This window comes from Chitinophagaceae bacterium (genome assembly GCA_016699815.1).
Lineage (GTDB): Bacteria > Bacteroidota > Bacteroidia > Chitinophagales > Chitinophagaceae > Ferruginibacter.
In genome coordinates this window covers 57,672-288,357 of record CP065012.1, presented here as the reverse complement: position 1 = coordinate 288,357, position 230,686 = coordinate 57,672, and the positions used below count along the sequence as shown (strand labels likewise).

General features: G+C 38.3%; 189 protein-coding genes, 3 tRNA genes and 2 pseudogenes (2 of these 194 only partly in view). 92 read left to right on the top strand and 102 right to left on the bottom strand.

Annotated features, from left to right (window positions below; all coding sequences use genetic code 11):
* From IPO46_01260 to dnaE, 4 genes are all read right to left on the bottom strand, one after another.
* A protein-coding gene (locus IPO46_01260; protein QQS63274.1) for a DUF2130 domain-containing protein crosses the window boundary here: on the bottom strand, positions 1-771 show its 5' portion. 426 nt of this gene lie to the left of the window's left edge; only the first 771 of its 1,197 coding nucleotides appear in the window; the start codon lies at positions 769-771; its stop codon lies beyond the left edge, outside the window.
* A gap of 37 nt (positions 772-808) precedes the next feature.
* Positions 809-1,699 carry an ACP S-malonyltransferase gene (gene fabD, locus IPO46_01255; protein QQS63273.1) on the bottom strand — a complete coding sequence of 297 codons (891 nt, stop codon included), beginning with the start codon at positions 1,697-1,699 and terminating at the stop codon, positions 809-811.
* Positions 1,700-1,845: 146 nt separating this feature from the next.
* Positions 1,846-2,163 carry a thioredoxin gene (gene trxA / locus IPO46_01250; protein QQS63272.1) on the bottom strand — a complete coding sequence of 106 codons (318 nt, stop codon included), beginning with the start codon at positions 2,161-2,163 and terminating at the stop codon, positions 1,846-1,848.
* Positions 2,164-2,317: 154 nt separating this feature from the next.
* Positions 2,318-5,938, bottom strand: coding sequence for a DNA polymerase III subunit alpha (gene dnaE, locus IPO46_01245; GenBank protein QQS63271.1), 3,621 nt, complete (start codon positions 5,936-5,938; stop codon positions 2,318-2,320).
* A gap of 200 nt (positions 5,939-6,138) precedes the next feature.
* On the opposite strand from dnaE, the gene IPO46_01240 reads away from it, so the two are divergent.
* A complete protein-coding gene (locus IPO46_01240) occupies positions 6,139-8,841 on the top strand; it encodes a hypothetical protein (protein QQS63270.1) in 2,703 nt (900 codons plus the stop codon).
* A 36-nt stretch (positions 8,842-8,877) separates the two neighbouring features.
* On the opposite strand, the gene IPO46_01235 is transcribed toward IPO46_01240, so the two are convergent.
* Positions 8,878-9,801 carry an alpha/beta hydrolase gene (locus IPO46_01235; protein ID QQS63269.1) on the bottom strand — a complete coding sequence of 308 codons (924 nt, stop codon included), beginning with the start codon at positions 9,799-9,801 and terminating at the stop codon, positions 8,878-8,880.
* 321 nt (positions 9,802-10,122) lie between these two features.
* On the opposite strand from IPO46_01235, the gene IPO46_01230 reads away from it, so the two are divergent.
* Together IPO46_01230 and IPO46_01225 are read left to right on the top strand one after the other, a co-directional pair.
* Positions 10,123-10,776, top strand: coding sequence for a C40 family peptidase (locus IPO46_01230; protein QQS63268.1), 654 nt, complete (start codon positions 10,123-10,125; stop codon positions 10,774-10,776).
* Between the two features lie 109 nt (positions 10,777-10,885).
* On the top strand, positions 10,886-11,113 hold the full coding sequence (locus tag IPO46_01225) for a hypothetical protein (protein QQS63267.1): 228 nt from the start codon (positions 10,886-10,888) through the stop codon (positions 11,111-11,113).
* Here IPO46_01225 and IPO46_01220 read toward each other — a convergent pair.
* Positions 11,110-12,765, bottom strand: coding sequence for a M1 family metallopeptidase (locus IPO46_01220; protein ID QQS63266.1), 1,656 nt, complete (start codon positions 12,763-12,765; stop codon positions 11,110-11,112). The two genes, IPO46_01225 and IPO46_01220, sit on opposite strands and share 4 nt — an antisense overlap.
* Before the next feature lie 84 nt (positions 12,766-12,849).
* Between IPO46_01220 and IPO46_01215 the strand changes: the two genes are divergently transcribed.
* The 4 genes from IPO46_01215 (at position 12,850) to IPO46_01200 (ending at position 21,282) form a co-directional block, all read left to right on the top strand.
* Positions 12,850-14,469, top strand: coding sequence for an ABC transporter substrate-binding protein (locus IPO46_01215; GenBank protein QQS63265.1), 1,620 nt, complete (start codon positions 12,850-12,852; stop codon positions 14,467-14,469).
* Entirely contained in the window at positions 14,466-14,867 is a 402-nt protein-coding gene (locus IPO46_01210) for a c-type cytochrome (GenBank protein QQS63264.1), read from the top strand. The genes IPO46_01215 and IPO46_01210 overlap by 4 nt, the downstream gene beginning before the upstream one ends.
* Positions 14,868-14,968: 101 nt before the next feature.
* Entirely contained in the window at positions 14,969-17,512 is a 2,544-nt protein-coding gene (locus IPO46_01205) for an alpha amylase (GenBank protein QQS63263.1), read from the top strand.
* A 224-nt stretch (positions 17,513-17,736) separates the two neighbouring features.
* Positions 17,737-21,282, top strand: coding sequence for a T9SS type A sorting domain-containing protein (locus tag IPO46_01200; GenBank protein ID QQS63262.1), 3,546 nt, complete (start codon positions 17,737-17,739; stop codon positions 21,280-21,282).
* Positions 21,283-21,352: 70 nt separating this feature from the next.
* Here the strand turns inward: IPO46_01200 and IPO46_01195 are convergent, their stop codons facing one another.
* Positions 21,353-21,808 carry a hypothetical protein gene (locus tag IPO46_01195; GenBank protein ID QQS63261.1) on the bottom strand — a complete coding sequence of 152 codons (456 nt, stop codon included), beginning with the start codon at positions 21,806-21,808 and terminating at the stop codon, positions 21,353-21,355.
* A 187-nt stretch (positions 21,809-21,995) separates the two neighbouring features.
* On the opposite strand from IPO46_01195, the gene IPO46_01190 reads away from it, so the two are divergent.
* Positions 21,996-22,685 carry an ATP-binding cassette domain-containing protein gene (locus IPO46_01190; GenBank protein ID QQS63260.1) on the top strand — a complete coding sequence of 230 codons (690 nt, stop codon included), beginning with the start codon at positions 21,996-21,998 and terminating at the stop codon, positions 22,683-22,685.
* On the opposite strand, the gene IPO46_01185 is transcribed toward IPO46_01190, so the two are convergent.
* The 3 genes from IPO46_01185 to IPO46_01175 all read right to left on the bottom strand — a co-directional run bounded on the left by IPO46_01185 (position 22,666) and on the right by IPO46_01175 (position 27,036).
* Positions 22,666-23,778, bottom strand: a complete 1,113-nt coding sequence (locus IPO46_01185; GenBank protein ID QQS63259.1) for a glycosyltransferase — start codon at positions 23,776-23,778, stop codon at positions 22,666-22,668. The genes IPO46_01190 and IPO46_01185 overlap by 20 nt on opposite strands.
* Complete coding sequence (locus IPO46_01180; GenBank protein QQS64282.1) at positions 23,771-24,811, bottom strand: glycosyltransferase; 1,041 nt, start codon at positions 24,809-24,811, stop codon at positions 23,771-23,773. The genes IPO46_01185 and IPO46_01180 overlap by 8 nt, the downstream gene beginning before the upstream one ends.
* Positions 24,812-24,885: 74 nt before the next feature.
* Entirely contained in the window at positions 24,886-27,036 is a 2,151-nt protein-coding gene (locus IPO46_01175; GenBank protein ID QQS63258.1) for a hypothetical protein, read from the bottom strand.
* A gap of 294 nt (positions 27,037-27,330) precedes the next feature.
* Here IPO46_01175 and rpsO point away from each other — a divergent pair, with 294 nt between their 5' ends.
* From rpsO to IPO46_01150, 5 genes are all read left to right on the top strand, one after another.
* Entirely contained in the window at positions 27,331-27,603 is a 273-nt protein-coding gene (gene rpsO, locus IPO46_01170) for a 30S ribosomal protein S15 (protein ID QQS63257.1), read from the top strand.
* A 113-nt stretch (positions 27,604-27,716) separates the two neighbouring features.
* Positions 27,717-29,861, top strand: a complete 2,145-nt coding sequence (gene pnp / locus IPO46_01165; protein QQS63256.1) for a polyribonucleotide nucleotidyltransferase — start codon at positions 27,717-27,719, stop codon at positions 29,859-29,861.
* 55 nt (positions 29,862-29,916) lie between these two features.
* Positions 29,917-30,744 (top strand): 50S ribosomal protein L11 methyltransferase, encoded by an 828-nt coding sequence (prmA, locus tag IPO46_01160; protein ID QQS63255.1) that lies wholly within the window; start codon positions 29,917-29,919, stop codon positions 30,742-30,744.
* Between the two features lie 63 nt (positions 30,745-30,807).
* Positions 30,808-31,452 (top strand): glycerol-3-phosphate 1-O-acyltransferase PlsY, encoded by a 645-nt coding sequence (plsY, locus tag IPO46_01155; GenBank protein QQS63254.1) that lies wholly within the window; start codon positions 30,808-30,810, stop codon positions 31,450-31,452.
* Positions 31,453-31,742: 290 nt separating this feature from the next.
* On the top strand, positions 31,743-32,066 hold the full coding sequence (locus tag IPO46_01150) for a hypothetical protein (GenBank protein QQS63253.1): 324 nt from the start codon (positions 31,743-31,745) through the stop codon (positions 32,064-32,066).
* A 57-nt stretch (positions 32,067-32,123) separates the two neighbouring features.
* Here the strand turns inward: IPO46_01150 and IPO46_01145 are convergent, their stop codons facing one another.
* The 3 genes from IPO46_01145 to mgtE all read right to left on the bottom strand — a co-directional run bounded on the left by IPO46_01145 (position 32,124) and on the right by mgtE (position 37,662).
* The gene (locus IPO46_01145; protein QQS63252.1) at positions 32,124-34,241 is read right to left on the bottom strand and encodes a DUF4954 family protein; all 2,118 of its coding nucleotides are present in this window, start codon (positions 34,239-34,241) and stop codon (positions 32,124-32,126) included.
* A gap of 79 nt (positions 34,242-34,320) precedes the next feature.
* Positions 34,321-36,165, bottom strand: coding sequence for a glutamine--fructose-6-phosphate transaminase (isomerizing) (gene glmS, locus IPO46_01140; protein ID QQS63251.1), 1,845 nt, complete (start codon positions 36,163-36,165; stop codon positions 34,321-34,323).
* 117 nt (positions 36,166-36,282) lie between these two features.
* Positions 36,283-37,662, bottom strand: a complete 1,380-nt coding sequence (gene mgtE, locus IPO46_01135) for a magnesium transporter (GenBank protein ID QQS64281.1) — start codon at positions 37,660-37,662, stop codon at positions 36,283-36,285.
* 100 nt (positions 37,663-37,762) lie between these two features.
* Here mgtE and IPO46_01130 point away from each other — a divergent pair, with 100 nt between their 5' ends.
* Both IPO46_01130 and IPO46_01125 read left to right on the top strand, forming a co-directional pair.
* On the top strand, positions 37,763-38,152 hold the full coding sequence (locus IPO46_01130; protein ID QQS64280.1) for an SET domain-containing protein-lysine N-methyltransferase: 390 nt from the start codon (positions 37,763-37,765) through the stop codon (positions 38,150-38,152).
* 357 nt (positions 38,153-38,509) lie between these two features.
* Positions 38,510-40,057: a hypothetical protein gene (locus IPO46_01125; GenBank protein QQS63250.1), complete on the top strand. Its 1,548-nt coding sequence runs from the start codon at positions 38,510-38,512 to the stop codon at positions 40,055-40,057.
* A gap of 1 nt (position 40,058) precedes the next feature.
* Here the strand turns inward: IPO46_01125 and IPO46_01120 are convergent, their stop codons facing one another.
* Positions 40,059-40,976, bottom strand: a complete 918-nt coding sequence (locus tag IPO46_01120) for an acyl transferase (protein ID QQS64279.1) — start codon at positions 40,974-40,976, stop codon at positions 40,059-40,061.
* Positions 40,977-41,147: 171 nt separating this feature from the next.
* On the opposite strand from IPO46_01120, the gene IPO46_01115 reads away from it, so the two are divergent.
* From IPO46_01115 to IPO46_01100, 4 genes are read left to right on the top strand one after another with little or no spacing between them, the layout of a single operon-like run.
* The gene (locus IPO46_01115) at positions 41,148-41,609 is read left to right on the top strand and encodes a hypothetical protein (GenBank protein QQS63249.1); all 462 of its coding nucleotides are present in this window, start codon (positions 41,148-41,150) and stop codon (positions 41,607-41,609) included.
* 53 nt (positions 41,610-41,662) lie between these two features.
* Complete coding sequence (locus IPO46_01110; GenBank protein QQS63248.1) at positions 41,663-42,439, top strand: hypothetical protein; 777 nt, start codon at positions 41,663-41,665, stop codon at positions 42,437-42,439.
* 35 nt (positions 42,440-42,474) lie between these two features.
* Positions 42,475-43,581, top strand: a complete 1,107-nt coding sequence (locus tag IPO46_01105; GenBank protein ID QQS63247.1) for a M42 family metallopeptidase — start codon at positions 42,475-42,477, stop codon at positions 43,579-43,581.
* On the top strand, positions 43,582-44,061 hold the full coding sequence (locus IPO46_01100; protein QQS63246.1) for a hypothetical protein: 480 nt from the start codon (positions 43,582-43,584) through the stop codon (positions 44,059-44,061). It begins immediately after the preceding gene.
* Positions 44,062-44,102: 41 nt separating this feature from the next.
* On the opposite strand, the gene ltaE is transcribed toward IPO46_01100, so the two are convergent.
* Positions 44,103-45,119, bottom strand: coding sequence for a low-specificity L-threonine aldolase (gene ltaE, locus IPO46_01095; protein ID QQS63245.1), 1,017 nt, complete (start codon positions 45,117-45,119; stop codon positions 44,103-44,105).
* A gap of 260 nt (positions 45,120-45,379) precedes the next feature.
* Between ltaE and IPO46_01090 the strand changes: the two genes are divergently transcribed.
* The 6 genes from IPO46_01090 (at position 45,380) to IPO46_01065 (ending at position 51,457) form a co-directional block, all read left to right on the top strand.
* Positions 45,380-46,240 (top strand): RNA polymerase sigma factor RpoD/SigA, encoded by an 861-nt coding sequence (locus tag IPO46_01090; GenBank protein QQS63244.1) that lies wholly within the window; start codon positions 45,380-45,382, stop codon positions 46,238-46,240.
* 109 nt (positions 46,241-46,349) lie between these two features.
* A complete protein-coding gene (locus IPO46_01085; protein ID QQS63243.1) occupies positions 46,350-47,225 on the top strand; it encodes a DUF4249 domain-containing protein in 876 nt (291 codons plus the stop codon).
* Positions 47,226-47,264: 39 nt separating this feature from the next.
* Positions 47,265-48,212, top strand: a complete 948-nt coding sequence (gene trxB, locus IPO46_01080; protein QQS63242.1) for a thioredoxin-disulfide reductase — start codon at positions 47,265-47,267, stop codon at positions 48,210-48,212.
* 82 nt (positions 48,213-48,294) lie between these two features.
* Positions 48,295-48,657 (top strand): dihydroneopterin aldolase, encoded by a 363-nt coding sequence (gene folB / locus IPO46_01075; GenBank protein ID QQS63241.1) that lies wholly within the window; start codon positions 48,295-48,297, stop codon positions 48,655-48,657.
* An 18-nt stretch (positions 48,658-48,675) separates the two neighbouring features.
* The gene (locus IPO46_01070) at positions 48,676-49,428 is read left to right on the top strand and encodes a hypothetical protein (GenBank protein QQS63240.1); all 753 of its coding nucleotides are present in this window, start codon (positions 48,676-48,678) and stop codon (positions 49,426-49,428) included.
* 76 nt (positions 49,429-49,504) lie between these two features.
* Complete coding sequence (locus IPO46_01065; GenBank protein QQS63239.1) at positions 49,505-51,457, top strand: M1 family metallopeptidase; 1,953 nt, start codon at positions 49,505-49,507, stop codon at positions 51,455-51,457.
* A 61-nt stretch (positions 51,458-51,518) separates the two neighbouring features.
* Here IPO46_01065 and IPO46_01060 read toward each other — a convergent pair whose 3' ends face one another.
* The 3 genes from IPO46_01060 to IPO46_01050 form a co-directional block, all read right to left on the bottom strand.
* On the bottom strand, positions 51,519-52,466 hold the full coding sequence (locus IPO46_01060) for an arginase (protein ID QQS63238.1): 948 nt from the start codon (positions 52,464-52,466) through the stop codon (positions 51,519-51,521).
* Positions 52,467-52,471: 5 nt separating this feature from the next.
* Positions 52,472-53,170, bottom strand: a complete 699-nt coding sequence (locus IPO46_01055; GenBank protein QQS63237.1) for a DUF3291 domain-containing protein — start codon at positions 53,168-53,170, stop codon at positions 52,472-52,474.
* A gap of 65 nt (positions 53,171-53,235) precedes the next feature.
* Positions 53,236-53,652 carry a nucleoside-diphosphate kinase gene (locus IPO46_01050; GenBank protein ID QQS63236.1) on the bottom strand — a complete coding sequence of 139 codons (417 nt, stop codon included), beginning with the start codon at positions 53,650-53,652 and terminating at the stop codon, positions 53,236-53,238.
* Positions 53,653-53,781: 129 nt separating this feature from the next.
* Here IPO46_01050 and IPO46_01045 point away from each other — a divergent pair, with 129 nt between their 5' ends.
* The gene (locus IPO46_01045) at positions 53,782-54,807 is read left to right on the top strand and encodes a DHH family phosphoesterase (protein ID QQS63235.1); all 1,026 of its coding nucleotides are present in this window, start codon (positions 53,782-53,784) and stop codon (positions 54,805-54,807) included.
* 19 nt (positions 54,808-54,826) lie between these two features.
* On the top strand, positions 54,827-55,858 hold the full coding sequence (locus IPO46_01040; GenBank protein ID QQS63234.1) for an FKBP-type peptidyl-prolyl cis-trans isomerase: 1,032 nt from the start codon (positions 54,827-54,829) through the stop codon (positions 55,856-55,858).
* 27 nt (positions 55,859-55,885) lie between these two features.
* On the opposite strand, the gene folP is transcribed toward IPO46_01040, so the two are convergent.
* Positions 55,886-56,722: a dihydropteroate synthase gene (folP, locus tag IPO46_01035; GenBank protein ID QQS63233.1), complete on the bottom strand. Its 837-nt coding sequence runs from the start codon at positions 56,720-56,722 to the stop codon at positions 55,886-55,888.
* Positions 56,723-56,789: 67 nt separating this feature from the next.
* Here folP and IPO46_01030 point away from each other — a divergent pair, with 67 nt between their 5' ends.
* From IPO46_01030 to IPO46_01015, 4 genes are all read left to right on the top strand, one after another.
* The gene (locus IPO46_01030; protein QQS63232.1) at positions 56,790-57,335 is read left to right on the top strand and encodes a DUF1599 domain-containing protein; all 546 of its coding nucleotides are present in this window, start codon (positions 56,790-56,792) and stop codon (positions 57,333-57,335) included.
* A gap of 2 nt (positions 57,336-57,337) precedes the next feature.
* Positions 57,338-58,438: a DoxX family protein gene (locus IPO46_01025; protein QQS63231.1), complete on the top strand. Its 1,101-nt coding sequence runs from the start codon at positions 57,338-57,340 to the stop codon at positions 58,436-58,438.
* 81 nt (positions 58,439-58,519) lie between these two features.
* A complete protein-coding gene (locus IPO46_01020) occupies positions 58,520-59,491 on the top strand; it encodes an ABC transporter permease (protein QQS64278.1) in 972 nt (323 codons plus the stop codon).
* Between the two features lie 16 nt (positions 59,492-59,507).
* Complete coding sequence (locus tag IPO46_01015; protein ID QQS63230.1) at positions 59,508-60,335, top strand: NAD(P)H-hydrate dehydratase; 828 nt, start codon at positions 59,508-59,510, stop codon at positions 60,333-60,335.
* 9 nt (positions 60,336-60,344) lie between these two features.
* Here the strand turns inward: IPO46_01015 and IPO46_01010 are convergent, their stop codons facing one another.
* Positions 60,345-61,340 carry a DUF2279 domain-containing protein gene (locus IPO46_01010; protein ID QQS63229.1) on the bottom strand — a complete coding sequence of 332 codons (996 nt, stop codon included), beginning with the start codon at positions 61,338-61,340 and terminating at the stop codon, positions 60,345-60,347.
* A gap of 71 nt (positions 61,341-61,411) precedes the next feature.
* Here IPO46_01010 and IPO46_01005 point away from each other — a divergent pair, with 71 nt between their 5' ends.
* The gene (locus IPO46_01005; GenBank protein ID QQS63228.1) at positions 61,412-63,133 is read left to right on the top strand and encodes a phospho-sugar mutase; all 1,722 of its coding nucleotides are present in this window, start codon (positions 61,412-61,414) and stop codon (positions 63,131-63,133) included.
* A 77-nt stretch (positions 63,134-63,210) separates the two neighbouring features.
* Here the strand turns inward: IPO46_01005 and IPO46_01000 are convergent, their stop codons facing one another.
* The gene (locus tag IPO46_01000; GenBank protein ID QQS63227.1) at positions 63,211-65,370 is read right to left on the bottom strand and encodes a S9 family peptidase; all 2,160 of its coding nucleotides are present in this window, start codon (positions 65,368-65,370) and stop codon (positions 63,211-63,213) included.
* A 120-nt stretch (positions 65,371-65,490) separates the two neighbouring features.
* Between IPO46_01000 and hutU the strand changes: the two genes are divergently transcribed.
* A complete protein-coding gene (gene hutU, locus IPO46_00995; protein ID QQS63226.1) occupies positions 65,491-67,194 on the top strand; it encodes a urocanate hydratase in 1,704 nt (567 codons plus the stop codon).
* A 9-nt stretch (positions 67,195-67,203) separates the two neighbouring features.
* On the opposite strand, the gene IPO46_00990 is transcribed toward hutU, so the two are convergent.
* A complete protein-coding gene (locus IPO46_00990; protein ID QQS63225.1) occupies positions 67,204-67,695 on the bottom strand; it encodes an asparaginase in 492 nt (163 codons plus the stop codon).
* A 129-nt stretch (positions 67,696-67,824) separates the two neighbouring features.
* On the opposite strand from IPO46_00990, the gene IPO46_00985 reads away from it, so the two are divergent.
* The 13 genes from IPO46_00985 to IPO46_00925 all read left to right on the top strand — a co-directional run bounded on the left by IPO46_00985 (position 67,825) and on the right by IPO46_00925 (position 86,382).
* Positions 67,825-68,439: a DUF3347 domain-containing protein gene (locus IPO46_00985; protein ID QQS63224.1), complete on the top strand. Its 615-nt coding sequence runs from the start codon at positions 67,825-67,827 to the stop codon at positions 68,437-68,439.
* Between the two features lie 47 nt (positions 68,440-68,486).
* The gene (locus IPO46_00980) at positions 68,487-70,841 is read left to right on the top strand and encodes a TonB-dependent receptor (protein QQS63223.1); all 2,355 of its coding nucleotides are present in this window, start codon (positions 68,487-68,489) and stop codon (positions 70,839-70,841) included.
* A 181-nt stretch (positions 70,842-71,022) separates the two neighbouring features.
* Positions 71,023-74,682, top strand: a complete 3,660-nt coding sequence (locus IPO46_00975) for a T9SS type A sorting domain-containing protein (protein QQS63222.1) — start codon at positions 71,023-71,025, stop codon at positions 74,680-74,682.
* A 52-nt stretch (positions 74,683-74,734) separates the two neighbouring features.
* Positions 74,735-74,819 (top strand) — tRNA-Ser (locus tag IPO46_00970).
* A 75-nt stretch (positions 74,820-74,894) separates the two neighbouring features.
* Positions 74,895-75,182 (top strand): GIY-YIG nuclease family protein, encoded by a 288-nt coding sequence (locus tag IPO46_00965; GenBank protein ID QQS63221.1) that lies wholly within the window; start codon positions 74,895-74,897, stop codon positions 75,180-75,182.
* Between the two features lie 122 nt (positions 75,183-75,304).
* Positions 75,305-75,484 carry a GIY-YIG nuclease family protein gene (locus tag IPO46_00960; GenBank protein QQS63220.1) on the top strand — a complete coding sequence of 60 codons (180 nt, stop codon included), beginning with the start codon at positions 75,305-75,307 and terminating at the stop codon, positions 75,482-75,484.
* Positions 75,436-75,591: a hypothetical protein gene (locus IPO46_00955; GenBank protein QQS64430.1), complete on the top strand. Its 156-nt coding sequence runs from the start codon at positions 75,436-75,438 to the stop codon at positions 75,589-75,591. Before IPO46_00960 ends, IPO46_00955 begins: the two co-directional genes overlap by 49 nt.
* 122 nt (positions 75,592-75,713) lie before the next feature.
* Positions 75,714-76,001, top strand: a complete 288-nt coding sequence (locus tag IPO46_00950; protein ID QQS63219.1) for a GIY-YIG nuclease family protein — start codon at positions 75,714-75,716, stop codon at positions 75,999-76,001.
* 233 nt (positions 76,002-76,234) lie between these two features.
* On the top strand, positions 76,235-78,229 hold the full coding sequence (locus IPO46_00945; protein QQS63218.1) for an LTA synthase family protein: 1,995 nt from the start codon (positions 76,235-76,237) through the stop codon (positions 78,227-78,229).
* Between the two features lie 106 nt (positions 78,230-78,335).
* Positions 78,336-78,620, top strand: coding sequence for a hypothetical protein (locus IPO46_00940; protein ID QQS63217.1), 285 nt, complete (start codon positions 78,336-78,338; stop codon positions 78,618-78,620).
* A gap of 184 nt (positions 78,621-78,804) precedes the next feature.
* Complete coding sequence (locus IPO46_00935) at positions 78,805-83,124, top strand: CusA/CzcA family heavy metal efflux RND transporter (protein ID QQS63216.1); 4,320 nt, start codon at positions 78,805-78,807, stop codon at positions 83,122-83,124.
* 10 nt (positions 83,125-83,134) lie between these two features.
* Positions 83,135-84,373 carry an efflux RND transporter periplasmic adaptor subunit gene (locus IPO46_00930; protein ID QQS63215.1) on the top strand — a complete coding sequence of 413 codons (1,239 nt, stop codon included), beginning with the start codon at positions 83,135-83,137 and terminating at the stop codon, positions 84,371-84,373.
* Between the two features lie 161 nt (positions 84,374-84,534).
* Positions 84,535-86,382, top strand: a complete 1,848-nt coding sequence (locus IPO46_00925; GenBank protein QQS63214.1) for a beta-galactosidase — start codon at positions 84,535-84,537, stop codon at positions 86,380-86,382.
* Positions 86,383-86,408: 26 nt separating this feature from the next.
* Here the strand turns inward: IPO46_00925 and IPO46_00920 are convergent, their stop codons facing one another.
* From IPO46_00920 to IPO46_00910, 3 genes are read right to left on the bottom strand one after another with little or no spacing between them, the layout of a single operon-like run.
* A complete protein-coding gene (locus tag IPO46_00920) occupies positions 86,409-86,726 on the bottom strand; it encodes an N-acetyltransferase (protein QQS63213.1) in 318 nt (105 codons plus the stop codon).
* 12 nt (positions 86,727-86,738) lie between these two features.
* Positions 86,739-87,335, bottom strand: a complete 597-nt coding sequence (folE, locus tag IPO46_00915) for a GTP cyclohydrolase I FolE (protein QQS63212.1) — start codon at positions 87,333-87,335, stop codon at positions 86,739-86,741.
* A 9-nt stretch (positions 87,336-87,344) separates the two neighbouring features.
* Positions 87,345-87,755, bottom strand: a complete 411-nt coding sequence (locus tag IPO46_00910) for a 6-carboxytetrahydropterin synthase (GenBank protein QQS63211.1) — start codon at positions 87,753-87,755, stop codon at positions 87,345-87,347.
* 73 nt (positions 87,756-87,828) lie between these two features.
* On the opposite strand from IPO46_00910, the gene IPO46_00905 reads away from it, so the two are divergent.
* Positions 87,829-88,449, top strand: coding sequence for a futalosine hydrolase (locus IPO46_00905; GenBank protein QQS63210.1), 621 nt, complete (start codon positions 87,829-87,831; stop codon positions 88,447-88,449).
* A 17-nt stretch (positions 88,450-88,466) separates the two neighbouring features.
* Positions 88,467-89,291, top strand: a complete 825-nt coding sequence (locus IPO46_00900; GenBank protein QQS64277.1) for a 1,4-dihydroxy-6-naphthoate synthase — start codon at positions 88,467-88,469, stop codon at positions 89,289-89,291.
* Here the strand turns inward: IPO46_00900 and IPO46_00895 are convergent.
* From IPO46_00895 to IPO46_00875, 5 genes and pseudogenes are all read right to left on the bottom strand, one after another.
* Entirely contained in the window at positions 89,288-90,142 is an 855-nt protein-coding gene (locus IPO46_00895; protein QQS63209.1) for an aminotransferase class IV, read from the bottom strand. The two genes, IPO46_00900 and IPO46_00895, sit on opposite strands and share 4 nt — an antisense overlap.
* Before the next feature lie 55 nt (positions 90,143-90,197).
* Positions 90,198-90,875 carry a response regulator transcription factor gene (locus IPO46_00890; GenBank protein QQS63208.1) on the bottom strand — a complete coding sequence of 226 codons (678 nt, stop codon included), beginning with the start codon at positions 90,873-90,875 and terminating at the stop codon, positions 90,198-90,200.
* 323 nt (positions 90,876-91,198) lie between these two features.
* Positions 91,199-92,086: a 3-hydroxybutyryl-CoA dehydrogenase gene (locus IPO46_00885; GenBank protein QQS63207.1), complete on the bottom strand. Its 888-nt coding sequence runs from the start codon at positions 92,084-92,086 to the stop codon at positions 91,199-91,201.
* A gap of 48 nt (positions 92,087-92,134) precedes the next feature.
* Positions 92,135-92,438 (bottom strand): annotated as a pseudogene (locus tag IPO46_00880) (four helix bundle protein).
* A gap of 52 nt (positions 92,439-92,490) precedes the next feature.
* The gene (locus IPO46_00875) at positions 92,491-93,675 is read right to left on the bottom strand and encodes an acyl-CoA dehydrogenase family protein (protein QQS63206.1); all 1,185 of its coding nucleotides are present in this window, start codon (positions 93,673-93,675) and stop codon (positions 92,491-92,493) included.
* 210 nt (positions 93,676-93,885) lie between these two features.
* Between IPO46_00875 and IPO46_00870 the strand changes: the two genes are divergently transcribed.
* Positions 93,886-94,488, top strand: a complete 603-nt coding sequence (locus IPO46_00870) for an SGNH/GDSL hydrolase family protein (protein ID QQS63205.1) — start codon at positions 93,886-93,888, stop codon at positions 94,486-94,488.
* A gap of 258 nt (positions 94,489-94,746) precedes the next feature.
* Positions 94,747-102,381: a hypothetical protein gene (locus tag IPO46_00865; GenBank protein ID QQS63204.1), complete on the top strand. Its 7,635-nt coding sequence runs from the start codon at positions 94,747-94,749 to the stop codon at positions 102,379-102,381.
* Positions 102,382-102,430: 49 nt separating this feature from the next.
* Here IPO46_00865 and IPO46_00860 read toward each other — a convergent pair whose 3' ends face one another.
* The 3 genes from IPO46_00860 to topA all read right to left on the bottom strand — a co-directional run bounded on the left by IPO46_00860 (position 102,431) and on the right by topA (position 107,663).
* Positions 102,431-102,850 (bottom strand): membrane protease subunit, encoded by a 420-nt coding sequence (locus IPO46_00860; protein QQS63203.1) that lies wholly within the window; start codon positions 102,848-102,850, stop codon positions 102,431-102,433.
* Between the two features lie 169 nt (positions 102,851-103,019).
* Complete coding sequence (locus tag IPO46_00855) at positions 103,020-104,663, bottom strand: T9SS type A sorting domain-containing protein (GenBank protein ID QQS63202.1); 1,644 nt, start codon at positions 104,661-104,663, stop codon at positions 103,020-103,022.
* A gap of 432 nt (positions 104,664-105,095) precedes the next feature.
* Positions 105,096-107,663, bottom strand: coding sequence for a type I DNA topoisomerase (gene topA, locus IPO46_00850; protein ID QQS63201.1), 2,568 nt, complete (start codon positions 107,661-107,663; stop codon positions 105,096-105,098).
* A gap of 484 nt (positions 107,664-108,147) precedes the next feature.
* Between topA and IPO46_00845 the strand changes: the two genes are divergently transcribed.
* The 4 genes and pseudogenes from IPO46_00845 (at position 108,148) to IPO46_00830 (ending at position 110,285) form a co-directional block, all read left to right on the top strand.
* Entirely contained in the window at positions 108,148-108,708 is a 561-nt protein-coding gene (locus IPO46_00845) for a YdeI/OmpD-associated family protein (GenBank protein QQS63200.1), read from the top strand.
* A 16-nt stretch (positions 108,709-108,724) separates the two neighbouring features.
* A complete protein-coding gene (locus IPO46_00840; protein QQS63199.1) occupies positions 108,725-109,210 on the top strand; it encodes a DUF4199 domain-containing protein in 486 nt (161 codons plus the stop codon).
* A 1-nt stretch (position 109,211) separates the two neighbouring features.
* Positions 109,212-109,700, top strand: a complete 489-nt coding sequence (locus tag IPO46_00835; GenBank protein ID QQS63198.1) for an SRPBCC domain-containing protein — start codon at positions 109,212-109,214, stop codon at positions 109,698-109,700.
* An 81-nt stretch (positions 109,701-109,781) separates the two neighbouring features.
* Positions 109,782-110,285, top strand: a pseudogene (locus IPO46_00830) (damage-inducible protein DinB).
* A gap of 46 nt (positions 110,286-110,331) precedes the next feature.
* Here IPO46_00830 and IPO46_00825 read toward each other — a convergent pair.
* Both IPO46_00825 and IPO46_00820 read right to left on the bottom strand, forming a co-directional pair.
* On the bottom strand, positions 110,332-111,285 hold the full coding sequence (locus IPO46_00825) for an ROK family protein (GenBank protein QQS63197.1): 954 nt from the start codon (positions 111,283-111,285) through the stop codon (positions 110,332-110,334).
* A gap of 16 nt (positions 111,286-111,301) precedes the next feature.
* Positions 111,302-112,780 carry an MFS transporter gene (locus IPO46_00820; protein QQS63196.1) on the bottom strand — a complete coding sequence of 493 codons (1,479 nt, stop codon included), beginning with the start codon at positions 112,778-112,780 and terminating at the stop codon, positions 111,302-111,304.
* A 123-nt stretch (positions 112,781-112,903) separates the two neighbouring features.
* Between IPO46_00820 and IPO46_00815 the strand changes: the two genes are divergently transcribed.
* The 4 genes from IPO46_00815 (at position 112,904) to IPO46_00800 (ending at position 117,770) form a co-directional block, all read left to right on the top strand.
* On the top strand, positions 112,904-114,319 hold the full coding sequence (locus IPO46_00815; GenBank protein ID QQS63195.1) for a glycogen synthase: 1,416 nt from the start codon (positions 112,904-112,906) through the stop codon (positions 114,317-114,319).
* A gap of 9 nt (positions 114,320-114,328) precedes the next feature.
* Complete coding sequence (locus IPO46_00810; GenBank protein ID QQS63194.1) at positions 114,329-115,609, top strand: glucose-1-phosphate adenylyltransferase; 1,281 nt, start codon at positions 114,329-114,331, stop codon at positions 115,607-115,609.
* 110 nt (positions 115,610-115,719) lie between these two features.
* Complete coding sequence (locus IPO46_00805; protein ID QQS63193.1) at positions 115,720-116,610, top strand: 4-hydroxy-tetrahydrodipicolinate synthase; 891 nt, start codon at positions 115,720-115,722, stop codon at positions 116,608-116,610.
* A complete protein-coding gene (locus tag IPO46_00800; protein QQS63192.1) occupies positions 116,610-117,770 on the top strand; it encodes an alpha/beta hydrolase in 1,161 nt (386 codons plus the stop codon). The genes IPO46_00805 and IPO46_00800 overlap by 1 nt, the downstream gene beginning before the upstream one ends.
* Here the strand turns inward: IPO46_00800 and IPO46_00795 are convergent.
* Positions 117,767-118,669 carry a ribonuclease Z gene (locus tag IPO46_00795; protein QQS63191.1) on the bottom strand — a complete coding sequence of 301 codons (903 nt, stop codon included), beginning with the start codon at positions 118,667-118,669 and terminating at the stop codon, positions 117,767-117,769. The genes IPO46_00800 and IPO46_00795 overlap by 4 nt on opposite strands.
* Positions 118,670-118,754: 85 nt before the next feature.
* Positions 118,755-119,141, bottom strand: coding sequence for an STAS domain-containing protein (locus IPO46_00790; GenBank protein QQS63190.1), 387 nt, complete (start codon positions 119,139-119,141; stop codon positions 118,755-118,757).
* Between the two features lie 188 nt (positions 119,142-119,329).
* On the opposite strand from IPO46_00790, the gene IPO46_00785 reads away from it, so the two are divergent.
* The 3 genes from IPO46_00785 (at position 119,330) to IPO46_00775 (ending at position 124,196) form a co-directional block, all read left to right on the top strand.
* Positions 119,330-121,864 carry an ATP-dependent Clp protease ATP-binding subunit gene (locus IPO46_00785; protein ID QQS63189.1) on the top strand — a complete coding sequence of 845 codons (2,535 nt, stop codon included), beginning with the start codon at positions 119,330-119,332 and terminating at the stop codon, positions 121,862-121,864.
* Between the two features lie 498 nt (positions 121,865-122,362).
* A complete protein-coding gene (locus IPO46_00780; protein QQS63188.1) occupies positions 122,363-123,385 on the top strand; it encodes a hypothetical protein in 1,023 nt (340 codons plus the stop codon).
* A gap of 133 nt (positions 123,386-123,518) precedes the next feature.
* Positions 123,519-124,196 (top strand): (d)CMP kinase, encoded by a 678-nt coding sequence (locus IPO46_00775; protein QQS63187.1) that lies wholly within the window; start codon positions 123,519-123,521, stop codon positions 124,194-124,196.
* Here IPO46_00775 and IPO46_00770 read toward each other — a convergent pair.
* Positions 124,191-125,426 carry a 4-hydroxy-3-methylbut-2-enyl diphosphate reductase gene (locus IPO46_00770; GenBank protein QQS63186.1) on the bottom strand — a complete coding sequence of 412 codons (1,236 nt, stop codon included), beginning with the start codon at positions 125,424-125,426 and terminating at the stop codon, positions 124,191-124,193. The two genes, IPO46_00775 and IPO46_00770, sit on opposite strands and share 6 nt — an antisense overlap.
* Before the next feature lie 173 nt (positions 125,427-125,599).
* On the opposite strand from IPO46_00770, the gene IPO46_00765 reads away from it, so the two are divergent.
* Both IPO46_00765 and hisB read left to right on the top strand, forming a co-directional pair.
* The gene (locus tag IPO46_00765; GenBank protein QQS63185.1) at positions 125,600-126,892 is read left to right on the top strand and encodes an alpha-glucosidase C-terminal domain-containing protein; all 1,293 of its coding nucleotides are present in this window, start codon (positions 125,600-125,602) and stop codon (positions 126,890-126,892) included.
* Between the two features lie 29 nt (positions 126,893-126,921).
* Complete coding sequence (gene hisB, locus IPO46_00760; GenBank protein ID QQS63184.1) at positions 126,922-127,518, top strand: histidinol-phosphatase; 597 nt, start codon at positions 126,922-126,924, stop codon at positions 127,516-127,518.
* A 61-nt stretch (positions 127,519-127,579) separates the two neighbouring features.
* Here the strand turns inward: hisB and IPO46_00755 are convergent, their stop codons facing one another.
* A complete protein-coding gene (locus tag IPO46_00755) occupies positions 127,580-129,856 on the bottom strand; it encodes an aconitate hydratase (protein ID QQS63183.1) in 2,277 nt (758 codons plus the stop codon).
* 226 nt (positions 129,857-130,082) lie between these two features.
* Here IPO46_00755 and IPO46_00750 point away from each other — a divergent pair, with 226 nt between their 5' ends.
* Positions 130,083-130,304, top strand: coding sequence for a PspC domain-containing protein (locus IPO46_00750; GenBank protein ID QQS63182.1), 222 nt, complete (start codon positions 130,083-130,085; stop codon positions 130,302-130,304).
* A gap of 2 nt (positions 130,305-130,306) precedes the next feature.
* On the opposite strand, the gene IPO46_00745 is transcribed toward IPO46_00750, so the two are convergent.
* Positions 130,307-131,035 (bottom strand): hypothetical protein, encoded by a 729-nt coding sequence (locus IPO46_00745; protein QQS63181.1) that lies wholly within the window; start codon positions 131,033-131,035, stop codon positions 130,307-130,309.
* Between the two features lie 38 nt (positions 131,036-131,073).
* Positions 131,074-132,177: a tRNA 2-thiouridine(34) synthase MnmA gene (gene mnmA / locus IPO46_00740; protein ID QQS63180.1), complete on the bottom strand. Its 1,104-nt coding sequence runs from the start codon at positions 132,175-132,177 to the stop codon at positions 131,074-131,076.
* 153 nt (positions 132,178-132,330) lie between these two features.
* Here mnmA and galK point away from each other — a divergent pair, with 153 nt between their 5' ends.
* Complete coding sequence (gene galK / locus IPO46_00735; protein QQS63179.1) at positions 132,331-133,476, top strand: galactokinase; 1,146 nt, start codon at positions 132,331-132,333, stop codon at positions 133,474-133,476.
* Positions 133,477-133,500: 24 nt separating this feature from the next.
* Here galK and IPO46_00730 read toward each other — a convergent pair whose 3' ends face one another.
* Positions 133,501-134,784 carry a DUF1343 domain-containing protein gene (locus tag IPO46_00730; GenBank protein ID QQS63178.1) on the bottom strand — a complete coding sequence of 428 codons (1,284 nt, stop codon included), beginning with the start codon at positions 134,782-134,784 and terminating at the stop codon, positions 133,501-133,503.
* A gap of 253 nt (positions 134,785-135,037) precedes the next feature.
* Between IPO46_00730 and IPO46_00725 the strand changes: the two genes are divergently transcribed.
* Both IPO46_00725 and pepT read left to right on the top strand, forming a co-directional pair.
* Positions 135,038-135,466 (top strand): peptidylprolyl isomerase, encoded by a 429-nt coding sequence (locus IPO46_00725; GenBank protein ID QQS63177.1) that lies wholly within the window; start codon positions 135,038-135,040, stop codon positions 135,464-135,466.
* Between the two features lie 69 nt (positions 135,467-135,535).
* Complete coding sequence (gene pepT / locus IPO46_00720; GenBank protein QQS63176.1) at positions 135,536-136,789, top strand: peptidase T; 1,254 nt, start codon at positions 135,536-135,538, stop codon at positions 136,787-136,789.
* Between the two features lie 19 nt (positions 136,790-136,808).
* Here the strand turns inward: pepT and IPO46_00715 are convergent, their stop codons facing one another.
* The gene (locus IPO46_00715; protein ID QQS63175.1) at positions 136,809-137,597 is read right to left on the bottom strand and encodes an RDD family protein; all 789 of its coding nucleotides are present in this window, start codon (positions 137,595-137,597) and stop codon (positions 136,809-136,811) included.
* Between the two features lie 112 nt (positions 137,598-137,709).
* Here IPO46_00715 and IPO46_00710 point away from each other — a divergent pair, with 112 nt between their 5' ends.
* The 6 genes from IPO46_00710 to truB are packed head-to-tail and all read left to right on the top strand — an operon-like array spanning position 137,710 to position 143,757.
* Positions 137,710-138,732, top strand: coding sequence for a stage II sporulation protein M (locus IPO46_00710; protein ID QQS63174.1), 1,023 nt, complete (start codon positions 137,710-137,712; stop codon positions 138,730-138,732).
* Complete coding sequence (locus IPO46_00705; GenBank protein ID QQS63173.1) at positions 138,725-139,435, top strand: hypothetical protein; 711 nt, start codon at positions 138,725-138,727, stop codon at positions 139,433-139,435. The genes IPO46_00710 and IPO46_00705 overlap by 8 nt, the downstream gene beginning before the upstream one ends.
* A 42-nt stretch (positions 139,436-139,477) precedes the next feature.
* Entirely contained in the window at positions 139,478-140,644 is a 1,167-nt protein-coding gene (locus IPO46_00700) for a DUF4350 domain-containing protein (GenBank protein QQS63172.1), read from the top strand.
* Positions 140,645-141,622, top strand: coding sequence for a MoxR family ATPase (locus IPO46_00695; GenBank protein QQS63171.1), 978 nt, complete (start codon positions 140,645-140,647; stop codon positions 141,620-141,622). It begins immediately after the preceding gene.
* Positions 141,623-141,629: 7 nt separating this feature from the next.
* Entirely contained in the window at positions 141,630-142,973 is a 1,344-nt protein-coding gene (locus IPO46_00690) for a DUF58 domain-containing protein (GenBank protein QQS63170.1), read from the top strand.
* Positions 142,974-142,992: 19 nt separating this feature from the next.
* The gene (gene truB / locus IPO46_00685; protein QQS63169.1) at positions 142,993-143,757 is read left to right on the top strand and encodes a tRNA pseudouridine(55) synthase TruB; all 765 of its coding nucleotides are present in this window, start codon (positions 142,993-142,995) and stop codon (positions 143,755-143,757) included.
* Here the strand turns inward: truB and IPO46_00680 are convergent.
* On the bottom strand, positions 143,754-144,368 hold the full coding sequence (locus IPO46_00680; GenBank protein QQS63168.1) for a tRNA-(ms[2]io[6]A)-hydroxylase: 615 nt from the start codon (positions 144,366-144,368) through the stop codon (positions 143,754-143,756). The genes truB and IPO46_00680 overlap by 4 nt on opposite strands.
* A 142-nt stretch (positions 144,369-144,510) precedes the next feature.
* Here IPO46_00680 and IPO46_00675 point away from each other — a divergent pair, with 142 nt between their 5' ends.
* Together IPO46_00675 and IPO46_00670 are read left to right on the top strand one after the other, a co-directional pair.
* Complete coding sequence (locus IPO46_00675; protein ID QQS63167.1) at positions 144,511-146,940, top strand: penicillin acylase family protein; 2,430 nt, start codon at positions 144,511-144,513, stop codon at positions 146,938-146,940.
* A gap of 37 nt (positions 146,941-146,977) precedes the next feature.
* The gene (locus IPO46_00670) at positions 146,978-147,340 is read left to right on the top strand and encodes a hypothetical protein (protein ID QQS63166.1); all 363 of its coding nucleotides are present in this window, start codon (positions 146,978-146,980) and stop codon (positions 147,338-147,340) included.
* Here the strand turns inward: IPO46_00670 and IPO46_00665 are convergent.
* Positions 147,337-148,260 (bottom strand): bifunctional riboflavin kinase/FAD synthetase, encoded by a 924-nt coding sequence (locus IPO46_00665; protein ID QQS63165.1) that lies wholly within the window; start codon positions 148,258-148,260, stop codon positions 147,337-147,339. The genes IPO46_00670 and IPO46_00665 overlap by 4 nt on opposite strands.
* 177 nt (positions 148,261-148,437) lie before the next feature.
* Here IPO46_00665 and IPO46_00660 point away from each other — a divergent pair, with 177 nt between their 5' ends.
* Positions 148,438-149,595, top strand: a complete 1,158-nt coding sequence (locus tag IPO46_00660) for a phosphoribosylformylglycinamidine cyclo-ligase (protein ID QQS63164.1) — start codon at positions 148,438-148,440, stop codon at positions 149,593-149,595.
* Here the strand turns inward: IPO46_00660 and IPO46_00655 are convergent.
* The 4 genes from IPO46_00655 to IPO46_00640 form a co-directional block, all read right to left on the bottom strand.
* Entirely contained in the window at positions 149,592-150,311 is a 720-nt protein-coding gene (locus IPO46_00655; protein QQS63163.1) for an SDR family oxidoreductase, read from the bottom strand. The genes IPO46_00660 and IPO46_00655 overlap by 4 nt on opposite strands.
* An 88-nt stretch (positions 150,312-150,399) precedes the next feature.
* Positions 150,400-150,822 (bottom strand): SH3 domain-containing protein, encoded by a 423-nt coding sequence (locus IPO46_00650; GenBank protein QQS63162.1) that lies wholly within the window; start codon positions 150,820-150,822, stop codon positions 150,400-150,402.
* Positions 150,823-150,849: 27 nt separating this feature from the next.
* On the bottom strand, positions 150,850-151,335 hold the full coding sequence (locus IPO46_00645; GenBank protein QQS63161.1) for a BON domain-containing protein: 486 nt from the start codon (positions 151,333-151,335) through the stop codon (positions 150,850-150,852).
* A 122-nt stretch (positions 151,336-151,457) separates the two neighbouring features.
* Positions 151,458-152,246: an SDR family oxidoreductase gene (locus tag IPO46_00640; GenBank protein ID QQS63160.1), complete on the bottom strand. Its 789-nt coding sequence runs from the start codon at positions 152,244-152,246 to the stop codon at positions 151,458-151,460.
* A 265-nt stretch (positions 152,247-152,511) separates the two neighbouring features.
* On the opposite strand from IPO46_00640, the gene IPO46_00635 reads away from it, so the two are divergent.
* Positions 152,512-154,410, top strand: a complete 1,899-nt coding sequence (locus tag IPO46_00635) for a type IIA DNA topoisomerase subunit B (protein QQS63159.1) — start codon at positions 152,512-152,514, stop codon at positions 154,408-154,410.
* A 741-nt stretch (positions 154,411-155,151) separates the two neighbouring features.
* Here IPO46_00635 and rnhA read toward each other — a convergent pair.
* From rnhA to IPO46_00520, 23 genes are all read right to left on the bottom strand, one after another.
* Positions 155,152-155,619 (bottom strand): ribonuclease HI, encoded by a 468-nt coding sequence (gene rnhA / locus IPO46_00630; protein QQS63158.1) that lies wholly within the window; start codon positions 155,617-155,619, stop codon positions 155,152-155,154.
* 36 nt (positions 155,620-155,655) lie between these two features.
* Positions 155,656-157,287: an acyl-CoA carboxylase subunit beta gene (locus IPO46_00625; protein QQS63157.1), complete on the bottom strand. Its 1,632-nt coding sequence runs from the start codon at positions 157,285-157,287 to the stop codon at positions 155,656-155,658.
* Between the two features lie 147 nt (positions 157,288-157,434).
* Positions 157,435-157,575 (bottom strand): hypothetical protein, encoded by a 141-nt coding sequence (locus tag IPO46_00620; GenBank protein QQS63156.1) that lies wholly within the window; start codon positions 157,573-157,575, stop codon positions 157,435-157,437.
* 69 nt (positions 157,576-157,644) lie between these two features.
* Entirely contained in the window at positions 157,645-158,019 is a 375-nt protein-coding gene (locus IPO46_00615; GenBank protein ID QQS63155.1) for a DUF4136 domain-containing protein, read from the bottom strand.
* Between the two features lie 294 nt (positions 158,020-158,313).
* Positions 158,314-158,895, bottom strand: a complete 582-nt coding sequence (locus IPO46_00610) for a hypothetical protein (protein QQS63154.1) — start codon at positions 158,893-158,895, stop codon at positions 158,314-158,316.
* A 117-nt stretch (positions 158,896-159,012) separates the two neighbouring features.
* Positions 159,013-159,594, bottom strand: a complete 582-nt coding sequence (locus IPO46_00605; protein QQS63153.1) for a hypothetical protein — start codon at positions 159,592-159,594, stop codon at positions 159,013-159,015.
* 171 nt (positions 159,595-159,765) lie between these two features.
* Positions 159,766-160,125 (bottom strand): hypothetical protein, encoded by a 360-nt coding sequence (locus IPO46_00600; GenBank protein ID QQS63152.1) that lies wholly within the window; start codon positions 160,123-160,125, stop codon positions 159,766-159,768.
* Between the two features lie 32 nt (positions 160,126-160,157).
* On the bottom strand, positions 160,158-160,667 hold the full coding sequence (locus IPO46_00595) for a hypothetical protein (GenBank protein ID QQS63151.1): 510 nt from the start codon (positions 160,665-160,667) through the stop codon (positions 160,158-160,160).
* A gap of 155 nt (positions 160,668-160,822) precedes the next feature.
* Complete coding sequence (locus tag IPO46_00590; GenBank protein QQS63150.1) at positions 160,823-163,021, bottom strand: response regulator; 2,199 nt, start codon at positions 163,019-163,021, stop codon at positions 160,823-160,825.
* Between the two features lie 34 nt (positions 163,022-163,055).
* Positions 163,056-163,259, bottom strand: coding sequence for a hypothetical protein (locus IPO46_00585; protein ID QQS63149.1), 204 nt, complete (start codon positions 163,257-163,259; stop codon positions 163,056-163,058).
* Positions 163,260-163,393: 134 nt separating this feature from the next.
* Complete coding sequence (locus tag IPO46_00580) at positions 163,394-164,089, bottom strand: response regulator transcription factor (protein ID QQS63148.1); 696 nt, start codon at positions 164,087-164,089, stop codon at positions 163,394-163,396.
* 277 nt (positions 164,090-164,366) lie between these two features.
* Positions 164,367-165,311: a nuclear transport factor 2 family protein gene (locus tag IPO46_00575; protein QQS63147.1), complete on the bottom strand. Its 945-nt coding sequence runs from the start codon at positions 165,309-165,311 to the stop codon at positions 164,367-164,369.
* Positions 165,312-165,444: 133 nt separating this feature from the next.
* Positions 165,445-166,185, bottom strand: coding sequence for a hypothetical protein (locus tag IPO46_00570; GenBank protein ID QQS63146.1), 741 nt, complete (start codon positions 166,183-166,185; stop codon positions 165,445-165,447).
* Positions 166,186-166,310: 125 nt separating this feature from the next.
* The gene (locus tag IPO46_00565; protein QQS63145.1) at positions 166,311-167,027 is read right to left on the bottom strand and encodes a hypothetical protein; all 717 of its coding nucleotides are present in this window, start codon (positions 167,025-167,027) and stop codon (positions 166,311-166,313) included.
* 83 nt (positions 167,028-167,110) lie between these two features.
* On the bottom strand, positions 167,111-167,335 hold the full coding sequence (locus tag IPO46_00560; GenBank protein QQS63144.1) for a hypothetical protein: 225 nt from the start codon (positions 167,333-167,335) through the stop codon (positions 167,111-167,113).
* Between the two features lie 54 nt (positions 167,336-167,389).
* Positions 167,390-167,869, bottom strand: a complete 480-nt coding sequence (locus tag IPO46_00555; GenBank protein QQS63143.1) for a hypothetical protein — start codon at positions 167,867-167,869, stop codon at positions 167,390-167,392.
* Between the two features lie 49 nt (positions 167,870-167,918).
* Entirely contained in the window at positions 167,919-168,857 is a 939-nt protein-coding gene (locus IPO46_00550) for an NAD-dependent epimerase/dehydratase family protein (GenBank protein QQS63142.1), read from the bottom strand.
* A gap of 194 nt (positions 168,858-169,051) precedes the next feature.
* Complete coding sequence (locus tag IPO46_00545; GenBank protein QQS63141.1) at positions 169,052-169,795, bottom strand: LytTR family transcriptional regulator DNA-binding domain-containing protein; 744 nt, start codon at positions 169,793-169,795, stop codon at positions 169,052-169,054.
* Entirely contained in the window at positions 169,795-171,711 is a 1,917-nt protein-coding gene (locus IPO46_00540) for a histidine kinase (GenBank protein ID QQS63140.1), read from the bottom strand. Before IPO46_00540 ends, IPO46_00545 begins: the two co-directional genes overlap by 1 nt.
* A 74-nt stretch (positions 171,712-171,785) precedes the next feature.
* Positions 171,786-171,947, bottom strand: coding sequence for a GIY-YIG nuclease family protein (locus IPO46_00535; GenBank protein ID QQS63139.1), 162 nt, complete (start codon positions 171,945-171,947; stop codon positions 171,786-171,788).
* Positions 171,919-172,002, bottom strand: a tRNA-Leu gene (locus IPO46_00530). Before IPO46_00530 ends, IPO46_00535 begins: the two co-directional genes overlap by 29 nt.
* Before the next feature lie 31 nt (positions 172,003-172,033).
* Positions 172,034-172,115, bottom strand: a tRNA-Leu gene (locus tag IPO46_00525).
* A gap of 28 nt (positions 172,116-172,143) precedes the next feature.
* Positions 172,144-172,629: a DnaJ domain-containing protein gene (locus tag IPO46_00520; protein ID QQS63138.1), complete on the bottom strand. Its 486-nt coding sequence runs from the start codon at positions 172,627-172,629 to the stop codon at positions 172,144-172,146.
* A gap of 60 nt (positions 172,630-172,689) precedes the next feature.
* Between IPO46_00520 and IPO46_00515 the strand changes: the two genes are divergently transcribed.
* A complete protein-coding gene (locus tag IPO46_00515; protein ID QQS63137.1) occupies positions 172,690-173,892 on the top strand; it encodes an alanine dehydrogenase in 1,203 nt (400 codons plus the stop codon).
* 4 nt (positions 173,893-173,896) lie between these two features.
* Here IPO46_00515 and IPO46_00510 read toward each other — a convergent pair whose 3' ends face one another.
* Both IPO46_00510 and IPO46_00505 read right to left on the bottom strand, forming a co-directional pair.
* Positions 173,897-174,658 (bottom strand): GLPGLI family protein, encoded by a 762-nt coding sequence (locus IPO46_00510; protein ID QQS63136.1) that lies wholly within the window; start codon positions 174,656-174,658, stop codon positions 173,897-173,899.
* A 16-nt stretch (positions 174,659-174,674) separates the two neighbouring features.
* The gene (locus IPO46_00505) at positions 174,675-177,548 is read right to left on the bottom strand and encodes a TonB-dependent receptor (protein ID QQS63135.1); all 2,874 of its coding nucleotides are present in this window, start codon (positions 177,546-177,548) and stop codon (positions 174,675-174,677) included.
* A 72-nt stretch (positions 177,549-177,620) separates the two neighbouring features.
* Between IPO46_00505 and glgB the strand changes: the two genes are divergently transcribed.
* Entirely contained in the window at positions 177,621-179,558 is a 1,938-nt protein-coding gene (gene glgB, locus IPO46_00500) for a 1,4-alpha-glucan branching protein GlgB (GenBank protein QQS63134.1), read from the top strand.
* Between the two features lie 34 nt (positions 179,559-179,592).
* Positions 179,593-180,606 (top strand): tetratricopeptide repeat protein, encoded by a 1,014-nt coding sequence (locus IPO46_00495; GenBank protein QQS63133.1) that lies wholly within the window; start codon positions 179,593-179,595, stop codon positions 180,604-180,606.
* A gap of 109 nt (positions 180,607-180,715) precedes the next feature.
* Here IPO46_00495 and secDF read toward each other — a convergent pair whose 3' ends face one another.
* Positions 180,716-183,673, bottom strand: coding sequence for a protein translocase subunit SecDF (secDF, locus tag IPO46_00490; GenBank protein ID QQS63132.1), 2,958 nt, complete (start codon positions 183,671-183,673; stop codon positions 180,716-180,718).
* 303 nt (positions 183,674-183,976) lie between these two features.
* On the opposite strand from secDF, the gene IPO46_00485 reads away from it, so the two are divergent.
* Positions 183,977-185,170, top strand: a complete 1,194-nt coding sequence (locus IPO46_00485; protein QQS63131.1) for a pyridoxal phosphate-dependent aminotransferase — start codon at positions 183,977-183,979, stop codon at positions 185,168-185,170.
* Between the two features lie 624 nt (positions 185,171-185,794).
* On the opposite strand, the gene IPO46_00480 is transcribed toward IPO46_00485, so the two are convergent.
* The 3 genes from IPO46_00480 to IPO46_00470 all read right to left on the bottom strand — a co-directional run bounded on the left by IPO46_00480 (position 185,795) and on the right by IPO46_00470 (position 189,555).
* Entirely contained in the window at positions 185,795-187,150 is a 1,356-nt protein-coding gene (locus tag IPO46_00480) for a pyridoxal-phosphate dependent enzyme (protein QQS63130.1), read from the bottom strand.
* 280 nt (positions 187,151-187,430) lie between these two features.
* The gene (locus tag IPO46_00475) at positions 187,431-189,023 is read right to left on the bottom strand and encodes a S41 family peptidase (protein QQS63129.1); all 1,593 of its coding nucleotides are present in this window, start codon (positions 189,021-189,023) and stop codon (positions 187,431-187,433) included.
* Between the two features lie 61 nt (positions 189,024-189,084).
* Positions 189,085-189,555 carry a hypothetical protein gene (locus IPO46_00470; GenBank protein ID QQS63128.1) on the bottom strand — a complete coding sequence of 157 codons (471 nt, stop codon included), beginning with the start codon at positions 189,553-189,555 and terminating at the stop codon, positions 189,085-189,087.
* A gap of 320 nt (positions 189,556-189,875) precedes the next feature.
* On the opposite strand from IPO46_00470, the gene IPO46_00465 reads away from it, so the two are divergent.
* Positions 189,876-190,445 carry a hypothetical protein gene (locus IPO46_00465; protein ID QQS63127.1) on the top strand — a complete coding sequence of 190 codons (570 nt, stop codon included), beginning with the start codon at positions 189,876-189,878 and terminating at the stop codon, positions 190,443-190,445.
* Here IPO46_00465 and IPO46_00460 read toward each other — a convergent pair.
* Positions 190,442-192,670: an FUSC family protein gene (locus tag IPO46_00460; GenBank protein ID QQS63126.1), complete on the bottom strand. Its 2,229-nt coding sequence runs from the start codon at positions 192,668-192,670 to the stop codon at positions 190,442-190,444. The genes IPO46_00465 and IPO46_00460 overlap by 4 nt on opposite strands.
* A 143-nt stretch (positions 192,671-192,813) precedes the next feature.
* On the opposite strand from IPO46_00460, the gene IPO46_00455 reads away from it, so the two are divergent.
* Positions 192,814-193,077, top strand: coding sequence for a hypothetical protein (locus IPO46_00455; protein QQS63125.1), 264 nt, complete (start codon positions 192,814-192,816; stop codon positions 193,075-193,077).
* 3 nt (positions 193,078-193,080) lie between these two features.
* Here the strand turns inward: IPO46_00455 and IPO46_00450 are convergent, their stop codons facing one another.
* The 13 genes from IPO46_00450 to IPO46_00390 all read right to left on the bottom strand — a co-directional run bounded on the left by IPO46_00450 (position 193,081) and on the right by IPO46_00390 (position 208,374).
* Entirely contained in the window at positions 193,081-194,757 is a 1,677-nt protein-coding gene (locus IPO46_00450) for a PQQ-dependent sugar dehydrogenase (protein ID QQS63124.1), read from the bottom strand.
* Positions 194,758-194,852: 95 nt separating this feature from the next.
* Positions 194,853-195,296, bottom strand: coding sequence for a DUF3276 family protein (locus tag IPO46_00445; GenBank protein QQS63123.1), 444 nt, complete (start codon positions 195,294-195,296; stop codon positions 194,853-194,855).
* Positions 195,297-195,386: 90 nt separating this feature from the next.
* The gene (locus IPO46_00440) at positions 195,387-197,237 is read right to left on the bottom strand and encodes an ABC transporter ATP-binding protein (GenBank protein QQS63122.1); all 1,851 of its coding nucleotides are present in this window, start codon (positions 197,235-197,237) and stop codon (positions 195,387-195,389) included.
* 93 nt (positions 197,238-197,330) lie between these two features.
* On the bottom strand, positions 197,331-198,092 hold the full coding sequence (locus tag IPO46_00435) for a succinate dehydrogenase/fumarate reductase iron-sulfur subunit (protein QQS63121.1): 762 nt from the start codon (positions 198,090-198,092) through the stop codon (positions 197,331-197,333).
* Between the two features lie 33 nt (positions 198,093-198,125).
* Positions 198,126-199,817: a T9SS type A sorting domain-containing protein gene (locus IPO46_00430; GenBank protein QQS63120.1), complete on the bottom strand. Its 1,692-nt coding sequence runs from the start codon at positions 199,815-199,817 to the stop codon at positions 198,126-198,128.
* A complete protein-coding gene (locus IPO46_00425; GenBank protein ID QQS63119.1) occupies positions 199,804-200,286 on the bottom strand; it encodes a hypothetical protein in 483 nt (160 codons plus the stop codon). The genes IPO46_00430 and IPO46_00425 overlap by 14 nt, the downstream gene beginning before the upstream one ends.
* A gap of 90 nt (positions 200,287-200,376) precedes the next feature.
* Positions 200,377-202,353, bottom strand: a complete 1,977-nt coding sequence (locus tag IPO46_00420) for a fumarate reductase/succinate dehydrogenase flavoprotein subunit (GenBank protein QQS63118.1) — start codon at positions 202,351-202,353, stop codon at positions 200,377-200,379.
* A 37-nt stretch (positions 202,354-202,390) separates the two neighbouring features.
* Positions 202,391-203,056: a succinate dehydrogenase cytochrome b subunit gene (locus tag IPO46_00415; GenBank protein QQS63117.1), complete on the bottom strand. Its 666-nt coding sequence runs from the start codon at positions 203,054-203,056 to the stop codon at positions 202,391-202,393.
* Positions 203,057-203,143: 87 nt separating this feature from the next.
* Positions 203,144-203,707 carry a hypothetical protein gene (locus IPO46_00410; protein QQS63116.1) on the bottom strand — a complete coding sequence of 188 codons (564 nt, stop codon included), beginning with the start codon at positions 203,705-203,707 and terminating at the stop codon, positions 203,144-203,146.
* A gap of 206 nt (positions 203,708-203,913) precedes the next feature.
* Positions 203,914-205,164, bottom strand: coding sequence for a T9SS type A sorting domain-containing protein (locus IPO46_00405; GenBank protein ID QQS63115.1), 1,251 nt, complete (start codon positions 205,162-205,164; stop codon positions 203,914-203,916).
* A 117-nt stretch (positions 205,165-205,281) separates the two neighbouring features.
* Positions 205,282-206,100 carry an N-acetylmuramic acid 6-phosphate etherase gene (locus IPO46_00400; protein QQS63114.1) on the bottom strand — a complete coding sequence of 273 codons (819 nt, stop codon included), beginning with the start codon at positions 206,098-206,100 and terminating at the stop codon, positions 205,282-205,284.
* Complete coding sequence (locus IPO46_00395; protein ID QQS63113.1) at positions 206,097-206,945, bottom strand: N-acetylglucosamine kinase; 849 nt, start codon at positions 206,943-206,945, stop codon at positions 206,097-206,099. Before IPO46_00395 ends, IPO46_00400 begins: the two co-directional genes overlap by 4 nt.
* Before the next feature lie 70 nt (positions 206,946-207,015).
* Positions 207,016-208,374, bottom strand: a complete 1,359-nt coding sequence (locus IPO46_00390; protein ID QQS63112.1) for an MATE family efflux transporter — start codon at positions 208,372-208,374, stop codon at positions 207,016-207,018.
* Between the two features lie 44 nt (positions 208,375-208,418).
* On the opposite strand from IPO46_00390, the gene IPO46_00385 reads away from it, so the two are divergent.
* The 4 genes from IPO46_00385 to IPO46_00370 are packed head-to-tail and all read left to right on the top strand — an operon-like array spanning position 208,419 to position 212,025.
* Positions 208,419-209,243: a DUF3822 family protein gene (locus tag IPO46_00385; GenBank protein QQS63111.1), complete on the top strand. Its 825-nt coding sequence runs from the start codon at positions 208,419-208,421 to the stop codon at positions 209,241-209,243.
* Positions 209,234-209,773 (top strand): RsmD family RNA methyltransferase, encoded by a 540-nt coding sequence (locus IPO46_00380; GenBank protein ID QQS63110.1) that lies wholly within the window; start codon positions 209,234-209,236, stop codon positions 209,771-209,773. Before IPO46_00385 ends, IPO46_00380 begins: the two co-directional genes overlap by 10 nt.
* A gap of 6 nt (positions 209,774-209,779) precedes the next feature.
* On the top strand, positions 209,780-210,844 hold the full coding sequence (gene lpxK / locus IPO46_00375; protein ID QQS63109.1) for a tetraacyldisaccharide 4'-kinase: 1,065 nt from the start codon (positions 209,780-209,782) through the stop codon (positions 210,842-210,844).
* 8 nt (positions 210,845-210,852) lie between these two features.
* Positions 210,853-212,025 (top strand): aminotransferase class V-fold PLP-dependent enzyme, encoded by a 1,173-nt coding sequence (locus IPO46_00370; GenBank protein ID QQS63108.1) that lies wholly within the window; start codon positions 210,853-210,855, stop codon positions 212,023-212,025.
* An 84-nt stretch (positions 212,026-212,109) separates the two neighbouring features.
* Here IPO46_00370 and IPO46_00365 read toward each other — a convergent pair whose 3' ends face one another.
* The 5 genes from IPO46_00365 to IPO46_00345 form a co-directional block, all read right to left on the bottom strand.
* Positions 212,110-212,871, bottom strand: a complete 762-nt coding sequence (locus tag IPO46_00365; GenBank protein QQS63107.1) for a DUF4197 domain-containing protein — start codon at positions 212,869-212,871, stop codon at positions 212,110-212,112.
* Positions 212,872-212,935: 64 nt separating this feature from the next.
* Positions 212,936-213,418, bottom strand: a complete 483-nt coding sequence (gene cdd, locus IPO46_00360) for a cytidine deaminase (GenBank protein ID QQS63106.1) — start codon at positions 213,416-213,418, stop codon at positions 212,936-212,938.
* 140 nt (positions 213,419-213,558) lie between these two features.
* Positions 213,559-217,074: a chromosome segregation protein SMC gene (gene smc, locus IPO46_00355; protein QQS63105.1), complete on the bottom strand. Its 3,516-nt coding sequence runs from the start codon at positions 217,072-217,074 to the stop codon at positions 213,559-213,561.
* 191 nt (positions 217,075-217,265) lie between these two features.
* Complete coding sequence (locus IPO46_00350) at positions 217,266-217,655, bottom strand: RidA family protein (protein QQS64276.1); 390 nt, start codon at positions 217,653-217,655, stop codon at positions 217,266-217,268.
* 16 nt (positions 217,656-217,671) lie between these two features.
* Positions 217,672-219,909: a cation:proton antiporter gene (locus tag IPO46_00345; protein ID QQS63104.1), complete on the bottom strand. Its 2,238-nt coding sequence runs from the start codon at positions 219,907-219,909 to the stop codon at positions 217,672-217,674.
* Between the two features lie 254 nt (positions 219,910-220,163).
* Between IPO46_00345 and IPO46_00340 the strand changes: the two genes are divergently transcribed.
* On the top strand, positions 220,164-220,676 hold the full coding sequence (locus IPO46_00340; protein QQS63103.1) for a ferritin: 513 nt from the start codon (positions 220,164-220,166) through the stop codon (positions 220,674-220,676).
* Positions 220,677-220,758: 82 nt separating this feature from the next.
* On the opposite strand, the gene IPO46_00335 is transcribed toward IPO46_00340, so the two are convergent.
* Positions 220,759-222,018 (bottom strand): hypothetical protein, encoded by a 1,260-nt coding sequence (locus IPO46_00335; protein QQS63102.1) that lies wholly within the window; start codon positions 222,016-222,018, stop codon positions 220,759-220,761.
* 172 nt (positions 222,019-222,190) lie between these two features.
* On the opposite strand from IPO46_00335, the gene dnaG reads away from it, so the two are divergent.
* Positions 222,191-224,137, top strand: a complete 1,947-nt coding sequence (gene dnaG, locus IPO46_00330) for a DNA primase (GenBank protein QQS63101.1) — start codon at positions 222,191-222,193, stop codon at positions 224,135-224,137.
* A 15-nt stretch (positions 224,138-224,152) separates the two neighbouring features.
* Here the strand turns inward: dnaG and IPO46_00325 are convergent, their stop codons facing one another.
* Positions 224,153-224,611, bottom strand: coding sequence for a hypothetical protein (locus IPO46_00325; GenBank protein ID QQS63100.1), 459 nt, complete (start codon positions 224,609-224,611; stop codon positions 224,153-224,155).
* Between the two features lie 172 nt (positions 224,612-224,783).
* Complete coding sequence (locus IPO46_00320; GenBank protein ID QQS63099.1) at positions 224,784-225,581, bottom strand: M48 family metallopeptidase; 798 nt, start codon at positions 225,579-225,581, stop codon at positions 224,784-224,786.
* Positions 225,582-225,822: 241 nt separating this feature from the next.
* On the opposite strand from IPO46_00320, the gene IPO46_00315 reads away from it, so the two are divergent.
* Both IPO46_00315 and IPO46_00310 read left to right on the top strand, forming a co-directional pair.
* On the top strand, positions 225,823-226,140 hold the full coding sequence (locus tag IPO46_00315) for a DUF3817 domain-containing protein (GenBank protein ID QQS63098.1): 318 nt from the start codon (positions 225,823-225,825) through the stop codon (positions 226,138-226,140).
* Between the two features lie 223 nt (positions 226,141-226,363).
* A complete protein-coding gene (locus IPO46_00310; GenBank protein QQS63097.1) occupies positions 226,364-227,662 on the top strand; it encodes a DEAD/DEAH box helicase in 1,299 nt (432 codons plus the stop codon).
* A gap of 570 nt (positions 227,663-228,232) precedes the next feature.
* On the opposite strand, the gene groL is transcribed toward IPO46_00310, so the two are convergent.
* Positions 228,233-229,867, bottom strand: coding sequence for a chaperonin GroEL (groL, locus tag IPO46_00305; GenBank protein QQS63096.1), 1,635 nt, complete (start codon positions 229,865-229,867; stop codon positions 228,233-228,235).
* Between the two features lie 55 nt (positions 229,868-229,922).
* Positions 229,923-230,204 carry a co-chaperone GroES gene (locus IPO46_00300; GenBank protein QQS63095.1) on the bottom strand — a complete coding sequence of 94 codons (282 nt, stop codon included), beginning with the start codon at positions 230,202-230,204 and terminating at the stop codon, positions 229,923-229,925.
* 212 nt (positions 230,205-230,416) lie between these two features.
* Here IPO46_00300 and nusB point away from each other — a divergent pair, with 212 nt between their 5' ends.
* A protein-coding gene (nusB, locus tag IPO46_00295) for a transcription antitermination factor NusB (protein ID QQS63094.1) crosses the window boundary here: on the top strand, positions 230,417-230,686 show its beginning. It continues 663 nt past the right edge of the window; the window shows 270 of its 933 coding nt (coding positions 1-270); it begins with the start codon at positions 230,417-230,419; the stop codon falls past the right edge of the window.

Here is a 230,686-nt window from a genome sequence, read left to right as displayed (position 1 = left end):
GGCTACATCGGCATTTTGGCCAAGCATATCGGCTTTAAGTTTGTCAATCCAATCGTTGCTAAAGTTTTCTGTTCTTTTACTTTCGTAAATAATTTTGCCACAGGTATTGCCAAGGTTGTTGCGAACAGTCTGTATGCAATCTGCTCCTTTTACGCCTTTTCCCACTTCTTCAATTACGTCAAACGGAAACGAAGTACGGAGCAGCTCTTCCAATGCCTGTTCCTGCACTTCGCCCTGCAATTGCATAGAACCCTGTTCGGCCTTGCGCTTCATTTCTTCGGCAAGTTTTTTTTGGTCTTCCAGTTGTTTTTCCAACTCTTTTATTTTTAAATGCTGCTCATTATCTTTAATTATATTTTTTTCTGCTTCCTGCCTGCGTATTTGCTCGCTTATATTTTGGCGCTCCTGTTGTAATTTTTTTTGTAATTCAATTTCCAGTTCCTGCTCTTTGTTTTTTAACTCCTGTTCTTTTTTTAAATACTCCAGTTCTTTTTGCCGGGCAGTTTTCAGCCTTCCCTCATTATCGGCATTGGCTTGTTGCAAAAGTTTGAGCTGGTTTTCATAGTCTGCACTTAGAGTTTTACGGATATTTTCCTCGGCCGACACACGGGCTTGCTCTTTTTCATTTATGACCAGTGCATCAAATTCTTCTTTTTTCTTTTTTTGCCAATCCTGCATTTTTATGCGTAATTCTTTTTCCACCTCTTCCCTAATGGCATCTGTTGGCTCAAATAAATTGCCGCAATTGGGGCACTTAATTTCCTGTTGCATTTTATTAAAATTTTAAATACGGTAAGGATAACATTTTTCAACTGATACTTTCCACCTGCATTTCTTTGTTTATTTTAAGCACAAGGCCCTGCAATACTTTTCCAGGTCCACATTCTGTAAACCTTGTGGCACCGTCGTTTATCATGGCTTCCACACTTTGAGTCCATCGTACCGGCCCGGTAAGTTGATTGATTAAGTTTTGCTTTATAGCTGCCGCATCGGTTACTGCATTGGCTACTACATTTTGATAAACCGGACAAACAGGTACATTAAAAACTGTGGAATCTATTGCTGCTGCAAGTTCTTCTTTGGCAGGCAGCATAAGTGGAGAGTGAAATGCACCGCCAACAGGTAACAATAAGGCACGCTTAGCACCTGCTTCTTTCATTTTTTCACAGGCCTGTGTTACAGCATTTACTGTGCCGCTTATAACCAACTGCCCTGGGCAATTATAGTTTGCTGCTACTACCACTTCCTTTAATTTCTGTGAAACAGATTTACAAATTTCTTCAACATTTTCATCGGGCAGGTTAAGAACGGCAGCCATGGTAGATGCAGTAAGCTCACATGCTTTTTGCATGGCAGCAGCACGAATGCTTACCAGCTTTAAGGCATCTGCAAAAGCCAGGGTTTTGTTGGCAACAAGGGCAGAAAATTCTCCAAGCGAATGCCCGGCAACCATATTGGGTTGTGCATTGGCTAAACTTTTATACACGGCAACAGAATGAATAAAAACTGCAGGTTGGGTAATATTGGTTTTTTTTAACTCTTCATCGCTGCCGGTAAACATGGTATTGGTAATGCGAAAACCCAAAATATCATTGGCTTCTTCTAGCAATATCCGTGCAGCTTCATTGCTATCGTAAATGGTTTTTCCCATTCCGCTAAACTGGGCGCCCTGACCGGGGAAAACATAAGCATGTTTCATGTGTAATAGTTTGTTTGTAAAAATAAGCACTAACCCAATAGCGAAAAAAAATTATCGGCGGTAAAGGGTTTTCGGCTGTTTAATTAAGGGCAATAACTAAAACACCCCGAAATTATCGGGGTGCCAGGTTTATTAATAAAGGTTGGTTATTTATGTGCTTCAATTTTTTTTACAAAATTTGACTTGGGTTGTGCCCCAATAAGTTTATCTACTACTTCACCATTTTTTATAAATAAAATGGCCGGAATAGAGGTGATACCATAATTTAGGGAAACCTGTGGGTTATTGTCCACGTTTACTTTACCAACCTTTACCTTACCATCATACTCTTTGGAAAGTTCTTCAATTACGGGGCCAATTGCCCGGCAAGGGCCGCACCATTCTGCCCAAAAATCCACTACAGAAAGTTTATCGGAATTGATTACTTCCTGCTGAAAATTGGTATCGGTTAATTCTAATGCCATAATATAAAATTTTAGTTGTTTAATACAGAACTGCAAATGTACAACCAATGTTAAGAATATGCTGTATTGACATATCCACAAATGTGTAGACTAAGTGCTGCTGAAAAAAGGACAGTATCTTATGGCGTTTTTTCAGCCTATTTATTTGGATAGTTTAGTTGAGTATAACATTTATATCTAAATAGTTGTTTTGAGAAAAAAACTGTACTAATTCATCGTTCATGGTAAATCCTCTTTCCAAGGTATGTAAATTTACATTTAGGCCAGTTTCGGGGTCTTTAATAATAAAAATCATAGAAGATGGACCGGGATGTGAGCTGAAATTTTTCTCCATAAAACTAATAAATTCCTCATTTATAAGCCTGGGATCCATATACACAAGAACCTGCTTTGTAGTGGTAACTTTTATAGTATCCAGCAAATGTATTTTGGCTAATTGAAACCTGTATTGCTCTGAATTATAATATTTTTGAAATGCGCCTTCAATCATTATTACCAAACCTTTTTCCAGGTATTTTTGGTAGCGTACATAATCTTCGCTCCAGAGCATAAATTCGGTCTTGCCGGTAAAATCTTCAATATGCAAAACTCCGAATTTTTTACCTGTTTTTGAAACCCTGTGTTGTGCATCAATTACTAGCCCGGCCACCCTTAGCGTTCTTGTAAGTGGATTATTATTGATAAAATTTTTTACTTCGTTAAACTGGCCAATGGGTAATATGTCGTAATGGGTGAGTTCAAATTTATAATTGTCCAAAGGATGGCCGCTAATATACATTCCGGTTACTTCTTTTTCATAATCCAGTTGTTCAATAAGCTGCCATGGGCTGCAGTTGGGTAATTTTGGAGGTACAATGGGCGGAAGTTCCAAATCGCCAAATAATGTATTGGCCGAATTAGAATTTTGTTGTTGCAAAACAGAGCCAAACTTGAGCATTTTTTCCAGGTTGGAAATATCGCCAGTATTGGCATGAAAGTATTGCGCCCTGTGCATTTCGTTAAAACAATCAAAGGCGCCGCCATAAATAAGGCTTTCCAAAGATTTTTTATTAACGGTACGTAAGTTGGCCCTTTTTACCAGGTCAAAAACGTCTTTGTACCTGCCATTTTTTTTTCTTTCTTCAATAATATTTTCTATAGCAGCTTCGCCCACTCCTTTTAGCCCGCTAAACCCAAAACGTATTTCTCCTTTGTTGTTCACAGCAAATCCGCTTTGAGATTCATTGATATCGGGGCCAAGCACTTTTATTTTCATGCGCCTGCACTCTTCCATGTAAAATGTAATTTTTTCGATGCTTCCTGCATGGTTCAACACAGCAGCCATATATTCATTGGGGTAATGGGCTTTTAAATATGCCGTTTGATAGGCTAAAAATGCATAACAGGTGGAGTGCGATTTATTAAATGCATATTGGGCAAAGGCTTCCCAATCGGTCCATATTTTTTCTAATTGTTTAATGGGATGCCCTTTGGCAGTTGCGCCTTCTATAAAGCTTACTTTCATTTTATCTAATGTAGCTTTTTGCTTTTTACCCATTGCTTTACGCAACACATCGGCATCGCCTTTACTAAAACCCGACAACTTTTGAGAAAGCAACATAACCTGCTCCTGGTAAATAGTGATGCCCTGGGTTTCTTCAAGGTATTCCTGCATTTCGGGCAGGTCGTAAGCTACAATTTCTTTGCCGTGTTTTCGGGCAATAAATGTGGGGATATAATTCATGGGCCCCGGCCGGTAAAGGGCGTTCATAGCAATAAGGTCGTCAAATTTATCGGGCTTAAGTTCCCGTAAATATTTTTGCATTCCCGGGCTCTCAAACTGAAAAGTGCCATTGGTTTCACCCCGTTGATAAAGAGCATAGGTTTTTTCATCATTCAATGGAATGTCATTGATGTTGATGTTCACTCCATGGTTTTGATGAATTAAAGCAAGCGCAGTTTTTACAATGCTCAATGTTTTTAAACCCAGGAAGTCCATTTTAATGATACCCGCTTCTTCAATGCTGTTGCCTTCAATTTGGGTTACCCACAAATCTGAATCTTTAGATGTAGTAACGGGAATCAATTCGGTGAGGTCTTGCGGCGCAATGATAATACCTGCAGCATGTATGCCGGTATTTCTTACCGAACCTTCCAGCACTTCAGCTTCTTTTAATATTTTGCCGAGTTGCTCATCTTCTTCATAAATAAGCCTTAATTTTTTTACAGATTCAATATCGTCGCTGTTCAATTGTTCCTTTTCGATAAGTGAAATTTCATTTTCGCTGGTTTTATCATTGTCGGATAACGGCGCATGTAACACCCTTTTTAAAGTAATACCTGGTTTTTCAGGCACAAGCTTTGTGAGCATACGGCTTGTATCCAGGGGCAGGTCCATAACCCTTGCAACGTCGGCAATACTGCTTTTAGCTGCCATGGTACCGTAAGTAATAATTTGCGCTACCTGTTTTTTGCCGTATTTCTGCACTACATAATCAATTACTTTTTGCCTGCCTTCATCGTCAAAGTCGGTATCTATATCGGGCATGCTTTTCCGTTCGGGGTTTAGAAAACGTTCAAAGAGCAAATTGTATTTCAAAGGATCTATATTAGTGATGCCTAAACAATAAGCTACTACTGAACCTGCTGCAGAGCCACGGCCTGGGCCAACAAATACGCCTATTTCCCTGCCGGCACGAATAAAATCACTTACGATAAGAAAGTAACCGGCAAAGCCCATTTTTTCTATTACGCCTAGTTCAAACTGTATGCGTTGTTCAATTTCGGGTGTAAGGATTTTATAGCGGTTATTGGCGCCAGCCCAGGTTATATTAGCCAAATATTCATCCTGCGATTTAAAGTTGGCAGGCACTTCAAAAAAAGGCAGCAGTATATTTTTATTCAGGTTGAGCAGGTCAATTTTATCTACAATTTCGTTGGTATTGTCAATAGCAGCAGGGAGATCTTCAAAAACCTTGCTCATTTCTGCCGTGGTTTTTAAATAAAACTGGTCGTTGGGAAAAGCAAAACGTTTGTTTCGGATGTTTACATCATCATCGGTGAAATCCCTTAATGCAGGCGTACTTTGTTTTTCACCGGTATTTACACAAAGCAAAATATCGTGAGCATTAAAATCTTTTTGATCTACATAGTGGCTGTCGTTACTGGCAATAACTTTTACATTATATTTTTGGGCAAATTTCAATAATACTTTATTTACCTTTTCCTGTTCGGTCATACCATGGCGCTGCAGTTCCACATAATAGTCATCCTGGAAAATATTTAGCCACCATTTAAATTCATTTTCACCTTCTGCTTCACCATTTTTTAAAATAGTTTGAGGTACCATAGCGCCAAGGCAGCAGGTGGTGGCAATAAGGCCTTCATGATGTTTATGGATCAATTGCTTGTCAATTCGTGGATATTTGCTGTACATCCCTTCAATATAGCCGAGTGAAGTGAGCTTTATTAAATTCTTATACCCGGTTTCATTTTTTGCCAGTAATATTTGATGGTGGCGGGGATCTTTTTCTTCTTTGCTAAAAGATTTCCGGGTGCGGTCGTGGGTAATATAAAATTCACAACCTACAATGGGTTTTACTTTTAAGGTACCGTCTTCATTTTTATGTTTATACGCTTCTTTTACAAATTCAAATACACCAAACATATTGCCATGGTCGCTTATGGCAAGTGCAGGCATTCCATCGGCAATGGCCTTTTGGTAAAGGCCTTTAATAGAAGCTGCACCATCGAGCAGGGAATATTGTGTATGAACGTGTAAGTGCGAAAATTTCATGAACTGCGTATTAAAAAATATAAGCCGAAAGGCTAACAAATTTCGGGATTTTACCTTCGCTTATTTTATTCTTTTCTCCACATAACCTGCAATAAAATTTGGGATGCAGTAATAGCCTATTTCAATAACAAAATATTTTTTTACTATGTTTTAAAAAAAAATTATATTTAGAGGTTCCAAAACTGCCAACGGGTATTTATATGAAAAATTTTACTTATCTGCGTTTTACTATTTTACTTGTTTTTTTATTTCTATATTTTATAAGCATTGCAGCTCCGCCAAATGATGAGTGCATTAATGCCATTGAATTACCGGTAGCTACTACCTGCAATTTTGTTCAATACAGTAATGAAGGCGCTACCGCATCGGCTGGCATACCTCAGCCTATTTGTGGCAATTACCAGGGTGGAGATGTATGGTTTAAACTGGTAGTACCTGCTACAGGAGGCGTTCAGTTAAATGCAAATGTTGGCAGCATGACGGATGGCGTAATGGCGCTTTACCTGGGCGACTGTACTACAATGGCTGTATTGGCTTGTGATGACGATGGTAGCCCAAATGGCCTCATGCCTTTGCTGGAGTATTACGGGTTAACACCTGGCTCAACAGTTTATATCCGTTTTTGGGGATATGGAAACAATAATTTTGGGACATTTGCAATATGTGCAAAAGCAATGAACCCGCCCAATAATTGTGCATTGAATAATGCCGGTGGATGTTCCTGCCCAACACCCGGCGCCACCGATTGCCAGTTGCTACCCGATATTATTGCCGGAAAACATTCTTTAAATGATACGAATGGCTGGTACGAATTTAGCCAGTTGGCAGCAAACCCCGATAAAGGGTTATTGCGGCTGGATGTGGCTACAGCCAATGTCGGCTGGGGCCCAATGGAAGTTATCCCTACCAATGATTACCTCTGCGGAACCGATACCCTGCACAATTTTTTTCCGCCATCAAATTTTGTATGTCCCAATGGCGCACAGATACGCCGCCTTATCAATCAAAAAGTTTATCATAAAGCAGGCAATTCGTTTCAATTTGAATTGAGGCCTGCAGGATTTATGATTTATCACCCTACGCATGGCCATATCCATATGGATGATTGGGGCTTATATACATTAAGGTTGAGGGATGCATCTGTAGCGGATACTTTGCAATGGCCTATTGTGAACTCTGGTATTAAAGTAAGTTTTTGCCTGCTGGACCTTACTACCTGCTCGGCTACCGGAGGCGATTGTATTGATGCAGGCGGAAATGTATTAACGAATAGTGATTTTCCTAATTATGGATTGGGTGGTGGAAATTATAATTGCGGAAATGATATGCAGGGAATTAGCGTAGGAAAAGTAGATATTTATCATAGTTACCTCGATGAAAGTTTTGTAAAAATACCTTATGAAGCCTGTAATGGCGAGTATCATGTAGTAATACAAATAGATCCCGATAACCATTTTTTGGAAATGAACGAAAACAACAATTGGTTATCTGCAAAAACAAACCTTACCCAGCAAAGGCAGAGTAATACCGGGCCTTACGCTTATCTCTTTAGCGAAGGTGGTAATATTTTGTGTAACGGAAATACGATGCAACTAAAAGCAAGCGGCGCAAATTCTTTTACCTGGAGTACCGGGGAAACAACACAAAATATCATAATTAACCAGCCAGGTAAATATTGGGTAAGGGCAACAACACCTTGTGGCACCGCAACAAGTGATACTTTGGAAATGGTATCCAACAGTGCAATACCTGCACAATATAAAGCAGATACTGTTTGCACAGGAACTCAAGCCCATCTTTTTGCCAACGGAAATAATACCAAATGGTACGATGCAGTAACAGGCGGCAATTTGGTTTTTACCGGAAATAATTTTACAACTCCTGCATTAACTGGCAGCACTACTTATTATGTTGCAAACGAGCCTTTGCCTGTAGTGGGTTCATTTGGCCCGGCTGAAACAACGTTTAGCGGTAATGGGTATTTTTCATCATCTGTGGATGATTACCTTATTTTTAATGCCTTTCTTCCCTTTACTTTAAAAAACGTAACTGTTAATGCACAAAATGCAGGCAATCTTAATATTCAGCTAAGAACTATTTATGGAAAACTTATTTCAGAAAAAACAGTAGCTGTACAAGTAGGTGTGCAGGAGATATTGCTAAATATGGATATTCCTGCCGGGCTAAACCTGCAATTGGGCATTGCCAACAGCAGTGTGAAATTATATTGCAGCACAGTAGCCAGCGGCAATATTGGTTATCCTTATAAATTTAATAGTATAGCAAATATTGTAGGCTCTGCTGATGGCGATATACAATACTCCATGTATTATAACTGGAAAATTGAAGTGCCGATGGCAACCTGCGGTTCTGTAACAAGGCTGGCCATTACTGCAATGGTTGTTCCCCCGGATGCGCCTGTAATTACTGGGCTGGCACCAACGTACCTGCATACTGCTTCACCAGTTACTTTATCTGCAATGCCTGCCGGTGGTGTATTTAGCGGAACAGCAGTAAGTGGAATTACTTTTAGCCCTGCAGTTGCCGGAATCGGCACACACGATATTACTTATACCTATACTTTGGGTAATTGTACAAAATCAACTATAGCCTCAACTACAATAAAATTCGATAGCGCTACCATTCATTACAATACTGAAATAAAAATTATTAACAATCCTGCATCAAATCCGCAAATTTTAATTACAGTAAATGAAACCGGTAAGGCAGAGTGGCGCATGTTTAATGAAGCCGGGCAGTTGATCCAAAAAGGTAACTATACCTTACTGCGTGGCAATAATTTAATAACACCCGAAATGCAAAAATTATCCCACGGCATTTATTTGTTTGAAATTAAATTAAGCGCCGATAATGCTAAAAAGATTTTTAAAATATTAAGGTAATTATTTAAAGAAATTCAGGAAAATAGGGGAGTAATATTATTTACCCCGTAAATAATGGTCAAACCATTTTACAAATTCTTTTCTTTCTTCTGCCATATTTTGCCAGGTGTGTTCTGCGCCTTGCTTATATTGAACAGAAACAGGTATTTGCTTTTTTCCCATTTCTTCTTTCATTCTTTCCGACTGTTGTACAGGAACCAGCCTGTCTTTATCGCCCTGAATGATTAATGTGGGCGCATCATCGGCGGTTACTAATTGAGCAGGAGAAAGGCTTATAGCAAGCTTATTAATAATAGCTGTGTCTTCAATGGGTGCATATATCCTTTTTAAAGAATCATAGCGCATAAATTCAAAAGCTCCTGCAACGCCCATCATCTTAAGAAGCAATTTTTGGTTTACCGGAAAATATCCCGGCTTACCCCAATTTAAAAAATCGGTAGGCGGACAAAAAACGGCCACAGCCTGCACTTTTGCTGATACCTGCTCCACCGGATCGCTAGCATGGGTATTTTCAATATCATCTGAAGTGCCGGCTAATAAAGCCAAATGGCCACCAGAAGAAGTGCCGGTAATGCCAATTTTATCGGCAAGAATTTCGTATTTTTTTGCGTTGTACCGAATATATTGAATAGCGTGTTTCACATCATCTGCCGCAACGGCTATATCAAACCTTGGCGCTGAACTGTGCAGGGTAAAAAACAGGGTATAACCTGCATCCAGCAATGGTTTAGCGTCTTCAATGGCATTTTTTACCCAACGGTATTCTGATACCCAACTGCCGCTAACTACACTAATAATGCCGTATCCATTTGGCCTTGCAGGTTTAACCATTGTAGTGGTTAATGCCATTCCAAAATGCCGGGCATAAATTATTTCTTCCTGTTTATAGGCCTCATTTTTTTGGCCCAATGCATCGGTAATAATAAAAAATAAAAGTAAACTTGTGAAAATGCTTTTCATATAAATGTTAATGATTAAAAAATAATATTGCATTAATTTGTTGTTGCTGCAATTGAATACTTATACTATGTTAATAGTTTTGTAATTATTTGTAATTTAAGCCTGTACAATATACTGGTGCAGGCTTGCGTTTTTAATTTAATTGTGCAATTTAAGCAGATTAGCTTAGTTTTGCACAGCTATATATTAAATTTATTTGAATATCGTTTGTAGGACAAGAATTACAGCAAGGAAATCAATTAAGAGAAAAAAGAAAGAATTTAAGGAGAACAAATAACACAAGACTAAGTCGTACATATACTAAAACTAAAACCTTTAGGTATGAAAAACTTGTTTTATGTTTCTGTTGCTTTTTGCATTTTATCAGGAACATCCAATGTCGCTTCGGCACAAACCTTTTTACATTTTTCCAATAATATTAAGGGAGATGAAACGGGCTTTTTAAAAATATCGCCATTACCCAACGATGTAGATTTTAATACGGCTATGGTGCCCGCTACTAAAGTTTCTGTAGCTCCTGTAAAATCTAATACGGCATTACTTACCGAACAATGCAAGGCTTTGCATTTTAAATTTGCACTCATCTTAAACAGGGAAGTAGAAACTTTGACAAATACCAAACTTTTTGAATTTATTGAAGATTGGTGGGGCGTTAAGTACCGCTATGCTGGCACCACAAAAAAAGGGGTTGATTGCAGTGCTTTCACCAGTTTGCTCATGCTTTCTGTTTTTAATTTGCAGGTTCCCCGTACGGCCCGTAAGCAATTTGCTTCCTGCAAAAAAATTGATAAGGATGATTTAACAGAAGGCGATTTGGTATTTTTTAATACCCGTGGTGGTATAAGCCATGTTGGGTTATATATCAGCGATGGTTATTTTGTTCACAGCAGCAGTACCCAGGGCGTTACCATTAGCAACCTTGATGAACCTTATTATAACAAAAGGTTTATTGCAGGGGGCCGCATTTACAACTGATTTTTCTAGATTGGTTTATTGTTTTGCCTTTTTATTTTTTAGTAATTCAATGGTTTTCTAAAAAAGATATTTCCCTCAAATATTAATAATAATGGCTTAACGTTTTGTAATGAGAGGTATAAATTATTTTGCCGGAATTGGCACTGTGATGATATTTGCCGGTTTTTATTGCCAAAAAGCTGCATTGCAAAAGCAAAAAAAATATAATAAAGAAAGCGAACTATTTCAAGTTTCGCAAAGCAAAAAAGCAAAACTAATACTCCTGATGTCTGGTTGCATTTTACTCATTACCGGCGTAGCAATAATTTTAAATGAGTTAAAGCTCATCGGGCTTTAATTTGATGCGTTGGTTGTGTTGATATAAAAATTTTCATCAACAGCAAATTCTCTTTTTTTATATTTTTTGGTTTGCCATTCTTCTGTGGGTTTCAGCCAGCCGTTACTGTTTTTAATTTTTAAGGGCATATTAAAGCCGGCCACACAATTTTGGTATCGGTAATGCAGTAAATTGTTTTGCAGCTTATATTCTAAAACGGGCACCTGTATGGTGCGTAAGTATTGATCATATATTATTGAAAAATCTTTTTTGGCAAATTGGCTGATATAGTTTTCAATTTGTGCAGAGGTTACAATTTTATGATAAAAATCTTTGTTCAAACTCATCAGTAATTTTCTGAATTTTTTATCATTTTTCATAATTTGCCTTATCATGTGTATCATAGCACTGGCTTTGGGATACATATCGCCGCTGCCTTCGCTGTTTACACCATAAGCGCCAATAATTGAAATGTCGTTTTGAATGCCTTTCCTGCTGCCAATATTATATTCATTGCCGGCTTGTGTGCCGTAATAATAACCGGTAAATAATGTTTCGCTATAATTGGTAAAGCCTTCATGCACCCACATATCGGCAATATCTGCAGTGGTAATATTGTTGGCAAACCACTCATGCCCGCTTTCATGAATAATAATGAAATCCCATTTTAATCCCCAGCCTGTACCGGAAAGGTCACGACCAAGATAACCGTTTTTAAACCTGTTGCCATAAGCAATGGCGCTTTGGTGTTCCATACCCAAATGGGGCGATTGTACCAGCTTATATCCATCTTCATAAAATGGGTAAGGGCCAAACCAATATTCAAAAGCTTTCATCATTTCCGGCGCTTGAACAAATTGTTTTTTTGCGCTGTCCATATCATAGTCCAGCACCCAGTAATCCATGTCAAGTTTTCCTTTGAGGCCATTGTATTGCTCCCCAAAATGAACATACTTGCCAATGTATGGTACAATATTATAGTTGTTGATTGGGTTCACAACCTGCCAGCTATAAGTTGTGCTGCTATTGTAATGTGCAGATTGTTGCATGAGTCTTCCGTTTCCAACGGCCTTTAAACTATCGGGTACGGTAATGTTTAGCACTGCGCCATTATCCGGCTCATCGCTTTGATGGTCTTTGCAGGGATACCAAACGCTTGCTCCCAAACCCTGGCAGGCAACACTCATCCACGGCCTTCCCATCCTGTCTTTTTTCCAAATCCATCCTCCATCCCATGGCGGCATTTTAGCTTCCCTGGGTTTTCCATGGTAATAAACAGTTACAGAATCATTACCAGGTTTTATTTTATACATAGCGCTGCTATCTCTTATTTGGGTAAAAAACGCATTACCATCCCTGGTAAATGGCAGGCTTTTTTTTTGATGGACTATACTGTCTATTTCCAGGGGTTGCTGTAAATCTATCTGCATCAATTTTACGCCGTTATCAAAATAAGTAATGCAATTTTTTCCGAAAATAGTTTTGGTTTCAAAATCGGGTTTCACGGTAATATTGTAATGTAATACATCCCAACCCAACCTGCCAGGGCCTATGCTCCCACGCAAAGTATCCTGGTGGGTAAACTGGTGAGGTTTACTTAATACCTGTGCAAATGTTTTACTATTTAAAAAGCAGCAAAATAATATGAGGAAGAAAAAATATTTCATGAACATTTATTTGTATAAATATACTTAAAGTTAAAAAGCCAAAAATTCATTTTTTTACAAGAGGCAAAATTCATAGTACATTTATGCGCTATGAAGGGATTTTTGCTGTATATAGTATTTATTGCCGTAGTAATGCTCATGTATTGCTGCAAGAACCGTAAAATTGGCAACAAGAATATTTTCAGATATAATGAAACTACCGGTATTGCTACACTTGACCCTGCTTTTGCCCGCAACCAATCTATAATGTGGGCCGTACACCAGTTGTTTAATACACTTACAGAAGTTGGAGACAGCCTTCAAATAAAACCTTCGTTGGCCAAAAGCTGGACCTATTCTTCAGATAAAAAAAACATCATCTTTCACCTGCGCACCGATGTGTTTTTTCATGACGACCCGGTTTTTGAAAAAGGGAAAGGCAGAAAACTAAAAGCACAGGATGTACAATATAGTTTTGAAAGGATTATAAACCCGGCAACGGCAAGCCCGGGTGCATGGATATTTAATAACAGGGTAGATCTCGTTGAACCTTTTAAAGCCATTGATGATAGTACGTTTCAATTAAAACTTGCAAATCCTTTTCCACCAATATTAGGCATTTTAAGTATGCAATATTGTTCTATTGTGGCAAGAGAAGCGGTAGAAAAATATGCTGGCGGTTTCAGGCGCCATCCTGTGGGTTCTGGTCCGTTTCAATTTGTAGCATGGGACGAAGGCCAGGCTTTAATAATGAAAAGAAACAACCATTATTTTGAGAAAGACGTTTATGGGATGGGTTTGCCTTACCTTGATGGTATTAAAATAAGTTTCCTGGATAGCAAGGCTTCGGAATTTTTAGAGTTCAGGCAAAACCGCCTGGATTTTATCAACGATATTGAAGCGTCATTTAAAGACGAAGTGATTACCAAAACCGGCAACCTGAAAAAACAATGGCAAGGCAAAATTCTTTTGCAGAAACATCCTTACCTCAATATCGAATATTTTGGGATTTTGATGGATACAACGAATAGCTTATTGTCAACATCCGCTTTGCGGTATAAAAAAGTGAGGCAGGCAATCAATTATTCCATCAACCGAAAAAAAATGATGTTGTATATGCGCAATTCCATTGGTACGGCTGCCGAAAGTGGGTTTGTTCCACCAGGCCTCCCATCTTTTAACAGTAATGAAGTGAAGGGATATAGTTATAACCCAAAAGCCGCAAAAATTTTACTTAAAGAAGCAGGTTACGCCGGTGAAAAAATTAAGTTATTTACCATACCTATTTACGCCAGCATTGCAGGGTTTATTGCCAATGAATTACAGCAAAATGGTATTAATGTAGTTGTAGAAACCGTGCAGAAAAGCCTGTTATTTGACCTTACGGCAAAAAGCCAGGCTGTATTTTTTAGGGCAAGCTGGATTGCCGATTACCCCGATGCAGAAAATTTTTTAAGTGTTTTTTATAGTAAAAATCCGGCGCCTCCAAACTATACTCGCTATAAAAACCCGAAATTTGATTGGCTGTATGAACAGGCAATGAATGAAACCAATGATGAAAAAAGATATTTACTTTACCGGCAAATGGACCAATGCATAATGGATGATGCACCCGTTGTGCCTTTGTGGTATGATATGGCATTGCATTTGGTGCAACCAGGTGTAAAAAATTTTTATCCCAATAGCCTGAATATGCTTGAATTGAGAAAAGTAAAAAAAATAAAACCATGAGTAAAAATATTTTGAAAACCATTTTTCTGATTTTATGCCCTGTTGCATTGTTTTCTTATGTAATACCTCAGGAGGATGTGTTTAAAAATCTTAAAGTATTTCCCAAAAATATTTCATCTGAAGCGTTGCATAAATACATGGACGATTTTAATGAAGGATTAGGCGTAAAATGCAATTACTGCCATGCAAAAAACGAAGAGGGCACACAGCTCGATTTTGCCAGTGATGATAAACCGGAAAAAGAAATGGGCCGTATTATGATAAAGCTCACCATGGAAATAAATCAAAAATATTTTAATTATAGAGGGGATAGTACTGCTGAATGGACGGTTACCTGTAACACCTGCCACAGAGGAAACCCAATACCCTCGTTGCAGGATACATTGATAAAAAAATAATCATCCGTTTTTTGTTATTTTGCTATTAATGCTAAAGTAAATAACTTGGCTGTTGTTTTTTTGCTGTTTTGCTGCAACCAAATAATTTTAAAAACACCGGTATGAAGAAAAGTTTACTCATTTGTTTTGCTTTCACATTATTTAATGTTACTGTTTTTTGTCAGCAGGTATTAATGCAGGGCTGGTATTGGGATTATCCTAAAACCCTTAACGGCTATAGCTGGGCCGATTCTTTGCGGTTAAAAGCCGCACAATTAAAACAAGATGGCATAACGCATATCTGGTTTCCACCACATGCAGTAGCGAGTTTTGGTGCTGGCAGCAATGGATACGATCCCAAAGATTTATATATTGGCAACCAAACCACAGGGCTGGGAACAAGGCCGGCATTAAACGCTATGCTTAATGAATTTACCGCACAAGGAATTGCTCCCGTGGCCGATGTAATTTTTAATCACAGGGATGGAGGTGTATCGGAAAATAACCCTGCCGTAAAAAGTTACATTACCCAATATTATACCGATGTAAAAGAACCTTTTCCTTCGGACAGGTACCGCTGTATTTTACCCATTGGCGGTAGTACCGGAAATGGAGCCGGTACTTATTACTTTAAACTTTCTTCAAAAACAAACAGCCCAAGGTTTAATGGCTATCAATATAAATTATACCTGCAAACCAATAAAACGGGTTTTGCAGGGCTACCTGCCCAAACAGAAATTGAACCCAATGGTGGCGGCGATTGCGGCCAGGCGAATAATAGTATTACCCTGGGAAGAGATATGGTTGTGAACATTGAAACCGGCGCTGGCTGCGGTGCCGATGAATTTCAACTCAACCTTACTGCTACCGATTTTAATGCAACAGGTGATACTATATTTATTTATATGAACAACACCGGCGGCTATTCCGACCATCGCATTTACGGGATATGGAGCGCCGCAAGGAGCCTCGATATTGTAAATGAATTAACCTATCAAACCTATACCAATTACAGTAATATGCCCAGCGGCCGAGGACAAATGAATTTTGAATTTTTTAAACCCAATACCAGCAATGCTTCCAGTACTTATTTAAATGGTGATTGGGACGGCATGTATTTCTTTTACGATTACGACCAGTTTCAAAAACGCACTAAGGATACCCTTATTGAATATGCCAAATGGAATTACAGCGCTTTACAGGTAAGAGGTTTTAGGATGGATGCGGTAAAACATTTTACGCCGGAGTTTGTTGGCGATATGCTGGATAGTCTTCATGAGGATAGCATGGATCCATCATTAGTTGTGGGCGAATGGTACAGTACCAACACGGCAGAATTAAGTGGCTGGGTAAACAGTGTAAAATCATTTATGGATGTAGGCACACAGGCAGCCATACAACCTAAAATTTTTGATTTTTCATTAAGAGAAAGTTTAAGACAGGCCTGCGATAATAGCAGCTATGATGTAAGAAATATTTTTACCAGCAGTGTACACGATGCTACCGGGCTAAGCGGCTATAACCTGGTAACCTTTGTAAACAATCATGATTTTAGGGATGCATCTGGTTTTGCATCGCTGGTTCGCACCCATCCCAACCTTGCCTATGCTTATATTTTAACCAACAATCAAATTGGCGTACCCACCATTTTTTACCCAGATTATTTTGGTTACCCGGCGCCTTCCGGCGGATTGTATAGTTATCACCCCACAAATTTGCCGGTTTACAGAACAGAATTGGTAAACCTGATGAATGTTTTAAAATTGTACATAAACGGTTCGCCAGGTGTGGATTATCTCAACAGGTTTGGTACGCCTTATTCCTCCAGTTATATTGAAGGTAGCGCTAATAAAGCCCTTATTTACCAGATTGAAGGCCATACAGGCAATGGGAATAAAGAAGTATTGGTGGCTATAAATTTTGGCAGTACCACATTAAAAGTGGATCATACCATCAATACAAGGGGCGGGCTTATTGCCCCGGGAACTGTTTTTACCGATGTGCTTGCCCAATCCAATTTTCCATTTCAAATTTTAAGTGGCAGCAACCAGGTTTATTTTGAATTGCCGCCGCATAGCTACTCCGTGTGGGTACAGGGAGCGCCGGTATTGCCGCTGAATTTATTTTCTTTTTCGGCTACGGCTGCCGGTAAAAAAGTTGCACTCAACTGGATGGTAAATAATAACGAAAAAATTGACAGGTTTGAAATACTGCGTTGCGATGATGGAAGAAATTACCGAACCATTGCTCAAATTAATGCATCTGCAAAGCTGGGAAATGAAAACTATACTTTTATTGATGAAAAACCTGTTTTTAACAAAGCAATGTTGTACCGGGTAAAATGGTATAATAAAGATGGCGCTACCAAATTTTCCGATATTAAATTGCTGAAACTGGAAGACAAACAACTTTCCATTAAATTAATGGGAAACCCGGTAAAAAAAGATTTGAAGTTGCAGATAAACAGTTCCGTTAATAATGTTTTAAATATTTCAATTATTAGCGCAAAAGGAGATAAGGTTTTGCAAAAGCAATTGCCGGTTTCTATGGGAAGTTCAATGCAAAATATTAATATTAACCAGTTATCATCCGGCGCATATTATATACTTGTAACTGGTGTTCACAACTACCAGGAGGCAATAAAATTTAGCAAAGCCGGGGAATAAATAGTGCTTTTTATTGTTTAAATTATTCAGCCTGAACGCATAAGAAAATTTAGGGGGATGTAATAAATAAGTTTTATAAATCTTAAAAAGGCAGAGCAAACCTTTTTTTAAGATTTTAGTTTACAGATTTTTTTAAAAAAACCTTATTTTTTTTGATATATTATTTTTAAAGAAATATATTTATTTTACTTTTAAGATTGCAAATCATCAAAAAACACCGGTTTATGAAAAAACTGCTACTCTTTTTTTTGGCAATACCTGTTTTATTTACCGCTACTGCCCAGCAAAATTATTGGAGCCAGTATGTCGGAACAGGCAAAATAATTACCGATAAATCTGTTGCCCGGTTATCGTTTCCCAAAGAATTTAAATTATTTACAGCAAGCCTGCCACTTTTAAAGCAGGAATTATTTAAAGTTGTAAATAATAATGCTGCACATACCAATATAATTAGTTTACCCAATACCGATGGCGCTTTGGAAGAGTTTGAAATTGTGGAAGCATCCAACTTCGATGCTGAATTGCAGGCGCAGTTCCCGGAAATAAGGGCTTTTTCCGGCAAGGGCATTACCGATAAATATGCCACTTTAAAATTGAGCTATTCGCCGCAGGGTATCCAAACGATGGTTTTTCGAAGCGGGAAAGAAAATGAATTTATAGAGCCCTATTCTCAAGACCACAGTGTTTACGCCGTATTTAAATCACATCGAAATAAAGCGCAATTGCCCTGGAGTTGTACCACACCCGGCGCCGACCTTGAAGAGAGTATCAATATACAGGTACAAAATAGCGGCATTGTTGCCAGGAGCGGGGGAAATTTAAAAACCATGCGATTAGCTCAGTCAGTTACGGCAGAGTATTCAAATTATTTTGGAGCTACAAGCGCTACGCAGGTTTCCCTGGTATTAGCCGCCATTAATAATACACTTACCCGCTGCAATGGCGTTTATGAAAAAGACCTTGCCCTTCATTTAAACCTTATAGCAGCTTCTACCAATGTAATTTATTATAACGCAAGCAGCGATCCCTATTCCAATGCTGCACAAATGGCTAATTGGAATACCCAGTTGCAAAATACACTTACTTCAGTTATTGGTGAAGCCAATTACGATGTTGGCCATTTATTTGGCGCTACTGGCGGTGGCGGTAATGCTGGCTGTATTGGTTGTGTTTGTACTAATGGCGCAAAAGGCAGCGGTTATACATCGCCGTCAGACGGTGTGCCTGCAGGAGATAATTTTGATATTGATTATGTAGTGCACGAAATTGGCCACCAATTGGGTGGCAACCATACTTTTTCTATGATTAACGAAGGCACAGGTGTTAATAAAGAAGTGGGTTCAGGTATTACCATTATGGGCTATGCCGGTATTACTTCTTACGATGTTTCAGGCCACTCAATAGATATTTATCATGAAACTACCATTGCACAAATACAAACTAATTTAAATAGTAAAAGCTGCCCTGTTACTACAACTATTGTAAATACTACACCGGTTGTAAATGCCGTAAGCAATTATACCATTCCTATTAGCACTCCATTTGCATTAACCGGTTCTGCAACAGATGCCGATGGCGATGCACTTACTTATTGCTGGGAGCAAAATGATAATTCTACAACAACAAATGCACAAAGTGTTGCCAGCCCAACAAAACTTACCGGGCCCAACTGGCTTTCTTTCAGGCCAACCATTTCACCTGTACGTTATTTTCCAAGGCTGCAAACCATACTTGCCGGCTTAAACACTACCGGCCCAATGGTGGGTGGCGATGCAGGTGTTGTTACTGAAGCTTTAAGTTCTGTTAGCCGCACTTTAAACTTCAGGCTTACCGTAAGGGACAATGCGGTATTTAGTTCTTCTGCGCCGGTAAGTGTGGGACAAACGCAGTTTACCGATATGGTAGTAACGGTTACCAATACATCGGGCCCATTTACGGTTACTTCGCCCAATACCAATGTTTCCTGGGCAGGTAATTCAGCCCAAAATATTACCTGGAACGTTGCAGGTACTACCGCATCTCCTGTAAGCTGTGCCAATGTAAAAATTTCTTTGAGTACTGATGGAGGTTTAACTTTCCCAGCCGTACTCATTGCCAGCACGCCAAACGATGGCAGCCAATCTATAACCTTACCCAATACAGCAACCACTACTGCCAGGATAAAAGTAGAAGCTGTAGGAAATATTTTCTTTGATATTTCCAACAGCAATTTTACTATTACCGCATCTGCTTCTTGTGGTACGCCAACAGGCTTAGCAGAAAATAATATTACAATCAATAGCGCCGACCTAAGCTGGAATGCGGTTGCAGGAGCATTAAATTATGATGTAGATTATAAATTAAATGCATCTTCTACGTGGACCAGTTTTTCTGTGGGCCAAACCGGCACTACTGCAAACCTTACAGGCTTAAGTGCTTCTTCAATTTATGATTGGCGGGTAAAAGCAACCTGTGTTTCCGGTTCGGGGATATTTGCAACATCACAGTTTACAACAGTTGCAGGTGCTTGTAATGCTCCTGCAGGCCTTGCTTCGTCTTCCGTTACCTCTTCTTCAGCAATAGTAAGCTGGAACCTTGTGAGCGGCGCTTTGAGCTATGATGTAGATTATAAATTAAATGCATCATCTGCCTGGATCAGTTTTTCAACAGCACAAACTGGCACATCGGCAAACCTTACTGGCCTTAGTAGTGGCTCCTTATACGACTGGAGGGTAAGAACCAATTGCAGCGGTTCAGGCAGCAGTTTTGTAATGAATCAGTTTACCACTTTAACTTCCGGTTGTGCATCAGCATTTGAACCTAATGAATCATTGGCTGCGGCTGCAACCATTAGTGCAGGTGTTGCTCATTCGGCTGCAATAAACACCTCTACTGATAAAGATTATTACCAACTCATAACCACCGGTACAAACAATATTTCTTATTCACTTGCTGGCCCGGCAGGTGTGGATTATGACCTAAAAATATATAACAGTTCCGGAACTCAAATTGGTTCGGGTACAAGCACTACTGCAAACGAAACAGTTACGCTCAATAACCAGGCTGCAGGCACTTACTATGTTTATATTTACGGATATAACGGGGCAAACAGCGCTACTTGTTATACTATTACAGCAACAGTTACACCCGTAAGTGCAGGTTGCCAAAGCAGTTACGATAACAGCACAAATGGTACTTATAGCGGTGCAGCACAAATACCGTTAAATACAGATGTACATGGTTTGATAAATCCAAAAAGTGAGAACGACTATTATAGATTTGTAATTACTACAGGCGGTACGGCAACCATTACCTTATCTACCTTACCAGCAGATTATGATATGAGGCTATACAGCAGTAATGGTACTACGCAATTGGCCATTTCGCAAAATGGCGGTACAACTTCAGAAACCATCAGCAGGACATTTACAGCCGGTACTTATTATGCAAGGGTTTATGGATATAAAAGTGCATTCAACGCATCCAACTGTTATACCTTGCGCATTTCAACAGGCACCGCTACAAGAGAAGAAAAAATGCCATTGTTTAGCAGTAAAAATTTAATAGCTTATCCCAATCCGGTTAACGATATTTTGAATATTCAGTTAAAAGGAATTACCGGAAATTCATCTTTTCGTTTATTTGATATTAATGGCAGGCAGGTAGCTTCAGGTAAAACGATAAATGCAAATTACCATCTAAATATGCGCTATTTACCAGCCGGCGTATATTTATTGCAGGTAATTGCTGCAAGCGGTGAAATATTCAGCACAAAAGTGGTGAAACAATAAAACCTTTCTTATAAAAAATAATAAGGGCAGCTTTAAACTGCCCTTTTTTATTTAAAAAAAAGTATAAGAATTATTTTGTTGTTGTTACTTCTATCCATTTACGTTTATCGGGGCTTTCCCAGCGGTATTTAACGATATATTTTTTGGTATCTGTTTTTAACCGGTAAGGAATTTTAACGGTGAGGTTTACAATGCTGTTTTCCATTGAGCTGTTTACTTTTTTTAAAAGTTTATCGGCAATTTTTATTTCTTTCATTTTATCATCGTACACCCAAAAATGGTTGTTGCCGTTGAGCACTTCTGCAAGTGTAGTTCCGGAAATGTTACTGAACTCCATACTCATATAAGCATTTACCGGTTTTACCCTAATCGTAGTATCTACCATAATTTCTGCTTTGGCTATTTTAATGCCCTGGCAACTTGCCGGCGAATTATCCGATGTTTTTAGGGTAACTTTCGATTGGGCCATAGAGGTGCCCCAAAATGCAAACGAAATGGAAAAGAGCGCAAATATCTTTTTGAGCATAGAATTTGTTTTAGTGAAGATAAAGCCTGGTTTTAATATCAAACGCAAAGCAGGTTAAAATATTTTCACAAAACCAATTTGCACCATTCGGCCATAAAACCGGTTTTCCACATTTTTAACTTTCCTGTTTAAAAAACTTTCTGTTCAAAAAGCTGAATAGGCTAAATTTGCTTTTTATTAATAGTATATGTCCCAACCAGTAGTAGAATTAAAAAATGTAAATATTTACCAAGGCAACAGTATGGTATTAAGCGATGTAAATATATCCATCAATAAAGGCGAGTTTGTGTATTTGGTGGGCAAAACCGGAACGGGCAAAAGTAGTTTACTTAAAACCCTTTATGGAGATTTGGAATTGAGAGAAGGCGACGGAACCGTTGTAGGCCATACTTTAAAAGGGCTTACCTGGAAAACAGTGCCTTTCCTGCGCCGCAACCTGGGCGTTGTGTTCCAGGATTTTCAGTTGCTTACCGACAGGAACGTACATGATAACCTGAAATTTGTTTTAAAAGCCACAGGCTGGAAAGATGAAAACCTGATGGACGAAAAAATTGCCGATGTTTTGGATAAAGTAAATTTAAAAACTAAGGGATTTAAATTTCCTTTTGAGTTGAGTGGCGGTGAGCAGCAAAGGGTGGATATTGCAAGGGCTTTGCTTAATTCTCCCAAGCTAATACTTGCCGATGAACCCACCGGCAACCTCGACCCCGAAACCAGCGATGAAATTATGCAACTCCTTTTTCAAATTTGCCGTGATTACGAAACCAGTATTTTAATGGCAACACATGATTATATTGTAATCAATAAATTTCCGGCACGCACTATTAAAACTGAAAGAGGTAAGCTTTGGGACAACGCTAGTATATCATTGCAATAATTTTTTCTGTATTTTTTTTATTGTTATATACATCATTTAAAACGGCGCTTCGGCGTCCTTTTTGCTCTTCTGTAACCGGTAAAGCCATCAATTCCAATATGGCTTTTTTCATATTTTCTGCATCATCGGCTACGGAAACTAATGCTTCAATTCCTGAACCTCTAACAGCTTGTAAATTGGCTATGCAGTGCCTCCCGTTAAACAAGGCATTGAGTATTTTTAATTTTATGCCTGTATGATTAAAAGAAGGCGCAAGGTTTATTTGTGCATTTTTTATTAATTCCTGCATTTTGCTTTCGGTTGGATTAGCAATTAATGCGGCATTTTTATTTTTACTGATAAGCTTTGCCGTTTTAGGATTTGGATTTTTGCCTGCAAAAAATATTGGGAATTCAAGATCATTAAAAACCTTTGTTAGCAACCATTCCACGGCTTTTTGGTTTTCATTTACCGATAAATTCCCATGGTATAAACAATAATTTCCTGTGCCAGGCAAAATAGAAACTTCCTGCCAGGGAATAATTACCGGTATAAAATAACTCCGGGCATTTTGCTCCTCAAAAAATTGTTTGTCTGTTTGGCTTAATGCCAATATGGGTATCATGGTTGATACTTCTTTTTCGTAACTTTTGAGCAGCCTGCTTTCCCTCTTGAAAAAATATTTTTTAAAAGGGTTTATTTCTAATGCAGATAGTTGCTGGTAGTAAGTACTTTCCACATTAAAGGGCCTTAGCAATATTTTTCGGTTGGGCAACAGTTTTTTATAAAGAAAATATGTGGTATGTATGCCCTGCATTAAAATAGGATAATTGTTTTTGCCCAGTTCCTGCAATAGTTTTTTACTGCTTCTGCTTTTTACAATATAAGGCAGGGTATTGGAAAGCAATGCAGTTTTATCTCTACGATAATAATGTACTTCTTTACAATATTTTTCTAATTCTTTTTGTGGCGCCCGGTTTTGCGTAAAGCAATGCAAATAAACCTGGATGCCCACGGCTTTTAATTGTACCAGTAAATAAAACGGATCAATCACCCCGCCATAATCAGCCGGCCAGGGAACATCGGGGCATAATATGTGTAAATTTTTATCCAAACAATTGCTTATAAAATAACCATAAATTTTTTTCTTCGTTTTCCCAGTTCAGTTCTGCCCTTGCTTTGCTGCAATTGTGCTGCAATTGTGCATACAATTTTTTGTCATCCAGTAACCTGTTAAGCGAAGTTGCAATATTTTCTTCGGTTAAGTTTTCAATGAGCAAAGCCACTTGGTAACGCTCATTTATTTTCCGGTATTCGGGAAAATCCATGGTTACCTGTGGCACCAAAGCCTGTATATAATCAAAAAACTTATTGGCCAAAGAATAATATTGGTTCAGGCCGGTATTTTCAACAAGGTTTAAGCCAATATATGCCTGATGCGTTATGGCTTTTAATTGTTGCGGAAGCAGTTTGTCAAAAAACTTTACTTTACTTTCTACATTATAGACCGCAATTAATTTATTTAATTGTGGCACAAAATTTCCGTCTCCGTAAATATGCAAAACTGCATTTACCATTTGCATAGCAGGAATTAAAAATTCAAACCCACGAGCTTCATTTATAGCGCCCTGGTATAATATTATTTTTTGTGACTTATTTAAGGGTTGTTCACCTGTTTGGGCCAAAGGTAAATTACGGATTGTAGCATAGTTAAGCTGAAACTTTTTTGCAAACTCATCGGTAATGGATTGAGTAGCGGTGTAACCATTCCTGAAACGGGGAACAAAATTTCTTTCAATCCAATTCCAAACTTTATAAATTTTTGGCCTTGTAACAATTTCTTTTTGTTGGCTAAAGTATTCATGGGCATCATACACTAATTTTTTTTTCCTAAGTCTCCCGGCAAAGTAAACAGGCAGCATGGTATCCAGGTCAATGCAGCAAAAGGCATCGGCTCTAACAAATAGTAAATAAAAAAACAACCTGAAGTTATATTCACAATAAAAGAAAAATTTTCTTTGGAAAAATACATGCAGTCTTTTTTGCTGAAAGGGTTGTTGCTGCAACGGCAGCGAATTGCGGTTTTTTCTTCCAACTAAGATAATGCGGTAGCCGTTTCTGGCAAGGCTTGTGCAAATGCGTATCATCCGCTGGTCGTAATTCAAATCATTGGTAACAGTAAAAACAATTTGCTTCAAGCCTGGTTAATTTTATGATAAAGCTAATAGAAAATAATTTGTGGTAATTCGCTTATGGTCAATACAACTTCTTTATTGGTTCCCCTGGTAATTTTTCCCTGTGTAGATTTATTAGGTGCAAGTATTTGGTAAGGTTTATTTTCTGGCAATTTAAAAAGGTACCGGGCAGCACTGCCATCTCCGGTTGCGCTCCAAAAAACTATGGCATGATTTGCCGTAGTACTTTTTTTGTTTTCGTAAAAATAAAAACGCAGGCTATTTTCTTTTTTCTCTTTTATAAATTCATAGCCTTTTAAGTGGCTTTTAAAACATTGGATGTAATACCATGCCAGCCGGGGAATGTAGAGTTGTTTCCAGTTAATAACCGTATCATGTTTTAATAATCCTGTGGCGCTAAACGGGCCGCATACAGTGCCTTCTTTATATTGGTCGGCAAGCCAAAACTGGTAGCAGGGGATTCCTTTACTGTTGTGCAGCAGCATGGTTCTTAACAACCATTCACCCTGTATAGCTTCGGGTGTTTTTTGGGCAAATGGCCTTATGGCCATAAAGCTGTTTCCCCAGCGCACTTTATCGGTGCAAAACTCATTGGGGAAACGCAATTTTTCTTCGTATGCATCATAACCTGTTTCGGTATTCATAAGCGGCTTGTGCATAAGTGCAGCAAAGTATTTTGCAGTGTCTAATTTTTTTTCCATTTCAAAAACCCCGCTTTCGGGCATTACAGCCTGTGCATTTAAATAATGCTGCGTAATATTTAAAGTAGAAGGGTAGAGGTGGATATTAAAAATGTCAAATGGGGCATCGCCGTTTTTACGGTTCCATTTCCACCACCACATCATGGCTTTAATATAAGTTGGGTTTACATAGGTAAGCCCGGGAAAAATTAATTTCATTTCATCAATGCTTAAGCCGCTGTTGCGTACGCCAACAGGCTCAGCTTTAAACTGTATCGTATTATCGTGGCCATCATATAAGGCAGATAAATATGCAGCCTGCTGATATGGGTACATAAAACCGGCTTTTTTAAAAGTGCCGTCTTTTTCATTATCGGGCTCTATTGCCCTGTGGCCAAGCTGGTAAAGGCCATAGGTAAGCCTTTTTAAATTATATGCTGCCTGGGCATAACTTTCGGGCTTTTCGGCAATTTCATTAAAAGTACAAATGCCTTCAAACCTGTCTGCAGTTTTTTCATTTATTAAAGATGTGGGTATAGGTTTTTGATTGGCCCAGTCGCCACCGCTGTTATTGGTGGGGCTTACCATGCTGCTGTCTACAAGGCTGCCAAAAGCATAATGCAGTTTACTGCCCGATGCAATAATCCTCCTGTTCCAATTTGCTTCTAACTCACTTGCCGTACCGTTTTTGTCTTTTAAACTTAAATCTTTATTTAAAACATAACAAGCCGCTGCAAACCACCGCATGCCTCCGTTCCAGCCTTCATCATAATTTGTGCCGTCTGCCGATTGCCCCATTTGCATAATAATATTGGTGCCACATATACTGTCAAATGATTTTTGGTTATAACCATAACTAAATGAAGCTTGGGGACTTTTATTTATTAAGGTTCCGTAAAATACTATTTCTCTTATGCTGCCAAAATTTTCACCATAAATTAATTGCAGGTATTGCGTCTGTTCATCGCAAGCAACATCTACCCAACCTGGCCCGCTTATTGAGCCATCATCCAGTAATTGGGTAATATTTTGATTGTATTTAAAAGGTATGCCCGATTTAATTAGTAATGTATTTCCTGCTTTTTTGCTTTTTACAGGATCAATAAAAATGCAGATTTTTTTTAGCTTGTAAATACCATCAAATTCAAAATCGAAACTTATTGGGCCAGGTGTATTACCTACCCTGTTGGGATGGTAGCTAAGCTGTATGCAACTCGATTTATTATTTTCAGTAAAGTTCCACCAGTTGCCACAGCTTGTGGGTGTAACCGATTGATCAGATTTGTCATTTATTAACCTGTGTAGTGCCTGTTCATCTATAAAGGCATTTTCGTTTGCAGTAAGGCTTGGATTGATAATATCTAAAACCGTAATTTTTTGTAAGCCGCTTTCCTTTTTAACTACAGTTAATGTTTTTGATTTTTTATGAAATGAGAAATATTGCCAGGCAGTTACAGCCAGTAATAGCAACAAAAATCCAGAGATTAAATTCTTCATATTAGCAAAAATATTAACAGGAAGCACAAGTGCAAAATAGCTAAAAGGGTTAAATTGTAATGATATGCTTTTCAATTTGAAAATTGGGGTGTGAGCAATAGACTTTCAAAGAGATAGGAAAGCTATAATTCAGCCTAAAGTTGTGCATAATGGTTGGTTTTTAGAGTAAAAAAAAGCTTAAATATTCCGGTAAATTAAAATACTACTGTTAATATGGTTTATTTTAAGAATTTTATCCTAATTTTGCAGCCAATTATAGAAAAAAGAAAACAATACTGTTTTAAAAAACAACAAATGTCGCATTTAACATCAGAAAAAATGGCAAATTTATTTGCCGAATTTGGCGGGAAAGCCTCTAATACAGGGTCTATTGAAGGCCAGGTAGCGTTACTTACAGAGCGTATTAACCATATTAGTGATCACCTGAAAACCAATAAAAAGGACTTTTCGACCCAGCGTGGGTTGATGATGATGGTTGGTCAGCGTAAACGCCTGCTCACTTACTTAAGCAAGCACAATCTTACCGGGTACAGGGCGCTTATTGAAAAACTCGGTCTTCGTAAATAATTATAATTGATTAAATGAACTTATTCCCAACGGTTGTATTGCAGCGTTGGGAATTATTCGTTTAAGCTATCTCATTTTCTGCATAAAATAATGCAGGAGCAAAAAACAAATACATGTCATTATTACAACCTAAAAACATAACTTTCGATATTGGCGGAGGAAGAAATGTAACTATTGAAACAGGAAAACTTGCACGCCAGGCCGATGGAGCCGTTACGGTTCGCCAGGGAAATTGCATCATTTTAGCAACGGTAGTTGCCAATAAAGAACCCAAAGAAGGCCAGTCATTTTTTCCATTATCTGTTGATTACCAGGAAAAATTTGCCTCTGCCGGCCGTATTCCCGGCTCATTTTTTAAGCGTGAAGCACGGCTTAATGATTATGAAATACTTACTTCCCGGTTAATTGACAGGGCTTTGAGGCCATTATTTCCCGAAGATTATTTATGTGATGTGCAGGTATTGGTTTCGCTCATTTCCAGCGACGACCAGGTAATGCCCGATTCATTGGCATGCCTTGCTGCTTCCGCAGCTTTAGCCGTTTCCGATATTCCCATCCAGGAAATTATTTCCGAAGTGCGTATTGGAAGAGTTGATGGTAAATGGATCGTAAACCCTACCCGGGATGAATTGGTAAAAAGCGACCTGGAATTTATTATTGCCGCCACAGAAAAAAATATCATGATGGTGGAAGGCGAGGCTAAAGAATGCCAGGAAGAAGATTTAATTAAAGCGATTGAAATAGCCCATGATGCCATTAAAATACAAATTAAGGCACAGGCAGAGTTGAAAGATAAAACCGGTACAAAAAGTAAAAGGGAATATACAAAACCCCACCGTAACGAAGAGCTTGAAAATAAAATAAATGCATTTTGTAAAGATAAAATGCACGCCATTGCTGCTGCAGCTTCTGCAAAACATGAGCGCAGTGAAGCTTTTGATGTACTTAAAGAAGAATTAAAAACCTACCTTGGCGAAGAGCTTCCCGAAGAAGATAAGCCACTTATTGGGCATTATTTTGGCGAATTGCAATACCACGTGGTAAGGGATATGATATTAAACCTGCGGCGCAGGCTCGATGGCCGTGGTACAGATGACGTTCGCCCACTTTATATGGAAACCGATTTATTACCTGGCCCACATGGCTCGGCTTTGTTTACACGTGGTGAAACACAATCACTTACAACTGTTACCTTAGGTACTCCTTTAGATGAGTTGCTCGTGGAAAGCGCCCATCATTCCGACTATACCAAGTTTTTACTGCATTATAATTTCCCTCCCTTTAGCACCGGCGAAGTAAAAATGATGAGAGGTGTTGGCCGCAGGGAAGTTGGGCATGGCAACCTTGCAATGCGTTCTTTAAAGCAAATGATGCCCACAGGTGAATATGCTTATACCGTGAGGGTAGTGAGCGATATTTTGGAAAGTAACGGTTCCTCATCAATGGCTACTGTTTGCGCTGGTTCGCTTGCATTAATGGATGCTGGTGTACCCGTAAAAAAGCATGTAAGCGGTGTGGCCATGGGATTAATAAAAAAAGACGACAAATTTGCCGTGCTTACAGATATTTTAGGTGACGAAGACCATTTAGGTGATATGGACTTTAAAGTAACCGGAACTAAAGATGGTATTTGCGGCGTACAAATGGATATAAAAGTAGATGGCTTAAGTATGGATATTATGCGCCAGGCACTTCAGCAGGCAAAGCAGGGCCGAATGCATATTCTCAATGCCATGTACGATTGCGTACCAACCCACAGGGATGATGTGAAACCTCATGCACCAAGAATGGTGAAATTGATTATTGATAAAGAATATATTGGAGCAGTAATTGGCCCAGGCGGTAAAGTAATTCAGGAAATTCAAAAAGAAACTGGCACTACTATTAATATTGAAGAAGTAAACGATACTGGCGAAGTAAGCATTTTCTGTAAAGAAAAAGCAGGGCTTGATAAAGCAGTAGAATGGATTAAAGGTATTACGGCTACGCCGGAAGTAGGCGAAACTTATGAAGGAACCATAAAAAGCATAAAAGACTTTGGCGCTTTTGTAGAATTTTTGCCCAAAAAAGAAGGCTTGCTACATATTAGCGAAATAAGCTGGAAAAGGCTGGAATCTATGAACGGTATTTTTAAAGAAGGTGAAAAGGTAAAAGTAAAGCTCATGGATATTGATGCTAAAACGGGTAAATTTAAATTAAGCCGCAAAGCATTGATGCCAAAGCCCGAAAGCCAGCAACAAGGACCGGCAAACAATTAATCAACTTTTTATAAATAGATTAAACCCTCAGTAAACTGGGGGTTATTTTTTTAATATGCAACAGTTTATTTGTTTACAAATTCATACAGAATCCCTTCAATTACAGGAAACCCTAATAGCCCTGCTTAGCGCAAATGGTTTTGAGGCTTTTGAAGAAAAAGATAATGAACTATTGGCCTATATTGATAAACAGCAGTTTAAAAAAGGTGACATATTACCCATACTGGAAAATTTTAAAATAAGCATATACTCCATTACCAAAATTGAAAATAAAAACTGGAACCAGCAATGGGAGCGTAGCTTTGAACCCATCGTTATTGGTAATTTTGTAGCAATAAGGGCTGGTTTTCATGAGCCAATTAACCAGGTAAACCATCAAATTATCATTACCCCAAAAATGAGTTTTGGCACAGGCCATCATGCTACTACCTATTTAATGGTGCAGCAAATGGAGGCGCTGAATTTTAATAATAAAGCGGTTATTGATTTTGGAACAGGCACAGGTGTATTGGCCATACTTGCCGAAAAACTTGGGGCAAAAAATATTGTGGCAATTGATAACGATGAGTGGAGCGTTACCAATGCACTTGAAAATATTGAAAGCAATAAATGCAGGCAAATTGCTGTTATTAAAACAGATAGATTTAAAGCAGAGACAAAAACAGATATAATACTGGCCAATATTAATTTCAATGTTATTACGGCCAATTTGCCGCAAATAGAAACAGCCTGTAACCCGGGAACTATAGTTTTGTTCAGCGGATTATTGGTTTCAGATAAAGAAAATATACAAAAGCATTTAAACCAATATAATTTTGAAGTAAAGAATATAAGCGAAAGAAACGGGTGGCTTTGCTTATTAACAATTTATGCAATAGGTTAATATTTTTGCTGTAAAGCCTTAGTAACCGTATCTTTGTATGTACTTCAAATTCAACTATTCATAATGAAAGAGGCTGCTATTATCTTATGTGCATACCTGATTGGCTCAATTCCTACAGCGCTCATTATTAGCAAAAGATTTTTCGAAATTGACATTAGGGAATACGGTAGTGGCAATATGGGCGCTACTAATACTTTTAGAGTTTTAGGTAAAAACTATGGCATTATGGTAATGTTAATAGATATTTTAAAAGGTGCAGCAGCAGTTGGCTTGTATAATTTTTTGCCATATTACCTTCAAAATGAATTGCAGCGCACCAATTTAATGATTGGCCTTGGCCTTGCGGCCGTTTTGGGCCATGTATTTCCCATATTTGCCAATTTTAAGGGAGGCAAAGGCGTGGCTACTTTATTTGGAATGATTTTGGCCATACAACCCGGTATTGCTTTAAGTTGCGTTGTGGTATTTTTGCTGGTGTTGTTTTTAACCCGTTATGTTTCATTAAGCTCTATTTTAGCAGCTACCATGTTACCGGTTTTTGTATTGTGGATTTGGAACGAAAATGAAATCCTTTATCGTGTATTTGCATTATTGGTTGCCCTTATGGTATTAATAACCCACCAGAAAAACATCAGCCGTATTTTAAGAGGAGTAGAAAGCAGGGCGCCCATTTTAAAAAACAGGGACAAAAGAAAAAATAAAAACTAATAATTTTATTTTACTTCATATTTTACCAGCCAATTGGCCGGTTTTTTTATAACTTCAAAAAGCATATATTTTACCTGCTCAATCTAAGCGTTCTCTTGTTTTGTTGCGTTTAAAACAATCAATTCAGAGAAAGACGTTTACAAGGTTTACGCAGAAAAGGTTTGGGTAATTGCTACGCTTCCGTAATATTTGGTGCCACATTAAGCAAAGGCAATTTTACGGTTAAAAAGTTTTTTTCAATATATAGTTTGCAGTAGATTTAACCGTTAACTTTGCCTAAAATGTGAACCATGAAAAAAACTTTATCAATCATCCTGTTACTTTTTTTTGCAGTATTTAGCAATGTACAGGCGCAGGATAGTACCCAAATTGTTGAAGCTTCCTGCGGACAATGTAATTTTGGCATGAAAGGCAAAGCCGGCTGCGACCTTGCAGTGCGTATTGAAGGGGTGTCATATTTTGTAGATGGCGCCAAAATTGATAAGTTTGGAGATGCCCATGCAAAAGATGGGTTTTGTAATGCCATTCGTAAAGCCAAAGTAAGCGGAAAAATTAAAAAGAATCGTTTTATTGCCAGCAGTTTTACTTTACTGCCCCAGGAAAATACGGACTAATAATACAATGCTATTTTTGTACTATTTGTACTTTAAAATTTAGGAAGTACCGTAAACTTATGACTTAATAGTTTTAAAAATTTCATTAACCTGGCTTTTCATGGCTTCAAGGGATGCAAGTTGCAGTTGCACAAAACTGTTATCTTCCAGCTTACCGAGTACAGAATTCATTTCTTCATCACTGTCATACAGCATCTTCCTGAAAGGATTGGTATAATCTTTTTCCCTGCTTTCATAAATCCCTTTGCACATCCATTGCTTTACACTAACTGATGTGGTCAACACATTTTTAAAACGGGCCAGGTTAAATTGTTTGCCGGTAATATTGCTTAACTCCAGGTAACAATTAAAAGCATGTTGCAATTTTTCATTATCGTACCTGTTGCCTTGTTCAATATAGTATTGATGCACCTGCTGCCAGTTACTAATTAACCCTTCTTTAATATTTTTCTTTAGCTTGTTTACTGATGTTTTTGTCATTAATTGCCCGCCAATGTTCAACCAGGTGCTGCGCTGTACCTTGGCATAAAGCTGCTTTTTAAGTGCGGTAAAACTTTTGATTTTGTGGGTAAGAATATGTTGCAGTACCAGTTTGCCAAAATAAAAATAAATGAGTTCCTTAAAAATTTTGAGCGCCTGTGGGATTTTTACAATTTGAATTTCCCTGTCGGAGTTTTCCCAGCCTTTGATTACCGCAGAACCATCTCTTCCGGTTTTTAATTTTGATAAAATTTCTATTGCATCAAATATTTCGTTAACCGTATCGGGAGCCAGGTAATCAAATTCCAGTTTTTGCAGGCGTTCGGTACGGTTGTCTCTGTCGGCATACTTCCAGGCATTACGTTCCAGTGCATAAATATTGTAAATAAACCAATAAGCCGGCATTACTACAATACGGTTATGGGTTACATCATTTGCTACAAGGCTATAGGGAATAGGAATATTTAATTCCGAGGGAAAATCGCCTTTGGCTATAATAGTAAAGGAAGCAAATTTTGAATTATGCTTAAGGCTTACGCATAAGCCCGGCCAAAACCCACGCCCGGCAACAATTTCACCATCGGGGCTGCGGCTGTTGTGGTTGCTGCCAATTGTTGCGCCTGCGGCCATATTACTTTGGCCCATGAGCAAAGATGCACAAAGAAATGAATTATTATGGTGCTGCTCATGAGCTGGAAAAATTAATGAGTTGAGTACTTCGCAACAGGAAATTGTAGAATTATTGCCCAGGTAAGAATTGATGAGCCTTGCGCCATACTTTAACTGAGAATGTGCCGCCAAAATAAAACGTACCGCTTTTACGCCGTAAAATATGCGGCATCCATAGCCAATAATACCATTTACCAGTTCACAACCTTCGCCAATCTGGCTTTTGCGGGCCGCATCGCTGTTGATGGTAACATTTTTTATTTTATTGGCTCCTTTAATGTAAGCATCGCTGCCTATCCATACATCTTTTAATATTCCGCAGTTTTTTATAACGGTACGTTTTCCAATAACGCCATAATAGCCCCTTTTTTTATCGTATAGCTTATGGGTAAATGCTTTAAATTTCTCCATTAGCAATTCATCATCCTTGTATTTACTCCACATATAGGCATCGCCTGCAAGCATACCATTAAAAGGAATTATACTCCTTCCGCCATTTTCATTGCACACTTCTATCCAAATGCGGTGCTTCTCATCTTCATCCTGCTTTAAAATTCCATTGCCGAACTTGGCGTAATTGGTAGTAGCCAGTTCATTTACATTGGCAATCATTACATCATCTTCAATAATATAATGGCTTAAATAATTTGCGTTTTCCATGCACACATTATTGCCAATATCACAACTAATGATGGTACTGTTGTACAACCCAACTGGCATACGCAGGTTATGAAACTCTTTGTAGGATGGGCTTAAATTACCAATACGCACCAGGCCAAAAAACTTGCAATTGCGTACCAGCATTTCATCAAATTTATCCGATACCAGTACATTGCCCCAGTTGTCGGAGGTATTACGGTTATGGATGAGCACCTCCATTTGGTCGGCGGTAAGTTTTTTATACTTCAGGCCCGATTTGTTTTGGATATTTCTTAAATAATACTCGTCTTTATTTTTAGGGATAAATTTTGGCTCAATAAAATTATACCCAAGGTTGCCAACCGGGTGTTCATGAATTACATTCATCGTATAAGTTAATTTTTAATACAGGAAGTTAAGAAACTTCTAATAACAAAAATACCTGTAAAGAATACGTAAAAATTTTTTATTCTACCGTTACACTTTTTGCCAGGTTCCTCGGCTTGTCTACATCAATACCTTTGGCAATGCCGGAATAATAGGAGAGTAGCTGTAAAGGAACAACGCTTAAAATTGGGGCAATGAGTTCATCGGCAGTTGGGATGCTGAACCAGTCATCGCTTAAAGCGGGGCTTACGGTATCCCCATCAGTAATAATAGAAATAATTTTTCCTTTTCTGGCCCTTATTTCCTGCATGTTACTTACAATTTTTTCGTGGTAAGAATCTTTTGTGGCAACAAATACCACCGGCAATTGGGATGTAACCAGGGCAATGGGCCCGTGTTTCATTTCGGCTGCAGGGTAGCCTTCAGCATGGATGTAGGAAATTTCTTTTAGTTTTAAAGCGCCTTCAAGGGCAACCGGAAAATTATAGCCACGGCCAAGAAATAAAAAGTCGGAAGCATCTTTATATTTATCTGCAATAAATTTCAACTCTTCGGCATTTTTTAAAATGGCATCCACTTTTTCGGGAACATCCTGCAACTCCAGCAAAAGTTTTTTATAATACTCAGGCGTAATGCTTCGTTTTTCTATGGCAATCTTCATGGCCATCATCATTATTACGGCAAGTTGCCCGGTAAAGGCTTTGGTAGAGGCTACACCAATTTCGGGGCCGGCATGGGTATAAGCACCGGCATGGGAAATACGGGAAATGGAAGAACCTACAACGTTAACAATACCAAAAATAAATGCGCCATTTTCTTTTGCTTTTTCAAGGGCAACAAGCGTATCTGCAGTTTCGCCGCTTTGTGAAATGGCAATAATAACATCGCCTTCATTTACTATAGGGTTTCTGTACCTGAATTCTGATGCATATTCCACTTCTACAGGAATGCGGCAAAGTTCTTCAAAAATATATTCTGCCACCAGCCCGGCATGCCAGCTTGTACCACAGGCCACTATCATAATTCGGTTGGCATTTTTTAGTTTATCTATATTTTGTTCTACGCCACTCATGGTAATTGTACTTGCCGCTGCATCAAGGCGGCCACGCAGGCAATCATAAATGGTATGGGGTTGTTCAAATATTTCTTTGAGCATAAAATGGTCGTAGCCACCTTTTTCAATTGCAGCAAGTTCCATATCCAGTTTGGTAACATAAGGGGTTATCTTTTCATTGCCCAGGTTTTTTAAAATGAGTTCGCCAGGTTTTACTATGGCCAGTTCATAATCGTTTACATACACTACTTCTTTTGTATATTCAATAATTGGTGAGGCATCACTGGCAAGGAAATGTTCGTCTCTGCCTTTGCCAATACCTATAACCAGAGGGCTCCCTTTTCGGGCAGCTATTATAGTATCGGGGTTATTTTTTTCAATAAGCAAAATACAATATGCGCCGGTAACCCTTTTTAATGCAATGCGTAATGCTTCTTCCAGTGAACAATCGTTATTGGATTGTATAAATTCTATAAAGTTGATGAGTACTTCTGTATCGGTTTCGCTTTGAAAAGTATAGCCATTGTTAACCAGTTCGCTTTTTATTTGTGCATAGTTTTCAATAATGCCGTTATGTATCATGGCCAGGCTGCCATTTGCAGATTTATGCGGATGAGCATTCCTGTCACTCGGCTCGCCATGGGTTGCCCAACGGGTATGGCCAATGCCAATATGTGCCTGCAGGTCTTTACCAATTATGGCTTCTTCCAGGTCGGCCACTTTGCCTTTTTTCTTATACACTTTTAAATCTCGGTTATTCAATAAGGCAACACCTGCACTGTCGTAACCACGGTATTCTAACCGTTTTAATCCTTTAAGTATTACAGGAAAAGCCTGTCGAGGGCCTGTATATCCAACTATTCCACACATAAAATTTCTTTAAATATTTGTGATTTCAATTTGCAAAAATATTGAATTTATGCTCTCCTCTGCAGATTTACAATTTAACTTGTTTTGCACTTATCAAATTTGTTGAATGAAAGTGTATTATAGCAAAATACCATGCAACAATAAATAGGCAACGGAAAAATAAATAACCAATCCTGTAACATCTACCAAAGTAGCCACAAAGGGTGCCGAAGAAGCTGCCGGATCCATTTTAAACCGTTTTAAAATGATGGGCAGCATAGAGCCTATCATACATCCCCACAATACTATGCCCAATATTGAAAAAAGTATGGTAAAGGCAACCAGTAGCCAATGAGTGCCATAATTATAAATACCAAGGTTTTGCCAGGCAATAATTCTAAGAAAGCCTGTTACACCAAGAATTGTACCCAACATGATGCCTGTTAAAAATTCCCTTTTCATCACCCGCCACCAGTCGCCAATACTTAATTCACCCAAAGCCATTGCCTGTATAATAAGTGTAGATGCCTGCGAACCACTGTTTCCCCCGCTACTTACAATGAGCGGAATAAATAAGGCAAGTACAGTAGCCGCTTCAATTTCATGTTCAAAATATTGCATTACCGTAGCGGTAAATAATTCGCCTATGAATAAAATGATGAGCCAGCCAGCCCTTTTTTTCAAAAGTTTAAAAAGGCCAATATCCAAATAAGGCGCTTGTAAAGCCTCGGTGCCGCCAATTTTCTGGATGTCTTCAGTGAATTCTTCCTGGGCCACCCAAAGGATATCGTCAATGGTTACAATGCCCAATAAAATTTTATTTTCATCTACTACTGGCAAAGCCACACGGTTATTCATTTTAAATACTTCACTGGCCATTTCCTGGTCTTCGTTGGCATTTAGTGAAATATAGCGGTTGTCCATAAGGTCGCTCACCTTAGTTTGTGGTGGTGCAAGCAAAAAATCCCTTATGCGGATATCATCCAATAGTTCACCATTATCATTGATAATATAAATTACATCTATGGTTTCGGTATTTTTTCCATATCGGCGGATGGTTTCAAAAACCTCCTGCATGCTGTTGTGCTCATACACATAAATATAATTGGGTATCATCAGCCTGCCTACGCTGTTTTCCGGGTATCCCAGTAATTTAAGAGTAATTTTTCTTTCCTCGGGATTGAGCATTTTGAGTAATTCTCTTACGGTTCCTGTAGGGAGCTCTTCAAAAAAATCAACACGGTCATCTGCCGATAGTTCATTGAGCAATTCGGCAGATTTTATAGCGGGGAGTTTTTTTATGATGCGCTTTTGTTCCATTAAGTCCAGTATCTTAAACACACTGGCAGAACGGTGGATGGAAAGGGTAGAAATAATCTGGATTTCATAATCCGGGTTCTCATATATAAGGTTGGCAACATCACTAATGTTCTGGTTATTGAGAAATTCCTTTACTTCCAATAAATTATCAGACACAATTACTTCTTCAAATTGTTGCTGTATGGGCATTTGATCCATCTCCATAAGTGAAAACCCTTTTTCTTTGTTTTGCAATTTAGTTTATTTGGTTGTTTATTGATAAAGCCATTGCTTAAATTTGACAACAAAATTTGAAGCGATGTTGCAACCCTATATTTTTTTTGACAAAACAAAAAGCAAGGGCAGAGGCGTATTTACCCTGGAAGCAATTTTAAAAGGAACAATAATTGAAATAGCGCCGGTAATTGTAATGACGCATAAAGAAAGAAAGCAGTTAGATAAAACTTTACTGCATGATTATATTTTTGAATGGGGAGTAAAAAAAGAAGAATGTGGCATGGCGCTTGGCCTGGTGCCAGTTTATAACCACAGCTACCAAAGCAATTGCGAATATTTTATGGACTTTGATGACCAGAGTATTTTGGTAAAAACCATACGAAATATAAATGCAGGCGAAGAATTAACCATTAACTATAACGGTACCTGGAACGATGAGAAAAAAATATGGTTTAAAACTGCTGAAGATTGATGGTACAAATCAAATTTATTTATACATCACAAAAGATGTGCATACAAAAGTAGGTCTCTCCGTAGAAACGGAGTGACCTTTTCGATTGCTTGCCATATGAAAAAAGTTGAACTGTAGTTTGTAGAAAAGGGAAACTTGCATTATTTTGCGCTTCATTGCCCAAAGCAATGGGCCTTTTCGATTGAGCGCCTTTCGATTGCTTACCCTTTGAAAACATCCTGCGTATATTTTCAACAACGAAATTAAACCGGATAGCATTATTGCCGAAAGGAACTTTTGGTTGTTTTTATTATGTTTAACCCATAATATTTTTGTGAAACCATTGAGTTTAAAGGGTTTTAACGCTTAACTTACATTATGCCCAACCGCTCTGCCGATATAGTTTTTCAACTCGTTCATTCTTTGGAAAAGGCAGAAAAGCGCAATTTTAAGCTGTATATAAAGCGTAATTCTCCCAATGATGATTTAAAAATTGTGGAATTGTTTGATGCTCTGGATAAATTAAGGGAGTATGACGAAAACCTGCTGCTTAAAAAACTCCACTCTATAAAAAAGCCGCAACTTGCCAATGTTAAAAGCCATTTATATAAGCAGGTACTTGCCAGCTTAAGGGTAATAAAAATATCGGAAAGTGTAGACCTCCAGTTGCATGAACAACTGGATTATGCAAGGATTTTGTACCACAAGGGCCTTTATTACCAAAGCCTGAAAATATTGGAGAAGGTAAAGGAAATGGCGGTTTCTTTTAACCAGGATGGTTTTTTGATACAGGCTATTTCTTTGGAAAAAAAAATTGAAACCCTGCACATTACCCGAAGCATGCAAAACCGGGCCGAACAATTAAGCACAGAAGCAGATGATGTGCACTCCAAAAGGTTATTTATTACCGGCCTTTCAAACCTGGCATTAAAATTATACAGTTGGTATGTAAAACACGGCCATGCCCGAAATGCAACGGATGAAGCCGTGGTAAAAAAATATTTGTACGATAACCTTCCGGCAAAACATTTTAAACTTACGGGTTTTTACGAAAGGCTTTATTATTATCAAAGCTTTTGCTGGTATGGGTTTATTTGCCAGGATTTTTTAAAATATTACCGTTATACCCAAAAATGGGTGGATTTATTTCATGAGCAGCCTTTTATGATTGATATTGAAACAGGCCACTATATAAAAGGCATGCACAACTTAATGAACGCACATTTTGATTTACGCAATTTCAAAAAATTTGAATTGTCCCTTGAAGAATTTACGGCATTTGCCCAATCAAAAATTGCGGGTAAGCATGTAAACAACAGTGTGCAAACCTTTGTGTACCTTATGAGCGCCCGTATTAACCAGCACTTAATTACAGGCACATTCAGCAATGGACTTGCCTTAATACCATACACCGAAAAAAAACTTGCCGAATATCATTTGTACCTGGACCGCCACCGGATACTTGTATTCAATTATAAAATTGCCACACTGTATTTTGGCGCAGGCAATTACAATAAATGTATAGACTATCTCCGAAATATAATTAATGATGTGGTAGACCTGAGGCAGGACTTGCAATGCTATACAAGGCTGCTGCATTTAATTGCCCATTACGAACTGGGCAATACCGATATTATGGAACACCTGATAAAATCGGTTTACCGGTTTATGGCCAAAATGGACAACCTTTCTGTTATAGAAGAAGAAATTTTAAAATACCTGCAAAGAAGTTTTTTTATGCCGGTTAAACGGTTGCAACCGGAGTTTAAAAAATTGCTGGAGCAATTAAAAGCGCTGGAATCCAACCGCTATGAAACAAGGGCCTTTGCTTACCTTGATGTAGTTTCGTGGCTGGAAAGCAAAGTAAGCAATGAACCTTTGCAAAAAGTGATACATGATAAATACCTCAAAAGCAGCCGCCGTTAGCTTAGGCAGTCAATAGGCTGCACCCACGCAGGTCGGCACTATCCAGCCTGCCCAATACTTCAAAGCTGCCATCGGCATTTATTTTCCCCGCATCTGATGTGGCAATAAAAGCACAACTGTAAATATTGGCAAGGTCAATAATATTGATAGCACCCGTACCGGGCTGGCTGGTTATTTCAAAAGGGTCAGCTTCGTCTCTCAATAAAATTTTCATCCAAGCCGGGGTTTTAAAAATACCATCCTGCATTGCATAGGCCTGGCTTAGCAATTCTGTCATTCCATATTCCGAATGGATGTTTTTTAATTGCCATTGGCCTTTTAAAATATCATGTACTTCTTGACGGATTAACTCTTTTTTTCTTCCTTTCATTCCTCCGGTTTCCATTACGAGGGTATGCTTTAACTGCAGGGCATGGGCCTGTGCAAAATCGAGCAATGCATACGTTACGCCAATTAAAAGTGTTTTTTGGTGCCTTGCTTCGTTTAGCAGAATTACTTCTTTTAACTTTTCAAAATCGTATAAATAAAAACCACTTAAATTATTTTTTGATGCCTTAATTAAACACTGCACCATGTAAACCAGCGATGAATTACCTGCTTCAAGGTAAGAGGGCAGCAGGCCAAGGATACAATAATCTTTTGGGTTACCGTAAAATTGCCAGAAAGCATGCAAAAAACTTTTTTCATAAAGCGATGCATCTTTAATATAATGCCGGCTTTTATCACCGCCTGTTCCGCTGCTTTCAAAAATTAACTGATGCTTAAATGGGGTTGTTTCTACTTTATGTGTTTTAAAAAATTGAACCGGCAAAAAAGGTATTTCATAAATACTTTTAACATGAGCGGGAATTTTGCGGAGCAGGTTGCAATATTGCTGATATATTTTATTTTCAGTGTACTGAAAACAAAATAATTCCAACGCCCAATCAGAAAATTGTGTTTCGGTAACCAGTGGAAAATCATTTTCAATATGTGTAATACCTGAAAGCAAGGGGCAAATTTCCGAAAAATAAGTTAAGGTAATGGTAGCAACAGGGAATAATTGATAATATGCGCTTCAATCCTTAATTTTGAAGGGTAAATTTTTTACATGAAATACCTCCTGGCAATAGTTTTTTTTAGCGCCCTTTTTACCGGTTGTAAAAAAGGCGATTTTAATACCGTTCCGGTTATTAGTTTTAAATCAATTGAACCCAATGTATTTCAAACTGACAATATTACCCCTTTTGGCCATCCTATGCTTACCATTACGCTTAAAGATGCCGAAGGCGATTTTGGTTTTAACGATGGGTTTGATACTTCGTATGTATATGTAAAAAATACTTTTTTTACACCGGCTTTGGAAGACTCTTTTAAATTTCCCAACCTAAGCGGAATTGACCGTAAAAATTTAAGTGTTGATGTTTCGGTAGATTTAAAACCGCTGGCATTGGGTTCTGGGCTACCCGGGCCAAATATTGATACTCTTTATTTTGAAGTATATGTAAAAGATTTTGCAAAAAATAAAAGTAATGTGGTTCAGGCCGGGCCACTTTATTTAGTTACACCCTGATGCGCTGGCTGCACTTCATCTTATCCCATTCGGTTTTTATATCGCTCTGTGCAGTGGCGTTATGTTTTCAAACCACCATTTTATTAAAGCTCCCTTTTGACTATATGCTTGCCGGCATGGTATTTTTTAGCACAATGGCAGGTTACAATTTATATTGGGCTTTGAGCAAATACACTTTTTCCAGGCACCTCTCACTTAAAGAAATACTTGCGCATAATTACAGCCATTTAATATTAGCTTTTTCCGGTGGCTTGTTTTTGCTGTATTACTTGTACCGGCAGCCGTCAACATTGCATTTTATGCTGGTAGCTTTTCTGCTCACCACTGCATACTCATTACCCTTGTGGCCATTGAAGTTTGCCCAAAAATTTCGCAAAACCGGGTTTTTAAAAACAATAATTTTATCATTCACCTGGGCTTATGTTACGGTAATAATTCCGGCAATACCGGTTTTAAAAAACCATTTGGCCCCTGTATTGGTACTTTTGGCAGCCCGTTTCTTTTTTATGCTTATCCTTTGCCTCATTTTTGATGTAAGGGATAAAGAGGTGGACAAAATACATAACCTGCATAGCCTGGCAACAGATATAAGCAGCAGCGCTTTTAAAAAACTGGCGCTTTTGGTTTTTTTCGGGTATTTTATATCCGGAATTTTTCTGCGTTTTTATTTTTCCGAAACCGGGCAGGTAATCGCTTTTTCCCTTTCTTTCCTGGGGCTTATTGCAATATACCTTCTTTCGTTAAAAAAGCGTGGTTATGTTTTTTATTACTTTTTGGTAGATGGTATGATGTTGTTTACCTCTATTGCTTCTTTTATAGCTTCTTTATAAAAACTTAGGGTTATTTTTGCAAAAAAAATGATATTATGGCAAAAGCAACAGGCTTAAAACCGGTTATTACCCAAGACGGATATACTTTTCTCAAAAACTACATCAATAATGCTTCGCCAACTGGTTTTGAAAGTAACGGTCAAAAACTTTGGCTTAAATATATACAACCTTATAGCGATGAGTATTTTACCGATCCTTATGGTACGGCTGTAGCCGTTATTAATCCGGGGCAAAAATTTAAAGTGGTAATAGAAGCTCATGCTGATGAGATCAGCTGGTTTGTAAATTATATTTCCCCTGATGGATTAATTTACCTGAAGAGAAATGGTGGAGTAGATCACCAGGTTGCACCAAGCATGAGGGTACATATACATGGTAAAAAGGGATTGGTGAAAGCAGTATTCGGCTGGCCGGCAATACACACAAGGTTGAGCAATAACGACAATAAAGAACCTTTACCTAAAGTGGATAATCTTTTTTTGGATTGCGGTGCAAAAAATAAAAAGGAAGTAGAAGCCCTGGGTGTGCATATAGGAGCAGTAGCTACTTATGTAGATGGATACGATGAACTGGCCAATGGCTTTTTAATTGGCCGTGCTTTTGATAACCGCATAGGCGGATTTATGATTGCCGAAGTAGCCCGTTTGATTAAAGAAAATAAAAAGAAATTACCTTTTAGCCTTTATGTGGTAAATGCCGTACAGGAAGAAATTGGATTGCGTGGCGCCGAAATGATTGCCCGCCGCATTAAACCCGATGTAGCTATTATTACGGATGTAACTCATGATACCAGCACACCCATGGTAAATAAAATAATAGAAGGCGAATGTGTATGTAGCAAAGGCCCATCTTTATGTTACGGCCCGGCGGTACACAATAAATTGCTGGGTTTTGTACAGGATACGGCTGCAAAAAATAAGATTAATGTGCAATTACGTGCCGTAAGCCGCAGCACTGGCACCGATACCGACTCTTTCGCTTATGCCAATGATGGCTGCCCTTCGGTACTCATCAGCATACCGCTAAGGTATATGCATACCACAGTAGAAATGATCCATAAAGATGATATTGAAAATACGGTGAAACTCATGTATCAAACTTTATTATCCCTTTCTCCAAAAACAAACCTCAGCTATTTTTAAATGGAAGACCGTTTTGTAAAATACAGTAAACTCGCTACGCTTCTGTTTTTATTATTTTTAGGTTTTTTGGCTTTTATTGGCCTTTTGTTCCTATTGGGTAAGTTGCTATTTTCCCTATTTGAAAATGTGCCCTGGCTTGCCCATTTATATATGTTTGGCCTGGTAATAGCGCCAGCCGTGCTTTTTATAACTGTGTTTAGTATTTTTCTAAAAAGAACGCTTAGTTACAAAGGAAAAATTATCCGTTACCTGAGTATTGCAATTTTTGCCACTGTGCTGTTGGTTTGGGCAAGAAACCTGGTAACAGATATAATTACACTGCTAAACCACCATTATACCGATGTAGTGAAATATAACAGCTACCAGTTTTGGATGCTGGTAGGTTCTGTTCTCATCATCTTTTTTACAGGTATGCTACAGGCTATGGGCACCGATAAAGAAAAAGACTGGATGGAGAAACATAAAATAAAAGAAAAGTAAAAAAGTGAAGTAACGCAATTTTCATTTCCTGAAAAATATTATTAAAGGCTTTTTATTGCATCCAAAACTTTATTTACCATTTCATTGGAAATATCCAAATGGGTTACCATACGCACCTGGGTGGCAGAAATGGGGATGCACAAAATATCTTTTTGCTTAAGCTTTGCGGCAAATTCTTTTGGGTTGTATTTGCCTGTAACTTCAAAAATTAAAATATTGGTTTCTACAGGTAACACCCTTCCAATAAAATCATATTCTATTAATAATTCAGCTATGCGATGTGCATTTTCATGATCTATTGCCAGCCGGTTTACATTGTTTTCCAAAGCATAAATGCCGGCCGCAGCCAAATAACCAGCCTGCCTCATACCGCCTCCCAAGAGTTTTCTCACCCGCCTTGCTTGTTTAATAAAAGCGCTACTGCCCAATAATACACTGCCTACAGGTGCACCAAGCCCTTTACTGAGGCAAATAGATATACTATTGAAGATATTGCCATATTGCTTAGGGTTTTCATTTTTTGCCAGTATAGCATTAAATATTCTTGCACCATCTAAATGCAGCTTCATATTATGCTTTAGGCACACATCTTTAATTTTTTGAAATTCAGCAAAATTATAACAGGCACCTCCGCCCCGGTTTGCTGTATTTTCCAAACTCACAAGGCAACTCACCGGCCTATGTACATCATCTGGGTTTACGGCTTCTTCAATTTGTTCGGCCATAAGCATTCCTCTTTGTCCTTCGAGGGTTTTTACCTGGCAAGCGCTGTTAAAAGCAATCCCGCCACATTCATACAGATACACATGGCTATCCTTATCACAAATTACTTCCTGCCCGGCTTGCGTATGGCATTTAATTGCAATTTGATTGGTCATTGTACCACTCGGGCAAAAAATACCAGCTTCCATACCAAAAATTTCGGCAGCAAAGGCTTCCAATTGGTTTACCGAAGGGTCTTCTCCAAAAACATCATCGCCAACATCGGCCTTCATCATAGCCTCAAGCATGGCAGGGCCGGGCCTGGTAAAAGTGTCCGAACGAAGGTCAATGATCATTTTTATCGTTTTATTAAGAGAATTTTCTTTCAAATATCGTCAAATATATAATATTGAATAAAAGATGAGTTGTGTGATTTTTATCATTTATTTAAATATTTCAATATTTTTATGAAATGCCGCAAATGCGTTGTACCTTTGCAAATAGCATAATTCAATACCTCATTAAAATCCCGCTTTGCAGCGTTTTCGTACCAAACTCACTCTGATTTACGGTTTATTGGATTATTTTATAGGATAAAAAGAAATATTATATACACATGAGGCAACTTAAAATAGCTACCCAAATTACCAACAGGGATTCGCAAGCGGTAGAAAAATACCTGCAGGAAATTTCAAAAATTTCGATGATTACGCCGGAAGAAGAAACTATTCTGGCCCAAAAAATTAAAATGGGCGACCAGCGTGCATTGGATAAATTAGTGCAGGCCAACCTTCGTTTTGTGGTTTCAGTTGCCAAGCAATACCAGCACCAGGGTTTATCGCTTAGCGATTTAATTAATGAAGGCAACCTTGGCCTTATTAAGGCAGCCCAGCGGTTTGATGAAACCAAAGGATTTAAGTTTATTTCTTATGCCGTTTGGTGGATTCGTCAATCAATATTACAGGCATTGGCAGAGCAAGGCAGGCTGGTACGTTTGCCCCAAAATAAAATTGGCACTTACAACAAAGCCAATAAAGCCTATATGGCATTTGAACAGGAACATGAACGTGAGCCTTCTACCGAAGAACTTGCAGAGTTGCTGGAAATGAGCGAAACCGAAATTAATAATATTTTTCAAAGCAATACAAGGCACACTTCCTTAGATGCACCGGTACATGAAGCTGAAGATGTAGCCATGGGAGATTTATTAAAAGGTGGCGCCGAAACAGATGAAGATGTAATGCACGACTCATTAAAAAATGAAATCAGCCGTGTATTAAAATCTTTAAGTCCAAGAGAAGCAGAAATTGTAAATGCATATTTTGGCCTCGATGGAGAAGCCGGCGTTACCGTAGAACAAATTGGCCAAAAATATGATCTTACCAAAGAACGAATCCGCCAAATAAAAGAAAGAGCAATAAAAAGGCTGCAAAAAGCAAGGTATAGCGGAACTTTAAAAGCATACTTGGGTAAATAGACTTATAATATTTTTATAGTATCCCTTCTTAAATCAAGAAGGGTTTTTTTTTACTAATATTTGAACAATTTGAATGGGATAACCTGCTTAACTTATGTAATTTTGCAAAATGAAACTTTTTCAACTCCTTTTACTGCTGCTTTTTTTATCTGCTTGCGAAAAAGATGTTGATTTTAAACTACAAACAGCAACACAAAAATTGGTTGTAGATGCCAGCATTGAAAATGGATTGCCCCCAAAAGTGGTATTAACCAAAACCACGCCTTTTTTTGCCAGCATTACGCCTGCCTTACTGGACAGTAGTTTTGTACACAATGCCATTGTAGAAGTTTCCAACGGGATACTTACACACCATTTAAAAGAATATACTTACCCTTTGGCGCCGGGCTTTTTTGGATATTATTATGGGATAGATTCGGCACAACTTGCTACTGCATTTACCGGCGTATTAAATACTCAGTATACGCTAAAAGTAGTGGTAGATGGAAAAGAATATACTTCCTCTATTAGTATTCCGGGCATTGAAACACAAGCAGACAGCATTTGGACAAAACCTGCACCGCATAATGATGATAGTAATGCAAGGGTTATGATGGTAAGGGCAACAGACCCAGCCGGATTAGGGAATTTTATAAGGTATTACACTAAAGTTAACAGTGAGCCAATGTATCCCGGATACAATTCGGTGTTTAGCGATGAAGTAATAGATGGTACAACATTTGAACTGGAGTTTTCCCGTGGCGTAGATAAAAATGACCCGCCAAGCAACGACAGTAATTTTTTTGCAAAAGGGGATACCATTACTTTAAAGTTTTGCAACATCCAAAAGCCGGTTTATACTTTTTGGTCTACCTGGGAGTTTGCCTGGCAATCTATTGGCAACCCATTTGCACAACCCAATACGGTTGAAGGCAATATTTCCAATGGGGCTTTGGGCGCATTTTGCGGATATGCAGCAGTATTTAAAACAATAATTTCAGATTAATAAGAAAAGAAAAATAAAAAAAGAAAACCCATCAGCAAAATGGAAAAAACTACAATTGAAAAACTAAATTGTTTGATTATAGGCTCCGGACCAGCAGGATATACCGCAGCCATTTACGCATCAAGAGCAAATATGCACCCGGTTATGTACCAGGGCATTCAGCCCGGCGGGCAGCTAACTATTACAACAGATGTTGAAAATTATCCCGGCTATCCCGATGGTATTTTGGGACCGGAAATGATGATAAATTTTGAAAAACAAGCCCGGCGTATGGGTACAGATATACGCTATGGCACTGCTACAAAAGTTGATTTCTCCACACATCCTTTAAAAGTGCAAATTGATGAAGAAAAGTGGATTGAAGCCAATTCCGTTATCATAAGTACAGGCGCTAGTGCAAAATGGCTGGGTCTGCCCGGCGAACAACGCTTAAATGGAATGGGCGTGAGCGCATGTGCAGTATGCGATGGTTTTTTCTTTAAAGGGAAAGAAGTAGCTATTGTTGGCGCAGGCGATACAGCGGCAGAAGAGGCTTTATATTTATCCAAACTTTGCACAAAAGTTCACATGCTCATACGCAAAAGTGAAATGAGGGCAAGTAAAATTATGCAGGACCGTGTTTTAAATTCCCCCAACATTATTGTTTACTGGAATACCGAAACCGAAGATGTGGTTGGAGAAAAAAATGTGGAAGGCGTAAAAATCTTCAATAATAAAACCGGGGAAAAATCTACAATCCCGGTAAGTGCATTTTTTGTAGCCATTGGCCATCAGCCCAACAGCGATATTTTTAAAGGTTTTTTGAAGATGGATGAAGCAGGCTATATCATTACAGAACCCGGAAGCACAAAAACAAATGTTGAAGGCGTATTTGCCAGTGGCGATGTACAGGATAAAATTTACCGGCAGGCAGTTACCGCAGCAGGAACCGGTTGTATGGCTGCTTTAGATGCCGAAAGATACCTGGGCGAAAAAGGGTTTCATTAATTCCATGCAGCTATTTTATTAAGAATAAGTCTTTTACCAAAAGGGTAATACCTTTTGGATTCAGCTTTTTTACAGTATTACTATGTTTAATATTCATCTGCAACAGTTAAAATTTCATGGCCATCATGGCATCCTTGACGAAGAAACCTTAATTGGCAACAATTTTGAGGTATCGGTTACCGTTAACTTTATTGCAAAAGGGCCAATAGAATCACTATCCGATACGGTAAATTATGTGGAACTGCACCATATCATAAAAGAAATATTTCACCAGCCCGTTAAATTACTGGAAACACTGGCTGAAGAAATATGCGATAAACTGCATCAGTATGATAACAGGATAAAAAGGGTGGAAATAAGTATCAATAAACTCAATCCGCCAATAAATAATTTTACCGGAACGGTAGGTGTAAGTTTAAGCAAAGATTATGAAGTAATCATTTAATGCAACTAAATACACGCTATGAAAATTTTGTTTTCCTTTATAGTAACAATTGCCAGCCTGCATACTTTGAATGGCCAGGATGCTGGCATTTTTATTAAAGAAGGGGAACAATGGGAAGTACAAATGAATGAAAAATCTGCAATAGAAAGATTCAAGCAGGCCATTGCATTAGAGCCCACCAATGTATATGTACTTTGTAAAATCAGTGAGCTGTACAGCCGCATTGGCAACAGGGAAGCCAGTAAATCTACCAGGGACAGTTATTATACCAATGCCGTAGCTTATGCCAAAAAAGCCCTAAGCATAGCACCGGCAAATGATGAAGCCAATGTTGCCATGGCTATTGCTTATGGCCGCATTGCCTTAACCAAAAGCGGTAAAGAAAAAGTGGGGCTTGTAAAAGAAATTAAGCACTATGCCGATGTAGCGCTTGTTGCCAATAAGCAGAATTTTAAAGCCTGGCATATATTAGGTAAATGGCATTATGAAGTGAGTAGCCTTAATATGGTAGAAAGAACGGCAGTACGGTTATTTTATGGTGGCCTGCCCGATGCTTCATTTAAAAAATCTATTACCTGCTACGAAGTAGCCAAAAAACTTAAAGCCGGTTTTATACTCAATTATCTTGAGCTTGCCAAAGCCTATTACAAAAACAACGAAACAAGCAAATCTTTGGAGCAACTGCGTATCCTTCTTGCACTACCCATTACCACACAGGATGACAACCGTATTAAAACAGAAGCAAGCCTGCTCATTAAAAAATGGAGTTAATATTAAAGCCCTTAATCGGCTAACCCATTTTTTTAGAAAATATTTTGGTTAACTTAGGTGTTCATAATTAAAAACAATGAAACTCCTTTACGCTTTATTTTCTCTATTATTTGCCACTACCATTACTGCGCAAACCCAAAGGCCCGCAACAAAATACGAACCATATAACCTGTTTTCGCCTATTTTTTATCCTTATCCGGAAACCATTACCAGAAGCGCAGACGGCTCACCCAATGCCGGTTACTGGCAAAATGCCGTTGATTATAACATTAATGTTTCCTTAAATGATAACACCCATGTAATTGCCGGTTATGTGGACATTACTTATAAAAATAACAGCCCGCACGAATTGCCTTTTTTGTGGCTGCAGTTAGATCAAAATTTATTTGCCAAAAACAGTCGTGGACAAGCCCGAATGCCCGTGGGAAGTTATAGCAGGTATGGCGATGCAGGTAGTAATTTTGATGGAGGTTATAAAATTACCGATGTAAAACTGTTGCCTCAAAACAGTAACGTGGAGTGCGTTATTTCAGATACAAGGATGCAGGTAAGGCTGCCCAATGCTTTGAAGCCAAAAGGAGATGAAACAAAATTAAGAATAAATTTTTCTTTTATGTTACCAGAATACGGTGCAGATAGGAGCGGAATTTTGAAAACAAAAAATGGGGATATTTTTTCTGTAGCACAGTTTTTCCCACGCCTTTGTGTATATGATGATATACAGGGATGGAATACCGACCCTTACCTTGGCCCTAGTGAATTTTATTGCGAATACGGAGATTATGATCTGAGCATTACAGCCCCGGCCAACCATATTGTGGTTGCCAGCGGAGAACTGCAAAATGCCAAGGATGTACTTTCACCCGGTATGTATAAAAAATACATAGATGCCCGGCAAAGCAATAAAACAAGCATTATTAAATCGGTAGATGAAGTTGACAATGCATCGGCAAAACCCGCAACGGCAACCCTTACATGGAAATTTAAATTGCAAAATGCAAGGGATGTTGCATGGGCAAGTTCCAAAGCTGTAATTTGGGATGGCGCCACTATAAACCTGCCTTCGGGCAAAAAGGCTTTTGCACAAAGCGTTTATCCCATTGAAAGTATTGGGAACAACGGATGGGAGCGCAGCACAGAATTTACAAAAGGAAGTATAGAAAATTACAGCAAACGATGGTTTGAATATCCTTACCCATCCGCAATAAATGTGGCCAGCAATGTGGGCGGTATGGAATACCCCGGAATAGTTTTTTGCGGATCTATGGCAAAGGGTAGTGGTTTATTTGGCGTTACCGACCATGAATTTGGCCATACCTGGTTCCCCATGATTGTAGGGAGCAACGAACGTAAATACGGTTGGATGGATGAAGGTTTCAACACTTTTATAAACGGAATTGCTACCAAAGATTTTAACCATGGTGAATTTTTTGAGCAACACAACAACGCCGATTATCACGCTTTTATGTTTGGCCCCAATTCTGAAAGCATTATGCACACACCCGATGCAATGAAAGAAGGAAATATAGGCAATGCATTATATGGTAAGCCAGGCTATGGATTGGAATTATTAAGGAATCAAATACTGGATTCAAACCGGTTTGACTATGCCTTTAGGATTTATATAAAAAACTGGGCTTTTAAACACCCCACGCCCTGGGATTTCTTCCGGAGTATGGATAACGCAGCAGGCGAAAACCTAAGCTGGTTTTGGAAAGCATGGTTTATGGAAAACTATGCACTTGACCAGGCAATTGATAATGTAACTTATGTTGATAATTTTACACGAAAAGGTGCCATAGTTACACTTAGTAATTTAGATAAAATGGCCATGCCTGTATATTTGAGTTACGCAACCGTTTCAGGAAAAAATGGAAATATTAAATTGCCGGTAGAAATTTGGAACAACACGGCGGTTTTTAAAGTAAAGCTAAATACAGAAGAAGAACTTAAGTGGGTAACCATTGATCCAAATAAAATTTTTCCTGATATGAATTACAGCAATAATACCTGGAAGAAAGAGCAATGAAAAATTTTTAAAAACTTTGATAAGCAAAAGCATTTTACCAAAGCAATCTAAATAAATGCACTTAGTTCATCATAAGTACATTTACGCTTCTTTGTAAAATATTAAAGGCAATTTCAGCCATTAGGTTTTCTTTATCCAGCGTAGGGTTTACTTCGGTAATTTCAAAGCAACACACTTTGCGGTTTTGCATAAACTTACTTATAAGATCTTCGGCTTCTCTTTCCTTAAGGCCGTTGCTTACTGGCGTTCCTGTGCCTTTTGAAATAGATGCATCCAGGCTGTCCACATCAAAACTCACATATATATCGGTACAATCGCTAAGGTAGCGCAATACTTTACGGCTCACATTTTCGGCCCCAATCCTCCTCAGTTCACCTGTAGTAATTACCTTCATTCCGTATTTTTCTATTAAAGCTTTTTCTTCTTTTTCATAATCTCTCAGCGAAATAAACACGATATCTTCCGGCAAAACTTTGGGCATTATTTTCCCAATTCCTTTGAGTTCGTTCCACATTTTTACCGTTTTCTCATCTACCTCATGCGTTTTACTTTCCTGATTATCTTCCCCAATTACTGCCGCTAGCGGCATTCCGTGCATATTGCCCGATGGCGTGGTAAATGGTGTGTGTAAATCGGCATGTGCATCAATCCATATTACCCCAAGTTTACTTTTGGGTTTAGCCATTCTTATTCCCGATATGGTTCCACCTGCTGTACTATGATCGCCACTAAGCACAACCGGGAAAAAATTATTTTTTAAACATTCGCTTACCGACTTACTCAGCCGGCCATAAATTTCCAGCAATCCATGTATGCGTTTGGCATAAGGAGAGTGAATGGGCTCAAACAATAAATGATTGGCCACTTCAACTTTCTCCGAAGGAAAATGGATAAAAAAGTTACTCATAAAATCCAGCGCCGCAACTTTAATGGCATCTACGCCAAGGCTTGCACCACGGGTGCCTGCGCCAATTTCCGACGGAACTTCAATAAGTTTTATATTTTTCATATGCTTCACAAAGGTAGTTTATTATGCATTAACGGATTTTTTCCTTTAAGCGTGCCTTTGCAACTGATAATTTTAAAACGGGTAAACATTTCTTCGCTATACCAGTTACGCTTTCTGGTTTTTTGAATTACGGCTGCATGTTCCTCTTGTGTATAGGCAAATGCCTTCATATCATCCATAGTTTCCCAAATGCTAAATGTAGCTTGCTTTATAAAAGGCATTTCCCCAATGCCCACGCTCAAAAGCAACCCTTTTGCTTTATCCAGTTCGGCAGATACGGGTTTTACGTTTTGCCAAAATTCTCTTAAACGGCTTATCCGGATTGTTGCCCGGGTTAAAATTGCTATAGGTACATTTTCTACCCATTGATTTTCCAATTTGTCAAACAGTGCTTTTCCATCCCATTTTCCTTTTGACCCTACCGGAGCAAGTTCAATATGCAATATTTCGCATTTAAAAAATTTAAGCCATTTTTCAATAAATACCGGGAGGTAATTACCGGTTTCATCTTTCCAGGTAATAAAAATTGCCCATTGCCTTAAATCTGGTTTTTTGCTAAAGCTGCCGTTTTTTCCGCTGCCTAATAATTTGTAAAAAAAAATTTTACGGTTAAAGAGTAGCGGAAAATGAAAAACAGCCATTGCTAAAAAAGCAAATGGGATACAAAAAAATTTGTAACGAATAATAAAAAGAGAAGCGTGCATTTTACAAAAGGACAAAAAAAACCGTTGAAAAAATCAACGGTTTATAAATAAATTTTAGCCTATATTTAAAACTGCTCTAATTTGCTAAAAAAGAAATCGCCTTCAATTAAAGCATTTTCATTGCTGTCGCTACCATGTACGGCATTTTCTCCAACCGATGCTGCATATTTTTTGCGAATTGTTCCTTCCTCAGCCTGGGCTGGATTGGTTGCACCTATCAACTTACGAAAGTCTTCCACTGCATTATCTTTTTCAAGTATTGCAGCGGTAATGGGGCCACGGCTCATAAATTCTACCAATTCGCCATAAAAAGGGCGTTCTTTATGTACGGCATAAAATTCTCCGGCTTTTTCGGTACTAAGTTTAGTCATTTTCATTGCTACAATACGAAAACCAGCCTGGTTAATCATATTCAAAATAGCTCCGGTATGTCCTTTTTCGGTAGCATCCGGCTTAATCATGGTAAATGTTCTCCTGCTCATGTAAAAATTTTTGGGCGCAAAGATAGGTATTCTATTTCACTGTATAGCAATAAGCTGTAAACCCAAAAAGTTTTAGCTTTTTAATAAACATTACATCTGCAATAAAAAACATACTTTTGCGCCGCTTTTATGCAATCTATAGCAAATATATATCCCCAGCTTACTGTTCCTAAAAAGGTTGTGGTAACCATGCATCAAAAGCCCGATGCAGATGCAATGGGCTCTTCTTTAGGCTTATATCATTTTTTAAAACAGTTTAACCATGAGGTTACGGTAATTTCCCCAACTAACTGGGCAAGTTTTTTAAGCTGGATGCCGGGAGCAGATAAGGTTCTAGATTTTGACAGGCCGCACCTTAAAGCCAAAGCCCTGGAAGCCATTGTAGGCGCCGACTGGGTTTTTTGCCTTGATTTTAATACACTGAGCCGTACCAAAAATATGGAGCAGGCTTTATCCGATACGCAGGCCCTGCGCATCTTAATTGACCATCACCAGCAACCACAAGTAGATATGTTTTCTTTTGGAGAAAGCAATACAGAGAAAAGTTCTACCTGCGAAATGATTTATGATTTTATCATAGCATCTGGCCATGCCGATAAATTAAATAACGAAGCGGCACAATGCATCTATGCAGGTGTAATGACAGATACCGGCTCTTTTCGTTTTCCCATTACCAGTGCTGCAGTTCACCGGTTAATTGCCGACTTAAAAAACAGGGGGCTCAACCACAGCAAAATACATGAAGACCTGTTTGATAACTTTTCTGAAAACAGGTTAAAATTTATTGGCAACGTTTTGCTCAACAGGCTGGTAGTATTTTACGAATATAATACCGCATTAATAACTATTCCGCAGGCCGACCTCATAAAGTACGATATTAAAACCGGCGATACCGAAGGATTGGTAAATTACCCTTTGAGTATTGAAGGCATAAAGCTGGCTACCATAATTATAGACAGGGGAGAAGAACGTAAACTCTCATTTAGGAGCAAAGGTGATTTTGACGTAAATGAATTTGCCAGAAAATATTTTTCAGGAGGTGGCCACAAAAATGCAGCCGGTGGCCAAAGTGAAAAGCCGCTGGATGAAGTGGCTAAAGATTTTGAGGAAGCCATCAAACAAAATAGGGACCAATTAAGCACTTATAATTTTTAAACAATAAATATTCATAACGATGAGGAAATTTTCGTTTCTCTTTATTTTAACAGTTACCGTGTTGGCGGCTTGTAAAACGCCATTTAAAAAAGGGCTTGAAGGCACAGAGTATAAAATTATTTCCAACGGCGGCAAAGAAAGCCTTACTACCGGAAAATTTTTGCAGGCGCACATGGCCCGTTATTATACTACCGCAAATGGCGACTCTTTACTTTCGGATACAAGAAACGATGGCGGTCCCATTATTATGCCTTTTGATTCATTAAGCATACCTCCTGAATTTTTTACAGTGTTAAAGCAAATGAAAAAAGGCGATAGCGCCGTATTGCGAATTATCATAGATAGCTTAATGAAGAAAAACCCTTTTGGCTTGCCAGAATCATTCAAAAAAGGCCATTATTTACTTACAACATTAAAACTGGACAATATTTACGAGTCGCCTGATGTAGCCGACAGTGCAACTAAAGCAGAAGCAGAGCTTGTTACAAAGCGCAAAGAAAAACAAGCGGTAGAACAAGTAAAAACCGACGAAAAGCTGCTGGCTGATTTTTTTGCCAAGAACAAAATAAAACCACAAAAAACAGCAGAAGGAACTTATGTTGAAATTATTCAACCGGGTACAGGTCCGCTAATTGATACTTCGGTTGTAGTAACTGCTAATTACACCGGCAGTGTACTCAATGGGAAAGTTTTTGACTCCAATACCGATACCAGCTTTCACCATACTGAACCATTGCCCGTAAATATGACCAACGATATGAGCCTGGGCTCACCGGTAATTAAAGGCTGGACGGATGGATTAAAGCTTTTAAATAAAGGCGCAAAGGCAAAATTGTATATCCCATCTCATTTGGCTTATGGCCCAATGTCCCGTGGCGAAAACCTGCCGCCAAACTCTGTACTTGTTTTTGATATGGAAGTATTGGATATTTTGAGCAAAGCACAGGCAAAAGCAACCATTGAAGAAAAACGCCAGAAAATGCAGGAAGAACAAAAGCAGTATATGGATAGCGTTAAAAAAGTAAAAATAGATACCAGTAAGAAAAAATAATTTGATTTTTTTAATTTAAGCCGCCCCTTAGAGGGCGGTTTTTTTATATTTTTCAAATAACACTATAGCCTGCATGGCTTCTTTAACATCGTGCACACGAAGGATATTTGCTCCGTTTTGAAGGGCCAAGGTATGCATTACCGTAGAGCCATTTAAAGACTCGTATGCCGAAATATTTAAAGTTTTATAAATACTGCTTTTGCGGGAAATGCCGGCCAGTATTGGCTTATCAAGCATTTCAAATATTTTTAAATTTTTCAACAACCAAAAATTATGTTCAATGGTTTTGCCAAAGCCAAAGCCGGGATCAATAATAATGTCGGTAATACCGGCATTTTGGCAAGTGTAAATTTTTTCAATAAAAAACCCGGTTACATCTTTTAAAATATCAACATAATAGGGCTGTAACTGCATGGTTTCTGGGGTTCCCTGCATGTGCATACAAATATAGGGCACACCCATCTGGCCAACAGAGGCTATCATGTTGTCATCCATGTTACCTGCACTAATATCGTTTACTATGTGTGCGCCGGCACCAATAATTTCTTTGGCCACTTCGCTTTGAAAAGTATCAATAGAAATAATTGTGAAGGGATGTGTTTCCCGGATATGTGCAATAACAGGCAAAACCCTTTTTATTTCTTCTTTGGCAGTTATACGGCTGCTTCCGGGCCTTGTGCTTTGCCCGCCTACATCTATAATTGTAGCGCCATCTGTAACCATTTGCCGTATCAATTCTTTTTTACTTTCAATTGAATCATCCAAAAAACCTCTATAAAAAGAATCAGGCGTACAATTAACAATACCCATTACCAGAGGTACATCAAGGTTTAGTATCTTTCCCTTGCAGTTAATTGTTAACATAAAAAGCTTGTTGTATTTTTGGCAAAACCAATTTTTTTTTAAATACCTACTGCAAACATAAACAGTAATGACAACAATCGAACAATACGACGAGGTAATAGCAGGTTGCCGAAAAACATTTTTGCAAAAAACAATTGATTATGGCACATCATGGCGGGTGTACCGTACCATTTCTGTCGCCGACCAAATTTATATTAAAGCAAAACGCATACGCACCATACAGCAAATACAATCGCAAAAAATAGGTGATGATATTCAAAGCGAATTACAGGGGATAATTAATTATTCTATAATTGGATTGATTCAACTGGACATCAATAATGACGAACCCGAAAACCTGGATATAACCCTGCTTGAAAAACTGTATGACGAAAAAGTTTTTTTGGCAAAACAATTAATGACGGCCAAAAACCATGACTATGGAGAAGCCTGGAGGGATATGAGCCAGGAAAGCCTTATTGACCTTTCTTTAGCAAAAATTTTACGCATCAGGCAAATTATTGCCAATGAAGGCAAAACATTGGTGAGCGAAGGAATTGATGCAAATTTTTTAGATATACTTAACTATGCTGTTTTTGCACTCATCTTAATTAGTGAAGAAAAATTAAAGTAAACATGAAAACATTAATAACCATTGTACGTTTTATTGTTGGCGCATTATTTATTTTTTCGGGCCTGGTAAAAGCTATTGACCCGCTTGGGCTTGCCTATAAAATGCAGGAATTTTTTGAAGCCTGGGCATCTGGTGGTTTATTGCCGGGTTTATTGAATAGCCTTAATGCCCAGGCATTGCCGTTTTCCATTACTATGATTACGCTGGAAGTGGTGGTGGGTATTGGTTTAATTATTGGTTGGCAAAAAAAATTTTTTTCCTGGATATTACTTTTACTGGTTGTATTTTTTACATTTCTCACCGGTTATGTTTTGTTTAGTGGTAAAATAAGGGCATGTGGCTGCTTTGGCGATTGTATACCGCTTACTCCCATCCAAACATTTACAAAAGATATCATCCTTTTTATACTTGCATTGTTTTTATTGTTCCGCCAAAAATATATAAGGCCACTGGCAAAACCCTATATTGCCGGTAGCATTGCAGTTTTAGCTGCGTTACTTACCTTACTGCTTCAATGGTATGTATTAAGGCATTTACCGGTAAAAGATTGCCTGCCATTTAAACCAGGCAATAACATATTGGAATTACGTAAAATGCCTGCCGATGCAATACCGGATAAATTTGATTACGTTTTTATTTACAGTAAAAACGGTGAGAAAAAAGAGTTTACCGTAAATGCATTGCCCGACAGTACTTGGACCTATGCCGACAGGAAACAAATATTGATTCAAAGAGGAAAAAATAATATCCCGTTGATCAACGATTTTTCTTTCGGTACTGCTTCAGGCACAGATACTACAGATGCAATACTGGGCCAACCCGGTGAATATTATTTACTCTTTATTCAAAACGTTAAAAACTATCCCGTAAACTGGGATGAAGACAAAAAGGTTTTGGAAAAAATTCAGCAAAAATCAAAAAGTGTTTACCTGGTTACTTCAGGCAGGGGCGATGTAGAAAAAAGGTTCCCTGGAGAAACGGTATTTACCTGCGATTTTACGGCAATTAAAACCGCAGCCCGTTCAAACCCCACTTTATACCGCATGAATGGGCCAGTAATAATGCAAAAATGGGGCTGGGCAGATTTTTCAAAAATTGAATAAACAATAAGGTTGAAATATATTATTAAACAAACTGGTTATTCCCTTTTCGTTTTGCTGGGAGTTGTAACTCTTGTTTTTATTATGTTCCAGGGCATGGGCGACCCTGCCCGGCTTATCGTTGGCCAATCTGGCGATAAACAAACTTTAGAGAATATACGCAAAGAACTCAACCTCGATAAGCCAAAGTGGCAACAGTTTTTATATTACTTAAAAGATGTTTCGCCGGTATCAGTACACACAAAAGAAGAAATTGTTGCTAAGCAACTCCAGGGCATTTTTATTGGGGGAAAATATAAGCTTGCATTAAAAATCCCTTACTTCTATAAAAGTTATCAAACCAAAAAGGATACAATGGGCATGATAGGAGATGCTTTTACCGGAACGCTGGTGCTGGCTATTACGGCAATGCTATTTGCCTGCTTTTTTGGTATTTTGCTGGGTGTGCTTGCCGCAGTTAAAAAAGGTACCTGGGTAGATAGCGCTACGCTTTTTGGCAGCATTTCAGGCATTAGCGCACCTTCATTTTTTATGGCCATTTTGATGGCTTATGTTTTTGGCATTGTATTGCATCAATATACAGGGCTTCCTTTTACCGGCAGCTTAATGGAAACTGACGAAGTAACCGGTGAAAAATATTTGTCTCTGAAAAACCTTATACTTCCGGCTGTTACGCTGGGTTTAAGGCCTATGTCAATAATTGTGCAATTAACACGAAGCAGTATGCTGGATGTATTGCAACAGGATTATATACGCACTGCTTATGCGAAAGGTTTATCTAAAACAACCATTATTTTTAAACATGCATTACGCAATGCCTTAAACCCGGTAATAACAGCAGTTACCGGTTGGTTTGCAGAATTACTGGCAGGTTCTTTTTTTATTGAATACATTTTTGGCTGGAAAGGGCTTGGCAAACTTACCGTAAATGCATTGGAGAAGCTGGATTACCCTGTTGTGATGGGTTCGGTATTGTTCAGCGCATTTATTTTTATTTGTATCAATATGCTTTCGGATTATTTATACAAAGTTAGCGACCCGAGGGTAAGCACTTAACCAATTTTTTTTTGCTATGGCAACGGAATTAATAAAAAAATTTATTGCGGCATTAGTGAAGCCAAGAAAAGCCAATACTGATAAAACAGATTTTGGCCATGCGTTGCTGATTGCAGGTAATACCGGTAAAATGGGCGCTGCAATACTGGCTGCAAAGGCCTGTGTACGTTGTGGTGCAGGCTTAACTACGGTATGTGTACCACAAAAAGAAGCAGCCATTATTCAAATAGCTGTGCCGGAGGCCATGGTTATTAGCCGAGAAAACCTCCCTGCGGATTTTGAAAAATTTTCATCATTTGGAGTTGGGCCAGGTATGGGTTTTGATAAAGATGAAGAAGAAACGTTTTGCCGTATTTTTTCGGGTAAAACAACAGCTGCGGTGATAGATGCTGATGCAATTAGCATTTTGGCTAAACATAAAGAATACTGGAAAATTTTACCCCGCCAAACAATTTTAACGCCACATGCAGGCGAATTTGACAGGCTGTTTGGTCTGAATAAAAACCGGGAACAAAGGCTGCTAAGAGCCATTAAGTTTACCGAAAGCCAGGACTGTATTATTGTACTAAAAGGCCATGAAACCACCATTGTAAGTAACGGAAAATATTTTATTAATAAAACGGGCAATGCCGGCCTGGCAAAAGGCGGCAGTGGAGATGTACTTACGGGAATGATATCAGCTTTGCTGGCGCAGGCTTACGAGCCTTTAGATGCCGCCTGTATTGCCGTGTACCTGCATGGCAACGCAGCAGATATTACCCTGGGTAAACAATCTTTAGAAAGTATGATGGCAAGTGATGTTATTGAAAATATTGGGGCGGCATTTATTGCACTTAAAAAATAGAGTTGCCGGTTAAAATACCAGCCAGCGCATTTTAAAACTTCCCTTACTGTATTCCAGCGCAGGTGCAGGAAACTTTATTACGTTCAGCGAATTCAGTAAAATACGAATGGCCTTTTTGTTGGTTTTAATTTTTGTAAGATCAATATCCGGCGCTAAATACCATTGCCGGTAACGTTGAATATCGCTACGGTCAAAAATAATATTCCCAAACTTATCTTTGGCAATATTGCTCCTTGCGCCAAACATGCCTTCGGCACCAATGCCTAATGAAACCTGCAACCATGCAGGCAATTTACTTTTTGGGAAAAAACTTTTTGGTGCCACACTTATCCAGTAAGTATATGCATTGTAATCTTTCAGCAAGCGTTCCGGAACATTTTTTCCAAAAATTTTATCGCTCCTGAAGTTTAGGCTTTCGTCTGAATAAATTTTTTTATGAGAAGATAATTTAAGTTGTATGCGTTGCTCGTTCCAGGCAAGCTCCTGCGCTACAAAGGTAGAACTGCCAAGCATATTGGCGCCAAAATCGGCCCAGCTCCATCCCCATTCACTGCTAAAACCATCCAATAACTCAATTACAGTTTGATAAGCAGCGCCACTCATTCCGCCAATCCAAATCCGTTTATTGCGGTCTATGCCTGTCCATCTCCATAGCTCCATATTTACTTTGCTAATGCTGTAAGCGCTCAATACATGGCCTACTTTATCCATTTGCAGCCACTCATCCCAATCGTTAAAAGTATGAAAATGCGATTGCGAATAATCTTTATACCAGGCCTGGTACAGCGCTGCGGTAGTACCTGCATAAACGCCAATGCTGGCAAATGTTAGCAGGCGTACCCTTTGTGGATATAGCTTTGCACTATCTTTATTTTTTGAAATGTAAGCAGTATCCTGGGCAGCGGTGGGTACAAATAAAAACAAAAACAAAATGACGATAAACAGTTTTGAAGCCGAACGGAGCGTCGCCACAACTGCTGAAAATTGCACTACTGCTGGGATCATAAAACAAAAATAACCTGATTGTGGTTATAAGAAACGAATATTCTTATTTTTGAAGGTATAAAACAAGAGATATGAATGCAGAAATCAAGAAAAAAGTTGATCAATGGTTGCATGGCAATTATGATGAAGAAACAAAAAATGCCATAAGAAAATTGCAGGCAGAATATGAAAACGAATTAACAGATGCGTTTTACAAAAACCTGGAGTTTGGTACTGGTGGGCTTCGTGGCATTATGGGTGTGGGTACCAACCGTATGAATAAATATACTGTGGGCATGGCTACACAGGGATATGCCAATTATTTAAAACAATGCTTTGGCAATGATGTGCGTGTAGTAATAGGGCACGACTGCCGCAACAACAGCCGCAGCTTTGCAGAAATTACTGCAAATGTATTTGCAGCAAACGGCATTAAAGTTTATTTATTTGAATCGCTAAGGCCTACGCCAGAAATAAGTTTTGCCATAAGGGAATTAAAATGCCAGGGCGGCGTAGTGTGTACCGCAAGCCATAACCCCAAAGAATATAATGGCTACAAAGCCTACTGGGACGATGGCGCACAAATGGTGCCGCCGCATGACAAAAATGTAATTGCCGAAGTAGAAAAAATACTAAATGTAGCAGATGTACAATGGAACGGCGGCGAAAAAAATATTACCATAATTGGCAAAGAAATGGATGAAAAATACCTTGCCATGGTTAAGGGCCTAAGCATTTATCCTGAAGTATGCAAGGCACAACAGGATTTAAAAATTGTATATACACCCATCCATGGTTCGGGCATAATGCTGGTGCCGCAGGCATTGGCGCAACTGGGTTTTAAAAATGTGCATATTGTAGAAGAGCAAAGCAAACCCGATGGAAATTTTCCTACGGTACAATATCCCAACCCCGAAGAAACGGAAACCATGAGTATCGGTCTAAAAAAAGCCGAGGAACTGAATGCCGATATTTTACTGGGCACCGACCCTGATGCCGACAGGGTAGGAATAGGGTTAAAAAATAACGAAGGAAAATGGATATTGCTCAATGGTAACCAAACCGCACTGCTTGCATTTGCTTATATTATAGAAGCGAGGAAGGCAAAAGGAATTGCCCAACCCAACGACATGGTAATAAAAACCATTGTTACTACTTACATGATTGATGAAGTAGCAAAGAAAAATGAAATTTCATGCTATAATGTGCTCACCGGGTTTAAATGGATTTCCAGCATGATAAAAGCAAAAGAAGGCAAAGAAAATTATGTTGTGGGTGGCGAAGAAAGTTTTGGGTTGATGATTGGCAATCAAATAAGGGACAAAGATTCTGTAAGCGCTGTTGCCCTTATTTGTGAAATGGTGGCTTATGAAAAAAGCAAAGGCCGCAGCATTTTTGATAAACTTATTGACCTATATGTAGAATATGGGTTTTATAAAGAAAGCCTGGTAAATATTGTAAAAAAAGGGATGGATGGCGCCAAAGAAATTGCCAAAATGATGGAAGATTACCGGAAAAACCCACCTAAAAGTTTTATTGGCGCCAACGTAGTTCAATTGCTTGACTTTGAATTACAGCAAGGCAAAAACCTAAGCACCGGTGAAACCTGGAAGCTTGACCTGCCCAAAAGCAATGTGTTGCAATTTGTGCTGGCCGATGGAACCAGGGTTTCGGCAAGGCCGAGTGGCACCGAGCCAAAAATTAAATTTTACTTTAGCGTAAATACAGCATTGCATAATGCAGCAGATTTTAATAAAACCGAAAAACTACTGGACGATAAACTAAATGCACTGGCAAAAGAAATGGGTGTGTAAAATTAGTAATTAGATTTTTGCAATAAAAAAAGCCCTGTTCATTTATAACAGGACTTTTCTTTTTAAGCAGCTTTGTATTATTTAGAAATCCCTTCCAGTGTAAATAAAAACGCATAGTTTAGCGCAATATCTTTCAAATAATCAAACCTGCCGCTTGCGCCACCGTGGCCAAAGTCCATATTGGTATGCAAGAGTAAAATATTATTGCCGGTTTTCATTGTTCTAAGCTTTGCCACCCATTTTGCAGGTTCAAAATATTGCACCTGGCTATCATGCAGCCCTGTTGTTACCAATAAATTGGGATAGGCTTTCTTTTCAATGTTTTCATAAGGGGAGTAGCTTTTAATATAATCGTAAGCCTCCTTATTTTTAGGATTTCCCCATTCGTCAAACTCGTTTGTGGTAAGCGGTATGCTTTCATCCAGCATGGTATTCACCACATCTACAAAAGGAACCTCGGCAATTACGCCATGCCATAAATCAGGCGCCATATTTACCACAGCGCCCATTAATAAACCGCCAGCGCTTCCGCCCTCTGCATACAAATGATTTTTGCCAGTATATTTTTCTTTCACCAAATATTCACCACAGTCAATAAAATCAGTAAAGCTGTTTTTCTTTTTTAGCATTTTTCCATCTTCGTACCATTGCCTGCCCAGTTCCTGACCTCCACGTATGTGAGCAATAGCAAAAGCAAAGCCACGGTTCAATAAACTAAGCCTTGTACTGCTAAAACCGGCATCCATACTTGCTCCATAACTTCCATAACCGTATAAAAGCAGGGGAGAAGTACCATCTTTTTTAAACCCTTTTTTATATACAATTGACAAAGGCACTTTCGATCCATCTTTTGCAGTAACCATTACCCTTTCCGAAACATAATCCTGCGGATTGTACCCACCCACAACTTCTTGTTGCTTCATGAGCTTTTTATCTTTGCTTACCAAATTATAATCATACACAGAAGCAGGCGTAGTAAGTGATGTATACGCATAACGTAAAGTAGTGGAGTTGTAATCAGGATTACCGGAAAAATTTGCCGCATATGCCGCTTCGCCAAAGTCAATATAATATTCGCTATTGACTTTTAAATTTTTTACTCTAAATTTTACCAGTCCATCTTTGCGTTCATTGACTACAATAAAATCTTTAAATTCTTCCACGCCTTGCAGTAGTACATCGGTACGGTGAGGTATATAATCTTTCCAGTTTTCCACGCCGGTTTTATCAAGCGGGCACTCCATGAGTTTAAAATTTTTTGCATCTTTATTGGTGCGTATGAGAAACCTGTCTGCCAGTGGTGTTATATCATACAACACATCTTTTATCCTGGGTTGAAAAGAGGTAAATGGAGCAGTAGGCACCGAAGCATCAATATAAAAAATTTCGGAGGATAAAGTGCCGCCCGAATAAACATAAATATATTTGTAGTTTTTGCTTTTGGATACTCCAATATAATTGGTTTTATCTTTTTCATCATATACCGTTGCATCAGAAGCCGCATCTGTGCCCAATGTGTGGCGTTTTACTTTTTCACCCAAAAGGGTTACCGGGTTGTTACTTGTATAGAAAAATGTTTTATTATCGTTTGCCCAGGTTGGGTCGGCGCTGGTACCTTTAACTACATCAGGCAATATTTGCCCGGTTTCCAGGTTTTTTATATAAATTGTGTATTGCCTGCGGCTTACATCATCTACACCGTAAGCCAGCAGTTTGTTGTCTTCACTCACATCAAAGCCGCCAGCGGAAAAATAAGCGTGGCCTTCAGCCATTTTATCTACATCAAGCAAAACTTCTTCTGCTGCATCAAGGCTGCCTTTTTTGCGGCAGTATTTAAAATATTGCTTTCCTTCTTCAGTTCGGTAATAATAATAATACCCGTTTTTAAATACCGGTACATTTTCATCTTTTTCTTTAATCCTGCTTTTCATTTCGGTAAACAAATCGGCTTGCAATTTTTTGGTACCGCTCATCATGGTATCCAGGTAGGCATTTTCAGCTTTTAAATAATCTACTACGCTGCTGCTATCGGGTCCTTTGCCAAAATAATCATACATCCAGTAATAATTATCCAATACGCTATCTCCATGAATTGTGCGCCAGTGTACTTTTGTTTCAGCAACAGGCGGCTTTACATCTGGCCATTTTACCATTTCTTCGGGATTTTCGTTTTTTTTTGTGTTACAGGCAAATAATAATGATGCTGCAAATAAAGCAACGAGCAATTTTTTTGACATACAACTTGGTTTAGCTTTAAATATAGCATTTTTATACATACAGTTAGTAACAGCTTGATGTATGGCTTAAATTGAATTATTAATGGCCGTCAATTGCTTAATTTTGCCGAAAACGCTTTTATGGACAATTCGGTAAAGCAATACAACCCGGTAAAGTACAAAACGCCTACCGGACATACTTTAAATTGCAAAGGGTGGATACAAGAAGCCGCACTGCGTATGCTATTAAATAATCTTGACCCTGCAGTTGCCGAAAGGCCGGAAGATTTAATCGTTTATGGCGGCAGGGGAAAAGCTGCCCGTAATTTTGAAGCTTTAGATAACATTATTAAAGCATTAAAAATCCTGGAAAATGATGAAAGCTTGCTGATACAAAGCGGTAAACCTGTAGGAATTTTAAAAACGCATAAAGATGCACCAAGGGTATTACTAAGCAATAGCCAGCTTGTACCTAACTGGGCCAATTGGAAACATTTTACCGAGCTGGAGCAAAAAGGATTAATGATGTACGGCCAAATGACGGCAGGTAGCTGGATATACATAGGCAGCCAGGGAATAGTGCAGGGAACTTATGAAACCTATGCTGCCGCAGCCGATAAACAATTTGGTGGATCGCTGAAACATACCCTTAATGTTACCGCCGGGCTTGGCGGAATGGGTGGCGCACAGCCGCTTGCCATTACCATGAATGAAGGTGTAGCGTTAATTGCAGAAGTGGAAGAATGGAGAATTGATAAAAGAATTGAAACCAAATACCTCGATGAAAAATTTACCGATATTGATGAAGCCATTAATGCAGCATTGCATTACAAAGAAAAAGGGATAGCCAAAAGTATTGGCGTTTTATGTAATGCTGTTTTTCTTTTGCAAAAACTAATCGAAAGAAATATTGTTCCGGATACATTAACCGATCAAACCAGTGCACACGACCCATTAATAGGTTATGTGCCGCATACTTTAACCAATGAAGAAGCCAATGTACTAAGAGAGAAAAATCCAGAAGAATATACAAGGTTAAGTTACGAGTCTATGTACCTGCATGTACAACTGATGTTGCAATTGATGGATAAAGGCGCCATTACATTTGATTATGGAAATAATATACGGGCCAGGGCACAAGAGTATGAGCAAAGTAATAGCAGGGCAACCTATCCCAAAGGGCGCTGCTTTGATTTTCCGGGGTTTGTACCGGCATATATACGTCCCTTGTTTTGCGAAGGCAAAGGCCCGTTTCGCTGGGCCGCTTTAAGTGGCGACCCTGCAGATATTGCCGCTACCGATAAAGTAATTACTGAAATGTTTCCGCAAAATAAATCTATGCAGCGCTGGCTAAAACTTGCAAAAGAAAAAATTGCTTTTCAGGGTTTACCTGCAAGAATTTGCTGGCTTGGCCAGGGCGAAAGAGAAAAAGCAGGATTGGCTTTTAATGAACTGGTAAAAACCGGTAAGGTAAAAGCGCCAATAGTAATAGGCCGAGATCATTTAGATACGGGCTCTGTTGCATCTCCCAACCGGGAAACGGAAAGTATGTTAGATGGTAGCGATGCTGTTGCCGACTGGCCTGTTTTAAATGCTTTGGTAAATACCGCAGGCGGAGCAAGTTGGGTATCATTACACCATGGTGGTGGCGTAGGAATGGGTTACAGCATACATGCAGGTATGGTAATTGTTGCCGATGGAACAGCAGATGCGGAGCAAAGAATAAAACGTGTGCTGCGCAACGACCCGGGAATGGGTGTAATAAGGCACGCAGATGCAGGCTATGCTTTAGCTCAGGAAACAGCCAAAGAAAATAATTTAGATTTGAAAAGCAGGTTACTGTAGTTTTTCGTGCTAAGATTTGCTTTCTTCAAAAAAGCCAGTTTGTTTGTTTTTTCTTACATTATCTGCATTAAAAAATCTGCCATTCATAGCAATATAAACGCCTTGCGGAAGGCTTTGGGCAAAAGCAAGTGCGCTCCCTAAATTAAACAAACCGTCGGAACTGCCAAATTTTATGGGGATCATAGCGCCGGTAAGAATAATGGTTTTATCTTTTACCTTATTGGCCAGGAGTTTTGCCGTTTCGGTCATAGTATCGGTGCCGTGGGTAATTACAATATTGTCTTCTTCACAGTTATTGCATTGGTGAATAATTAACTCCCTGTCTTCATTCGTCATTTCCAGGCTGTCCACCATCATAAGTGTTCTTATTTCCACATCCACCCGGTTGCGGCCCATTTCCAGCAAATCGCTCATGTGGGTGTCTTTAAAAAACAATTCACCATTTAACTCATTATATTCTTTATCAAAGGTTCCGCCGGTAATAAAAATTCTAATAGCCATATAAAATTTTATATCCGTAAAGATAAATACAAAAAATACATATCCATAAAATATAAGTTTCAATAGCCTGTTGATACACTAAAATTACAAGTGGGCAATAAGTCATATTTTTGCAAAAATATTTACATTATGAAAAGATTTTTGATACTGCTTGTGTTATTAATAATTGCCCTGGGTATGTATTTTTTTTATGGCAAGAAAAAAGATGATAAAAAAGTAGATACTTCGGAAAAACCCATTAAGCAATCGGTACATTCCCCCAATTTTAATAAGCGTATTGAAAATGCGGTTGACCATTATCTTGCCATGAAAGATGCATTTGTAAATGCCGATACCGCTGCTGTAAAAATGCATGCATCAGATTTTGTACAAGCGCTTGATTCAATAAATGCAGATGAAATGAAAAGCGATTCTGGCGCCGTGGTGGAAACCGCTAAAGCAAGTATTGCCGATATTCAATCCAATATTGTTTCTTTATTAAAGCAAACCGACATTACCGAAATGAGGAAGGACTTTAGCATGGCAACACAAATTATGTACCCGGCCTTTTTCCAATCTATTAATTACGAGGGAAAAAAATTGTATTTGCAGCACTGCCCAATGGCCTTTAACGATACCGAAGGTGCAGACTGGCTGAGCTATTCCGATGAAATAATGAATCCTTACCTTGGAAAAAAACATCCCAAATACAAAGCCGGCATGTTGCATTGCGGCGAAATTAAAGATTCGGTTACTGCCAAATAATTATTTTTTTATTTCCTGTTTTTCCGGCATTCATTTAAATAATGTGCATGCGTAAAATTGTTGTTTTTTTTATTGTTTGCTACATGCAGGCTCCTGCTTTGTATGCGCAAAAGCATACCATTAGCGGTTATGTAAAAGATGCAATATCTGGTGAATCATTAATAGGTGCTACTATTGCTGTTAAGGGCTTATCAAAAGGCATCACAACAAATGCTTACGGATTTTATTCTATTTCTTTTGCTGCAGGCAAGCAGGAGGTTTACTATTCTTATGTAGGATATAAGGCCCAAAATTTTTCTTTTTCATTAACCAGGGATACCTCAATCAATATTTCCCTGTATCCTGTAAAGGCATTAACCGAAGAAGTAGTGGTAGTATCCAAAAAATCGGGCAATGTAAAATCCGCACAAATGGGCAGGGTTACTTTGCCAGTGGATCAACTAAAAACCATTCCTGCTTTTTTGGGTGAGGTAGATATTTTAAAAACCATTCAACTGCTGCCCGGCATAAGGAATGCAGGTGAAGGCACGGCAGGAATATATGTACGGGGTGGCGGAGCAGATCAAAATTTAATTATATTGGATGACGCCGTAGTTTACAATACCGGCCACCTTTTTGGATTTTTTTCCATATTTAATGCCGATGCCATAAAAAATGTAACGCTAATTAAAGGCGGTATGCCTGCCCAATATGGCGGAAGGTTGAGCAGTGTGCTGGATATATCTATGAAGGAAGGCAATAACCAAAAATTGCAGGTAGAAGGTGGCATAGGGTTGGTTGCCAGCCGTTTTTCCATACAAGGCCCTGTAGTAAAAAATAAATCGTCATTTATTTTATCGGCAAGGCGCACTTATGTAGATGCACTGGCAAAACCATTTGTAAAAAAAGAGAGCCAGTTTTATGGATCGGGATATTATTTTTACGATCTCAATGCTAAATTCAATTACCAGTTTAGCGAAAAAGACAGGCTCTATATCAGCGGTTATTTTGGAAGGGATGTATTTGATTTTCGCAATGCAAAACTAAGTTTTAAAGTAAATATACCCTGGGGAAATGCTACCGGAACCCTGCGCTGGAACCATGTTTTCAACAATAAACTGTTTGCCAATACTACTTTGGTTTATAACGATTATAATTTTAAATTTTCCGGAGCGCAAAACGATTTTGAAGTAAAACTAAATTCGGGCATCAGGGACATAAATGCCAAAACCGATTTTGATTTTTACCCGGCATCTAACCACAAGCTAAAATTTGGAGCCCTTTATACTTATCATAAATTTACCCCTTCGGTAGTAAGTGGCAGGCAGGATTCGGTAGTATTTAATCCTTTAAATGCACAGGTAAAATTTGCACACGAAGCCGCATTATATGTACAGGACGATTGGGACATAAACTCCAAAATAAGGGTGCATCTGGGCTTGCGATATAGCTTTTTTCAACAAATTGGGCCTTATAAAATTTATACTACAGATGATGATGGTAACCGCACCGACAGTACAGTATTTGGTAATGGCAAAAAAATTATAACTTATACTGGATTGGAACCAAGGTTTACATTAAGGCACAGCCTTAATGAAGCCACATCCTTAAAAGCATCGGTAACAAGGAACCTGCAATTTATTCACCTGGTGAGCAATGCAGGCACTACTTTACCCACAGATATTTGGGTGCCCAGTACCTATTTGGTAAAGCCACAAATATCCTGGTTATATGCTGCTGGCATATATAAAAATTTCAAAAACGGCACTTATGAAACTTCTGTAGAGTTGTATTATAAGCAAATGCAAAACCAAATAGAATATAGAGAAGGTTATACACCCAGTACTTTAAGAGATACTGAAGAAGATTTTACTTTTGGAAAGGGTTGGAGTTATGGCACTGAGTTTTTTGTAAATAAATTAAAAGGCAAACTCACCGGATGGATAGGCTATACCCTAAGCCAAACCTGGAGAAAATTTCCGGAACTAAATGATGGCCAAAAATTTCCGGCTAAATTTGACAGGAGGCATGACTTAAGTGTAGTGGCCATGTATGAACTCAATGCAAAATGGAAGCTCTCGGCAACTTTTGTTTATGGTACCGGAAATGCATTTACACTACCGGTTAATTTTTATATTTATGATGGCATTTTAACGCAGGAGTACAGTAAAATAAACCAATACCGTTTACCAGCATACCACCGGCTGGATTTTGCGGCAATATTAACTCCACTTAAAAATAAAAACCGCAAATGGCAATCGCAGTGGGTTTTTGGCGCTTATAACATATATAGCAGAAAAAACCCTTATTTCATCTATTTCGACCAAACCGGCAGCCCATACAACGGAAGCCTGAAAATACAGGGAAAACAAGTTTCTATATTTCCCATAATTCCGTCTGTTACCTGGAATTTCAGGTTTTAAAATTAGCCGGATGTAGCCGCTATTCGGCCAACTTGTAGTTGTTTTATTACAAATTAAATTTTGCCTAACCCGGTTATAATAAAGCCCCTACATCTACCGTTAGCATATCGTATAATAGGCAATTTACCCCTGCTTTTTATGCTAACCGAAAGCAATTATTTGTTTCATCCAATTAGCTACTATGAACAAACTCTACAAACAACTGCTTGCAATGTTGTGTTTTGGTTTTTTGTGGAATACCGCATTAAGCCAGGATTGCTCCCTTTTGCAAGCCTTCTGCAAGCCATTTGAATCGAGATGTGCTGCTACAGGCTCAATAAAAATAAGGGCGATGGGAGGCAGCGGTGATTATAAGTACAAGGTTTCCGGAACTATTAATACCAACTATACTACCACCGATTCAATTACAGGTTTGCCAGCCGGTACTTATACCGTTTATGTAACCGATATTAATACCAACTGTACCGATTCTATTTTACGTGTTGTTGTTCCGGGCTCATACCTCGATCCACGCTTTAGCATCAGGAAAAAAGATGTAACCTGCGATAATGCAGCAAATGGGGCAATTTTTTTAGATAGTATTGCCAATGGCCGGGCGCCTTTTTCATTTTCAATAGTTGCCCCTTCTCCAATGGGTGTAGGCACTACTAACAGTACTGGTAATTTTACCAACCTTATTGCAGGTAATTACACTATTGAACTAAGAGATTCCTGTGGAGGTATTCAAACCCGGCAAATTACCATCAATAATTATGAGTGGTGGATTGAAGCCTATCCCTTTACCCGGACTTCATGCACCGAAGTAACAGGCTACATTCTCGTAAGGGATATTTTGGGCAACAATAATATAACTGGCGAACTCCAAAATTTTACTTATGGTGTTGTATTGGCTCCAGGAGATACTACCTGGCAAACAACTCCATATTTTACCTTTACACTACCTCCCGACGGTACCTTTGATATTGTTGTAAAAGACAATTGTGGAATTATTAAAAACGGTACGGTTCATCTTAATTCTTATCCAAGCCTGGGGCAACAAGTAGCATTAAGCAATTTTACCTGTGGTACATTTACTGCTTCGGTAACCAATATCGTTAATTTTTTTGGCGCAAATTTTTGCCTTTATGATACAGCCAATAATTTACTAAGCTGCAACAGCACAGGCGTATTTGATTTATTGCCCTATGGCACTTATTGCATACAGGCCTATGATTCATGTACTGATTCTACCCTTATCAGGTGCTTTACTGCTTCGCCACCATTATCGTCTGTTGACCAGGCAGTAGATATCAGTAACCTGGCCTGCTCTACATTTACGGCAACTATTACCGGCCAGTTAAATATATATAACCCCCAGTATTGTATCTATACTCCTGCAGACTCATTGCTGGCCTGCAACAATACTGGAGTTTTTGCTGACTTACCGTATGGAAATTATTGTATCAAAATAAAAGATTCATGTACCGATACCACAATTACACGTTGCTTTGAAGCCATACAGCCTATGCCAACACTGGGTGGTTTTACCACACATTATTTAACTTGTAATATGGTAACGCTTACGGTAAATGGCGATTCGGTGTACAACCCTTTATTTTGCCTTTATGATAGCGTAGGTACTTTAATTACCTGCAATGCAACAGGAATTTTTGACAGCATACCTATTGGTAATTATTGCGTAACCATGCATGATGAATGCCGGGATACAACATTAACGGTTTGCGAAAACATTCCTGCACCGGTTATTACCAACGACCTAGCTCTTGATGTAAGAGACCGTACTTGTAACAGTTTTACTTTAACGGCATTTAGCAGCAATGGCGTAGGAGAGTATTGCCTCTATAATTCTTTAGATAGCCTTATTGCATGCGACTCCAGTGGCATTTTTACCGGGTTATCTTATGGCCAGTATTGTGTAACTGTAAGAAATAATTGCCCCGATACATTGTTCCGCTCTTGCATAAGTGTAGATCAACTTGTGCCTTTATTAGATTGGGAAATAAATACAAGCAATTTTACCTGTACACGTTTTACAGCAAGGGTAACCAACCTTCAAAATTATACCAACCCTACATTTTGCCTGTATAATGCATCCAATGTGTTAATGTCCTGCAACACTACTGGTGTATTTGCCAATTTGACTTATGGTAATTATTGTATAACGGTAAAAGATGCCTGCTTTGATAGCATTGTAAAAAAATGCTTTTACCAGCCTAAACAACCCATTGAAATAACCGGTTACCCTTCCAAATCATGTGCTTTGGGATATGCTAATTTTCAATTAAGTTTTACAGGAACCACCATGCCTTATCATTTAGTAATATATAACCCCGATCATACTACATTATTTACTGCAACCTACAATAGCAGTAGTGCCTATATTGACAGTATCCCCGGCTTACCGGATAGTTTAATGTATACCATTGTGGTATCGGATAATTGTGGTGGAGCAGATACATTATTAATGGCCGCACCATTTGGGCAATTTAGCAGGAGTTATACCGTACAAAATAAATGCCCGGGTGCATCATGGGTAAATGGCTCTGGAGATATACATGGTTCTATAATTACCAATATGGGATCCATCAGTAGTACCATTATTGCCCGAAACGGCACCTATTTTTGGCCGGGTATTTTACCAACAAGCAATAATGGAGTACAGGTAGAATTCACAGACCTTGAACCTGGTACTTATATTATCAGAAGCAGTGAAAACCTCTGTGGCTGGAGTTATTTTGATACGGTAAACATTCATCCCTATCAATTCCCATCGCTGGCAAACGGCCAGGCTTTTCAATGCGATATTGGAGGTTTTAGTATTTCGGCACAAGTACATAATGGTATTGGGCCATTTATGTATGAAATAATAGGCAGTACTCCATCTATACCTTCAATAATTACGGCACCGCAGGCAAGCCCTGTGTTTACCATCAATAATGGCAATATGTATTCATTAATAAGGCTAAGAGTTGTAGATGCCTGCGGTAATGCTTCACTTGGAGATGGCAGTATTTTACCACTTGCTTTAAATGGAATTGTGGCTAATAATAACTGCCTGATGGAGCCTACAACTTTATCTGTGGATTATATTTATGGCGCATCTTACCGATGGTATAAAAAACAAACTATTGATGCAATAGACAGTACTTTTTTAGGTATTGCCAACCATATTAATATTCCCCAGGTGATGATTGGTGATACTGGAATTTATGTTTGCTACCTTTCTATAAACAATGGGTGTATTGAACGTACCTACACGTATAACCTTGTAGGAGATTGCTATATGATACTACCATTAAAGCTGGCATCATTTACCGGAAGAAGAGAAAGCAGCATAAATAATTTATATTGGAAAACGCTTTCGGAAACAAACCTGTTGCATTTTATTATTGAAAGAAAAAATTCAATTGGTGCTTACCAGCCCGTAGGAAGGGTTGCTGCAATTGGCAACTCCAACCAGCTATTGAGTTACACTTTTAAAGATAAATCGCCGCTTGCAGGAAGGAATTTTTACCGCCTTAAAATGGTAGATTTAGATGGCAGGTTTAGCTATAGTAACATAGTATCACTGGCCACTGAGCAGCAAAGGGAAATATTTGTATACCCCAACCCAGCCAAAGATTTTATCAATATTAGCTTTAATATAAAAGAAAACCGCAGTTATGCCATTAAATGCTTTGATGCCACAGGCCGCATGGTTACAGAACAGAAATATACGGCTGCAGCGGGCAACCAACTGCAAATTAAACGAACCAATACCATACAGCCCGGAATTTATCTATTACATATAAGAGATGAGGCAACGGGCCATATATTTACAGAAAGAATAATATTTTTATAACAGAAAATGAAAAAGGTTTTGTAGAAAAACTTTCAAACCTTACTTTTGCGGCGGAGAGATGGCAGAGCGGTCGAATGCGGCGGTCTTGAAAACCGTTGAGGTGAAAGCCTCCGGGGGTTCGAATCCCTCTCTCTCCGCTGGATGGCATTTTAAAACAATTTAAGAAACCCGAAATCGTAATGATTTTGGGTTTTTTATTTCAAACTATTTTAATGGCATTTTATGTTTACATATTGCAAAGCGATGTTGACAGCAGCTATTACAAAGGATACTCTGAAAACCCTTCGCTTCGGCTAATTTTCCATAATAATGGTTTGAGTAAGTATACCTCAAAAAAAATGCCATGGAAACTGGTTTGTATAATATCTTTTACCACAAAAAAAGAAGCGCTAAGCGCCGAAAAACGCTATAAAAAATATCCATTAAAAAGCCTGGTAGCTGTAATTAATAGCGAAAAGAATATTGTACCTCACTATTTAAAAGGAATTGAAAACCGTTGATCCCGACACTGTGTCGGGATCCGGGGGTTCGAATCCCTCTCTCTCCGCTGGATGGCATTTTAAAACAATTTAAGAAACCCGAAATCGTAATGATTTTGGGTTTTTTATTTCAAACTATTTTAATGGCATTTTATGTTTACATATTGCAAAGCGATGTTGACAGCAGCTATTACAAAGGATACTCTGAAAACCCTTCGCTTCGGCTAATTTTCCATAATAATGGTTTGAGTAAGTATACCTCAAAAAAAATGCCATGGAAACTGGTTTGTATAATATCTTTTACCACAAAAAAGAAGCGTTAAGCGCCGAAAAACGCTATAAAAAATATCCATTAAAAAGCCTGGTAGCTGTAATTAATAGCGAAAAGAATATTGTACCTCACTATTTAAAAGGAATTGAAAACCGTTGATCCCGACACTGTGTCGGGATCCGGGGGTTCGAATCCCTCTCTCTCCGCTGGATGGCATTTTAAAACAATTTAAGAAACCCGAAATCGTAATGATTTTGGGGTTTTTATTTCAAACTATTTTAATGGTATTTTATGTTTACATATTGCAAAGCGATGTTGACAGCAGCTATTACAAAGGATACTCTGAAAACCCTTCGCTTCGGCTAATTTTCCATAATAATGGTTTGAGTAAGTATACCTCAAAAAAAATGCCATGGAAACTGGTTTGTATAATATCCTTTACCACAAAAAAAGAAGCGCTAAGCGCCGAAAAACGCTATAAAAAATATCCATTAAAAAGCCTGGTAGCTGTAATTAATAGCGAAAAGAATATTGTACTTCACTATTTAAAAGGAATTGAAAACCGTTGATCCCGACACTGTGTCGGGATCCGGGGGTTCGAATCCCTCTCTCTCCGCCGGATGGCATTTTATTCCAACTTTTTGGTGGATTTTTTTTTAGGCATCAGGTGATTTTGCCTGCCCCTTAGTGGGTTATAGTTTAATTCAAAAAAATAGAATACAAATCAAATTTGAAATAACCATAAAATTAATCTTTTCCCTTTCACAAATAATCTCTAATTTGATGGGCAATTTTTAAGTAAATGAAAGTATTCATCAAAAACACTAACAATGCCCAAATCCTAAGTAAATTATTCTCCGGACGTTTTTCGGCATTATTTGCAACGCTTGGCCTGTATCTATTTTTGTCTTTTTTTCTAAGGGTTATTTATTTTATTTGGTTTTTTAAAAATATAGATTTCAACTTCCTGCAAATTCTTAAGTCATTTTGTTTGGGTTTTGCTTTTGACTTTACTGCAGGCTTATGTTTCCTTTTTTTATATGCTTTATATTTATTGCTGCTTCCCAAAAAATGGATAGGTTCATTATTTGATAGGGTTTTCAACTTTAGCTACCTGGCTTTAGCGCTCTTTATTATTTTTTTTAGTATAGCCGCCGAATTCCCGTTTTGGGACGAGTTTGGCGTAAGGTTTAATTTTATAGCTGTGGATTATCTGGTTTACACTTATGAAGTATTAGAAAACATCAACCAGTCTTATCCCATTCCATTAATCATTTTTATTTTATTGATTTTAATTGTATTCACCTTAATTGCTTTTAAAAAATTCAGAATTTTTAACAATACTTTTTCTGACAAAACCCCTTTACGGTTACGGGCTGCTTATACAATCCCTTTACTGGCAATAAATTTTTTGCTATTACTTTTTTTAGAAAACAAGCAGGCAGAAACCGGTAATAACCTTGCGCTAAATGAAATTGGCAAGAACGGCGTTTTTTCTTTTTTTGCAGCCTTTAGGGCCAACGAACTGGATTATAAAAATTTTTATCCTACCATAAATGATAGCGTTGCCTATGCTAGAATTAAAAAAGGAATTTTACAAAAAAATCAAAACTACACTTCATTAGAGTGGAATAATATTACCCGAAATACAGTTGGATCAAATGCTTACAATCCCAATATTATTCTTATTACTATAGAAAGTTTTAGCGCAGATTTTTTAAAATATTTTGGCAATAAAAATCAGCTTACACCTAATTTTGACAGCCTTGAAAACAGTAGCTTGTTTTTTACCAATATGTATGCAACAGGCACAAGAACGGTAAGGGGCATGGAAGCACTCACACTTTGTGTTCCGCCAACACCCGGAAATAGCATTGTGAGGAGGCCCGCAAACAAAGGGCTCTTTTCTATAGCCACGGTGCTAAAGCAAAAAAATTACCAGCTTTATTTTATCTATGGTGGCGATGGCTACTTTGATAATATGAATAATTTTTTTAGCGGCCAGGGTTTTACTATTGTTGACAGAAACCGCAACAACCCACTTACCGAAAAACTACCCACACACCGGTATAATATACCCAACAATGAAGTAAGTTTTGAAAACGCCTGGGGCATTAGTGATGAAGATGCTTATAATCAATCATTAAAATATGCGGATAGCTGCCATAAAAGCGGGAAATCTTTTTTTCAGTTTATCATGACAACTTCTAATCATAAACCCTATACATTTCCTTCAGAAAAAATTGATTTAGTACAGGGTACAAGAAATGCAGCAGTTAAATACACCGACTATGCTTTGGGTAAATATATTGCCCGTGCAAAAACGCAACCCTGGTTTAATAATACTGTATTTGTAATTGTAGCAGATCATTGTGCAAGCAGTGCCGGCAAATGGGAAATAAATATTGACAAGCACCATATACCTGCTCTTATTTACAACCTTCCTGTTCCTCCACAATTTATCAAAACCCTGGCTTCTCAAATTGATCTTATGCCCACTTTATTTGGTTATTTAAACTGGAACTATAATAGTTCTTTTTACGGCGAAGACTTAAACCAGCTAAAGCCCGGAAATGAGAAGGCTTTTATTGGTAACTACAGGACTTTGGGAATGCTCAGTAATAATATTTTCACCCAATTGGATGACCGAAAAAGAGTAAAGCAATTTATCTATTCAGCAAAAGAGAATAAATTAACGGAACTAAAAACCCAAAACAAGGAATTAGCTACCCAAACCATCTCTTATTACCAAACGGCAAGTGAACGCTTCAAAAATGGCAAAATGAAAGAAAAGTAATGGTTTAAAAGTATTGCAACCTTGTGGCAATCTTCCATTATTAAAACCCTGATTTTATATTTATCTTTACGGCGTGAAAATATTTTTTCTCTTATTTAGTTTCTTTATGCTCTTTATTTCCTGCATGCCCTGTGGCGACAGCATGGAATGTAATAGCTATCCGGAGCAAAAAATATCTTCCTCAGCAGACCATCAAAACCACAACCACGGCGTTGAAGCCTGTTCCCCTTTTTGCTCCTGTTCCTGTTGTGCTGTTTCAATTGTTCCTGCAACATTTTTCAAATTTCAGGCGCATAAGTTTAACTGGCGCTTTAATAAATACCCACTAATTAATTTTAGTATTAAGTCAAGTATTTCTCCTGCTATCTGGCAACCTCCCAGGTTATCTTAATTGGTTTCTCCCAGTTTAATGTGCTGCATTTATAAATAATGCACACAAATTTCAATTTTCGTTTTCAGAAAAGGAAAAGTATCCAAAAAATATTAACCGAACAACTTTAGCAAGTATATAAAATCCAATAAGCTACAGGTAGCTGTGGAAATTAAAAGATCGGCCATCAATTAGAAAAAGAAATATGCTCAATAAAATTATTCAATTTAGTATCCGGCAAAAGCTCATTATTGGGTTAATGACCATTGCGCTCATCATTTGGGGGATTTGGAGTGCAAATAAAATTCCGGTAGATGCCGTGCCGGATATTACCAATAACCAGGTGCAGGTGATTACTATTACCCCAACACTTGCCGCACAGGAAACGGAGCAACTCGTAACCTATCCTATAGAACAAAGCCTTGCCAACCTTCCAGGCCTGGAAGAATTGCGTTCCATTTCCAGGTTTGGCCTTTCGGTAATTACCGTTGTATTTAACGACGATGTGAACATTTATTTTGCCCGTCAGTTAATCAACGAAAAATTAAAAGAGGCCGAAGATAAAATCCCTAAAAGCTTTGGTACACCTGAGCTGGCGCCGGTTAGTACGGGCTTAGGCGAAATTTATCAGTACGTTATTCATCCCAAAAAAGGAGCGGAGCAAAAATACTCTGCAATGGATTTACGCACCATGCAGGACTGGATAGTAACCCGGCAACTTTACGGCACACCGGGAGTTGCTGAAGTAAACAGCTTCGGCGGCCTGCTAAAGCAATACGAGGTTTCTGTAAACCCCAATAGGCTAAAAGCCATGAATACCACTATTGCCGAAATTTTTTTGGCGCTGCAAAAAAATAATGAAAATACCGGCGGCGCATATATTGATAAAAAACCCAACGCCTATTTTATACGGGGTATTGGCCTCATGGGTTCCATGGATGACATCAACAATACTACCATAAAAAAGGTAAACAATATTCCCGTATTGATAAGAGATGTTGCCGAAGTTAATTTTGGCCATGCGGTTAGATATGGCTCGGTAACTTATAACGGAGAAAAGGAAGTAGTGGGAGGAATGGTGATGATGCTAAAAGGGGCAAACAGCGACGAAGTAATTAAAAATGTAAAGGCTAAAATTGAAAATATTAAAAAAATATTGCCGGATGACGTGGAAATTGAACCCTTCCTTGACCGTACTAACCTGGTAAGCCGTGCTATTAATACCGTAAAAACAAACCTGCTGGAAGCTGCATTAATTGTAATTTTTGTATTGATCATTTTCCTGGGCAACCTCCGGGCAGGATTGATTGTAGCGTCTGCAATTCCGCTTTCCATGCTTTTTGCATTGGGCATGATGCGGCTTTTTGGCGTAAGTGCAAACCTTATGAGCCTTGGCGCTATTGATTTTGGGCTTATAGTAGATGGAGCCGTTATTGTAGTGGAAGCTACCTTACATTACTTAGCCATTAAAAATATTTCTGGTAAATACACACAGCAGCAAATGGATGCAGCAGTAGAAGGCAGCGCCAAAAAAATGATGAATGCTGCTGTTTTTGGCCAAATAATCATTCTCATCGTTTATCTGCCTATTCTTTCGCTGCAAGGTATTGAAGGTAAAATGTTCAGGCCAATGGCGCAAACGGTGAGTTTTGCTATTATTGGGGCATTAATACTTTCTCTTACTTACATTCCCATGATGTCTGCATTGTTCTTATCTAAAAAACCAATACAAAAGAATAATATTTCTGACAAAGTGATGGCATATATTCAAAAAATGTACCTGCCATTACTACATTGGTCATTGAAAATGAAATACATCGTTGTATCATTTGCTATTATTTTATTAGCCATTGCCGCATTAATCTTTTCCAGGATGGGTGGTGAATTTATTCCCCAATTGCAGGAAGGCGACTATGCTTTTCACTGCATCCTTCCGCAGGGAACATCATTAACTCAAAGTGTAGAAACATCTATGCAGGCCAGCCGCATAATAAAATCTTTTCCCGAAGTAAAAATGCTTGTAGGCAAAACGGGAAGCGCCGAAGTACCTACAGACCCAATGCCACCTGAAGCATCAGACCTCATAGTAGTATTAAAGCCCAAAAACGAATGGAAAACAACCAATGATTATAACAAACTGGCAGCATTAATGCTGGAAAAGCTTGAAGTAATCCCTGGAGTATTTTTTGAAGCATCGCAACCCATACAAATGCGCTTCAACGAACTCATGACCGGTGTAAGGCAGGATGTTGCCGTAAAAATATTTGGAGAAAATACAGATACGCTGGCACAGTTGGCTCCAAAAGTTGCCAAAATCATTCATTCGGTAAAAGGAATTTCGGAACCACAGGTTGAAAAAACAAACGGGCTCCCTCAAATTACCGTTCAATACGACAGGGCAAAGATTGCAGGTTACGGATTGAATATTGAAGATATCAATCACACTATAAGCACCGCATTTGCCGGAGAAGCCGCAGGCGTAATTTATGAGAATGAAAGAAAATTTGATTTGGTGGTAAGATTAGACAGCGCCAGCAGAACATCGATTGATGATGTAAGCAATTTATTTATTGCCACCAACGATAACAACCAGGTTCCGCTTTCGCAGGTGGCCAATATCCGTTTCCAGGAAGGGCCTGCTCAAATAAGCAGGGAAGAAGGCAAGAGAAGAGTAGTGATAGGTTTTAATGTAAAAAACAGGGATGTTTCAAGTGTAGTAAAAGAAATTCAGGATAAATTAACTAAAGCAAAATTATTGCCTACTGGTTATTATTTTTCCTACGGCGGCACTTTTGAAAACTTAAGGGAAGCATCAGCAAGGTTACAAATTGCTTTTCCGGTTGCATTGGCTTTAATTTTTATATTATTATTTTTCACTTTTAGTTCTGTAAAAGAAACTTTGTTGATTTTTACCGCAATTCCCATGAGCGCCATTGGAGGTGTATTTGCATTATTATTGAGAGGTATGCCTTTTAGTATTTCGGCAGGCGTAGGGTTTATTGCCCTTTTTGGCGTAGCGGTTTTAAATGGCATTGTATTAATCAGCACTTTTAACCAATTGGAAAAAGATGGTATTAAGGATATTTTGCAAAGAGTAATTGAAGGAACAAAATCCCGCCTTCGCCCTGTACTCATGACGGCTACTGTTGCTTCCCTTGGTTTTATTCCTATGGCTTTTTCAACTGGGGCAGGAGCAGAAGTTCAAAAACCGCTGGCTACTGTTGTAATTGGCGGTTTGTTGTCGGCTACATTTCTTACACTTGTGGTATTGCCTTTGCTTTACTTAATGTTCTCCGGTAAAAGCAAAATTAATTTGAAATCTGCTACTGCAATTAGTACAACTGCCTTATTAATGTTGTTTGCAAATTCGCTTCAGGCACAACAGCAACCTAGCAAAAGAGTTAGCAAAGATGAAGCAATGATAATGGCCAAAAAAAATAGCAGGTACGAAATAAATAACCTTCAGCTCAATAAAAACAGGGCGCAAATTAAAACGGCAAATATGTTGCCTAAAACAGGTTTTTTTGCAGAGAACGAAGATTTTCAACCAGGCGATAAAACAGGGATATTAAAAATAGGTGTTTCACAATCTGTATCATGGCCGGGCCTGTATAAAGCACAAAAAAACCTTTACCAGCAACAGCTAAATTATTACCAGCTTGGCAATGCGGTTATAGAAGCAGATATAAAAAAATTGGTGCACAAAGCCTATTACCAGCTATGGTTTTTGCAGGATAAGCAACAATTGTTTTGGCGCCTGGATAGTATTTATACCTCGCTAAGGGTTGCCGCTATACTTAAAGTTAAAACCGGCAACAGTCCCGGCTTAGACAGTATTTCGGCCAATGTAAAAATGAAAGAATTGCAAGCCCTTTTGCAACAGTTGGATAAGGAAATGCTTATACAGCAACAGGAATTAAAACTATTGCTGCACGTAGACGAATTAATATTGCCCCTGCAATTACCTTTAGAAAAAATTGAATTTCTTTCAATATCCGAGAGCAGCATACACCCGGTTTTGGCACAGCAAGCGCAGAACATTGCAATTGCCAATGCCGGGATAACTGTGGCAAAAAATGAAAACAGGCCCGAATTTTCCGGCAGGTTTTTTTCGCAGAAATTATGGGGCGCAAAAAACCCGTTCAGCGGGTTTTCCTTTACAGCAGCTTTCCCATTATTTGCTGTTAAGGCTGCTCAAAACAAAGTAAAAGTAGCTAATGCAGAAATGGCATTTCAGCAAAAGCAATACGAATTCGAAAGCCAGGTTCTCTTTTTCCAGGAAAAACAATTGCAACAGGAAGTAGAAAAAAACCTCAGCCTGCTTTCCTTTTACGAAAATCCGGGTTTAAGGCAGGCAAATGAAATCATTAAGGCAGCTTCACTTGCTTACAGGTCAGGTGAAATTAGCTTTGCCGATTTATCTCAATTTCTAGCCCAGGCTATTGAAATACAAAAAAATTATCTGGAAAGTTTAAACGCATATAACCAATCCGTAATTCAGTATAACTATTATATCAACAAATAAAATTTAGGAGATGAAACCATTTTATATAGTACTGTTCAGTTTTTCCATACTTATGTTTTTTGCATCCTGCAGGCAAAACAATGAAGCCCAGGATGAATCAGGAAAGGAAGAAGCGCATATTGACGAGCCTGTAAAACCAGGCACAACATCACTTACCCGGGAGCAAATGAAAGCTATTGGCGTGGAAATTGGGAGCATTGAAAATAAAGAACTCACCACATCATTAAAAGCCAGTGGAACTTTAAGGGTACCGAACCAAAATAAAGCCAGTGTAAACTCTGTGTACAGCGGTGTTGTAAAATCGTTGCTGGTACAGCCCGGCAGCAAAGTGGCAAAAGGGCAAACCATTGCCACAATTGGCAACCCGGAATTTATACAAGCACAAAGTGAATATCTAAGTGTTAGCGCAAAAATACAATTGGCTGAACTTGAAGTAAAACGCCAAAAAGAACTTAATGCAGGCAATGCAGGTTCTTTAAAAAATTTACAATCGGCAGAAACAGAGTTAAGAACCCTTAGAAACCTTAAAGCTACATTGGCACAGCAAATTCAATTAATGGGTATTAATCCTTCAGGGCTTTCCAGGGGCAAACTCATTTCGGTATTGGCCATTAAAAGTCCCATTAGTGGAGTAGTGAGCAATGTGTCTGTAAAAATGGGCAGCTTTGTAGATGTGAGTACAGCCGTTGCGGAAATAGTGGACAACAGCCAGTTGCACCTCGATTTATCTGTTTATGAAAAGGACCTTACACAATTAAAAGAAAATCAAATAATCCATTTTACCCTTACCAATAATCCGGGGAAAGAATACGATGCTCAAATATTTTCTTTGGGCTCATCTTTTGAAGGAGAAAGTAAAGCAATAGCTGTTCACGCAAAAGTTTTAGGCAATAAAAACGGATTAATAGACGGTATGAATGTTACCGCAATCATCAGCCTCACAAAAGCCCATGTACCTGCTATTCCATCCGAAGGAATTGTAACCTTCCAGGGCCAGGATTTTATTTTTATGGCTGTGGATCATCAACATCCTATTAGTAAAAACGAAGCAGATAGTAGCAAAACAAATCATAGAGAAAGCAGCAGCAGTTTTGAAATGATACCTGTTGTAAAAGGCGCTTCAGAAGTAGGGTATACCCAAATTACTTTGTTAAAAGAAATACACAAAGATGCCAAAATAGTGGTAAAAGGCGCATTTTTTGTAATGGCAAAACTTAATAATACCGGTGAGGAAGGCCATGAACATTAAATACAACGGGTTTACCTGCAAAATAATTTTATTATAAAAAATGATTGGCTGAAATAGTTTTTTGTTTTTACTTTTATTAGGTAAATACAAAAAAATGTATTTCTTTTTTTAGCATTTTGCACAGGTAATTTTAAATTTATAATTTCAATATTCTTAAAAATATGAAACAGCGGATAATTATTCTCATTGCTGCAATGTTTTTGGGTTTCAATTCTCTTGCCCAAAACAATAAACAAGCATTTACCATAGGTGATTCCAGTTTTTTATTAAATGGCAAACCTTATATTATCCGGTGTGGCGAAATGCATTATGCACGCATCCCCAAAGAATACTGGCGGCACCGTTTGCAAATGATAAAAGCCATGGGTTTAAATACCGTATGTGCCTACTTGTTTTGGAATTTTACCGAAAAGCAACCCGGAGTTTTTGATTGGAGCGGCCAGGCAAATGTGGCAGAGTTTTGCAAAATTGCACAACAGGAAGGCTTGTATGTTATCCTTCGCCCCGGGCCTTACTCCTGTGCCGAGTGGGATTTTGGCGGCCTGCCCTGGTGGTTGCTGAAAGACAAAAATATGGCCATTCGTACACAATATAAACCCTACCTTGATGCCTGCCGCAGATATTTGCTTGAAGTGGGGAAGCAATTAGTGCCTATGCAAATTACCAATGGCGGAAATATTTTAATGGTACAGGTTGAAAATGAATACGGCAGTTACGGAAAAGATAAAGATTACATCGGCATCATTAGAGATTATATTTTGGAAGCCGGCTTTAGCATTCCTTTGTTTACCTGCGATGGTCCATGGCAATTGGTGAATGATGTGCGCCCCGATATTTTTGCAGCGGTAAATTTTGGAGATGACCCTGCAGGTGGTTTTAAAGCTTTACGTGCTGTAGAACCCAAAGGGCCGTTGTTTTGCAGCGAATATTATCCCGGCTGGTTCGACAGTTGGGGCAAGCCTCACCACAAAGGTTCATCTGAAAATGTATTGAAAGATTTAAAATATATGCTCGACCATAAAGCATCTTTCAGTATTTATATGGCGCACGGCGGCACCACATTTGGCACATACAATGGAGCCAATGCGCCGCCTTTTATTCCGCAAACCAGTAGTTATGATTACGATGCACCCATAAATGAATCTGGCCAGGCAACAGAAAAATTCCATAGCATTAGAAATCTGCTTTCTAATTATTTACAGCAAGGCGAAAGTATCCCCAATATTCCTGCGCCATTTCCTGCACAACAAATTTCAAATTTTCAGTTTTCGCAAATAGCGCCTCTGTGGAAAAACCTTCCAAAACCGGTTCAAAACGATACGTTAATGCTTATGGAAGACCTGGACCAGGCCTATGGTGCAGTACTTTATCAAACAAAATTACAAGCAGGAAATAAAGCAAAATTGCGGTTTAAAAATGTAAACGACTATGCATTGGTATATGTCAACAAAGTTTTTATAGGCACTTTAGATAGAATAAAAGCTGATTCCACTATTGAAATCCCTCAAAGAGAAAAAGCAGCATTGTTGGAAATACTGGTAGAAGCTACAGGAAGGATAAACTACGGCCGCTATATTCACGACCGTAAAGGCATTCATGGTAAAGTAATTTTAGATAACGGGCAAACCCAAAAGGTATTATCGGGCTGGAATAATTATCCAATTACGCTTGGAGAAAAAAATATTCCGGTTCAATGGCAAGCGCTTTCCCCACAAAATGCAAATGCAGCTTCATTTTACAAAGGTTCATTTACTGCATCTGCCGATGCCGATACTTATTTGGATATGCGTAAATGGAACAAAGGTTTGGTATGGGTTAATGGCCATTGTTTAGGAAGGTTTTGGAACATTGGACCTACCCAAACCATGTTTTTGCCCGGATGCTGGTTAAAAAAAGGACAAAACGAAATAATAGTTTTTGATTTGTTTGGCACATCAAACCCACAAATGCAAAGTTTGGAAAAACCAATTTTAGACGAGTTAACCCTTAACGTAACGGAAAAGAAATAAATCAGCCAACTTTCTTAAATGTGCAATCAGGCAACCCAAATATCTTTGAAATTTTCAGTGTTACGCTTTAGCTGTGCAAGCACATAAGGGCAAAGTGGAACAACATTCAAATTATTTTCCCTTGCATAAGCAATCATTTTTTGAAACATAAGTTTGGCATAGCCTTTACCTTCGTTTTCTGGATTTACTTCGGTATGGTGAATAATTAACCGGGGCATACGGTTTGTTCCATCAATGTTCCCTGGAGAAATTGCAAATTCCATTTCCCCCTGTTTTTCCTTATTTTCCAAAAGTATAAAAGCCCCTTTTTGCGGCTCATGGAATTGTATCATTACTTCGGGCATGAAGTTTTACTTTTAATGTAACGTGGTACTAATAAGTTTCATAAATTCACTACGGGTTTCATTTTTTTCAAACTGCCCAAAAAATGCAGAAGTTGTAGTAACCGAATTTTGTTTTTGCACGCCCCTCATCATCATACATAAATGAGAAGCTTCTATTACTACTGCAACGCCCAATGGGTTTAAAGAAGTTTTGATGGCTTCCAAAATTTGTGTTGTTAACCTTTCCTGCACCTGCAGGCGGCGGCTGTAAACATCTACCACACGGGCAATTTTACTTAGCCCGGTAATATAACCATTTGGGATGTAGGCAACATGAGCCTTGCCAAAAAACGGTAGCAAATGGTGTTCACACATACTGTATAGTTCAATATCTTTTACCACAATCATTTCACTTACATCTTCATGAAATTTTGCAGATTCCAAAATTGCTTTTGCATCTATAGCATAACCCTGCGTATTATATTGCATGGCTTTTGCAATGCGCTCCGGGGTTTTTTGTAAACCTTCCCGGTTGGGGTCTTCGCCCAATGCGGCTATTATTGTTCGGTATGCTTTTGCCAGTGCAGCCGTAGAACGGCTATCGTAATGCTCTGTTTTTTTATAAGCCATAATATTTTTTTAAGCAGGGTATTGTACAAAATTGCGTGGGGTTTCATATAGGCGAACAGAAATTTGAAGCGAAGCAAGGATATGCGGCCGAAGCAGGTTATATATAGCTATGGCAATATTTTCTGCCGTAGGATTTACATTTCTAAACTCCACGCATTCTACATTTAGGTTTTTATGGTCGAAGCGTTCAATTATTTCTCTTTGTATAATATCGCTAAGTTCCTTCATGTCCATTACAAAACCTGTTTTGGGGTTCACGGTACCTACTAATTTTACAATAAGTTCGTAATTGTGCCCGTGGTAATTGGGGTTGCTGCATTTGCCAAAAACTTTATTGTTTTCTTCATTGCTCCATACAGGGTTGTACAGCCGGTGCGCTGCATTAAAACTTTCTTTTCTAAAAACGGCAATTTGTTCCATAATTTTCCACCCTTTTATAAACTAATTTTACAAAGTTAAGCACAATATAACTGTGTTAGCCGAAATTTGCCTTATGAAAGTACTGGTAACCGCTGCAACCGAATTAGAAATTTTTCCGTTTGTTAAAAAAAACAGTGGAGCAGAAATATTTATACATGGTGTAGGCGCCACCAATACTGCATTTGCACTAAGCCAAAAAATAAATGCAGCTTATGATATAGTGATACAGGCGGGTATTGCCGGAAGTTTTACTGGTAATTTACAATTGGGCCAAACGGTTGCAGTGGCAAAAGATTGTTTTGCAGATTTGGGGTTATTACACAATGGTACTTTATCATCCGTTTTTGAAATGGGCCTTGCCGGCGAAAATGATTTTCCCTATAAAAATGGTTATTTAGAAAACTACCATCCCATACTCCAATTATTATCACTGCAAAAAGTAAATGCAGCAACAATAAATTTAATTATTTCTGAAAAAAACTATAATCAGTTGGTACGGCAAAAATATAATGCCCATTTGGAAACAATGGAAGGCGCTGCATTTCACTATGTATGCCTGCAAAAAGAAATACCATTTTTACAAATAAGGGGCATCAGCAATTATGTGGGCGAAAGAGATAAATCAAAATGGAAGATGGAAGAAGCAATAGATAACCTTTGTAATAGCCTGGAAGATATTTTAAAAATTGTATAGTATTAATGAGAGAAAAGATTATTTTAAAAATCGGGTTTTCACCCTGCCCCAATGATACTTTTATATTTGATGCACTGGTCAATAAAAAAATGGATACGGGAAATTTACATTTTGAACCCGTATTGGAAGATGTGCAAACCCTAAACAATTGGGCCTTGCTGGGCAAACTACCAGTTACCAAACTGAGTTACGGCGTACTGCCATTGGTAGCCAGTAAATATAAATTATTGAATAGCGGCAGCGCATTAGGTAGTGGGGTAGGGCCATTGCTAATTGCGTTAAATAATATTTCGGTAAATGATGTGGCCAATCATAGAATTGCCATACCGGGGAAAAATACCACGGCACATCTTTTATTTTCTTTGGCTTTTCCTGAAGCAAAGCATAAAGAGTTTATGCGGTATGATGAGATAGAAAATTTTGTTTTGCAAGGCAATGGCCTTGGCGTAATTATTCATGAAAACCGCTTTACTTACGTGGCAAAAGGGTTAACTAAAATAATTGACCTGGGCGATTATTGGGAAAAAACCATTGGCACTGCCATTCCTCTTGGCGGCATTGTAATAGATAAAAAACTTCCTGCAGAAATTCAAAAACAAACAGAAGCCCTTATACAAAAAAGTATTGCGTTGTCTTTTGCGGCCTATCCGCAGTTATCGGGTTATGTTACTATTAATGCACAAGAAATGAGCGAAGCAGTTATGCGTAAACATATAGAGCTTTATGTAAACCACTTTACCAGTTACTTGGGTGAAGAAGGCAAAAAAGCCGTAGTAAAACTCATGCAGGTATTTGCCGAAACAACAGGCACTGCTGTAAATACCGGTGATTTATTTGTTTAATCCCTATGAAAAATTTTAGGAAATGCAAGGTGCAGCGCATCTACAATTTCTATTACTTTATTTGGAGTAAAATACTTGTGGCCTACCTGGCCTACCCATCTTATATTAAAAATTGAATTGCTCAAAAATACTTCATCGGCCTGCAGCAGCATTTCTTCGGTAACTTCGCCCTCCTTTATAGAAAACCCCAGGCCCGGAAGTTTTTTCATAAGAAAATTTCTCATTACACCTTCTATGCAGCCTTCGGCTAATGCAGGGGTAATAATATTTTCTCCTTTAATAAGGTACACATTGGCAATACTGCTATCGGCAATCCTCCCTTTGTCGTTAAGCAACAGCGCATCGGCACAATGCTTTTCTTTTGCATAAAGGGCAGCCATGCAATAAGGCAGGTAATTATTGTGCTTAATGTTACAATAACTGTCGCAGGCTTTATAAGCAGCTTTGTAAACACAAAGGTTAAGGCCAATGCTGTTGAGCATTTCAATATGCGGCGGCAATTGCCAGCTTTGAATTAAATATTCCGGTACATGGCTTTTGGGATCAAACATTCCGCCATCGCCCCGTAAAATGGCCATACGTATCCTGGCACCGATATGCTTATTTTTTTGAAGGGTTTTTGAAATTTCTTCTTTTAATTTATCCGGGGTAAAATGTTTGGGTATGTCAAAATACATTTTTTTCATCCCTTTCCATAGCCTGGCAAAATGCTCATGCTCCAGCAAAAGTTCGCCCTCACTGTATTTTATAGTTTCAAATAGCCCATCGCCATAGCGTAGCGCCCTGCTATTTACACCCGCTACCGGCGTGTTTTCTTCAAATAAAACTCCATTGTAATTATAATACGTCATGAGCTACACTAAAAATCCCCATTTAAAACGGGGATTTGTTTGGATAAAAATGGGGTTACATTTCCTCAATTATTTTATGCTTAACGGCGTACATTATTAAACCTGCCGTACTTTTAGCGCCGGTTTTTACTTTTAGTTTATCCCGTATGGATTCTACCGTCCTTGGGCTCAAGTCAACGATATCTGCAATTTCTTTGGTGCTTTTTTCTTCGCACATGAGGCGTAAAATAGTGGTTTCCTTTTCATTGAGCACTACTTCGGCAGCGGCTAAATGCGGCGGGGGAGCATTATTTTTTTGCTTTAAGTTTGTTAAGAGCGCTTTATTGGTTATATCGTTAAAAAAATATTCCTGTTCCATACAGGTTTTTATTGCTTCATAAATCACTTCACTATCACTGTCTTTGGTTAAATAGCTGTTGGCGCCCAGTTCCATCAATTGAGTTACCATACTGTGGTTATCCATCATGGTAAGCATAATAATTTTAATGCCGGGATACAGTTTTTTAATTTCGGGCAACACATTAATTCCCGTCATTATGGGCATTTCAATATCCAATAAAATAACGTCGGCAACTGTTGTTTTTAAAAGCGTAAGCAGGTGCATTCCATTATCGGCTTCTGCAATAATTTTTAAGTCTTTTTTAGTACTGAGCGCCGTTTTTACACCGGCCCTGTACAATACATGGTCATCGGCAATAATTACCTGAATAGGATCTGAATTTTCTTGTTTCATAATAAGTTAAGCAAATGTATTATTTTTTGGATTAGTAAGAATACGATTTTATAACGCTGAAATAAGATAAAAAATTATAAATCACCCCAAATTAAAGCGTAAGTACCCTAAAAAAGTGATGGGAAAATTACGCAAGTAGCCTGATTACAGGTTTTAGAAGGAAATGAAAACTTTATAAAAGCAACATTTTTAGCTAATTTACCGTGAACATGAGTTGACTATACAATTTTTACTACACAAAAATTAGAAATATTAAAGTAATGCTGCAAGTTTATATATTTAGCCCGTTTAAAACCAGGGAAAATTAGTTAAAATAGGTAAGCCTACTTTTTAAAACTTTCGCTCACTACCCACTCTTTACTTCCGGCTTTATATTTATAAAAACCTTCGCCGCTTTTTGCACCCAGTTTACCAGCCAGTACCATATTTACCAATAATGGGCAGGGTGCATATTTTGGGTTGCCAAAACCTTCCTGCAATACTTTTAAAATACTATAGCATACATCCAGGCCAATAAAATCTGCTAACTGTAATGGCCCCATTGGGTGTGCCATTCCCAACTTCATCACGGTATCAATTTCTTCCACACCAGCTACGCCTTCGTATAAGCTGTAAATGGCTTCGTTAATCATCGGCATTAAAATTCTGTTTGCAATAAAGCCGGGGTAATCGTTTACCACACAGGGTATTTTGCCCAGTTGCTTACTTAGGCCAGCAATTATATCACTCACTTCTTTTGTAGTGGCATAGCCGTTAATAATCTCCACCAGCTTCATTACAGGTACCGGGTTCATAAAATGCATTCCTATTACTAATCCGGGCCTTTTTGTAACGGCCGCAATTTTAGTAATTGAAATTGATGATGTATTGGTTGCCAGTATGCATTCCTGCGGCGCATGTTCATCTATTTTTTTAAAAATTTGCAATTTCAACTCAGTATTTTCTGTGGCTGCTTCTATAACTAAGCCTGCATTTTTTACACCATCAGCAATTGAATTTACTGTAGTGATATTAGCAAGTGTTGCAGTTTTTTGTTCCGCAGTTAAACTTCCTTTTGCAATCTGCCTGTCTAAATTTTTGTCAATGGTTGTTAATGCTTTTTGCATTTGCACCTCATTTACATCAATAAGGTTCACTTTAAAACCTGCTTGGGCAAATACATGTGCAATGCCGTTTCCCATGGTGCCGGCGCCGATAACTGAAATGTTCATAAAATATATTATTGAGAATGTATAATGTATAATTTTTTATAGGTGTTGTTATTGAATTTCTGATATTTTGTTTCTGCTGGTTTTAAAAATTGATGTGCGTATTTTAATAATTTCAATGAGATTTGGATGTATGCTATTGAACACAGCCAAGGTAAGAAAATCTGATTCTTTCATAAGCCTTAGCCAATATCCTGTTTCTTGTGTTTCCTTTAGCACCAATTGAAGTACCAGATCTTAATACCTGCTTACTCAATACAAATTCCCTCATACTTTCTATCAAATATTTATAAAGCCGCACAATTCTTACCGCAAATTCAAAACTCTTAACCTCAATCAAATTTCCTTCTTTCATAAAGTAACATTTAGGCATCCTTCATTATACATCATTCATTATACATTGTCAATTACTTAAACGCATTCATCCCCGTTACATCCATCCCCGTTATCAGCAAATGAATATCGTGTGTGCCTTCGTAAGTAATCACACTCTCCAGATTCATCATGTGGCGCATCACCGGGTATTCGCCAGTAATGCCCATTCCGCCCAGCATTTGGCGGGCATCCCTGCAAATGTTGGTGGCAATTTCGCAGGCATTTCTTTTAGCCATGCTCACTTGTTGCGGCGTTACTTTTCCTTCGTTCATCAACACACCCAATCGCCAGTTGAGTAATTGTGCCTTGGTAATTTCAGTAACCATTTCGGCCAGTTTTTTTTGCTGCAATTGAAACCCGCCAATGGGTTTTCCAAATTGTATGCGCTCCTTGCTATATTCCAAAGCAATATGGTAGCAATCCATTGCCGCACCCACAGCGCCCCATGCAATGCCGTAGCGGGCTTTTGTTAAGCAACCCAGCGGCCCTTTTAAACCTTTTACATTGGGAAAAATATTTTCTTTAGGCACTTTTACATTATCAAAAACCAGCTCACCTGTTGCGCTTGCACGCAGGCTCCATTTGCCATGTGTAGTGGGCGTACTAAAACCTTCCATACCTCTTTCTACAACCAGGCCTCTTATATCGCCTGCTTCATCTTTTGCCCACACTACGGCTACCTGGCTAAAAGGGGCATTGCTAATCCACATTTTGGCGCCATTTAAAATTACATGATCGCCGGCATCTTTAATATTGGTGAGCATACTGCTCGGATCGCTGCCATGGTTGGGCTCCGTTAACCCAAAGCAACCCAGCCATTCGCCACTTGCCAGTTTGGGTAAATATTTGTTGCGCTGCTCTTCGCTGCCGTATTGATAAATAGGAAACATCACCAAACTGCCCTGCACACTTGCTGTAGAACGCACACCACTATCGCCACGCTCCAACTCCTGCATCATAAGCCCGTAACTAATATAATCCAGCCCTCCGCCGCCATATTGCTCGGGAATTGTGGGGCCAAACACACCCAGTTCACCCATTTGCTTTACAATTTGCTGCGGAAATTCTGCACGCTGTGCATAATCTTCAATAATGGGCGAAATTTCTTTTTTAACGTAATTGCGTACGCTTTCCCGTACCAGTTTATGCTCTTCGGTAAGCAGTTCATCTACATTAAAATAATCAGGGCTATTAAAATTGTCTGTTTTGGCTGCCATCTTTTTATAATTTTTATATTTAATTTTTTTTTTGGCCCGGCACCATCACATTCTTCTGCTTCATTGGCGTCGCACCCTTGTACAATATATCATTTTTGAGCAGGGTAAAATGTTACTGCTTAAATATTGCCGCAAAGATAAGGTGATGCCCATTTACTATCGGCCATCCTAATTTATAAATATGTATTTTAGCTATTGAAAAAGTAAAAAATGCAATTTACCTATTTAGCCTTAGGCGATAGCTATACAATCGGTGAGCAGGTTTCGTTGTACGAAAGCTTTCCCTACCAGCTTATACAATTATTGCGTAAGTCTGCCATTGATTTTTTGGCCCCGGAAATTATTGCCAAAACAGGCTGGACAACCAATGAACTTTTATCCCAAATGGAACAAACCCATTTTTTAAAAAACTATGATTGGGTAACCTTGTTAATTGGTGTAAATAATCAATACAGGGGAAGAAGCGTAGAAAATTATCAGCAGGAATTTACCGATTTAATTCAAATGGCAATTGGTCTCTGTGGCAATAAACCAGGGCAGGTAATAGTGCTCAGCATACCCGACTGGGGCACAACCCCATTTGCAAAAGAAAAAGACACTAAAAAAATTTCCTATGAAGTAGATGACTACAATAAAACCTGCAAACAAATTACTGAAAATGCAGGCTGCAAATTTATAAATATTACAAATGCTCAAAGAGCCGATGCTTCCAGGCCTGAATTTGTTGCAGCAGATGGCTTACACCCAAGCGAAAAAGAATATGCAAAATGGGCAAATAAACTATATGCATATATTTTTTCTATGGTAAAATAGAAATGCAAGGAGCAATTTTGGCCTGCCAACTGCTTTTATGCCAAATTTTTCACTAAAAATGCAGGGTTTATTACAGTTCAGTGCACTTTTTACAGTACAATACCGTCTTTTTATAGAATTTGTTATTAACATTATATTAAATCTGTGCAAAAAGCAGTTTTTAAGTCTTAATATAATGTAGCTTTGCTTTTCTTTTTATCTCCGTGCTATGAATACACTTGCCTGCCCATAAACCACTGAATTAGTTATTGATTAAACATGAAAAATATTTACCTTTTTTTCAACCGGATTTTAGGTGTAGAATCATTTGCCATTTTGTTATTTTTTGCCTTGCTTTTTGCAGGTAAAGAGAGTAATGGGCAGGCTTTTGGAGTTACTTACGACTTTGCTAATGTAACCACAAGTAGTGGAACAACCGATCCTACACCTCCGCCAACTGCAACAGGAGTTACTTTTGGTTCATTTTCTGCTGCCGGTGTAGCACCCAATCCAAATGCGGCTACAAGATTTAGTTTTACTGGTTGGTCTACTGGTGCAACACATGGAAGCAATACATTTTCCGGAAATATAGATTTAAGCGATTATTACCAGGTTACCATTACACCCCTGGCCGGATATTCTATTGATATCAATACCATCGAATTCAGGATGCAAAGGTCAGGAACTGGTACGAGGCAATATTCCGTAAGATCAAGCATTGGAGGATATGCAGCAAATTTACCTGCAAGTATTAATCCTGCAAATACAGATTTAACGGTAGTGGCAACCAATATTTTCCAGGTAGATGATGCCAGCTCATCTGCCGAAGATGGCAGTACAATTACTTTAGGTGCAACTTTTGATGGATTGTCTTCCGCCGTTACCTTTAGATTTTATGGATGGAATGCAGAAGCGGCAGGCGGGTCTTTTGGCATTGATAATGTAATTATAAATGGCGTAGCAAATGTTTCGTGTACCCCTCCGGCAGCACCTACTGGCAGCAGCCCACAAAGTTTCTGTTCAGGCGCAACTGTTGCCAGCCTTTCTGCAACCGGCAGTAGTATTCAATGGTATGATGCTTCATCTGGCGGTAATTTACTTATCGGCTCAACAGCGTTGGTAAATGGCACTCATTACTATGCATCTCAAACTGTATCGGGCTGCGAATCTACCAGCAGGCTGGATGTTACAGCTCAGGTTTATACCAGCACCACATCAATAGCGCCGGTTGCTACACAAACTATTCCACCATCTACAAATGGCACAATGCTTACCATTACAACAGGTACGGCTACTGTTACATCTACCGAATGGAAATATGCTACAACTTCCGGCGGCCCTTATAGTTCATTCTCACCAACAGAAACCGGGAGCACTTATACTCCAAATTTTGCGGCAGTTAATACATATTTTGTAGTTGCCGAGGTAACTTATGCTGCTCCTTGCGCTACTACCATTACCAGTAACGAAGTACAAATAAATGTTACCAGTTCTTATATCTCTAATAATAATGGAAGCTGGTTTACGCCTGCTACTTGGTTGCCGGTTGGTGTACCCGGCCCTACTGACGATGTAATCATTAACCATGCAGTTACCAGCAATGCTGCAATTACCCGTAATGCAGGTACAACTACTTTAGTAAACGCCGGGCATTCGCTTGCTGTAGATGCAACTTATACCAATAATGGAACTACAACCATTAATGGCACTTTTCAACTAAATACAGGTGGCTATGCCAATGGAGCAAACTGGTTTGTATATGCAGCTACTGGCAGTTATCTTATTTTTAACAGCGCTGGTACTTATGGCGTAACGCCAGGGCAACGCTTTTGGCCTGCAACAAATTTTCCTTTTAATGTTACTTTAAATACAGGGTGCGGTGCCAATTTAAATGATGGAGCAAGAACCATAAACGGAACACTTACTTTATATGCAGGCTATGTAAATACCGCCGGCACTACAATTAACGGCACTTTACAAATGCGTAACGGTGGTTTTGTTTCTGCAAACAGCCCAACCTATGGCGCTGCCTCCTTGCTATGGTATTATTGTACCAACACAACTTACAATAATGGCCTGGAGTGGACACCTTCTGCTGCTCCAACTAATGTGCAATTAAGTTCAAACACAACGCTCAATTACCCGGCAATAACCGGCGCCAGAACCATTACCGGAAACCTTATTGTTGATGGCGGTTCATCTTTATATATGGATTTTGGTTCTGTAGATTGCGGCGGCGCTTTAACCGTAGGAGGCAATGTTACTATTAATGGCAATTTATCATTAGGTACGGTATTTAACCGGGATTTAAAAACAAGCGGTAATTTAACTTTTGGCAGTGGATACAGTTTTACTCCGAATAACAGAGCCGTTTGGTTCGAAAAACCATCTGGTACACAAATCATAACAACACCGGCATCTGCCGATTTAACCATTCCCTATATTGTAGTTGGCGCAGCTTCCGGCTCAGGCACTACCTTGCAAATGGGCCAAAATTTATTTATAACAGCACCTCTTGCCGGTAATGCCATTTCTTTTACTACTGCCAATGATATCATCAATATAAACAACAGAAGAATTACTATCGGTTCAAATGCAATTGCCAATATGGTTTCAGGAAATGGAACTTTTAGGGGAAGCACTAGCTCCAACATGACCTTATTGGGTGATGGAGATATTGGAACAATACGGTTTACGCCAACTTATCAAACCTTAGCAAACCTTACCCTTAACCGTACCGCCGCAAATGCAGGCGCTGCATTGGGTACAGATTTAACAATAAATAACAGTGTAACATTGCAATCAGGGCTGCTAAGTTTGGGTACCAATAACCTCACCTTAAATGCCAGTGCTACTGTAAATGGTAATACACCTACTGCAACTAATATGGTTGTAGCAGATGGAAGCGGCGAAATGCGTAAAATTTTTAATGCTGCAGGTTCATTTACATTTCCTATAGGTGATAATACTGCCCCAAATGGCGCACAGTATAGCCCGGCAACCTTAAGCTTTACTTCGGGTGTAGGCTTTAGTACAAGCACTTATGGCGGCGTAAGGGTTACCGATTTAGTGCATCCTAATAATAATATTGCAGCAAATTACATTACCCGTTATTGGTCCACAAGCACCAACCTGCCTACATACAATTGCAATGCATCATTTACTTATACCGATGCTGACATAGTGGGCGCTTCTGAAGCAGAAATGATTTCTGCCCGTTGGGACGGCGCTTTATGGAACCCAGGAAATTTGGTGAATGCTGCTACAAATACCATCAGCTTTAATGCACTTACAGCATTGCTCATTGATTTTACCGCAGGCGATCAATTTTCTCCCATGCCTCTATGGACAAACCCTATTACAGGTACAAATCCCAATACGGCAAACCCTTATACAACAGGTGATATTTATAATCCGCATATCAGCGTATCCGGTATTACAAGAGGTTCGGGTATTGCAAGCTCAAATGCCAACGACAGGTATAATGCAAATGGATGGAGTACAACTTCAATGAATACAAACGATTATTTTGAATTTACTCTTACACCTGGCACCGGCAAAAAAATTAATTTTGTAAGCTTTATTTATACCGGGCAAAATTCAGGAACAGGTCCTGTAAACTTTGCCTTTAGGGGCAGTGCCGATGGGTTTTCCAATAATATTGGTACTGCAACCTTGTTGGGTACAACCATTAGTTTAAGCGGCGCCGATTATCAAAATATTACAGCGCCTATTACTTTTAGGTTTTATGCATGGGGCGGTACGGGAGGTACTTACAGCATAAATGATTTTACTTTTAATGGTACCGTTGCAAACATAGTGGGTGATTATACTTTTGCTGCAGATCATTTCCGTTCAATTGCTTCCGGCAACTGGGGAAACCGGGCTAACTGGCAATCATCTCACAACAACATTTTATGGATTGCGGCAACCGCTGCACCATCTAAAACAGCATCTTCAGTTGTAATTCAAAATACACATTCAATACAGCTTACGCATAACCCGGGTTTGAGTAATGTAGCATTAGCGGGCTCTTTAATAATGTTAAGTGGCTATATTTCTACCGGGCCATTTGCCAGCAATACCTATAGCGGTATTATAGATTTAGCCGATGGAGCTGGTTATTCATTAGACATAGCGAGTGGCGCAAAATTGCAAGTTGTTTCAACCGAAGCTACCTATACTTTTGGTGTATTATATAATGCTTCAGGAAATATTAATGTACAAACCGGTGGTATGATAAGTATTGGAGATGGAATAAATACTCATGCTGTGGGCGGCTATTCCAATATAGGCTCCGAGGTTACCTCTAAGGTAAATTGGAACCACGGGGCAATTTTAGATTGGAACAGCACCGGTGTAAATGGCCTTACAACTAATGGTATTACCTATTTTCCCGATGCTAATGCAAGCACAATTCCATTACTCAGAATTTCGCAAACACAAGGTGGAACATGGGGTTCAGCCGGTACAACAATTATTAACGGCCTCACAGCAATTAATGCCCGTAATACGCTTGCAGCAAGCGGCAGTGTTACCTTCAGGGATGGCATTTGCGGTAGCGACAGTCTTACATTTAATATAACCGGCGCAGGAACTTTGCATATTGATGGCGCAGCGCCCATTCTTGGTGGCTCCAACCTTAGGATTTTAACCAATAAAGTAATTAATATTGATAATGGCATTACCGTGCCTGCAGATTCGGTAGTAAAAGTTTATGGCTCGGTAGTTAACCTGCTGGTTTTTCAAAATAAAGGCAGCAATAATTTTACCGTTAATGGCACAGCAAACCTTACCACAACTACAATAAGCAATACAGGCGGTGCCGTAATTATTAACGGCAAATTAATTACAGCACATGCCGGTGGATTAGAAGCTACAGCCACAAGTGGCGGCGGTACGGTTACTACTACTGGCAGCACAACTTATGTAAACGAAAACAGCACAGTAGAATACAATGCAGCTTCGGGAAATCAAAATATAACCGGATCTACAGTACTGGAAACCCAAACCGGCGGCGACCTTGCAAACTATCACCCTTACTATAAAATTATTTTTAGTGGTGGCGGTACTAAAACACCTCTAAATGTAGTGAGGGTTGATACCACAAATAAAAGTTCTGTAACCATTACCGGAACGCCTTTGGTAGATTTCACCTCCTACAACCTGGGAGATACCAGCCCTGTAAATATTACCCCATTTATTATGGATGGCGGCAGGTTAAAATTAGGTACAACCGGCTCTGGCTATGCATTGCCCTGGATGAATGGTAACTATAATTTAACCGCAGGTGTAGTAGAATTTTCCAATATTAATGCCACAAGGCAAACCATAAAAGGAGAAGCCAATCATGCCTATTACGATGTAGAAGTTACGGGCAATAATGTTGGCCAGTCTAATGGCAATATCAACATCAAAAATAATTTTTCCATATTGGCCAATGCAGTTTTGCATATGAGCAATCGCTCAATAGTACAGGCTGCTGCAGGTACACAAACCTTTAGGATGTATAGCGGCTCCAGGTTATTAACTGCAAATGATTTGGGTTTTCATGGCCCGCTATCCGGCCTCAATGCACCTACCGTAAAATCGCCGGATATTGATAACGTAACCCTTGATGCCAATAGCACTATAGATTATAACAGGAGCAACTTTTACCTGGGCAACCCCAATGGTAACCAAACCATCACAACAACCATCCCTTATCAGCATTTAATTTTAAGCGGCGATGGAAATAAAACACCTGCACTTTCATCCACATTAGAAGTAAAAGGTAATTTCTTAAAAGGCGGCAACCCAACGGCAAAATTTATACATAATGATGGTACGGTTTTATTGAGCGGAACCGCAAAACAAATTTATGCCGACAGCTCTGTAAGCAAGGATGTAATAGAACTCAACAATTTTACCACTTCCAATAATACACCGCTTGCAGCAGATAGTATTTCAATTCGCAACAGTATTGGCATTCATAAAAAAATGTTATTTTCGGCAGTAAGTACCAAATTACTTCTCGATTCCGGCAATATCATCATACGTAGCAGCGCAACCAGCACCGGGTGGATTGCAGCAATTCCTACCGGGGTTACCATCAATTACGATAAAGGTTTAACCAACAACAACCGAGGACGATTTATTGTTGAACGCTATAATTACAATGCCCGTAAATGGAGGTTTTTAAGCATACCATTAACCACTTCACAAACCATAAATGAAGCATGGCAGGAAGCTGATCAAACTGGAACCGGGAACCCGGTAAGCGGCTATGGCACAAGAATAGGTAGCTTGTATAGTAACTGGAATAGCAGCAATTGGTTTGATATGAACACACCCGGTGGCCATGATATGAAATACTGGAGCAATGATGCCAACCAGCGCTATAATACCATCAGCAAAACAGATACTGCAATTGCTACCGGCACAGGCTGGATGAAATTTGTGAGAGGCGACAGGAGCGTGGTAAGTACTACCGGAAGCAGTGCCACAATTTTAAGAACAAGAGGAACTTTAAAACGCAATGCACAATCGGTAAGTTTTACAGCTACGGCAACTAACCAATTTTTTAGTGCAGGTAACCCATATGCCTCGGCTGTAGATTTAAGGCAAATAACTCCCAGCGGCGTTGCATTTGCAGGTGATGCAAAGGTGAAGTTTTTCTGGGTTTGGGATCCACGGCTTACCAATGCTGCAAATGGCGGGGCTTATGGATTGGGCGCCTTCCAGCTATTTACTTTAAATGGTGCAGGTACAGATTATACAATATTCCCCGGAAGCAATGGAATGCCCGGCGACCCTTATAATACCAATGGAAGTATTGATAATAATATAGAATCGGGCACGGCATTTTATGTACAGTCAAAAGCCGCAGGTGCTGGCTCTGTATCGTTTAGTGAAGGCAGCAAAACCGATGGCAGCAGAGAAGTATTTAGGATGAAAACACAGGATGTACGCTTAATGAACATACTCGAAGCTGTTACACCCGATGGGCCTGCAACAATGGATGGGGTTTTAATAGATTTCAACAATAACAATAGTAATGCTGTAAATGGAGATGATGCATTAAAAATTACTAACCCCGGCGAAAACTTATCCATAGATAAAAGCGATAAACAATTAATGTTTGAAAGCAAATTAACCATTCAAAAAGCAGATACCATCTTCCTGAAAATATCCGGGTTAAAAGCAAGGCCATACCGGTTTAACCTGCAACCCATAAATATGGCCAAGCCCGGGCTACAGGCCTGGTTAATTGATAAATTTACTGAAACAGCAACATCAATAGACCTTGCTGCAGGCAGCATCTATAATTTTGAAATTAGCAACAATGCTACTGCCGCTGCAGACCGGTTTATGATTGTATTTAAGCAAATTAAAAAAGTAAGGTTTATAGGAATAAATGCAAACAGGAACGCTAATAAATCGGTTACCGTAAATTGGAAAACTGCCGATGAAGAAGATGTACTTAATTACGAAGTGGAAAAAAGCACAGATGGCGAAAATTTTGCAGTAGTTAAAAATACAAATCCCGGAATGGCTTATATTTTTGACGATGAGAGGGCAGAACAAGGCGCCATTACTTATCGAATAAAAGCAATACATACTGATGGAAGCATACTTTACAGCAATGTAGAGAAAGTGGGCGCTTTACCTTCAGAAATTTCTATAAAAGCTACGCCAAACCCAGTTTACGATAATATTATTAAAATACAGTTCTGCAACCAGCCATTGGGAAAATACCAAATGCAAATGATGAACCAGGCTGGCCAAATTGTATTAACAAAAGAAGTAAGTATCAACAGTTATTTACAAATCATAGAAATTCCGGCAATGGCTTTTGCCAATGGCATTTATCAAATGCACTTTATTGATAAGAATAAGAAAAGCCAAATGCTAAAACTGAGTTTACTTAAATAGCTTTCAAAAAAATGCCATTTAAAAAAACGGTATTTTTTTTATTCTAAATTTATGGTGTTACCGGCCTTGGCGTCCTGTTGGCTTCCAGTATGGGTAAGCCAGCTTCTGTAGGCACATAAATTACAGAGTTATTGCCTTTTTCAAGGTTATCAATCCATAAATAGCGCAGGTATTCTTCGTTGCCTTTTAATGAACCGCCAATTATTTCATTGGCTTTAGCCACGCCTTGTGCTCTTATTATTTCGGCATCTGCAAGGCTTTTTGCTGCTTCCTTTTTAGCTTCAGCTTCCTGCACAGCAATTTTTCGGTTTTGTTCGGCACGTTTTAATTCTGCTTCTCCTTCAAGGCCTTGCTGCCAAACCCTGTATTTGGGATAGGTAAACATCCATATTGCCACTAAAAGGATAACAATGCCCACAAGTTTTAGTATTGTACTTAAAGGTGCCGAAGATGAATTTGTATAACTCATATTTATTTTTTTTAAGTTGAATAATAACAAAGATTACAAACTTTTACACACATTCCAAATCATGATTTTTGCAATCAATATTTTAAATTGGCAACAGGCTTAAACTCAATAAAAAAACCGGGAATTATATTCCCGGAATTTTATATTTACGAAACGAAGATGAAAGAGATTATAACTTTTGAACTTTTGTTCTGTATTCCAGGTCGTCATTTTGAATGGTAATATAATACAAACCAGAAGGTATTGACGGAATATTACGCATTTGTACGGCATTGCTTCCTTTGGTAACATTAATTTTTGCTTTATAAACTATTTGGCCGTTCATGTTGGCAATTTTTAAATCGGCAACATTGGCTTTATCTGCACTAAAAGTAGCCGTAAAATTATTGGTGAAAGGGTTGGGATATACTTCAAAATTACCGGCTTTGCTTCCCATTGATAAGCGAATGGTATTGCTTAAAGTTTTTTTACCGTCCAAATCAATTTGTGCAAGACGGTAATAAACATAACCCTGACCGTTTATCCTGTCTGCGTATTTGTATTGCTTTGCAACAGTACTGTTGTTTCCGGTTTCAATAGTAGCAATTTTTACAAAATCGGTACCGTTAAAGCTCCTCATTAGTTCAAACCTGTCACTGTTTACTTCCTGGCTGGTTGACCAATCAAGCGAACTTAAACCATTGTTGTATTTGCCGTTAAAAGAAGTAAGCGTTACAGGAAGAGGGCCACATGTGGGTACAACAAGTGTAAATTCGTTATAAAAACCACAATCGGGGTTTACTAAACCGGCTTCACTTGTAGCAACTACCAGCCTGTATTTATAACCGTTCATGCTGGCAGCCAATTGGCTTATTTGCTTGGTTAATATATAAGTTGCACCAATAAATGTTGCTTGTGCAGGGTTACCATCATTGATAAAAGAAGTACCACCATTGGTGCTTTTTTGCCATTGGTACCATTTGTTAGAAGCTGTGGCATCGGTAACTGTAAAACCAACGCTTATGGTAGAGCCTTCGCAAAAGTTTGCCGGTAAAGGTTCGGCAACTGCAATATTGGAACCGCAAAGGTTAAAGGAAATATCATCGATACCTAAGTCATTTCCGCTGGCCACTGCTGTGGCATTAATTACTTCGAGGTCAACAGTATCGCTTGTAGCTACAAAGCTTCCACCTACTTTAACCCAGGTTGTATTTGCATGATAAGCAATAGGGCCACTATTAGCAATAACAACACCGTTTACCCTGAAAGAAATATTTGGTTCAGAACCGGGAATTGCAGCAGGGCTACTACCAGGCAATAGGTTAATTACCCAGGCAGAAAATTCATAAGTAGCGCCAACACATACGGGAATTGATTTAATTTTATAGAAAACCGGACTTGTGCTTGAATTTGGTGCACCATTAACCGCCATAAAATATCCGCCATCGCCAGTGTGATCCTGGCCACGCCAGTCACCTTTAATACAGTTTCCACCAGTAGCATCGCCAATAGTTTTTAAAATACTATATCTGCCTTCGGGACCAAGGCCACCACTTGCACTGGTATAAGTATAATCAGAGCATGGTTTCATAGCTCCTGGATTTGAGGAACAACCGTTAAGGGCTTTACCCACATTTCCAATAGGGTTATATGAATTTGATCCGGAACGTGTACAAGCAGCGGCATTGTTGTTTACGGTAATAGCCGGTGTACTGAAAGTGCCTTTTGCCCCCAACATGTTAGGGCCTTTTACGCCGTTACATTGAGCTTTTACGCTGTACCCTGTTAATAAACAGGTTGCAATGGCAAATGTGGTAAAGTAAAACTTTTTCATCTTCGTGTGATTTAGAGTTATAAAAATAATAAGCGTTGGTTTCTACAGAGGATAAATCAGACGAGACGGTAAGTCAAAGGAGGCTTGGGGTAAAACACAGTGGTTAGCTGTAAAAAGACTAAGTAGTTTTACTTAGCTGGCACAAATATTTTAAAAAATTATTCGCATTTAAAAGTTTTTATTCATTTATTTTTAAAAGCAAACTAAAATAATATGAAATAAAATTACATATAATTTATGGAAATAATTAAAAATCAAATAATTGCAATTGATAAAAGTATGAATAAATTTTTTCTAAAAGAATTTAAAAAATTGAGGAAAATTACTGAAAATGAGACATTTTTTTCAGTAATTACCTAATGACGCCTGCATAAAACACTCTAAATTTGCAGGAAATTTACGGTGAAGTTTTGGGTAAATTAACGTTTTTTACTACCTTTTTGTGGCTTTCTTTGCGGCTTTTGGGGAAGTTTTTTTAGTGGCAGCTTTTTTCTTAACAGCCGTCTTTTTTTGAAATGTGCCTGGCTCAACTGCTTCAATCATTTTTTTTACATCTTCAATACTTATTGAGGCTAATTCTTCAGGTGCATATTTATTGCCTTCTTTATTCACCCCAATTTTGAGCATTTTTTTTCCAAAACGGATGAACGGGCCCCAGCGGCCATTTTCTATGGCTATTTTTTCCTGTGGCCATTGCTGAATAAAACGATTGGCTTCCTTGGTAATTTTTTTCTCTATGAGTTCATTGCACTCTTGCTGCGATAAATTATCAAAATTATAGGCCTTAGAAACATTAATAAACATATTGTTCCATTTAATAAATGGCCCAAACCTGCCTTTGCCTTTAGTGATGGGTTTATCGTCATAAAACCCTATAGGCGCATCTTCTATTTGCTTGGCTCCAATAATTTCAATTGCCCTTTGCAAATCCATATCCGTAGGTTCTTCTCCTTTGGGTATAGAAATAAATTGCTCGCCCCATTTTACATAAGGCCCAAAACGGCCAATATTTACCGATACTTCCATGCCTTCGTGCTCACCAAGGTTTAAGGGAAGTTTAAATAAATCCATAGCTTCTTCCAAAGAAATGGTTTCTATACTTTGGCCATATTTCAACCTGGCAAACCTTGGTTTTTCGTCATCGGTTGTAGCGCCTATTTGTACCATTGGTCCGTACTTTCCCATCCTGGCAATTACCGGTTTGTCTTCGCTTTCGCCAAGCACACGTTCGCCTACTGCACGGCTTGCTGTTTCCAATGTATGTGCAACGCCATTGTGGAATGGCCCATAAAAATCGCTTACCATTTTACTCCACTTCATTTTTCCTTCGGCAATTTCATCAAAGTCTTTTTCAATTTCGGCCGTAAAACTATAATCCATTACATTGGTAAAATGCTGGTTTAAAAAATCGGTTACTACAAGGCCAAGATCGGTAGGGAAGAGTTTTGATTTTTCTGCTCCGGTATTTTCCAGGTCGGTGGTTATTTTAATATTACTTTCTTTTAATACCAGCACCACAAAGTTGCGCTTTACTGCATCTTTATCTTTTTTAACTACATAGTTTCTTTTTATAATGGTACTAATGGTAGGGGCGTAAGTACTCGGCCTGCCAATGCCCAACTCTTCCAGCTTTTTTACCAGCGAGGCTTCGGTATATCTTGCAGCAGGGCGGCTAAATTTTTCGGTTGCGGTAAGTTGAACAAATTGCAGTTGTTGTCCCACAACTAAATTGGGCAGGCGGCTTACGGCTTCTTCATCATTATCTTCATCGTCGGTACTTTCGAGATACAATTTCAAAAAGCCATCAAATCTTAATACTTCTCCATTTGCCGTTAATTCGGCATTATTGGTACTGATATTTATTTTAGCAGTAGTTTTTTCAAATTCGGCATCACTCATTTGAGAGGCTACGGTACGTTTCCATATCAACTCATAAAGCCGGTTAAGTTCCGGGTCGCCAACCTGCTGGTTTTCTATATAGGTAGGCCGAATGGCTTCGTGAGCTTCTTGTGCACCCGCCGATTTGGTTTTGTAAAACCGCTCCTGTAAATAATTGTCGCCAAATTTTTTGCTAATTTCTTTTTTTATAGATTGTCTTGCTGTATCACTTAAATTTACGCTATCGGTACGCATGTAAGTAATTTTACCGCTTTCGTACAACTTTTGGGCAAGCATCATTGTTTTACTTACACCATATCCCAGTTTGCGGCTGGCTTCCTGCTGAAGGGTACTGGTGGTAAATGGCGCTGCCGGGCTGCGTTTAGAAGGCCTCACCTGTATACCCGTAACTTTATACGCAGCTCCAATGCATGAACGGAGAAATTTCTCTGCATTATCTTTTTGGTTAAAGCGTTCTCCTTCGGCTTTAAAATTGATGAGCTTGTCGTTTAAGTAGCTTGCAGCAAGTGTAGCTTCTACTTTAAAACTGCTTATGGTATTAAAAGCATTTATTTCTCTTTCTCTTTCCACAATTAATTTAACGGCCACACTTTGCACCCTTCCGGCGCTTAGGCCACCCTGGCTGCCAATTTTACGCCAAAGTACAGGGCTTAATTCAAAACCTACTATTCTGTCTAAAACCCGGCGTGCCTGCTGGGCATTTACCAGGTTCATATCTATATAACGTGGATTGGAAATGGCATTTTGAATAGCTGGCTTTGTAATCTCATGAAATACAATACGTTTAGTTGTTTTTGGGTCTAGATTTAATACCTCGGCCAAGTGCCAGCTAATGCTTTCTCCTTCACGGTCCTCATCCGATGCAAGCCACACTTCATCGGCTTTTTTGGAAAGAGATTTAAGTTCCTGAACTACTTTTAGCTTTTCGGCGGGCACAATATAAGTTGGGGTAAAATTATTGGCAATATCAATTCCCATATCGCTTTTCTCCAGGTCTCTTATATGCCCAAAGCAACTTTTTACCTCAAAATCTTTTCCGAGGATGCCGGCAATGGTTTTTGCCTTGGCTGGACTTTCTACAATCACTAAATTTTTGGCCATTGTATGTTAATCTGAAACTTATAATTATTTTTTAATCAATATTATATATACTATTGCCTAACTTTTTATTTTAAATAATATACCGAAAAAAATATTTTACAAGAAGATGATTTTCAATGCAAAATATTTCTATCTGTTTCCTTAAAATAAGGTTAAGTATAATGCAATATTAAAGTAAAATTGAAAAAAAGCATAGAAATAATATATATTATAATTTAATAAAATATAATAACTTGTAAAATTTAACCTCCGTTTTATTTATAATTTTATAAATATGATTATTTAACTTACATTAAAAAACTGCATCATATAAAATAAACTATTTTAAAAAACAGCTGCGTTTTTAAACAGGTGAAATTTTGTTTTTTGTACAAATGGATGTCAATCTTTATAACGAATAAAGATTACAATGGGTGCAGCATTTTCAATATTGTACTTTAGATAAAAACAAACCAGGCTAATAATAATAAATAGAAAAACTGAAATGCTTAGCAACAAAAAATGGGAAAAGGAGATTGCTCTATTGGAAGCTATCATTTCAAAAATGCCCATGGAAAAATGTATTAAATGGGGAGCTGAAGTTTTTACTTACAATGGGAGGAACGTAGTAAGCTATGGTGGTTTTAAAAATTATTTTGCTCTTTGGTTTTTTAATGCTGTTTTTTTAAAAGACAAATACAAGGTTTTGATAAATGCACAGGAAGGCAAAACAAAATCATTAAGGCAATGGCGTTTTTTTTCAAAAGCAGAGATTGATGAAAAAAAAATTAAAGAATATATTATGGAAGCCATTGAAATTGAGCAAAAGGGCTTAAAGGTACCGGCTGAAAAATTTAAAGCCTTACCGGTACCTCAATTACTGCAGGACGCATTACAAAAAAATAAAAAACTAAAAGCAAATTTTGAAAAACTTACCCCGGGAAAACAAAAAGAATATATAGTTTTCATAAACGAAGCAAAGCAGGAACAAACCAGGCTAAGCCGTTTAGAAAAAATTAAACCACTTATATTGCTCAGTGCCGGGCTTAATGACAAATACAAATAAATAAAATTAAAACAGCATGAAAAATATTAAAATCGAATTTAAATGGGCAATTATTTTTACTATTATGACCTTGCTTTGGATGGTGCTTGAAAAGCTTTGCGGCTTGCATGGCAAGTATATTGATTACCATCTTTACCTCACCAACCTTTTTGCAATTCCGGCTATATGGGTAATGGTTTTGGCGCTTAAAAACAAAAAGAATAATTATTACAGCGGTAATATGAATTACAAGCAGGGATTGGTTTCGGGCATTATCATTTCTGCATTTATAGCCTTGCTCAGTCCGTTAACCCAATGGATAACTTCTTACGTAATTACACCAGAATATTTTCCCAATGTAATCAGGCGCTCGGTTGAACTGGGCTATTATAAGACCACCGCAGAAGCAGAAGCCGTTTTCAATTATAAAAGCTATGCTATTAATTCCAGCATTTTTGCAATGGTTTTTGGCGTGGCCACTACCGCAATTGCTATGATATTTTTAAAAACAAAATACAAATAAGATGGCCAGGGATTGGACTTCTTTTACCATCACCATCGGCATTAAATCCACAGTAGGGGAAATGTATAATGCCTGGGCAAAAGCAGGTGAAATAGAAAAATGGTTTTTGGAAACCTGTACTTATATAGAAAATAATAACACTATAACAGGTTCCGATATTTGTGTACAATCAGGTAGTACTTATGAATGGACATGGTATTTGTATAATATTATGGAGAAAGGGAAAATACTGCAGGCAAACGGGAAAGATTTTTTTCAATTTAGTTTTGCCGGAGATTGTAAAGTAGATGTACAACTCAAAGAAACAGGGGAGCATGTTTTGGTAACTTTAACACAGCACAATATACCTACAGATGAAGAGTCGAAGTTTAATATACGCATTGGGTGCCTGGAAGGATGGACTTTTTACCTGGCCAATTTAAAATGTTTTTACGAAACCGGTTATGATTTACGCAACAAAATACCCGAACTTAAAGGAGTGAATAATTAATTCCTGCGTTTTCATTTTTTTATAAATTTCCCAAGTTTTTTTTCAGATAAAGAGTAAATTCGTTCCCAATAAAATAACACAATGATAAAGAAAGCATTGATGGGTGAATTTTTATACGAAGCAGAAAATGCCCGTAAATTATCGAGTATGGTTCCTGACGCTGCTTTAAACTATCGTCCGTAACCGTAGTTATGGTTGGTGGCAGAACTGGCATCGCATATTGCCGAAATTTTTACCTGGTACCAGGGAACATTTAATGTAGATGAATTTAATTTGGCAAAATATATATATGATAAAGGCGATATTTCCCAATCATCCAACATTTTTCAAAAATTTGAAATCAATTTTGCCGAAGCAAAAAAAGCCATAGAAGATTCTGATGAAGCTAATTATTTCAACAACTGGACGCTAAAAGCAGGAGAGGCCGTTTTTATTGGCCCTTTACCCAAAATACAGGCAATAAGAGGGTTCCTTTACAATCACATATATCATCACAGGGGAGAGCTAATTGCTCACCTTAGAGCAACAGGGAACAAAGTACCATCGTTATACGGTCCCAATTTTGAAGAATCAAAATGCTTATAATAATGCATGGGTTTTAAAAAATAATTGATGCAATGAAATGAACCGTTTACCAAACTAAAGCGCTGGCGCCTAAAATTGCCGCATCAGCTTCCCTGAGTTCGCTAAAAATAAGTTTTACTTTATTTTGAAAAATAGGTAGCAAATTGGCTTCCATAGCTTTTCTTGTAGGTTTCATCAACAAATCGCCGGCCTTAGTGAGGCCGCCAAATAATACAATTTTTTCCGGTGATGAAAACATAACAAAATTGGCCAGTGATTCACCCAGTATTTCGCCGGTGAACTCAAAAATTTCGTTGGCAATATTATCGCCCCTTATGGCACATTCGTAAACTGTTTTGCTGGTAAGGTCGTTAATACTAAAGTCCCTGAGGAGGCTGCCTTCTTCTGGATATTTTTGCAGCATTTCCAAAGCAGTATCTCTTACTCCGGTTGCAGAGGCATAGGTTTCCAGGCTTCCCCTCATACCTGTGCTTTTATGCAACCTTCCGCCTGGGCGGATTATGGTATGGCCAAGTTCGCCGGCAAAGCCATCGTGGCCAACAACAATTTTTCCATCAATAACGATACCACTGCCTACACCCGTTCCTAAAGTAATGGTAATAAAATGCTGGCAATCTTTGGCGCAGCCAAAAAGCATTTCGCCCATTGCAGCGGCATTGGCATCATTGGTAAGTTTTGTTGGCAGGCTTATTTTTTCCTGCATCAGGCGTGCAATATGTATAATGCCTTTCCACTTTAAATTTGGTGCATATTCAATTGTTCCGGTATAAATATTACCATTAGGCGCACCCATACCAATTCCCAAAAATGCATCCACACCACCTGCACGGTTTATCATGGGCATGAGCAATTGATGCAAGGCATCTATAAAATCTTCTACCTGTTCGTAAGCGTTTGTAAGGAGCCTGTCCTGTTCAATAATTTCTCCGTTTCTGTTCACCACGCCAAACTTAGTGTTGGTTCCACCAATATCTATACCTACTGCAAAATTTTTATCCAAGATGTTGCGTTTTTTATCAATGAGACGATTTATTATTTTCCTGGCTTATTTTATCCAGGTCAATACCTTGTTTTTTTAATTCCGTTTTTGCTTTAATTGCATAGTAAGCAAGATAAACAAAACAGGCAATACCTACTACATACGACATGCTGATGCCTAAATTATGTTCTTCGGATAACCAACCCTGCAATAAACTAATAAAGCCACCTCCGCAAATCATAAAAATTAAAAAATTAGAGCCTTCGCTGGTTTGCTTGCCCAGCCCGGATATAGAAAGTGTAAAAATACAAGGCCAAAGGGTAGAGCAAAACAAACCCACGCTACAAAATGCATACACACTTATATTATAGTCTGGTGAAATTATGCCTACCAGTAAAGCTGCAATTCCAAATAAACTAAAAATGAGTAACTGCCTTGCCGGGTTGCCCTTACTTACCATATTAGCTGCAATAAGTGCCAATATCACAAATGCATAAACATAAAATGGGGTAAGGTCGTGTTTGGCAATGGCATTTACCAGTAAAAAAACACCAAAAGCAATATACGGCATTAAAAACTGCATTATTTTTTTCAAACTCGGTTTTAAACCAAAAGCATCTACTGAGGCTGTCCAGCGGCCAATCATAAGGCTTGCCCAAAACAACGAAATATAGGGCGCAGTGCCACTGGTAGGGGTTCCTAATTTCTGTTTCATAAATTCAGCAAGGTTTGCTGCCGTACTTACTTCTACGCCTACATATACAAAAATGGCAATCATACCCAATACCAGTTGGGGATACTTAAAAGGGGAGCCACGGTCAAAAATTACGGTTTCATTGGGATGCTCGTTCGCATCATCATGTACCGTAGGCAATTTATTGGGCACTTTCGAAAAATAAAATATTGCCGCTACAATCAAAAATGCCGCACCCAAAAAGATATAAGGCGTTTTTACGGTAGATAATGAACCTACAGCAACTGCTGTAACCGTACCAAAAATGGCCAGGTTTACAATTAACGGACCAATGGTAGTTCCCAAATTATTAATACCGCCGGCCATACTTAATCTTTGAGAGCCTGTACTTAAACTGCCCATATTAATAGCTAGTGGGTTTGCTGCTGTTTGTTGCAACGAAAAGCCAAGCCCAATAATAAACAAACCGGTTATAAATAAACCAAAAGACTCATTTGCTGCTGCTGGTATAAAAAGCAAGGTTCCCAAAGCGGAAACAATTAAACCAACACTAATCCCATTCTTATACCCAATGCGGTTCAAAAGATCTTTCCCAATAATTTTGCTAATAATAAAATAGATAATAGAACCCACAGAATAGGCCACATAAAATGCAAACGATACCATTTGAGCCTGCACCTGGGTTAAGTTCAGTTTTTCTTTAAACACTGGTATAAGTACGTCATTACTGGCTGCTACAAATCCCCAGAAAAAAAACACGCTGATTAAAACACCAAATTGTCCCCAATTGGTTTTAATATTGGTATCAATTGTTTGGCTCATACTAAAAGTATTTAGGTGAATAGAAGGCTGAAAATATAAAATTAATGACAAACAAAAAAAATTAACCGTTATCATGCTTTATAAAAGAAATGATCCCTAATTTGTAGGAGAATAATAAAATCAATGGAAATATTACATATAAGTGCGGAATGTTACCCCATGGCCAAGGTAGGCGGACTGGCAGATGTGGTAGGCTCTTTACCTAAATACCAGCAGGAGCTTGGGCATATTGCCAAAGTAGTTGTACCCATGTACCGTACTAAATTTTTGTACGATAATGAATGGGAAGTGGTACATAAGGGCGTTATTAAAATGGGATCATACAGCAATGAGTTTACCATTATAAAAGAAAAGCTTAATAAAACAGGTTTTGATCTTTATTGTGTGGATGTTAACGGCTTGCTCGACAGGGAGAAAGTATATGGTTATGATGATGATGCCGAAAGGTTCACCGCATTTCAAATTGCTGTATTGGAGTGGCTGGATAAATGGAACCATAAGCCCGATGTAGTGCATGTGCATGATTATCATGCAGGACTTATTCCCTTTATGATGAAGCATTGTTTCCAGTTTTCCGCTTTATCTTCCATTCCAACGGTTCTCACCATACATAACGCCCAATACCAGGGCTGGATGAGTTGGGAAAAAGGCAATTACATACCAGCCTGGGATACCTGGAAATGGGGATTGCTCGACTGGGGCAATACCATCAACCCATTGGCCTGCGCCTTAAAAACGGCCGATAAAGTAAATACTGTAAGCCCGGGCTATATGGAAGAACTCATGCAAAATGCTAATGGCCTGGAACCATTGTTTCACCAGGAATGGGCAAAGTGCAGCGGCATAATTAATGGTATAGATTATGTAGTTTGGAACCCCGAAACCGACTCTTATATTCTCGACAATTTTTCAATAAAAGATTTTAAAGCAGGTAAGCAACTCAATAAGAAAAAATTGTGCGATGATTTTGATATGGATATCAACCTTCCCTTATTCATTTTTATAGGCAGGCTTGTAGGGGAAAAATCTGCAGATTTGCTGGCACCTGCAATAAGCAGTGCCTTTGAAGAAAACGGTACCGTTTTTAATATACTCATTTTAGGTAGTGGCGAACCTTCGGTAGAACATGCATTGTACAGCCTCAACAATAAATGGGTAGGGTATTACAATACCCAAATTTCTTACAACGAAAAATTGAGCCACCAGATGTATGCCGGCGCTGATTTTTTATTGATGCCAAGCAGGGTAGAACCCTGTGGTCTCAACCAACTTTATGCAATGCGGTATGGCACCATGCCATTGGTAAGAAAAACGGGTGGGTTAAAAGATACCGTTCCAGATTTTGGTAATGAAGGCGGATATGGTATTACCTTTATACAGGCATCGGTAAAGGATATTACCCAAGCTATGCAAAGGGCATTAAAACTTTACAACAATCAAAAGCAACTCAATACTCTTAGGGAAACCATGATGAAGGTGAACAATAGCTGGGAACAAAGTGCAAAAAAATATATTGATCTCTATACATCCATACAATAAAATAAATTTATGATAGGCAATAAAGTTGTAGCAGTAATTTTAGGAGGCGGCGCCGGTACAAGGTTGTATCCACTTACAGTTACCCGAAGCAAACCGGCTGTACCAATTGCCGGAAAATACCGGCTGGTTGATATACCCATTAGCAATTGCATCAACAGCAATATCAACCGCATGTTTGTTCTTACGCAATATAATTCGGCGTCATTAAATAAACATATTAAGAACACCTACCAGTTTAGTGGTTTCAGCAGCGGGTTTGTAGATATACTGGCTGCGGAGCAAACACCCGAAAGCAGGGAATGGTTTCAGGGTACTGCAGATGCCGTACGCCAAAGTTTAAAACACATTCGCAATACCGATTTTGATTATGTACTTATTCTAAGCGGCGACCAGCTTTATCAAATGGATTTTGCCGATATTATTGACAACCATATCCACCAAAAAGCCGACCTCACCATTGCAACTATCCCTGTTGGCGAAAGGGAAGCGCCTGAATTTGGCATTTTAAAAACAAACGAAACAAAAGTTATTACTTCTTTTATTGAAAAACCGGCAAAAGAAATCTTGCCACAATGGGAAAGCGATACCGGCCCCGAAATGCAAACCCAGGGCAGAAACTACCTGGCCTCAATGGGTATTTACGTATTTAACCGCAGCCTGTTGTTTGACGAGTTACAAAATGAATATAAAGAAGCAAAAGATTTTGGTAAAGAAATTATTCCACAATCAATTCATAAGCATAAAGTAATTAGTTACCAATACGATGGCTATTGGACAGATATTGGGAATATTTATTCCTTCTTTGAAGCCAACCTTGCACTCACCCAGGATATTCCTCCATTTAATTTATTTGACAATAATAAAATGGTGTACAGCCGTGCCAGGATGTTGCCCCCGGCAAAAATTAGCGGCTCCAATTTAAACAATACCTTGCTGGCAGAAGGCTCTATCATAAAAGCAGAAAAAATTTCAAACTCTGTAATTGGCATCCGCAGCCGTATTGGCACTGGCACCATTATTGAAGGCTGCTATTTAATGGGTAGCGATTTTTATGAAACCCTGGAAGAAATTGCCCATAATTTTAAAAACAAAATACCACCCGTAGGTATTGGTGATAACTGCCATTTGAAAAATGTAATTGTAGATAAAGGATGCCGCATTGGCAATAATGTAATAATAAAAGGTGGCAACCATTTGGCCGATAATGATCATGCAATTTATGCAGTAAAAGACGGCATTGTGGTAATAAAAAAACATGCCGTAGTGCCCGATGGCTTTGTGCTTGAATAGTGCACAGATATAAAACAGGATAGCTTATCTATATACCGGAGAAAAGAATAAAGTTTTTTTACAGCAGCCATTTTTTTTAGTGTATTTAATACCTTAGCATAAAAATTACCATGAGTTTGCGTAATATTTTAAAAGGAACAGGCGTAGCAGTTGTTACGCCATTTGCAAAAAACGGTGCAGTAGATTATGATGCCCTGGGTAAGTTGCTGGATTATATTATTGGAAATAATGTTGAATATATTGTAACTCTTGGCACAACAGGAGAAACCCCGGTATTAACCACAAAAGAAAAAATAGATATTATACAGGCCACTTATGCGCATGTTAACAGCCGTGTACCTGTGATAGTAGGCATTGGGGGAAATAATACACATGAAGTAGTGGAGCAACTGGCCATACTACCTTTAAAAGATGCAACGGCAATACTTAGTGCAAGCCCATTTTACAATAAACCATCCCAGGAAGGTATTTTTCAGCACTATCGTGCCATTGCAGAAAAAAGCCCCAAGCCGGTTATCTTATATAATGTTCCTTCCCGCACCGGCAGAAATATGGAAGCAGCTACAACATTAAGGCTTGCTACCGAAGTACACAATATTGCCGGTATTAAAGAAGCCAGCGGAGATATGGTACAATGTATGGCCATATTAAAAGATGCACCTCCTCAATTTCTGGTAGTAAGCGGTGATGATGCCCTGGCTTTACCCCAATTAGCCTGTGGTATGGATGGCGTAATAAGTGTAGCTGCAAATAGTTTTCCAAAGCAATTTAGCGATATGGTAAGGTTATGCCTATCCGGAAATTTTGCTTCGGCAAAAAAAATAAATGATACACTTATTGATGCCTTTCATTTAATGTTTGCAGAAAATAACCCGGCCGGGGTAAAAGCATTTTTGGCTGAAATGGGCATTATGCAAAATACGCTGCGACTGCCCAATGTACCATTAAACGGCACACTTCACCAGCAGGTAAAAAAATACCTACAAAAAAACCCGGTATAATGCTCTCAATAAAAAATATTTATTCTCTTTTCATTATTTTTTTCTTTTACCAGGCAAATGCACAGCATAATTTAAAACTGGTAGTACAAAACCTTTCTGCTACGCACCTAAACGACACAGTTTATGTTGCAGGGAACTTTAATGGTTGGAATCCGGGTAAAACAGCTATGGCTTTTCAACAGGATAAAAATGTTTGGGAAATAATATTATCATTACCCACTGACCAATACGAATTTAAATTTACCCTTGGCTCCTGGGATAATGTGCAGGTAACTAAAAGCGGAAAAGATGCTGCAAACAACAGCATGAAATTATTAAATGATACCAGCATTTTTTTTACTATAGTTGCATGGAAAAACGAATTTGAAGTATTGCCCAAAAAACATACAGCAAGCAATCATGTAACCATTATGGATACTGCATTTAATATACCGCAATTAAACAGCAAAAGAAAAATATGGGTTTACCTGCCCCGTGATTATGAAAACAATAATAAGCGTTACCCGGTTTTATATATGCACGACGGCCAAAATTTATTTGATGAATACACGGGAAATTTTGGTGAGTGGGGCGTAGATGAAGCCCTCGATTCATTAATTAAAACAGGAGCCCCGGCATGTATTGTTGTGGGCATTAACAATGGCCCAAACCGCATTAATGAATACAACCCTTACAACACGGATAGGTTTGGAAAAGGGGAAGGCGATAATTATTTGCAATTTATTGTAAACAACCTAAAGCCTTATATTGACAAACATTACAAAACCCTTTCCCAAAAAGAAAATACTATTATTGCCGGCAGTTCAATGGGCGGATTGATTTCCTATTATGCCGTTGCAAAATATCCATCTGTTTTTGGGAAGGCAGGTGTTTTTTCTCCATCGTTTTGGATAGCGCCGCAAATGGACAGTTTAACCCAGGCAGTTGCCCCTTCACTTTCGGGCAAATATTTTTTTTATATGGGTGGAAAAGAATCGGAAGAAGCTATTCCCGACATGTTTAATATTGTTACTGAGCTTGGCAAAAGTTCAAAATCATTAATACTCACCGTAACCGACCCTGAGGGACAACATAATGAACCAACCTGGAGAAAATGGTTCCCTTACTTTTATAAATGGATTATTGCCGACTGGACCAACCAGGTGATTTCTCTAAATTAAATTTTGAAGCACACGCCTTCACGGGCAATTTCAGTATTTTCAAATACTTCTTTGGCTTCTTCTAAAAAACCGGTTAAAGTTTCATACTTGGAGGAGAAATGGCCAATCAATAATTTTTTTGCATTGGCGAGTTTAGCAATTGTAGCAGCCTGCTCTGCAGTGGAGTGGTACCGTGCTTCGGCCCTTTGCTCCAAATCTTTTAAATAAGTTGCTTCATGGTAAAGCAGGTCCACCGATTTTACTTTTTCGGCAATTGCAGGGTTAAATTTTGTATCAGCACAAAAAGCGTATGACTTAGCAGCAGTTGCCGCAATGGTAAGTTGGTCATTTAAAATAATATCGCCTTTTTTTGTTTTATAATCATGGCCTTTTTGCAATTGCTCGTAATAAGCTGCAGGAACCTCAAAAGATTTTACCCTTTCCGGATCAATTTTTCTGGGGTTTTTAATTTCTTTAAACAAAAAGCCCCAGCAGGCAATGCGGTGGTTTACGGCAAAACTTTGCACCGTAATTTTTCCATCGTTACAAATAATGCCCTCTTCTAAAATAGGGTGAAAATAAAGCGGGTAGGGCAATTGCGTATCAGCAGCATCCAGTTGCAAATGAATGATTTTTTGCAAAGCAGGTGCTGCATACAAATGTATCGCTGAAGTACGGCCAAGCAAACCCATACTGGTAAGCAGTCCAATTAATCCAAAATAATGGTCGCCATGCAGGTGCGAAATAAAAATATGGGCAAGTTTTGAAGTGCGGATTTTGTATTTCACCATCTGTTGCTGAGTACCTTCCCCACAATCCACAAGGTATGCTTCCGATTGGGTTTGCAAAACCTGTGCAGTAGGGTTCCGCCCGTTTGCAGGCAGGGCAGAATTATTTCCAAGTATGGTTAAAGCAAGCAAGGGTAAAATATTTTTTTATTAAAGCATTTACGTTTACTTATGCCGGGCTATTGCTTAAGACCGTTAATAATCAAAAATTGCTGCATTATTCCTCCTCATCAAATCCCCCAAGCAATTCTCTTTCAATTTCTTCCATTTGTACAATATCCCAGGCTTCGCTTTCGGTTGGCGTTACATTTATCACTTCCATAAGCTCCAGCCGCTCAAATACCGCTTCTACAAGTTCTGTCAATGCACAAATCACAAAAGAAAAATTCTTTTCATAAAATTCATGCTGAATAGTAGCAATGCTGTAAGCCGCATCATCGCTGATATTTTTCACCTGTGACATGTTTAAAACAAGGTGCGGAATTGTTTTTTTTATGAAAGAAGACAATAAATTACCCATTTCCGCTGTCATATTAGCAGAAATATCGGGCTCATTTAGGCCAATTACGGTAAATTTTTCTTTGGTATCTATTTTGACATTCATTACTTAAGATATGCGTGAACGGCCTAAGATAAGTTAAATATTGAATGTGTGCTAATAGTTTGTGTATGCCAGTTAACTTTTTTAGTAAAAAGCAGGCATCCCAATTTTTTCAACATATCAACATTTACATATTATTTAAAGGGCAACGCTATAAATATTTATTATTATTGTATCGTTAAATAAATCAAATGGATAATAACTTTTCAGCCCAGGTAAAAGAAATCATTTCTTACAGCAGGGAAGAAGCTTTGCGGTTGGGTAATGATTTTATAGGAACAGAGCATATCGTTCTTGGTTTAATAAGGGATAATGATAATACCGCTATAAAATTATTAAAGGCATTGCATGTAGATATAGCCGAACTACGCAAAGAAATTGAAATGGCTGTAAAAGATAAATCAGGAAAAAATATTGCCAATATCAATTCACTGCCATTAACCAAGCAGGCCGAAAAGGTTTTGCGTATCAGTTACCTCGAGGCTAAATCCCTCAAGAGCCAGTATGCCGAAAGCGAGCACCTGGTGCTTTCCATTTTAAAAAATAAAGAAAATGTTGCCACCCAACTGCTCAACCAGTTTGAAGTGGATTATGATACATTTAAAAGTGAATTAAATTTTCAGGCAGGCAGCGAACCACAGGCAGAGTACAATGAAGAAGATGAGTTTAGTGAAGAAAGGAGATATGGTCAGCAACGCTCCCAAAAATCATCGGCCAACCAACCCAAAACAAAAACGCCTGTACTGGATAATTTTGGCAGAGATATTACCCGGCTTGCCGAGCAGCAGGCCCTCGATCCAATTGTAGGAAGGGAAAATGAAATAGAAAGGGTTTCTCAAATACTCAGCCGCCGCAAAAAAAACAACCCTATTTTAATTGGTGAACCTGGCGTGGGCAAAACCGCCATTGTTGAAGGTTTAGCCTTACGCATTGTGCAAAGAAAAGTTTCCCGTGTATTGTTTGATAAAAGAGTGGTAAGCCTGGACCTGGCAGCTTTAGTTGCAGGTACAAAATACCGTGGCCAGTTTGAAGAAAGAATGAAGGCCATTATGAATGAACTGGAAAAAAACCGGGACGTAATTTTGTTTATAGATGAAATACACACCATTGTAGGAGCAGGTGGCGCCAGCGGATCATTAGATGCTTCTAATATTTTTAAACCGGCGCTTGCACGTGGCGAACTGCAATGCATTGGCGCAAGCACTTTGGATGAGTACCGGATGCATATTGAAAAAGACGGAGCCCTGGACCGACGTTTTCAAAAAGTGCTGGTAGAGCAACCTTCGGTAGAAGAAACCATACAAATACTTAACAACATTAAAAGCAAATATGAAGATTACCACAATGTGACTTACAGCCAAATGGCCATAGATGCCTGTGTAAAACTCAGCGACAGGTATATGACCGACCGCCTGCTGCCAGACAAAGCCATTGATGTACTGGATGAAGTAGGCGCAAGAAAGCACATAAAAAACATTAAAGTGCCAGAGTCTATCCTGGAATTAGAAAAGAAAATTGAAGACATAAAGCTGGAAAAAAACAAAGTGGTGAAGAGCCAAAAATTTGAAGAAGCGGCTTCACTAAGGGACTCAGAAAAAAAATTACAGGAAGACCTCGAAAAAGCAAAATTAGACTGGGAAGAAGAAAGTAAAAATAAACGCTTTCCCATAGAAGAAGAAGATATTGCCGAAGTGGTGAATATGATGACGGGAATACCCGTTCAGCGTATGGTTCAGGCCGAAACGGAAAAACTGCGCCGCATGAACGAAGAATTAAAAGGCGCAGTAATTGGCCAGGATGATGCCATAAGCAAAGTAGTAAAAGCCATTCAACGCAACCGGGTAGGGTTAAAAGACCCTAAAAAACCTATTGGCTCTTTTATATTTCTTGGGCCAACAGGCGTAGGTAAAACAGAACTTGCACGCTCCCTGGCACGCTATATGTTCGACAGCGAAGATGCACTCATTCGCATTGACATGAGTGAGTACATGGAAAAATTTACCGTAAGCCGCCTCATTGGTGCTCCTCCGGGCTATGTAGGTTATGAAGAAGGCGGACAACTTACCGAAAGGGTAAGGCGCAAACCTTACAGCGTAATTTTGTTGGATGAAATTGAAAAAGCACACCCCGATATTTTTAATATTTTATTACAGGTACTCGACGATGGACAGCTTACCGACGGATTGGGCCGTAAGGTAGATTTTAAAAATACCTTAATCATCATGACCTCAAATATTGGCGCAAGGCAATTGAAAGACTTTGGGGATGGCGTAGGGTTTGCTACGGCAAGCAGGATGGAGCAATCTGACGAAAACAATAAAGCCGTAATTGAAAAAGCTTTGAAACGCACTTTCAGCCCCGAGTTTTTAAACCGCATTGATGATGTAGTAATTTTCAATACACTCACTAAAGAAAATATTTTTGAGATAATTGATATTTTAATGAAAGGTGTAATGCACAGGCTCAATAACCTGGGCTTTAGCCTGGAATTAACCGAAGATGCCAAAAATTTTATTGCCGATAAAGGATACGACAGCCAGTTTGGTGCAAGGCCGCTGCACCGGGCTATTCAAAAATATCTTGAAGATGCACTGGCAGAAGAAATATTGAATATGCAGATTAAAGCCGGCGATATAGTAATTGCCGACCTGGATAAAGAAGCGCAAAAACTAAAGTTTAAACACAACGAAGAGCCAAAGAAAAAAGAAAAAAAATCGGAAGCATAAATTAATTCTTCAAAATTTTTTAAAGCCTGTTCATTGTGAACAGGCTTTTTGTTATAAAAAGGTAAATAATGCGATGATTTTTCACGCTATCCGAAGATTTAATCTCAGCGCCTTTTCGGATAGATAATAAAAAGTAGTTTTAACTGCTAAAAAAATATTTTTTAAACTATGGTTTCTTTCTATTATTTTTTAATTGCTATTCTATAAGAGTGGTTCTTAGAGTCAAAAAATGAAGGCGAAGCATTTGTATCATAAAATTTCCCATAAAATTCGGGCTACATTAATAGGCATCAGGTAATACAGTGGTACACTTGCTTGGTTATTCAATTTTAGCATCACTAATATCCAATTAAAATATCCCGGTTATACACTTTATTCCTAAGCAGCTCCATTAATCATATAATAATTTTTTAATTCTTCTATTCTACAATATTGCTATATTTTTTTAAAGTTTAAATTTTGTATATAAAATCTTATATTTATATAAAATAATTTTCTATGAAATTTACTATCACTCTTATAGCCATGGTAATTTCATACAATTGCCATGCACAAAATGTAGGGATTGGCACTACTACACCGGTTGAAAAGCTGGAAGTAAAAAAAGCCTTGCGAAGTACAGTGAAAATAAGTTCAGCAGCTTTTATTGATACCACAGAACTTTTATTCAGTAATAGGAATCTTTCCAACTCAGGCACCGATTTTTCCATCAAGAACATTCGGGAAGAAGGATTATATGTTTCTTCATTATCGGATTTAAGCGGTAATACTTCTGCCAATTCCTTGGTAATACGCCCCAATGGGCAGGTAGGTATTGGAATGGTACCCACCACAAGGTTCCAGGTAAATGGCGCTTCTATATTTGGCGGTACTGTAGGCATAAATGGTGCAACAACAATAGCCGGAAACGCAACAATAAACGGTACAAGCATTATGAATGGCAGCGCACAGCTACAGGGTTTAAATATTTTCGAGTTTGGCGCAGGTGTAGCCGGAAAAGAACTTAATGCAGGTAAGGTTGGCTATAATGCGTTTGGCCAAAATGCCTTAACTTTTGTTGGCGCTGGCACAAATGCAAGTAACCGGGCAGTTTATTTTTATGCAGAAGGCGGTACTACATTTGGTGGTCCGGCAAGTTTTAATGGCAATGTTTTTGTTAATAACAACATCCAGGTAAACCAAAAAGTTACTGCCACACAAACGGGTACTGCTAATCTAGTACCGGTTTGCTATGGCACAATTGACGGTACCGGGGCTGCGCCTGTAATTCTTTCCGGATCAGGAAATTTTACTGTTGCAAGTGGCTTTGCAGGGCATTATTCAATAATTATAGCGGGAAAATTTCTCACCGATAACAATTATTCTGCTGTAGTTACCTGTCGGCGTGCAGGCCTCTCAGGCGGCGCCTATTTTTGGCATTTTCCCGGTGTTCTTCCTTCACAAAATCCGGCTGGTGGTTTAGAGGTTCTAAGCAGTAATGGCAACCAAAAATTTTCTTTTGTAGTTTATATGCCTAATTAGAAAAGCGTATTCCTTTTCTTATATAGTAGCACTTCCTTTTAAAGATAGGAATTATCTTTTCGGTTAATTCTATTTCAAAAAAATAAATATACTATTTTGCCATCCCTGAATTTTACAGCATTTTTGTAATCTGATGGCGAAAAAAATAATTATTACCATTGATGGCTGGAGCAGTTGTGGAAAAAGCACCCTGGCAAAGCAATTGGCCAATGCGCTGGGATATGTTTATATTGACAGCGGTGCAATGTACCGTGCAATTACACTATATTTTTTAAGAAAAAATACCGACTGGAGCGATGAAAAAGAAGTAACCGAAGCGTTAAATGAAATCCATTTGCATTTTGAATACAACCCAAAATCTGAACAGTCGGAAATTTTTTTAAACGAAGAAAATGTGGAGTATTTAATAAGGGACCTGGTAGTGGCGGAAAAAGTGAGCGAAGTGGCCACTATTGCATCGGTAAGGTCGCTGGCCGTAGCTCAACAACAAAGAATGGGCCGCCACAAAGGTATTGTAATGGACGGAAGGGATATTGGTACCACAGTTTTTCCCCATGCCGAATTGAAAATTTTTATGACGGCCGACCTTGACGTAAGGGTAGACAGGCGTTTTTTGGAAATGCAGGCCAAAAACCCCAACGTAACTATTGATGAAGTAAGGAATAACCTGCAAACCCGTGACCATATTGATTCTACCCGAAAAGTGAGCCCATTAAAACAGGCCGATGATGCCGAAGTGATAGATAATACCCATCTTACCCAGGAAGAACAACTGGATATAGCTTTAAAGCTTGTGGCACAAAGGCTATAAGGTTTGCCTTAAATTTTCTTCTATATCTTTTATGGATTTTGCATCCGGAAAAAAGGAAATTATTTTTTCTATAACCTGCTCCACAAGTGCATCGGGGCAACTTGCGCCACTGGTGATGAGTATGCGAAGCGGTTTTTTCTCCGGCAAATAATGAGACGATGTTTTCTCTGCCTTATCATGAAAATTAAAATGCATTATTTCATCCGCAGAAATAATTTTACTTTCATCTTTAATAAAATAGGTAGGCAATTGCTCTTCGCATAATTCTACCAAATGGCTGGTATTACTGCTATTATAGCCGCCAACAACTATGGCCATATCTGCCGTTTGTTGCAACATGCTGTAAACAGCGCCCTGGTTATCGTTGGTGGCATAGCAAAGGGTATCTCTGGTATCGGCAAAATGCAAATCAATATTTTCCGGCGTTAAATGATATTTATTAATCATTACCTGCTTTAAATAATCGGCAATGGATTGTGTATCGCTGGCCAGCATAGTGGTTTGGTTTACCACCCCAATTCTTTGTAAATCCTTTTCCACGTTAAACCCATCCGAATACCTCTTTGCAAACTCAGCGTAAAAACCTGCTGCAGGTTTTTCGCCGGTAATATATTTTCCCAATTGCATCGCTTCTTCCATATTATTAATAATTACCGTTGCCGTATTATTTGCAGCATGGCTAAAAGTAGCACGGGTTTCTTCATGGGTAGGCTTGCCGTGTACAATTACGGTATATTTTTTTTCGGCTATTTGCCTGCTGCGGTTCCATACTTTTTCTACAAATGGGCAGGTGGTATTATATTGCTCAGTAACCACACCTATGCTTTTTAACTCTTCTTCAATTTTTAAAGTAGTTCCAAATGCAGGTATCAGTACAATATCGTGCCGGGTAATTTCTTCAAACGGAATGAGTTTTTTGCCAAAAGTGTCCTGTAAAAAAACAACGCCCCTTTCTTTGAGATCGGCATTTACCCGTGGGTTGTGGATCATTTCACTGAGCAGATAAATTTTTTTTCCAGGGTTTTCATCAATGGTTTTAAAGGCAATTTCAATAGCATTTTCTACGCCGTAGCAAAAGCCAAAATGGCGGGCAAGAAAAATCTGCACAGGCCCAAAATCCAACAAAGTAGGGCTAAAATCTTTCTTCATTTTATCCTGCTGCCGTCTTTTTTCCTTAATTAGTGAAATTAAAGGACTGCGGTATGTAAAGGGAATTGTAAATTGCTTCATTACCTGAAAATTATGCAAATTTACAACTTAATTGTTTTTTTCCCCGTTGCTCCTTAATTTACGGCACATAAGCAGATCATATGAAATTAAAATGGCTTTTATTTATGTTGGCTTGTGCTGTTTTTACACAGTGCAACTCCAATAATTCCCAGCAGGATCAAAATGAAAAATTAATGGATACATCAGTTTTAAATACAACCTTTTGGATACATCAAACCAATGTGTATGAAGTAAACTTGCGCCAATACACAGCCGAGGGCACCCTAAATGCCTTTGTTCAACATTTGCCACGCCTTAAAGCAATGGGTGTGGAAACACTTTGGTTTATGCCCATTACGCCAATTGCACAAAAAAATAAAAAAGGCAATTTGGGCAGCTATTATGCTGCCGCAGATTACACTTCGGTAAGCCCCGAATTTGGAACAATGGACGATTTTAAAAAACTGGTTGCACAAGCGCATGAAATGGGCTTTAAAGTAATAATTGACTGGGTGGCCAACCACACAGGATGGGACCATAAGTGGACATTGGAGCATCCCGATTTTTATGAAAAAGACAGCGCCACAGGAACCTTTAAAATTGCCAGTGGCATGGACGATATTATTGAGCTTGATTACAAAAACCCCCAATTGCGTAAGGCGATGATAGATGCCATGCTCTACTGGATTAAGGAAGCAGATATTGATGGCTTTCGGTGCGACCTTGCCACATGGGTGGAACTGGATTTTTGGCAGGAAGCTAAACCCGAACTTGAAAAAACAAAAAAATTATTTTGGTTGGGAGAATTTGATGCGCTGGAAAACCCGGAGTATCTACAAGTATTTGATGCAGCTTACTGCTGGACCTGGATGCACAAAACCGAAGATTTCTATAAAGGCAAAACCGACCTTGCAACGCTAAAGGAATTACTGAACAGGTATGATTCTGCCTGCGGAAATAATAAGATGACCCTTTGGTTTACTACAAACCATGATGAAAACAGCTGGAACGGCACAGAATATGAAAAATACGGCGATATGGCCCAAGCCTTAGCTGTTTTGAGTTTTACCTGGAACGGCATACCGCTCATTTACAGCGGGCAGGAACTGCCCAATAAAAAACGCCTGAAATTTTTTGAGAAAGATACCATTGAATGGAATAGGAAATTTGAACTCCAGAATTTTTACCATACTCTGCTTGCCTTAAGAAAAAGTAATGTAGCCCTAAGTGCCGGCGACCCTTCGGTAAGAACCTATCTTTTAAAAACCAGATACGAAGATAAAGTGCTTGCTTATTTGCGTAAAAACGGCAAAAAAGAAGTGCTGGTTTTGCTCAACTTCAGTAAAGATGATTTAAGCTTTACCATTGAAAGTGAAAAGCTAAAAGGTAATTTCCAGGATGTGTTTAACAAAGAAAATAGTTTTGAAGCCAATGCAGATAAAAAATTCAATGTAAAACCCTGGCAATATTTAGTGTTTGAAAAATAAAAATTTATTCAGCCTCATTTATTTTAAGCATGAAGGAATCTATTATACAGGGAGCAAAAAAAATTTTATTTATAGACAGGGATGGAACCCTGGTGAATGAAGCGCCGCCGAGTTACCGTATTGACACTTTTGAAAAATTGGTTTTTTACCCAATGGTGTTTCATTACTTATATAAAATTGCCACAAAATTTAATTACGAATTAGTGATGGTTACCAATCAGGATGGATTGGGAAGGGACGAGTTTCCATATGATAAATTTTCTCCGGTTCATGATTTTATCCTTAAAAGTTTTGCCAATGAAGGCATCAGGTTTTCTGAAATATTAATAGATTGTACATACCCAAATGAAAATGCGGCCACACGTAAGCCAGGCACTGGTTTATTGATAAATTATATGAATAACCCGGGTTATGATATTGCTCATTCATTTGTAATAGGAGACAGAATTACCGATATGCAACTTGCCAAAAACCTCAACTGTAAAGGCTTTTGGCTTTGCAGCGATGAAAAACTTGGCGCCGCTGAACTCACCAGAGAGGTAGAACAAATAAAATCAACTTCAATTGCTTTAACCACGCCACATTGGAAAAATATTTACGCATACCTGAACCAGATTAACCAATAAATTTTTATTACACAAAAAAAGCGGTAAATAATACCGCTCTTTATTTTTGATGTATTTGTACTTAATTATTTTTAGCAGCAAATTCTTTGCGTATAATATTTAGTGCGGCGCCGGCTTTAAACCATTCAATTTGCTGGTTGTTATAGCTATGGTTGGCTTGGAGCGTATCCTTAGTGCCATCTGCATGATGCAATACCAGTTCCAAAGCCTTGCCGGGGGCAAAACTGAGCAGCCCGTTTATATCAATGCTGTCATCTTCTTTTATTTTATCATAATCTGCTTTATCGGCAAATGTGAGCGCCAGCATACCTTGTTTTTTTAGGTTGGTTTCGTGAATCCTTGCAAAAGATTTTACCAGCACGGCCCTTACGCCCAAATGCCTTGGTTCCATTGCCGCATGTTCTCTTGAAGATCCTTCTCCATAGTTTTCATCGCCTACCACAATGGTGCCAATACCTGCAGCTTTATACGCTCTTTGGGTGGAGGGAACGGTTCCATATTCGGCAGTGAGTTGGTTTTTTACTGAATCGGCCTTTTCATTAAAGAAATTAATGGCGCCAATGAGCAGGTTATTGCTGATATTATCTAAATGCCCACGAAATTTTAACCATGGCCCAGCCATTGAAATATGATCGGTGGTACATTTTCCTTTGGCTTTAATGAGCAATTTCAATTCATGTAAATCGGTGCCTTCCCATGCTGCAAAAGGGTCGAGCAATTGCAAGCGTTTACTGGTAGGTGATACCATTACTTCTACCTTGCTTCCGTCGGAGGCCGGGGCCTGGTAACCGGCATCTTCTACCGCAAAACCTTTTGCAGGTAGTTCGTCTCCATTTGGCGGATCGAGTTTTACCTGTTCGCCTTTATCGTTGGTTAAGGTATCGGTAAGCGGGTTAAAATCCAGCGATCCAGCAATTGCCATTGCCGTAACAATTTCGGGGCTGCCTACAAAAGCAAAAGTATTGGGGTTGCCATCAGCACGCTTTGCAAAGTTTCTGTTGAAGCTGTGTACAATAGTATTTTTCTCCTGCTTTTCTGCGCCTACACGTGCCCACATGCCAATACAAGGCCCGCAGGCATTGGCAAATACTGTAGCGCCAATTTGATCAAATACATTGAGGAACCCATCTCTTTCAATAGTATAGCGCACTTGTTCGCTGCCGGGTGTGATGGTAAACTCAGATGCAAGCTTTAAGCCTTTTTCTTTTACCTGCTTTGCAAGGCTTACAGAGCGGCTGATATCTTCGTATGAGGAATTGGTGCAACTGCCTATTAAACCTACTTCAATTTTAGTGGGCCATCCGTTTGCTGCTGCTGCTTCTTTCATTTTTGAAATGGGTGTAGCAAGGTCCGGGGAAAACGGCCCATTTAAATAGGGTTCCAGTTCGTTGAGGTTTATTTCTATTACCTGGTCAAAATATTTTTCGGGGTTGGTATATACCTCAGGGTCGCCGGTAAGCTGTTCTTTAATGGCATTGGCCGCTGCTGCAATTTCTTCTCTTCCTGTTGCATTTAAGTAGCGTTCCATGCTTTCGTCGTAGCCAAATGTAGAAGTGGTGGCGCCAATTTCTGCACCCATATTACAAATAGTTCCTTTGCCGGTACAGCTCATGTTTATTGCGCCTTCTCCAAAATATTCCACTACGGCGCCGGTTCCGCCTTTTACAGTAAGTATGCCGGCAACTTTTAAAATCACATCTTTGGGTGCAACCCATCCATTTAATTTTCCGGTAAGTTTTACCCCAATTAATTTGGGCATTTTTAGCTCCCAGGGCAGGCCAGCCATTACATCGCAGGCATCGGCGCCGCCTACGCCAATGGCTATCATTCCCAATCCGCCGGCATTTACTGTGTGGCTGTCGGTACCAATCATCATTCCCCCGGGAAAAGCATAGTTTTCCAAAACAACCTGGTGAATAATACCTGCGCCGGGTTTCCAAAAGCCAATACCATATTTATTAGATACCGAAGCCAAAAAATCATATACTTCACTGCTTTCATTTACGGCACGGTTCAAATCTGTTTTGCTTCCTACTTTTGCTTCAATTAAGTGATCGCAATGTACTGTACTGGGTACTGCCACTTTTGTCCTTCCACTTTGCATAAACTGCAATAAAGCCATTTGTGCAGTAGCATCCTGCATTGCAACACGGTCGGGAGCAAAATCTACATAAGATTTACTTCGCTCATAAACCTGGGTTGCAGCGCCCTCCCAAAGATGGGCATATAAAATTTTTTCGGTAAGTGTTAGTGGTCTTCCCAATAGTTTTCTGGCAGCTTCTACCCTGGTTGGGAAGATAGCATACAGCTTTTTAATCATCTCTACATCAAAAGGCATTATAAAAGTTTAATATTGAAGTAATTGCACAGTTTTTACGGTAAAACTGCTTATGCAAAATTAGTTAAAAGAATAATAAGCTAAAGTGAAATTTTGAAGAAACGGAGTTGTAGTAAATTAAAATTGAAAGTTCAAAACCGTAGCAAAGGAATAATAAACTCAATTTTATCTATATATTTTTATTTATATTCTGTTATTTTGCAGAAGAAAAAATTAATTTGTGCTGATGAATACCTTAAAAAGATTTGTGGAATGGCAATTTTTTGGCGTTTGTTCCGCAATTGGTGAAAAAATGGGCGTGGCCACAGAAACCATCCGAAAATATTTTATTTACACTTCCTTTATTACCATTGGTTCGCCGGTTATTCTTTATCTCATAGCCGCATTTTGGATGAATATTAAACGGTATATTTTTAATGCAAAGCGAAACCCGGTAAAATATACCTGAGTTTAATTATGGTCTATTAAGGTATAAGTAACTCCATAACCGGTGTAACTGTTATTTACCCGCTGAAATTCCCAATGCAGGAAATTTCGGTAAACCATACCTATATTTTTTGCATAAATTTCTTTTGAAATATTTTTTTCGGCATATTGTGTTTCGGGTGTAATGGGTACGCCTACAGAGTCTTCTCTTTGGTTTATGGTAATTGTGGAATCTAAAACCATACTGCCAACGGTTGCAGGCTGGTAGACACTCTCGTAAAAATAATCCCAATCGTAGAGGTACATTAATTCGGTATTGATTGATGTACTTTCAATATAGGAATTTCCTTTCCAGGAGTAATTATCTTTTATGGGTAATTTGAGTTTAATATACCTCAAGTTATTTTCTACAAACTCAAAACTTGTTCCGGTATTTGTTGCGGTAAAAGTATTATCGGGTAACCATGCCTGCCCCGGGTTATTGCGTATATACCTGAAAATCCTGTAAGCAGGGCGGCCGAGGTTATCGGTAATTTGGGCATCTACCAAAAATTTTACTTCGTAGGTATGCACTTCAAAAGCTACACCAAAATTGGTAGTAACAGTTGAATCGAGCCTGTAGGTAATATATTTACCTATCTGCATAGGTGCAAAATCTTCAATAGTTGCAGAAGGATAAATTTCTGTGGATTTACTGCAACTTACAGCCAAAAAGGCCATAAATGCCAAAACGAGGTATGCAAATTTATTCATGGTTGTTAAGATACAATATTTGTAGAAAAGAAAAGGCCTTATTCGCTTCGCTGAATTATTCCACCGCCAATTACATCATCTCCTTCGTAAAAAACAGCGCTTTGCCCAGGGGCAATACCTTTTACACTTTCATAAAAACGTACTTTTACCCCTTTTTCGTATGTGGAAAGCAAACCCGTGGCTCCTTTATCTTTATACCTTATTTTAATGGTTGAATCCAATGGGTCTTTAATGCCGTCATATTTCAACCAATTGACAGATGAAACCATCATTTCGCTGCCTTTCAGGTCGTCTTCATCTCCTAAAACAACCGTATTGGTTTCGGGTATTATTTTAGTAACAAATGCCGGTTTGCCCAATGCTATATCCAATCCTTTACGCTGGCCTACGGTATAAAAAGGGTAGCCTTTGTGCTTGCCCAGTATTTTTCCATGTGCATCAACAAAATGCCCACCCGCCACTTTTTCTTCAAGCCCTTTTACACGATGTTTTAAAAACCCCCTGTAATCATTATCGGGAACAAAACAAATTTCATAGCTCTCACTTTTTTTGGCAAGTTCGGGATAGCCAAAATCGCTGGCCATTTTTCTTATTTCCGATTTATGGTAAGTGCCCAGCGGAAGCAAGGTGCGGCTTAGCAGGTCTTGTTGCAGGCCCCACAAAACATAGCTCTGGTCTTTGGTTTCGTCAATTCCTTTACTTACAAAATATCTTTCGTTTTTATGCTGCTGTATTTGTGCATAATGGCCTGTAGCAATAAAATCGCAGTTCAATACATCGGCACGCTTTAACAGGGCACGCCACTTAATGTGTGTATTGCACATTACACAAGGGTTTGGCGTTCTGCCGGCCATATATTCTTCTACAAAATTTTCAATTACAAAATCTCCAAACTCTTCCCTTATGTCCAAAATAAAATGCGGAAAACCGTGTTGTACTGCAGCCAACCGGGCATCGTTAAAACTATCTATATTGCAACAGCCGGTTTCTTTTTTTGAGGTAACGCCCACACTTGTAGCATAATCCCATGTTTTCATAGTAATACCCACTACTTCATAACCTTCTTTATGCAGCATTAATGCAGCTACGGTACTGTCAATACCGCCGCTCATGGCCATTAAAACTTTCCCTTTTTTACTCATATTTTAAACCCTTATATCTTACCGCAATAAGATTTGCAAAGGTAACCGGAAATAGTGGAATGCTTTTACCAGATGAGAAACTGATTTATGGCTATTCAATAGCAATCTTGCATTTTCTTAATTAGATTTGCCCTAATACTGAGTGCATTACAAATGAAAGGAACCATTTTTGCCTGTTTTAAAAAAATATTTAGTGCCGAACCCATTGTAGTTCGGTCGCCGGGCCGCATTAATTTAATTGGTGAACACACGGATTATAACGATGGATTTGTTTTACCTGCCTCGGTTGATAAATATATTTACGCAGGCATAAATAAAAGAGCAGACCAGGAGATTCATTTGTATTCCATGCAATTCAATGAAGAATGTAAAGCTTCCTTAAATGCATTAAGCATACCAAAGCAGCATTGGGCAAAATATATTTTGGGTGTAGTGGCCCAGTTGCAAAAAAATAGTTTCCCTTTAGCTGGTTTTAACTTTGTTTTTGGTGGTGATATCCCCATGGGCGCAGGCATGTCGTCTTCGGCTGCATTGGAAATAGCAACCATTTTTGCATTAAATGAAATTTTCTCTCTATCAATTCCCAAAATGCAAATGGTAAAAATGGCGCAATTGGCAGAGCATGAATATGCAGGAGTGAAATGCGGCATTATGGACCAGTTTGCCAGTATGTTTGGCAAAGAAAATAATGCCATGCAACTGGATTGCCGCTCTTTGCATTTTGAATATGTGCCCATTGAAATGAAGGCTATTAAAATTGTATTGCTCAATACTCATGTAAAACATCAACTGGCTTCATCGGAGTATAATGTAAGGAGGCAGCAATGCGAAGAAGCGGTAAACATTATTGCCCGCCGGAATAACAATGTAAAAAGTTTAAGAGATGCAAATATGCAAATGCTTGATGAATGGGTGAAGCCTGTTGATACCTCTATGTATAAAAGGTGCAAATATGTGGTAGAAGAAATTGATCGCCTGCAAATGGCATGCAATGATTTAAAAAATGGGGATATAGCTGCCTTTGGAAAAAAAATGTTTGAAACACACGATGGGCTTAGCCGGCTTTACAATGTAAGTTGCCCCGAAGCCGATTTTTTTGTAAACGCCGTACGCAACAATAAAAATGTATTGGGTGCAAGAATGATGGGTGGCGGTTTTGGCGGCTGCACCATTAACCTGGTAAAAGAAAATGCCATAGATGCATTGATCCATGAGTTAAAGGAACCCTATCTCCGTTTTTCAGGGCTGGAGATGGAGGCATACATTGCCAGTATAAAAAATGGAACGGAACTTTGTTGAACCCAAATTCAGCAACAAAAACTTTTATTCAAAATCTTCATACAGCAAATATTTTTTTCGGATGGATTTAAAATTACCCAATTCCGGCTCCCAGCTTTTTCGGATTTCTTCTTCTTGCAAACCTTGTTTAATTTGTTGCTGCAATTGATCTGTTCCGGCAAGTTTATCTATAAAATTATTTTTCAAAAAGAAACTGTCTTTTCCGGGAAAAAGTTTATATGCCTGTATTAAATATTTCAACTGTATTTTTCTATCCAGCATGGCCAGCACTTCCGCATTGGTTCCGCCAAGATTCCATCCGTAACAAAGCTGGTAAAAACATTTGCTGTTTTTAGCGCCGGCATTGGGTTTTGGCGTAAACGAATAGGGCAGGTTATTGGGCAATTTGGGGTGGCCAAAAACCTGGAACGGAATATTGGTTCCACGACCTTCACTCAGCAACGTACCTTCAAAAAAACAGGTAGTAGGATAGAGGTAAATACTTTGCATTTGTTTTAAATTGGGCGAAGGGTTTACGGGTAGCTGGAATTTTGACAAATGGGTATAATTAAGGCATTTAATTACCATTACATGAAAAGGCGTATCGGCTGTGGGTTTTGTGGTTTTATTAAAATTATTGATGGCATTTGCTTTATCACTTAACCAGTTTTCGCCCGCAAGCATTAAAGCATATTCGCCAATCGTCATTCCATAAACAATAGGAACCGGTTGCATTCCTACAAAGCTTTTAAATTTTTTGTTGAGCACGGGCCCATCTATATAAAATCCATTGGGATTTGGCCGGTCTAAAATGAGCAAAGGCTTATGCATTTCAAGAGCCGCTTCCAAAAAATATTCCAGCGATGAAATGTAGGTATAAAACCTTACGCCAACATCCTGGATATCAAAAACCAACACATCCACATTTTTAAAATCTTCTGTGGTAGGTTTTTTATGGTTACCGTAAAGGCTAATAATTGGGATGCCTGTTTTTTTGTCTACCGAATTCTTAATTTCTTCGCCGGCATCTGCATTGCCACGGAAACCATGCTCGGGTCCAAAAATTTTTACAATATTTATGCCGGCATTGAGTAGGGTATCTACAAGGTGCGTATGGCCCACAACGCTTGTTTGGTTGGCAAAAATGGCTACCTTTTTCCCTTTTAAAAGTGGGAGATAGGTTGCTAATCTTTCGGCTCCGGTAGTAATATTATTGTTTGCGAAAGCGATGCTTTCGATAGGTTGTGCTGCGCTATTAATGGGTTGGGCACAGGAAAACTGAACACTACAAATGGAAAGAATATATATTCGTATAAACCTTAATTTCATGGTTTCATTTTTTTTTGTTGGTCATCCAAAAACTATTTAGGTACAAGCTATGTAATATGCCTATGAACATTTACGGTTGGCATCAACTTTTGTTAAGGCACATTGCATGTGTGCAAATTTGCATAAGTTTTTTGGATTGACATATAAATTTTATAGCTACTTTTGCCGATTATTAATCACTATGCATACTTTATCATTTTTGTAACAAAGCTGTGATGAAAATTGAAAGTACAAATGCGTAAAACAAATTATAATGACACAAGTAAAAGTTGGGGATTCCGTAAAAGTACATTATACCGGAAAGCTCACAAACGGTGAAAAATTTGATTCTTCAGAAGGGCGTGAACCGCTGGAATTTACCGTAGGCGCCGGGCAAATGATAAAAGGCTTTGATGCTGCATTGCCGGGAATGAAAGTAGGTGATAAAATAACTATTAATATACCGGCCAATGAAGCCTATGGTGAAAAAGATGAAGCAGCAATTATTGAATTTCCTAAAGCCAATATTCCAGCGGATATGAAGCTGGAGCAAGGCATGCAGCTTACCCTTAGCAGCGCCGATGGCCAGCCAATACCCGTTACAGTTACCGAATTAAAAGATGATGTAGTGGTATTGGATGCCAATCATTTTTTAGCCGGGAAAGAACTGGTATTTGATATTGAATTGGTGCATATTGGATAATGATATTTTTTAAAGCCACGGGTACATAATTAGGGACTGTAACTGCTGCATGTTTTTTATTGAAAGTTTATGACACATTACATCAATGGCGATAGTTTAGCCGAAAGGTTTATGCGTTACGTTCGCATAGATACACAAAGCGATCCAGAAAGCAATTCAACTCCCAGCACAGAAAAGCAAAAAGAGCTAAGCCAATTATTATTTATGGAACTTAGAGGCCTTGGGCTTACGCAGGTGGAAACAGATGAATATGGCTATGTATATGCCACAATACCATCCAATACCGGTAAAAAAAATGTACCGGCTATTTGCTATTGTGCACATGTGGATACTGCGCCGGATTGCAGTGGCACCAATGTAAAACCCATATTGCATAGTTATTATAATGGGGATGATATTGTGTTGCCAGATGATGCAAGCCAGGTTTTATCTATCAGTAATTCCCCATACTTAAAAACGCAAATTGGCAATAACATTATTACGGCAAGCGGCAATACGCTGCTTGGTGCGGATGATAAAAGTGGAGTGGCAGTAATTATGGAAACGATAAGTTTTTTGTTGCAAAACCCTACTATAAAACATGGCGCTATTAAAATTGTGTTTACCCCAGATGAGGAAGTAGGAAAAGGCACAGCAAAAATTGATATGCAAAAAGTTGGTGCTTCATTTGGCTATACACTGGATGGTGGCGAAGCCGGTTGCCTTGAAGAAGAAACTTTTAGTGCCGATGCTGCAACTATTACCGTTAATGGTGTAATTGCTCATCCCGGAAATGGTAAAAATAAACTGGTGAATGCCATAAAAATTGCCGGAGAAATTTTAGAAACGTTACCAAAAACAGAGTGGAGCCCGGAAACCACCGAAAAAATGCAGGGGTTTGTGCACCCGGTATCCGTAAACGGTATTTCAGAGAAAGCAAGCATAAGTTTTATAGTTCGGGATTTTGATACAGAAACGCTTGCCCGGCACCATGCCCGGCTAAAAAAAATTGCAGAAGAAGTTGTTGCTAAACATAAAGGAGCCACACTGCAATACCTATCACATGAGCAATACCGCAATATGAAAGATGTTTTAAAAGAACATCCGCAGGTAGTGGAATATGCCATGGAAGCCATTAAGCGTTCGGGGCTTGAAGTAAAAATGGAAAGCATACGGGGCGGAACCGATGGAAGCAAATTGAGTTTTTTGGGAATGCCCTGCCCAAATATTTTTACGGGCATGCAAAATATACACAGTAAGCTGGAATGGGTTTCGGTAAAAGACATGGCAAAAGCTGCGGAAACCCTGGTGCATTTAGCACAGGTATGGGAAGAAAAAAATTAAATTACTTCTTGATTAGTTATCATTCTTTGGTGGCTAAATAATTATAATCTTCCAAAAGTTTTTCCAAAAAATCGAGGGAAGACCGCCTATCGCTTTCAATCTTTAATACATCTTTCAATTTGTAGCCTACCCTTATGCATACATCGTAGTTATTAGATTTGCGTGCCTGCGTTATTACGGTATTAATAATATTGATATCGTTATCGCTAAGCTTCATCACTTGTGGAAACTCCACATGGTAAGAAGCATTATCCACTTCCTGAAAAATGGTGTCCTTAACATTTAAACTGGTAATTGCCTCTACTACTACAGTGCCGGCAGCAAGGTCGCCAAGGCGCTGGCTGTTTTTTGTAACCGCAATGGCAATTACTACAGCTATACCAAACATGCAGGTGAAAAAAATATAAATTATCAAGCCTTCGGGTGAAAAAGCAATGTACCCAAATAAAAAAGGCCATTCAAAAAATTTTGTTATCCAGCGCAGGATATACTGGCCAAGTGTTGGCTCGCCACCGTATAAACTTATCACCCTTATGGCCACCAGTTTTTTTCCAATGGTTTGCCCGTTCATGGTTACTTCGGTAATTAAAGAATATAAAAGCATAGGAAGCGAAATCAATAAAATATCCATACCTATATTATCCCTTATAGAAAACCCCAGTAAATTATATAAAAACGATTTACATGCAAAAAGGTACAACAGCATCAGGCAAAAATCAATAATATAGGCAAGCAACCGTTTATGAAACGGGGCTATTTCAAATTCCAGGGGAATATTAAAAACAGTATTGATATTGATAACAGGCATTATTGCAATTTAATAACAGAATACTGCACCATTGCCATTATTGCCCATAATTTTTTTATTCGGTGATTTTTCGGCAAATTGTAGGATAATCAATAATATAAATCCTGCTTGAATGAGGGAGGCGATGTTTATAAAGAAAAATGCTGAAAAATGGGCAAGCTTTCAAAAGCAACAGGCGAGTTCGCCCGATGAAACCGCCGAACGTTTTATTACGTTGATTGACGACTTGTCCTATGCCAAAACCTTTTACCCAAAAAGTAAGGTAACACGCTGGATCAACGGCCTGGCAGCTTCTATATACCAGCATATTTATCAAAATAAAAGAGAAAAATTTAGCCGGGTATTTGATTTTTGGAAATATGAGTTGCCCTTATTATTTGGCAGGTATCACCGTATTTTTTTATTTAGCGCCATAGTATTTATTTTATTTGTAAGCATTGGTGTGTATTCATCTAAAACAAACCCCGATTTTATCCGTAGTATTTTAGGTGAGCAATATGTAGAAATGACGGAGGACAATATTGCCAAAGGCGACCCTTTTGGCGTATATAAAGACGAGAATCCATTTAATATGTTTGTTCGAATTGCCTTTAACAACATCAGGGTTGCTTTCCTTACTTTTTTAGGCGGCCTTTCTTTGGGTATCGTTACATTTCGGTTATTGTGGAGCAATGGAATAATGCTGGGCTGTTTTCAATACATGTTTTTTTCACATGGGCTGGGCTTGCAATCAATATTGGTTGTGTGGATACATGGAGTAATTGAAATTTCTTCAATTGTAATTGCTGCAACAGCTGGTTTTATATTGGCTAATGGCATACTTTTCCCCGGTACTTTTACCCGTATTGAATCTTTCAGGCGCAATGCAAGAAATGCAGCAAAAGTGATGATAGCGCTTGTGCCCTTTTTTATTGCAGCAGCTTTTTTAGAAAGCTATGTTACTCATTTAATGAGCCAAACTTTTGATGAACATAACAATGGCGGCATACCAGTGTGGGTGAGCGTTGTAATACTGGCTTCATCTATTTTGCTTATAACCTGGTATTTTATTATTTGGCCTATTAAACTTAAAAAGAAAGGAACCTTAATTAATAACAACGGAATTGTAAAAAAGGCGCTTGGTACACATGCTTAAGTATTTATTTTTTGTAACAGTTTTGTTTTTAAACAGTAACTGCGTTTTTGCACAGCAGGGTACAGGGCCCACAATAAACATTGGGCAAGATGCAGACAGTTCATTAATTATTGCTACACTCAACATTGCAACAGACAGCATCAATAGCTTAAAAAAATTACCGGATTATGCATACATGAAAAACCTCGATAGCTTATTGAGGGCACAAAAAAAACAACCGGTAACAATAACCTCAAAAGCTAATTCAGCATTTGCTAATTTTGCTCTATCTGTTTTACAACCGCTTTTATGGATTTTTGCGGCATTGTTTGTAGGCTATATTATTTACCGCATTTTTATAACTCGTGGAATTTTTAAAAAGCAAGAAAAAGAATTAACCAATATACCGCAAGAAACAGGGTTTCAACTTGAAAAAGAATACCAGCCTCTTATTATGCACGCAAAAGAAAAAGGCGATTTCCGCCTGGCTGCCCGATATTGGTTTTTAGAAACACTTAAAAACCTGAATGATAAAGGGCACATTATTTTTTCTATGGACAAAACAAACAATGCCTATTATTTTGAACTGCCTTCAGCTATACAAATACCCTTTTTGGCACTTACCTCAAATTATGAGTACGTTTGGTACGGTCAGCATCTTTTATCTCCATCCGGTTATGAAAATTTAGAAAATATTTTTTTGCAATTTAACCACAACCTGTAACCTCTGAAAAAATATTACTTCTATATCATCTTATGCGCCTTTATGGCTGGCTGTGCGGATGATAAAAGCCCCATACCTTCCTTAAGGGAAAGCTATTCCCTTGCGGACACAAAACCTTTTGGCAGTTCCGTAGCATATACTTTATTGAAACAAATGTATCCCGGTTATCTTATAAATGTAAAGAAAGACGGGTTTGACAAAACCGTTGCCTGGTATAATGATAAGTCATCGGTTTATATTTGCATTGCCCGTTATTTTTTCCCCAACCAGCAGGACAAAGCGGCTTTGCTCGATTTTGTTGCTTCGGGTAATACGGTACTAATTGCTGCCTCAATTATGGATTCTACATTTTTAGCGCAGGTAAATTGCAAATTAAGAGATGCCGAGTTTTTAAAAATGTTTGCACCGGAATCGTGGAAAAGCACAGCTATTAATTTAGCTCCGCAAACGGTAACAGACCAGGAAAGTTTCCGGTATTTTTATTTGCCATTTGAAAGTACGATAGCACTAACTGACAGCTTAGTTCTCAATTATAAAATTAGTTTTAACCATAATTTACAGCCCAACTGTATGTTGCTTTACTGGGGAAAAGGAAAACTCTTACTGCTTAGCGAACCCAGGGCGCTCAGTAATTATTTTTTGCTTTCGCAAAATAACCACCTTTATTTTAAGCAACTGATGCAGCTAATGCCGGCTTTTCCTGAAAATATTTACTGGGATGATTTTTACAGAAGAAACGCATTTGCCGGGAATAATAGTGCCAGTGGATTTTCTTTATCGGCGCTTATGGCCAATCCACCATTAAAATCGGCTTTATTACTGAGCCTGCTTTTATTATTGTTGTATATTATCTTTAATGGAAAAAGGAGGCAGCGCATTGTTCCCTTAATTTCTCCTGTAGAAAACTCTTCTATAAGGTTTGCCCAGGCCATTGCCGGCATTTATTTAAATAAAAAAGATAATAAAGCCATTGCGGAAAAAATGATCACTTATTTTAGCGAACATATACGCCAACACTATTTTATAAATTTGCAGCAACCCAATGCAGCAGTTGCAGAAAAACTCAGCAAAAAAACCGGGGTAACTCAGGATAAAACACTGGAATTATGCAACTGCATTTCTGCTATTAATGCAAGAGTGGAAATTTCCGATGAACTCTTATTAGAACTAAACCACTCCATAGAGTATTTTCACAAAAATAAATTTTAGATGGAAGAAAATTTTAACAACAGTAAAGAACAAATTGCAGCAATTCAAAAAAAATATTTTGAGTTGCAGCAAGAAATGGCAAAAGTAATTGTGGGCCAGCAAAAGGTAGTGCAGCTACTCATCACCGGTTTATTTAGCGATGGCCATATTTTGCTGGAAGGTGTGCCCGGCGTAGCCAAAACTTTACTGGCAAAACTTTTAGCAAAAATGGTAAACATCAATTTTTCCCGCATCCAGTTTACGCCCGATTTAATGCCCGGTGATGTAATTGGCACTTCGGTATTTAACCCCAAAGAAGGGAATTTTTATTTTAAACCCGGCCCGGTTTTCAGCAATATAGTTTTGATAGATGAAATAAACCGGGCGCCTGCAAAAACCCAATCGGCATTGTTTGAAGTAATGGAAGAAAAGCAAATTACCATTGACGGGCATACTTATTTTATGCAAAAACCTTTTTTGGTAATAGCTACACAAAATCCTATTGAACAGGAGGGTACATACCGCCTGCCCGAAGCACAGCTTGACCGGTTTATTTTTAAAGTAGAAGTTGATTATCCTACGGCGCAGGATGAAATAAATATACTTACCCACCAGCAAGGCAAGCCACAAACCGAACTACTCAGTAAAGTAAACCCTGTATTAAATGCAGATGAAATTTTAACTTTCAGGCAAAGTATTGAAGCAGTACAGGTAGAACCGAAACTTATAGAATTTATTGTAAAAATTGTTGCCGATACACGCAACAATCCATCCCTTTACCTTGGCGGCTCAACAAGGGCTTCTCTGGCAATTTTAAAATCTGCCAAAACTACGGCAGCATTAAAAGGCAGGCATTTTGTAATTCCCGAAGATATTGTAGAAATTGCGCCAGCAGTACTGCGGCACCGCATAATGCTTACCCCGGAAAAGGAAATGGAAGGATTAAGCCCAGATGAACTTATTGAAAATATCGTTAAATCGCTTGAAATACCCAGGTAACTACTCAATGAAATTTATACAAAAATATTTAGGCGATATTTTTTTAACCAACAGGTTTTACTGGGTGGCAATGAGTTGCAGCAGCCTGTTTATTGTTTCATTTTTTATTGCGCCATTATATCCCATTGCCAATATTGTGCTGGCCATGCTGGGTATTTTATTGTTATTCGATTACATTTTTGTTTTTATTATTGGCCGCAAGCCAGTGGCAAGGCGTATTGTAGCGCAACGTATGAGTAATGGCGATATAAACAACGTATCCCTTATTATTAAAAACAACAACCCATTTCCTGTTAAGGTAAAAGTAATTGATGAATTACCGGAACAATTCCAAAAAAGGGATTTTTTGCTTACTGCATTGCTAAGCGCCCAAAAAAAAGTTACCCTTACCTATCCTTTGATGCCTGTGCAGCGGGGAAAATATTATTTTGGCAACATTATAATTTTTGTGCAAAGTATTCTTGGGCTTATTGAGCAAAAAAATGAAATTGCGGCAGAAGAAGATATTAGCGTTTACCCATCTTTTCATCAACTCGGCAATTATCAAATACTTTCTAAAGCTGGCGCAAATGTAGATACGGGAAACCGCCGCATACGAAAAATAGGGCAAAGCATGGAATTTGAGCAGGTTAAAGATTATGTAACAGGGGATGATATACGCACTATAAACTGGAAAGCTACGGCAAGAAAATCGTTGTTGATGGTAAACAGTTACAGAGAAGAAAAATCGCAAAATATTTATTGCATAGCAGATAAAGGCAGGCTAATGAAAATGCCATTTGGAGGAATGAGCCTGCTGGATTATGCCATTAACGGCATTTTGGCACTAAGTACCGTATGCCTTAAAAAGCAGGATAAAATAGGCCTGTTGAGTTTTTCGCATAAAGTAAATACGGTACTTGCCGCAGATAAAAAACCAATTCAGCGGAAATATATTTTGCAATCATTGTATTGTGAAAAAACTTCCTTTACCGAAAGTAATTTTGAAGCGCTGTACACCGAAATTAGAAAAAAAATAAAACAACGCAGCCTGCTCATCCTCTTTACCAATTTTGAATCGCATACCGGCCTCAACAGGCAGTTGAATTACCTGCGCTCAATTGCCCGGCACCATTTATTGTTGGTAATAATTTTTGAAAATACAGAGTTGAACAAGCTTTCCTTTGCCACTGCTAACAGCGTTGAAGATGTGTACATAAAAACCATTGCCGAAAAATTTGTGTTTGAAAAAAAGAGGGTAGTGAAAGAGTTGCAAAAATACGGTATCCATTGTGTACTTACCTCGCCAAAACAACTTTCGGTAAATGCCATAAACAAATACCTTGAGTTAAAAGCCAGGCAGGCCATTTAATTTAGGAAAAATAAATAAAATGGCAAAAAAAGAAACTTACTGGAATAAAAACAAAGACAAACTTGGCCCACGAAAACTTATTTCCGTTACAATAAGTGCAGAAAAGAAAAAAGAATTTGAAGAAGGCCGTGTGCTGTTAATTGATAAAGAATTGCACTGGACATCATTTGACGCAGTACGAAAAATACGTAACAGCATCGGTATAAAAAAAGTGGGCCATGCCGGCACTTTAGACCCGTTGGCTACAGGCCTGCTTATTGTTTGTACAGGAAAATTTACCAAGCAAATTAATCATTTTATGGCTGCTCAAAAAGAATATACCGGCAGCCTTATCCTTGGTGCAGAAACGCCTACCTACGATTTGGAAAGCGAACCCATGAATTTTAAATATTTTGGCAATATTGCACTGGAAACAATTTATAAAACAACACAACTATTTTTAGGTGAAATAAACCAGTTGCCGCCCATATATTCTGCCATAAAAAAAGAAGGCAAAGCCTTATATGAACTAGCCCGCAGGGGAGAAGAAGTGGAATTGAAACCCCGTAAAATTTCTATTGAAAGCTTTGAAATTACTGATGTTAATTTACCCGTAGTAAAATTTAAAGTAGTTTGCAGTACCGGAACTTATATCCGCAGCCTTGCCCATGATTTTGGTAAAGCCCTGGGTTGCGGCGCTTATTTGAGTAGTTTAAGGCGCACCCAAATAGGTGAATTAAGGGTTGAAAATGCACAAACCATAGAAAAATTTTTAACTGAAATTTCTGGTAGCCAGGATGGTTAGTGGATCCTGTCGCCACGTAATTCTTCGCTTTTCATTAAATCTTTTTCATAGTCGAGCCATTCCTTCCAGCGTTTGCGCACATTTTTTTTGTCAATGTAATATTCTGAAAGATTAATGAATAAGGTATAATGTCCTGCTTCGCTTTCCATAAATTTCCGGTAAAATTTTCGCATGTATCCATCATCCAGCCCTTCGCTTAGCCGTTTAAACCTTTCGCAACTGCGTGCCTCAATCAGTGCCATAGTGAGCATGTGGTCTAAAAATCTTTCCATTGGGTTGCCGCCTTTTTTTTGAAACTCCAGCAATTTATTTACATACACATCTTTGCGTTGCACGCCCAGTTTCAGGTTGCGTTTTTTCAGTTCTGCCAAAACCAGTCTAAAATGTCCCCATTCTTCGGTTACAATTGGGCTGAGCTGCTCTACCAGCAATTCTTTTTCCGGATTTTTAGTAATAAGCGTAATGCAGGTGGTTGCTGCTTTTTGTTCGCAATAAGCATGATCGGTTAAAATTTCTTCCAATTGCATTTCGGCAAGGTTTACCCATCGAGGGTCGGTAGGTAACTTTAACCCAAGTATATTTTTTACGTCATTATTTGTTGCTCCTTTCATTTGCCAAAAATATAAAAAGGTTATTTTTGAAAGTTAAATTGTATGTGAGGTATAAAACAGGATAAACCCGGGAATTAAATTTAGGCAAATATAATGCCCGTTTAATTGGCTTTACATTAATTTTACTGCTTCAACTGCTGTTATGAAAATTGTTACATTTATTTTTTCTGCGCTATTGAGCATAGCCTTAGTTTATATTTTAAACACTAAAATGGTTTTGCCAGCGCCATTGGGAAAATTATTGGCGCCACAGTCTGGTGTGTGGCAAAATGCCGAAAATGATAATGAAGGTTTTTCTGCCGACCTTCAATTCCCCACACTTAACGGCAATACTACGGTATATTTTGATGAACGGCTGGTGCCGCATATTTTTTCTGATAACGATGTAGATGCTATTTTTGTACAAGGTTACCTGCATGCCCGCTTCAGGCTTTGGCAAATGGATTTGCAAACCCTGAGTGCAGCTGGTGAAGTAAGCCAGGTGGTAGGCGATATTGCCCTTAAACACGACAGGGAGTTTCGCCGACTGGGAATGGTATTTGCAGCCGAAAATTCTTTAAAAAAAATAGAAGCAGACGATGAATCAAAAAAGTTGTGCGATGCGTATACCGCTGGAGTAAACGCATACATCAATTCGCTTACAGAAAGCAGCCTCCCTTTGGAATACAAACTGATGGGCTATAAACCAACGCAATGGAGCAATTTAAGAACGGCTTTGTTTTTAAAATATATGAGCTATGACCTTTCTTCCAATGAAAGGGATTTTGAACTCGCTGCTGCTCATAATTATTTTGACAGTACCAGCTTTAATTTACTTTACCCGGTAAAACAAGATTCGGCCGATCCTATTATTCCCATTGGAACGGTTTTTGCTGAACCTTCCATTAAAACAGTAGCGCCGGCAAATGCAGATTCTACATACCTGCATGGAGAAGTAACAGCAATGGAAAATGAAAAACCTTTTGCAGAAAACGGCAGTAACAACTGGGCTGTAAGCGGAAGCAAAACAAAATCGGGCTACCCAATTTTGTGTAACGACCCACACCTGGGCTTAAACCTTCCTTCGCTTTGGTACGAAATGCAAATTACCACACCAACCTATAATGCTTATGGCGCCACGTTTCCGGGAGCGCCGGCAATTATTATTGGCTTTAATGACAGTTGCGCCTTTGGCTTTACCAATGGCGGAAGAGATGTGAGGGATTATTATGAAATACAATTTAAAGACAAAAGCCGAAAAGAATATTGGTTCAACAAAGAATGGAAAACTACATCTTTTCGCATTGAAAAAATTAAAATTGCCGGTAAGCCCGATTTTTATGATACGGTAGCCTATACCATTTTTGGGCCGGTAATGTACGATCAATCTTTTGGTGGCAAAAGAAATACCAGCAGTAAAAATTATGCTGTGCGTTGGAAGGCGCATGACTCCAGCAATGAACTTAAATTATTTTATTACCTCAACAAGGCAAAAAATTATACAGATTATGTACAGGCCAGCACTTACCTGCACACACCTGGCCAAAATATAGTTTTTGCTGCAAAAAACGGCGATATTGCTTTACGCACCCAGGGCGAATGGCCGGCTAAATGGCCCGGCCAGGGCGACTTTCCCATGCCGGGAACAGACAGCAGTTATATGTGGCAGGGCATGATTCCGCAAAGCGAAGTGCCTTACCAGTTTAACCCTGAAAGGGGATTTGTTAGCAGCGCTAACCAACGGCCAGTACCGCCAAATTATCCTTATTATCTGGGAAGAGAATACCCATCTTCAAGGGGCGTAATGGTAAACCGGTTATTAAACGGCATGAGCAATATTACCCCACAAGATATGAAGGCCATGCAAAACAATAACTACAATGTATTTGCCGAAATGCTGTTGCCGGTAATTATTAAAAATATGGATGTAACTTTGCTTAGCGGCAGCGAACAAGGTTTTTTTGACCAATTAAATAAATGGGATATTAAAAATGAAGCCAACTCAATTGGTGCAACTGTTTTTGCCATCACCCTTCAAGAACTTAGAGATACAGTTTTTAATGATGAGTTTTCCCTGGCGCCTGAAGGTGCTTTAAAACCATTTGAAAGCACCTTAATGGAAGCATTACTCCGGGATTCTTCCTATAAATTTATTGATGATATTTCTACGCCAGCCAAAGAAAGCATTAGCAACATGGTTACAAAAGCATTTAAGGGAGCATGCTTGGAATTAAATAATTTAAAAACCAGCCATAAACTTGAATGGGCAAAATATAAAGACACCCACATTGACCACCTCACAAAATTGCCGGCATTCAGCCGTTTACATTTACCTATTGGCGGTGGCGAGCATATTATTAATGCAACAAAAGCTGTACATGGGCCAAGCTGGCGCATGGTTGTAAGCCTTACGCCACAAACTGAAGCATACGGCATTTATCCCGGCGGGCAAAATGGAAACCCTGGCAGTAAATTTTATGATAACGGAATTGACAAATGGGTACAGGGTGAATATTATACCCTTTGGGTTATGACAAAAAATGATATAAATGACAACCGTGTAAAAAGCAAAATAGTTTTTAAGAGAGGATAAATTTTAGTTACAGGTTTTAAAATAAAAATAATTTAAGATGATGAAATTTATTGCAGCGCTTATTTTAACCGTTTTGTCAGGTTATGCAAGCTGCCTTTTTTTACCCTGGTGGAGCATTGCTATTGCTGCATTTGTAATTGCCTTTATAATAAAACAAAAACCGGGCTGGGCTTTTGTATCGGCTTTTTTGGGCTTATTTTTTTTGTGGGCTGTGTTGAGTTATACAATTAGCAGCAATAATGCCCATGTTTTGGCCAGTAAAATTTCATTACTGATTTTAAAAGTAAAAAATGTGATTGCTTTAATACTGCTTACTGGTTTTATTGGTGGGTTGGTAGCAGGCATGGCTGCTTTAAGCGGCTCACTACTTAGAAAAATAATATGGAGTAATAAAGTTTAATTCACTTTTCTTGCCAGTGCTTCATCCTTTGCCAGTTGGGCTTTTAGCTCATTCAGTCCTTTAAAAGTTTTTTCTGAGCGGAGCCATTTTTTTAGGGAAATAGTTATGGGTTTACCATAAATTTCTTCATCAAAGTCAAAAATATTTACTTCAATTAACCTCTTAGTACCTCCTACCGTAGGCCGGGTGCCAATATTCATCATGCCTTTAAAATTACGGCTACCCAAAGCAATATCTACCGCATAAACGGCATTTCCGGGAATAAGCTTGCTTGCTTCGTTAATTTTTATATTGGCTGTGGGGTAACCAATTGTGCGGCCAAGTTTATTGCCTTCAATTACTTTTCCACTAAAAAAATAAGGATAACCCAGGTATCCGGTTGCCGTTTCAATATCTCCATCAAGCAATGCATCTCTTATTTTAGTAGAACTTATCACCACATCCTTAATTAATTTTTCTGGAATCTCCTTTACTAAAAAATTATAAGATCCTGCTTTTTGTTCCAATAAATTATAATCACCAGCTCGTTCTTTTCCAAATCGGTGGTCGTAACCAATAATAATGGTATGTGGATGAAATTTATCTACCAGGAAATGCTGAATATATTCATCTGGCGTTTGTGCTGCAAATTTATCATCAAAGGGAACTACAACAATTGTTTTTATGCCATACCGCTCCAAAAGTGCATATTTTTCCTGCTGGGTGCAAAGCATGTACACCGTATTTTTTCCTGTTTTTACCACTTTTTTAGGATGCGGATAAAAAGTAATGAGTACTGCCGTGCCATTAACCTTTTTGGCAGCTGTTATTAAGTGCTCCAGAATTTTTTTATGGCCAAGGTGCACGCCATCAAAAGTGCCAATAGTTAAAACAGCATTTTTAAAAACCGGTAAATGAGCAACGTTGGTATATATTTGCATATTATTACTACAAAACTAATTCATAATTGCTTAAGGTAATTCAGTAAATACCTTAGTTTTCTAACTTAAAATGGCTGTTCAGCATTTTTCAACCAATTCATTAAATAAAAACCGGTAAAAATATATTCCTTACTGTTTAAATTTTAATTTTGCATTTACAATTATTGAATCTATCCAATGAGTTTATATAGCAAAAGAGGTGTATCTGCACAAAAAGAAGATGTGCATGAAGCGGTAAGAAATTTAAATCAGGGCCTGTTTCCATTTGCCTTTTGTAAAATTTATGATGACAGCCTTGCAGGCGACAGCAATTATATTAATGTAATGCATGCCGATGGCGCAGGCACCAAAAGCATATTGGCATACTTGTACTGGAAAGAAACGGGTGATTTATCGGTATGGAAAGGTATTGCACAGGATGCCGTTGTGATGAACCTGGATGATTTGCTTTGCGTAGGTATTTATGACAATATTGTTTTCAACAGTACTATTGACCGTAACAAAAACCTAATTCCGGGTGAAGTTTTGCAACAAATAATTAATGGTACGCAGGAAGTATTTGATATGCTTAAATCTTTTGGCATTTCCATAAATTACCTGGGTGGCGAAACGGCAGATGTGGGAGATGTGGTGAGGACCGTAACCGTAAATGGCACTATGACGAGCCGATGGGAAAAAAGAAAAATTATTTCAAACGAAAAAATAAATGATGGTGATGTTATTGTAGGTTTTGCAAGCTATGGCAAAGCCAATTATGAAACCCAATACAACAGCGGTATTGGAAGCAACGGATTAACCAGTGCAAGACATGATGTATTACATAAAAAATATGCATCGGTTTACAAAGAAAGCTTTGACAATAACCTGCCTGAGGATATTATATATGCCGGCAAGCATGAATTAACAGAAAAATATGCAGATACCACAATTGGCCAAATGCTTTTAAGCCCAACCCGAACTTATGCGCCCGTTTTAAAATTGTTATTACAAAATTATTTTGATATTATTCACGGGCTCATACATTGCAGTGGCGGCGGGCAAACCAAGTGCCTTAAATACTTACACTCCCCATTCAGGATTATAAAAGACAACCTTTTTGCGCCACCGCCAATTTTTAAAATTATTCAACAAAATAGCGGAAGCAGCTTAAAAGAAATGTACGAAGTGTTTAATATGGGCTGCCGCATGGAACTGTATTGCAATAGAAATAATGCAGCAACGATAATAGATATTGCAAACTCTTTTGGTATTGATGCACAAATTATCGGCAGGGTAGAAGCTGCAGATAAAAAACAATTAATTATTACTGTAAACGAAACAGAACTAATTTATTAATCCAATTTATGTGGAATAGATGGCCTTACTTCTATTTTACTGGGTAATGTACGTTCGGGTATTTTGAGTACGTCCGCAACAAGTTCACCTATATCTTCGGGCTGTATTTTCCAGGCATCTTCTGCCGATGGAATATGGTTATTGAAATAAGTTGCTACAGACCCTGGCATAATAGTAGTAGTTTTTATTCCATGCTTACGCAGGTCGAGCATCATGGCCTGGGTAAACCCAACAAGGCCAAACTTACTGGCATTGTATCCTGATCCGTTTTCGAAAAAATTGGTTCCGGCAAGGCTGGAAATGGTAATTACATATCCTCGGTTTTTTTTCAATTCATTTAACGCAGCTTTTACAGTGTTGAATACGCCGGTAAGATTGGTATCCAGCATTTCGTGCCATTGTGCTTCTGTTAAATCATCAAAAGGAACAAAATAGCCAACTCCTGCATTGGCAACCACCACATCTATTTTTCCAAATTTGGCAACTGTGCTTTCAATGGCTTTCACTTCATCTTTCATGTCGCTTACATTAGACTGGATGGCTAAAATTTTTGAACTATCGGTGGTTAAAGAAGCCGCTGCTGCTTCCACCGCACTGAGGTTACGGCCGGTAATGGCCACATTCATACCATTTTGAAGTAATATTTTGGCGATGCCATACCCTACACCTTTGCTGCCACCGGTAATATATGCTGTTTTGTTTTGTAAAATGTTCATAAGTTTTTTTTTGCAAGTTAGCTTTGTTATTTCAAAAAAAAGAGGACAAATTAAATTGTCCCCTTCAAAGAATTGAAAAAAATATTAATTAAGCCTCCGGAGTAAGGTACTGTGCATAAGCATAGCCTTCTTCGCCATCATCTGTACGCACAAGCCACCATTGTTCACTTGACTGGCTTACCAGTGTAATCACTTCGCCATGCGCTGCTTTACCTACAATGGGTTGGTCTGTGCCAGGGCCTTTTCTAATGTTGAGGTTAGATTTTTCTGTAGTTACTTTTACTTTAGTAACATTTGCATCAACAGAAACTTTTACATCCAGCACCAAATCACCAGAAAGGTAATTAGGGTCAATGGTATCGTAAATATTCCAAAGCTGGTCTTTTACAGATCCGTTAGGGGCAATTCCATCCACATAGAGTACGCCATCCTGGTCACGAACCTGCAAATTGGTTACACCTGCAGCAGATGCTGCATCAGTAAGTGATTTATATTTTTCCTGTAAAGTCATTTTCAAAAAAGTTTAAAGGTTATAAAATTATTTAATTGTGAGGCCAGAGCCATCAACTTTTTTTGGATTAAGGGCATCAAGCGCTTTCTTTAATGCTGTCCATTTAGTTTTAGTAATATTACCTGCAACTTTTACCACACCTTCTTCTACAGTTGCTGTAATGCCGGGAATATCTTTAATAGCATCTTTTACGGCTTGTGTAAGCGGGTCATCCTGGGTAATAACCACCGGAGCTGGCGGAGGAGGTGGAACAGAGCTGTTGTTTACAGTTGATTTAACCCCTTTTATTGCTTTTACTGCAGTTTCAATTGCCGCTTTAGTTGCCTCGTCTTTTACTTCACCGCTAATTGTAGCTACGCCATCTACCACGGCTACTGTTGCTTTGGCAAAATCAGGGTTGGCAGTAAGCGCTTTATCCACTGCGGATTTAATGTCGGTATCTTTGGGCTTGCAGCTAACAAAGCTCACCGTAGCGGCAATTACCAACGCAAATAATACTTTAGAAAGTTTCATGTTGTTGTGTTTTTAAAAATTAAAAAAAGAGTTTGCAATTTGAATAAAAATTCTGGAATAGTTAAAATTATTTTTTAATAGGGCAAAATATAAAAAGTAACCCAACCAAAAAATAAAAGATTTTATAAAGATAAAGTCCTGCCTCCATCAACCGGTAAATTAATGCCGCTGATATACCCTGCAGCCGGGCTGCAAAGAAACGCAACAACTGCGCCAAACTCTTCGGGCATCCCCATTCTACCTGCAGGTATTTCTGCTACCAGTTCTTTTGTTACATCTGCTTCATTTTTTCCGGTATCGGTTGCTTTCTTTTTAATAACATAATCTGCCCTTACCGTTTTTGTAAAACCAGGCAACACATTATTTACCGTTATACCATATTTTCCCAATTCGCCGGCCAATGTTTTACTCCAGTTTGCCACTGCTGCCCTAATGGTATTACTCACTCCAAGGCCGGGTATTGGCTGTTTAACAGAAGTTGAAATAATATTTATAATTCTTCCAAAATTTGCCTCCTGCATTCCGGGAACCAGGGCCTGAACCAAAATATGGTTACAAATAAGATGAGCATTAAATGCCTGTAAAAATTCTTCTTCCTTAGCAGCCATAATGGTTCCACCAGCCGGGCCACCTGTGTTATTTACTAAAATATGCACCGTTTTTTGCTTTTTTTCAAATTGCTCCATTGCTGCTTTTACCAGTTGCGGATCAGCAAAATCGGCAACTATATAATCATGCTTTTGGCCATTTGAACCATCCAAACTTTGCAGGCACAGTTTAAGCTTATCTTCATTTCTTGCCATTAATATTACATTTGCCCCAAGCAATGCAATTTCTACAGCACAGGCAAACCCAAGCCCCTGGGTACTGCCGCAAACAATGGCTGTTTTTCCGCTTAAATCTAAATTCATCTGTTGTTTTTTTTAAATGGCTAAGGTAACTAATATCCGGGCTTTATAACTACCAGGTAATAGACGTAAAAAAAAATCCTATCGTTTTTGCACAGCTTACTTCCAATGGAAAAATGATATTTCCTTTTTATATATCTGCAAGTATGCAATTGTAAATTGAAAACAAATTAGTAACACTTGTGGGTAATTACACAATACTAAATTTGATAGCATTTTTTATATTGCAGTTTCACCTGTAAAAGTAAAAGGGTTTAAAATTTAAAGCATGGCAAAAGAAGAAAAAAATTTCTTTGATTATACCGAAGAAAATATCCGCAGCCTCGATTGGAAGGAACATATACGCTTGCGCCCCGGGATGTATATTGGAAAGTTGGGCGACGGCAGCAGCCCCGATGATGGCATTTATGTGTTACTTAAAGAGGTTGTAGACAACTGTATTGATGAACATACCATGGGCCACGGCAAGCAAATTGATGTAACTATAGAAAATAAAGCTATTACGGTAAGGGATTATGGCCGTGGGATACCCTTAGGTAAAGTGGTAGATGTTGTAAGTAAAATGAATACAGGGGCAAAATACGACAGTAAGGCTTTTCAAAAAAGTGTGGGTCTTAACGGCGTAGGTACAAAAGCAGTAAATGCATTGAGTAATTATTTTAAAGTAACCGCTTTTAGGGAAGGCAAAGAAAAGACCGCCGAATTCAGCAGGGGCGTACTAAATAAAGACCATAAAGAAGCCAAAACTACTGAAGGCAATGGCACTTTGGTACACTTTATTCCTGACGAAACTATTTTTAAAAATTATCATTTTGTACAGGAATATTTAGACAACCAGTTTTGGAACTATTGCTACCTCAATGCAGGTTTAATAATGAACCTGAATGGTAAAAAATATGTGAGTAAAAACGGGCTGCTGGACTTGTTGCAACGAAAAACCAACGAAGATGAATTGCGTTATCCCATCATTCATTTAAAAGGAAACGATATTGAAGTGGCGTTAAGCCATGAAAATACATATGGCGAAGAATATTACAGTTTTGTAAACGGCCAGTTTACCACGCAGGGCGGAACTCACTTAGCTGCTTTTAGAGAAGGCTATACCAAAACCATAAGGGAATTTTTTAAGAAAGATTATGATGCTGCTGATATAAGAGGAAGCATATGTGCCGCTATTGCCGTAAGGGTGCAGGAGCCTGTATTTGAAAGCCAGACCAAGACAAAATTGGGCTCAATAAATGTGAGTGAAGGCGGAGAAAGTATGAAGAATTTTATAGGTAATTTTTTACTAAAAGAACTGGATAATTATCTGCATAAAAACCCGGTAATAGCAGAAGCCCTAAAAAAAAGGATAGAGCAAAATGAAAGGGAGAGAAAAGAACTGGCAGGTATAAAAAAACTGGCCAACGAAAGGGCAAAAAAAGCCAACCTGCATAATAAAAAACTAAGGGATTGCAAGTTTCATTACAATGATGAGGTTACGGGAAAAGACAAAGGAGCCATTTTAGAAAAGCAAAGGGAATCTACCATTTTTATTACAGAAGGTGACAGCGCAAGTGGCTCCATTACCAAAGCAAGGGATGTTAATACCCAGGCAGTTTTTAGTTTAAGGGGAAAACCTCTCAACAGCTATGGACTTACCAAGAAAGTGGTGTATGAAAATGAAGAATTTAATTTGCTGCAACATGCTCTTAATATTGAAGACGGATATGAAGGACTGCGTTACAACAACATTGTAATTGCAACTGATGCCGATGTGGATGGTATGCACATAAGGCTTTTAACCATGACTTTTTTTCTGCAGTTTTTTCCCGACCTGGTTAAAAACGGCCATATCTATATTTTAGAAACACCACTTTTTAGGGTAAGGAACAAGCAGGAAACCATTTACTGCTATAACGATGCACAAAGAATTGCGGCAATAAAAAAATTGGGCAGCAAGCCGGAAATAACAAGGTTTAAAGGCCTGGGCGAAATAAGCCCCGATGAGTTTGCTGCATTTATTGGCCCCGAAATGCGAAAAGCGCCGGTAATTATGGAGCAGGGCGACCATATTCAGCAATTACTTGAATATTATATGGGGAAAAACACGCCACAGCGGCAGGAGTTTATTATTCAAAACCTTAAAGTAGAAATGGATTTAGTGGAAGATGGAGCTGTGGTATAAATAAAAATGAAAACTTCCACAGGAATCGCATTATGCTAATAGGCTGTGGAAGTTTTCCAAAAAGGAAATAACACTTATGGTTTTTTCAGGATGATTATCTTCTGAGGGGGCTCATATATAATCTAAATGAGTTATCCTGGTTTCAGTGTTTCAGGGTTTTTGCCATCATCGCTCAGTTATTATAACCGGCATAGGCTGCATGGATATTGGTTTTGGTTTTTCTTACCGGTGGTTTACCGGCTTTGGATAAAGAATGGTTTTATAAGAGAACCGCTCTTGTTTTTACGGGATAGTTGGTTTTGGTTTTTGCCATCATCGCTTTTTACAGCATAGGCTTCATTTGATATTGGTTGGTTTTTACAAGGATATCAATATGACATTAAAACGAACAAAATATTTAAAAGAACTTTTTTTATTTAAAATAGAAGTTGACTGATATTGAATTTTACAGCTTTTCGCTTATTGGATATTGGTAAGCATTTTGGCTTTATTCAGGAACTTTGGATAATGATTGATATTTAATCGCTATCAATCAACTTCTGGTACAAAGATGCGGCAGTAAGCATAAGTAAACAAGAGTGATATTGCCCTTTTTTAACATTGCGTTTATTACATTGTGCATCGTAAATAACCTGATGTATTTATGGGATGGCTACTATTGCCTTAATCGTAAAACTACTATAGGGCTTTTACTGAAAACTTTTTGAAAGGCCTTATAGCAGGCGTTTGTAGCAGTTTTTATTAATTCCCAACCTGGTTTTCATAACCTTCATCTATCAAAAGGTGTTTGCCATCTGCGGCCGTTGTTGCCAATTCATCGCAACGGTTATTATAAGGATTATCGGCGTGACCTTTAACCCATTGTATTTTAATTTTGAATTTTTTGGAGAGCTGAAAATATTTTACCCAAAGGTCTTTATTTTTTTTACCTCCCTTAAAACCTGTTTTTATCCAATTATTGAGCCAACCTTCATTAATGGCTTTTACAACATACTGGCTATCGCTGTGTATCGTTAAAGGAAGATCATTTTTTTTCAAAGCTTCGAGGCTGGCAAGTACGGCCATCAATTCCATCCTGTTATTGGTTGTAAACCGGTAGCCCATAGAAATTTCTTTTGAATGTTTCCCAAACATGAGTATTGCCCCAAAGCCGCCAGGGCCTGGGTTTCCCTTTGAAGAGCCATCTGTATAAATAGTAATATGGTCCATCAAAAAAAATTTGAAATGAAGTATATGCTGATAAAATTATACCTGGAAAACACCGGTTTTAAAACCGTGTATTTCAGCATTATTATCGGCTGCTTTAATGGCCTCCGAAATCATCATACGGGTTTGTGCAGGATCAATAATAGCATCAACCCATAGCCTTGCAGCTGCATAAAACGGCTTGGTTTGCTTTTCGTATTTTTCTGTAATCTTTTTTAAAATTTCATTTTCTTTTTCGGCAGATACTTCTTCGCCCTTTGCCTTCATACCGGCAACTTGAATTTGCAACATGGTTTTTGCTGCCTGCTCGCCACCCATTACCGCAATTTTTGCCGAAGGCCAGGCATAAATAAACCTTGGGTCATAAGCTTTGCCACACATGGCATAATTACCTGCGCCATAAGAGTTACCGGTAATGATGGTAATTTTAGGTACCACAGAATTGGCAACTGCATTTACCATTTTGGCGCCATCTTTTATAATGCCTGCATGTTCGCTTCTGCTGCCTACCATAAAACCCGTAACATCCTGTAAAAATAATAGGGGGATTTTCTTTTGGTTACAATTCATAATAAACCTTGCCGATTTATCTGCGCTATCATTGTAAATAACACCGCCTAACTGCATTTCGCCTTTTTTACTTTTTACAATAAGCCGTTGGTTGGCAACAATACCCACGGCCCAGCCATCTATACGGGCATAGCCACATACTATCGTTTTTCCATAATCCTGTTTAAATTCATCAAAACTTTCTTTATCTACAATGCAATTAATTATGTCCATTACATTGTAAGGTTTGGTATTTCCCGGAGACATCACTTTAAATATTTCATCTGCATCCACAGCCGGCTCAAGTTTTTCAATTTTATTAAAACCTGCTTTTGGTGATTCGCCTAGTTTGCCCACCAGTCGTTTTACTTCATCGAGGCATTCTTCTTCAGTTTTAAATTTATAATCTGCTATGCCGGAAATTTCAGTATGTGTTGCCGCACCACCCAATGTTTCTGAATCTACATCTTCCCCAATAGCCGCTTTAACGAGGTATGGCCCGGCAAGAAAAATTGAGCCGTTCCCTTCCACCATCAAAGTTTCATCGCTCATAATGGGTAAGTAAGCGCCGCCTGCTACACAAGCGCCGGTAACGGCTGCAATTTGTGTAATACCCATTGCACTCATTTTTGCATTGTTGCGGAAAATGCGCCCAAAATGTTCTTTGTCGGGAAAAATTTCATCCTGCATGGGAAGAAATACACCTGCACTGTCCACAATATAAATCACCGGCAACCTGTTCTCCATGGCAATCTCCTGCATACGAAGGTTTTTTTTGCCCGTAATAGGAAACCATGCGCCTGCCTTAACTGTTTGGTCGTTTGCCACTACCATACATTGTCTGCCGCTAATATAGCCAATACCGCTTACTGTACCACCTGCCGGGCAACCGCCATATTCTTCATACATATTATAACCGGCAAAGGCACCCAATTCTATAAAAGGCTTATCGTTATCGCATAAATAAGCAATGCGCTGCCGTGCTGTTAATTTATTTTTTTCTTTTTGCTTAGCCGCTGCTTTTGCTCCACCACCTTCAAATATTTTATCCAGCTTTTGCTTAACATCGCTCCATGCCAGTTTTAGGGCATCTTCGTTTTTGTTTTTTTCTAAATTATTCATATGAGATTGCAATAGCGGCAAGTTAGTGCAATTGGCAGGTAGAAACAAGTTTGTAAAAGCAAAATCAATATACATTACACTAATTAATATAAAAAAGCCCCGCATTATTACGGAGCTTTTACCTCTCATGCTTTTCAAAAGTTCTTGCTAGCTAGTTTCAGGGTAATCAAATTTTTTAAAAATAGATTTCACCCGGGTATCCACATCTTTAGAGGTAACATGCAAAGAATTGATTTCTCCTTTTGCCCAACCTTGCCAAATAAGCTTATTGGTTTTTGCATCCATCATATTTATGGGCAATTCGCCGGTTTTAAATGGTACATTTTGGGAGCGATAGCCAACTAAAGCGCCGGGATCCTATATACTGTAAATTCTCCTCCGCCCAAAAAAATACTGAGTGTGTGGATATCGGTAAACCGGTTCCGTTTCCTTACGGCTGCCTTTATCTACGGCAATGGTATAGTCGAGCCATACATCGGGGTTGAATGATGTTTCCAACCAGCCCTTTTGTATTAATTGACGGCTTACTGAGTTTTTAATATTGTTATCTATGATATCGTTATCTAACCTGTCTGCTATTTGTGCCGTTGCAGCAACAGCCCATGCAAAGGATTTATAAGCGGCAAAATTAACAGCGGTGGCTTTTTCTGGATGGCTGGATATGGTACATCCAGATAGAAAAAGCCCTGCAAATAAAATACAGAAAAAACTTTTGCCTGTATTGTATTTCATTGTATATAGTTTTAGACTTTTCATAATTATTTTCAACAATAAAGCTATTTTTTTATTTAATATAAAAAATGTTATAATAGGTATTTTAGCAAGATGAATAGCTTAATAACCCTTAGCAATAGCTTTTTTTAAAGGTAAAGAACTGGTAAGGTAGTGCCTGCCCTTGTGTATACTTTCCGTTTTGTTTATGAAGAAGATCTGCAAATATTTTATACAAAAAACTGCAAGTGTTTTAAACTTGCAGCTTTTACCCATTATTGATTATCCCTTTCCCTGAATAAAAAAAAATGCCGCTTACTTTAAAGAAGCGAAATAGCTTATATCGCCGTTCAGATCTACCTGCACAATTATTCTTTTATTGGCATTTTGCAACCTTACAAAATAGGAGTCTGCATCATTAAACCTGGTATTGTAAAACCAAATATCAGATTCATTGGCTTCATTGTCATCAAAGAGTATTACCTCCATTACTTTGTATGCCTTATACAGCTTATTGATTTTTTTTTGTGCATTGGCGGGCAAATTGGTATAGGCTATAGTATGCGTTGTGCCAACGAGTTGAGCATCTCCATCATAATATGCTTTTGATTGTATACCATTTTGTACAAAGGTAATTTCATCAAAATTGTAACTTCTATATGCTTTTAATACAGGCAGATTCCCAAAATCACGGGTAAACTGTTGCAAAGCCTGTTCACTTACTTTTGTACCCTCTAAAGCTCTCAGTTCTTTTCTATCTTGCCTTTTTTTATCTTTATAAATTTTTTTAGCAGTTTTATTGGTTTTTATTTCGCTTTTTAAAACAGATTCGGTTTGTGCATATACAAGAGATGCGTAAAAAAAAGTAACGATAATTGACAGTATTAACTTTTTCATGATAAGATTTTTTAAAATTTTATAAATATAATTGTGGGTTAAAGTAATTGCTGCTTTTTGCTTCAATCATTGGCAAATTCAAACAAAACCAGGGCTGCAATTACTATTTCTGCTTTTCTAAAGTTTGATTAATGCTTTTTGCATCGCTGCTTTATTTTCCATTTCATTTAAGGTTTTAGCTGTATAATATATTTGCAAAAGTGGTTGGTTGCCATTATGGTTGAGCATTATTTGTATGGTACTTCGGTCCGTATGCCATTCTGTAATTAAAGAAAGGGTACCATCGGCAATTGCCTGCCCTACAGTTGCATTGCTATTTCCGGGTGTTGCTTTAGTGCTCCAGTTTTCCTGGTCCAGTGCAGGTTTGCCATACTTTTGCATGAGCAAATATTTAAATGAATTGTAATCCTGCACATAGAGTTGCATATTTGAATATTTTTTGCTAAACCTGTAATTGCCACTTATCAGCTTATTGTTTTCATTAAAAATATACATTACATCACAAGTGAAACCTCCCAGCTGGTCTTTATATTGCAACATATCGTCGTTATCTTTTAATACATTTTGAGCTGCTTCACCGCTTTGTACTTTTTCAATAGAATCACCCCATTGAAAGTTCCTGAAATCGGGCTTGTTTTGTGCTACACAAGAATTTATGAGGGCAAAACAAACCACGATAATTAAATTGACGTGTTTCATAATCTCATTTTTTTACAAAGCTATAATTGGGTAAATTAAAAATATATACTAATCGGCGAAACGGCATAAAATATAGATAATACGCTATATTGGTGTTTTGGCTATTGCCTAAACTAATTAAAAAAGCCCTGCGAAAATTTCTCACAGGGCCTTTGCGATTGGAGGCAAACATCAACTCGGTTGTTTGTTTTCTTTAAACCTTTTGTCTGGAGTGCCATTTTTTTTCATGTGATGATTTTTTGCCAGCCTTTTATTGGCTTTATAGCGCCTGTCTGGAGTGCCATCTTTTTTAACCGGTGCTGCAGCATTTTTTGCGATGGTTTTGCTTGCCACCTGCTTTACCTGGGCGGGTGCAGAAGAGGGAGTGGTTTTATGCACTGTGGCAACTTTACTTTGTAGCGCCTGTGCTGCGCTTACTTTTTTGGGTACCTGCATTTTTGCCGGTTGTGTTTTGGCTGCTGTGCTGGTTTGTGCAAGGCCTGCGGTACTTAAACCCATTAAGGCTATTGCTGCAAAGATTACTTTTTTCATTGTTCTAATTTTGATTGTTTAAAAATATATGTTTAGTTATTGTGAGAAGAAACGGAAGCGTAATACAGCGGAAGTTTTAGTTTAATTTCAAAATTTTCTTCCAGTGCATTATAGAGGTAAATATTCAACATCCAGGTATTTAAATGTATAATATTATTATTGCAGCCAGCTTCCAAAATAATCATGCCGGTACAGGAACATATAATACTGCCATCATTTATTTTACCTTCAACTGGAAATAAAAGCCCATCACATATATTTCCTGCCAGGTTAATTTCAATTGATGAGTTTATAATGGCTTCAATCATTACTCTTTCCCGGTAATTTGTGAAAAAACCAGAATTGTGATGCAACTCTTCCCGGGCAATAAAACGCCAGTCTGCATCTATTCTCATTGTGCCGGTTAAAAAATCAATTTTCATTTTTAGCAAAGGCAAATGACTTGCAAGTTTTTTACCACAAACTTTTAATGGACCTGCATAAGTTTCAGAAGTTGCAGGTATAGAATAATCAAATTGATGAAGCAAAGATTGATGTATCATTTTTTGTCTTTGTAGTGTAAACCTACAACCGGCAAAAAAGTTTTAAATTGATAAATAGGTGATTGGGCAATTTCCATCGGTGAAAAGGGAATAAACAATGTACACTTTTTTTAAAAAGTAATAAATTAATGGAAATGGCTGCTGGAAATGATGGATTAGCTGAAGCTTTGGTAAAACTGCCTGGCTTCATCGAGTGCTTTAGAGCAAAACTCATGAAGAGGATTAAAGTATAGCGTAAATAGTTCCTGGGAAAGATTGCCCTGCTCTAAATAGTCCAACCAGGGATTGAGTTTTTCATTGAGGCCAAAAATAGAAATTGTGGTTTTAAAATTATGTGCCTGCTGCCTTATTGCTTCCAGGTTATTGCACTCCCATGCACTTTTTATTACTGATAGTGCATTTGGTAAAGCCTCTATAAACTGGCTGGTTACTTCTTTTTCAAATGCAATATTGCCCTGGCTCAGTTCCTTTAAATAATCAAGTTGGATATAAGCAAATGAAAATTGGGGTATTGTGTTACGTTTCATAACATTCGGCATTTCCGTAGTTTGTTTGCCAATAAAATACAGGATGAGGTTCAATAATTCAGTTTCTCTTAAAGGTTTTGAAATATATTCGTTCATACCAAAACCCATGCATTTTTCTCTTTCACCAGCCATTGCATGGGCAGTAATGGCAATAATCGGGATTTTTAAATGCATTACTTCCCTTATATGCTTTGTAGCAGTGTAGCCGTCCATTTCGGGCATTTGTAAGTCCATTAAAATAAGGTCAAAATTCTTTTGTGTGAGCAATTCAATTGCTTCATTTCCATTCAAAGCTATATCATAATCCAGGTTCCATTCTTTAAGTAAATGTTTTAATAACAATTGATTTATTTCATTATCCTCAGCTATAAGAATGCGTTTATTCTCAAAAATGATAAACGGGTTACCAGTTTGCCCTGTAAAGGGAGCAGTTGTATGAGTTTGCATTCTGGAAATTGTATAGGGGATGCTAAGTATAAAAGAGGAGCCTTTGCCAATTTCACTTTCCACATTTATAGTTCCGTTTTGCAATTGTACAAGGTCTTTTACAATGGAAAGCCCAAGTCCCGTTCCGCCATACTGCCTTGTAATAGTATCGTCTGCCTGCTGAAAACGTTCAAAAATTTGAGTTTGCTGCATTTTTTCAATACCCATTCCGGTATCGGAAACAATAATACCCAATAAGAAATTATGTTTTTGAAAACCTTTATTTAATAGTTGAACACTTACCATTCCTTTACTGGTGAATTTTATTGCATTACCCACAAGGTTTACTAAAATTTGTGTAAGCTTTACTGCATCACCTTCTAATATTTCCGGTATGTTGTCATCTGATTTTATTTGTAGTGAAATATTTTTTTCAACGGCCTTATTGCTCAGCATATCTTTAATCGTATTAATTACTTCTCGTATTTTGAAAGGCGCTTTTTCTATCCGCATCATGCCTGACTCAATTTTTGATAGGTCAAGTATATCATTGATGATGGTGAGCAGATTATCGCCCGATACTTTTATGGCTTGTAAATATTCTTTAGAACTTTCATCCATTTGTTTTTTATACAGCAATGCAGTAAAACCCAAAATGGCATTCATTGGGGTGCGAATTTCATGGCTCATGTTGGAAAGAAAGTTCTCTTTAATTTTAACAGCAGTATTTGCTTTTTTTTCGGAAATGTTTAAGCGGTCAATAAGTTTTTGCTGCTCCTTTACTTTAAAGGCGATATAAGTAAAAGTGAATAGCGAAGCCAAAATGGCAATGATGGCAATAATTCTTCCCAATGTTTTTGCCTGCAACCCGTTATAATCGGCTTCTTTCATAGCCGCAATAACTTTATTACGGTGTAAGCCGTCTATTTGATTGCAAACAAAACGAATAGAATCGGTAAGTTGTTTATCCTTATTTGATTTAACTATATTTTCGGCAAAAACTTTTCCGCTAAGCCGGAAAGTGTCGAGTATTTGGGTATCTGTATTGATTTTGCGGTTCACTAAATCCCTTAACATTGCTAATTGGGGCAATATTAAGTTACTGCCCGGCATTTTGGATAAACTATCGAGCATTTTGTTTAGGCTGCTAATTTCATTTGCAATATGTCCATCGTTAATTTCAGCTCCACGAATTACCGTACCTTTTACTTTGCTCTCCATAGTCAAAACCCCGTTTTGGAGGTTTCGTAAAGTATTATTGATTTCAAAACCATTAAGCATTTCCTCATTGCCATTTACCAGGCGGTTGATACTTCGGTTGGAAATAAACTGGAGAAATACAATGAGTAAAACGGCAATGATAAAAACAACCGGTATGATATATCTTAAATAGCGGTTCATCAATATTTATTTCTGCAATTTACGCTAAATCGTATTACAGGTTATGCTGTTGTTTGTCCGGCTTAATAAGCTTAACAAAAAATACCGCAAGAAATACAATATCTGCAATAATAAAAACAATAGGAAGTGTGAGTTGCCTTGGAACAGCATGGTGATCAATAATATTTAAAAGCCAATAGAATAAAATTACCAGTATTATAGTAGAAACAAATAACTCGATAATTTGTTTAGCTTTCATTTCAGTATTACTGAGTTGTTTTTTTGTTACAGAGTAAGTAGCAATAGCAAACCTAATATAGCTAAGAAACAATTGAGGTATCGAATAGGTGATTAAGGAAAACCTATCGGTGAAAAAATAACAAGCTGCTTGGGTTAAAGTATATTTAACCTAAGGTTAAGCGCCAACCTGTAAGCATCGGCTACCGGAATGGGTTTGCCGTTTAAAACCAATGCCCCATCCTGTATTGTTTCAACTTTGCCAACATTAATAATATAGGAGCGGTGTACCCTTATAAATTTAGCAGGGGAGAGGCGGCTTTCCACTGCTTTAAGTGTGCAGTGAATGGCAAAATATTTTTGGCCAATATGCAGTTTTACGTAATCACCCATTGCCTCTGCATACAGGATATCATCTACTTTTAAGCGGCGCACTATATTAGAGTCACGTATAAAAATAAATTCTTCTTCGCTCATGGTTACTTTTTCTTTCCTGCTTTCCAAAATCTCTTTTACCTTTTCTATTGCCTGAATAAACCTGGGAACGCTTACAGGTTTTAGCAGGTAGTCGGCAACATTCAAGTCAAATGCCTGTGTGGCATATTCTTTTTTTGAAGTAGTATATACAATAACCGGGCTATTGCTTCCCAGTGAGTGAGTAAGTTCTAAACCGTTCATGCCAGGCATTTCAATGTCGAGCAATAGTAAGTCAACGGTTTTTCCCTGTAAAAAATTATAGGCTTCCATTGAAGTTGCACATTCACCCGCAACCGTTAATTCCTTCACTTGAGAAACCATTTGCCGAAGAGTTGTTCGTGCAATTTTGTTATCATCTACTATCAGAAGTTCCATAAAATAATTTTGATTAGGGCATTGGACTTTGCTGTAAGCGCCAATGGAATTACAAAATTGGGTGTAAACCTGTAACCAGCAAGAAATAATTTTAATATTAACAGATTTTTCTACCAGGCTTATAAATAAATATTCAAAAAAAAAGCCAAAGTATAAACTTTGGCCATTAACTGTTAAAACGCTTCCTTACTGAATTAGCACAGGGTAAATAAGATAAGTTACAAAAATTCAAATTCAATTACGGCTTTGCCCAGTAAAATAGTTGAACTTATAGATACTATTTCTTAAAAAAATCAGCGCCATAATACGAAACTTCGCTGGTTATTTTACCTTCTGCGTTAAAGCTGTCAGAAAAATGAAATGCAACGGTGAGTTTCTTTTTATCTGATTTACGTACCAGGAAGTATTTCCACCAGGACAGTACCTCACGGCCGTTTCCTATTTCGTACTGCAGGTAATCCGGGTATCCTACTTCTTCTATTTTTATAATTTCATAATCATTGATGAATTGTTGCCAGTCTGCTTTTGCCTGGGCCTTATTGATACTTGAGTCAAATGGCCAATTAATGTCAAAAAATTTTACGTTGTCGGCAAAATAACTCAGGGCTTTGTCCACATCGCCTTTTTCAAAAGCATACATTGATTTGCGAACGGTATTGATGTTTTCGTGGTGGTTGTAAATGGTACCGTTGGTACGGGTGGTAAAACCAGCCCTTATTTCATCAAACACTTTTGAGTTGGCATATTCCAGCATTCTTTTTATTTTATTATCGCTGGTAAGGGTAAAATTATAATGTGCGGCAGCATCTATTTTTACACCGGTTTTTTTATGAACACCACTAATTGAATTCCAGGTGATAACTGTTACTTCACTATTCTTATTGTCTTTTTGATATTCTAATGCATCGGGATAGCTGCCTGGAAAATTGGTAAATTTGAAATAGTCAAACCTGTTTTTAAAACTTGCTGCATCCGATAAAAACTGTGCTTTGCCTACTTCTCCAAAGTTGTTAAGATTGGAAGTGCCATCAAAAAACTTAAAATCAGCGGTTAAATAACTGGCCATTTTTGCAGAATCTCCTGCTTCAAAGGCTTTGCCAAACTCTTCAACAACTGTAATAGCCGGGTGGGTAATGTAAATGTTTCCATTGATTTTTTTTTGGGCAAAGGCTGATACCATACCTGCTACAGCAAGTATGGTAAAGAAATAATATTTTTTCATTTGAGTAAATTATAAAAGTGAATAAATAGAAGGTTTGAAACATCTGTAATGATTAACTCTTTTAAATATAAATCTGCCAATTTTTTTGCTAAGAATGAATACAAATGTTTCAAACCAACTTTGAATTACCTCTTTATTTAGAACTCAGGTCTTTTCTCAAAAAAAGCAATTCACTCCATGCTTCCTGGGCGTACCTGTTGATATCTTCGGAATAGGTATCATAAGCCCCTTCGCCATATACGCCATCATAAGTTTCTTTAAAAGGCTTACGAAAGCCTTTTGCTTTTTCTTTTAACCCTTGTTTAAATCTTGTAACAATTGCAAATTTGCCGTGCCCGGAAGCATTGGAAGAATACACGGCAACTGATGAACCATCTGCTGCCCAAACTGCTTTAAGGTTTTTTAAAATTGATCTTACTTTTGCGCCTTTACCTATTTTAGGATACACATGGGTAACCTGTATTTTATCAGAAACATCACCCAGGCTTACAGAGCTTAAAGATTCTTCAAAAACTGAATAGCTGTTTGTTGTTCTATCGGTTAAATAAATGGCAATGTTTTTATTCCAGTCTGTCATGTGCTCGGCGCCCAGGTCACCACGGGTATCCAGGGCATCCCAGCTGGTTGGGCCTTCTGTAAGTTGATAACCTCCAAAATCGGGCCCGGATTCTATGGAAAATACACGCCAGCCTTGCTCTCCGCTATGAAATTTTTTGGCATGTGCAGCAATGGCTTTTTCAAACTCTGCTACTTTATCAATTTTTGGAAAAACCCTTTGGGTGGAAATTACATTTTTTACCTGGCTAATGCCCATTACAGAGACAAGCAAGCCGAGGATTAAAAATTTTAGCTTTTGAAAATAATTGTTGTTCATTTTTTTTTAAGTTTAAATGTTTAGAATATAAAATATAAATCCTGTTCTGGTTTTATGCCTTTTTTGGCTTTGACTTGGCATTAAAAAGCACAAAGAATTTTATGATACTTAATTAGTATATCCCGTTATTCGGCAGTATTGTAGAATTCAATTGAAGGCTTACCTATTACACCGGCGCTTTCCATTAATTTTATCTTTTCTTCCGATGCTAAAGCTGCTTTTGCCTTAGTAAGGTCTTTAATGTCAAACACCAATTGAACGTTATTGCTGTCGTCGATACCTCTTGCCAAAACCACATCATCAAAGCCCTGGCTTAACCTTGTTGCTGCACCTTCGGCATCAAAAACTTTAAGCCATGCGCCAAAATCTTTTACTTTATGCGTTACAACTACCCAAAGTTTTTCTTTTGCATCAGGGTTAAACCTTAGTATATGATAATAATTTACATCAGGTATTGAGATAACACCAGCTTTTTCCCTCACCTCTTTTAACCTGGGGCTGTTTGCAAAATCTTTGGCTTTTTGCCGATCGGATACGCTTAAGTAAATGGTAAGGTCATTGGATTTGTTCATTCCACGGCCTATTACAATTAAATTTAGCCCACTGGCTTTCCTGGCAACAGAATCCAAATCAAAAATATTTTTCCATGTTGTATAATCTTTTACACTGATATGGAATTGCACTACATCGGAGATATTCATTTCCGGTTGTTTGGTTGTATCTGCAATAGTTACCTTGTTTGTATCAGTATTTGCATCTATTGGTTTTTTTTTGGCCGCTTCATTACATCCAGCAAGCATTATTGTAGAAAATAATAGTATTGCTAAAATTCCAGATTTCATTTTATTTAATATTATTGTTTGACTAATTAAAATTCTTAAGAACAACCCGGTTTTGAGACAAATGCCTAAAACCGGGTTATGCATTAGTTGGGCGAGCTTAAATCTGCACGGTGTTTCACTACCAGTGACTCGAAAGATTTTTGAGTGGCATTAAACTTTTTAATAAACAACTTGAAATCTTCTTTTGGAAAAGCCACTTTAAATAATTTAGACCAGTCATCATCGGGTTTTGGCTCAAAAGATGCCCATCCATCGGGCAGTGGAAAAACTACGGCCACCTGGCTATTGCTGCCAAAAGACCTGCTCATGATTTGGTAGTAATTTTTAGAGTTAGCTTTTTTGTACATTTCTTTAATCTTTTTTTAACCGGCATAAAAATCATCTTCCATACCATTATTGAGTTCAATGAAATAAATACCCAGTAGCTTTGTGTTCATGTCTGCCATGTTAGGCGACATATAGCTATCGTCGCTTTGTTCATAAAAATAGCGTGCAGTTTTGTCGTTGAGATATTTGCCAACATTAGTTTCCCAATCGGCTGAATGGTCTTTGGCTTCAACTGCATTAAAGCCTTTTTCAACTTCTGCCCAGGTAGAAAGGTTTCGGTAAACAAAGTGAAATTCGCCGGTTCTATCACCTACAAGCACCTGATAAATATCTATGGCTGCATCGCCGGAGTGAAAGGTTTTATTATGGAGCGCAAGGCCTTTCTCAAAATTTTCTGTTTCATTTTGCAATGGGTGCAAAGTAATAACGGTGAGTTTGTTTTTTTTGGGCGCTTTTGTTTGGGCGCAAAGCAACATCGGAATTGCCAATGAAAATAACAGCAGTAACTTTTTCATGATTTTTGTTTTTGAATGTTTTAAAAATGTATTACTAAACTGAAGGGCGTTAAATGACATAATTGAATAGTGTTTGTTTAACAGGTTTAAAGGCTACCCCTAAATCTTCTTCGGCCATTTTATTCTGGTAAACAATCAAAGGTTTATGCAGCGGCTCCATAAGGTTCAGCATACGGTTTACATCCGAAACACGCCATGTTTCACTGCTGAGCAAATAATTTTTACCGTGCAGGCCTTTTGTTATTGCTGTTTTATAAATAGCTTTTGCCACATCCTTTACATCCACAATAGCAAAAAAGGCATCTATTTTATAAAAGAATTTTATGCTTTCGTTGGGTGCAATCATTTTTTGAATAAAGTACTGCATACCGGTAGAGGTAGAATCTTCCCTGCCGGATAAAGATTTTCCAAAAACCATAACCGGCGAAACAGTAGAAATTTCAAAATGCAGGCTATTATTTTCTTTGATGAATTTATCTACAACCTGGTTGGCCATATACTTTGCCTGCCCGTAAGGATGACTGTCTGTGCTCATAAATTTTTCTTGGCTTTCATCAAAAGATTCTTCGGGTGATTTTCCATCGGGCGGCATAGGAAAATTTGAATTATAGGATGCCACAGAAGCTACTATTACTACTTTTTCTACGGATAGGGTTTTATTGATTACTTCAAGAAAATTTTCTGTGCCTTTAACTATGGGTTCAAATAATTCTGCCTGCGGGTCTTTTACTTCAAGTTGAAATGGAGTACCGCAATGCACTACGATGTCGCAATCCTGCACAAAATGCTCCAATTGGCCTTTATTTTCCACCTTCATTTCGGTAATGTAGAGGTTGCCTGAAAGCTCCAGTTCAGTTAAGTGCTGGTATTTTGCCTGTTTTGAAATATCGGTAACGGAAACTTTTACAGTAAAGCCATTTTCTAAAAATTCTTTGGTGATATAACTACCAATAAAACCTGCCCCACCAATAATACCTGCTTTTTTCATACCCGGTTACAATTATGATGTGTACTTGGTTGTGCCACTTTAAACAGGATTGTTTACCAGTGGTTTTAAAAAGTGTAGCTCATTGAATTAGGCTTCTAAGTAAGACAATTATATAGGGAGTAAAAAGTGATATAGGACGAAAGCCTTAAAATACTGTACCAACTCATGTATTTAGTTACCAGAAAAAAAATGATCTATAAAGTTTGGAGCCTGTTGAGCAATTCCTCCTTTAAGGCTTTACTTACAGGAATGGCTGTTTTGCCAATAACGATATGGCTTGTGGAGATTTCGTCAATTTTGGAGAGGTTTACAATAAAGGAACGATGTACCCTTATAAAATGTTTTTGCGGCAACTTTTCATCCATTTCTTTTAAAGTCATTACCAGCAGGTATTCTTTATCTTTTGAATAAATTCGGCAATAATTGCGTTCGGCTTCAATATAAAATATGTCTTTAATTTCTACTTTTACGAGCTTGTCGTTATTGCGCACAAAAAGATAGTCACTTAAAATATAGGCCAGCACTTCGTTGCCGCCATTGGTTTTTTGCGGGGTTTTTTCGGCCTGTATTTGTAGCACTGTAAGTTCAATGGCTCTTTGTAAATCGAGTTTTTTGTAGGGCTTGGAAATAAAGGCATAAGGGTGGGTAATTTTGGCCCGGTTAAAATTAAAATTATCTGCATTTGCAGTAAGGTAAATAACAGGTATGTTAAATTCTTTTTGCATTATCTGCGCTGTTTCTATGCCATCTATTTTCCCTTTAAGTTGAATGTCGAGCAAAACAATATCGGGTGGGTTTTGTTTTATATGGTGCAGCGCTTCTTCTCCTCGAGGTACAATACCTGTTACTTCAAATCCCATATTGGTTAGCTCCAGTGAAATATTTGCACCAATTACCATTTCATCTTCCACCACTAGTATTTTTGCCGGAATACCCATTATGCTGCTGTATTAATGTGAAATTGAAATTCAACTTTTGTTCCTGAATCTGTTTTTTCAACCATGTTGCCATTCAACTGCTGTGTAAGTAATTGAATTAGCTGAGAGCCAAATCCGGTTCCCTTAGTGGCCTGTCCAAATTGTTTCCCTACACCGTTATCGGCAACTTTTAAAGTTAAGGTTTCCGGGTAAGTTTTATACAAGCTTATAGAAATATTTCCGTTATTATTATTCGGAAAAGCATATTTTAGTGAATTGGTGAGCAGTTCGTTTACTATTAATCCAATGGGCACCGCTGTATCTACATCAAGTTCAAGTTTGTCCATAGCATACTCAATTTTCACTTTATCTTCTGCATTAAAAGTATCCAAAATGCCTTCTCCCAGATTTATAAAATAATCTTTCATTTCAATGCTGCCCAGGTTTTCGCCCTGGTAAAGTTTCTGATGAATGATGCCCATAGATTGTACCCTGCTTTGGCTTTGGAGCATTACGTCTTTTGATGCTGCATCGCTTAGCTTTGCCGATTGCAACGCCAGCAGGCTTTTCACCAGCTCAAGGTTGTTTTTTACCCGGTGATGTATTTCTTTTAGCAAAAGCTCATTTTGCTTATTCTTTACATCCAACTGACCGTTGAGCTTTATGAGCAGTTGATTTTTTTTCCTGCGCTTTTGGTAAGAATAAAACAAACCAAATAAAATAAAAACCAGTAAGGCTGCTAAAATAATATAAAGAGTTTGTGTTTTCTTTTGCTGAGAAATTTTAGAAACCTGAAGGGCAATGGTTTTATCTTTTTTTTCGGTTTCAAATTGGGTGAGCAGTTCGGACATCTCGATATCGCTTTTTATCTTGGCTGTACTGTCCCGCATTTTACGGGAAAGCTTTTGGTATTTGAGTGCATTTACATAATCACCCATTTTTTCATAAATACTGCTTACGTGTTCGTAATTTTCTGTAAGGTTTGAAAGGTCATGTGTTTTTTCCTGTAAGGCAACGGTTTTGAGCTGATATTTTAATGCCTCAGGATAGTTGCCCAGCATCATATTGGTTTCGCCTATATTGGCTAAACATACGTAAATACTGTTTTCGTAATTTACTTCTTCGGCCTTTTTTAAACAGGCAGTATATTCAGCAAGGGCCTCTTTATAATTGCCCATACGTTTTATGGCATTGGCCCTGTCGTTCCTAATATTCAACACGGTAAAAATTGATGCATTGATTTGCTTCATTATAAGCATTGCCGAGTCGTAATAGGCTAATGCTATTGAGGGACTTGCCATGGCAATTTTTACATCACCTGCAGCTCTGTAGGCAAAGGAAAGTTCTTCGTACAATTTATTTTTTTTGGAGAAGGCAATGTTTTTTACCGCATACTCTAATGCTTCATCAAACCTTTCCTGCCGAAACAGATCTTCCGATACCCGGTTCATTGCGCCAGCTATGCCATTTTTATCGTTGAGCTGTTCCATTATTTTCATCGCCTTAAGGTCTTCCTCCATTGCCTGTTTTATTTTACCTTTTCGCTTTAGCACCCAGCCAATTTTAAAATAAGTGGTTGCCTGCCCCTTATTATCTTTTATTATGGTATAGCCATTTAATGCCTTATCAAAAAAATAGGTTGCAGAATCAAGCATCATCAGGTTGGCGTACATTCTTCCCAGTTTTTCGTAAAACCTGGGTTGCCATTGTCTATTGTTGGTATTATCGGCAAGTGTAACGCCTTTTAAAGCATAAAACTTGGCTTCTTCAAAGCTGGTATTAAAGCTTTCATCGGTAAGTAAGGATAATATTTCCAGTTTTTTCTCACTATTATTTTCCTTGCCCAATTGCATGTTAAGACTATCTATAGTATGGTTTTGAGCTTTTGACGGGAACCCGAAAGTTAAGACAAGTACTACAGGTAGTAATGTTCTCATTTACTTAGTTAAAAATAAAAATTAGGGAAGTACCTGTAAATATAACTAAAATAGTAAATACTTTATTTATTTTTTTAAGGATGCCGTAAAAGCCTTTCATCAACATCTGCTGTTTGGCCAATATAAAATTTGTCAAAATCTGCAGCATACAAAATGTACACAAAATATGCCATTATAAAAAAAGCCCTGACAAATATCAGAGCTTTGTGCCCAGGACTGGAATCGAACCAGCACATCCTTGCGAACGGCAGATTTTGAGTCTGCTGCGTCTACCAATTCCGCCACCTGGGCATACCCCCGCTTATTCAAAAAATTTTTTATGTGCCCAGGACTGGATTCGAACCAGCACACCTTGCGGCGCCGCCACCTGAAGACGGTGCGTCTACCAGTTTCGCCACCTGGGCAATTTTTGAAACGGGGTGCAATATTACGTCAATCGGCCAACCTGTCCAAAATACGCAGAAGATATTTTTTCTTATAATAATAGGTCTTTAGCCTGCTTAAATCTTCAGCAGAATAATCAATATGATCCTGACTTTTTAATATATCTCTTACTTCATCTTCCAGCTTTTGCTGCCATTCATTTACCAGTTCAGCGGCATTTTCTTTTTCGGTAATGGCTTCATTTATTTCGAGCATTTCCATTAAAAAATCATTGGGCAGGTTAAACTTTTCATCATGCTCAATAATTTCTTTTTGCCTTAAAAAATATTCAAGCGTTTTATTTTTATCTTTAAAAATGCCATAGGCTTTATTAATATGTGCCGACTGGTTTTCAGCATCTTCCTGCTCGTCATGGCTAAGCTTTGTATAAAAATCGGGGTGAAATTTTTTTTGCAGTTGAATGTATTTTTTTTGCACACCTGTATGGTCAATACTTGCCCTAAACGGGAGATCAAATAATTCAAAATAATTCATGTTGCAAAGTTAACATTTTCCCATCTTACGGGTTAACTTGCGCACACAATTCAACTTGCTATGCTATATATTGGTTTAATAAGGGAAGGCAAAGTACCTGCCGATAACAGGGTTGCGCTTACACCTGCACAATGCAAATGGGTACATAAGAACAGAACAGATATTAAAATAATTGTACAAACCAGCGCCACAAGGTGTTTTAGCGATGCAGAGTATAAAATAGCCGGTGTAGAAGCACAGGAAGATTTAAGTGGATGCGATATATTATTCGGCATTAAAGAAGTGCCCGTAAATATGCTCATGTCCAATAAAACTTATTTATTTTTTAGCCATACCAAAAAACTGCAGCCCTATAATAAAATAATGCTGCAGGCGATTGTACAAAAAAATATTACGTTAATTGATTATGAATGCCTGGAACATTCTGATGGTACACGTATTATTGGCTTTGGTTTTTTTGCCGGTGTTGTGGGTGCACATAACGGCATAATGGCATTTGGCAACCGTACCGGTAAATATAATTTGCAAAGGGTAAATTCTTCCAAAAACCTTCAATACCTTATTCATACTTATTTTGGCCTGCATTTACCGCCCATAAAAATTGCCGTTACCGGAAGCGGAAGGGTAGCACATGGTATTTTGGAAATAATGAATTTAATGGGCATTCATGAAGTGGACCCGGAAGATTATCTTTTCAGGGATTTTGAATATCCTGTTTATGTGCATTTAAAAGGGAATAATTTATACCGAAACAAGAAAACCGGTAAATATTCAAGAGTTGAATTTCATCAAAACCCGAAAGAATTTGAATGCTTGTTTCAGCAATATTTACCGTATACCGATATTATTATGAATGGCGTGTACTGGGATGCAGATATACCCCGGCTATTTGAAATGGAAGATATAAAAAATTCCGGTTTCCGGGTACAAACCATTGCTGATATTACCGATGATGCACATGGCTCAATACCTGCAAATTTAGGAGATGCTACCATTGATAACCCTGTTTATGGCGTAGATAAAACCAGCTTTGAAAAAACAGCGCCTTATTTAAAGAATTCGGTAGATATTATGGCCGTTGGCAATTTGCCCAATGAATTACCCAGGGATGCAAGCCGGTATTTTGGGGAGCAACTTATTAAATATATTATGCTGGATTTAATTAACGGCAATTCGCCCATTATTGAAAAAGCAACCATTGTAAAAAATGGAAAAATAACCCAACCCTATGATTATATGAACGACTATGCTTATAAAGATTAATTGTTTATAACATTATATTCCATTTAAGCTGCTCCATCCATTGCCTGCTATCTTCATCGTCATCCCCACCGCCCCAATCTTTGGTACGTTCATTAATTAAATCTTTTAAAGTTACACGGGTAAATGTTTTTTTAGCTTCAATTGGTTTTATTGCTTGTTCATCAACTGTATTTACCATTACTTTTGTTGCTATCCATGAGGTATAAAGCCTGGGTATGGTAAGGCCAAGCACCATGCCTGGCAAACCCTGTATAGAACAAGGCCCGCCTGAAATTACAATTTCATCAGTATAAAAAGCAAATACATAAACGCTATCCATAACTACCCCAACCGCTTTGCGGCAGTTAAACCCTGCAATTACACGGCTTTCGTTCACCAGCTTCCAGTTAATTTTTTGTATGGAATCGGCAATATTAAATTTAGTGCCAAATACTTCTTTTAAACTACTGTATTTTTCGGCATCATGGTCAAAATACCAGGTGCTTGCCTCTTCGGAACGGCGGAACCAATCAGGCATTTTTTCTTTTTCGCTCCAGTGATCAAATTTGTATATACTTTTATTCCCTGAAAAAATAAAATTGTAATAACCTGTACGGAATTTGGGGAACTGGTTTTTCATCATTTCTGCCATTGGGCTGCTGCCCATGGTTTTTTGAATATTGGTTTTCACCTCAAACTCAATAATCGCTTTATCAATAAAAGTTTGTGCATTTGCCAAAATGCTATTGGCGCAAATTAAAAAGGCTATAAATAAATACTTTTTCATTTCTAAATTTTCAAATTTACTTGGGTAAGGCAATAATATTATTAGAAGCAGGTTCTTCTTTTGGCTTGGGGCCTTTATTCTTAAAATCCCACCTAAAGCCAATCATAAAATATCTTTTTAAACGGTCGTTCCGTTCTTCGTAATAATTATTGCCATTAAAATTCCTGTCAAACCCAATATTTTGGTTCAATATATCCCTTACCTGCAGGTAAATGGTAAACTCCTTATTCTTTAATGTTCTTTGTAGTTTTGCATTCCACATATTGTTGTTTAAGGCGCCACCGCTTTCTGTTACTTTTCCCCGGTAGTAAAAATTATAATCAGATTGAATAGACCACTCCCTTTTATAATAAATGGTACCGTTAAAATCTAATGTGTAGCTGCTGAATTTATTTTTTGTATTGCGCTGTGAGTTGGTATTGCTGCTCATACTATAGTTATTGCCCAGGCTAAACTCATATTTGTTTTCTTTTGATTTTTGCAGGTCAAGCCCCAGTCCACCGGAAAAAGTTTTACTGAAACTTACCTGCGAATTTATGATATCTGCATACTTGCTATAATTCATATTGGGACTTAGGTTTAACCTAATATCGGCCTTTTTTAATTTTAAACCTATACCGGTGTATACGCCAACACTCCAGTTGCCATTGGTATTAACAGGTTTGGTAATAGTATAACCGGTTTGTGGGTTTATTTGCCTGTCGTTGGTAATAGAATTTTGTGTAACGCTTCCCCATAAGCCCAAATATTTCCAACTGTCTTTCAAAAAATTATAACTATTCACGCCCAAACCAAAATTATGGTTGAAAGATGGCTTAAGATCTGGGTTGCCGACATATTGGTTAAACTGATTGTTGTTGTTCCTCAGGGGTTGTAACTGGTTTATAGATGGCTGCGTGGTTCTTCCATTATAATTAAACCTGAAATTATTGTTGCTTTTAAATTTATAATTAAAATTGGCCGAAGGGAAAAAGTTGGTATAATGACGGTTATAATTTTTATCCAATGTCCTGTCGTTTAAATTAAAACTGGTAAAGCCAACGCCGGAGCCAAAGCTATACGTAATTTTTTTGCCATTATAGCTAAACTTTACAGAAGGTTTGTTCTCAACAATAGTTTGTTTAAAATCATTGGATAAAGAATCTACAATTGTTTCATACTTACCCGAAGAAGGATCGAAGCTGTAAGTTTTTTGGATATTGGTACCGTTGTTAATATTTATTTCATGGGCAAATTCAAGCGCTGTTTTTTTACTCATGGGTTCGGTGTACACCATACGTGTACTAAATCTTTTGGTGCTTTTATCGGAATTGGTAAATTGATTTATATCCTGCAAGCCTAAAGAAACACCGTTATAAAATGCTTCATACTCCCTGTCGAGGTAATTATCAGCATTGGAATTGAGTGTATAAAAATCGGTGTTTACTGATATAGTTCTCCTGTTCTTTTTAAATTTATGGCGAAAGAATGCGGTAACGGTATAAGCCTGTTTATCGCTGTTGGTACTACGGTCAGATGCCGAACTGTTCTTTTTTGTTCCGGTTTCCCCTATAGTGTTTGAATTTACCATTTCAGAACTTTCGGTATGGTAAATATTTGCGCCTACCGTTACTTTTAGCGAACTGTTGCCAGCGCTATCTAATTTCATATCGTAGCTTCCCTTATTCATAAAATTATAACGGTTCACATGAGTTTTAGTAGCAGAGTTTTCAATAAGTGCAGAGTCGCCAAGGTCGGTGCGGGAATAATTGGATTTGTTATTATCATACACCTGGCTATTGAATTTAGGTGAAAAGTTTAGTGTGTGTTTATTATTGGCAAACTTATTATTATATTGCAAGCCTGCATTTACATTGGTTATAAAACCATTTTGTGTACTCACATAGGGTTCATCATCTCCTTGTCCGCCGCCACCCCAAAAAGACATGCCACCACCATCATCCATCATCATCATATTTATATCATCGCTGGCAAATTTTTCTCTGTCCTGCCAGCTCAGTCCATCCTGCCCGGTGTTTCCGTTTAAAAGAAATGCCGAAATTTTTCTTTTGCCTTTAAATGAACTGAACATCATATTGCTGTTAAAGCGTGGGTCTTTATTTTTCAATGGCCCGCCTGCAACATCAATTTTTCCAAAATACCCTTTCTTTTTATCTTCTTTTAGTTTTAGATTGATGGTTTGCTTTTCCTGCCCGTCGTCAATTCCGGTAAACTCTGCCTGGTCGCTTTTTTTCTTAAATACTTGTACTTCTTTTACTGCATCGGCCCTCAGGTTTTTTACGGCCATTCCGGGGTCATCGCCAAAAAACTCTTCGCCATCTACCAATACCTTTTCTACTTTTTCACCCATAGCTTTTATTTCTCCGTTTTTATCTACCTGTATACCGGGTAATTTTTTTAGCAACTCTTCCACATTGGCATTGGCGCTCACTTTAAAACTATCGGCTGTATATACGGTAGTATCACCTTTTATTCTTATTGGCGATCCACTTTTAAGAATTACGGCTTCCAGTAATTTGCTTTTGGGTGTTAATGCAATTAAAGGTAATTCAGTTGATGCAGCGTTTATTGCTATATCTTCCACATAATCGGCAAAAAGCGGGTGGGTGATAAGCATTATGTAATTACCGGGTTTTACCTTATTTAAAGTAAACGATCCATTGGCATTTACACGGGTAAAACTTTGTAAAATAGAATCTTTGGGTGTGAGCAAAGCCACAACAGAGTTCTTTACATTGGCAAAAGAAGAAGTATCTTTAATTGTACCGGAAATTTTTACATCCTGGGAATGGCTAATATATCCGTTTAAAACGAGGCTAAAGAGAAAAATAATTTTTTTTAGGGTCATTGCAGAAAAAATTTTGGCTGGTGCAAAAATCAGGTATCTCATTAATTGTGCAAACTAATCATTTACTAATTTTACGTTAAATCGTTTTGTATAAGCGGTAAAAATAACTTAGAGATGGCATACGAAGATGATCATTTTATAGAAACCACCGGTTATGTTTGGAATTACTCTTATTTCAGCGATGATGAAGTAAAGCAATTTCAGCAGGGCAAAATGTATAATGCATATGAAAAATTTGGGGCACATTTTTTAAGATTATTAAACCAGGATGGATTTTATTTTTCCGTTTGGGCGCCCAATGCTACGGCGGTTTCTGTGGTAGGAGAGTTTAACGGCTGGAAGCCGACGCTTCACCCATTATTTGTACGGCAGGATAGCTCGGGTATATGGGAAGGCTTTATTCCACGGCTTCCTGTTGGCGCTTTATATAAATTTCATATTACCGGAATATTTGAAACTACTTTTTTGAAAGCCGATCCTTTTGCTTTTTATAGTGAAGTAAGGCCGGGAACAGCTTCTATTACCCGTAAACTTGAAATGACCTGGGAAGATGGCGACTGGATGCATCACCGTAAAAAACACAATGCACTAAATGCCCCTTGGAGTGTGTATGAGGTGCATTTGGGCAGCTGGATGCGGCCCGATAAAAACAACGAAAACCTTTTTAATACTTATCATGAAATAAGAGAACGCCTGGTACCTTATGTAAAAGCAATGGGTTTTACGCATGTGGAGTTTATGCCGGTAATGGAATTTCCATACGATGGAAGCTGGGGTTACCAGGGAACCGGTTTTTTTGCTGCCACTTCACGCTTTGGCGTACCCGAAGATTTTATGTACCTTATTGATGTACTGCACCAAAATGGCATTGGCGTAATATTAGACTGGGTGCCTTCTCATTTTCCTGCAGATGCACATGGCTTATACCGTTTTGACGGTTCGGGAACATATGAGTATGAAGACAGCCGCAAAGGTTTTCACCCTGATTGGAACAGCTTTATTTTTAATTACAGCAGGGGCGAAGTACGCTCTTTTTTAATAAGCAGCGCCCACTTTTGGTTCAATAAATTTCATATTGACGGATTAAGGGTAGATGCAGTAAACTCCATTATAAGGCTCGATTTTAGCCGTAAACAAGGAGAATGGGAACCCAATGAATACGGGGGTAACGAAAATATAGAAGCTATAGGTTTTTTGAGGGAGTTAAACAGCGTTTTATACCGGGATTTTCCTGGTATACAAACAATTGCCGAAGAAGCTAGCGACTGGCCAGGCATTACTTTATCGGCAGATAAAATGGGCTTTGGTTTTGGTATGAAATGGATGATGGGCTGGATGCACGACATGTTCCGCTATTTTAAAAAATCACCAGCAATAAGAACCGATGTGCAGGATGACTTTACCTTTAGCCTCATGTATTTTTATGATGAAAAATTTATGCTACCCTTAAGCCACGATGAAGTGGTACACGGTAAAAGCCCCATGCTTTATAAAATGCCGGGAAACGAGTGGGAGCAATTTGCCAACCTTCGCCTATTATATAGCTGGATGTTTACGCACCCTGGTGCAAAACTGCTATTTATGGGTAACGAATTTGGCCAAACCAGTGAGTGGAATTATAAATCGGAATTGGATTGGCCATTGCTGCAATATGCCGCTCATAATAAACTTCAGGAATGTGTACGTACCCTTAATTATTTACTGAGACATGAACCTGCATTTTATGAATTACAGTTTGACAGAAAAGGCTTTGAATGGGTTTCGCTTAATTACCGCACAGAAGGTATTATGATTTTTAAACGCAAGGGAAAGCTAAGGGTAAACGACCTTTTAGTTGTACTCAATGTTAGCAATTTTCCGCAGGAAAACATGGAAATACAAGTGAGTGGTAAATTGCACTATACAGAAATTTTTAACAGTGATGCCGAGCAGTTTTGGGGAAGCGGAAAGTATATGAACCAAAATATTTTTTGTGAAGTTGTTGATAAAAAGAAGAAACTTAATGTACTAAAACTCAACATTCCACCGTTAGCAGCTATAATATTAAAGTAAACAGCTAACCCTGTTTGCGCTAGCCACTTAAACCATGAAACACCTCTTTATTATTGCCGCAATTTGCGGCACTCATCCTGCATTTTCGCAGGCTACCGACAGCGCCACAATCTTCTTCAACAAAGGAAATGAAGAAATGAAGGCAGGCAGGTTTTTGCCAGCCAGTAAAGCCTTTGAAAACGCAGTAAAACACAACCCTTCATTTACTGAGGCCTACCTGCAAAACGGCTTTGCTGCTTTACAAATGCGTAAAGTAAACCTTGCTTTAAATAGTTTTGAAAAGGTGTATGCCCTGGAACCCAATAACCCACAAGCCATTAAAGAACTTACCGAAATATATTACAATTACCGCAAGCTGGATAAGGCCATAGAGTTTGCCAACAAATGCACCCAATGCAGCAATGCTTCGTTTATAAAAGGAATGAGCTATTACAGGAAAGAGGATTATGGAGAAGCCGTAAAACACCTGCAACATGCTCTTAAACTTGATCCTGCCAATGCAGAGGCGCTTTACACCATTGGACGCAGCTACCTGGATATGGACGAATACAGTAAAGCCATACCTTTTTACGAAAAAGCAGCCGAACTGGAAAATGCCAGCAGCACATGGATTTATGAACTGGCCTTACTTTCTTACAATGTGGGGAACTACAAAAATTCGGTAAAATATTTTGCCAAAGCAGCAGAAAAAGGCTATACCCAATCCAATGATTTTGATGAAAATTATGGATTTGCTTCTTTTTATGCCGGCAATTATGATAAAGGTGAGGAACTTATTAAAGAAGTTTGGCGCAAAAAACCCGGTAATAAAGAAATACTGCGAGACGCTGCCGAAGCGTTATATAAAAAAGGCCAGTACGACCGATCCTTAATGTATTGCCAAAAGCTTATGGAATTAGATAATAACGATGCTAAAGCATTATACCAGGCTGGCCTCAACTTTATTAAAAAAGGGCCAAAAGAAAAAGGGGAAAAAATGTGCGATAAAGCCATTGAAATGGATAGCTCATTATCCAGCCTAAGGCAAAAACAGGAAATGCCCTGGTAAATTTTTTAAAGATTTACCTGAGAATTTATTTCATTTTATTTAAAAAAAAGAAAAAATAAAATCCCACTTAACTAAAGCGGGATTTTATTTTTTTATGCAATAAATTCTTTTATAATGTAGGCGCTTTTACTTTTTTTCTTTCTTCTTTAGCTGCACCTAATGGTTTGTCTTTTGCAAAGTCAACCAATATGGGCGCACCTACAAATATTGAAGAATAGGTTCCCGTAACCACGCCAATCAACATGGCAAAGGCAAATCCACGTGTTACTTCTCCACCAAAAATAAATAAGATGAGGATAGTAAGGAACACGGTAAGCGATGTCATAATTGTACGGCTTAGCGTATCATTTAAAGCAAGGTTTACTAATTGCTCTTTGTTGAGACCTTTTTTATCCCTGCTGTATTCCCTGATACGGTCAAATACAATTACAGTATCGTTCATAGAGAAACCAATTACCGTAAGGATGGCCGCAATAAAGTGCTGGTCTATTTCCAAAGGAAATGGCATTACATCTTTAAAGAAAGAGAATACAAATAAGGTAATTAATACATCATGCACCAATGTAACAATGGTACCTAAAGAATACCTCCAATCTCTAAACCTTAGGAAGATATAAATGAAAATGGCAAAAATGGCAAATAAAGTTGCTTTTATAGCGCCCCTCTTTAAATCATCGGAAATGGTAGGCTGAATGGTAGTACGGTACTGGATATATTTTGTACCGGCATTAAACTGATCGTAAGTTAAACCGGCCGGCAATACTTTTTTAAGCCCTTCAAACAATTTTTGTTTTACCTGCTCATCTGCATTATCTACGCCTTTTAAATATGAAGTAGTAATATTCAAATGCCTTCCGTCGCCAATTGTTTTAATAATAGGGTAATCGCCAAATGCCTGTTTTAGGTCATCCCTTATATCATCGTTATTTACTGATTTTTCAAAAGCAATGGTATAGCTGCGGCCGCCTTTAAATTCCACACCTTCTTCAAAGCCATGAAAAAATGCAGCAATACCGCCAAGCACCACAAAAACAGATATGATGTATGCCACTTTTCTATAGCGTACAAAATCAATTTTACGATGGGCAAATATTTTTTCAGATATTTTAGTAAAATAGTTAAAATGCCTTTTTCGGTTGGTCCACACATCGGAAATAAGCCTGGATACCAAAATTCCACAGAATAGGGAAAGCAGCAAACCGATAATTTGTGTAGTGGCAAAACCAAGTACTGGCCCCAAACCAAAGTAAGCCAAAATAATAGCCGTTAATAAGGAAGTAACGTGGGCATCCAATACTGGCGCCAGCGATCGTCTATAACCATCGGCAACTGCCTGCTGGTAGTTTTTCCCTTTTTTAAGTTCTTCTTTTATACGTTCAAAAATAATTACGTTGGTATCTACAGCCATGCCAATGGTAAGCACAAGGCCGGCAATACCAGCAGCAGTTAAGGTAAAGCCCAGTGCCGTGAGTACACCCAGGGTAAATACCAGGTTCAATATTAAGGCAATATTGGCCACCCAGCCGCCGGTGTTGTAATACACAAGCATTAAAATAAATATTACGCCAAATGAAATAAGAAAAGCCAGCATACCGCCACGCACGGCTTCTTTACCCAAAGTAGGCCCTACTTCCTGTTCTGCCACAATTTTTGCCGGCGCATCTAACTTACCCGAGGTTAATACCTTGGCTAAATCCTGTGCTTCTTCAACCGTAAACTGCCCGGAGATTTCGGTATTTCCGCCATCAATTTGGTTAATTACGTTAGGAGCGCTATAAACAATATCATCAAGTGAAATAGCAACAGGCCTGCCTACGTTTTTACCCGTAAGCCTGCTCCAGGTTTTTGTACCTGTTGGCGTCATTTGCATGGTAATAACCACTTTTCCTTCCTGGTTATGGTCCTGCTTTGCTTCTGCAACAGCATCCCCTTCCATTGGGGCTTTTTCTGTACCCGGTACCATTTTTACTGCATATACCTGGAAGAACCTTGCATTGCCTTTATCGTTTTTGGTTTCTTCTCCCAATAAAAATTTTAAATCGGCAGGCAAAGCATGTTTTACTACATCGTTGTTAATGTAGCTAAAGAATTTTCCGGTATCCTGCAACATTACGTTACCAATAGCCGGTGCATAATATTGCTTACCATCAGGGCCGGTTTGTACATCAATAGGCATCATTACCTTAAAGAAAGGGTTGGCATTTTGATGCGCAAGGGTTGTGTCTTTTAATTTTGAGGAATCGTTTTCGGCAATACCATTTAAATAATTTTGCAGGTTTTTATCGGCATTTTGTAGTGCTTCTCCAATTTCATTTATGCGGTACACTTCCCAAAACTGCAGGTTGGCAGAAGATTGCAGGTAAGCCCTTACTCTTTCCGGATCTTTAATACCCGCCAGTTCTACGTTAATAATGCCCTTATTTACATCGAGGTTAATGGTAGGCTGTGCCACACCAAATTTATCAATACGCTTTTGGAGGATTTTATAGGTTTGGCTAATAGCGCCTTTTGCTGTTTCCTGTATTTTACTGATAACGGCATTATCATTATCATTTATTTTTACCTCTTTACCAGGGCCGGCAAATAAGCCAGCCAGTTTACCTGTACCATTTTGCTTAATAAATGCATTGCTGAAAAGTGTAATAAAATTTTCTTCGCTATTCACTTTTTCTGCAGTAGCGGTATTAATGGCTTTAAGTAGTTCCGGGGATTTGGGGTTGTTGCTTAAAGATTTTAATAAACCCTGAAGGCTCACATCCATAGTTACACTCATACCGCCCTGGAGGTCCAGGCCTAGGTTTAGTTCGTTTTCTTTGGCTTTTTGATAGGTGGTGCCTAATGCCAGGGATTTATCTTTTGTGCTATCCAGTATATGTTGCACCTTATCTTCAATGAGTTTTTCCCGGTCATCTGCCGATAAATTTGCAGCTTCTCTTTTTACCATTTTTTCTGCCTGTACCCTTACTTTGCTTTCATAGTTGCGTACAATCCAGGTATATGATAATTCCCAAACGGATATAACAGTTAGCGCAATAGTGAAGAACCAAACTAAACCTTTCAGTTTCATGTGATAATTTTTATTTTTCTATTGCCACATGTAAATCACCAAAAATTTTCATCACCGGATGGTAGTAATATTTGAAAATTTTATGGTTCATTTAATGCAGGAATATTCTCTAAAAAGTAGTAAAATTTTTTAAGTGTGCAAAGATAAGGGAAAATGGCATAGTTGGAAATTAGAGTTTTTGATTATTTGAAGGATATTACGTTATTATTCTTCAGCGATGATTGTACTCAGTAAAGCAATGGCTGCTCAATGCCTCTTCATTAATAATTCAGTTATTTTTGCAAATCAACCAAATAACCGGCAATGGCATTATCATCTTTACTCAGCAAATTTAATGAACCCGAAACCTTAAAAATGGCCAAACTGGGCAGGGAATTAAGGGCAAGTGGCATTGACGTTACTGACTTAAGCCTGGGTGAACCAGATTTTGATACACCCGATCATATTAAAAACGCCGCAAAAAAAGCAATTGACGATAATTTTAGCCATTATACACCGGTTGCAGGTTATGCTGACCTGAGGCGGGCAGTTTGCACTAAATTAAAAAGAGACAATAACCTGGATTACGGCCCGGAAAACATTTTGGTGAGCACTGGCGCCAAGCAAAGCATTGCCAATGCCGTTTTGGCCATAGCAGATGCAGGAGATGAAGTAATTATTCCCACACCTTTTTGGGTAACCTACAGCGAAATTGTAAAACTGGCCGGCGGCAAAGTTGTATTGGTAAAGTCCACTGTAAAAAATAATTTTAAAATTACAGCGCAGCAGTTAGAAGCAGCCATTACCGCTAAAACAAAGTTGTTCATGTTTTCATCGCCATGCAACCCATCTGGCGCTGTTTATTCAAAAGAAGAATTAAACGGGCTTGCAGAAGTATTTAAGCAACACCCGGCTATTTATATTTTAAGTGATGAAATATATGAACATATTAATTATATAGGAAAGCATGAAAGCATTGCCCAATTTGATTTTTTAAAGGAAAGGGTGATATTAATAAATGGATTGAGTAAAGCTTTTGCCATGACAGGCTGGAGGCTTGGCTATTTTGCAGCCAACACCGAAATTGTAAAAGCCTGCGATAAAATACAAGGACAATTTACCAGCGCCGCTTGCTCCATAACCCAAAGAGCAGCTATTGAAGCGCTCACCGGCAATTTGCAACCTACCCAACTAATGATTGAAGAATTTAGAAAAAGAAGGGCAAGGGTTATGGAACTGGTAAAAGATATCCCCGGCTTTATTTGTAATGAACCACCCGGCGCTTTTTACATTTTTCCCGATGTATCCTATTATTTTGGTAAAAAAACAAGTAAGGGCGAAACCATTGCCAATGCTGATGATTTATGTATGTACCTGCTTAATGAAGCACATGTAACTACTGTAAGCGGTAAAGGTTTTGGTGAACCTCATTGCATCAGGATATCATTTGCAAACAGCCTCGAAAATATTGAAAAAGGGTTTAAGAAAATTACTGGCGCACTTGCTCAATTAAGTTAATCTCCCTCATATTAAAATAAAAAAAACTCCTGCGGATAACAGAAGTTGAATAATTACTTACCAACTTTTTACACTCTGGGGTCGTTGGTCTTTTCAGTATATTTAGCGCAAAGCACTAAATGCTGAATGGGTTTCAAAGTATGATTTTTCAAAAGCATTACTGCTTAGGAACATGGATGGTTTTTGGTTTTCCTTAGAATTGGGATTAGGTTTTAGGACTATCTGGATTTTTGTTGGCTTTCAATAGGTAAAGGACTGGGTTTTCTTTGGATATATATTACAAAACGAAATTTAAAAAAAATAAGAAGTTGACTGATATTGGACCTGTTTTTCTTTGGATATTGGAAAAATCTTTGGCTTTTCAGGATTTTTGGGATTGATTGATATTTAATCGCTATCAATCAACTTCTGGTACAAAGATGCGGCAGTAAAAGATATTTTACAAGAGCACTATTGCCCATAATTTAGCAACTTATTTATACCGTTAGCATAGTAAATTAACTGCAAAATGCATTAGGAAGAATACGTAGAAATAAATCGTAAATTTTCGATAGAGCAAAAATGAGAAGAATAATTATTAATTGATAATCAATAACTAATACATTTTACCTAATCTTTTAATTTCTATTTGGAAAGGCTTTGAATAATATCGTATTTGGTTACAATATGGTAATTGCCGCTTTCATCTTTACTTAAAACTGCGCCATTTTCTTTATTAATGAAGGTACTCAGGCGCTCAACAGGAGTATCAAAAGCTACTTCGGGGTAAGGTTTTTCCATTACTGTATTTACAAGGGCATTTTTTACATCGCTATTTCCTAAAATTTTATTGAACAAGCCATTTTCAGAAATGGCGCCCACATTTTTTTCGCCATCAAATACCGGGATATTTTCAATATCGTATTTCTTCATGAGGTTAATAGCATCACTCACTTTTGCATTGGGCCCTATAGACATTGTTTTTTGCGAACCTCTGCCGCCTATTAAATCTTTAAAGGTTTTTACATCCAGGAAACCCCTTTCCAGCATCCACTCATCATTATAAATTTTACCTATATACCTGCTGCCATGGTCGTGAAAAATGCAAACTACCACATCGTCTTTCTTTAACTGGGCTTTAAGCTGAAACACGCCCTGGAGGCAGCTACCTGCGCTATAACCACAAAAAATGCCTTCGTCTTTTGCAATTTTGCGGGCCATTACGGCGCCATCTTTATCGGTAACTTTTGTAAATACATCTATATACTGCATTTCGTAATTTGCCGGCACAAAATCTTCTCCAAAACCTTCACTTATGTAGGGATACACTTCATTTTGATCTATTTCACCAGTTTCAAAATACTTTTTTAATAATGAGCCATAGCTATCAATAGCCCACACTTTAATATTGGGATTTTTTTCTTTCAAATATTTTGCTGTGCCCACAATGGTGCCACCGGTTCCCGTAGCCACAACCAAATGCGTAACTTTTCCTTCTGTTTGTTTCCAAATTTCCGGCCCGGTTTGCTCGTAATGCGCCAACCTATTGGCCAGGTTATCGTATTGGTTTACATACCAGGAGTTGGGCACTTCGGTAGCCAGCCTTTTAGAAACGGAATAGTAGGAGCGTGGATCTTCGGGCTCTACATTTGTAGGGCACACGATTACTTCTGCGCCTACGGCTTTTAAAATATCGGCCTTTTCTTTGGACTGCTTATCTGTTGTGGTAAAAATACATTTATAGCCTTTTACACATGCAGCCAGCGCAAGGCCCATGCCTGTATTGCCGCTTGTGCCTTCAATTATAGTTCCTCCGGGTTTAATTTTTCCTTCCTGCTCGGCTACTTCAAGCATTTTAAGCGCCATGCGGTCTTTAATGGAATTTCCGGGGTTAAAATATTCTACTTTTGCCAGTACGGTACAAGGCAGGTTTTTGGCTATTTTATTGAGCTTTATTAAAGGCGTATTTCCTATTGTTTCCAATATATTATTCATCCACATAGCAAGAAAAATTTTGGCAAAGGTAAATATTAAAACCCTTGCCAAAGGCGCTCTGCTGGAATATATTGTTTATATGTTGTGAAGAATTCAATAAAATGTAGCTTTTCTTCTACATTGTCTTTAGATGCCGTACTATTTTTTGCAAATGGGTTTGGGTTCATCTTTGCTTCATCTATTCCAATAGTTATTGAAATATCCAGTTCAAGTCCATGAACAATCTTTGAATTTAAAGTATTAAAAAATCTAGAAAAACCAGGGGCTATCTTTTAAAAGATAGCCTTTAGTTTTTTTGGATGAGTTCTAAAGCTTTTTGCACTTCCCCGTCTTTTTGGTTTTGTACAATAAAATACCCTTCTGTACGGTATAGTTGCCGGCCTACCAGCGCCTTTACGGATTTTTGTAAAAATTCTTTATCCTTACCAGTTAATAAACCAATGTCAATAGAATCTTTTTTTGCCATACTTACTAATAATTGCCAGCCTTCACCTGCATCATTAAACGAAGTGGCAAATTTTTCGGCTGTAGGGTATTGTTTCAGTAAATTGGGGTGAAGCAGGTAATACATGTATCCAAAATCATTTAAAGAACCTTTTATCCAAAGCCGGGCAATTTGAGGGCTTGCATGGGTGGTATCTGCTGCTATAAAAATATCGGGGCTTATGCCACCGCCACCATAAATAATTTTACCGGAAATGGTTTTAAATATTTGGGAGCTGTCAAATTTTATAGAATCAGCATTTACCATTTCGCCATGCATATAGCGCTTGTGAATATCATTGTAATATTCTTTTTCTCCAGAGGTATAAGGCTTTTGGATACTCCTTCCCACAGGTGTATAATACCGGGCAACGGTAAGCCTTAAAGCGCTGTTATCGCTTAAATTATATTGGTCTTGTACCAGGCCTTTTCCAAAACTTCTCCTGCCCACAATGATTGCCCTGTCCCAATCCTGTAAAGCGCCCAGTAATATTTCGCTGGCGCTTGCCGAGCCTTCATTGCTCAGTACTATAAGTTTTCCGATTTCAAACTGCCCGTTTCGGCGGCACCGGAATTCTTTTTTAGGAAAATGGGCGCCTTCGGTATAGGTAATTAATTTATCGCCGCTCAAAAATTCATCGGCAATTTCCACTGCTTCGTCAAGCACCCCGCCACCATTATCTCTTAAGTCCAAAATTAATTGCTGCAAGCCATGCGATTTTAATTTCATCAACGCTTCCATAAATTCCCGGTAGGTATTGGCGGTAAACTTATTGATACGGATAAAACCTACCGACTTATTCATCATATATGCGGCATCAATACTGTTTAAAGGGATTATATCCCTTACTATATTTTTTTGCAGAATTTTACCATTGCGCAAAAACTGGATGACAATGGTACTGCCTATTTTTCCTTTAATAAGGTTTCTTACCCTGTCGGCATTAGACTTTATGCCAGAAATGGTACTGTCGTTTGCTTTTATAATTTTATCGCCAACCAATAAGCCTGATTTAAATGCCGGGCCGTTGCTGAGTACATTAATTATATTCAGGGTATCGGCTATCATACTAAACTCAATACCTATCCCAAAAAAGCTACCGTTTATTTCTTCATTTACCTCCTGCAATTCATTTGCAGGTATAAAAGTAGAGTGGGGATCCAGTTTTGCAAGTATGGCTACAATAGCCGTATCGGCAAGCGGGTTGATGTCTTTATTGTCTACATACTTGTTTTGTATTAGGTCAAGCACTTCGTCAATTGGCCGTCTTTTTTCAAATTGAAAAAATTTCTTACCGGGCATAGTATCCCGTATTTTATATCCTAAAAAAATACCAGCAATTGCTGTAATGCTGAATAAAAGAGGAAGCCAAACCTGTAATTTTTTGTTTTGCATGCTTGATGTAAACGGGTTTTATTACCTGCGGCAAAGTTAAGTAAGCAAAATGAGAATTAAACTAAAGGCTTTGCATTTGTACACTGTAATCGTGTTGCAGGTCTTCATGCATTGCTGCTATGAGTTTGTTAATTTTTTTTAGCTGGCCAGAATATACATTTTGCAGTACCTGGCTTTTGGAAAAATCAATGGGTAAGGCTTTTAGTTGTTTGCATATAAATATTCGTACCTCAGTTTCAGTACCCGGCTTATCGCTATACCGGGTGAACTTATCGGCAGTACGCACAATTTTTCTTATTGTTTTTTTGGCAAAATAAATATTGGTAGTATTTACCTGTTTAAATAAATCTTGCAAAAATTCCCTTATGGACTGTATATACCCGGGCTCATCGCTGGCATCAAATAATAAATAGGTAAGCAACTCTTTATTTTCTTTTTTAAATTTGGATAGCTTGAGGCAATATTCCAACAGTTCTGCTTGTGTTTTATATGTCAGTTCTTCTTTTAATTCTTTTATGGTTGCTGCTTTCATACAGCAAATAAAATAAAAATTTCTGGCAGCAATAAAAAAAACCCTCTTTCGAAGGTTTTTTTGGCAGCATTGCTACTGCTTTTGGTTAAGTGTTTTATCAGAGATTAAGAACGGCCTTTTTAGGGCGGTCTTATACCGGTTATTAACAGTTAAAATGGTATTTTAGTATAGCGGATGTTGAGAAAATAAAAATATTGTTCTTTTATTCCTTCTTTTAGGAAAAGCCCTTCGTAAAACTACTTTCATCCACAGCATGTGGATTAATAAATTCACCATACCAATACTGCTGAAATTATATTGCAGAAAAATTGAAGAACGGCATGAAAAAATTTATGATCCTTTTATTTTGCTCTGCTGTAATTTTTTCTACAAAGGCACAATTGCTAAAAAATGTAATACCCGTAAATACCAGCTTCAACGATTCCCTTAACCGCATTGTAAATGCTTACCTGAATAATTACCGCCATATACAGGGTAAAATTTTTCAGGAGCAAAGCGATGTAGATATTTATTATTCCACACAATCTGTGCCTGGAGCCAGCGAGGCATTAATTTACCGTTTTCACTCTGTGGAAGACAGTACAGCAAGCTGGCAGGCAGTAATGTATAATGGGGATAATTATAAAGAAGCTGCTAAAGTGTATAAAAATACTTACAGGCTGGTAAATAAAAGCAGGCTCAATTTTGGAAATGGAAAGGCCGCAAGTTTTAATGGCACTTATACCGGGCCTTCAGAAGATTTGCGCTTTACATCATCTATATTATACACACAGGAAGAAAGCGGGCCATATCAATATTTTATTGCCAATATTGACCTGCTGAATAATTTTGGCAACTGGGAAGTAAGGCTAAGTCTAAACAAGAAAAAGGATGACAGGGAAAAATATTAGTGCATTATTTTCCGGCTTTGCCGGGTAATATCTTTTGACAATTCATAAATATGTGTAAACTGGTCGGTTACAGATTTTGTTTGTACCAGCAAATTTTTGGTTTCCGATTCCAGGTTACCTAAAGAAATTTCTTCTCTTCTTTTTTTAAGCAATCTATTCAAAATTTCATTTATGGCTTCAAATGGTTCTTCCCTTTCTTCTTTGGGGTTTTCTGTTTTTCCTTCTAGCATGGTCAAAGCAGCGCTAAAATTCCGTTCAGTGCTGTTTTTTACCGGTAACAAATCGGGTGAGCGAAACAAAGTTTTACTTAAGCGCATAAAATAAGAAAGTGTTGCAAGGTGTGATGTGAGCAAATATCCAAACACCACAAATTGGTGAAACTCTTTCATGCCTTTTTGAAACCTCCTGGGCTCCGATAGCATCCTGTTAAACGATCCGGAAACATTGGATAATGCGGTGAGCATTTGTTTGCGGGCAAGTTTCATTTCCTGGTTTGGTGGGGTTACCGTTTGTAAAGTAAAATAGGAGGCAACCGGGCCATAATAATTTTTGGCCGATTTTACCAAATCTTTCATATAACCGGCAATATTTTCATGCTCCCACTGAGGCAATAACATCAGGCTAAGTAAAAAAGCGATTACAGAACCTATTGCCGTATCCAGCATCCTATCAACCATTAATTCCTTTAAATGAGCAGGGTAAAGAAAGTAAAAAAAGAGGATGAGGTATGGAGTTAGTGTAATTACACTTACCAGGTACCTTATCCGTAAAAAAGAGTAACTGATGAGCATACACAAAACCATTATGCTGAAAAGGGCAATAGTATTTTCTACAAAAAATAAAATAAGCAGCCCAATGATAATACCTGCAAATGTACCAATCAACCTGTCTTTATTTCTTTGCTTGGTAAGGCTGTATGCCGGTTTAAGGATTACCACAATGGTGAGCAATATCCAGTAACTATGGCCGATATCAAACAAAGAAGATACAATATACCCAACCAGCAAAGCAATGGCTACTCTAAGCGAATGCCTGAAAATATTTGAACCCAGGTGGATATTATCAAAAAAATACCTGGCGCTAATGTCAATGGGGCTGCTAAAATTAATATGGTTTAAATCTTCTGTACGCTTTTTAATTTTTGTATCGAGCCGGGTGTAGAAATGCAGTTCATGAGTTTTTTGAGAAATATGTTTCAGGTTGTTTAAAATCCTTCCCAGGGCAAAAAAATCATCCACATTACCAGGCTGCATAAAATTTTTACGTAGCATTTCAAATTCCTGTACCAGATTTCCTATATTTTCAACCAGGTTAATTGTGGCATGTGATGTGGTGCCGCTTTTTACGGCAATGCCCATTAGCTCCAGCTCAGCAGAAATAGATTGGATTTGATCCCCGAATTTTGACAAAATACCGGTTTGTTCAAATTGTTTTTGCAACAATGCATAATCCTGGTAAGAGGTCATTATGCTTTCAAATAAATCAACGGTATCTGTATAAATTTTCACCAGGTTACGGCTTATGGCCGTACTTTCTTTAGTAAACTGCCGGGTAGAAAAAATAATATCGCTTAGCAGCTGCTGTTCTTCCTGTATTTTAATTTGTTGCTCCAGCAAATGGTTATAGATAGCCGTAAAATCAGGCTGTGGCTTATAAAATTCCCCACGGGTTTTAAAATACCCACCAATATGAACTATGAAATCACCTAGTGTTTGTTGCATAAGCCGGTACGGCCTCAGTATGTAAAGCATTAAACTAAAAAACATGTACCAAAGCGCACCGGCTACTATTAAAAGTGCCTGAATAATTTTTTCACTGTCTCCGGTACTGGAATCTAAGGATAGAACCATAATAATTAAGCCTGAAATACCTATGGAAGAAACCCTGGCTCCGTAAACACTAAACATGGAAAAAACAAAACCCAACACAAAAATAATGGCGCCTTGAACTACTGGGTGATAGCCTGAAAAACTCATTATTACAGACACTATGCCTACTATGAATACATTCACCAGCATCCCGTTCCGGCGTAAATGTACCGGCCCGGGAATATCGGCAATGCTGGAACATAATGCACCTAACGACAACAAAATGCCAACTTCTAATTTGCCAAAAAAATTAAAAACCAGTGCCGGAACAAGTATGCCTACCGTCATTCGCAGGCCTTCGGAAAAAAAACGGCCGCTAAAAAAATTTTTATATGTATTTTGATCCGTTAATGCCATTAGTGCAAAATGCCGTTGCTGATAATTACGTCTAAGTTATTGTATTTAACTAAAAATAAATCTGCATCAGTGCATACTCATTGTATATTTGCAAAGTATTTTTTAATAACACAGTTTTTTAAAAAACGAATAATAACCCATCCATGTCAGCAGTTTGCAATTTTACCATACCCTTTGGCGGTAACGCCGATGAAGTTTTCACTAAAGCAAAAAATGTAGTAGAAAGCCAGGGCGGTATTTTTACCGGCGATGCCCATAGTGGCAATTTTACTATTGAAGTGTTTGGCAATAAAATTGCCGGGGATTATACCATGACAGGAAACGACCTAACCATAAATATTACAGATAAGCCTTTTTTTGTACCTTGTGCAACCATCGAAAGCATGTTAAAAAGTAAATTAGCTTAACTTTTACTTTACTATAATTTTTCTGTATTCATTGGTTTCGTTTCCAAAAAACCGGAGTAGGTAAACCCCTGCTGTGGATGCCGGTAGGCTTAAAATATTGATGCCTTCCTCATTTCTAAAATCTTTTTGAAAAAGCAACTTGCCATCGGCGCTTATCATTTGCATTTGTAATCCTTTTTTAGGCAGTTCAATGGTAATGCTGTTGTTAGAAACTATGGTGGGATAAACTTTTATTTCTGTAATAGTGCCACTAAGCATAACTACGGGAGAGTAAAATACAATGCCATTTTGTTCCACAATTTTTAAGCGGTAAAATACCGCCGCATTGTTTTGAAATTGGTGATTAAAGGTATAATCAATACTGCCGCTTGCCTCAACATTTCCTGCATTGCTGTAAGCAAGGTTATTGATGCTGTATTCTACTTCGTAATGATCAATATTAATTTCGGAAGATACCTTCCAGGAAATTTTATTAAAACCATTTTGTTTTGCGGCAGTAAAAGAATTTAAAATTACCGGCACAGCATTGGTAACAATTACCTTATACAATGTTCCCGAGGAACGGCGAACTGCATATAAGTTGCTCCCATCTGAACTTTCGCCAAAGCCGGCAATATTATTTAAAAGGCCTGTTTGCATAATCACAGGCTGATTGGGTTTTATTAACCAGAGGTTGGTTGAAATATAATCAACCGTAACATAATATCCATAAAGGGTAGGAAATTCCGATCCCCGGTACACATAACCGCCGGTAACAGAAAAGCCGCCTGTGGTATTGTTGTGGGTGTATTCAAAAATAGGGTCGGTATAAGTTGCAGTACAACCGGAAAAATCAAAATTGTGCATCCCTTCCCTGCACCGCCAGCCGTAATTTACAGCTGCTGCAGATGCTGCTGTAATATGGTTTACTTCTTCATAATTTCCCTGGCCTACATCGGCTATCCAAAAATCGCCATTGAGCCTGTCAAAACTCCAGCGCCAGGGGTTGCGTAAACCCATATTATAAATTTCGTCGGCAATACCATCACCAGGTGTAAGAAAAGGGTTATCGGCTGGTATTGCATAAAATGGTGCCGAAGTTGCAAATCCATTTACATTTATACGAAGCATTTTTCCAAAAAGTGAATTGGGGTTTTGGGCAAGGTTACCAGGGTCGCCACCGCTGCCACTGTCACCGGTTCCCAGGTAAAGCATACCATCGGTACCAAAAATAAGTTTGCCGCCATTATGGTTGGTATAGCTTACCGGTTTTACAAGCGTAAGCAAAACCTGTGCTGTTGCCGGGTCGCCAATGAGTGGATCCAGCAAATTACGCCTGTAGCGGGCCAAGGTGGGGTTACCGCTAGAGTTGGTATACAGCACAAAAAAATATCCGTTGCTTGCGTATTGTGGATGAAAAGCAACACTTAATAATCCTTGTTCTCCACCAGGGGATGCAGGCAATACGGAAGAAATATTAATATAATTAGAAAGTACTGTACCGTTCCAGCGGCGAATAATTCCTCCTTGCTGCACAATAAATAAATCACTACCACCTGCATTTACCACATCTACTGGTGAACTTAAACCGGTAGTGACAGTTTGGTAACCTATTTCAGGATATTGGCCTAATACAGCCGAAAAACTTAGTGAAATTAAAAGGCAGGAAATAATAGATAAAATGGTAGATTTTATTTGCATAGGAATTTTTTAGAGGAGTTGCTGCAATAACAATGCCTAAATAAAAAAACCTTCCTGTAAATAGAGAAGGTTTTAAAGTATATCTTATTTAATAATTACCATTTGTCCACATCTTCATGGGTAACCGGGCTGCCTGGCTCTTCCGGAGGAGTTGGCTGTGGATCTGCAACCGGTGGGGGAGCAGTAGCTGCTTCAGTTGTATCAGCTTTAACTTCTGGGGCTTGCTGACTATTTTCACCTTCATACGGGGTATCATGGTTAAAAGCATCAAAATCAAAATCGGGCATCAATTCGGTTTTTACAAAATCTACCGCTTCACCAAGACCTTTAACAAACTTGTTGAAATCTTCTTTGTATAAAAAGATTTTATGCCGGTCGTAGCCATCAGAGTCAAATTTTTTACGACTTTCTGTAATCGTTAAATAATAATCGTTGCCACGGGTTTCTCTTACATCAAAAAAATATGTTCTTCTTTTCCCGGCTTTAATACGTTTACTGTAAACACTTTCTACTTTTTTTTCGTTGTTTTCGTACGCCACTTTTTTTACTTTTAAATGAATAAAATGCTATTTTTTGAACCCGGCAAAGATAAAATTGTTTTTTTAATAGCAAAATTTATGAATTGGCTATTACGATAGGTTTTCAACATTATTTGCAGGTTTTTCATCTTCTTTTACTTGCTGATTACGATACATTTCGGCATAAATACCGTTTAAATTCATCAACTCTTTATGGTTCCCTGTTTCGGCAATTTTTCCGTTTTCCATTACAATTATTTTATCAAATTGAAAAAGGGAAAAAATTCTGTGGGTAATAATTATGGCGGTACGGTTTTGCAGGTAGCCGTATAAATTTCCCAAAATTTCTTTTTCCGTTGCGGTATCCACAGCGCTTAAGCAGTCGTCTAAAATTACCAACTCTGGTTTTTTGAGCAAAGCACGGGCAATAGAAATGCGTTGCTTTTGTCCGCCGCTTAAAGTTACGCCCCGTTCCCCAACAAGGGTTTCAAATTTAAGATGAAAACTGGCTATATCATTAAAAATACTTGCCTGCCTTGCAGCCTGGTACACCTCCTCATCACTTGCGCCGGCATTGGCAAACCGTATATTATTTTTTATGGTATCGCTAAATAAAAAAACTTCCTGCGGTACATAGCCAGCTTGGGTTCGCAGGGAAGCCAGGCTAATATCCCGTACATCGGTTCCTTCGTATTGAATGCTCCCTTTATTTACATCGTAAACCCTTAGCAGCAGGTGAGCCAGTGTGCTTTTCCCAGATCCTGTTCTGCCAACAATTGCAATTTTTTCGCCTTCTTTTACCGTTAAAGAAAAATGGTCAATTGCCTTAATGCCGGTTTGGGCATAGGTAAACGAAATATCGTTTATGTGGATATTTCCTTTAATAGATACCGGTGCTGCCCCGGCCCCATCTTTAATTGCCGTTTTAAAATCCAAAAATTCATTGATCCTTTTTTGAGAAGCTGCAGCCCGTTGGGTTATACTGGCCGTCCATCCTATGGCGCTCACCGGAAAAGCAAGCATTTGGATATACATTACAAACTCTGCAATTTTACCCACAGTTGCACCATTTACATTATTTACCACATCCAATGTTCCCACCATTATGGTTATTAACGTACTTAAGCCAATAAGCAGGGCAATTCCCGGAAAATAAATTGCTTCTGTTTTGGCAAGGCTTAATGCATTTTTCTTGTATTGTACGCTATTGGCAGTAAAAAACTGCAACATGGCTTTTTCCTGCACATAAGATTTTATTACCCTTATGCCGGAAAAAGATTCCTGGGCATCGGTAGTAAGGTTGCTCAATGAAGATTGTATTTTTTCGCTTTTTTTATCTATGATGCTATTCACAAAATAAATAATAAAAGCCAGGAGTGGAAGGGGAAAAAGTGCATACATTGTAAGTTTTGTATCTGCTTTAAGCATAAAAAAAATGCTAAAGCCTATTACCGCAATCAGGTTTATAAAATACATAATAGCCGGGCCCGTGTACATGCGTACCCTGCTTACATCTTCCGAAATTCTGTTCATAAGGTCGCCGGTGGCATGTTGCTTATAAAAGCCAGCATCCATTTGCTGGTAATGTGCATAGATATCGTTTTTTTGGTCAAACTCAATATGCCTGCTCATTACAATTAAAGTTTGCCTCATTAAAAACATAAAAAAACCGCTAATTAAAGCAAGCAATATCAACATGATGCCAGTAAATAAAATGCTTTGTGCAAAAGATAGTGCATTAAACCAATTGATTACATCTATTACTATCCAGTTGTAATTATCGTTTGTACCAGCAGTAGCGCCAGTATTGCGCAACATGGCCACTACTTTATTGAGGATATAACCGGTAAATTGCGGTGTAAGTATCCTAAAATAATTAGAGAGCAGGATGAACAATATACCTAATAATAATAGCCATTTGTATTTCCAAAAGTATTTATTAAGCGCAGAGAGTTGTTTCATCTTTTGCAAAAGTAAACCGAAAAGGCGGATGTGAAGGCAAAAAAAATCCTTTCCAAAAAGGAAAGGAAAATAAAATGCAAACAATATTTTTTACTACTCTGTGGTTAGGCCGGAAATAAGGTATTCCCTGTTCATACGGGCAATATTTAATACAGAAATGCCTTTAGGGCATTCTGCTTCGCAGGCATAAGTGTTGGTGCAATTGCCAAAGCCTTCTTTATCCATTTGTGCAACCATATTTAAAACCCTGGTTTTGCGTTCGGGTTCACCTTGCGGCAACAATGCCAGTTGTGAAACTTTAGCGCTTACAAACAACATTGCGCTACTATTTTTACAGGTTGCCACGCAGGCGCCGCAGCCAATACATGCAGCAGCATTAAAGGCATCATCGGCATTTTTTTTATCTACAGGTATTGAGTTGGCATCTACGGCATTGCCGGTATTTACGGAAATATATCCGCCTGCCTGAATAATGCGGTCAAAAGCAGTACGGTCTACCATTAAATCTTTAATTACGGGAAAAGCCTTGCTACGCCAGGGTTCCACAACAATGGTATCCCCATTTTTAAAGGCACGCATGTGCAACTGGCAGGTAGTATTTTTTTCCCAGGGCCCGTGTGGCTGGCCATCAATATACATGCTGCAGGCGCCGCAAATGCCTTCCCGGCAATCGTGGTCAAATGCAATGGGCTCTTTGCCTTCGGCAATCAATTGCTCATTGAGCACATCAAACATTTCCAAAAAACTCATTTCAGATGAAATGTTTTTTACCTGGAAGTTTTCAAAACTGCCTTTAGCATCACTGTTTTTTTGTTTCCATACTTTAAGTGTAAGGTCCATATTGTAGTGTTCCATATTTATAATTCTATAGTCTGAAAAAATATTTTTTTAATTTGCTATTAACTTAATGCTGTATTGCCCGGTGCCAATAAATAGTTGCATAAAATAAGTACCTGATGGGTACTTTGATAAATCAATCCGTTCATTCAACTGTGCGTTTACATTTCCAAAATCTTTTTTAACCAATTGCCTTCCGCTTGCATCACTTATTACCATTTTAACGGGCTGGGCAACATTTATATTGCAACAAAGCCTGTATTGGTGCGAACCGGGTTGCTGGTAAACCTTGTAATCAAATTTTTCTAATGCATTTTTTAGCAGCACAATACCACTGTAAAAATAGGATTGATTGGTATTGAAAATTTTCAGGCGGTAATAACTTTCAGGGTTCAATAAGTCGTCATCTGTAAAAGAAAAACTTTTGGTACTGCCATTTTTGTAAAGCGAAGCAATTTTATTAAATACAATGCCGTCCTTACTTTTTTCCAATTCAAATTTTTGCAAATCATCCACAGATTCTATTTGCCAATACAAATTTCCCTGGTTGCGTGCATTTACATTGCCAGCAAAGCTCAATAATTTTACAGGAAGTGCAACAGGGTTGTTTACCGCCCAGTTTATGTTTTCAATATATCCTATGGCTGGCAGATAAAGCTTTGAAAGCGTCGTATTATCTATCAACTCTGCCCTTACTGTATTATTGCCAACAATCCAGTTTGCGTAAGGGATGGAAACATTATCAACTCCGCTGGCAAATGGCGTGCTACTCCCATTTAAATACCAGTTGATGGAAATAGTAGAAGGTATGGTTTGAATGTGGGCTACTGAAAAATTTACAGGGTTGTAATTACTAAGTACAAAAGAACTGGAAGATGGGCTGTAATTATCGGCCATATTGGTAATAAGATGTACCTTATCTATAAACCTTTCAATACAAACTGAGCAAAAAGGATAACCAAGGTAGCGCATTTTACATTGCTGGTGTGGCCTAAACCAAACTGCAGCAGTACCGCTGCTTCCATGAGCATAAATACCAATATTGTTTAACCCATACCAATTGGCCCAGCGAACAGTAGCAGGGTTTGTGTTTTGCGTCATATTATGCCTTTCGGCTGCATAAAAATCTCCTGCCCAATATTCATCTGCAAGGTTGGCAAAAGAATGGCCAATTTCGTGTATGGCAATTTCGGCAGCACTGCTGTGCACAGATGAAGTGGCAAAATTGCCACCAGAGCCGCCATAATACGGAGAGTTAACGATAATAAATGCCTGGTCAAAATCGGGTAAATTACTGGCTAAAACACTATACACTAACCCTGCATTTTGAGGAACAAGTAAACGGTGTATAGAAAAATAATCGAAAGTACTGTTGAAATATATTGTAGGGTTGGCAACAGGCTGGCCGCCGGATGAGCTTTCATCAGATGCCGTTCCGGGATGTACCGCACCCGATTGGGCAGAAGGTACTTTAATGGCATAGACATTAAAGAAATTTTTGTACTGGGCAAATGGCGTTTGTAAAAACAATGCATTATTAATAGCTGTTGCATTGCCTATATAATTGGTAATTTCGGCTGCTGTATATCCATCCGATAAATATACCAGGTTAACACGGTTGTTCCTTTCTCCGTTGCGCATCAATGTATCCACACTAAAAACCTGGGCATTGCTAATGTCAATAAATAATAAGGCTATCCAAACCAGTAAGCCTTTTTTTAATTGCGTTTTATAATTCTGCATAAAAAATTTGGTTTACGCCAGATACCCCTTTTTTTGACAAATACAGATATTTAGACTCTTCATTAACATTAAAGCGCAATACAAGTTCTGCCTGTTTTTTATGTACAATATGCTTTTGCATTTCTCCGGTTTTTTCATCACTTGTTTCATAAACACTATTTAATGGATCCTGTATTTTATAGCTTTGCTGAAGCAAATTTTTACCGTCTTTAATTTCTGCAACTAGAAAACCATATTCAAAATCACCTGGTAATTGAACGCTTGTTTTTATTCTTCCGGCTGCATATCGAACAGTTTTTTTTATAAACCTGTATTCTTCATTTACACTATCTGTGCATTCCATATCAAATACAATAAACACTATCCTGTTTTCACCTGTTGTTTTTTCCAAATTTAAAAAATACTTTTCCTCATTGGTTTTATGGGCATTTACAGAATTATTCTTTACTGTTTTACACCCGGCAGGCATAAACATTGTTATGACAAATGCGTATTGAATATAGCTTCGTAAGCAATTATCCATTTTCTAAACAAACTATTAAACTAAATAACTAACCAACTATTTATAACTTCTCTGTGTTGGTTTTACAATGTCAAAAGTCAATGGTTCTTTATTTAATGCCCATTGGCATTCGCTTGTCATTTGCCAGGCCGAAACAAAACTAAAATGCTCATCATCCCTTTTAGCTTCGCCGTCTTCGGTATGGCTTTCTTCACGGTAATGGCCGCCACAACTTTCCTTTCTATCCAATGCATCCATGCACATCAGTTCACCAAGTTCAAGAAAATCTGCAACCCTGCCTGCTTTATCCAGTTCGGGGTTCATTTCGTTTACTTCACCGGGTATGCGTACATTTTTCCAAAACTCTGCCCGCAACTCTCTTATTTCTACAATGGCTTCTTTTAAACTTTGTTCGTTTCTTGCCATACCACATTTATTCCACATAATTTTACCGAGTCGTTTATGGAAACTTTCAACAGATTCGGTTCCTTTAATATTCATTAAAGTTTGTATCCTGTCACTTACTTCTTTTTCGGTTTGTACAAAGGCTTCATTTGTTGTGGGTATTGATGTAGTACGTATTTCATCGGCAAGATAATTGCCCAAAGTGTAGGGAATTACAAAATAGCCATCGGCAAGGCCCTGCATTAATGCGGATGCGCCCAGCCTGTTTGCGCCATGGTCGCTAAAATTGGCTTCGCCTAAAGCGTATAACCCGGGAACGGTTGTCATTAATTCATAATCTACCCAAAGGCCGCCCATGGTATAATGCACGGCAGGATAAATCCTCATAGGTGTTTCATAAGGGTTTTCCCCAGTAATTTTTTCATACATTTCAAAGAGGTTGCCGTATTTTTCTTCAACTATTTTTTTACCTAATACTATTGTTTCATCAACAGAAGGGTTGTGATTGCCAGTTTTACCCGCTTCAATTTTTCCATAGCGCTTAATGGCATCGGCAAAATCAAGGTAAACGGCCATTTTGGTAGTACCAACCCCGTAACCGGCATCGCATCTTTCTTTAGCAGCTCTTGAAGCAACATCTCTAGGAACCAGGTTACCAAAAGCAGGGTATCTTCTTTCCAGGTAATAATCTCTTTCATCTTCTGGTATATTTAAGGGCTTTCGGTTATCATCCATTTTTTTGGGTACCCAAATACGACCATCATTACGTAAGCTTTCACTCATCAAAGTAAGTTTGCTTTGGTGGTCGCCGCTAAGTGGTATACAGGTGGGATGTATTTGTGTAAAACATGGATTGGCAAAATAGGCGCCTTTTTTATGGGCTTTCCATGCAGCAGTAACATTGCTGCCCATGGCATTTGTGCTTAAATAGAATACATTTCCATATCCACCGGAGCATAATAATACGGCATGTCCAAAATGCCGTTCTAATTTTCCTGAAACCAGGTCTCTTGCAATAATTCCCCTTGCTTTACCATCTATTACAACCATATCCAGCATTTCGTGCCGGGAGTATTGGGTAACGTTTCCCAATGCTATTTGCCTTTCTAATGCACTATAAGCGCCAAGTAAAAGTTGCTGACCAGTTTGGCCGGCTGCATAAAAAGTTCTTTGTACCTGCGTACCGCCAAAAGAACGGTTGCTGAGCAATCCACCATATTCCCTTGCAAATGGCACACCTTGTGCTACACACTGGTCAATAATATTAGCGCTCACTTCTGCAAGCCTGTGTACGTTTGCTTCTCTTGACCTGTAATCGCCTCCCTTTACCGTATCATAAAACAACCGGAAAACGGAGTCGCCATCATTTTGATAATTTTTTGCTGCATTAATACCTCCCTGTGCCGCAATACTGTGTGCCCGCCTTGGGCTATCCTGAAAGCAAAATGTTTTTACTTTATAGCCCATTTCTCCAAGAGAGGCTGCGGCTGAAGCGCCGGCAAGCCCTGTACCAATTACAATTACTTCGAGTTTACGTTTATTAGCAGGGTTTACCAACTTCACATGACCTTTATAGTCTTCCCACTTTTCGTTCATTTTACCTTCTGGTATCTTAGCATCTAAAGCCATACAAAAAAATTTTACAATTATTCTTTACTTAAAAAAATTAATTTATCCATTTGAAATAAACAGCCAAAGGCATTAGGGCAAATAAAGCCACTATTAGGATAGAATACCCGACGCCCAAAGCATTTATTATAGGTGTATATTTTTTACGGTTGAGCCCCAGGGTATGAAACGCACTTTGGAAACCATGCATTAAATGCCATAGTAAGGCAAATAATCCAACAAGATAAAGTGCAACAATATAGCCATTGCTGAAAACAATTTTCATTTCGCCATAGAGGCTTTGGGCTTCCCGGTTGCCATATAGTTCTTCTTTGGTACCCAGCCAAAAATGGGAGAGGTGCATAACAAGGAACAATAAAATTAAAACACCCAATAAGCCCATGCTTTTGCTGTACCATGTAGATTTTGGGTTTTTGTTTACAGCATAACCTATGGGCCTTGCTGCATTATTTTGCCTTAGCAAAAGAATACCCTGGATTATATGCAAAATTAAACCCGCAAAAAGGCCAAGCTCCAAAAAGCGCAATATCCAGTTGCGGCTCATAAAATGGGCAACAGTATCAAAGGTTTTGCCCTCATCATTTAAAAAAATACAAGCATTGATACCTGCGTGGACCACTAAGAAAATGATTAAAAAAAGGCCGGTGAAACCCATTATTAATTTTTTGCCGATTGAGGAGGTGAAGAACTGTTTCCAGGTCATAGTAGTGAGAATATGGTAAAAGAATGTTAAGCAAATTTAAGGCTCTGCTATAGAAATTTAAAATATAATTTACTGTACGCCAATATTTCAACTGAGCCTGTTGCTTATTTTATTGTCCACTTCCTGGTACAAATGTTCTGGGGTTAATGTGCGCCACTGTTCAATTTCCATCATTTCAATAAAATTATTTAACCTGCTGCGTATAAATTCATCTTTGCTTTGGCCCGGCATATTTAACAGGGTTATCCAGCCTGCTTCATCACTTATTTGCTCACGCCATTCTTCGTAATAGCTGTCGTCGCTGCTATGAAAATTGAGTACATTCTCAGCTATGAGAATAAATTTTTTAATATGCTGGGCAAATAAATTATCGGTTACTTCTCTTCTTAAAGTCATAATATCATTTTCTATGGCATCATTCCACTCGCCCAATAATTCCAAAATGGCAAATTGCTGATCGTAATCTGCGTACAACAATTTCATATAAAGTGTGCGGCTGCCAAAGTCGTCCCATTGCGGATGGATATAATAATTATACAGGGTAAGGGAATATTCAAACTCGCTGTATTGCCTTCCATAAAAAGGGGAGCGCTTATCTTCTTCTGCTGTGTACAAATGGCGCCAGTTGTAATATGGCTCAATGTCCTGCACTAAATATCAAAAATTTATAGCAAAGTTACATATTTGAAACTTTGACAAACATGATTCCTGTCAACATCTTTAATAATTTATCAAAGAATAAAAGAAATTAAAATATTAATATATCAACGAGGGAACTGTAGTGCAAAAAATGGCATAAAGAAAGAGGCTGAAATTTCAGCCTCTTTCACTTATTAACCCAAACAACGTATATGAACTTATTGAATAATCAGTTTATCGGTGAGAATGGTTTTGCCAGCATCATTAATAACCTTTACCAGGTAAGTGCCCGCTACCGGTTTATTGCGTATATTGATATTTTGATATTGCTGCCCTTTTGCCAAAGAAATTTGTGTGGATTGTATATTTCTTCCGGCAATATCTGAAATGATTACCGTAAAGGCACCGTTATAATCCCCGTCAAATAAAATTTTAAATGAAGATCCGGTAACAGGGTTGGGTGCAACTTTTGTTCCGCTTAAAGTTTCGGTGCGTATATCGGTTGCCGAACCAAATTGCTTGGCAACATCGGCTTCTTTTTGAAATAACAGGTTGCTATTGGCAAGGTCAGATGAATTGTACATTAAATCGGAACCCGGAACCAATGTAGCTGCAAGCGTTTTGAGATTAACAGTATAATACCCTGTAAATACATTGGCGCTGATAATTACAATATCTCCATTATCGTTTACTGCTGCGCCATTGGCTGTAAAATTTGCTGGCAGGTTGTTAATTTGTCCTTTAAATGTAGCAATACGGGTATCTATATCCACTACAAAAATGTTTCTGCCTGCTGTAATTACATATAATTTTCCAAATGCATCGGCCACCATATCTCCACCCCAGCTGGTACATTTATTATGTATGGAAATTCCTTTATTTGATTCTGCATCAATAAGGGTTCCTAAATCGGTAATAACCGGTTTTTTACCTGTGGTGAATTGATAAAGGTGGTTGCCATCGTTAGTAATAGCATAACCATTGCCATCGGCTGCTATTACCATACGGGTAACGTTGCGGCTTTCGTCAGCACCTTTTTCGGCAAACAAAAGCGGGCTTTGCATGTTGTAAAATTTTACCGTTTCGCCTTTTTCATTTAAGTCCACCCAGCGGAGCTCGTTCATACGCATGGGAATATAATAAAGCCTGTTACTTCTTTTATCATAAGCAGCTGCTGCAACAAAAGTAGCGGTAGGATAAACAGATGGAGCGTAAATATTTCCGTTTAAAACAGCAGATTTATCCAAAACCTGCTTTGTTTCTACATTGGTGATGGTAAATGCAGTTTTGTTTTTTTCAAAAATGGTTTTGGTAACCACGCCATTATTTAAATCTACCTGACGGATATTCATCCAGGCAAAATCATTTGCACTGTTGCCGGTAATGGCAAAAGTACGGCTGGCATTTTGGGCAATTGTGGCCATTCCAAAACCCAGTAAAGCGGAGGTGAGTAAAATTTTACTTTTCATCTGTTAAGTTTTTAAGTTTTTAAAAACGCAGTATCGCTAATGGCATTTATAATTGCCGGTTAGCCGATTGATTGAAAGTTCAATTTAATACTATTTTAAAGAAAATACAATAATTTTTTATGGACGGTAGCTTTCTATTGCCTTGCTTACGCTACCGTGCTGTATCAAAAGGTTTTTTGCAGTTTCATAGTGGCCAATTTTTAGGGTATCCATTAGTATTTTTACGCCACGGTCTATCAGTTTTTTGTTGGTAAGCTGCATGTTCACCATTTTATTGTCTGCAACTCTTCCCAAAATAATCATTATGCTGGTCGAAATCATATTGAGTATCAGTTTTTGTGCGGTACCGCTTTTCATTCGGGTACTTCCGGTAATAAATTCTGGGCCGGTAACAACTTCAATAGGATAGTCGGAAACTTTGCTTAAATGTGCATTGGAATTGCAGCATATACTTGCCGTGCTGATATTATTTTGCTGGCATTTTTGCAACGCAGCAATCACATAAGGAGTTGTACCACCGGCTGAAAGCCCCAATACCACATCTTTACTATTTACCTGGTGAAGCAGCAAATCCTGCCAGCCTTGTCCGGTATTGTCTTCTGCAAATTCTACAGCATGAGTTATGGCTTTATCGCCACCGGCAATAATGGCAATCACCAATCCTGGTTCCACACCAAAAGTTGGCGTACATTCACTTGCATCTACAATACCCAATCTTCCGCTGGTACCTGCACCTATATAAAAAAGCCTTCCGCCGGCAAGCATTTTATCAGCAATTACCATAACCAGGGCTTCAATTTGTGGAATTGCAGCCTGAACAATTTGCGGTACTTTGCGGTCTTCTTTATTTATACTTTCTAAAATCTCCTTTACTTTCATTTTTTCTAAATGACGGTAAAGAGAATCGGCTTCGGTTATTTTTTGAAAATCGGTCATAATATACCCTTATGATAATTAACCAGGCCTTCCATTGGCGCTTTTATTACTTTCCCCAATTGTAATTCATAAGCATTGCATAAATCTTTTATTACATCTTTAAAAGCATAGGCTACGCTGCCGGTAAAGTTTATGGGCAGGGTCCAGCTTTCTCTGTATTTATAAATATGGTTAAAGAAAAAGTCGTTGAAGCCGTCTTCAATAATATTTTCAATCATATAATGCCCACGGTTTTCGGAAAGGAACATACAAAATCCGGCAAGGTAACGGTTGGGCAGGGGTTGCTTATAAACAGAATCCAAAATTTCCGATGCAGATAAATGATATTTTGCATTAAAGCGGTCCATTAAATCGGGCTCAAAAGTATTGTATAAAAAATATTGCACTACTTTTTTTCCCAGGTAAGCGCCACTTCCTTCATCTCCCAAAACATATCCCAGGCCCGGGCTGTTTTTTACAATTTTTTTTCCATTATAAAAACATGAATTGGAGCCCGTACCCAAAATGCAGGCTATGCCTTTTTTATGGCCGCAAAGCGCCCTGGAAGCGCCAATTAAATCATGGTCAACAGAAATAGCAGATTTTGTAAACACTGATTTTAATGCAGCTTTTATTGTTTTTAAATTTTGGGGGTTGCTGCATCCTGCACCATAAAAAAATATTTCATCGGGCAATTGCTGGCTTATTTTGGGATACAAAACCTCTTTAAAAACCTGCTGCATTTGCTGCCCCGAAACAAAATAAGGGCTTAAACCGGTGGTAATAACCCGTTTCTTTTTATTCCCATCCAATAAACACCATTCTGCTTTTGTACTTCCACTATCTGCAATTAATATGGCACCCATGTTTTTTAATATTTATTACTAAAGTTAAGTGAAATTAAAGCAGGTTTAACATATAATGGAAGGGATATTTTTAAGCTTTAGTATGCTTCCATGCACCTCTTTTCATATAAATAAATGCCAGCACAAAAACCACCGTCCAGTAAACCATTTCATTTAACCATGCCACAGCAAGCGATACATAATTTACATGCATAAAATACCAGGTAAAAATGATGTAAAAAAATATGGCTGCAACTTCTATGGCAAGGTTTACCCTGGTTTTTCCGGTGCCGGTAACACTATTCAACCAAACCCCGGCAATACTCATAAAAATCATATCGAGGGTTACCACCCTTATTACAGGGATACCTTCTTTCACAAACCCGGCGCCCTGGCCAAATAAGCTAAAAAATGTATAGGGAAAAATATTGAGCAAAACACTTATTACGATACAAACACCCAGGCTCCAGCACATAATCCTCACTACTGCCGGCAATACAAGGTTTTGTTTATTCTGGCCAATTAAATTACTCACCATATTATTGCTGGTAGCCGCAAAAGACCATACAAACATACCGGTGATGCCAAAAATATTTCTCATGGTATTACTAATGGCTTTAGCCATTTCACCATGTTTTTCTATTAAAAGAAAAAATACCAGCCATGTGGTAAGGCTTATAAAATATTGTAGCACCAGGGGCGCAGAAACCTTCAATACTTCCTTATTGATAAGCGCATCGAACTTTAAGTTGTGAAACAAATTATACGTTTGCTTTAACCGGGTAAAATACAAAACCAATATTGCGGTAGCCATGGCAACAATTTCTGAAATTACAGATGCCCATGCAGCACCGTTAAAGCCCATAGCAGGGAAGCCTGCTTTTCCAAAAATCAACACATAATCCAATACAATGTTTATAATGGCTTCAATGCCAAAACCAATTAACAGGTAACGGCTATTGAGCGATGCTACCATAAAAGCATTGCATAATTGAAATACATATAAAAAAGGTAGCCCCAAAATCCTTATACGTAAAAAATCCATTTCAATAGGGTAGGCTCGTTCATCGGCTATATTTTGCATGATGTATGGTGCAATTAACCAGGTAAACAAAATAGCCAATACTGCAAAAATCAAAGCGAGGCGCAAACCCTGCGAAAAAATAGTTTTGAAAAAATCGCTCATATCCTGTCCGGCATACCGGGAAAAAACTGATTGTAAAGCATTGGTAAGCCCATTTCCGGCAACGGCAAATACCAAATAAAAAACAGCAGTAATTCCTGCATTGCCCAAAGCCTCTGTACTTAAATGGCCAAGAAACACAGAGTTGGTGAGCATATTCAACTGTGGAATAAGCATAGAAACAGTAATAGGCAAAGCAATATTCAAAATTTGCCGGTTGCTAAACTCCACTTTTAAATTAGGTATAGAAGATACTGCTGCAGCCATAAACCCACGAAAATATCTTAATTTGCCTGTTTAAAATTTTATTTGTGAAAACAATTTTTAATATTTTTCCCAATGGCGATAAATGTGACTTGTTACTAGAAGCAGGAAACGAGGATTTCTCCTTGCTTTTTTACGATAAAGAAAGCAAAACAGTATCCGGCGCCCTGCTTTATGAATTAACTTATAATGTACAGCCCGAAATAGACGCCATCAGTTCCATAGAAAATATTCTTAACAACAACAGCCATTTCATTAAAAAAGCAGGTACGGTAACCATACTGTACAATGTAAATGAAGCCACGCTTATTCCCATACAATATTATGATGGGTATGCCAATGAAGATTACCTCAATTTAATATATGGCAATACGGTAAATACGCAAATTTTAACCGATGAAATCGAGGAAAAACAAATAATGAATGTTTACCGGGCACTAAACCCAATGGTGCTGGCTTTGAATAAATTTTTTCCACATGCAAAATATTGCCATTCGGGTTCATTGCAATTACAGTTATTTGCCCAAAGGGCAGATACGCTGCATTGTATTGTGTACAACCGGCAAATTAAAGTACTTTTTTACAAAAACGGCAAATTGCAATTGCTGCAATATTATGCTTATGGCACCGCTGCAGATATGCTCTATTGCCTCCTGAATGTTTGTGCACAGTATGATGTTTCGCCAGCATCGGTAAGCCTTGTATTGTATGGCCTAATAGAACAAAACTCAAATTTGTATAAAGAAATTTATAATTATTTTTTAAATGTAGAAATGGCTTCATTGCCGGAAGCAATAAGCTTAAGTGAAGAAATAAAACAACACCCGCCACATTTTTTTGCACATTTAATTATTCCTGCATTATGCGAATAATCAGCGGCAGCCTGGGAGGCAGAAGAATTAACCCACCGGCCAAAATGCCGCATACCAGGCCCACAACAGATATAGCAAAAGAAGGCTTGTTCAACATCCTTCAAAATAATTTAAATTTTGAGTTGCTGCAAACACTCGATTTATTTGGGGGCACCGGTAGCATAAGTTATGAATTGCACAGCAGGGGAGCAGCACAGGTTACCATTGTAGAAAAAGACAGCAGCATGTATGAGTTTATTAAAAAAACGGCAGCAGGGTTGCAACTGGAAAATTTTACGGTAATAAAAGCTGATGTTTTTAAGTTCATGAAAACATGCAACGAAAGTTTTGATTTTATTTTTGCCGGGCCGCCTTATGCGTTAACTAATATTGATAATTTGCCCAAACTTGTTTTTGAATACCAGTTACTCAAAAAAAATGGATGGTTTGTTTTGGAGCATACACCCAGAAACGAGTACAAAAAATTTAAAGGTTATGCAACAGAACGAAATTACGGCACCACCATATTTTCTATCTTTATACAGAAATAAAGACAGGTGAAAAAAATTAAAACTATTTTATTCCCCATATCGCTTGTGTATGGATTTATTTTGAAAATACGGCATTGGTTGTATGATAAAAATATTTTAAAAAGCTCATCCTTTAACTTCCCGGTAATTTGTATTGGCAACCTTGCTACCGGCGGCACCGGTAAAACCCCTATGACGGAATACCTGGTAGACATGCTGAAAGGGCATTATAAAGTAGCTACGCTGAGCCGTGGCTACAAGCGAAAAACCTCGGGCTTTGCCATTGCCAACGAAAATTCAACGGCTATTGAAATTGGCGACGAACCCATGCAGTTTCATGAAAAATATAAAGATATTACCGTAGCAGTAGGCGAAGAGCGGCTTGTGGCAATACCGCAATTATTGCACGACAGGCCGGATACTGAAGTGATACTGCTCGACGATGCTTTTCAACACCGGCAGGTAAATGCAGGACTTAATATTTTACTTACCGATTACCGAAACCTTTTTTCAAAAGACTTATTGTTGCCTGCCGGAAACTTAAGGGATATACGCTCTGCAGCTAAAAGGGCACAAATTTTAATTGTAACAAAATGCAAAACAGATTTAAGCAAAGAAGAAAAGAAGGAGATCATCAACGACCTTTCAGCAGGTGAAAACCAATGCATCTATTTTTCTGAAACTGTTTATGGTATACCTTATCACTTGTTTACCAAAGCCACCGGAAACATAAATTACAACTCACCTGCATTACTGGTAACGGGCATTGCCAAAACCATGTATTTGGAAAGTTTTTTAAAAAAACAGGTTTGCAATATTGAAATGCTGCGTTTTGCCGACCATCATATTTTTGATTTAGACGACCTGGTAAATATTTGCAAAAAATTTGAAGCCTTGCCCGGCAATGGGAAAGTAATTTTTACCACGGAAAAAGATGGCGTGAGGCTTAAAAAATTTAAAAAAGAGCTGGGCAATTATCCTATTTATGTATTGCCTATAAAGCACCATTTTTTATTTTACGAAGGCCAAAAATTTGAAGACCAGGTATTGCAATTTATTAACAGCTTTTACCGGCACAAACCTGCAGAATAATTTTTTTTATGGATTTATTTCTTTTAAAAAATAAATTTTTATTACGAAAGGATATTAGTTTTTTAAATTTTGGTTCTTTTGGCGCCTGCGCCAGGCCTGTGTTTGAGCGCTACCAGCAATACCAGTTGGAAATGGAGGAGGAACCACTGCATTTTATGATGGAAAAAGGGCTCGCTTATTTAAAACAAGCAAGGGAAGCTTTGGCAAAATTTATAAATTGCCATGCAGATGATGTGGTTTATGTAACCAACCCGAGTTACGGCGTAAATATTATTGCCAAAAGTTTTCCATTGCAACCGGGTGATGAAGTGCTAACAACCAACCTGGAGTATGGCGCCTGCGACCGGGCATGGAAATATTATTGCAAACAAAAAGGCGCAACTTATAAACAATGCGCCATTCAGTTACCATTACAATCAAGGCAAGATTTTATTACTCAATTGTCAGCGGGTATCAATAATAAAACCCGGCTCATTTTTTTGAGCCATATAACCAGCGCTACGGCGCTTAAGTTGCCGGTAGAAGAAATTTGTGCACTTGCCCGAAAAAAAAATATACCTGTATTTATTGACGGCGCACATGCACCTGGCCATATTCAGCTTGACTTAGCTGCGCTAGGTGCAGATATATACACCGGAGCCTGCCATAAATGGATGATGACTCCCAAAGGTTCATCTTTTCTTTATGTGTGTAAAGAACTACAAAATTTGATGGACCCATTATTGATAAGTTGGGGCTACGATGCCATAGCGCCATCTCATTCCCGTTTTTTAGATTACCACGAAATGCAGGGCACCAGGGATTTTTCAGCTTTTTTAACCATTCCTGATGCTATTGCCTTTATGCAAAAATACAACTGGCCCGAAGTAAGCAGGCAATGCAGGGATTTGGTAAAGCAAAATGCCAGCCGATTTTGTGATTTATTACATACAAAACCCTTGGCGCCGCTTACCGATGAATTTATTGCCCAAATGTTCAGCGTTGAAATTATAACCGAAAATACCCTTCAATTACATGATTTATTTTTTAAAGAATACAAAATACAGGTGCCAATAATGCAACTCGGAGATAAAAAATTTTTACGATATTCTATACAAGCTTTTAATTGCCAGCACGACCTTGACCGGTTGTACGATGCCGTAAAAGAACTGATTAGCAAGAATATAGTTAATATTAATTAGCCAAATCCCTATAATTAATATTATGTTAAGTAGATAATTTTCCTAATTATCCTTTGTCTATCTCCCGTATTTCTTTCAGGTTTGCTATTGCTTGCCTCCAAAAACTTTTTTGAGTAAATCACTCACCTGTGCAGCCGGGTCTTTCCTAATTTTTTTCTCTTCCTGAGCTATAGTATAAAAAATTCCGTCAAGCGCTTTTTCGGTAACATAATCTGCCAGGTTTGTATTTTGTGGTGCTTTTTTAAAAGTATTGGCAGCTTTTGAAAACTCATCCCAATATTTGGTTGCATTTACTTTTGACAAAGATTGGTTGATTACCGGCTTCATTTTTTCGGTAAGTTGCGCTGAAGTTGCCTTTTTTAAAAATTGGGTTGCTGCATCATCGTTGCCTTTAAGAATGGTTAACCCATCAGTAAGCGTCATGCCTTTTATGGCATCCCAAAATATAGTGGTAATACCACCTGCGGCATCTTCTGCCGCCCTGTTCAATGAGAGGATCACTTTATTGGCAAGCTTGCCCATTCCCATTTTATGCAATACTTGTTCTGCCTTTTTCCCTTCTTCAGGCATTAGGATTTTAATGGCTGCGTTGCCCAAAAAGCCATCGGTATTATGCAAAAGTTTTGCGCTGTTTTCGGTACCGATGGTTAATGCTTCTTTTAATCCTTTAATTACATCATCGTTACTTAAGCTGCTGCCACTATTGCCACTTACCGCATTTTTTACATTGCTGAAAATGCTTTGGCTACTATCTTTATTTACCGATTTTTTTACTTTATTAAATATGCCCTGTGCCGGGCAAATGTAATATGAGCATAAAGCAATAAGAATGCTTATAAGTTTCATGGTTATAATTTTTCTTTGGTTAGATAAAATAATAGGTTAAGGATAATAAGCAAAAACAATAGCCCTATTTCATATCTTCATTACTGAACGATAAGGGCAGTAAATTACTTACTGAATCCAGTACATATACCTTGCCTTCCATTCCGGTTAAAATGATACGAATGGTGGATTGCGTATAACTTTCAAATTCTGTTAAAGCCTGCCGGCACATACCACATGGAGATATGGGTTTAGTGCTGCTTCCTTTGATATTATGATAGGTTACCGCAAGTATTTTAATGCCCGTTTTAGGATATGCTACGGCAGCGGTGCCCAGCAATACTCGTTCTGCACAAGTACCTACAGGATAGGATGCGTTCTCCTGGTTGCTGCCGGTTACTATTTTTCCGTTTTGCAAAAGTGCTGCTGCACCTACCCAAAAATTGCTGTAGGGAGCATAAGCTGTATTTGTGGCTTCTCTTGCTGCTTTTACCAATTGTAAATCCTGCTCATTTAATTCATCGGCAGATGCAAAAACTTCATACGAAAACTGAAACAAATCTGTCATATATTTCTCTACTGATCAATCCTCTAATATAGCTGATTTTTATGAAACAAATGTGTTGAAAATGTTATTTTAGTTTTTGTAGATGTAACAAAAAAAGATACATGTTGCCATGTATCTTAATGTTATCAAAAAAAATATTCTTAATTTAAATTCCTGAAATCTACCGGAACTAATTTACTTACGCCTGCCTCCTGCATGGTAACTCCATAAATTACATCCACAGCGTTCATCGTTTGTTTATTATGCGTTACAATAATAAACTGTGAGTTTTCGCTAAACTGCTTAATCATGTTGGTAAACTTGCCCACGTTGGCATCATCCAATGGCGCATCTACTTCATCTAAAATACAAAACGGCGCTGGTTTAATAAGGTAAATTGCAAATAATAATGCAGTTGCCGTAAGTGTTTTTTCACCACCGCTTAACTGGCCAATGCTGCTGGGCCGCTTCCCTTTGGGCTTAGCCACAATGTCAATACCGGTTTCGGCAAGGTTTTCAGGGTCCGATAGTACCATATCTGCCGTATCTTCTTCTGTAAACAATGCTTTAAATACTTTTTGAAAATTTTCTCTCACCTGGTTAAAGGTGTTGAGAAACTGCTGGTTTGCGGTAGCTTCTACTTCCTGTATGGTGAGCAGCAAACTGTCTTTGGCTGTTACAAGGTCGCCTCTTTGTTCAGATATGAACTCGTATCTTTTTTTCATTTCTGTATAGGCTTCAATGGCAGTAGGGTTCACTTCTCCTATGTTCTCAATGCGTTTTTTTAATTTTTCACATTTTTCTTTTAGTTCTTCAAGGGCTGTTTCTGTGGTTCGGGGTTCGTCAATTATATTATCCAGTTCTACTTTAAATTCTACACTCAGGCGCTCTTTAATGCCTGCCAGTTGCAATTTTAAATCGGTAAGTTTATCTTTTATTTCATTCAGCAAATGATCTATACCTTCTTTGGAGCGGTGTTTTACCTTTAATTCACTTTCTTTTTGTTGTAAAATACTGCGCAGGTTATGGTATTGCTGGTCGGCTTCATTCAATTTTTTTTCTTCTGCATCTTTGCCATGAAACATTTCCACCACCATCTTTTCCAATTCAAAAAGTTGAACTGTTGTGGTTTGCAAATTGACTACAGCTTCTTTTAAGTGCTCGTTACTGCTTTGCACCTGTTGGTTCAGTTCGTTTAGTTGGTTGGTTTTAAATTCCAACTCCTGCTTTAGCGATACTACTTTGCTATGCTGCCGGGTAACCTGCAGGTTGCTTTCGTTGTAAACGTTGCTCACCGAATTGTACTCCTGTTCTGCCTGTGTATAATCCTGCTCTATCATCAACATTTTTTGTGAGCGTTCCTGCATTTGGTTAATAAATGCCTGCAGTTCCTGCCTTGTGCTTTCAATTGACTGTTTGGTTTCTTCTAATTGCTTATTAAGTTCCTCTACCCTGGTTTTGGCATTTGCATCCTGATGTTGCAGGTTTTCAATTTTGTTTTGCAAGGCAAAAACTTCATTCACCAGTTTATTGAGGTCCTGCTCTGCCTGGCGTATATCGGCTTCCTGCAATTGGCTATTAAATGCCAGTACTTCATCATGTTTTTGCTGGATGCTTGCTTTTACAACTTCTACAATAGCAGACTGGCTGGTAATTTCCTGCTGTAGTTTCTCCAGGTTTTTTGCACGGCCAATTTTTTTACCTTCAAATAAACCTACGCTCCCACCGGTTATTGAAAATTTGCCTTTTACATATTTGCCTGATTTTTCCAGCACTATACCGTCAGTATCATTGGTGAGCGCATCTTCTGTTTCCGCTATAAATACATTGCCCAAAAGGTTTTGCATTAGTGATGCATACTTTGCATCAATTTCCACTACGCTTAAAGCCGGGATAGTATGTTGTGGCTGGTTTTGCAAGGGTTGTTCCGCAACTTTATCCAGCACAAAAAAGTTGGCCTTGCCTTTTTTATTTTCATCCAAAAGGCGAATGGCAGTAAGGCCTTCATGAAGGTTGTTTACAATATAATAATTTAAATAAGGCTCCAGCAGGCTTTCTACAGCTACTCTATAATCTTCTTTTACATAGATAATATCGGAAAGCAGTGGAGCTTCATGGTTCCACTGGTTATTTTGATGCAGAAACTTTACACTTTCCGGGTAACCTTCCATGGAATCTACGAGGCTTTTCAGCAGGTCGTGTTCATTTGCTTTGGCATCCAATTTACGGCTTTCTGCAGCAAGGTTTACCCTAAGGGTTTCTACTTCGCCCTGTGTATTTAATATTTGCAGTTTGGTATTTTCCTGCTGTTGTTTAAGGCCTTGCAATACCAATTTTTTTTCTTCAGTGGCGGTTTCTTTTTCTTTATGCTCTTGCTGCAGTTGCGCTAATTGAGCGTGCCTTTGTTGTTTTTCCTGGTCAATATGGGCAATGGTATTTTGCAGGTTTTGAATAGATACATCTGCTACGGCTACTTTTTTCTCAGCGGTAAACTGGTTTCTTTGTATGGCTTCATTTTCTCGCCTCAGGGTATCAATTCCCATGCGCCTTTCGTCAAATATTTTTCTTTTTTCTTCTACTGTTGCTTTAAGCCCTTCCAATGTTGCTTCCAGCTCAGCCAGTTTTTTTTCTTCATCGGTAACCTGTGTTTGTGTAAAGCCGATGCTTTCATCAATGCCTTTAAGCTGGCCGCCTGCTTTTTGCAAAAACTCATCGAGGCCGGTTTTCCTTTCAGTTAAATATTGCAGGCGTTGTGCGGTAAGGTTTTTTTCACTTTCCTTATTGCGTACTTTATCCAGCAGGTCATTATAGTCATGCTGCATTTGCTGCAACAGTTTTTCTCTTTCTACAAGGCTGAGTTTTTCCTGTTCAAGGGATGCTTCTTCTTTGGCTATGGCGGTTTCCAGTTCAATTCTTTTATCTACCTCATGCTGTTGCTGCTGGTTAAGGTCTTTATAAGTTAAATTAAACCCTTCTAATGCCGCTTTTGCCAGCTCTATGCTTACTTCCTTATATTCTTTTTTTATTTCGTAATATTTTTCTGCTTTTCTCGCCTGGCTTTCGAGGCTTTTTAACTGGTTGTTTATTTCAAAAAGCAGGTCTTCAATACGGGCAAGGTCCTGCTCTGTAGCATCCAGTTTTAATTTTGCTTCTTTTTTACGGGTTTTATAAATGGTAATGCCGGCAGCTTGTTCCAGCATTTTACGGCGGCTGTTCTCTTTATCTTTAATAATATCATCTACCATTCCCAACTCTATAATGGCATAGCTATCGTTACTCACACCGGTATCCATAAATAAATTATGGATATCTTTTAACCTGCAGGTAACATCATTAAGGCGGTATTCGCTTTCGCCGCTTTTGTAATATTTACGGGTAACGGTAACGGTATTAAACTCGGTAGGCAATAAATTTTTGGTGTTTTCAAAAGTGAGGCTCACTTCTGCAAGGCCGCTGGCGCTACGGGTTTTGCTGCCATTAAAAACAAGGCTTTCCAGGTTTTCACTACGCAGGTTACTTATTTTATGCTCGCCAATTACCCAGCGAATACTGTCTATAATATTACTTTTTCCGCATCCGTTTGGGCCAATTACGCCGGTAATACCTTCATCAAAATTCAGAACGGTTTTATCGGCAAAACTCTTAAATCCTTTGATTTCTAAACTCTTTAACTTCACAGGTTTCTAATTTTTATGTAAGGGAGCAAATTTAACTGGATTAACTGGAATATTACAATGGTTTACTGGCTGCAAAGCCTTTATTATTCACAGGTTGTACACAAAGGTATCAAAGAAAAAGCAGCTATAAAAAACGATAGAAAAATAACACAAAAAGTTAGCTTTTTTAAATTAGGTAAATTCTCCCTAAACTATTCGTTTAGGATTGCTGTAGCTTCAATTTCTACCAGGTAATCGGGGCTTATGAGGCCTTTAACTTCTATCATGCTGGTGCAGGGCCTTATTTGGGCAAAAAATTCACTATGCGCTTTACCATATCGTTGCCAGCTGCTTATATCGGTTACAAACATCCTGGTGCGTACAACATGTTGCATGGAAGCGCCGGCTTCAATCAAAATTTTTTCAATTTTTTCTAAAATAAACCGGGTTTGCAGGTAAGCGTCACCTATACCAATGGCTTTATTATTTTCATCAACCGCTACCGTACCTGTTACTTCAATAATATTGCCAACTTTTACAGCCCGGCTGTACCCTACAATATCTTCCCATACTGCTCCGGAAGAATAATTTATCCTACTCATCATATTTAACAGGTTATTAGGTAAGTAAATCCACTTTTTTCTTTTCGCCAACAATCCATATTACATCATTCTCCTGGAAAATGGTATCCGATGAAGGGTTCAAAATACGTTTTCCATCCCTTTCTATACCTACTACCAGACCAAGTGATTGGGTTTTGATTGGAGAATATCTTATGCTTTGAAATAAAAAAGGAGAATCTTTTTCTATGGTAAATTTATCGAGTACCACATCCGGCTGCATCATATCTCCTGCTTTTAATATATCCTTTGATGGCCTTAAAACTGCATTGAGTTTTTTCTCCTGCCAGTCGGTGCAAATCACATAAAGTTTATCCCCGGGATAAATACGGTCATCTTTTCCGGGAATAAGTTTTGTAATTAAGCCTCTTTCAATTTTGGCAATATTTACGCCCAATTGTTCCCGCCATTGCAGTTCATCCAGTTTTTTACCTGCAACTGGTGATTCTGGCGGCACATCAAAGGTAACCAGGTGTGCATCCCAGGGCGCCAAAGCAATATTGCGGATACTGGCATGTTGCTCTGCTTCTTTCAATTGATCCTGCAATTCCCTGTCGTTTAAATTTAAAATAAAACGATTTTCAATCCTATCATAAAATGCCTGTATTTTTTTTCGAAAAATAAAAAATGCGCTAAAAATAATTATAGCAGCAAAAAGCGTTACCTGTAACGAAAAAAAACGGTTAATAAAAAATACAATAAAAAATATTGCCAAAAAAATCTTTATCCCACGCATTATCCAAATAGGGCCCCGGTATTTTTTTTGAGAATAAATTTGGGCAAAAGATTCGTTTCTTTCGTTACGCAAAACCAACCCCCATAAAAAAGGCGCCATAAGCAACAAGGAAACAATTATGGTTATAACAATGGGTATGCCGCTGAATTTTGATTGAATAAAGGGTAGTAAAAAAACACCGGTAAGATAAATTATTGCAATGAGTGGAATAGAAAAAACCAGGACATTCTTAATAAAACTTTTCAGCACATTTTCCCAGTCGCTAGCTGCGGTAATCGTTTGCGCTTCGGAGCTGTATCGCAAAAGCCCTTTGCGCCATTTTTCGGGAAGCATTTTTTCAAATAAACTATATACCGTTTCGCCAGAACGGATAAAGTATGGAGAAATAAAAGCGGTAATACCGGAAACGGCAATAATAACCGGGTAAAGAAAATCGCTGGTAACTTTTAATGATAACCCAAGCCCGGCAATAATAAATGAAAACTCCCCTACCGAGCCCAGGCTCATACCGGTTTGAAAAGAAGTTTTTAAGGAATTGCCCGAAATAAAGGTGCCGGTGCCGGCAGTAATTAATTGCCCTATTACTACTACAAATGAAATGATCAGCACCGGAACAATATAATGGGCCAGCATATTTAGGTTAATTAAGATGCCCACAGATACAAAAAATACGGCGCCAAAAAGATTTTTTACCGGGCCAATAAGATGTTCAATTTTTTCGGCCTTTGTAGTTTCTGCCAGCAGCGAACCCATTACAAAAGCGCCCAATGCAGATGAAAAGCCTATGAGGGTTGCCAGGTAAACCATACCCAGGCACAAAGCCAGTGAAGCAATAAGCAGCGACTCATCATTTAAATATGCCTTTGCCCGCTGAAGTATAGTAGGGATAAAAAAAATACCCAGTAAAAACCAAAGCACCAGAAAAAAAATAAGTTTGAATATGGCCAGTATCATTTCCTTTCCTTCAAACTCACGACTTATGGCAAATGTAGAAAGTAAAACCAGCAAAAGGATAGCAATAAGGTCTTCTACTACTAAAACACCAAATACAAGGGCGGCAAATTTTTTCTTTTTAAAACCCAGTTCTTCAATTGACTTAATAATAATTGTTGTAGAAGAAACCGAAACCATTGCGCCCAGGAAAACACTGTCCATAAAATTCCAGCCCAATAATTGAGCAGTAAAATATCCTGCAACAGACATGCCCACTGCAATAATTAATGCCGTAACCGAAGCCGAGCCGCCTACTTTGGCCAACTTTTTAAAACTAAACTCAAGGCCCAGGCTAAACAATAAAAATATAATTCCCAGCTCGGCCCATACCTGAACATTGTTCGTATCTATTACTGATGGGAAAATTGTAAAATTGGGACTTACCAATATACCTGCAAGTATATAACCCAACACTAAAGGCTGTTTAAGCTTTTTAAACAGAAGCGTCATTACGGCTGCCGCACCGAGAATTAACCCAAGGTCTAATATTAAATGTGGTAAATGCATATCTTTTCCCTTTTCATTCGCCGGTAACTGCTCCGGTGCTGACTTAAATAAGTGATACTTTTAAAATATAAGTAAACCTAACCTGAAAAAGGCCTTAATAATTGTAACAAATACCCTTTATACAAATATAATAAAATTTATACTGTGCAAAATTCAGAATAATTGAATAAGGCAAATGCAACATTAACATTTATACAAAAACAAGCAGAAATATTTTGCCGCAAAATAAAGTACCTTTAATAAAACTTTGCACCATGTTATCAAAAACAATACAGGAAGGTTTAAATAACCAGGTTTTAATGGAAGCACAATCATCTCAGGCCTACCTCGCTATGGCTTCCTGGGCCGAAATTCAGCCAGGGCTTGAAGGAGTAACCGAATTTTTTTTTCGCCAGTCAGACGAAGAAAGGGTACACATGCTTAAACTCATTCGCTTTATTAATGAAAGAGGTGGGTTTGCAACCGTACCTGCATTGGAGCAGCCGGTAGTTACTTTTAAATCGCTTAATTATGTGTTTAAAGAATTTTTAGCGCATGAATTAAAAGTGAGCGGTAGTATTAATGAACTTGTGCACCTTGCCCTGGCCGAAAAAGATTATGCCACCCACAACTTTTTACAATGGTATGTTACCGAGCAAATGGAAGAAGAGCGCACAGCAAGAACGCTTAACGATAAACTGGAAATGATTGGCGACGATCGTAGCGGCCTTTATTTGTTCGACAGGGATATTTTGAATTATGGCGGGCAAGATGCCGGCAAAAAATAATACGTTAAAAATCTTTCTTTAAAAAAAAAGAAAAAGCCGTATTGTAAAAAATACGGCTTTTTAATTTCCCTTTTTATGCGAATTAATTTATAGAATCTTTTTTCTTTTCCAACTCCGCTACTTTTTTGGTATCGCCTTTTACGCCATACATGTCTATTAAATAACCTATTACATTTTTGTACACATTTTTTTGGCTGGTTTTAAGGCTGGGTTGCGCTTCATACCAGGTAATAGCGCTGTTGCAATAGGCAATGCACTCGTCCATTTTTTCGTTAGATTGCTTTTTGAGTTCGGCTTTTTTGGCCTTGTCTTCGGGCTTTATCCCTTTTATCATAGTGCCGGCAGTACTTAAATCTGCTGCTACATTGTACAAATGGTTGGTCATTAAAACGGTTGCATCTATCCCTTTATCTAAGGCAATGGTGTTTTTAAGTACAGTAGTTAGTTTTGCTTTTAACTCCGTTTCATTTGCCGGCCTTTTATCGGGTGTATAAATACTATTGTACAATTCAATGGCATAATTATAATTGAGTGTATATTCATTGGGCTTTTTTGCAATCAATTCATCATAATGTGCATATAATTCAGCTTTATTGCCTTTTTCAGAAATGGTTTTTAATTCAATTTCGTCCCAATATCCGTTTGTAGGATAAATCCTCCTGCCCTTTTCCAAAATAGCCGCAAGGTTTACAGAATCTTTCTTTTTTTCATAGAATTCGGCTAAAACCTGGTACACTTCTACATATTGCGGCTCGGTAACATTGGCATCGGTAATTTTTTTGTAATACATCATGGCTTCATCATTCTTCTTAGATTGTGTAGCAGCCACTGCAGCGTTTAATACTAAAGCAGTATCTAATGCATGTAATTTTATCTGGCTATACTCATATTTTTTTGCCAGTATAAAATTTTCCACTTCCAATGCTTTTGCAAATGAATTCAATGAGCTTTCATAATCTTTATCATTAAACTGGGCAGCGCCCAAATCGTAAAGACCTGCATAAATTTCCAGGTAAGGTACCCACATATCTACTTTTAACCGAAGGTCTTTTGCATCGTACTTTTGATTGTTTTGATAGGCTTCAAAAGCTTTTAGGCGGTATTCAAAAGCCTGGGCCTTAGGCGTAGTGGCTTCAGCCGCAAGTGAATTGTAAATGCGGCCTTTAAAATACCAGGCATCGGCATTATTGGCATTTTTAGTGTCTGCCAAAAATTTATCAATTGCGGTTTTTGCATCTGCATATTTTTTATCGTTATACAATTTTCCAATGGCATCAATGTCTTGCGCAAACGCATTTGTTCCCAAAAAAGCCAAAGCAAATATCAAAACACATTTTTTCATAATAATTTGGTTTGTTTTAAGACTTAAAGATATTAAGTTCAAACAATTTTAAAGCAGATTTTTATAAAATGGGCAAAATAGTATTATCATTATAATGCAGACCAATTTTTATAAGCCGAAGTAGCTTAATTGTTGTTAATTTTATACTATTATTTTTTAACTAATCACCGGTTTGATATCTCAAAATACCATACAACAAATACTGAGCCGTATTGACATTGTGGAGATTGTGGGCAGTTTTGTAAAATTAAAGAAAAGAGGCGCAAATTACCTGGGTTTATGCCCTTTTCACAACGAAAAAACGCCTTCGTTTACGGTTTCGCCGGCAAAAGAAATTTATAAATGTTTTGGCTGCGGAAAAAGTGGCAATAGTATTGGTTTTTTAATGGAGCACGAAAAATACAGTTACGCAGAAGCGCTCCGCTGGCTGGCCAATAAGTATAATGTTACCATAGAAGAAAAGGAAATAAACCCGGAACAGCAGCAGCAACAACTGGCATCAGACAGCCTTTATATCATTAATGGGTTTGCCCAAAAATTTTTTAGTGACGCATTAATAGATACCGATGAAGGTAAAGATATAGGCCTTTCTTATTTAAAACACCGTGGCTTTAGAGAAGATACCATCAAAAAATTTCAACTAGGTTACAACCCCGATGCTAAAGATAAATTTGCTATTGCTGCACTTGCCGCACAATTTAACCCCGAACTTTTGCAAAAAAGCGGGCTAATAGTTTTGCGTGATAATAAACCTGCAGATAATTACCGTGGCCGCATTATTTTTCCCGTGCATAACCAAAGCGGTAAAGTATTGGGCTTTGGCGCCAGGCTTATAAAAGGTAATGATAAAGCCCCAAAATATATTAACAGCCCGGAGAATGAAATTTATGTAAAAAGTAAAATACTTTACGGCTCATATTTTGCCCGGCAGGCAATTGATAAAGCGGATGAATGCTTGCTGGTAGAGGGCTATACCGATGTAGTAAGCCTGCACCAGGCTGGTATTGAAAATGTTGTGGCCAGCGGAGGTACTTCTTTAACACCCGACCAACTGAGGCTCATTAAAAAATATACGAGAAACCTTACTATAATTTACGATGGTGATAATGCCGGCATTAAAGCCGCTTTACGTGGGCTTAACCTTGCCCTTGAAGAAGGCCTAAATGTAAAACTGGTTTTAATACCCGATGGTGAAGACCCGGACAGTTATGTAAATAAAACAGGTACAGAAAACTTTAAAAAATTTGTACACGAAAATAAAAAAGACTTTGTTTTATTTCAACTGGAAATTTCTTTAAAAGATGCTGCTAACGATCCTGCTAAGCGTTCATTTGCCGTAAACCAGGTTGCAGAAACACTTTCAAAAATTAACCGTGCCGAAGATTTTATACGCCGCCAGGATTATATAAGACAGGTAGCTCAAATACTTCAGGTTGAAGAAGCAGGCCTACATGCTTTAGTAAATAAATTAGTGAGGGAAAAAATAAGTAAAGAATCCGGCAAAGCCTATTTTCAGCAGGACCTGCCCGAAAATAACCCCTTAGCGCCGGAGACCCAAAGTTCAGAACTTGAAAGCTTTTTTAGTACCGATGAACTTAATGAACAAGCCCTTATACGCAGCCTGCTGGAATTTGGCATTAATGACTGGCAGCCTGGCCAAACTGTGGCTGAATACCTGTTTACCGAGGTGGAAGAAAATGAACTGGACAAAATGATGAATAATCAGCAACTGGTAAATATTTACGAAACCTATAAAAAATGGTATGAAGAAGGTATTTCGCCAACGGCAAAAAATTTTTTATACCACGAAAACAGGGAACTAAACCTGGCCGTAATAAATATTATGGATTATAATACAGAAATAAGCCCCAACTGGAAAAGGATTTACGAAGGCCGCATACCTACAAGGGAAGAACTGTACAAAGAAGAAGTTACTTCTACCCTCACCTACTTAAAACTTAGGAAGATAAAAAAACTCATAGCCGAAAACCAGCGGGAATTTGAATTAAAACAAATGGGTACTTTTGACGACCAGGTAATATACCTGCAAACGCACCAGCACCTTAAAGATTTGGAAATGCAACTCACCAAAGCGCTCGGAACCGTAATTTTCAAGTAAAATAAAAAGATAAAATTACATTACTTCGGCTACCTGCTTTTGTTTAGCAGTAACAGAAAGTAGTTTGCCTGAACTGGTGGAGCTGTTATCCCTGCAGGTAAAACTTCGGGCTGTCCATACACCGTCAAGGTCAACCTGGTCTACTATATCAAACCCATGTTTACAAAGGCAATCCCACTGGCACTCCTTAGAAAGGTCGCTTACAATTTTAGAGGCAATTTTAGGGTAAGACACCCAAAATTTTGCTTTTGTCGATAAGGCTGGAATTACATCATTTAAAATGTTCGTCAATTGCTTTTTATTAATGGCAAAAACCAGTGCAAAATCAATTTTGCGTGAACGCAAAAGCGGCGTAACACTTTTGGCAAATGACAGCTTGGCAAATTGTTTTTCGATTGAAGATGGTAAACCCTGGATAAGAATGTTTTTTTCGTCGGATAAATTCAATTTTTCGAACATTGTTGGTAGAGCCATAATTCACACTTAAACGTTATTCAATAAAAAATGCAGAAAAAGACAAACAAATCTGAAATTTCTGGACTGCAAAGATAAGCAAAACAGCCCATTATGATGCATTTATTAAGAGAAAACTCCGCATCAGGCGGAGATAGCAGCAATTTTGCAACATTTTTTACATCATACTGCTTTATTTTTTATAATATTTCATTGCCTCAGGCATAAACTTTTGCAGTTCTGCAATGCGGTTTTCATCTGCCGGGTGAGTAGATAAAAATTCAGGAGGCTTGCCCGATCCGGCAGAGGCTTTTGCCATTCTTTTCCAAAAAGCTATGGCTTCCTGGGGATTATAACCAGCCAAAGCAGCAAATATTAACCCATAATGGTCTGCTTCGTACTCCTGCTTTCTGCTATTGGGCAGCAAAACACCTACGCTTGTGGCTGGCCCATAAACATTATTAAAAATGGCATTGGCCTGTGCCTTATTTTGGGTAAATATATTACCGGCTACTCCCAAACCCTGTGCAATTGTGGCCTGGCTCATTCTTTCGTTGCTATGGCCGGCAATTGCATGGGTAATTTCGTGGCCAAGCACAATAGCTAATGCAGTTTCATTTTGGGTAACGGCTAATAAACCCGTATAAACCACTACTTTACCTCCAGGCATACACCAGGCATTTATCTCTTTATTATCTACCAGGTTGAATTCCCATTTATAACCTTCTAAAACATTGGCCTTCCCCTGTTTTGCATAATATTGAGTAATGGCGTTTGCAATTTTGGCACCTACCCTTTTTACCATTAGCGCATTATTATCTGCCGGGTTTACCACTTTATTTTCTCCTAAAAATGCCTTGTATTGCGTAAGCGCCTGTGCCTGTAAAGTGCTTTCTGGAAAAAGGGATAATTGTTTTCGGCCCGTAATAGCGTTTGTACTGCAACCTGTAAGTACAGCAGCTAAAGAGGATATGAGTAGTAGTTTTTTCATGTTTGTTTTTTTAAAAGACAGTCGCATAAACCAAAGGTTTAAAAAATAATACAATCAGCATGTTAAACAATCGTTATACCAAATTTGCTTAAACCAAATTAAAATTTCGCAATTGTAGAAATTCCGCACAACTTTTTTATGCTGGCGTACTTTGCTCATCAGCTTATGTAATTGCTTTAAGAAATCTTTTGGTCTTTTTCCGGCGTCTGCACATATCTTTACCACTTTGAATAAAACATACATGAAAAATTCTTTTTTTAGTTCAACCTTAGGCAGGTTTAGGTTAGTGGCAATAATGGAAGGCGTATCCTTCCTGGTTTTACTGGGTATAGCCATGCCTTTAAAATATTTTGCAGATATGCCATTGGCAGTAAAATATATAGGCTGGCTTCATGGCTTGCTTTTTGTTTTATATATGGTACTGTTGTTAAAAGTAAGTGCACTTTACAAATGGGGATTGGGTAAAGTGGCGGTTGCATTCATAGCTTCAATTTTGCCTTTTGGTACATTTATACTGGATAAAAAATTAAAAAAAGAACAGCAAACGGTTACTGTATAATGCTGCTTCAATGGTTTTGTACAAAAGAATACCTAGTTGTGTATTTTATTCAGTAGCAGGTAATGCTTTTGCCATATATCAATTAATAAAAGCATAACTTTGCGTCAGTTCATTATTTCAGCGGCATTACAAGCCTGTGTACCAACTTTGAAACCCTCACTGTTTTACTCGTTTTTGATGATGAAGCCTGCTTCATATCCGCATTTAATTTAAAAATATAACATTGTTATTTACAGATTTACAACTCATTCAACCCATTTTGCTGGCGTTGAAGGAAGAAGGTTATAGCAGCCCAACACCTATTCAACAAGGCGCTATTCCGCACATCTTAGCACAAAAAGATTTGTTGGGTTGTGCCCAAACCGGCACAGGAAAAACAGCGGCTTTTGCCATCCCAATTTTACAATTACTGGCCAGGCCAAAAACCATGGCAAGTAGTGGGCACAAGCCCATACGGGCATTGATTCTTACACCTACAAGGGAACTGGCTATTCAAATACAGGAAAGTTTCGATGCCTATGGCCGCCATTTACGCCTAAAAAACACCGTAATATTTGGAGGCGTTAACCAACATGCACAAGTAGAAACTTTAAAAAGAGGAGTAGATATTTTAGTGGCAACTCCTGGCCGCCTGCTCGATTTATGCAGCCAGGGTTATTTACGATTAAGCGATATTGAAATTTTTGTGCTTGATGAAGCAGATCGTATGCTGGATATGGGTTTTGTGAATGATGTTAAAAGGGTGCTTACAAAATTGCCTGCAAAAAAGCAAACGCTTTTCTTTTCTGCAACTATGCCACCCGAAATTCAATTGTTGGCAAATAGTATTTTACACAAGCCGGAGAAAATTTCGGTTACTCCACCAAGCAGTACTGCAGATACCATTACACAATGGTTGTTTTTTGTAGAAAAGCAAAACAAACGGGCCTTGTTGGAGCATATTTTAAAAAATAAGGATATTGAAACGGCCCTGGTGTTTACCCGTACCAAGCATGGCGCCGATAAAGTGGTAAAAGATTTACACCGTGCCGGCATTAGTGCAGAGGCCATACATGGCAATAAATCGCAAAATGCAAGGCAACGTGCATTGAGTAATTTTAAAAATCGCACTACCCGGATTTTAGTAGCAACAGATATTGCCGCACGTGGCATTGATGTAGATGACCTAACGCATGTAATTAATTATGAATTACCCGAAGTGCCGGAAACCTATGTGCACCGCATTGGCCGCACAGGAAGGGCGGGTGCAAATGGCATTTCTTTTTCATTTTGTGAAGCAGAGGAAACAGCCGATTTACAGGATATCCAAAAACTGATTGGTAAAAATATTCCGGTGCAGGACCAGCACCCATGGCACACCGTGTTTACACAAATTTTAAGCAGGCCTGCGCCGGGGCAAAACAGGCAACAACGCCCACAGCGCAATGGCCAGCATCATAGCAAGCCAGGTAACCGTAAGCCACAACCCGTTAAGCATGGTGCTGCAAGGGAAAAGAAAAGTACGGGAAGAAGGGAGTATTAAATAATTTCACGGCGCTAAAAAAAAATCTGCAGGCTGAATTTAGATTTAATATCCCCTGCAAGGCTTTGTACAAAAGTTCAAAAACAAATGCCGATGTAATTTGCCTGCTGATGAATAGCTATATGAAAATGAAACCCTTTTTATAAATTGGTAATGTACTGAAAAATAGTTGGTGAGTTTTTGGATTAAAGCAGTTTGAAACTCCTATTTATTAATCTTCAGTAGAGACGCTGCGCTTAATTCTTCTGAAGTGTGGGGAAATAATGTTAATGAAGTTGCTCCAACTATTAAATGCAACTTTTCTACGCCCTGGTATTTGTCTTCACGAACCATTACACAGGCTTTGGGTTTTTTGCTATTGTATGTTTAGCTGTATAAACATTGGGTGGCGGCGTGGTTTTTATTTTTGAATTTGTACACTTTTTTTATTGGCTAATATTTCGAGAAACACGAAGCAAGGCGGAAACTGCACTGGTAAGATGCGGAAAACTATTAGCCAAATAATTTATTGCAACAAAAAAAGGCTGTCAAAAAAATTGACAGCCTTTATATTTTTATAAAAATTTTGTATTAGTAGCCCATGCCTCCCATATCAGGCGCTCCATGTGCATGTGGCGCTTCTTCTTTGGGTTTATCGGCAATTACACACTCGGTAGTAAGTAACATACCGGCAATGGAAGCTGCATTTTCCAAAGCAACACGGCTTACTTTAGTAGGATCTATAACACCTGCTTTAAAAAGGTTTTCGTATTCTTCAGTACGGGCATTAAATCCAAAATCGCCTTTGCCATCTTTAATTTTTTGCACTACAATAGAACCGTCAATTCCTGCATTTGCAGTTAATATCCTAACCGGTTCTTCTAAAGCACGGCGAACAATGGCCATACCTGTTTGTTCGTCGGCTATTTGCCCTTTAACTTTTGCTTCGAGGCTGCTGATGGCACGTATAAACGCAACACCACCACCGGGAACTATTCCTTCTTCTACTGCTGCCCTTGTTGCATGAAGTGCGTCATCTACCCTGTCTTTCTTTTCTTTCATTTCTACTTCGGTAGCTGCACCTACATATAATACGGCAACACCACCGGCTAATTTTGCCAGTCGTTCCTGTAATTTTTCCCTGTCGTAATCAGAGGTTGTGGTTTCAATTTGCGCTTTTATCTGGTTTACCCTACCGGTAATATCAGATTTTTTGCCTTTGCCGCCAACAATTGTAGTATTGTCTTTATCAATGGTAACTGATGCTGCCTGGCCAAGAGCGCTCAACTCAGCATTTTCCAGTTTATAACCCATTTCTTCACTAATAACGCTACCGCCGGTTAATACAGCAATATCCTGTAACATTTCTTTTCTGCGATCACCAAAACCTGGTGCTTTTACGGCAGCAACTTTTAAAGTGCCCCGCAATTTATTTACTACAAGCGTAGATAGCGCTTCACCTTCAAGGTCTTCGGCAATAATGATTAAAGGACGGCTGCTTTGTGCAACTTTTTCCAGCAAAGGAAGAATATCCTTCATGGTGGAAATTTTCTTATCGTAGATTAGGATATAAGGGTTTTGCAAATCTGCTTCCATTTTTTCGGTGTTGGTAACAAAATATGCGGATATATATCCCCTGTCGAATTGCATACCTTCTACAACATCAACGGTTGTATCGGTTCCCTTGGCTTCTTCTACAGTTATTACGCCTTCCTTACCTACTTTGGCAAAAGCTTCGGCAATAAGTTTGCCAATAGTTTCGTCGTTGTTGGCAGAAATTGTAGCAACCTGCTGTATTTTTTTGCTATCGCTGCCTACCGTTTGTGATTGTGATTTAAGGTTTTCTACTACAAGGCTTACTGCTTTATCAATTCCTCTTTTAAGGTCCATTGGGTTTGCGCCTGCTGCTACCATTTTCAAGCCTTCGGCAATAATAGATTGTGCAAGAACGGTTGCAGTAGTAGTACCATCACCTGCCTGGTCTGCCGTTTTAGAAGCTACTTCTTTTATCATTTGTGCGCCCATGTTTTCAATGGCATCTTCCAGCTCAATTTCTTTGGCAACTGTTACGCCATCTTTAGTAACCTGTGGTGCACCAAATTTTTTCTCAAGTACCACATTGCGGCCTTTGGGGCCCAGGGTTACTTTAACGGCATTGGATAAAGTATCCACACCTTTTTTCATTTTATTTCTTGCTTCAATATCGAAGTATATCAGTTTAGCCATATTGTTTTGTTATTAATTGATTTAAATATTTATAGTGGTAATCTTCTTTACCGGCTTAAATAATAGCCAGTATGTCGGATTCTCTCATGATTAAGTAATCCTGTCCTTCAAATGAAATTTCAGTACCAGCATATTTGCCATATAAAACCGTATCGCCAGTTTTTACGGTTACGGGTTCATCTTTTTTACCAGGGCCGGCAGCCAGTACAGTGCCACGTTGTGGTTTTTCTTTTACAGTATCAGGAATAATGATGCCACCTGCTGTTTTTTCTTCTGCAGCGGCGGGTTTTACAATTACCCTGTCGTGTAGTGGGGTAATGCTTAACTTTTTAGCCATAAGTCTTATTTTTTTTTAGTGATTTTAAAATACGGGCCATTAATATGGCCAGCAAAGCTAATCGAATATTATACCAAACCAAATAAAAGAAGAGTTGGCAGGTTTTACTGACTTATCTGTCAGGTTTAAATGATTTAAAGGACAATTTTTCACAAAACGATAAAACCTTTGGGAATCCCTTAATTTTGCCGCTCATTGGTTAAATAAAGAAAATGCTAAGCAGGAGGAATATAAGGGTAAAAGTGATGCAAACTTTGTATAGTGTAGAAAGCACAGCAGAAACTGCCAAAGGTATTGATGCCAAAAGCATTCTTGCCCAAAAGATAGATCATAGCAGGAAGTTATTTTCTTATTTAAATTTTTTTATTTGCGAAGTAGCCCATTATGCAGGTAAAGATGCGGTACAAAAGGCCGGGAAACACCTCCCTTCTGCAAAAGACCTGGCGGTAAATACCAAAATTTCAGGCAATGAAGTGATGGCT

Coding starts and splice junctions, on each gene's coding strand:
- fabD (QQS63273.1), bottom strand. CDS start 1,699: ATGAAACATGCTTATGTTTTCCCCGGTCAGGGCGCCCAGTTTAGCGGA.
- trxA (QQS63272.1), bottom strand. CDS start 2,163: ATGGCATTAGAATTAACCGATACCAATTTTCAGCAGGAAGTAATCAAT.
- dnaE (QQS63271.1), bottom strand. CDS start 5,938: ATGAAATTTTCGCACTTACACGTTCATACACAATATTCCCTGCTCGAT.
- IPO46_01240 (QQS63270.1), top strand. CDS start 6,139: ATGAAAAATTTTACTTATCTGCGTTTTACTATTTTACTTGTTTTTTTA.
- IPO46_01235 (QQS63269.1), bottom strand. CDS start 9,801: ATGAAAAGCATTTTCACAAGTTTACTTTTATTTTTTATTATTACCGAT.
- IPO46_01230 (QQS63268.1), top strand. CDS start 10,123: ATGAAAAACTTGTTTTATGTTTCTGTTGCTTTTTGCATTTTATCAGGA.
- IPO46_01225 (QQS63267.1), top strand. CDS start 10,886: ATGAGAGGTATAAATTATTTTGCCGGAATTGGCACTGTGATGATATTT.
- IPO46_01220 (QQS63266.1), bottom strand. CDS start 12,765: ATGTTCATGAAATATTTTTTCTTCCTCATATTATTTTGCTGCTTTTTA.
- IPO46_01215 (QQS63265.1), top strand. CDS start 12,850: ATGAAGGGATTTTTGCTGTATATAGTATTTATTGCCGTAGTAATGCTC.
- IPO46_01210 (QQS63264.1), top strand. CDS start 14,466: ATGAGTAAAAATATTTTGAAAACCATTTTTCTGATTTTATGCCCTGTT.
- IPO46_01205 (QQS63263.1), top strand. CDS start 14,969: ATGAAGAAAAGTTTACTCATTTGTTTTGCTTTCACATTATTTAATGTT.
- IPO46_01200 (QQS63262.1), top strand. CDS start 17,737: ATGAAAAAACTGCTACTCTTTTTTTTGGCAATACCTGTTTTATTTACC.
- IPO46_01195 (QQS63261.1), bottom strand. CDS start 21,808: ATGCTCAAAAAGATATTTGCGCTCTTTTCCATTTCGTTTGCATTTTGG.
- IPO46_01190 (QQS63260.1), top strand. CDS start 21,996: ATGTCCCAACCAGTAGTAGAATTAAAAAATGTAAATATTTACCAAGGC.
- IPO46_01180 (QQS64282.1), bottom strand. CDS start 24,811: ATGATACGCATTTGCACAAGCCTTGCCAGAAACGGCTACCGCATTATC.
- IPO46_01175 (QQS63258.1), bottom strand. CDS start 27,036: ATGAAGAATTTAATCTCTGGATTTTTGTTGCTATTACTGGCTGTAACT.
- rpsO (QQS63257.1), top strand. CDS start 27,331: ATGTCGCATTTAACATCAGAAAAAATGGCAAATTTATTTGCCGAATTT.
- pnp (QQS63256.1), top strand. CDS start 27,717: ATGTCATTATTACAACCTAAAAACATAACTTTCGATATTGGCGGAGGA.
- prmA (QQS63255.1), top strand. CDS start 29,917: ATGCAACAGTTTATTTGTTTACAAATTCATACAGAATCCCTTCAATTA.
- plsY (QQS63254.1), top strand. CDS start 30,808: ATGAAAGAGGCTGCTATTATCTTATGTGCATACCTGATTGGCTCAATT.
- IPO46_01150 (QQS63253.1), top strand. CDS start 31,743: ATGAAAAAAACTTTATCAATCATCCTGTTACTTTTTTTTGCAGTATTT.
- IPO46_01145 (QQS63252.1), bottom strand. CDS start 34,241: ATGAATGTAATTCATGAACACCCGGTTGGCAACCTTGGGTATAATTTT.
- glmS (QQS63251.1), bottom strand. CDS start 36,165: ATGTGTGGAATAGTTGGATATACAGGCCCTCGACAGGCTTTTCCTGTA.
- mgtE (QQS64281.1), bottom strand. CDS start 37,662: ATGGATCAAATGCCCATACAGCAACAATTTGAAGAAGTAATTGTGTCT.
- IPO46_01130 (QQS64280.1), top strand. CDS start 37,763: ATGTTGCAACCCTATATTTTTTTTGACAAAACAAAAAGCAAGGGCAGA.
- IPO46_01125 (QQS63250.1), top strand. CDS start 38,510: ATGCCCAACCGCTCTGCCGATATAGTTTTTCAACTCGTTCATTCTTTG.
- IPO46_01115 (QQS63249.1), top strand. CDS start 41,148: ATGAAATACCTCCTGGCAATAGTTTTTTTTAGCGCCCTTTTTACCGGT.
- IPO46_01105 (QQS63247.1), top strand. CDS start 42,475: ATGGCAAAAGCAACAGGCTTAAAACCGGTTATTACCCAAGACGGATAT.
- IPO46_01100 (QQS63246.1), top strand. CDS start 43,582: ATGGAAGACCGTTTTGTAAAATACAGTAAACTCGCTACGCTTCTGTTT.
- ltaE (QQS63245.1), bottom strand. CDS start 45,119: ATGATCATTGACCTTCGTTCGGACACTTTTACCAGGCCCGGCCCTGCC.
- IPO46_01090 (QQS63244.1), top strand. CDS start 45,380: ATGAGGCAACTTAAAATAGCTACCCAAATTACCAACAGGGATTCGCAA.
- IPO46_01085 (QQS63243.1), top strand. CDS start 46,350: ATGAAACTTTTTCAACTCCTTTTACTGCTGCTTTTTTTATCTGCTTGC.
- trxB (QQS63242.1), top strand. CDS start 47,265: ATGGAAAAAACTACAATTGAAAAACTAAATTGTTTGATTATAGGCTCC.
- folB (QQS63241.1), top strand. CDS start 48,295: ATGTTTAATATTCATCTGCAACAGTTAAAATTTCATGGCCATCATGGC.
- IPO46_01070 (QQS63240.1), top strand. CDS start 48,676: ATGAAAATTTTGTTTTCCTTTATAGTAACAATTGCCAGCCTGCATACT.
- IPO46_01065 (QQS63239.1), top strand. CDS start 49,505: ATGAAACTCCTTTACGCTTTATTTTCTCTATTATTTGCCACTACCATT.
- IPO46_01060 (QQS63238.1), bottom strand. CDS start 52,466: ATGAAAAATATAAAACTTATTGAAGTTCCGTCGGAAATTGGCGCAGGC.
- IPO46_01055 (QQS63237.1), bottom strand. CDS start 53,170: ATGCACGCTTCTCTTTTTATTATTCGTTACAAATTTTTTTGTATCCCA.
- IPO46_01050 (QQS63236.1), bottom strand. CDS start 53,652: ATGAGCAGGAGAACATTTACCATGATTAAGCCGGATGCTACCGAAAAA.
- IPO46_01045 (QQS63235.1), top strand. CDS start 53,782: ATGCAATCTATAGCAAATATATATCCCCAGCTTACTGTTCCTAAAAAG.
- IPO46_01040 (QQS63234.1), top strand. CDS start 54,827: ATGAGGAAATTTTCGTTTCTCTTTATTTTAACAGTTACCGTGTTGGCG.
- folP (QQS63233.1), bottom strand. CDS start 56,722: ATGTTAACAATTAACTGCAAGGGAAAGATACTAAACCTTGATGTACCT.
- IPO46_01030 (QQS63232.1), top strand. CDS start 56,790: ATGACAACAATCGAACAATACGACGAGGTAATAGCAGGTTGCCGAAAA.
- IPO46_01025 (QQS63231.1), top strand. CDS start 57,338: ATGAAAACATTAATAACCATTGTACGTTTTATTGTTGGCGCATTATTT.
- IPO46_01020 (QQS64278.1), top strand. CDS start 58,520: ATGTTCCAGGGCATGGGCGACCCTGCCCGGCTTATCGTTGGCCAATCT.
- IPO46_01015 (QQS63230.1), top strand. CDS start 59,508: ATGGCAACGGAATTAATAAAAAAATTTATTGCGGCATTAGTGAAGCCA.
- IPO46_01010 (QQS63229.1), bottom strand. CDS start 61,340: ATGATCCCAGCAGTAGTGCAATTTTCAGCAGTTGTGGCGACGCTCCGT.
- IPO46_01005 (QQS63228.1), top strand. CDS start 61,412: ATGAATGCAGAAATCAAGAAAAAAGTTGATCAATGGTTGCATGGCAAT.
- IPO46_01000 (QQS63227.1), bottom strand. CDS start 65,370: ATGTCAAAAAAATTGCTCGTTGCTTTATTTGCAGCATCATTATTATTT.
- hutU (QQS63226.1), top strand. CDS start 65,491: ATGGACAATTCGGTAAAGCAATACAACCCGGTAAAGTACAAAACGCCT.
- IPO46_00990 (QQS63225.1), bottom strand. CDS start 67,695: ATGGCTATTAGAATTTTTATTACCGGCGGAACCTTTGATAAAGAATAT.
- IPO46_00985 (QQS63224.1), top strand. CDS start 67,825: ATGAAAAGATTTTTGATACTGCTTGTGTTATTAATAATTGCCCTGGGT.
- IPO46_00980 (QQS63223.1), top strand. CDS start 68,487: ATGCGTAAAATTGTTGTTTTTTTTATTGTTTGCTACATGCAGGCTCCT.
- IPO46_00975 (QQS63222.1), top strand. CDS start 71,023: ATGAACAAACTCTACAAACAACTGCTTGCAATGTTGTGTTTTGGTTTT.
- IPO46_00965 (QQS63221.1), top strand. CDS start 74,895: ATGGCATTTTATGTTTACATATTGCAAAGCGATGTTGACAGCAGCTAT.
- IPO46_00960 (QQS63220.1), top strand. CDS start 75,305: ATGGCATTTTATGTTTACATATTGCAAAGCGATGTTGACAGCAGCTAT.
- IPO46_00955 (QQS64430.1), top strand. CDS start 75,436: ATGGAAACTGGTTTGTATAATATCTTTTACCACAAAAAAGAAGCGTTA.
- IPO46_00950 (QQS63219.1), top strand. CDS start 75,714: ATGGTATTTTATGTTTACATATTGCAAAGCGATGTTGACAGCAGCTAT.
- IPO46_00945 (QQS63218.1), top strand. CDS start 76,235: ATGAAAGTATTCATCAAAAACACTAACAATGCCCAAATCCTAAGTAAA.
- IPO46_00940 (QQS63217.1), top strand. CDS start 78,336: ATGCTCTTTATTTCCTGCATGCCCTGTGGCGACAGCATGGAATGTAAT.
- IPO46_00935 (QQS63216.1), top strand. CDS start 78,805: ATGCTCAATAAAATTATTCAATTTAGTATCCGGCAAAAGCTCATTATT.
- IPO46_00930 (QQS63215.1), top strand. CDS start 83,135: ATGAAACCATTTTATATAGTACTGTTCAGTTTTTCCATACTTATGTTT.
- IPO46_00925 (QQS63214.1), top strand. CDS start 84,535: ATGAAACAGCGGATAATTATTCTCATTGCTGCAATGTTTTTGGGTTTC.
- IPO46_00920 (QQS63213.1), bottom strand. CDS start 86,726: ATGCCCGAAGTAATGATACAATTCCATGAGCCGCAAAAAGGGGCTTTT.
- folE (QQS63212.1), bottom strand. CDS start 87,335: ATGGCTTATAAAAAAACAGAGCATTACGATAGCCGTTCTACGGCTGCA.
- IPO46_00910 (QQS63211.1), bottom strand. CDS start 87,755: ATGGAACAAATTGCCGTTTTTAGAAAAGAAAGTTTTAATGCAGCGCAC.
- IPO46_00905 (QQS63210.1), top strand. CDS start 87,829: ATGAAAGTACTGGTAACCGCTGCAACCGAATTAGAAATTTTTCCGTTT.
- IPO46_00895 (QQS63209.1), bottom strand. CDS start 90,142: ATGACGTATTATAATTACAATGGAGTTTTATTTGAAGAAAACACGCCG.
- IPO46_00890 (QQS63208.1), bottom strand. CDS start 90,875: ATGAAACAAGAAAATTCAGATCCTATTCAGGTAATTATTGCCGATGAC.
- IPO46_00885 (QQS63207.1), bottom strand. CDS start 92,086: ATGAACATTTCAGTTATCGGCGCCGGCACCATGGGAAACGGCATTGCA.
- IPO46_00875 (QQS63206.1), bottom strand. CDS start 93,675: ATGGCAGCCAAAACAGACAATTTTAATAGCCCTGATTATTTTAATGTA.
- IPO46_00870 (QQS63205.1), top strand. CDS start 93,886: ATGCAATTTACCTATTTAGCCTTAGGCGATAGCTATACAATCGGTGAG.
- IPO46_00865 (QQS63204.1), top strand. CDS start 94,747: ATGAAAAATATTTACCTTTTTTTCAACCGGATTTTAGGTGTAGAATCA.
- IPO46_00860 (QQS63203.1), bottom strand. CDS start 102,850: ATGAGTTATACAAATTCATCTTCGGCACCTTTAAGTACAATACTAAAA.
- IPO46_00855 (QQS63202.1), bottom strand. CDS start 104,663: ATGAAAAAGTTTTACTTTACCACATTTGCCATTGCAACCTGTTTATTA.
- topA (QQS63201.1), bottom strand. CDS start 107,663: ATGGCCAAAAATTTAGTGATTGTAGAAAGTCCAGCCAAGGCAAAAACC.
- IPO46_00845 (QQS63200.1), top strand. CDS start 108,148: ATGCTTAGCAACAAAAAATGGGAAAAGGAGATTGCTCTATTGGAAGCT.
- IPO46_00840 (QQS63199.1), top strand. CDS start 108,725: ATGAAAAATATTAAAATCGAATTTAAATGGGCAATTATTTTTACTATT.
- IPO46_00835 (QQS63198.1), top strand. CDS start 109,212: ATGGCCAGGGATTGGACTTCTTTTACCATCACCATCGGCATTAAATCC.
- IPO46_00820 (QQS63196.1), bottom strand. CDS start 112,780: ATGAGCCAAACAATTGATACCAATATTAAAACCAATTGGGGACAATTT.
- IPO46_00815 (QQS63195.1), top strand. CDS start 112,904: ATGGAAATATTACATATAAGTGCGGAATGTTACCCCATGGCCAAGGTA.
- IPO46_00810 (QQS63194.1), top strand. CDS start 114,329: ATGATAGGCAATAAAGTTGTAGCAGTAATTTTAGGAGGCGGCGCCGGT.
- IPO46_00805 (QQS63193.1), top strand. CDS start 115,720: ATGAGTTTGCGTAATATTTTAAAAGGAACAGGCGTAGCAGTTGTTACG.
- IPO46_00800 (QQS63192.1), top strand. CDS start 116,610: ATGCTCTCAATAAAAAATATTTATTCTCTTTTCATTATTTTTTTCTTT.
- IPO46_00790 (QQS63190.1), bottom strand. CDS start 119,141: ATGAATGTCAAAATAGATACCAAAGAAAAATTTACCGTAATTGGCCTA.
- IPO46_00785 (QQS63189.1), top strand. CDS start 119,330: ATGGATAATAACTTTTCAGCCCAGGTAAAAGAAATCATTTCTTACAGC.
- IPO46_00780 (QQS63188.1), top strand. CDS start 122,363: ATGAAATTTACTATCACTCTTATAGCCATGGTAATTTCATACAATTGC.
- IPO46_00775 (QQS63187.1), top strand. CDS start 123,519: ATGGCGAAAAAAATAATTATTACCATTGATGGCTGGAGCAGTTGTGGA.
- IPO46_00770 (QQS63186.1), bottom strand. CDS start 125,426: ATGAAGCAATTTACAATTCCCTTTACATACCGCAGTCCTTTAATTTCA.
- IPO46_00765 (QQS63185.1), top strand. CDS start 125,600: ATGGATACATCAGTTTTAAATACAACCTTTTGGATACATCAAACCAAT.
- hisB (QQS63184.1), top strand. CDS start 126,922: ATGAAGGAATCTATTATACAGGGAGCAAAAAAAATTTTATTTATAGAC.
- IPO46_00755 (QQS63183.1), bottom strand. CDS start 129,856: ATGCCTTTTGATGTAGAGATGATTAAAAAGCTGTATGCTATCTTCCCA.
- IPO46_00750 (QQS63182.1), top strand. CDS start 130,083: ATGAATACCTTAAAAAGATTTGTGGAATGGCAATTTTTTGGCGTTTGT.
- IPO46_00745 (QQS63181.1), bottom strand. CDS start 131,035: ATGAATAAATTTGCATACCTCGTTTTGGCATTTATGGCCTTTTTGGCT.
- mnmA (QQS63180.1), bottom strand. CDS start 132,177: ATGAGTAAAAAAGGGAAAGTTTTAATGGCCATGAGCGGCGGTATTGAC.
- galK (QQS63179.1), top strand. CDS start 132,331: ATGAAAGGAACCATTTTTGCCTGTTTTAAAAAAATATTTAGTGCCGAA.
- IPO46_00730 (QQS63178.1), bottom strand. CDS start 134,784: ATGAAATTAAGGTTTATACGAATATATATTCTTTCCATTTGTAGTGTT.
- IPO46_00725 (QQS63177.1), top strand. CDS start 135,038: ATGACACAAGTAAAAGTTGGGGATTCCGTAAAAGTACATTATACCGGA.
- pepT (QQS63176.1), top strand. CDS start 135,536: ATGACACATTACATCAATGGCGATAGTTTAGCCGAAAGGTTTATGCGT.
- IPO46_00715 (QQS63175.1), bottom strand. CDS start 137,597: ATGCCTGTTATCAATATCAATACTGTTTTTAATATTCCCCTGGAATTT.
- IPO46_00710 (QQS63174.1), top strand. CDS start 137,710: ATGAGGGAGGCGATGTTTATAAAGAAAAATGCTGAAAAATGGGCAAGC.
- IPO46_00705 (QQS63173.1), top strand. CDS start 138,725: ATGCTTAAGTATTTATTTTTTGTAACAGTTTTGTTTTTAAACAGTAAC.
- IPO46_00700 (QQS63172.1), top strand. CDS start 139,478: ATGGCTGGCTGTGCGGATGATAAAAGCCCCATACCTTCCTTAAGGGAA.
- IPO46_00695 (QQS63171.1), top strand. CDS start 140,645: ATGGAAGAAAATTTTAACAACAGTAAAGAACAAATTGCAGCAATTCAA.
- IPO46_00690 (QQS63170.1), top strand. CDS start 141,630: ATGAAATTTATACAAAAATATTTAGGCGATATTTTTTTAACCAACAGG.
- truB (QQS63169.1), top strand. CDS start 142,993: ATGGCAAAAAAAGAAACTTACTGGAATAAAAACAAAGACAAACTTGGC.
- IPO46_00680 (QQS63168.1), bottom strand. CDS start 144,368: ATGAAAGGAGCAACAAATAATGACGTAAAAAATATACTTGGGTTAAAG.
- IPO46_00675 (QQS63167.1), top strand. CDS start 144,511: ATGAAAATTGTTACATTTATTTTTTCTGCGCTATTGAGCATAGCCTTA.
- IPO46_00670 (QQS63166.1), top strand. CDS start 146,978: ATGATGAAATTTATTGCAGCGCTTATTTTAACCGTTTTGTCAGGTTAT.
- IPO46_00665 (QQS63165.1), bottom strand. CDS start 148,260: ATGCAAATATATACCAACGTTGCTCATTTACCGGTTTTTAAAAATGCT.
- IPO46_00660 (QQS63164.1), top strand. CDS start 148,438: ATGAGTTTATATAGCAAAAGAGGTGTATCTGCACAAAAAGAAGATGTG.
- IPO46_00655 (QQS63163.1), bottom strand. CDS start 150,311: ATGAACATTTTACAAAACAAAACAGCATATATTACCGGTGGCAGCAAA.
- IPO46_00650 (QQS63162.1), bottom strand. CDS start 150,822: ATGACTTTACAGGAAAAATATAAATCACTTACTGATGCAGCATCTGCT.
- IPO46_00645 (QQS63161.1), bottom strand. CDS start 151,335: ATGAAACTTTCTAAAGTATTATTTGCGTTGGTAATTGCCGCTACGGTG.
- IPO46_00640 (QQS63160.1), bottom strand. CDS start 152,246: ATGAATTTAGATTTAAGCGGAAAAACAGCCATTGTTTGCGGCAGTACC.
- IPO46_00635 (QQS63159.1), top strand. CDS start 152,512: ATGGCAAAAGAAGAAAAAAATTTCTTTGATTATACCGAAGAAAATATC.
- rnhA (QQS63158.1), bottom strand. CDS start 155,619: ATGGACCATATTACTATTTATACAGATGGCTCTTCAAAGGGAAACCCA.
- IPO46_00625 (QQS63157.1), bottom strand. CDS start 157,287: ATGAATAATTTAGAAAAAAACAAAAACGAAGATGCCCTAAAACTGGCA.
- IPO46_00620 (QQS63156.1), bottom strand. CDS start 157,575: ATGATGGATGCAAAAACCAATAAGCTTATTTGGCAAGGTTGGGCAAAA.
- IPO46_00615 (QQS63155.1), bottom strand. CDS start 158,019: ATGAAATACAATACAGGCAAAAGTTTTTTCTGTATTTTATTTGCAGGG.
- IPO46_00610 (QQS63154.1), bottom strand. CDS start 158,895: ATGAAAAAGTTAATACTGTCAATTATCGTTACTTTTTTTTACGCATCT.
- IPO46_00605 (QQS63153.1), bottom strand. CDS start 159,594: ATGAAACACGTCAATTTAATTATCGTGGTTTGTTTTGCCCTCATAAAT.
- IPO46_00600 (QQS63152.1), bottom strand. CDS start 160,125: ATGAAAAAAGTAATCTTTGCAGCAATAGCCTTAATGGGTTTAAGTACC.
- IPO46_00595 (QQS63151.1), bottom strand. CDS start 160,667: ATGATACATCAATCTTTGCTTCATCAATTTGATTATTCTATACCTGCA.
- IPO46_00590 (QQS63150.1), bottom strand. CDS start 163,021: ATGAACCGCTATTTAAGATATATCATACCGGTTGTTTTTATCATTGCC.
- IPO46_00585 (QQS63149.1), bottom strand. CDS start 163,259: ATGAAAGCTAAACAAATTATCGAGTTATTTGTTTCTACTATAATACTG.
- IPO46_00580 (QQS63148.1), bottom strand. CDS start 164,089: ATGGAACTTCTGATAGTAGATGATAACAAAATTGCACGAACAACTCTT.
- IPO46_00575 (QQS63147.1), bottom strand. CDS start 165,311: ATGAAAAAATATTATTTCTTTACCATACTTGCTGTAGCAGGTATGGTA.
- IPO46_00570 (QQS63146.1), bottom strand. CDS start 166,185: ATGAACAACAATTATTTTCAAAAGCTAAAATTTTTAATCCTCGGCTTG.
- IPO46_00565 (QQS63145.1), bottom strand. CDS start 167,027: ATGAAATCTGGAATTTTAGCAATACTATTATTTTCTACAATAATGCTT.
- IPO46_00560 (QQS63144.1), bottom strand. CDS start 167,335: ATGAGCAGGTCTTTTGGCAGCAATAGCCAGGTGGCCGTAGTTTTTCCA.
- IPO46_00555 (QQS63143.1), bottom strand. CDS start 167,869: ATGAAAAAGTTACTGCTGTTATTTTCATTGGCAATTCCGATGTTGCTT.
- IPO46_00550 (QQS63142.1), bottom strand. CDS start 168,857: ATGAAAAAAGCAGGTATTATTGGTGGGGCAGGTTTTATTGGTAGTTAT.
- IPO46_00545 (QQS63141.1), bottom strand. CDS start 169,795: ATGGGTATTCCGGCAAAAATACTAGTGGTGGAAGATGAAATGGTAATT.
- IPO46_00540 (QQS63140.1), bottom strand. CDS start 171,711: ATGAGAACATTACTACCTGTAGTACTTGTCTTAACTTTCGGGTTCCCG.
- IPO46_00535 (QQS63139.1), bottom strand. CDS start 171,947: ATGTGCTGGTTCGATTCCAGTCCTGGGCACAAAGCTCTGATATTTGTC.
- IPO46_00520 (QQS63138.1), bottom strand. CDS start 172,629: ATGAATTATTTTGAATTATTTGATCTCCCGTTTAGGGCAAGTATTGAC.
- IPO46_00515 (QQS63137.1), top strand. CDS start 172,690: ATGCTATATATTGGTTTAATAAGGGAAGGCAAAGTACCTGCCGATAAC.
- IPO46_00510 (QQS63136.1), bottom strand. CDS start 174,658: ATGAAAAAGTATTTATTTATAGCCTTTTTAATTTGCGCCAATAGCATT.
- IPO46_00505 (QQS63135.1), bottom strand. CDS start 177,548: ATGAGATACCTGATTTTTGCACCAGCCAAAATTTTTTCTGCAATGACC.
- glgB (QQS63134.1), top strand. CDS start 177,621: ATGGCATACGAAGATGATCATTTTATAGAAACCACCGGTTATGTTTGG.
- IPO46_00495 (QQS63133.1), top strand. CDS start 179,593: ATGAAACACCTCTTTATTATTGCCGCAATTTGCGGCACTCATCCTGCA.
- secDF (QQS63132.1), bottom strand. CDS start 183,673: ATGAAACTGAAAGGTTTAGTTTGGTTCTTCACTATTGCGCTAACTGTT.
- IPO46_00485 (QQS63131.1), top strand. CDS start 183,977: ATGGCATTATCATCTTTACTCAGCAAATTTAATGAACCCGAAACCTTA.
- IPO46_00480 (QQS63130.1), bottom strand. CDS start 187,150: ATGTGGATGAATAATATATTGGAAACAATAGGAAATACGCCTTTAATA.
- IPO46_00475 (QQS63129.1), bottom strand. CDS start 189,023: ATGCAAAACAAAAAATTACAGGTTTGGCTTCCTCTTTTATTCAGCATT.
- IPO46_00470 (QQS63128.1), bottom strand. CDS start 189,555: ATGAAAGCAGCAACCATAAAAGAATTAAAAGAAGAACTGACATATAAA.
- IPO46_00465 (QQS63127.1), top strand. CDS start 189,876: ATGAAAAAATTTATGATCCTTTTATTTTGCTCTGCTGTAATTTTTTCT.
- IPO46_00460 (QQS63126.1), bottom strand. CDS start 192,670: ATGGCATTAACGGATCAAAATACATATAAAAATTTTTTTAGCGGCCGT.
- IPO46_00455 (QQS63125.1), top strand. CDS start 192,814: ATGTCAGCAGTTTGCAATTTTACCATACCCTTTGGCGGTAACGCCGAT.
- IPO46_00450 (QQS63124.1), bottom strand. CDS start 194,757: ATGCAAATAAAATCTACCATTTTATCTATTATTTCCTGCCTTTTAATT.
- IPO46_00440 (QQS63122.1), bottom strand. CDS start 197,237: ATGAAACAACTCTCTGCGCTTAATAAATACTTTTGGAAATACAAATGG.
- IPO46_00435 (QQS63121.1), bottom strand. CDS start 198,092: ATGGAACACTACAATATGGACCTTACACTTAAAGTATGGAAACAAAAA.
- IPO46_00430 (QQS63120.1), bottom strand. CDS start 199,817: ATGCAGAATTATAAAACGCAATTAAAAAAAGGCTTACTGGTTTGGATA.
- IPO46_00425 (QQS63119.1), bottom strand. CDS start 200,286: ATGCCTGCCGGGTGTAAAACAGTAAAGAATAATTCTGTAAATGCCCAT.
- IPO46_00420 (QQS63118.1), bottom strand. CDS start 202,353: ATGGCTTTAGATGCTAAGATACCAGAAGGTAAAATGAACGAAAAGTGG.
- IPO46_00415 (QQS63117.1), bottom strand. CDS start 203,056: ATGACCTGGAAACAGTTCTTCACCTCCTCAATCGGCAAAAAATTAATA.
- IPO46_00405 (QQS63115.1), bottom strand. CDS start 205,164: ATGAAAAGTAAAATTTTACTCACCTCCGCTTTACTGGGTTTTGGAATG.
- IPO46_00400 (QQS63114.1), bottom strand. CDS start 206,100: ATGACCGATTTTCAAAAAATAACCGAAGCCGATTCTCTTTACCGTCAT.
- IPO46_00395 (QQS63113.1), bottom strand. CDS start 206,945: ATGGGTGCCATATTAATTGCAGATAGTGGAAGTACAAAAGCAGAATGG.
- IPO46_00390 (QQS63112.1), bottom strand. CDS start 208,374: ATGGCTGCAGCAGTATCTTCTATACCTAATTTAAAAGTGGAGTTTAGC.
- IPO46_00380 (QQS63110.1), top strand. CDS start 209,234: ATGCGAATAATCAGCGGCAGCCTGGGAGGCAGAAGAATTAACCCACCG.
- IPO46_00370 (QQS63108.1), top strand. CDS start 210,853: ATGGATTTATTTCTTTTAAAAAATAAATTTTTATTACGAAAGGATATT.
- IPO46_00365 (QQS63107.1), bottom strand. CDS start 212,871: ATGAAACTTATAAGCATTCTTATTGCTTTATGCTCATATTACATTTGC.
- cdd (QQS63106.1), bottom strand. CDS start 213,418: ATGACAGATTTGTTTCAGTTTTCGTATGAAGTTTTTGCATCTGCCGAT.
- IPO46_00350 (QQS64276.1), bottom strand. CDS start 217,655: ATGAGTAGGATAAATTATTCTTCCGGAGCAGTATGGGAAGATATTGTA.
- IPO46_00345 (QQS63104.1), bottom strand. CDS start 219,909: ATGCATTTACCACATTTAATATTAGACCTTGGGTTAATTCTCGGTGCG.
- IPO46_00340 (QQS63103.1), top strand. CDS start 220,164: ATGTTATCAAAAACAATACAGGAAGGTTTAAATAACCAGGTTTTAATG.
- IPO46_00335 (QQS63102.1), bottom strand. CDS start 222,018: ATGAAAAAATGTGTTTTGATATTTGCTTTGGCTTTTTTGGGAACAAAT.
- IPO46_00325 (QQS63100.1), bottom strand. CDS start 224,611: ATGGCTCTACCAACAATGTTCGAAAAATTGAATTTATCCGACGAAAAA.
- IPO46_00320 (QQS63099.1), bottom strand. CDS start 225,581: ATGAAAAAACTACTACTCATATCCTCTTTAGCTGCTGTACTTACAGGT.
- IPO46_00315 (QQS63098.1), top strand. CDS start 225,823: ATGAAAAATTCTTTTTTTAGTTCAACCTTAGGCAGGTTTAGGTTAGTG.
- groL (QQS63096.1), bottom strand. CDS start 229,867: ATGGCTAAACTGATATACTTCGATATTGAAGCAAGAAATAAAATGAAA.
- IPO46_00300 (QQS63095.1), bottom strand. CDS start 230,204: ATGGCTAAAAAGTTAAGCATTACCCCACTACACGACAGGGTAATTGTA.